This is a genomic window from Pantoea sp. BJ2 (genome assembly GCF_040255075.1).
GTDB classification, from domain to species: Bacteria; Pseudomonadota; Gammaproteobacteria; order Enterobacterales; family Enterobacteriaceae; genus Pantoea; species Pantoea leporis.
This window is the reverse complement of the sequence record NZ_CP158292.1, coordinates 2,931,186-3,161,871: the sequence shown is the minus strand read 5'-3', so window position 1 is coordinate 3,161,871 and position 230,686 is coordinate 2,931,186. Positions and strand designations below refer to the sequence as shown.

Here is a 230,686-nt window from a genome sequence, read left to right as displayed (position 1 = left end):
TTACCGCGCGCCACACCGATTTTCAGTTTGGCCCAGGCATTTTTCCAGTACATCGACAGCGCAACCACGGTAAAACCTTCGCGGTTGACGCGACCGTACAGCGAATCGAGTTCGCGTTGTTTCAGCAGCAGCTTGCGGCTTCGCGTGGGATCACACACCACATGCGTCGAAGCAACCGCCAGCGGCTGGAAAGTAGAGCCGAACAGGTAAGCTTCACCATCGCGCAACAGAATGTAGCTATCGCTGATGTTAGCCTTACCGGCACGGAGTGATTTGACTTCCCATCCTTGCAACGACATACCCGCCTCGAACTCTTCTTCAATGAAGTATTCATGACGTGCGCGTTTATTGAGGGCAATAGTGGCTGAACCGGGTTTGTTAACTTTTTTCTTTGTCATAGTGCGGCGTAGTCTACATCACTCAGTTTATGGGCGCATCCCCTGTCCTGCAGGGCGGTAAAAAACACTCCATTTTAGCACAGCAAGCAAAGCCGTGAATTTTTGTTTGGTGACTGAAAATGGTATTATTCAATGGTTTTGTGATGAACAGGAACCATTATGGCCCAGATTAGTCGTTCAGCGCTGGTCCCTTATAGCGCTGAACAGATGTACCGTCTTGTGAATGACGTGGATGCTTATCCTCAGTTTCTGCCGGGCTGCACCGGCAGTCGCGTGCTGGATAACAGCGGAGATCAAATGACCGCGGCCGTTGATGTCTCGAAAGCGGGCATCAGTAAAACTTTCACTACGCGCAACACGCTGATCAGCAACCAAAGCATATTGATGCAGTTGGTTGATGGCCCGTTTCGTAAATTGACCGGCGGCTGGCATTTCACTTCATTAGGTGATGATGCCTGCAAGGTTGAGTTGAACCTCGATTTTGAGTTCACCAATATGCTGGTAGAAATGGCGTTCGGCCGCATCTTTAAAGAGCTGGCAAATAGCATGGTGCAGGCGTTCAGTCAGCGCGCAAAAGAGGTTTATCGTGCCTGATATCAGCGTGGAAGTGGTTTACGCACTGCCAGACAAGCAGTATATGCGTGCCGTAACGCTTGAAGAAGGCGCAACCGTTGAGCAAGCGATCAAGGCTTCGGGGTTGCTGTCACTGCGTAAAGATATTGACCTGAACTCGAATAAGGTTGGGATTTATAGCCGCCCGGTAAAATTGGGTGATGCCGTCCAGGATGGTGATCGCATTGAGATCTATCGTCCGCTGATTGCCGACCCGAAAGAGTTACGGCGTCAACGCGCAGAGCGGTCAGCTGAGAAGAAATAGTCGGAATGTAAAAACGAAAAAAGGCGCTTAAGCGCCTTTTTTATTGCCGTTCACTTAGCCTTCTTTGCCTGAGAGCTTCGGCTTATTGTCGATGTTAGTCAGCGTTCCGTTGCTGTCAAAGGTCAGCGTCAGCGTTTGCTGTTTCACACCTTCATGGCCTGGTTCCTGGCGGAACACGTAATACCAAACGTTGCTGCCAAACGGATCGCGCATCATCGGCGTACCGAGCGTGTAGGCAACCTGCTGCTGCGTCATGCCGTTGTGAATTTTCGACACATCGTTGGCGACCAGGTAATTCCCCTGATTGATATCCGGACGATACACAACGCGCTCAAGGGTGGAACATCCAGCGGTCATCATCAACATTACTACTGCCGCGGCAGTCAGCGTTTTACAGCGCATCTATACATTCCTTTTCTGGGGCCAAACGCCTTTCAGCAGGCTATTTTTTTGCCATCAAATTCTGAACTCTGCCTGCGGCAGGCTTTATTACTCAGACGACATAACTACCGATGATAATAAACCTTTTCGCTATTTGAAACCTCTACAGAGCAAGCATATGACCACCAGCCGGGAAAAAAGTGCGGTATCAGGCGGCTAAAAGTTCTTTAGCATTGGCCAGCGTGTTGCGCGTCACCTCGCTGCCGCCCAGCAAACGCGCCAACTCTTGCAGACGCGCGCGTTTATCCAGCGGCTGCATATGCGTTTCTGTCATCGCACCATCGGTCTCTTTGCTGACGTAAAAGTGCTGATGACCGCAGCCGGCAACCTGCGGCAGGTGCGTGACACACATCACCTGCGTTGACTCGCCCAGCTGACGCAGCATTTGGCCGACAACAGCGGCGGTTGGGCCGCTGATGCCAACATCTACTTCATCGAAGATCATTGCCGGTGTTTCCATTTTCTGTGCGGTAATCACCTGAATCGCCAGAGCGATACGCGACAGCTCACCGCCGGATGCCACTTTGCCCAGCGGCTGGAGCGGCTGGCCTGGGTTCGTCGTAACGCGGAAATCAATGCGCGTTGCACCATCTGCGGTGAGTTGATCGGCATTGAACTCCAGCACAATGGCAAACTGGCCGTGCGGCATTGCCAGCGTGCGCATGCTTTGCGTAATTAGCTGGCTCAATTCTTGAGCGGAATGCTCGCGCAGTTGATGCAGATTTTCAGCGCTGACTAACGCGGCTTTGTGGTGAGCGACAACTTCAGACTGCAAAGTTTCCTGATCGCTCTCTTGCTGCGAAAGCAGTTCCGCTTCATCAAGCAACTGCTGATAAAGCACCGGCAAGGTTTCAGGTGCGACATGGTGCTTACGCGCCAAAGCAATCTGCCGTGACAGACGTTGCTCCAGCTCATGCAGGCGATTGGGATCGAGATCCAGGCGTTCGCAGTAGTGACGCAGTTCATCGCTGGCTTCACTGAGTTGAATTGCGGCTTCCTCCAGCAGATTGAACACGCCGCTGACTTTATTATCCAGCGTCACCAGTTCGCCCAGCATGTGACGAGCGCTATAAAGAAGGCTCTGCAGGTTGGTGTCATCCCCATCGGCGAGAATTTGCAGCGCTTGCTGGCTAGTGGACAGCAACTGGCCGCTGTTCGCCAGGCGTTTATAATCTTCATCAATCTGTTCAAATTCGCCCAACTGCGGGGCAAATTCATTGAGTTCTTTCAACTGATACTGCAGTAGCTCGCGACGGGATTCACGCTCTTGCGAAAGCTGCTGATGCTGTGCCAGCGCGCGGCAACTCTGATGCCAGCGCTGATAGTGCTGGCGCATTTCAGACAGCAAATCATCGTGGGCTGCATACGCATCCAGCAGATGTTTTTGGTGATCGGATTTGAGCAGCAACTGGTGAGCATGCTGGCCGTGAATCTGAATCAGCAACTGGCCCAGTTCACGCAACTGCGACAGCGGCACCGATGTGCCGTTGATAAAGCCACGCGAACGACCATCCGCGCTAATCACACGCCGCAGCAGACACTCATTGCCCTCATCCAGCTGATTCTCCACCAGCCAGCGTTGTGCGGAAGGCGAAGCTTTGAGCTGGAAGCGGGCGCAGATATCAGCGCGGCTGGCACCCTGACGCACCATATCTGCTTCAGCGCGGCCGCCCAGACACAGGCCCAACGCATCGATGGCGATAGATTTACCTGCGCCGGTTTCACCCGTGATCGCCGTCATACCACGATGAAAATCGATCTCCAGTTCACGAACGATAGCAAAGTTACTGATGGTCAGTTGTGCCAGCATAGAATCACCTGTATGTAAAAACAGATATGGTTTTACGTACAGTATATCCTGGTTTTTTATACAGTAAAGTAGTCAGCGCTGATTTTCAGAACAATTTTTTAGACCAGCCCAACTTTGAACTTAAGGTATTAAAATAATTGTAATTTTTAGGATGGATAAGATTGAGATGATTGGCGCTACGGCGGATCAGGACATCTTCACCTTCCTGAATTGGCAAGGCAATCTGGCTGTCGCAACTGATCTCGAGATCGCTGCGCAGGGAAGAAAAACGCAGGCGGATGGTGCTGCTGCTGTTGATGACCAGCGGACGCGCAGAAAGCGTATGCGGGAACATGGGCACCAGCGTAATCGCATCCAGCGACGGCGTCAGAATAGGGCCGCCCGCCGAAAGCGAATAGGCGGTGGAGCCGGTCGGTGTGGAGATAATCAAACCATCGGAACGCTGTGAAAAGGCAAACACCTCATCAATATAGACTTCGAATTCAATCATATGCGCAACTTTACCGGGATGCAGCACCACTTCATTAATGGCGCTACCAATGCGCGGCGAGCACGCTTCTTTGCACACCTGCGCCTCCAGCAAGAAGCGGCTCTCGACGAAGTAATCGCCCTGCAGCACATCGTCCAGCTGCTGTTGCGCATTGTCCGGATCGAGATCGGTGAGAAAACCGAGGTTGCCACGGTTGATGCCAATCACTTTGATGTCATAGCGCGCCAGCACACGGGCAGCACCAAGCATGTTGCCATCGCCACCAACCACCACAGCTAAATCAGCGCGTTGACCAATATCCGCAAGGCTGCCGGTTTGGGCATTTTTCAAATCCAGTTCGCGCGCAATCTGCTGCTCGACAATCACCTCATAACCCTTTGCCGTTAGCCAGCGCCAGAGCATTTCATGGGTGGTTAACGCAGTAGGATGGCGCGGATGGCCGACAATCCCGATGCAGTTAAAGTGTTTGTTCATTTAGCGCGAGTTCCTTATAAGCCAAAACGGCCAGGCAATGTGATGGGTTTACTTGAAACCGTCAAACTGATCCCCATAATAAGCCAACCAGCGAGATGAATGTGCAAAACGCGGAGAAATTCATGAGTAGTAAAGAACAGAACACCCCAAACGAGCAAGTCTCAGACGAAATTCAACAGGATCAGCAGCACGTGGACGCAGAGACAACCGCTGAGGTGGATCCGCGTGATGAGCGTATCGCGCAACTGGAAGCCGAGTTAGCCGTGTCGCAAACCGGCGTGCGTGATGCACAGCTGCGTGCGCAGGCGGAGATCGAAAATATTCGTCGCCGTACTGAAATGGACGTGGAAAAAGCGCATAAATTTGCGCTGGAGAAATTTGCCAACGAGCTGCTGCCCGTGATCGATAGCCTGGAGCGCGCGCTGGAAGTGGCAGACAAAGAGAACGCTGAACTGGCTTCGATGATCGAAGGTATCGAGCTGACGCTGAAGTCGCTGCTGGGCGCGGTGCGTAAGTTTGGCGTGGAAGTGGTGGGCGAAACCAATGTGCCATTCAATCCAGAGATCCATCAGGCGATGTCGATGATGGAATCAGAAGATATGGCGCCAAATCACGTGCTGATGGTAATGCAGCGCGGTTACACCCTCAATGGTCGCCTGCTGCGTCCGGCGATGGTGGCAGTGACCAAAGCCAAAGGCTAATCTGTCGCTGTAATAACAACGGCCGCTTAATGCGGCCGTTTGTTTATTAAGGCAACACCGGCATCCAGTCAATCGGTGACTGGCCCGATTGACTGAGCAGCGCATTCGCCTGCGAGAAGTGTTTACTGCCAAAAAAGCCACGATGCGCGGAGAGCGGAGAAGGGTGCGGCGCTTTCAATACATGATGACGTTGCGTATCAATGATGCTGCCTTTCTTCTGCGCATGCGAACCCCACAGCAAGAAAATTACCCCTTCGCGATGCTGATTGATGGCGCTGATGACGTTATCGGTAAAGGTTTCCCAGCCAAAGCGCGCGTGCGAATGCGCCTTACTGGCTTCCACCGTTAACACGGTGTTTAACAGCATCACGCCTTGTGTTGCCCAGCTTTCGAGAAAACCGTGCGTAGGACGCACAAAGCCAGGCATATCTTGCTCCAGCTCTTTGTACATATTCAGTAATGATGGCGGGATCGCCACGCCGGGCAGAACGGAAAAAGCCAGACCATGCGCCTGATTCGGTCCGTGATAGGGATCCTGCCCCAAAATCACCACTTTGATATCGCCCAGTTCGGTCAGCCGAAAGGCATTAAACACATCCTTCTGCGGCGGATACACCGTTACGCCGGCAGCACGTTCATTGGCCACCGCTTTCAGCGTTTCCACGAAGTAAGGTTTCTCTTTCTCTTCAGCCAGCACGTCGTGCCAGGTCAGCTTCTCAGCCATCGTTGACTCCCTGCAAAATAGTGCGCCTAGCTTAACGTGTCGGACTCAACAGCAGAAGGGTAAAAATAATTTGAATATTTACGTAAAATTTTAATTAGCGAAGTTGTTATGAATCAATTTGTTAGGTTTTGAGCGTGTAATCGTGACTGGACGAAATTGATACAGGTCAAAACGGCGCTTTTCCTGCAGTGATATACCACAGCATTCCAAAACCTTATGAACCTCGCTGCCCAGTTGCGACAGCGTAAAGCCCTGGAGACTTACTATGATTACCGGTATTCAAATTACTCAGGCAAATAATCCACAGCTATTGAACTCATTCTGGCTGCTGGACGATGATAAAGCCGAAGCGCGCTGCCTGTGCGCCAAAGGGGATTTCGCAGAAGATCAGGTTGTTGCTATCAGCGATCTCGGCGAAATCGCTTACCGTGAAATTCCACTTGAGCAGAAACCGCAGGTGCGCATCGAAGGTGGTCAGCACCTGAACGTTAACGTGCTGCGCCGCGAAACGCTGGAAGATGCCGTCAATCATCCGGAAAAATATCCGCAGTTGACCATTCGCGTATCTGGCTATGCCGTGCGCTTTAACGCGCTGACGCCAGAGCAGCAGCGTGACGTGATTACACGTACATTCACCGAAAGCCTGTAATTGCAGCGCTGACGAAAAGACACACAGCAATACAAGCCGCGCCAATGTTGATTGGCGCGGCTTTTTTTATCTGGCGAGTTTAAAAGAACGGTCTACAGGGCGGATGATAGCGAAAGCGCGTTTTCGCTACGCTTAAAACAAAAAAATCGCCTCAAAAGAGGCGATTAATTACAGCGAGTGCTGTTTTATTCCGCACCAGACTTTGGTGCATCGCTACCGCTTGGCTTGCGGCGTTTACCCACATTTTTGGTATCGCGATGACGTTGCTTGACGCGCGGTTTCTCTTGTTCTTTCTCTTTACGCTCTTGACGCTTCGCAAGTGCTTTTTTCGACGGTTTTCCCGTCACTTTAGCACTTGGCGCACGGCTTTCTGGACGCAGCTCATCAATCACGCGCGCTTTTAACGGCTCGTTGATGTAACGGGTGATTTTGCCCAGCAGCACGTGATCGTGCGCTTCAACCAGCGAGATCGCGGTACCTTTACGGCCCGCACGCGCGGTACGACCGATACGGTGCAGATAGGTATCTGCGGTGCGCGGCAAATCGTAGTTAATCACGTGCGAGATATCGTCGATGTCGATACCGCGCGCAGCAACGTCGGTGGCAATCATCACCTTTACGCGGCCATCATTCATACGCTTGATGGCTTCGTTACGGTTGACCTGCACCATTTCGCCTTCGAGATAGCTGGTGCGGATGCCCGCTTCATGAAGCCAGGTAACCAGCTCATGCAGGCGCTCACGTTTGCGCACAAATACAATGACGCGCGTGGCATCTGGCTGTTTCAACAGGTGAATCAGCAGCTTATTCTTATGCTCTAAATTATCGGCGCGGTAATACCATTGCTGGATTTTTTTGCGTTCGCTTTTGCTTGGGTCGGCCTCAATAAACACAGGCTCGTTGAGCAAACGCTCGGCGAAGTCTTTGATGTGCTCACCTTCCAGCGTCGCCGAGAACAGCAGCGTCTGTTTGCGCCAGCGGGTTTCTGCGGCGATGGTTTCGATGTCCTGCGCAAAGCCCATATCGAGCATGCGGTCAGCTTCATCGAGAATCAGCGTTTCTACGGCGCGGCAGTCAAAGTTCTCTTCTTTGATGTACTGCAGCAAACGGCCGGTGGTCGCGACGACGATGTCCTGGTTTTCACTGAACACTTCGGCATGGTTCATATACGCCACGCCCCCGGTGATGGTGGCGATATCCAGATGCGTGTGTTTAGCCAGCTCGCGCGCGTGATCGGCAACCTGCATCGCCAGTTCGCGCGTTGGGGTGATGATCAGAATGCGTGGTGGGCCTGATTTCTTGCGCGGGAAATCGAGCAAATGCTGTAAAGCGGGCAGCAAAAACGCTGCAGTTTTCCCCGTCCCGGTTGGAGCCGAACCCAGAACGTCACGGCCTTCCAGCGCGGCAGGAATGGTCTCGGCCTGAATAACAGTAGGGCGAGTGAAGCCTTTTTCCTGCAAAGCTTGTAGCAGGCTTTCGTCGAGTTCGAGTTCGGAGAATGTGGTTACGGTCATGGTCTACCTCAGTTTGGGGCGCTGATTATAGACAGAACGAATATAATCTTCATCTGTTTGTGTAGGTATTACCGGCGCAGGTGAATTCCCATCGCCACCACGTTACACTTCCGGCAGTAAAAAATTCAATGGTAGTGAAGTATGTCTCAGGACCAGCCGCACGCGCGGCCGACGTTAAGAAAAGACGGTTTTACCTTTAAGCAATTTTTCGTGGCGCACGATCGCTGTGCGATGAAAGTCGGCACCGATGGCGTGTTAATCGGGGCCTGGGCGCCAGTAGCCGGCGCGCGTCGCGTCCTCGATATTGGCTGCGGCAGTGGCTTGATTGCGCTGATGCTGGCGCAACGTACAGCAGATTCGGTAGAGATTGATGCCGTCGAACTGGAAGCCAGCGCAGCGCAGCAGGCGCAGGAAAATATGCAGGCTTCGCCGTGGGCGGATCGCATCCACGTCCACCATCAGGATATTGTCAGCTGGAGCGAACAGTGTGAAAAACGCTTCTCGCTCATCGTCAGTAATCCACCTTTTTTCGCGCCCGGTATGGCAAGCGGCAGTGTCGCGCGCGATACCGCGCGCAGCACCGCCACGCTCGACCATCTGACGCTGCTGCGTTGTGCCGCCCAGTTGATTGAAGAAGAAGGGCTATTTTGCGTGGTGCTGCCGGCTGAAGCTGGCGAAGCATTGATTTCACTGGCGCTGGCGGATGGCTGGCATTTGCGTTATCGCTACGATGTCGCCGCCTATGCGCAGCGCCCGCCGAATCGCGTGGTGTTAGGTTTTTCTCCCTCCGCCGGCGAAACCTTGCTGGAACGTCTCGCCATTCGTGATGAAGATAAAAGCTATTCAGCCGACTGGCTCAGCCTGGTGAAAGACTTTTACCTGTTCCGCTAGCTTCGGGCTGCAGGATGGTCGGTAACGCTTCATCCAGCAGATCGGGATTGTCGAGGGTAAAGTGTAACCCTCGGCTCTCCTTGCGCTCCAGCGCACAGCGCACCATCAGTTCGGCGACCTGCACCAGATTGCGCAGCTCAAGAAGATTGTTAGAGAGGCGGAAGTGCGCGTAGTACTCGTCAATCTCCTGTTGCAGCAAATTAATGCGCCGCAGTGCGCGCTCCAGACGCTTGGTAGTACGCACAATTCCCATGTAATCCCACATGAATAATCGCAGTTCATGCCAGTTATGCTGGATTACTACGCGCTCATCGGCATCATCAACGCGGCTTTCATCCCACGCGGGCAGATGTTCTACCGCCGCGATGTCCGGCAAGCGGGCGATCATATCTTCAGCAGCAGACCAACCGTAAACCAGGCACTCGAGCAGGGAGTTGGACGCCATGCGGTTTGCGCCATGTAAGCCGGTGTAGCTCACTTCGCCAATCGCATACAGTCCGTCAACATCTGTACGGCCTTGCTGATCGACCATCACGCCGCCGCAAGTGTAATGCGCGGCTGGCACAATCGGAATCGGCTGTTTAGTGAGATCGAGGCCAAAGGTCAGCAATTTTTCGTAAATCATCGGGAAGTGCGCGCGCACAAAGCTTTCCGGCTGGTGGCTAATGTCGAGATACATGCAATCGACGCCCAGCCGTTTCATCTCATGGTCAATGGCGCGCGCCACAATATCGCGCGGTGCCAGCTCGGCACGCTCATCAAAGTCAGGCATAAAGCGAGTGCCGTCAGGACGCAACAGCCAGGCACCTTCACCGCGCAGCGCTTCAGTCAGCAGGAAGTTTTGCGCTTGTGGATGGAATAAACAGGTGGGATGGAATTGATTAAATTCGAGGTTCGCTACGCGGCAACCGGCGCGCCACGCCATGGCAATGCCATCGCCAGAGGCCACGTCCGGATTGGTGGTGTACTGATAGACTTTCGCTGCGCCGCCGGTGGCTAACACCACGGCGCGCGCGCGGCAGGTTTCCACCTGTTCACGTTTACGGTTCCAGATCCACGCGCCAACTACGCGGCGCTTGCCGGGCAGGCCAAGCTTATCGGAAAGGATCAAATCCACCGCATTGGTGCGTTCAATAATTCGGATGTTAGGATGGCTCAGCGCCTGGCTTACCAGCGTGGTTTCCACCGCGCGGCCAGTGGCATCGGCGCTATGCAGAATGCGGCGATGGCTGTGCCCACCTTCGCGCGTGAGGTGGTAACGCGCTTCACCCTCAGCCTGCGGCTCTTTATCGAAGGCAACGCCGTTATCAATCAGCCACTGCACGCAGTGACGCGCGTTGCTGGCGATAAAGCTCACCGTATCGCGGTCGCACAAGCCGGCGCCCGCAACCAGCGTGTCTTCAACGTGTGATTCGATGCTATCCGTTTCATCAAACACCGCCGCAATCCCGCCCTGCGCATACAGCGTTGAGCCCTCATTCACCTGCGCTTTACTCAGCACGGTAACCTGATAATGCGGCGCTAAGCGCAGCGCTAACGATAAACCTGCCGCACCGCTGCCGACGATGAGGACATCACACTGATATTCCGGGAGAGAAGTCATGATGTTTAATTTACTAAACAAAAGGTGGCTTGAGCATAAGCCGTGATGGGGGTGCTGTGAAGTATTTTGAACCAACTGCGCGGAAAAATTATTCAGCGGGTAGAGATAGTAGCGTGAATTCAGTGAGTTAACTCTGAAATTGAGCACAATGTGTTTTTTATATCAAACACTCTGAAAATTCAGGGAATAAAGGTGAAAATGACGGCGTCATAAGGTACTCTGCCAGCGATTATCGGTGCCGCAAAAGACACCACCAGCGTGGCAAGTCGCTACACTGAAAGACAATCAACAACAATGATGTCGTGGTTCCGATACGGAAAATTCTGGTCGTAGTGAACTTCGGGCCAAAGGGCCACTCTAAGCGCATGCTTGCTCAGAATAATGAGATGTGCTGGCAGTTCACTTACGCATAAAAAAGTTTTGGGGAGATATTACCTCGGATGAGCGAGCAGTTAACGGATCAGGTTCTCGTTGAGCGGGTTCAGAAGGGAGATCAAAAGTCCTTTAATTTACTGGTGATTCGATACCAGCATAAAGTGGCGAGCCTGGTTTCACGCTATGTTCCGTCAGGCGATGTGCCTGATGTGGTTCAGGAATCGTTTATTAAAGCGTATCGCGCACTGGAATCGTTCCGTGGCGACAGCGCCTTTTATACATGGCTGTACCGCATCGCGGTAAACACAGCGAAAAATTATCTGGTTGCTCAGGGGCGACGTCCGCCATCCAGTGATGTGGATGCTATCGATGCGGAAAATTTCGAAAGTGCGGGTGCACTGAAAGAAATTTCGAACCCTGAGAACTTAATGTTGTCTGAAGAACTGAAACAAATCGTCTTTCGTACCATTGAGGCGCTTCCCGAAGATCTTCGTATGGCCATCACCCTCAGGGAATTGGATGGTCTGAGTTACGAAGAGATTGCCGTCATCATGGATTGTCCGGTCGGTACCGTACGTTCGCGTATCTTCCGTGCACGAGAGGCTATTGATAATAAAGTTCAACCGCTTATCCAACGTCAGTGATAACGGCTACTGGAAGGGTACCAAGGCATGCAGAAAGAAAAACTTTCCGCTTTAATGGATGGTGAAACTTTAGATAACGAGCTGTTGGCATCGTTGTCGAAGGATGCGGATCTTCAGCACAGCTGGGAAAGCTACCATCTCATTCGCGACACCTTACGCGGTGATATCGGAGAAGTGCTGCATTTTGATATCTCCGCACGTGTGGCGGCGGCCATCGAAAACGAGCCGGCACGCAAAGTCACTTCGCTGATCCCTGAAGCGCAGCCTGAACCGTCACGCTACGAGAAGATGCCGTTCTGGCGTCGTGGTGGCAGTTGGGCGGCACAGCTGACGCAAATTGGTGTTGCTGCGTGCGTCTCACTGGCGGTGATTGTCGGTGTTCAGCACTACAACAGCTCTCCAACCGGCAGCGCGACTGAAGCGTCTGATTCACCGGCATTCAACACCTTGCCGATGATGGGTAAAGCGTCTCCTGTGAGCTTAGGCGTGCCTTCTGAAGCTTTTGATACCAACAGCTCTAATCAGCAGGTGCAGGAACAGCGTCGCCGCGTGAATGCCATGCTGCAGGATTATGAACTGCAACGTCGTCTGCATGCCGATCAGGTTCAGTTTGAGAAAAACGATCCGCAACAGGCTCAGGCTAATGTTCCCGGAAATCAGTCGTTAGGAACTCAGCAGCAGTAATGAAGCAGCTTTGGTGTGCCGTTAGCCTGCTGGCAGGCAGCCTGTTTTGCTCATCTATCGCCTCGGCGCAGACCTCTGCGTCCGGGGCGTTGTTGCAACAGATGGAGCAGGCAAGCCAGAACCTCAACTACGAATTTGCCTACATCAATGTCTCGCGTCTCGGCATTGAATCTCTGCGTTATCGTCACGCGGTTATCGACAATCGTATCTTCGCCCAACTGTTGCAGATGGACGGGCCGCGCCGTGAAGTGATTCAGCGCGGAAACGACATCAGCTATTTCGAGCCGGGATTAGATCCCTTCTCGCTGCCGGGCAATCACATTATCGATGCTTTACCTGGTTTGATGTTCGCCGACTTCTCCCGTTTGGGTGAGGCCTACGATTTCATTCCGGTGGGCCGTTCGCGCATGGCCGATCAGATGTGCGAAGTGGTGCGCATCGTGTCACGTGATGGCACGCGTTACAGCTATGTTGTGTGGCTGGATGTGGACACTAAATTGCCGCTGCGCATCGATCTGCTTGATCGGGACGGTGAAACGCTGGAACAGTTCCGCGTCATCAGCTTTGCCGTCGATGAAGGCGTACGCAACCTGATGCAAGGGCTGGAGAAGGCCAACTTGCCGCCATCGCTGTCGTTACCGGCCGGTGACAAAGTGGAACTCAGCTGGCAGCCAAACTGGCTTCCGGCGGGCATGAAACTGATCTCACAAAGTCGCCGCGATATTCCGTCGATGAACAAAACTGTCGAATCGCGCCTGTACAGCGATGGCCTGTTTAGCTTTGCCATTAATGTTACGCCAGCAGATAAAAGCAGCAGCGTGCAGGCATTGCGCACTGGACGTCGCACGGTGCAGACAGAAGTGCGCAATAATAACGAAATCACGGTGGTGGGCGAGTTACCGCCAGCCACTGCCAAACGTATTGCGGACAGCATAGATTCGGGTTCACCAAAATGATGAAAGAATGGGCCACCGTGGTGGCGTGGAAAGAAGGCATTGCCACTCTGCACACGGAAGCGAAAACGTCTTGTAACAGCTGCTCGGCGCGTAAAGGCTGCGGCAGCCATGCGCTTAATCAGCTGGGGCCGAAAAATGCCCACGTGATGACTATCGCCAGTGCGGAGCCGTTACAACCCGGCCAGCGCATTGAGTTAGGCATCCGCGAAAGCAGCCTGCTGGGCTCTGCCTTGCTGGTTTACATGACGCCGCTGTTTGGCCTGTTTTTAGTGGCTGGCATCTTCCAGATGCTGTTCGCCAGCGATCTGGCTGCGGCCTGTGGCGCGCTGTTGGGCGGCATTGGCGGCTTTATCGTGGCGAAAGGGGTATCCAAACTCTTCGGCGATCGCCAGGCTTTCCAGCCGGTGATTCTCAGCGTTGCGTTACCGCCTGATGCGTTGCGCGTGGAAAGCGAAGCTTGATCCCCGTCCAGGCCGCGTTTGATGCGGCCTTTCCCAATCAGCTTAACCGCTGAAATCTGTTGCGATTCCCCACAGTTCCATTCTTTAACGCGCGGCGTTAACAGTGTAATATGCGTCGTCATTAATGAGGCCGACAGGGTTCCGGGTTAAGCTCACTTTCCTGAATGTGTTCGTGCTCAAGTTTCCCACTGATTTTCTACGTGAAGATATTCATATAAATGAAGCACATACGAAATTTCTCCATCATCGCTCACATTGACCACGGCAAATCAACGCTCTCTGACCGTTTGATTCAAATTTGTGGTGGCCTGAGCGATCGTGAGATGGCGGCGCAGGTTCTGGATTCCATGGATCTGGAACGCGAGCGCGGCATTACCATTAAAGCGCAGAGCGTGACGCTCGATTACAAAGCGCAGGACGGTGAAACTTACCAGCTCAATTTTATCGATACTCCCGGTCACGTTGACTTCTCCTATGAAGTTTCCCGCTCGCTGGCGGCGTGTGAAGGAGCATTGCTGGTGGTCGATGCAGGGCAGGGCGTTGAAGCTCAGACGCTGGCAAACTGCTACACCGCAATGGAAATGGATCTGGAAGTGGTACCGGTACTGAACAAAATCGACCTGCCTGCCGCCGATCCAGAACGCGTAGCGGAAGAGATTGAAGATATCGTCGGCATTGACGCCACCGATGCGGTGCGTTGCTCGGCGAAAACCGGCGTCGGCGTGCCCGACGTGCTGGAACGTCTGGTGCGTGACATCCCGCCGCCAGAAGGCGATCCGGAAGGCCCGCTGCAGGCGCTGATCATCGATTCCTGGTTCGATAACTACCTTGGCGTAGTATCGCTGATTCGTATTAAGAACGGCACGCTGCGTAAAGGCGACAAAGTTAAAGTCATGAGCTCCGGTCAAAGCTACAACGCTGACCGTCTCGGCATCTTCACGCCGAAGCGTGTTGATCGCAACGAGCTGAACTGCGGTGAAGTAGGCTGGCTGGTGTGTGCGATTAAAGACATCCTCGGCGCACCGGTGGGCGATACGCTAACCTTGCAGCGCAATCCGGCGGAGAAAGTGTTACCTGGCTTCAAGAAAGTGAAGCCACAGGTTTACGCCGGTCTGTTCCCAATCAGTTCTGACGACTATGAAGCGTTCCGTGATGCGCTGGGCAAATTGAGCCTGAACGATGCGTCACTGTTCTACGAGCCAGAGAGCTCAACGGCGCTGGGCTTCGGTTTCCGCATCGGCTTCCTTGGTCTGCTGCACATGGAGATCATTCAGGAACGTCTGGAGCGTGAATACGATCTGGATCTGATCACCACTGCACCAACCGTAGTGTATGAAGTGGAAACCACCGACGGTGAAACTATCTATGTTGATAGCCCGTCGAAGCTGCCACCGCTGAATAATATTGCCGAGCTGCGTGAGCCGATTGCTGAGTGTCACATGCTGCTGCCGCAGGAGTTCCTCGGCAACGTCATTACGCTGTGTATTGAAAAACGTGGCGTGCAAACCAACATGGTTTACCACGGCAAGCAGGTTGCGCTGACGTATGAGATTCCGATGGCGGAAGTGGTTCTTGACTTCTTCGACCGTCTGAAATCAACCTCGCGCGGTTATGCTTCGCTGGATTACAACTTCAAACGTTTCCAGACCTCTGACATGGTGCGTGTCGACGTGATGATTAACTCAGAACGTGTTGATGCGCTGGCGCTGATTACTCACCGTGATAACTCACAATATCGTGGCCGCGACCTGGTGGAGAAGATGAAAGATCTGATCCCACGTCAGCAGTTCGATATTGCGATTCAGGCGGCAATCGGCAACCACATTATCGCTCGCTCAACGGTAAAACAGCTGCGTAAAAACGTCCTGGCGAAATGCTATGGCGGTGACGTGAGCCGTAAGAAGAAACTGTTGCAGAAGCAGAAAGACGGTAAGAAGCGAATGAAGCAGGTCGGCAACGTTGAGCTGCCACAGGAAGCATTCCTTGCCATTCTGCATGTCGGTAAAGACAGCAAATAAGGATTTTTAATGGCTAACATGTTCGCCCTGGTTTTAGTGATCGCAACGCTGATCACTGGCGTTATCTGGTGTATCGATCGCTTTAAATGGGCACCGGCGCGTCGTGCGAAGCAGGCTGCCGCGCAAGCGCAGGCCGGCAACGCACTCGACAGTAAAACGCTGGCGAAAGTAGCCGCGCAGCCGGGTTGGGTTGAAACCACCGCATCGGTGTTCCCGGTGCTGGCGGTGGTGTTGATCGTGCGTTCGTTTATTTTTGAGCCGTTCCAGATTCCATCGGGCTCAATGATGCCAACGCTGCTGATTGGTGACTTCATCCTCGTGGAGAAGTTTGCTTACGGTATTAAAGATCCGATTACCCAAACCACACTGATCCCAACTGGCCATCCGCAGCGCGGTGATGTCGCGGTATTCAAATACCCGAAAGATCCCAGCGTGGACTACATCAAGCGCGTGATTGGCTTGCCGGGCGATAAAGTGGTGTTTGATCCTTACAGCAAAACCCTGACCATCAATCCGGGTTGCAGCAGCGGCAGTTGCGACACGGCGCTGCCAGTGACTTACACTAACGTTGAGCCAAGCAACTTCATTCAAACCTTCAGCGGCTTTGATGGCAATGAAACTGGCAACGGCTTCTTCCAGGCGCCGCAGGGCGAAACCATGAAGGGCGGCCTGCGTCTCGGCACCCGCAAAGAGACATTGGGCAACGTAACGCACGATATCTTGCTGGTAAACGAAGCGCAAAGTCAGGCAAGCATGTATTATCAGCAGCCGGGCCAGCCGCAATCGACCTGGATTGTGCCGCAAGGGCAATATTTCATGATGGGTGATAACCGCGATAACAGCGCTGACAGCCGCTACTGGGGCTTTGTGCCCGAGAAGAATCTGGTCGGCAAAGCGGTAGCCATCTGGATGAGCTTCGAGAAACAAGAAGGACAGTGGCCGACCGGCGTGCGCTTTAGCCGCATTGGTGGGATTCACTAATTAGCTTCAAAAAAGGTTGGCCTCTCTTTCGGGAGGCCAGTGCACACGAAACAGACCAGGTTGGAACCTCAGCCCTGTTTCGTATGCAGTGATAGGCGCACAGAACAACTGGAATAGCATGAACCCCATCGTCATTAACAAGCTGCAGCGCAAACTGGGCTACACTTTTACTCATCCGGATTTATTGCAGCAGGCACTGACGCATCGTAGCGCCAGTAGCAAACACAATGAACGTCTTGAATTTCTTGGCGATTCTATTCTCAGCTACGTGATTGCCAATGCGCTCTATCACCGCTTCCCGCGTGTGGATGAAGGCGACATGAGCCGTATGCGTGCCACGCTGGTGCGCGGCAATACGCTGGCAGAGATGGCGCGAGAGTTCGACCTTGGCGAATGTTTACGCCTCGGCCCGGGCGAGCTGAAAAGCGGCGGTTTCCGTCGTGAATCGATCCTCGCGGATACCGTTGAAGCCTTAATTGGCGGCATCTTCCTCGATAGCAGCATTCAAACCGTCGAAAAGTTAATTCTCGACTGGTATCACTCACGACTGGAACAGATCAGTCCGGGCGATAAGCAAAAAGATCCGAAAACGCGCCTGCAGGAGTATTTGCAGGGACGTCATCTGCCGCTGCCGTCGTATTTGGTGGTGCAGGTGCGTGGCGAAGCCCACGATCAGGAATTCACCATTCACTGTCAGGTGAGTGGCATGGCAGAACCGGTGGTGGGCATTGGCTCCAGCCGCCGTAAAGCCGAGCAAGCAGCCGCCGAACAGGCGTTAATTAAGCTTGGCCTCGAATAAATAGTCACATTGCAGCGTCGAAAGCGGCGCTGCCCAAGTCAGGACTCGAATGAGCGAACTCGAAACATATAGCGGCTTTGTCGCGATTGTAGGCCGACCAAACGTCGGTAAATCCACTTTGCTGAACCAGTTGCTGGGGCAGAAAGTGTCGATCACGTCGCGCAAGCCGCAAACCACGCGTCACCGTATTATGGGCATCCACACCGAAGGCGCTTATCAGGCGATCTACGTGGATACGCCAGGGCTGCACATGGAAGAGAAACGGGCGATCAACCGCCTGATGAACCGTGCCGCCAGCAGCTCCATTGGTGACGTTGAGCTGGTGATCTTTGTGGTTGAAGGCACGCGCTGGACACCAGACGACGAGATGGTGCTCAACAAGCTGCGTGATAACAAAGTTCCGGTGGTATTGGCGATCAATAAAGTCGACAACATCCAGGACAAGAGCATTCTGTTACCGCATCTGCAGTTCCTTAGCCAGCAGATGAACTTCCTTGAAATCGTTCCTATCTCAGCGGAAAGCGGCAAAAATGTCGACGCGATTGCGGCGATTGCGCGCAAATGCCTGCCAAAATCTGAGCATCATTTCCCGGAAGATTATGTCACCGACCGCTCGCAGCGCTTTATGGCGTCTGAGATCATCCGTGAAAAGTTAATGCGCTTCCTGGGTGCAGAACTGCCTTACTCCGTTACCGTCGAAATTGAGCAGTTTGTTTCGAACGATCGCGGCGGCTACGACATCAATGGCCTGATCCTTGTTGAGCGTGAAGGCCAGAAGAAAATGGTCATCGGCAATAAAGGCGCCAAGATCAAAACCATCGGCATTGAATCGCGTAAAGACATGGAAGAGATGTTTGAAGCGAAAGTGCATCTCGAACTGTGGGTTAAAGTGAAATCGGGCTGGGCGGACGATGAACGTGCGCTGCGCAGCTTAGGTTACTCTGACGAAGGTTAAATAATGGAAGGCTGGCAACGCGCCTTTGTGCTGCATAGTCGCCCTTACAGCGAAACCAGCCTACTCCTCGATCTGTTCAGCGAAAGCGAAGGGCGCGTCCGCGTCCTTGCCAAAGGCGCCCGCTCGCGCCGCTCCCAACTAAAAGGTGCACTGCAACCCTTTACGCCACTGCTGGTGCGCTGGGGTGGACGCGGTGATGTCAAAACGCTGCGCAATGCCGAAGCCGTTTCGCTGGCATTGCCGCTCAGCGGCATTACGCTCTATTGCGGGCTCTACGTCAACGAGCTGCTGTCGCGCGTGCTGGAGCAGCAAATTCCCTTCTCTGATATGTTCTTTGATTACCTGAATTGCATCCAAACGCTGGCGGCAGGCAACGGCTCGCCTGAACCGGCGCTGCGCCGTTTTGAGCTGGCGCTGCTCGGGCATCTCGGTTACGGCGTGGATTTTCTGCACTGTGCCGGCAGCGGCGAAGAGGTGGCTGATGGCATGACCTACAGCTACCGGGAAGAGAAGGGTTTTATCGCCAGTTTGGTGGTCAATCAACGCAGCTTTACCGGCCGCCAGCTGCGTGCGTTATGGGAGCGCGAATTCCCCGATGCCGATACCCTGCGCGCCGCCAAACGCTTTACGCGTATGGCGCTCAAACCCTATCTTGGCGGCAAGCCGCTGAAGAGTCAGGAACTGTTTCGCCAGTTTGTGCCAAAAAAGAAACCCGATGTGGCAAACGACTAGCGCTGGTCGTACCGCCTGATATATTCAGCGCGGTACACTGCAAACACACTGAACACATTTAAGGATTGTCATGGCTGAGTTGCTGTTAGGCGTCAACATTGACCACATTGCCACCGTACGTAACGCACGTGGTACAAACTATCCCGATCCGGTGCAGGCCGCGTTTGTTGCTGAGCATGCCGGCGCTGACGGCATTACCGTGCATCTGCGTGAAGATCGCCGTCACATCACCGATCGTGATGTACGCATTTTGCGTGACACCATCCAGACGCGCATGAATCTGGAGATGGCGGTAACGGACGAGATGATCGACATTGCCTGTGAAATCAAGCCGCACTTCGTTTGTCTGGTGCCGGAAAAGCGTCAGGAAGTGACCACCGAAGGCGGGCTGGATGTGGCGGGTCAGCAGGATAAAATCAATGCTGCGGTGCGCCTGTTAAGCGACGCCGGCATTCTGGTGTCACTGTTTATCGATGCCGATCACCGCCAGATTGAAGCGGCGGTTGCCAGCGGCGCGCCTTATATCGAAATTCACACCGGTGCCTATGCCGAAGCGCCCGAAGGTCTCGCGCGCCAGGCTGAGCTGTCGCGCATCCGCAAAGCCGCGACTTTCGCCGCCAGCCTCGGCCTGAAAGTGAATGCCGGCCACGGTTTGACTTACCACAACGTGCAGCCGATTGCTGAATTGCCGGAGATGCATGAGCTGAATATTGGCCATGCGATTATTGGCCGCGCGCTATTCAGCGGTTTGGCCGATGCGGTCAGCGAAATGAAGCTGCTGATGCGGGAAGCGCGTCGCTAATGGCGATTCTCGGGCTCGGCAGCGATATCGTAGAGATCGAGCGCATTGCTGGCGTCATTGAGCGCTCCGGCGACCGTCTGGCGCGTCGCGTATTAAGCGAAGCCGAGTGGCAGCAATATCAGGCGCACCAGCAACCGGTGCGCTTTCTGGCTAAGCGTTTTGCGGTGAAAGAGGCGGCAGCGAAAGCGTTTGGCACCGGCATTCGCGGTGGCCTGGCCTTCAATCAGTTCGAAGTGTACAACGATGCGCTGGGCAAACCGGGATTACGTTTCTTTGAGCAGGCCAGGGTGATCGCCAGCCAGCTCGGCGTGAAGCATGTGCATGTGACGTTAGCGGATGAACGCCATTACGCCTGCGCAACGGTGATTATCGAGAACTAAGGGTGCAACACCACGAACTTCTCCCACAGCGCCTCGCGGCTTTCCGGGTGCTGTGGATCGGTAATGATGGTGTTATCAATCGGACAGACGCTTTGGCAGGTCGGCATATCATAATGGCCCACGCACTCGGTGCAGCGGTCGACATCAATTTCATAGATCGCGTCACCTAAGCTGATTGCCTGGTTTGGGCATTCAGGTTCGCACATATCGCAATTGATGCATTTGGTGGTGATGAGCAAGGCCATAGCAGAAGTCCAATAACAGCAGAAAAGGCGCGGGTATTATACGCGCCTGATCTCATCAGACCAGCTTTTTCACCAACGCTTCGCTGTGGCGAATGTGGCTGGAGGCGCGTTCAGGATCGTTTTGTACCAGCGCCATAAACAGCAGATCGGTCAACGCCAGCTGCGCGCTGGTCGACGAGATCGCCGCACTGCGCGTGCTCTGCTCTTCCGCCACGGTGTAGAGGCAAACCGTGGCGCACTGCTGCAGAGCATTCGGCGTAAAGCCGGTAAAGGCCAGCACATCGGCACCGACCTGCGCCGCTTCCTGCGCCGCCAGATTGATTTCGCGACGTTCGCCAGTATAGGAAATCGCCAGCAGCACATCGCCCGGCGCCATCGCTTGCACGCTGGCGAGCAAAGCGTGCATATCCTGCTCCGCCACCGCATTGATGCCGATCTTCATCAGCTTCCACGAAAAATCTTTCGCCACTAAACCGGACGCGCCGATGCCAACCAGCAAAATCCGATTGGCATTTTTCAGCAGCTGCAAGGTTTGCAGCAGCTTCTCTTCGCTGTTGATGTCCAGCGTGGCGCGGATCGCCGAGATCTTTTCGGTCAGCAGCTTTTCGCCGACCACTTTCAGCGGATCGTCGCTGAGAATATGGTTATGCACGGTAATCGCATCGCGATCGGCCATCGATTCGCTCAGCGCCAGCTTCAGCGCTGGAAATCCTTTGTAGCCCAGCTTCTGGGCAAACTTCACCACGCTGGACTGGCTAACGCCCGATTCCTCAGCGAGTTTTTGTGAACTGAGATGCCGTGCACGATCCGGCTGCGACAGCAAAAAATCCGCCAGCCGGCGCTCATTTAGCGCCAGTCGAGGGTAGAGCTGACGAATGCGCAGCAATGAACTCATGGTTCGATCCTTAATTCCTTTATCCGCAAACAGCGCGTAAACGCGAAGAATAAACTATTCAAATGGCATTGTAGTCACTGGAATTAAAAATAGCAGCTTTCGCCCTGAACGCCGAAGCTGGCTACACTGTAGTGCAGAAACCACGAAGGATAGAGAAGGAGTGCTGTTTGACAAAGGGTACACAACGACGCGTGGTGTTTTTCGATCTCGATGGCACGCTGCATCAGCAAGACATGTTTGGCACCTTTATGCGCTATCTGCTGCGACGTCAGCCGATCAATCTGCTGCTGGTGGTGCCGCTGTTACCGGTGATTGGTCTTGGCATGCTGATCAAAGGGCGCGCCGCACGCTGGCCAATGAGTTTGTTACTGTGGGCGATTACCTTTGGCCACAGCGAAAAACGTCTGCGCCAGCGTGAGGCGGAATTCGCTGAGTGGTTCCGCCAGCGTGTTACTGCGTTTCCGGTGGTGCAGCAGCGACTCACCGACTATCTCAGTAGCAGCGATGCCAATGTCTGGCTGATTACCGGTTCGCCGCAGTCGCTGGTGGAGCAAGTCTATTTCGACTCGGCCTTCCTGCCGCGCGTACAGCTGATTGCCAGCCAGATGAAACCGGGCTGCGGCGGACGTTTGCTGTCGATGCGCTGCCTCGGCCATGAAAAGGTGGCGCAGCTGGAGGAGAAAATCGGCACGCCGCTGCAACTGTATAGCGGCTACAGCGACAGCAAACAGGACAACCCGCTGCTGTTCTTCTGTCAGCACCGCTGGCGCGTCACGCCGCGCGGTGAGCTGCAACAACTGGAATAACGCTTCGATTCCGGCAGCAGCATCGCTATAATGCGCCGCCTTTTACTGCCCGCAGGAGTTGCCCGGTGAACCCACAAACTGATGAATATTGGATGCGTTATGCGCTGGAACTGGCGAAGCGCGCGTGGGAGCAGGGCGAAGTACCGGTTGGTGCGGTGCTGGTGCAGGGCGACAAGGTGATTGGCGAGGGCTGGAACCGGCCGATTGGCCAGCACGATCCTACCGCACATGCCGAGATCATGGCGCTGCGTCAGGGCGGCAAAGTACTGGAAAACTATCGTCTGCTGGATACCACGCTGTATGTCACGCTGGAACCCTGCGTGATGTGCGCCGGTGCGATGGTGCACGGCCGCATCACGCGGCTGGTGTACGGCGCTAAAGATGAGAAAACCGGCGCGGCCGGTTCACTGCTGGATGTGATTGGTCATCCCGGCATGAATCATCAAATTCAGATTGATTGCGGTGTGCTGGCGGAAGAGTGTGCCGGGATGCTGAGTGACTTTTTCCGCATGCGTCGCGAACAGAAGAAGGCGCTGCGTCAGGCGCAGCGCACCGGTTAATTCATGGCAATTTTCGGTTCGACCGCCGGGTAACCGGCGCCTAACTCCGCTTCCAGTGCCGACTGCTGCGCTAAACGCTTCTCCTGTTCCTGCAAATATCCCACCAAACTGATCTGATATTTACGGATATTCTCCACGTAGTTATAAGCTTCGTGGCCGCGCGCGTAGCCGTAGGTGGTTTGCGTGTAATAGCGCTTCTGGCTCAACATCGGCAAACGCAGCTTCACATCGGCCCAGCTGTCGGGATTGCCGCCCTGTTTCGCCGTCAGCTTGCGTACGTCCAGCATGTGCGCGTAACCCATGTTATATGCCGCCAGCGCGAACCAGATACGTTCATCTTCAGGAATCGTTTCAGGTACTTTCTCCATCATGCGCTTGAGATATTCGCTGCCGCCGCGAATGCTCTGTTCGGGATCGAGGCGATCGTTGACGTCAAGGCTGTCGGCGGTATTACGCGTCAACATCATCATGCCGCGCACGCCGGTTGGCGATGTGGCCTGCGGATTCCAGTGCGACTCCTGATAAGAGATCGCCGCCAGTAAACGCCAATCCATGCTGGCGGAATATTTCTCAAACAGCGGTTTGATATCCGGCAAAGTGTTATCAATGGCGCGCAGGAAGGTGCGGGTATCAACGTAATCGAAGGTGCCAACGTGGCCGAGATACTTCTCTTCCAGCCGCGCCATCGTGCCTTCCTCGCCCATCTGGCTGTAGAAGTCGAGCATCGCCGCACTCAGGCTGTCGTCTTCATTGCGCGGTAAATACCAGGTGACCGGCTCTTCGTCAGTCACATCAAACGCCACCGCCAGCTGCGGATGAATGCGCTGCAGCAGGCCGATGGTAACCGAATCGCCCACCGTGTAATCGAGTTTGCCGTCAGCAACCGCTTCAAGCAGCGCTTTCTGGCCCTGATCGGTGGAGATCGCCCAGTCGAGATCGGGATAGCTGTCAGCTTTGGCGGAACGTAAAGTTGACAGGTATGCCGAACCGGACTGCACAATCAGGCGGCCTTTGAGATCGCCGAGATTCTTAGGGCGAGGCTTATCAATGCGGTACACCAGCTGCTGCGACACCGAATAGTAGCTCGGGCCACTTTGGTAGTGCGCGAGGCGCTCGCTGTTGTAGATCAAGCCGGCCGCCAGCAAATCCGCTTTACCGTCATCAAGGTCGTCAAACAGATCGCCGAGATTAGGACGCACCTCAACTTCCAGTTTCACGCCAAGGTAATCGGCGAAGCGCTTCGCCAGCTCGTAATCCATACCGGCTGGTGCATTGTTAATGGTGTAGTAAGTCAGCGGAGAGTTAACGGTACTGATGCGCAGCACTCCGCGTGATTTGATCTGTGATAGCGCGTCTGTTCCGCCCCCGTACCACGGGATTGAAGGCCACAATGCTAGCGCAAGTAGCACGGTGATCAGACCGATAAACAGATAGTTTATTTTTAGGCGTTTCAAATAGTTGTCTCGTAATGGCTCACAGGCCTCTGTCTTTTAAAGGCAGTATTTATGTTGTTTTAACTCCCAGAGCGAGGGGCATTTTGCGCAACAAAAAGGGGCAGGGCAACTTTTATAGCAAGAATTGTGCAAAATTCAGCCAAACGCCAGGTGCCAGAATTTATGCGCAAACGGTTTCGTAACCCGAGCTGTTTCTCTATAATACCGCCCGTTTTCCCCTGTTGCGCCCAATGAAGCGTCGCCCGGCACTTCAAAGACGAGAGATCTTTAATGATGGAAATTCTGCGTGGTTCGCCCGCTCTGTCGGCATTTCGTGTAAACAAACTGCTGACCCGCTTTCAGGACGCTCACCTTCCGGTGAGTGATATTTACGCCGAGTACGTCCATTTTGCCGATGTTAGTGCACCGCTCAGCGCGGATGAGCAAGCCCGCCTGCAACGCCTGCTGAAATACGGTCCTTCTCTCGCCGAACACGCGCCACAAGGGCGTCTGTTGCTGGTAACGCCGCGTCCCGGCACCATTTCACCGTGGTCATCGAAAGCCACCGACATCGCCCATAACTGCGATCTGCCACAGGTCTTGCGTCTTGAGCGCGGTATGGCCTTCTATGTGCAGGCACCTGAGCTGACGGAAGCACAGTGGCAGCAGCTGGCGAGCCTGCTGCATGACCGCATGATGGAAACGGTGTTCGCTGATCTCAACGATGCGCAGCAGCTGTTTGCTCACCATCAGCCGCAGCCGCTGAAAAGCGTTGACGTGCTGGGCGCAGGCCGCAGCGCGCTGGAGCAGGCCAACACCACGCTGGGTCTGGCGCTGGCCGATGATGAGATCGACTACCTGCTTGATGCCTTTACTAAGCTGGGCCGCAATCCAAACGACATCGAGCTCTACATGTTTGCGCAGGCAAACTCCGAGCACTGTCGTCACAAGATCTTCAATGCCGACTGGATTATCGACGGCGAAAAGCAGCCGAAGTCGCTGTTTAAAATGATCAAGAACACCTTTGAACACAATCCTGAGCACGTGCTGTCTGCCTATAAAGACAACGCTGCGGTAATGGAAGGTTCTGAGGTTGGCCGCTTCTACGCCGATGCGCAGAAGGGCGAATATGAGTTCCATCAGGAAGCCGCACATATCCTGATGAAGGTCGAAACCCATAACCACCCAACCGCCATTTCACCGTGGCCGGGTGCCGCGACCGGTTCTGGTGGCGAAATCCGTGATGAAGGCGCAACCGGACGTGGCGCGAAGCCAAAAGCCGGTCTGGTCGGTTTTTCGGTATCGAACCTGCGTATTCCAGGCTTTGAACAGCCGTGGGAAGAGGATTTCGGTAAGCCGGATCGCATCGTCACCGCGCTGGATATCATGACCGAAGGTCCACTGGGCGGCGCGGCGTTCAACAACGAATTTGGTCGTCCAGCCCTCAACGGCTACTTCCGTACCTACGAAGAGCGCGTTAACAGCCACAATGGCGTGGAGCTGCGCGGCTATCACAAGCCCATCATGCTGGCGGGCGGCATCGGTAACATCCGTGCCGATCACGTGCAGAAAGGCGAGATCGTGGTCGGCGCCAAGCTGATCGTGCTGGGGGGCCCGGCTATGAACATCGGTCTGGGCGGCGGCGCGGCATCGTCAATGGCATCAGGCCAATCGGATGCCGATCTCGACTTTGCGTCAGTACAGCGCGACAACCCAGAGATGGAACGTCGTTGCCAGGAAGTGATTGACCGCTGCTGGCAGCTGGGCGAAGCCAACCCGATTCTGTTCATCCACGACGTCGGCGCGGGCGGCCTTTCGAACGCCATGCCAGAGCTGGTGAGCGACGGTAATCGTGGCGGTAACTTCAACCTGCGCGACATCCTCAGCGATGAGCCAGGCATGAGTCCGCTGGAAGTATGGTGTAACGAGTCGCAGGAACGTTATGTGCTGGCGGTCGCGCCGGAGAAACTGGCGCTGTTCGACGAGCTGTGCCAGCGTGAACGCGCGCCATATGCGGTCATCGGTGAAGCCACCGAAGAGCTGCATCTGAACCTCGCCGACAGCCATTTCGACAATAAGCCAATCGACATGCCGCTCGACGTGCTGCTGGGCAAAACACCGAAGATGACGCGTGATGTTGCCAGCCAGCAGGCCAACGGCGAAGCGCTGCAGCGTGACGGGATTAGCGTAGCGGATGCGGTGAATCGCGTGCTGCACCTGCCGACCGTGGCGGAAAAAACCTTCCTGATCACCATCGGTGACCGCAGCGTAACCGGCATGGTGGCGCGCGATCAGATGGTAGGACCGTGGCAGATTCCGGTCGCGAACTGCGCCGTCACCACCGCCAGCCTCGATAGCTATCACGGTGAAGCATTCTCGCTTGGTGAACGTGCACCCGTCGCATTGCTCGACTTCGCGGCTTCAGGTCGCCTCGCCGTCGGTGAAGCGCTGACCAACATCGCCGCAACCTCCATTGGTTCGCTGCAACGCGTTAAGCTCTCTGCGAACTGGATGGCCGCCGCCGGTCATCCAGGCGAAGACGCGGGCTTGTACGCGGCGGTTAAAGCGGTCGGCGAAGAGTTGTGTCCCGCGCTGGGTATCACCATTCCGGTGGGCAAAGACTCGATGTCGATGAAAACCCGCTGGCAGCAAGGTACTGAGCAGCGCGAAATGACCTCGCCGCTGTCGCTGGTGATCACCGCCTTTGCGCGCGTGGAAGATGTGCGTCGCACCGTGACGCCGCAGCTGCAGGCGGATCAAGACAACCTGCTGCTGCTGGTGGATCTCGGCAACGGCGCGAACACCCTTGGCGCGACTGCGCTTTCACAGGTTTATCGTCAGCTGGGCGACAAGCCTGCCGACGTGCGTGATGCTACGCAGCTGGCGGGCTTCTTCAACGCCATTCAGGCGCTGGTGGCTGAGCAGAAACTGCTGGCTTACCACGACCGTTCCGACGGCGGCCTGCTGGTCACGCTGGCGGAGATGGCCTTCACTGGTCATTGCGGTATCGAAGCCGATATCGCCGCGCTAGGCAGCGATGCGTTAGCCGCATTGTTCACCGAAGAGCTGGGCGCGGTGCTGCAGATCAACGCAGCGGATCGTGCAGCCGTCGAGAAGGTGTTCGCTGACCACGGTCTGAGCGCTAACCTGCACGTGATTGGTAAAGCCCTGCCAGGCGATCGCTTCGTGATCCGCTCTGGCGACAGCGCGGTGTACAGCGAAAGCCGTAGCACGCTGCGCACCTGGTGGGCAGAAACCACCTGGCAGATGCAGCGTCTGCGTGATAACCCAGCCTGTGCCGATCAGGAGCATGAAGCGAAGAAAGACGATAACGACCCAGGTCTGAACGTCCATCTGACCTTCAAACCAGAAGAAGATGTTGCGGCACCGATGATTGCGACGGGCGCACGTCCGCGTGTGGCAGTGCTGCGTGAGCAGGGCGTTAACTCACACGTAGAGATGGCCGCCGCCTTCCATCGTGCGGGCTTTACTGCAGTTGACGTACATATGAGCGATCTGCTGGCGGGCCGTCGCGGTCTGGAAGAGTTCCAGGCGCTGGTCGCCTGCGGTGGCTTCTCGTACGGTGACGTGCTGGGCGCGGGTGAAGGCTGGGCGAAATCCATCCTGTTCAACGGTCGCGTGCGTGATGAGTTCGAAAACTTCTTCCATCGTCCACAAACGCTGGCACTTGGCGTGTGTAACGGTTGTCAGATGATGTCGAACCTGCGCGAGCTGATTCCGGGAAGCGAGCTGTGGCCACGCTTTGTGCGCAACCAGTCCGAGCGTTTCGAAGCGCGTTTCAGCCTGGTTGAAGTAGCGGCGAGCCCATCGCTGCTGCTGGATGGCATGGTCGGATCGCATATGCCAATCGCGGTATCGCACGGTGAAGGTTTTGTCGAAGTGCGTGACGGCGCGCATCTGGCACAGCTGGAGAGCAAAGGTTTGGTGGCGCTGCGCTTCGTCGATAACTTCGGCAAAGTGACAGAAAGCTATCCGGCTAACCCGAACGGATCGCCTAACGGCATCACTGCGGTAACCAACGAGAGCGGACGCGTCACCATTATGATGCCGCACCCAGAGCGTGTGTTCCGTACCGTGAGCAACTCCTGGCATCCGGCAGAGTGGGGCGAAGACAGCCCGTGGATGCGTATCTTCCGCAACGCGCGTAAGCAGTTGGGATAACAAAACAAAGGCCGCTAAACAGCGGCCTTTTTTATTCTGCGCGTTTTGCAGGTCCGCCATTCATGGCGACCTTACTAAAATCCGCATAATCTCTAAACTGTCGGAAAATAACGACAATCCCGCCAATACGTTGTCGTCAAAAGGTGACATTTAACTGATTGATTTATATAGCAAGTAAATTACCACGACAAACACGTTGCTAATCAGCGACACTTTTCACAGACCGTCCGGTCCGCTTTTCTCTGGGAGAGTGCTTCGTCTCTGGCATTCCTCTGATAATAAACGCTATTTATTTATTGGCACGATACTTGCTATACTCCCTACGTGGCTCATTCACCTGTTTATGATTGCCCCGCTTCAGCGGCTGAGCTCATAAAAACCGAATGACGCACCAAACGGAGCCTGTCGTCCACCTCACCGATAATCGTTTGCTTTGCAACGTTATCAAACATCGGGCGCAACGTTGAGTTAGGCTCCACCTATTTTGCAAGCGATGCTGCGGCGTCGCTCTCACGGCAGGCCAAAAGGCCTGCCGTTTTCATATCTGGCCTTTCTTCCGTTTTGATACTTCGCTAGCATGCCTGCAGCTCACATTTAAGGAAGCGCGGTTGTGATGAAATGGCGTCTGTTTCCCCGATCCCTGCGGCAGTTAGTGTTAATGGCTTTCCTGCTGGTACTGCTACCGTTACTGGTGCTGGCGTGGCAAGCGTGGGAAAGTCTTTCGGCGTTAAGCAACCAGGCGGCGGATACCAACCGCAATACCTTTACCGATGTGCGTCGCAGCGAAGCGATGGCGCGTACCGCGCTGGAGCTGGAGCGCAGCTACCGCCAATATTGCGTGCTCGGCGATGCGTCGCTGGCGAAGCTGTATCAAACGCAGTGGACGCGCTACGGCCAAATGCTCAGCAGTCACGCTGCCAGTTTGCCCGATCTGCCTTCCTTCAAAGTGCTGCAAACCACCTTGCCTTCGCTGCAGCAACTGCAGTGCGATAACGGCAATCCTGAGGCGCAAGCCGCCAGCGCGCTGGAGCGTTTTTCCGATACCAACACGCAAATGGTGCAGGCAACGCGTGAAGTGGTATTTTCGCGCGGCTTACAGCTGCAGCGTGAAATCGCCGATCGCGGTCAGTTTTTTGGCTGGCAGGCGCTGATTCTGTTCCTGATTAGCCTGGTGCTGGTTTTGCTGTTCACGGGGATGATCATCGGTCCGGTGAAGCGGGTTGAACGCATGATCAATCGATTGGGCGAAGGTAAGGCGCTCGGCGATAGCGGCAGTTTCCGTGGTCCGCGTGAGATCCGTTCGTTGGGGCAGCGCATCGTCTGGCTGAGCGAGCGGTTAAGCTGGCTGGAAGAGCAGCGCCACGAATTTTTGCGCCACCTGTCGCATGAGCTGAAAACGCCGCTTGCCAGTCTGCGTGAAGGCACAGAATTGCTGGCCGATCAGGTTGCCGGGCCACTCAATGCCGAGCAGCAGGAAGTGGTGGCGATTCTCGATACCAGCAGCCGTCATTTACAGCGGCTAATTGAGCAGTTGCTCGATTACAACCGCAAGCTGGCCGATGGACCGATGGCGCTGAAGCCCGTGGCGCTAAATGAGATCATTGATTCGGTGGTAAAAGTGCACTCGTTGCCAGCCAATGCGCGTGAAATGACCACCCACGTTGATCTGCAAGTGCATCACTGTCTGGCGGAAGCGACGCTGCTGCAGCGGGTGATCGATAACCTCTATTCGAACGCCGTGAACTACGGCAGCGAATCCGGTAACATCTGGCTGCAGAGCCAGCAGAAGGGCAACCAGGTATGGATTGAGGTGGCAAACACCGGCACACCGATTCCGGCTGAAGAGCAGGCGATGATTTTTGAGCCCTTTTATCAGGGCAGCCAACAGCGCAAAGGGCCGGTTAAAGGCAGCGGGCTGGGCTTAAGCATCGCCAAAGATTGTCTGCGCAGGATGCACGGCGATCTGCAGTTGGTAACGCGCAAGGATGCGGATGTCTGTTTTCGTATCATTCTGACGACCAGCGCCGGGAATGCCTGATTAATGAAACTAACCCTATTCAAACTTGTGGCCAGTGCAGTGCTGGTTTTCGGCCTCAGCGCCTGCCAGGCACCGTCACAAGATCGTACGCAGCATAATGGCGTTAGCGTGCCTGAACCGGAGGTACGCCTGCCGGATTATCTGGCGACCGATTGCCAAAACGTGTGGCAAATCGAAACGCCAGCCGCCGCAGGCAATCCGCTCTATTGGCAGCGCGCCATGGATTGCGCCGAGCGCTTATCGCCGGCCGAAGCGCGTGCAGAAGCGCGTCGTTGGCCGGTACAAGGCTGGGCGCGCGCCTTCAAGCAGGGCATTTTGCTCGCGAACGGTAACGTCACGCCAGTTGAGCGGCGTGATTTCGTCACTACCTTAGATGGTTACAGCGCGGCTTATCCGGCGTCGGTGCGTCCGCTGCTCCAGCTGTGGCGCAGCAATCAGGCGGCCCAACTGGAGCTGAGCGAAGCGCGTGGACGCTACGCCGCTTTGCAGCAGAGTAATGACGCGGAGATGGATAACCTGCGCCAGCAGCAAACCAAAATGCGTCAGTCGCTGGCCGATACCCAACGCAAGTTAGAGCGTTTAACCGACATTGAACGCCAGCTGTCGTCGCGTAAAGCGCCTGATAGCAGCGACACATCGCACGGCGGCAGCGATGTGCAAAGTGAGGATCAGTAACCATGAAACAAGCCGCACGTTTATTGCTGGTGGATGATGATCCGGGCTTATTGAAACTGCTCGGCATGCGTCTGAGCAGCGAAGGCTATCAGGTGGCGACGGCCGCCAGCGGGCCGGAAGCGCTGCGCCATCTGCAGAAAGAGAAGGTCGACTTGGTGATCAGCGACCTGCGCATGGACGAAATGGATGGTCTGGCGCTGTTCGGCGAAGTGCAGAAACGTCATGCGGGCTTGCCAGTGATCATTCTCACCGCGCACGGTTCGATCCCTGAAGCAGTATCCGCCACGCAACAAGGCGTGTTCAGCTTTCTGACCAAACCGGTCGATCGTGATGCCTTATATAAAGCGATAGATGAAGCGCTGGCTCAACGCGCGCCGATCAGCGATGACGGCTGGCGCGAAGCGATTGTGACGCGCAATCCGCAGATGCTGCGCTTGCTGGAGCAGTCGCACATGGTGGCGCAATCTGACGTCAGCGTGCTGATCAATGGGCAAAGCGGCACCGGTAAAGAAGTGCTGGCGCAGGCGATTCACGCCGCCAGCCCGCGCGCCACCAAGCCGTTCATCGCCATCAATTGCGGTGCGCTGCCGGAACAACTTTTAGAGTCCGAACTGTTTGGCCACGCTAAAGGGGCCTTTACCGGCGCGGTCAGCGCACGTGAAGGTCTGTTCCAGGCGGCGGAAGGCGGCACGCTGTTTCTTGATGAGATTGGCGACATGCCTCAGGCGCTGCAGGTGAAACTGCTGCGTGTGCTGCAGGAGCGCAAAGTGCGGCCGTTAGGCAGCAACCGCGATCTGGATATCAACGTGCGGATTATTTCCGCGACGCACCGCGATTTGCCCAAAGCGATGGAGAAGAAGAGTTTCCGCGAAGATCTCTACTATCGTCTTAACGTGGTGAATCTGAAAATTCCCGCGCTGCACGAGCGCGCTGAAGATATCCCGCTGCTGGCGAATCATCTGCTGCGCCAATCCGCCGATCGCCATAAACCTTTCGTGCGTAGCTTTTCGGTGGATGCGATGAAGCGGCTGGTCAGCGCCGCCTGGCCGGGCAATGTACGTCAGCTGGTCAACGTGATTGAACAGTGCGTCGCCTTGAGTACCGCGCCGGTCATCGGTGATGCCCTGGTTGAACAGGCGCTGGCGGGGGAAAATACCGCGCTGCCGACTTTCGTCGAAGCACGTAATCAATTTGAGCTGAACTATCTGCGTAAACTGCTGCAGATGACCAAAGGAAATGTCACCAACGCTGCGCGTCTGGCTGGACGTAACCGCACTGAATTCTATAAGCTGCTGTCGCGCCATGAATTGGACGCCAGCGAATTTAAAGAGTAGCTTGCTGCGGCAGCGTCAGGAACAATTATACTAACGGTATCCGTCCATCATGGAGGGAGTAAAAAAGGATCTGTCATGAAAAAGATCGATGCAATTATCAAACCATTCAAACTCGATGATGTACGTGAAGCCTTAGCTGAAGTAGGCATCACCGGGATGACCGTCAGTGAAGTGAAAGGCTTTGGTCGTCAGAAAGGTCACACTGAGCTGTATCGCGGCGCTGAGTACATGGTCGATTTTCTGCCAAAAGTGAAAATCGAAATGGTGGTAGGTGACGATATCGTCGATACCTGCGTAGAAACCATTATGAAAACCGCGCAGACCGGCAAAATCGGCGACGGCAAAATCTTTGTCTTTGACGTGGCGCGCGTAGTGCGTATCCGTACCGGTGAAGAGGACGAAGAGGCGATTTAAGCCCCTTCGCGCATTGCCTGTAAAAGCCTGCCTTGCGCAGGCTTTTTTGTTTTACAGCACCTTGTGCGGGCCAAATACTTCGTAGTGGATGCGATCGGCATTGATGCCGGCATCGACCAGTTGACGTGCGACAAACTGCATAAACGGCAGCGGACCACAGATCCAGAACTGACGATCGGACTGGTTCAGCGCGGAGGACACGCTCGCCAAATCCATCAAGCCCTGAGCGTCGTAACGTCCGACATCGGCACTTTCTGGTTGCCGATACCAAACGTGGCTGGTGAAGTTTGGCAGGCGTGCGCCGAGGGATTTCACCTCTTCAGCAAACGCATGCTGCGAACCAGCTTCCGCGGCGTGCAGCCAGTTAACCGCCGCCGGATGTTGCTGCTGCGCCAGAGTAGCCAGCATCGCCAGCATTGGAGTTTGGCCGACGCCAGCAGAGATCAGCGTAATCGGCGTAGCGGCTTCAGCCTGCAGGATGAAATCACCGGCTGGTGCTGCGCACTGCACAATATCGCCCACCTGCGCACGATCATGCAGCCAGCCCGACACGCTGCCCAGCGCTTCGCGTTTAACCGCGATGCGATAAAATTGCCCATTTGGCTGGTGCGTCAGCGAATACTGGCGATGCTGAATATTTTCACAGCCTGCCGGTTGTAGGCTGATGGCCAGATACTGCCCTGGCAGAAAGGTTGCCACCGGCTTACCGTCGTTTGGCACCAGTTCAAAACTCGTGATCACCGAACTCTCCTGATTGATAGCGCGAATACGAAAATCACGCGCACCGCGCCAGCCGCCGGTTTTCTCTTCGGAGGCCGAATAGATGGCTTCTTCACGCTGGATAAACACATCAGCCAGCACGCCGTACGCTTTGCCCCATGCGGTCAGCACTTCTTCACCCGGATGCAGCAGCTCATCAATTGTCGCCAGCAGGTTTTCACCCACAATCGCATACTGCTCGGGCTGAATGTTCAGGCTGGCATGCTTCTGCGCGATTTTCTCCACCGCCGGCAACAGTACGGCCAAATTTTCCAGGTTGCTGCCATAAGCCACAATGGCGTTAAACAACGCTTCCCGCTGATTGCCGCTGCGCTGATTGTTCATGTTGAATACGTTTTTCAGTTCAGGATGTTGCGTCAGTAAACGTTGGTAGAAATGGCCGGTCAGCTGCGGTCCAACCTGGGCAATGGCGGGCAAGGTCGATTTGATGGTAGCGATGGTTTGCGCGTCGAGCATGGTGAAATCCTCAGAGTGAATTTAAACATGTATTTTAAATGCATCTTATGGGTAATCGAAGCGCCTGTAAATCCCTTGTTGTGATTAAGGATTAAGCAAGAAAGGTGCGGGCTGGCGCGCAAAGCTGAAATTCTTTCGCCATGAAAGTGAGCAAATTTCGTGATTTTCTGGCTTGCAAAAAAGCGTAAAAAACCCGTTCCAGCGCCATGCCAATCGTTTGCGCAAAAAGAGGGGATTGACGCTACCGTCACCTGTCAAAACCGTTTACACTGTTCGCCTTCGCCCCCTAGCCGGGGCCTAAACTGCCGTTAAAAAGTTAGCTGAGTCAGGAGAGTCCGGATGTTAAAGCGTGATATGAACATTGCCGATTATGATGCCGCGTTGTGGCAGGCTATGGAGCAAGAGAAAGTGCGTCAGGAAGAGCACATTGAACTGATTGCTTCTGAAAACTACACCAGCCCACGCGTAATGCAGGCCCAAGGTTCACAGCTCACCAACAAATATGCCGAAGGCTATCCGGGCAAACGCTATTACGGCGGATGTGAATACGTCGATATCGTTGAGCAACTGGCGATCGATCGCGCTAAAGAGCTGTTCGGCGCAGATTTCGCTAACGTACAGCCGCACTCCGGTTCTCAGGCCAACTTCGCGGTTTACACCGCGCTGCTGCAGCCAGGCGACACCATTCTGGGTATGAACCTGGCGCACGGTGGTCACCTGACGCACGGTTCCCCGGTAAACCTGTCGGGTAAGCTGTACAACGTTATCCCTTACGGCATCGATGAAACCGGCAAAATCAACTACGAAGAACTGGCTGAGCTGGCACAAACCCACATGCCAAAAATGATCGTCGGCGGCTTCTCTGCTTACTCTGGCGTGTGCGACTGGGCCAAAATGCGTGAAATCGCAGACAGCGTTGGCGCCTACCTGTTCGTCGATATGGCACACGTTGCGGGCCTGATCGCCGCAGACGTCTATCCGAACCCGGTTCCTCATGCCCACATCGTGACTTCAACCACCCATAAAACCCTGGCGGGTCCGCGCGGCGGCCTGATCCTGGCGAAAAACGGTGACGAAGAGCTGTATAAAAAACTGAACTCCGCGGTGTTCCCGGGTGGTCAGGGCGGTCCTCTGATGCACGTGATCGCCGGTAAAGCGGTGGCGTTCAAAGAAGCGATGGAGCCAGAGTTCAAGACTTATCAGCAGCAGGTGGCTAAGAACGCGAAAGCGATGGTGGAAGTTCTGCTGGAGCGCGGTTACAACATCGTTTCCGGTGGTACACACAACCACTTGTTCCTGATCGATCTGGTCAGCAAAAACCTGACCGGTAAAGAAGCCGATGCCGCTCTGGGCCGCGCCAACATTACCGTGAACAAAAACAGCATACCTAACGATCCGAAGAGCCCGTTCGTGACCTCTGGCGTGCGTATCGGTACCCCAGCGGTGACGCGTCGTGGCTTCAAAGAAGCTGACGTTCGCGAGCTGGCTGGCTGGATCGCTGACGTGCTGGACAACATCAACGACGAAGCGACCATCGAACGTACCAAACAGAAAGTGCTGGAAATCTGCAGCCGTCTGCCGGTGTACGCGTAAGCTTTACGCTTCTCGATGCAGTGCAAAAAAGGATGGTGCAAGCCATCCTTTTTTATTGCCGTCGCAGCAGTGCTCTGACAAAGTAGCGCCCACTCGTGCTGCTCAGCAGCATTTTTGCTGGAGGGAATATGGCAATCGGCTCCGCCAAATGGCTCGGTTTGGGCTACTTCACTTACTTCTTCTGTTACGGCATTTACCTTCCTTTCTGGAGCGTGTGGCTCAAAGGCACCGGACTTGATGCAGAAAAAATCGGTCTGCTGCTGGGGTGCGGCATGGTGGCGCGCTTTGTCGGCAGTTTGCTGATTGCCTCGCAGGTAAAAAATCCCTCACAGCTGATCACTGCGCTGCGCTTGCTGGCGCTGATGACGTGCCTGTTCGCTATCGGTTATTGGCTGGGACAACAGTGGATGTGGCTGCTGTTCGTGATGATCGGCTTCAACCTGTTTTTCTCACCGCTGGTGCCGCTGAGTGATGCGCTGGCTGCCACCTGGACGCAGCAAATTGGTCTGACATATGGCCCGGTTCGTTTGTGGGGCTCGCTGGCGTTTGTCATCAGCTCTGCCTTAACCGGCATGCTTGTCACGGCGTTCTCATCGCAGGCGATTCTGGTGCTGCTGTCACTGGGCGCGATCGGCATGTTAGGTGGGATGATGTTAACGCCAGCGACGAAGCCGCAGGGCAGTGAACGTCAGACGTCAACCGATGGTGGCTGGCAGGCATGGCGTGATTTGCTGCGCGAAAATGCGGTGTGGCGTTTCATGTTATGCGTGACATTGTTGCAGGGCGCGCATGCGGCTTACTACAGCTTCAGCGCGATCTGGTGGCAGGAGAGCGGTTATTCCGCGTCGATTATTGGCTATTTATGGTCGCTGGGCGTGGTGGCTGAAATCATCATTTTTGCTCTCAGCAGCCGACTGTTTCGCCGCTGGAGTGCGCGCGATCTGCTGCTGTTATCAGGCGTGTGCGCCATTATCCGCTGGACAATGCTGGGATCCAGCACCGCGTTACCGTTGCTGATCGTGGCGCAAATTCTGCACTGCGGCAGCTTTACCGTCTGCCATTTAGCTGCGATGCGGTTTATCGCCGCGCGCAAAGGCGCGGAAGTGATTCGTCTGCAATCGCTCTATTCGGCGCTGGCCATGGGCGGCGGTATTGCGGTGATGACTATGATTTGCGGCGTGTTGTTTACGCATCTGCAAGGACATCTGTTCTGGGTGATGGCGTTAGTGGCGCTGCCGGCGCTGTTCCTGCGTCCGCGCGCCGCTTAACTCTCCAGCAACTGGAGAATACGCTGCTGCTGATGACGACTCAGCGGCAGCTCCGCCTGGATTAGCGGCGGTGAAAACAGCGGCAATGAAATGGCATACGGCGTGATCACCAGCGCGATATCGCGCGGCGCGCCTTCACGCTGAAAATGCACGACGTCCTGATAGCTGATGTTGATCGGTAGCAGCGTCATTTCCCGCAGCTGCTGCTCCAGCAACTGCTCCAGCGCCGCATCCGCGCCCGTCAGCAATAGCACCTGCTTTTCCTGCAATGCACTCTCCTGCATCAGCCAGGCACCAAATAACACCGCCACCAGACTTATCTCTTCAGCACTAAAGCGCGTGGCAAAGTTACGGCTGAAATGCTCAAGTGCGCGTTCCGTGGTACGCAGCAGACGCGGGTAGAGTCGTGCGACATCCAGCGCCACGCTGTTATCGATGCCGATGGCAAAATGGCTGCGATCCAGCGCCTGCGCCAGATGCGTAAAGAGTTGCTGAGTGAGTTCGGCGCGATTTCTGAAGGTGGTTTGTGCCAACTGCTCAAAGCGCGCAATCAGCGCTTCCACGGACTGCATCAGTTTTACCGCCTGCGGATGCTCCAGCTGCGTAGCGGTTGGCGCGTGAATCAGGCTAAATAGCAGCGTCCAGAAGTCGGTCTCGCTTACATCCGGCGCTAAGTGGCAGCGCTTCTGCCAGTGATGGATGACGTCGTCGGCGGCAGCACGTTCGACTTTTTCCGCCAGCCACGCGCGCTGTCCGTCATTGAACAAGGCGTTTTGGCGCTGGCACAGCGCATACTTCATGAAGATTTGCAGAAACAGGCGGTCGCGCGGGCTGAAGTCGCGCGCCAGACGCAGGCTGCAGTGCTGAATCAGCGCCTGCAAGTTGGTTTCATCCCACAGCGCTTTCTCGATTTTCAGGACTTTCAGGCGCTGACGCAGCACCGGGGCAAAATGCTCGCAGACAAAATCCTGCGACAAACGCAGCGCGCGTCGCAGCCAGTGGATCAGGCACAGCCGCCTGTCCAGTTCCGTCCCGTGTATGCGAAAGCTGCCATCGACCATCTGGTGTAGCTCCAGTTGATGGTAACGCTGTATCTCCTCTCCCACATCCGCGATATCCTGTCGGGCGACAACAGGCGCCACGCCATTTAACTGGCAGAGCTTTTCAAGCGTCAACGCGGGAGCGGGCAGAAATAGCAGCAGTAACAGATGACAACGACGCTGGGAACGGCTGAAGAGTGGTGCAGAGGAGGGTGCAGAACTCATCAATGGTTTATCCGCAGGTCACTTTTGAGCTAAGAATAGCTAACTCCACGCGGTAACCTTGCACTTTGTCGTGACTTTTGTTCAGAGCTTTAGGGCGGGTCACAATTTTTCTGGGCCACTCTACACTTCACTTTAAAATTGTTACTTTATAACACATGAAAATTGCACTCATTACGTTTACGCTGTTGTTCAGCACCGCAGCCTGGTCACATCCGCATAGCTTCATTGACATGAAAACCGAGTTCATCAGTGACAACCAACATCTTAGCGGCATGAAAATGGTGTGGACCATGGATGAGATAACCTCCGCCGATCTGTTATACGACGCAGGTAAAGCCAAGCCCGGTGATGTGGTGTGGAAAAAGCTGGCGGCGCAGGTGATGGCAAATGTGCTCGGTCAGCACTATTTCACCGAAGTGTGGCAGGACAAAAATCGGGTCAAATTTCTCAATCTGCCGAAAGAGTACAACTTATCGCGCAACGGCAACAAAGCGGTGCTGGAGTTTATCGTGCCGTTTGGCGAGCCGCAGTTATTGAGCGCGAAGCAGTATCGCATTCAGACTTTTGATCCCAGCTACTTTGTTGATATGTATTACGATAATCCACAGGCATTAACCATGGACGACACCGTTAAATCGCATTGCCAGATCGATCTGCATACGCCGATACCGGATGACTCGCTGAAGCAATATGCGCTATCGCTGGATAAAGCCGATGCGCCGCCAGAGGATATGGATCTTGGCCAGCAATTCGCCCAAACGGTGACACTGACATGTCACTGATTTCGCTTCCCTCCCGTTCACGTCGTTTATGGCCGCTGTGGCTGATGGCGGCGTTATTGCTGCTAGCGGGCGTGCTGCTGTGGCAGCACTGGTCGCAGATTTTGCTGCAAAGCGTGCTGTGGCAAAAAATCCTCAATCGCGAAATGACGCAGCTTTTGCAGCAGGTGGCTGAACAACCGCAGCTGGCGGGCGTGACGCTAATGCTGTTCAGCCTCGCTTACGGCGTGCTGCATGCGCTGGGGCCGGGACACGGCAAAGTGGTGATCACTACCTTTCTTGCCACCCATCCGGCAAAGTTGAAAACCAGCATGAAGCTAACGCTGCTGGCGGCTTTGCTGCAGGGCGGCGTGGCGATTGGTTTGGTAACGCTGATGCTGGTGGTACTGCAAACCTCGTCGCGTCAGATGCATCTCGGCAGCTACTGGCTGGAGAAGGGCAGTTATCTGTTAGTCGTCGCGCTGGGTATTTGGGTCGGTTGGCGTGCATTGCGATCGCTGCGTCAGCAATGGCGTCCTCAGCCAAAGTTGCAGATCCACGCTATTCGCCCAGCGCATCAGCACGATGAACACTGCGGCTGCGGACATGCGCATCTGCCCAGCGCTGCGCAGATGGATCAGGCAGTTAGCGCTAAAACGCAGGCGCTGGTGGTGTTTTCCATGGGGCTGCGGCCCTGTTCCGGCGCCATCATGATGCTGCTGTTTGCCAAAGTGATTGGTGTGTATGCGTGGGGCGTCGCCTCTGCCGTGGCGATGGCGTTGGGCACTGCTGTGACGGTTTCGGCGCTCGGCTTGTTAGTGCAGCGCTCCCGTCTGCTGGCTCAGCGCTTAGGGCAGGCCGGCGGTACTCATCCTGCGACCAGGCTGCTGGTGCCGCTGCTCGCCATGTTAGGTAGCGTGCTGTTAATCGTTGCGGGCGTTGCATTATGGCAAAGTGCCTCGCCGGGCATCGGCGGTGGAATTCGTCCTTTCTGACATTAAGGATATTTGGGTAGTGTAAATATTCCACTGTTGCAAGTATTCTCCCCCTCAACAGTTAATTAAATATCTCCGCTTAGCGCGCTGGTGAAAATAGATTTCTCTGTCTAAGCTCAATTACACCAGTCAATATCCTGGTGGATTAGCAATTATAAAATTTCAGCGAAATATTCTGCGAGGAGAAAACGATGCCTGAAACTCGGATTAATAATGGCAGCGTAGATACGGTGCACGACGTGCATGGCGGCCTACCATTAAAACGTATTTCATGGAGCGCAGTATTTGCCGGCGTTATCGCTGCGCTAATCATTCATATTTTATTGGGGATATTGGGTACAGCGATTGGTGCAACAACCATCGATCCACAACAGGAACAAAATCCGCTGCAGCATCTGGGAACCGGCGCGTTAATCTGGACCGGCGTGAGTATGCTGATTGCCATGGGCGTAGGTAGCTACGTTGCGGGGCGTCTGGCGCAGCGCGAAGGGGCGATGCATGGTTTGTTGATGTTTGGTGTTAGCACCATTTTGACATTATGGCTCGCGATTACCCTGGCAACTGGCGTTATTGGCGGTGCGTTTAATATTTTAGGCGCCGGCGTAAATGCCGTGGGTAATGGAATTTCCGCAGCGGCGCCATCACTGACCAATATGGCAAAAGAGAAGCTGCAGGAAAGTAATATCAATTTAGATGATTTAAAAAACGAATTACAAACTACGCTGCGTCAAACCGGCAAGACAGAATTACAACCTGAGAATCTGCAAAAGGATGTAAATAACGAAGCCAATAACGCGCAAAATCAAGCAGAGCAAACGGCACAAAATCCACAGAATGCTGATAATGATCTGGCTAATTGGTTGAAAGGCGTTATGAATCGTCACTCAGATACATTGCAAGCTGCCGATCGTGATGCGCTGAAAAATATTATCAAAGCGCGCACCGGTAAAAGCGATCAAGAGGTTGAGCAGATTGTAACTCAAACCGAGGAGAGCTATAAAAAAGCCGTGCAACAGTATCAGGAGTTGAAACAGCAGGCGGAGCAAAAAGCCCGTGAAGTGGCTGAGCAAGCGGCGGCCGCAACGGCGAAAGCGAGCTGGTTCACCTTCTTTATGCTGGTGATTGAAGCAGTACTGGCAGCATTGCTGGGGCGCGTGGGTCGCAGGACGCAACCGCGTCAGGTATTAAGCCACGAACGTCGGTAACAAAAAAAGGCGGCTGATTCAGCCGCCTTCTCGCTTCTAGCGCTTCAGCGCCTCACTCAACTCTTCACGCATCGATGCCAGCATCGCTTTCACTACGCGTGGGTTACCCGCAACGATGTTACCTGACATCACGTAACCGTGGTTGCCGGTAAAGTCAGTCACCAGGCCGCCCGCTTCACGAACCAGCAGCTCGCCCGCCGCAAAATCCCACGGCTTCAGGCCAATCTCAAAGAAACCATCAACGCGACCTGCAGCGGTGTAAGCCAGATCCAGCGCCGCCGAACCGGTGCGACGGAAATCAGCGCACTGGGTGAACAGTTTGCCAACGATGTTGATGTAAGGCGTTGCGTGCTGCTTCAACTTGAACGGGAAGCCGGTCGCCAGGATGGTGCCATCCAGATCGCGCGCCGTGCTGCCGCGCAGGCGATAGCCATTCAGCTGTGCGCCCTGGCCGCGTACGGCGGTGAAGAGTTCGTTGCGCATTGGATCGTAAACCACAGCCACTTCGGTGCGGCCTTTGATGCGCACAGCGATAGAAACGGAGAAGTGTGGTAAACGTTTGATGAAGTTGGTGGTGCCATCCAGCGGATCGATTACCCATTGAATGTCTTGATCTTCGCCCGCCAGCTCACCGCTTTCTTCGGTGATGATGGTGTGTTTCGGGTACGATTTACGAATTACTTCGATAATCAGACGTTCTGCGTCACGGTCAACATTGGTAACGAAGTCGTTGCTGCCTTTCTGGCTGGCTTCGACAGCGTCCGGGGTTTCATAATTCTTGGCAATTAAATTTCCGGCCTTGCGCGCGGCGCGCACGGCTATGTTGAGCATCGGATGCATCGGTATCTCTCGCTGGATGTTAAAGAACGGGGAAAACGGCGCGGAGTATATCAGCGTGTTCAGCAAATGTCCTCTTTTTATGTTAGGATGCGCGCCATCATTTCCCTGACCGCCTCTAATTATGCTGCAGAATATCCGAATCGTACTGGTAGAAACGTCGCACACCGGCAACATGGGCTCCGTCGCACGCGCGATGAAAACTATGGGCTTAACCAACCTTTATCTGGTCAATCCGCTGGTAAAACCCGATTCACAGGCCATTTCCCTCGCCGCCGGTGCCAGCGATGTCATTAGTAATGCGCGCATTGTCGATACCATGGATGAAGCCATTGCCGGTTGTAGTTTGGTGGTTGGCACCAGCGCACGTTCACGTTCACTGCCGTGGCCCATGTTGGATTCACGCGAGTGCGGCATTAAAAGCGTGGAAGAGGGGCAGCAGGCGCCGGTGGCGTTGGTGTTTGGCCGCGAGCGCGTGGGCCTGACTAACGAAGAGTTGCAGAAATGCCACTATCACGTCGCGATTCAGGCGAACCCGGAATACAGCTCACTGAATCTGGCGATGGCGGTGCAGATTATCGCTTACGAAGTGCGCATGGCCTGGCTGGACGCGCAGGAAAAAGCCGCGCCGACGGAAGAGCCGGTCGAATCACCGTATCCGCTGGTTGACGATCTGGAGCGCTTCTATCAGCACATCGAACAGATGATGCTGAACAGCGGCTTTATCCGTGAAGGCACGCCAAGCCAGGTGATGAGCAAGCTGCGTCGTTTATATACACGTGCGCGCCCCGAACGCGACGAACTGAACATCCTGCGCGGCATGATGGCATCGTTCGAAAAGCGCAAAGGTAATGTGGATAATAGTTGAGTAAAACAGTTGGTTAAATAGTTGAGCAATTTACTTGGTTAAATAGTTGACCGTTTTACTCAGGAATGTCAGACTGGCGTCAATTCTTCAGATAACCCGCCGATAACCGGACGGACGCTTACGAGGTTGTATGCTATGAGACTGACATCCAAAGGACGTTATGCCGTAACCGCTATGCTGGACGTTGCACTGCACTCCAATGAGGGCCCGGTGCCGCTAGCTGACATTTCTGAGCGTCAGGGCATCTCATTGTCCTATCTGGAGCAGTTATTCTCACGTCTGCGTAAGCATGGCTTAGTGGCCAGCGTTCGTGGTCCAGGTGGCGGTTATCTGTTAGGCAAAGATTCAAGCGCGATTGCTGTGGGCGCGGTTATTACCGCCGTTGACGAATCTGTCGATGCCACTAAATGCCAGGGCAAAGAGGGCTGCCAGGGCGGCGAGCGTTGCCTGACCCACGTTTTGTGGCGTGATCTGAGTGAGCGCATCAGCGACTTCCTCAACAACATCACGTTGGCGGAACTGGTGAATAATCAGGAAATCCTTGAAGTGGCCGATCGTCAGAACACTGTCGATAATCGCCGCTTCCAGCAGCATCGTGTGCAAGAAACCATCAACGTTAATCTGCGCGCTTAATCAGTTCTCCTTCGGCCTTTCCTGTTCATACGGGCGAGGCCGAATGTGCTATAAAGACGTATGATTTTTTATACGGAGTTTTAGCGCAATGAAATTACCGATTTACCTGGATTACGCAGCCACTACGCCTGCGGATCCGCGTGTTGCCACCAAAATGATGCAGTTCCTCACAATGGATGGCACTTTCGGTAACCCCGCGTCCCGTTCCCACCGTTTTGGCTGGCAGGCTGAAGAAGCTGTTGATGTGGCTCGCAATCAAGTTGCTGAGCTGGTCAATGCCGATCCCCGTGAAATCGTTTTTACCTCCGGCGCGACCGAAGCGGACAACCTTGCGATCAAAGGTGCCGCGCAATTCCATCAGGCGCGCGGCAAACACATTATTACCAGCCAAACCGAACACAAAGCGGTGCTCGACAGTTGCCAGCAACTGGCGCACGAAGGCTTTGATGTCACCTTCTTACAGCCCGGCAGCGACGGTATCGTTACGCCGCAGATGCTCGAATCTGCACTGCGCGACGACACGGTGCTTGTGTCGCTGATGCACGTCAATAATGAAACCGGTGTGATTCAGGACATCGCCGTACTCGGCGCGCTGTGCCGTGCGCGTGACATCCTGTTTCACGTTGATGCCACGCAAAGCGTCGGCAAATTGCCGATTGACGTCACTGAACTGCCGGTGGATTTGATGTCGTTCTCAGCGCACAAGCTGTATGGACCGAAAGGCATCGGCGCGCTGTGGGTGCGTCGTAAACCGCGTCTGCAAATTGATGCACAGATGCACGGTGGCGGTCACGAGCGCGGCATGCGTTCGGGCACGTTGCCGGTGCATCAGATTGTCGGCATGGGCGAAGCCTACCGGATTGCGCGTGAAGAGATGAGCAGCGAAATGGCGCGTCTGGCCGAGCTGCGCCAGCGTCTGTGGCGCGGTATTAGTCAATTGGGTAACGTGAACCTCAACGGTTCGCTGGAGCAGGGCGCTCCGAACATCCTCAATATTAGTTTTGCCCACGTCGATGGCGAATCGCTGATTATGGCGCTGAAAGATTTGGCGCTGTCATCCGGTTCTGCCTGTACCTCGGCCAGTCTCGAACCTTCCTATGTGCTGCGCGCGATGGGCGTTGAGCAGGAGCTGGCACACAGCTCGCTGCGTTTTTCGCTCGGACGCTTCACCAGCGCAGAGGAAATTGAGTACGCTATCGAGCTGGTCAACAAAGCGGTAACACGTCTGCGGGCACTTTCGCCTGCGGCAAACGCCCGCTAATTCATGCACCCCTTGCGCCGGTTCTGGCGCAAGGTGACACCTAACGCAAACGGAGCCACGCGATGACAACACAACCGATGATAATTACGCTCAGCTCCCAGGCCGCCGATGCGCGCTGGGGTGACAAAGCGCTGCTGAGCAGCAACGAAAGTGGCATGACCGTTCACCTGACTGGCGCAGACGCGCTGATGAGCATCCAGCGCGCGGGGCGCAAGCTGGACGGCCAGGGCATTCGTCACGTCTCGCTGCAGGGCGAAGGCTGGGATGTGGAAAAGTGCTGGGCGTTCTGGCAAGGCTACCGCAGCCCGAAAGGCAAACGTCAGGTCGAGTGGCCGGAATTCAATGAAGACGATCAGGCTGAATTTGCACGTCGTCTGAAGATTGTTGACTGGGTGCGCGACACCATCAACCTGCCGGCGGAAGATCTTAGCCCGGAACAGCTGGCGCACAACGCGGTTGATCTGATCAACGAAGTGGGCGGCAAAGCAGTCAGCTATCGCATCACCAAAGGCGAAGATCTGCGTGTTCAGGGTTACGCCGGCATCCACACCGTGGGCCGTGGCTCTACGCGCGCACCGGTATTATTGGCGCTGGATTTCAATCCAACTGGCGATGAAGATGCGCCGGTTTACGCCTGTCTGGTCGGTAAAGGCATCACCTTTGATACCGGCGGTTACAGCCTGAAGCAGAGCGCTTTCATGGACTCAATGAAGTCTGATATGGGCGGCGCGGCAACGCTGACTGGCGCGCTGGCGCTGGCGATTTCACGCGGTCTGAATAAGCGCGTGAAACTGTATCTATGCTGCGCAGACAACATGGTCAGCGGCAACGCGTTCCGTCTGGGCGACATCATTCGCTATCGCAACGGTAAAACCGTGGAAGTGATGAACACCGATGCGGAAGGTCGTCTGGTATTGGCCGATGGCCTGATCGATGCCAGCGAGCAAAATCCTGAACTGCTGATCGATGCGGCAACGCTGACCGGCGCGGCAAAAACCGCGCTGGGTAACGATTATCACGCGCTGTTTACCTTTGACGATGTGCTGGCGGAATCGCTGCTTGGCAGCGCAACCGGCGAAAACGAAGCATTCTGGCGTCTGCCGCTGGCCGAGTTCCATCGCAGCCATCTGCCTTCGAACTTTGCCGATCTGAATAACATCGCCAGCCCGTCACATGCGGCGGGTGCCAGCAGTGCGGCGGCGTTCCTGTCGCATTTCGTCAGCAAATATCAGCAAGGCTGGCTGCACATTGACTGCTCCGCGACGTACCGCAAAAGCGCAGTGGATCAGTGGTCCGCGGGTGCGACCGGTTTGGGTGTACGCACCGTCGCCAATCTGTTACTGAAATAATCCTCATCACGGCAGGCGCAAGCTTGCCGTCTTTTTTGGAATACGATAAATGAGTAACCGTCTTGAAGAGGTGCTGAAGCTGGCGGCTACTGAGCCTGCGCACCGTCCGGAATTTTTCCAGCTGCTGCTGGAAGCCGATGTGTGGGTGCCAGGCGAAAGTCCCGCCGAACAGTTTGATGCGACTTCGCCGGTCGAATTACAGCATTGGGAAAAAGAGGATGGCGGCAGCGTGATCCCGTTCTTCACCTCGGAAGAGGCGATGGGCGAGGCCATCAAAGATGAACAACCTTACCTGCGCATGCCGGTGCGCACGCTGTTTGAAATCACGCAAGGCGAAACGCTGTTCCTCAATCCGAAACTGCCTGCGGGTAAAGAGTTTTCGCCGGGTGAAATCGCCCATTTGATTGGCGAAGAGGGCAGTGCGCTGAGCCAGCAAACCGTGCTGGAAGGTGGTCATGCGTTGCTGTTGTCCGAAGTGGCCGAGCCGCCAGCGCAGATGATTGATTCGTTAACGCAACTGTTTGCCAAGTACAAACAGGTACGCCGTGCTTACATCGCCAGCATTCGTGAAAGCGCTAGCGAAGCACCGAACCTGCTGATTGGTATCGAAGCTGATAGCGATATCGATGAGATTATTCAGGCGGCGGGCGGTGTAGCGACGGATACGCTTGCGGATGATGCGCCCATCGATATCTGTGAAGTGGTTAATGAAGAGCGCGGCGTGAGCCACTTCTTTACTGCCCACATCACGCCGTTCTATGAACGTCGCTGGGGCAGTTTCCTGCGCGATTTTAAGGGCAGTCAGCGGATTATATAATGCGCGGTCGCCATTGATGGCGACCTGCTATCACTTCTCGATCGGTAAATCGTCGCGGCTGCCCCATTCGCCCCACGAACCGTCGTACAGCGTCACATCCCGCACACCCAGCGAGGTGAGCGCCAGAATCACCACCACCGCCGTGACACCCGAACCGCAGCTGGCAATCACCGGCTGATCCAGTTTTACCCCTGCCTGAGCAAACAGATCGCGCAGTTCCGCTGCCGGTTTCAATTCACCATTTACCACTAAACTGTTCCACGGCACGTTCAGGCTGTTGGGAATATGCCCGCGCAGCAAGCCCGGACGCGGTTCATCCACTTCGGCGTTAAAACGGTTCGCCGCACGGGCATCGACAATCTGCGCGCCGCCTTCGTGGCTGATCAGCAGCACGTCGGTCAGACGTTTCACCTGTGCGCCATCATAAGTCGCTTCGAATTCACCTTCCGGCAAACTAACCGGTCCGGTGGCGACATCGAAACCGGCTGCCTTCCAGCCCTGTAATCCTCCGGCCAGAATCGACACGTTTTCGCAGCCAAAGGCGCGCAGCATCCACCACGCACGCGGAGCCGAAAACAGGTTGCCTTCGTCATACACCACCAGATGTTTGTCCTGGCTGACGCCCATTTCGCGCATGGCCACCGCAAAGGATTCGGCGCGCGGCATCATGTGTGGATAAGCACTGGTGTGATCGGACAAGGCTTCAATATTGAAGAACGGCGCATTCGGCAGATGACCAGCCAGATATTCAGCCTGCACATCACGTACGGCTTCCTGGCCAGGCGGTAACATGCGGGCATCAAGCACCTGCAATGTTTCCTCGGTGTAATGTTCTTTCAACCAATCAGCGGACACAAACATGGCTGTCATAGCAACCTCTTCTCAGCAAACGGGAAACGACCAGTCTCCGGGAATGTGAACGCTATCTCAAGGGTGTGATTGCTAAAGTTGGCGGGTTGATGTGAAATTGCGCGGAATGACGTTTTCTTAACTTCTGGGACTGGTGAGGGAATTACCATGGCAAAACGTTTTAACCGGCTGCTGCTCAGCGCGCTGTTCGGTGCTGGATTACTGGGCGGCGGGACCTTGACGATACACGCGGAGGAAGCGGCAACCGCAACAGCAACGCAGAAATCGCTGTCAGTTATCGATCTCTCCGAGCTGCAACTCGACGGCGCCGCCGCGCTGGTGTTGACCTTCAACACGCCGCTTGAAGCGAAGCAGGATTTCGCTGCGCGCGTGCAGATTATCGATGAGAAAAGCGGCAAGGTTGATGGCGGCTGGGAGCTGGCGCTAAACGGTAAAGCGTTGCGTTTTCGTCATCCTGAACCGTCGCGCAAGTTGACGGTTAACGTCGATGCCGCTCTCAAAGCGGCCGATGGCAGCACCTTATCGAAATCGTTTAGCCAATCGCTCACCACGCGCGATATCCAGCCGATGGTGGGTTTTGCCAGTCGCGGATCGCTGCTGCCGCTGCGTCTGACGCAGGGATTGCCGGTGCTGGCGCTGAATGTGAATAACGTCGACGTCGATTTCTTCCGCGTGAAAAACGCCTCGCTGGCCGATTTTCTGGCGCAGTGGAATTACGGCAACAATATTTCGTACTGGGAATCACGCGAGCTGCTGAAAAATGCCGATCTGGTTTACGGCGCCCGCTTCGATCTTAATCCGGCACGCAACACGCGCGAGAAAATGCAGCTGCCGCTGGGCGATGTCGATGCGCTGAAGCAGCCGGGCGTTTATCTGGCGGTGATGAAACAGGCCGGAACCTACAACTACACGCAACCGGCGACACTGTTTACGTTGAGCGACATCGGTTTGTCGCTGCACCAATTCCCTGAACAGCTGGAACTGTTTGCCCAAAGCCTGACCAATGGCGCGCCGCTTGGTGACGTTAGCGTGCAGCTGCTGGATGAAAAAGGCAAACAACTCGCCAGTGGCACCAGCGACAGCAACGGTCATTTGCGCTTACCGGCGAATGCTAAAGGCAAGCTGCTGCTGGCGACACAAAAGGACCAAACCTCGCTGATCGATCTTAATCGTCCGGCGCTGGATCTGGCGGAGTTCCCGATTGATGGACCGCAAGGCTACGACAAACAGTTGTTCGTATTTGGTCCGCGCGATCTCTATCGTCCGGGTGAAACGGTGATCGTCAACGCGCTGCTGCGTGATGCAGATGGCAAACCGTTGCCGCCGCAGCCGGTGAAAGCCGACGTGGTGCAGCCGAATGGCGAAGTGTCGCAGACCTTTGTCTGGCAGCCGGAGAACGGCGTCTATCAACATCGCTTCGCGATACCGGCTGCGGCGATGACCGGCGAATGGACGCTGCGTATCAACAGTGGCGACAACCAGCCGCGCAGCTGGCCGTTCCACGTCGAAGACTTCCTGCCGGAGCGCATGGCGCTGGATTTGACCAACAGCGCGCAGCCGTTGGCGCCGGATGACGACGTCACCTTTGCTGTTGAAGGCCGCTATCTGTACGGCGCGCCGGCTGCGGGTAACGAGCTGCAAGGGCAGCTGCTGCTGCGTCCTGCGCGTGAAGCGGTGGCCGCGCTGCCCGGCTATCAATTTGGCGACATCACTGAAGAGCTGAAACGTTCGCTCGATGATGTGGATGAGAAGCTGGATGAGAGCGCCAAGCTGCAGCTTAACGTTGAGAGCAGCTGGAAAGAGAGCCATTCGCCGCTCAATCTGATTCTGCAAGCCAGCCTGCTGGAAACCGGCGGCCGTCCGGTGACGCGCCGCGCGACTCAGGCGATTTGGCCGGCAGCGGCGCTGCCCGGCATCCGTCCGCTGTTTAGCAGTGAATCGGTATATGACTATCGCAGCGATCGTTATCACGATGAGCCGACCGTGGCAGAAAACAGCCTCGCGGAATTCGACGTGGTCTACGCCAATCCGCAGGGCGAAAAACTGGCGGCGTCAGATCTTGATGTGCGCCTGATCCACGAACGCCGCGACTATTACTGGAGCTTCTCTGATAGCGAAGGCTGGCAATCGCGCTTCGATCAAAAGGATCTGCAGGAGGATCAGCAGCGCATCTCTATTGCGGCGGGCGGCAACCAAAAAGTGAGTTTCCCGGTGGAGTGGGGCACCTATCGCCTGGAAGTGCATGCCGGCGACAATATCATGAGCAGCGTACGCTTCCAGGCCGGATATGGGTGGCAGGACAACACCAACGGCACCGGCGCGCTGCGTCCGGATCAGGTCAAACTGAAAATTGATAAAACCGCCTATCAGGCGGGCGACACCGCGCATGTGCAGGTGGAATCGCCTGCTGCCGGCAAAGGCTATCTGATGGTGGAATCCAGCAGCGGCACGCTGTGGTGGCAACCGCTGGAGGTTCCGGCGGGCGGCGCAACCATTGATGTACCGATTAGCGACAGCTGGAAGCGACACGATCTTTATCTCAGTGCCATCGTGGTGCGCGACGGCGACAAGGCCAGCGGCGTCACGCCGAAACGCGCGGTGGGGTTACTGCATCTGCCGATGGCGACCGAAGCGCGCCGCCTCAGCTTAGCGCTCGACGCGCCGGATAAAATCCGTCCTGAGCAGACGCTAAAAGTGCAGGTCAAAGCCAGCCGTGAAGGTGGCGCATTACCAAAACAGGTTCAGGTATTGCTCTCGGCGGTGGACAGCGGCGTGCTTAACATCACTGACTACAAAACCCCGAATCCGTGGGAAGCGTTCTTTGGCCGCAAGCGCTATAACGCCGATCAATACGATGTGTTTGGTCAACTGATTGAAGGCGGTGGCAAACTGGCCGCGCTGCGCTTTGGTGGTGACGGCGACGATGCGGATGCGCTGTCGCGCGGCGGCAAAAAACCGGTCACCGACGTGCATATTGTGGCGCAGCAGTTGCAGCCCGTAACGCTGGATGCCAATGGCGAAGGCATGCTGGAACTGCCGATTCCGGCGTTTAATGGCGAATTGCGTTTGATGGCGCAGGTGTGGAGTGACGACAGCTTCGGGTCGGCCGATCGTAAGCTGGTGGTTGCCGCGCCATTGATCAGTGAACTGGCGACGCCGCGCTTCCTGGCCAGCGGCGATCAATCTACGCTGGCGCTGGATCTCACTAACCTCACCGATCAACCGCAAACGCTGAAAATCAACATCAGCGCCAGCGGCCAGATCGCCCTGAACGGCCAAATCCCCACCAGCGTGCAGCTGGCGCAAGGCGCGCGCACCACCTTGAAAATTCCGGTCAAAGCGCAGGGCGGCTTTGGTGCAGGCGATGTGCAGGTCAAGGTTTCCGGCATGAGTTTGCCGGGCGAAACGCTGGCAGCGAGCGAGCGTAAATGGAAAATTGGCGTGCGTCCGGCCTATCCGGCACAAACGCTGAGTTTCGATAACGTGATGCAAACCGGTCAGAACTGGCAGGTGATGGCCAGCGCCTTCAATGGCTTGCAGCAGGATACCTTGAGCGGACAGCTGTCGCTCAGTAACCGTCCGCCGCTGAATATCGCCAGCTATATCAGTTCGCTGTACGCCTATCCTTATGGCTGCCTTGAACAGACCGCCAGCGGCATTTGGCCGTCGGTGTTCACCAACTATGCGCAGCTAACGGCGATGGGCATCAAAACCAGCAACGATGAAGCGCGTCGCGCCTCAATTGATACCGGCATCGCGCGTCTTGCCGGCATGCAGCGCGGCAACGGCAGCTTTGGTTTGTGGAGCAAAGAGAGTCAGGAAGAGTTCTGGCTGACGGCTTACGTCACCGATTTCCTGCTGCGCGCCAGCGAAGCCGGTTACGGCGTACCGGATGGCGTGATTACCCGCGCCGACGAACGTCTGCTGCGCTATCTGCAGGATCCCGCGCAGATCGAAACCAGCTGGAGCAGCGATGCCGATGGCTTGCGTTTCAGCGTGCAGGCTTATGCCGGATTGGTGCTGGCGCGTCAGCAGCAGGCGCCGCTCGGTGCGTTGCGTGCGCTGTATGAAAAGCGCGATCGGGCTAAATCGGGCTTGGCGATGGTGCAACTTGGCGTGGCGTTGAAGCTGATGGGCGATCAACAGCGCGCGCAACTGGCGCTGGCGCAGGGCATTGGCCTGGAACGTAAACCCAACAGCTGGCTCGGCGATTACGGCAGCCCGGTGCGCGATCGCGCGCTGATTCTGTCGCTGCTGACAGAAAACCAGCTGCTGCCGGAGATGCAAGGTCCGTTGTTGATCGAGCTGGCAAAAGCCGTGCACGGACAGCGCTGGTTCTCGACCCAGGAAAACAACGCCTTGTTCCTCGCCGCCCGCACCTTGCAGCAGCATAAAGGCGAAAGCTGGCAGGCGACACTGCAGGGCAAAGCAAAACCGCTCAGCAGTAATCAGCCGCTGAATATTGGCATGACGGAAGATCAGCTGCGTCAGGGTGTGTCGGTGAAAAGCGACAACGCGTCGCCGCTTTACGGCACGCTGAATGTGGTGGGTTATCCGCGCACCGCACCGTCGCCGATGAGCAACGTGCTGCAGATCAGTCGTGAGTACTTCACGCTGGAGGGTAAGCCGGCGGATCTAACCAACCTGAAAAGTGGCGAACTGCTGGTGGTGCGGCTCAAAGTCACGGCCAGCGAGCGCGTCAGTGATGCGCTGGTGGTGGATCTGCTGCCTGCCGGACTGGAGCTGGAAAATCAGAACCTGAGCGACAGCAGCGCCAGTTTAGGCGACAGTGCCGATGCGCTGAAAGAGAGCATGATGGATATGCAACAAGCCAACATCAAGCACATCGAATTCCGTGACGACCGCTTCGTCGCCGCGCTGGCGCTCGATGGCTACACGCCGGGCACGCTGCTGTATCTGGCGCGTACGGTGACGCCGGGCAGCTATCGCCTGCCGCCGCCGCAGGTGGAATCGATGTATGTGCCGGAATGGCGCGCGATTGGCAGCACGCCGGAAAAACTCAATGTGCGTTAACCATTAATGTCTGGAAGTAAGCGACTAAAGCGGTGGCGCTGGCTGCCGCTTTTTTTACTGCTGCTGCTGGCCGCGCTGTGGCTGCTGGATCGACTGACACCGCTGCCGCTGCGTGAGTTGCAGCCGGCGCGCGTGGTGGTGGCCGAAGACGGTACGCCGCTTTGGCGCTTTGCTGACCCGCAAGGCATTTGGCGCTATCCGGTGACGCTGGAGGATGTCTCGCCTGCTTATATCGAGGCGCTGCTGACCTATGAAGATCGCTGGTTCTGGCATCATCCCGGCATCAATCCGATGGCGATTTTGCGTGCAGTCGGGCAGAACGTGCTGCATCACGGCGTGGTCTCCGGCGGTAGCACGCTCACCATGCAGGTGGCGCGACTTATCGATCCGCAACCGCGCACTCTGCGCGGCAAAGTGGTGCAGGCGTGGCGCGCGCTGCAGCTTGAATATCATCTCTCTAAACGAGACATCCTAACGCTCTATCTCAATCGCGCCCCTTTTGGCGGCACGGTGGAGGGCGTTGGCGCGGCGAGCTGGATGTGGCTGGGGAAACCGCCGTCCCAGCTCACCCAAGGTGAAGCGGCGCTGCTGGCGGTGCTGCCACAAGCGCCGAGCCGCCTGCGTCCGGACCGCTGGCCACAGCGCGCCGAAGCAGCACGCAATAAAGTGCTGGATCGCCTCGCGGAATATCACGTCTGGTCAGCGCAGGATGTCGCCGATATCAAACAAGAAGCAGTGTGGCTGCCGCCGCGCCAGATGCCGCAACGTGCGCCGCTGCTGGCCCGCCGCCTATTGTCGCTGTCACCCGACAACAAAATCACCTCAACCATTGATGTGTCGCTGCAGCGCGAACTGGAGAATCTGGCGACGTCGCTGAAAAGCAACTTGCCGCCGCGCACCTCGCTGGCGCTGCTGGTGGTGGATCACCAAAACATGAAAGTGCGCGGCTATGTCGGATCGGTGGATTTCAATGACGACAGCCGTTTTGGTCATGTCGATATGATCTCGAGCGTGCGATCGCCAGGATCGGTGCTGAAGCCTTTTGTCTATGGCATGGCGCTGGATGATGGGCTGATTCATGGCGAATCACTGCTGCAGGATGTGCCGCGCCGCTTCGGCGACTATCGTCCCGGCAACTTTGACTCGGGCTTTCACGGGCCGGTGAGCGCCAGCGCTGCGCTGGAGCGGTCGCTCAATCTCCCGGCGGTGCAGTTACTGGATGCGCTGGGGCCAAAAAGCGTCGCCGCGCGCTTGCGTAACGTGGGATTGAATCTGCGCTTTCCCGCTGGCGCAGAGCCCAATCTGTCGCTAGTGCTGGGCGGCACCGGCGCGCGCATGGATGAGATTGTGGCGGCCTACAGCGCCTTTGCCCGTCACGGCAATGCGGCGCAGTTGCGCTGGCTGACGACACAGCCGCTGCAGGAAAGGCCGCTGTTGTCGCCGGGCGCGGCATGGATTGTGCGGCGCATTCTGGCTGGCGCGGCGCAACCTCCGGCCAGCGGCGCGGTGGCGGAGATTGCGCCTTTGGCGTGGAAAACCGGTACCAGTTACGGCTACCGTGATGCATGGACGATTGGCATCACGCCGCGCTATCTGATTGGCGTGTGGGTTGGGCGGCCGGATGCCACGCCGGTCGCCGGGCAATTTGGTTTTGCCTCGGCGGTGCCGGTGATGAATCAGGTCAATAATGTGCTGGCGGGACATATGCCGGTGAGCGGTGCGCCGCGCGATCCGCGTCCGCTTGCGGTCAGCGCCATGAGCATTTGCTGGCCTGGCGGTCAGCCGTTGCCTCCCGGCGACGAAAACTGTCGCCAGCGTCGTCAGAGTTGGGTGTTGAATCAAACTGTGCCACCGACGCTGCTGGCGCCGGGGCAGGAAGGCGTCAATGGCTTGCGTCAGCGCTACTGGCAGAACAGCCGGGGATGGCGTGTGGCGGCAGATTGCCCGGATGCACAAAGTCGGGAGCGCCTGATGTGGCCGCTGCCGCTTGAACCCTGGCTGCCGGTTGCTGAACGCCGTGCGCAGCGCTTGCCGCCGATCGATCCCGCTTGTCCGCCGCGCAATCAGGGCAATGCGCCGCCGATGGTGATTACTGGTGTGATCAACGGCCAGCGCGTACAGCCGCTGCCGGGTAAAGTGGTGCTGGTGATGCCGGTTGCGGTGCAGGGCGGGCAAGGTGAGCAGCGCTGGTGGTTCTTAAACGGACAGCCGCTGGAGCGGGACGCGAATGATAAGAGTGCGGCGCTGGTGCTGGATGAGCCGGGCAGTTATCAATTGGTGGTGATGGATGAAGCGGGGCAACTCTCATCGGTGGCCTTTACGCGCGGTTAAGTGCATGGATATGGCATACTTTTTGCCTGCGCGCCCCGACAAAAATCAATTATTTTCAATAATTCCGCCAATCGCTAATAGGCAACGCGCTGCGATATCCCTATAATCGGCGCGTTTTCTTACCGGGAGGAGCTCCCGGATTCTTCAGGATGCTAACTAGAGGTCAACATGGCAATCGAACGTACTTTCTCAATCGTGAAACCAAACGCCGTCGCTAAGAACGTGATTGGTGCAATTTATAACCGTTTTGAAAGCGCGGGCTTCAAAATCGTTGGCGCAAAAATGCTGCACCTGACCAAAGAGCAGGCTGAAGGCTTCTACGCTGAGCACAAAGGCCGTCCATTCTTTGATGGTCTGGTTGAATTCATGACTTCTGGTCCGGTTGTGGTTTCTGTACTGGAAGGCGAAAACGCCGTTCAGCGTCACCGCGATCTGATGGGTGCAACTAACCCAGACAACGCGCTGGCAGGGACCCTGCGTGCGGATTACGCGGACAGCTTCACCGAGAACGCGACCCACGGTTCTGACTCTGCTGAATCTGCAGCACGCGAAATCGCGTACTTCTTCGCAGAAAACGAAGTCTGCCCACGCACTCGCTAAGTGCGTTGATGGCCTGAGCGGACACCCGTCTTTACAGCTGTTCAACCTCTGTGAAACGGTTCCCCTGGCATCATGCAGCAGATGTAGTACAATTATGCGCCCTTGTTGAGCCAGCCTCAGCGAGGGCGCTGTTTTTTTCCTACTATTAACCAGAGCCGTAACGTGTAACAACGAGGCCAGAGAACATTATGTCCGAACAGATTGTGACGCCGTCGTCCGCTTCCCCCGTGGTTGTTTCCCCAAAAAACGAAAAAATTAACCTGCTGGATCTTAACCGTCAGCAGATGCGCGAATTCTTTCTTGAGATGGGCGAAAAGCCGTTCCGTGCCGATCAGGTCATGAAGTGGATGTACCACTACTGCTGCGATGATTTCGAGCAGATGACCGACATCAACAAAGTGCTGCGCGGTAAGCTGATGCAGCGCGCTGAAATCCGTGCGCCGGAAGTGGCGGAAGAGATGCGTTCCACCGATGGCACCATTAAATGGGCGATTCGCGTGGGCGACCAGCTGGTTGAAACCGTCTACATCCCGGAAGCGGATCGCGCAACCTTGTGCGTCTCCTCGCAGGTAGGCTGTGCGCTGGAGTGCAAATTCTGTTCGACGGCGCAGCAGGGCTTTAACCGCAACCTGCGCGTATCAGAAATTATCGGCCAGGTATGGCGCGCCGCGAAAATCATCGGTGCCGCGAAAATTACCGGTCAGCGCCCGATCACCAACGTGGTGATGATGGGCATGGGCGAACCGCTGCTGAATCTGAACAACGTGGTGCCGGCGATGGATATCATGCTGGACGACTTCGGTTTCGGCCTGTCAAAACGTCGCGTTACGCTGTCAACCTCAGGCGTGGTGCCGGCGCTGGATAAGCTGGGCGACATGATCGACGTAGCGCTGGCGATTTCACTGCACGCGCCGAACGATGCGATTCGTGATGAGATCGTGCCGATCAACAAAAAGTACAACATCGAGACTTTCCTTGCGGCGGTCAAACGCTACATCGGCAAGTCCAACGCCAATCAGGGCCGTGTGACCATTGAGTATGTGATGTTGGATCACGTCAATGACAGCACCGACAACGCGCATGAACTGGCGGCACTGCTGAAAGATACGCCGTGCAAAATCAACCTGATTCCGTGGAACCCCTTCCCGGGCGCGCCGTATGGTCGTAGCTCCAATAGCCGTATTGACCGCTTCTCCAAAGTGCTGATGGATTACGGTTTCACCACCATCGTGCGTAAGACCCGTGGTGATGATATCGACGCCGCTTGTGGTCAGCTGGCGGGCGATGTGATTGACCGTACCAAGCGTACGCTGCGTAAGAAAATGGCAGGCGAAGCCATCTCTGTGAAGGCGCTCTGAAAGCCAGCGCCTGCTGATATTCAGCGGGCGTAACTCATGTCAGTCTCTCCGCATATTTTTCATGGAGAGACTGAAATGCGTAAAGGATTACCCGCCGCGATTCTGGCTGGCTTTGTTGTAACCGGTTGTGTCAATCATCCTGCAAAGCAGAGTGCAGCGGATATCCGTCTGCAGCTCGGATTGCATTATCTGGCGGTGAAGGATTATGCCGCTGCACAGCGCAATTTATTGCGTGCTCAGCAGGCAGCGCCGAAAGATTATCGCGTGCCGTTGGCCCTGGCCCGTGTGGCGCAGGCGCAGCAGAACAGCGCACAAACCCGCTGGCACTATCAGCGGGCGCAGCAGTTAGCGCCACTGAATGGTTATGTGGCTAACAATTACGGTGCGTTTCTCTGCGGTTTAAGGCAGTATGACGAAGCGCATCAACAGTTTAAGCTGGCAATTGAGGCGCAGGAAATCGATGCTCGTCAGGATGCATTCCTGTTTTCTGGCTATTGTTACCTGCAGGCTGATGAGAGTGCCGCAGCGCGCGAGCAGTTAGGTTACGCGCTGGATGCCGCACCGGAGCAGGGCAGTCAACTGCTGAGGGAAGTGGAAAGGCGGCTTGAACAGCAGGAACAGCAGTCGGTTCCGCTGCTTTTAGAAGTGTACCACCAGCGTTTGCCCGCAACGGCAGAGAGCCTGTGGTTACAGATACGTTTCGCCGCGCAACAGGGAAACGCTGCTGACGTTACACGTTATGGCGACCGGTTGGCGCGAAGTTTTCCACAATCGATACAGTACCAGCGTTATTTAGCTAATGAATACTGAAGCCACTCAAGAGAATTCTGCAGTACATTCCACAGGTGAACGCCTGCGTCTGGCCCGTGAGCAGATGGGGCTGACCCAGCAAAACGTCGCTGAACGCCTGTGCCTGAAACTTACTACCGTGCGTGATATTGAAGAGGATAAGTCACCTGCTGATTTGGCTTCGACATTCCTGCGCGGTTACATTCGCTCCTATGCCCGTCTGGTGCATGTGCCGGAAGATGACCTGCTGCCGATGATGGCAAAACAGGCTCCGGTGCGCGCTGCCAGGATCGAGCCGATGCAGAGCTTCTCATTGGGTAAGCGTCGTAAAAAGCGCGATGGCTGGCTGATGATCTTCACCTGGTTGGTGGTTTTCGTCGTAGTCGGTTTGACCGGTGCGTGGTGGTGGCAGAACCATAAAGCATCACAGGCTGATTTGGTGTCGATGGCCGATCAAAACGGCAGCGGCGACAATAGCCAGTCCATTCCATTGGGCGACAACAGCACCGACAGCAATACCGATGCGGACACTAACGCTGCCGGTACGCCAGTCGATAACGGTGCTGGCGCAGCGGCCACGCCTGAAAGCAACGCCGGCGCACCTGCGTCGAGCATGAGCAACAATGCGCAAACCACCGGCAGCGACAACGCCGTGGTTTCGCCAAGCCAGGCTCCGATTGATACAACGCCGCCAGCGGCGACCTCTCCGGCGCCAGCAAACAGTGTTCCTGCTGGTCAAATGCCTACCGCGAATGCGGCAGTCAGCCAACCGGCAGGCGATCCGAATGCCATCGTAATGAACTTCAAAGCCGACTGCTGGCTGGAAGTCAGCGATGCGACCGGCAAGAAGTTGTTCAGCGGTTTGCAACGTAGCGGCGGTAAGCTGAGTTTGTCCGGAACGGCTCCGTATCGTCTGAAAATTGGCGCACCGGGTGCGGTTGACGTGCAATATCAGAATCAGCCCGTTGATTTAAGTCGTTTTATCCGTAATAACCAGGTTGCCCGTCTGACGCTGGGTGCGCAATAACGCGCAGCGCGCTTTCCGGGTAATTGTGGAGAGAGAATATGCATAACGAAGCACCCATCATCCGTCGCAAATCAACACGGATTTACGTCGGCAAGGTGCCAGTTGGCGATGGTGCGCCCATCGCCGTTCAGTCAATGACCAACACCCGCACCACTGACGTGGACGCCACCGTTAACCAGATTCGCCAGCTTGAGCGCGTCGGGGTTGATATCGTGCGCGTCTCCGTTCCCACTATGGATGCGGCTGAAGCCTTCAAACTGATTAAGCAGCAGGTCAACGTGCCGCTGGTCGCGGACATTCACTTTGACTATCGCATCGCACTGAAAGTCGCTGAATATGGCGTGGATTGTCTGCGTATCAATCCAGGCAACATCGGCAACAATGAGCGTATTCGCCAGGTGGTGGATTGTGCGCGTCATTACAACATTCCGATCCGTATCGGCGTTAATGCCGGTTCGCTGGAAAAAGATCTGCAGGAAAAATATGGCGAGCCAACGCCGCAGGCGCTGCTCGAATCCGCGATGCGCCATGTGGATCACCTTGATCGCCTCAACTTTGATCAGTTCAAAGTGAGCGTCAAAGCCTCTGACGTCTTCCTTGCCGTTGAATCCTATCGTTTGCTGGCGAAAGCCATCGATCAGCCGCTGCATCTCGGTATCACCGAAGCGGGCGGCGCGCGTGCGGGTTCCGTGAAATCGGCGATCGGTTTAGGTTTACTGCTGGCCGAAGGCATCGGCGATACGCTGCGTATTTCGCTGGCGGCCGATCCGGTTGAAGAAGTGAAAGTCGGCTACGATATCCTCAAATCTCTGCGCATCCGCTCCCGCGGCATCAACTTTATTGCCTGCCCGACCTGTTCGCGTCAGGAGTTTGATGTCATCGGTACGGTCAATGCGCTGGAAGAGCGGCTGGAAGACATCATCACACCGATGGATATTTCCATTATCGGTTGCGTGGTGAACGGTCCGGGTGAAGCGACAGTTTCTACCCTCGGCGTGACCGGCGGAGCCAAGAAAAGCGGCTTCTACGAAGATGGTGTGCGCCAGCGCGATCGTCTCGATAACAACGACATGATCGACCAGCTGGAAGCGCGTATTCGCGCTAAAGCCAGCATGCTGGATGAAAGCCGCCGTATCAACGTGCAGCAGTTGGAAAAATAATCGTGGTGCGCGCCTGTCGCGTGCCAGTTTGTGATTGAACCTGTGCGGTTTCATCCTCATAAGGTATGATGCCGCTCAGGTTTTTTTGTCTTAAGAGATTCTAACGTGGCGAAGAATATTCAAGCGATTCGCGGGATGAACGATTACCTGCCGGCGGATACCGCGATTTGGCAGCGTATTGAAGGCACCCTTAAGCAGGTGCTGGCCAGTTATGGTTACAGTGAAATCCGTCTGCCAATCGTTGAGCACACCCCGTTGTTCAGCCGCGCGATCGGTGAAGTCACCGACGTGGTTGAGAAAGAGATGTACACCTTTGAAGACCGCAACGGCGAAAGCTTGACGCTGCGTCCGGAAGGCACTGCAGGTTGCGTGCGCGCCGGTATCGAGCACGGTCTGCTGTACAATCAGGAACAGCGTCTGTGGTACACCGGCCCGATGTTCCGCTACGAGCGCCCGCAGAAAGGTCGTTATCGCCAGTTCCACCAGATGGGTGTCGAAGTCTTCGGCCTGCAAGGCCCGGACGTAGATGCTGAGCTGATCATGATGACCGCGCGCTGGTGGAAAGCGTTGGGTATTGCCGAGCACGTTGAGCTGGAGCTGAACTCTATCGGCTCGCTGGACGCGCGTGCCAACTATCGCAGCGCGCTGGTGGCATTCCTTGAGCAACATCAGGACGTACTCGACGAAGATTGCAAACGCCGCATGTACACCAATCCACTGCGCGTGCTCGACAGCAAAAATCCTGACATCCAGAAACTGTTAAACGATGCGCCAACGCTAGGCGAATTCCTTGATGAGGAGTCACGCGAGCACTTCAGCGGCCTGTGCGCCTTGCTGGACGACGCGGGCATTAACTATCGCATTAACCAGCGCCTGGTGCGCGGCCTCGATTACTATAACCGTACCGTGTTTGAATGGGTGACCAGCAGCCTCGGTTCGCAGGGCACCGTGTGCGGCGGCGGACGTTACGATGGTTTAGTTGAACAGCTGGGTGGACGTGCCACGCCAGCGGTCGGTTTTGCCATGGGTATGGAGCGTCTGGTGTTGCTAGTGCAAGCAGTTAATCCAGAATTTGAACCGACGCGCATTGTTGATGTCTATGTTATCGCTTCGGGGCAGGGCGTTCAGTCCGCCGCGATGCAACTGGCGGAAAAACTGCGTGATGCTGATCCGGCACTGAAGATGATGACCAACTTTGGTGGCGGTAACTTCAAGAAGCAGTTTGCCCGTGCAGACAAGTGGGGCGCACGCATTGCGCTGGTGCTGGGCGAAGATGAAGTGAAAGCGGGCCAGGTTGTGGTGAAAGACTTGCGTACCGGCGATCAACAGACGCTGGCTCAGAGCGACGCCGCTGCGACGTTGCGCACACTGCTGCAGTAAGCGCAGCACTGCAACAGCCATTTTAAAGAGAGGGATCGCGTGGAAGTTTACAGCAACGAAAACGAACAAGTTGACGCGCTGCGTCAGTTCTTTGCCAACAATGGCAAATTCCTGGCCGTTGGCGTAATCATCGGTATCGCTGCGCTGGGTGGCTGGCGTTTCTGGTCCAGTCATCAGGAAGGCACCGATAAAGCGGCATCAGCAGAATATCAACAGCTGACCAGCGCGATGCAGGCGGACAAGCCTGATTCGCTGGAAGCGGTCGCCACTTTCGCCAGCGAAAACAACAACACCTATGGTGCGTTGGCTTCGTTGGATCTGGCTAAGCAGTATGTTGAAACCAATCAGCTCGATAAAGCTATCACTCTGTTACAGAGTGGGCTGAAAGATACCAAAGATGCCAACCTGCAGGCGGTGATTAACCTGCGTCTGGCTCGCATTCAGTTGCAGCAAAGCCAGGCCGATGCCGCACTTTCTACCCTTAACAATGTTAAAGGTGATGGCTGGACAGCCATTGTGGCGGACATTCGTGGCGAAGCACTGCTGAGCAAAGGCGATAAGCAGGGCGCGCGTGATGCCTGGAGCAAAGGTGCTGAATCGCAGGCCTCTCCTGCGCTGAAGCAAATGCTGCAGATGAAGATGAATAACTTAAGTTAAGCCAGTCAAGAGAGCGCACATGGAATTACGTAAATACCTGCTGCCAGGGCTGATTTCAGTCACTCTGCTCAGCGGTTGCTCGCTGTTCAGCGGCGAAGAAGATGTAGTGAAAATGGCCCCGCTGCCTAAAGTGGAAAACCAGTTTACGCCGCAGACCGCGTGGAGCACCTCGGTTGGCGACGGCGTTGGTGATTTCTATTCCAATCTGCATCCAGCCTGGCTGGACGGTACCGTGTATGCTGCGGATCGTTTTGGTGTGGCTAAAGCGCTTGATGCCAGCAATGGTAAAGAGAAATGGAAAGTCGATCTCTCTGAGAAAACCGGCTTCTTCTCGAAAAACATCTCGGCACTGCTCTCTGGCGGCGTCACCGCCAGCGGCGATCGCATCTACATCGGTAGTGAACGTGGTCAGGTATTTGCGTTGAATACCAGCGATGGTGGCATTGCCTGGCAGACCAAGGTCGCCGGTGAAGCGCTGTCGCGTCCGGTGGTGAGCGACGGTTTAGTGCTGGTTCACACCAGCAACGGTATGTTGCAAGGCCTTGATCAGAGCACTGGCGTGATCAAATGGACCGTTAACCTTGATATGCCTGCGCTGTCACTGCGCGGTGAATCAGCCCCGACCGTGGCCTTTGGTGGCGCAATTGTGGGTGGCGATAATGGCCGCGTGAGCGCAGTCATCGTCAATCAAGGTCAGCTTATTTGGCAGCAGCGTATTTCGCAGCCAAGCGGCGCCACGGAAATCGATCGCCTGAGCGACGTCGATACTACGCCAGTCGTGGTAAACGGTGTGGTTTATGCGCTGGCGTATAACGGTAACCTCACCGCGCTGGAACTGCGTTCTGGTCAGGTGCTGTGGAAACGTGAGATTGGCGGCGTGAAAGACATGGTGGTGGATGCGGGTCGTATCTATCTGGTCGATCAGGATGACCGCGTGATTGCCCTGAATGCTGATGGTGGCGTAGCCATCTGGCGTCAAAGCGATCTGCTGCATCGTAATCTGACCTCGCCGGTGCTGTTCAACGGTTATCTGGTTGTCGGTGATAGCGAAGGTTATCTGCACTGGATTAACACCCTTGACGGCCGCTTCGTGGCGCAGCAGAAACTGGACAGCGATGGCTTCCAGACTGAACCGGTGGTTGCCGGTGACAAGCTGCTGATCCAGGCGAAAGGCGGAGAAGTTTACGCCATCACCCGTTAAGGATATGGCTCTGCGGGAACGCGTTTCCCGCTCGCTTACACGGCTCCTGATTCGTCAGGGGCCGTTTCGTTTTTAGTCAGGCATGGTATTCTTTGCGCCTTCAGCCTGACGCCTGGCGTCAAATGTCGTTATAATCACGCCATTCGGGCGAATTATTTTAAAAACTGAGGCAAGTGTTATGGTACCTGTGGTCGCGCTGGTTGGGCGTCCCAATGTGGGAAAATCTACGCTATTTAACCGTTTAACACGCACACGTGATGCGCTGGTGGCGGATTTTCCTGGACTGACTCGCGATCGCAAATATGGTCGCGCCGAAGTGGAAGGGCGCGAATTCATTGTTATTGATACCGGCGGTATTGATGGCACCGAAGAGGGCGTAGAAAACCGCATGGCGGAGCAGTCGCTGCTGGCGATTGAAGAAGCCGATGTGGTGCTGTTTATGGTGGATGCGCGCGCGGGCGTAATGCCGGCGGATCAGCAAATCGCTAATCATCTGCGTGCCCGTGAGAAAGCCACCTTTGTTGTCGCCAACAAAACTGACGGTATCGACCCGGAAGCGGCGGTGCTCGATTTCTATGCGCTGGGCTTAGGCGAGATTCACGCCATTGCAGCTTCGCATGGCCGCGGCGTTAACAACCTGCTGGAAACCGCACTGTTGCCGTGGATGGAAGAAATCGTTCCAGAAGTCGAGCTCACTGAAGAAGAAGAGAACGCTGCTTATTGGGCCGATTTAGAAGAAGAGAGTGAGAAGGCGCTGGAGGAAGAGGAAGAAGAAGATTTCGACCCAACCACACTGCCAATCAAACTCGCTATCGTTGGCCGCCCGAACGTGGGTAAGTCAACGCTAACTAACCGCATTCTTGGCGAAGACCGTGTCGTGGTCTTCGACATGCCGGGCACCACGCGCGACAGCATCTATATTCCGATGGAACGTGACGGACGTGAGTATGTCCTGATTGATACCGCTGGCGTACGTAAGCGCGGTAAAATCACCGAAACCGTCGAAAAATTCTCAGTTATCAAAACGTTGCAAGCGATCGAAGATGCTAACGTGGTAATGCTGGTGATTGATGCCCGTGCCGGAATCTCCGATCAGGATCTCTCGCTGCTCGGCTTTATCCTGAACAGTGGGCGCTCACTGGTGATCGTGGTCAACAAGTGGGATGGCATGACGCAGGAAGCCAGAGATGAAGTCAAAGAGATGTTGGACTTCCGCCTGGGCTTTATCGATTTTGCGCGCATCCACTTTATTTCCGCCCTGCACGGCAGCGGCGTCGGCAACCTGTTCGAATCGGTGACCGAAGCGTACGACTGCTCTACCAAACGTGTGGGCACCGCAATGCTGACGCGCATTATGACCATGGCCGCCGACGATCACCAACCGCCGTTGGTGCGGGGTCGCCGCGTGAAGCTGAAGTATGCGCACGCCGGTGGTTATAACCCGCCAATTGTGGTGATTCACGGCAACCAGGTGAAAGATCTGGCTGATTCCTATAAGCGTTACCTGATGAACTACTTCCGTCGTTCACTCAACGTTATGGGGACGCCGATTCGCATTCAGTTCAAAGAAGGCGATAACCCGTACGCGGGCAAACGCAACCTGTTGACGCCAACGCAGCAGCGTAAACGTCAGCGTCTGATGTCGCATCTGAAGAAGAACAAGCGTTAAGATGAGAAGGGCCCAGCAGGGCCCTTTTTTTTCACCTGTAACTTGTGGTGGCGCCATTTATGGCGACCGCCATCCAAAGCGCAGAGGACAATGGATGAACTTTTCCTGCCCAACCTGTCAGCAACCACTCACTCTCAGTGGAACCGGTTTTGACTGCCCCAATTGTGAACGTCATTTCGATCGTATCGCCTTATGCCCGGATTGCCATCAGCCGTTACAAGTGCTGAAAGCCTGTGGCGCTGTCGACTACTTTTGTCAGCACGGCGACGGTCTCATCTCGAAAAAGCGCGTCGAATTTACGCCTGACTTCATCGCAGGTTAAAAGCTCCGAATTCCACGCCTAGAGTTATTAACAAGTTACGCCTGGATTTGTAGCAAAAATGCTATTAACCAGTGACTGCCGCGTTATGGATATTCACTTTTTATTGTACCAGGTGGTACAATCCTGCCGCCTTGTCGCGAGAATCACTCTCACCTACGTTGTGTCCTCGCTCACAAGCGCCGAATCACGGGCATTGCACCCGTATCAATAGATATAAAATAAAGCGTAACGGAATAGTTCCTGTCTCCCGCTGCGGCTGGGGCCTTGTCATCGGCTGCCACAGATTTATCGGCGCCAGCGCTTTATTTTTTCAGGAGAGTTTTTGTTATGGCAGAAAATTCCGCTCGTCCCGGCAAAGGGCTGAGCATCTGGTCCGTACTGTTTGGCCTGGTCTTGCTGGCAATCGGCTTGTTCTTCGCAATCGGCGGCGGCAAGCTGGTCGCGCTGGGCGGCAGCTGGTACTTCCTCATCGCCGGTATCGTTATGTTGCTGTCGGCCATTCAGTTCTTCCGTCGCAAATCATCCGCCGTCACCCTGTTTATTCTGGTGTTTGCTGGCACGCTGATTTGGTCACTGTTTGATGCAGGCCTGCATTTCTGGCCGCTGGTCTCGCGCTTGATGGTGCCGGCCGGCTTGATGCTGTTTGCATTCCTCACCTGGCCAGCCCTGCGTAAAAGCGAAGGCAAAAGCTCCCTGGCGAAAGCCTCTTATGTGCTGTCTGCGGTGATCGTGGTGGGCATGGTGGCGACTTTCGTGCAGATGTTCCAGCCGCATCCTACCGTGGCATTTGACGGTAAACAGCTGCCGCTGATTCCGGTCGATAAATCAAAACCTCAGCAAGACTGGAGCAGCTACGGCCGTACGCCGGGTGGCGACCGCTTCGCTGCCATCGATCAGATTACCCGCGACAACGTGAAAGATCTGCAGGTTGCCTGGACTTTCCACACTGGCGATACGCCAATCAGCCCAACCGGTAACGGTGCGGAAGATCAGCAAACCCCGCTGCAGGTAGGCAACACGCTGTTCCTGTGCACCCCGCATAACAATGTGATTGCGGTTGCCGCAGACAGCGGTAAGGAAATCTGGAAACGCGAAATCAACGCGCAGGCAGAAGTGTGGAACCGCTGCCGTGGCTTAGCCTATTTCGATGCGACTAAACCCCTGCAGCAGCCAACCGAGCCGGGTTCAACGCCGGTTACTGCCGCTGTGCTGCCTGCTGGCGACACCTGTCAGCGTCGTATTCTGATGAACACCATTGATGCGCGTCTGATTGCTATCAACGCCGACAACGGTGAGCTGTGCGACACCTTCGGTACGCACGGTGTGGTTGACCTGAAAACCGGTCTGGGCAGTGCGCCAGATCCGCAATATCAGCTGACGTCACCGCCAGCGATGGCCGGTACCACTGTTGTTGTGGGTGGTCGTGTCGCCGATAACGTACAGACCGACATGCCTGGCGGCGTGCTGCGTGGTTTTGACGTCATCACCGGTCAGATGCGTTGGGCGTTTGACCCAGGCAATGACGACCCCAATGCGGTGCTGATGCCGGGTAAAAATTACACCCGCAGTACGCCAAACTCGTGGGCGCCAATGTCTTACGATCCGGCAATGAACACCGTGTTCCTGCCGATGGGTAGCTCGTCAGTGGATCTGTGGGGTGCGAACCGTACCAAACTGGATCACACTTACGGCGCATCAATTCTGGCGTTGGATGCCACCACCGGTAAGCAGAAGTGGGTTTATCAGACCGTGCATAACGATCTGTGGGACTTCGACCTGCCAATGCAGCCGAGCCTGGTCGACTTCCCGATGAAGGATGGTACCAACAAACCAGCCGTCGTTATCGGCGCGAAAACCGGCATGATCTGGGTGCTGGATCGCCTGACCGGCAAGCCTTTGACCAAAGTTGAAGAGCTGCCGATGCCGCAGGGTCACATCCCGAACGAGCAGTACACCAAAACTCAGCCGCACTCTGTGGAAATGCCAAATATCGGCAACCAGAAAATGACGGAATCGGATATGTGGGGGGCAACACCGTTTGATCAGCTAGCGTGCCGTATTGCCTTTAAAGGCATGCGTTACGATGGTCTGTTCACCGTGCCGGATACCGATAAATCCCTCAGCTTCCCAGGTTCACTGGGTGGTATGAACTGGGGCGGTATCTCGTTTGACCCGAACAACCAGTACATGTTCGTTAACGACATGCGTCTGGGCCTGTGGGTACAGATGATCCCACAAGACACCAGCAAAACGGCGGCCAGCAACGGCGGTGAAGCCATCAACACCGGTATGGGTGCGGTTCCGCTGAAAGGTACACCGTACGCGGTGAACAAAAACCGCTTCATGTCGCCGCTGGGCATTCCGTGCCAGGCTCCGCCGTTCGGTACGCTGTCAGCGATTGATATGAAAACCCGTCAGATTGTGTGGCAGGTGCCGGTGGGTACGGTAGAAGATACCGGTCCGTTTGGTATCAAAATGCGCGCGAAAATGCCAATTGGTATGCCGACCTTAGGCGGCACGCTGGCAACGCAGGGTGGCCTGGTGTTCATCGCGGGTACGCAGGATTACTATCTGCGCGCTTTCGATAGCTCAACCGGTAAAGAAGTGTGGAAAGCACGTCTGCCAGTCGGCAGCCAGGGCGGTCCAATCAGCTACGTTTCGCCGAAAACCGGCAAACAGTACATCCTGATCTCCGCAGGCGGTGCACGTCAGTCGCCAGACCGTGGTGATTACGTGATTGCTTACGCGCTGCCAGACAGCAAGTAAGTTAAAAAAGGAGAAAGGCCGACATCATGATGTCGGCCTTTTTTTTATCACCCTCCGTGGCACATCTCTTCCTTTAAGGCACCTTAATTACTGCTGCTTAGAAGGGCGACGGCTTTTTTGACCTCCTTTTCTTCCAGCTTCCCTGGCTCTTTCAGGATCGTTTCTGAAATTACCCCCACTGACTTTGCCGCCAGCGCTACCGGCTTCCCTGGCGCGCTCCGGGTCCTCTGCAAAGTTCCCGGCACCACCTCGTTGCTTTTTTTGTGTCATAGCAGAGACCTCATCTAAGGGTGTTTTCTTCGACGTGGACTAGCTAGCCACATAATGAGTATAGTCAATCAGTTACGCTCTGCCTTGAGAGATCTCCGATAACCTATTCACCGTCTCGCCACAGCGATTGCAGCTCGGGGGGCGCCAGTTGTTCGGGAATTAAAATCACGAAATTTCCCGCTTCGCGATGGGTGGCGTAGGTGATTTGAATGCGGAAGTAGCGCTGATCGCCACGACCGACATTTGCCGCCTGATCTTCCGTTTCCCCCAACGGCATTGCCTGTTCCAGTACTTCGCAGACGCGCTGCTTTTGCGGTTCCGGCAGTTCCGCCAGCGCAAAGCGCCGTTCGCCGCGCAGTTTAGGGATAAAAGCGATTCCGCCTTCCCGCGCCAGCTCGATGATTGCGTCATCGGTCAGTTGGATGTCCATGTTACGCCTACCTGCTGCCAGGCGGATTGAATCTTTTCCGCCACTGAGCTGTTGAATCGTTGATTGGCGTGCTGCACGGTAAAGCGCGCAAAGGTGCTGAAATCGGCATCCTGCGGCAGCGTTTTGTCGCACAGCGTGTCGTACCACGCTTGACCGGCCTGTTCCCACGCAAAGCCGCCCAGCGCTTTAGCGGCGAGGTAGAAGGCGCGATTGGGTATGCCAGAATTGAGGTGCACGCCGCCGTTGTCGTCACGCGTTTCGATGTAGTGCGCCATATCGGCCGGTTGCGGATCTTTACCCAGCACCGGATCATCGTAGGCCGTTCCCGGTGACGACATCGAGCGCAATCCGCGCCCGTTGATGCCCTGCGCCAGTAACCCTTCGCCGATAATCCAGTCGGCCTGATCGGCGCTCTGCTTGAGGTGAAATTGTTTCACCAGCGAACCAAACACGTCAGACATCGATTCATTCAGCGCGCCTGCCTGTTGGAAATAGATCAATCCCGCTTCGGTTTCTGTCACGCCGTGCGTCAGCTCGTGCGCCACCACATCCAGCGCGATAGTGAAGCGATTGAAAATCTCGCCGTCACCGTCACCAAACACCATCTGCTGCCCGTTCCAGAAGGCGTTCTGATACTCCTTGCCGTAATGCACGGTGCCATCGAGCTTCAGGCCTTTATTGTCCAGCGAGTTGCGTTGGTAGATTTGCCAGAAGAAATCGTGGGTAATGCCGAGATAGTTCCAGGCTTCTTCGGCTGCAACATCACCATTTCCCGGCTGGCCTTCTTCGCGCACCAACGTGCCGGGCAGATTTTGCGTCCCTTCGGCGTCATAGATAGCACGCAGCACCGTGCCTGGCTGAGCGGTGGCGGTGCTTGCTGGTTTAGCGTTATGTTCGCCCATCAAGTGCTGGACGTGGGTGAGGGTGCGGCGCGCGTAGTCTTGCTGCGCGCCGGAGCAGTTATCAATGATATTGCGCAGAATGTAGGGAGGAATAACGCTGTAAGACATAAAAAACTCCTGGCCATTGAGGTACATGCCAGAAGTATAGTTTTCCCGCTATGAACGCGCTTTGCGGCTCCGGGATTTCTGCGGCTCGAGTGCGGTAACCTGGCTTTCCACCCAACCATCGTCCAGCCGGGTGCGCAGCAAGTCGCCTTTGCTCAGCTGTTGAGTTTTCTTCACCACCTGACCTTGGGTGTCGGTGGTTACGCTGAAGCCACGCGCCAGCGTTGCCAGCGGGCTCACGCCTTCCAGCTGTGCCGCCAGCGTGCCAAAGCGCTGACGATTGTGATTGAGCTGCTTCTCCATGCCCTGCTGTAAGCGATAGTGCCATTGCTGGAGCTGCTGCTGAGCGCGCAGAATACGTCCCTGCGGCTGCTGGGCGTTAAGGCGTTGCAGCAGGCGATCCTGCTGACGATTGGCCACACGCATGCGCTGGTCCATTGCTTCACCGAGACGGCGCTGCAGCTGGAAGAGCGCGGTTTGCTGGCGTGCCAGACGCAGCTGTGGATGCTGCTGCTGCAAGCGGTGCTGAATGCGCGTGAAGCGACGCTGCTGCTGAGCCATATAGAAATCCATCGCCATCTCCATGCGCTGCTGCTGCGACTGCAAACGGCGCAATAGTTCAAGCTGATTACGGCTCACCAATTCTGCCGCAGCTGACGGCGTTGGCGCACGTAAATCCGCTACGAAGTCAGCGATAGTGACATCGGTTTCATGCCCAACGGCGCTGACAATCGGCAGGCGGCTGGCAAAAATCGCCCGCGCCACGCGCTCGTCATTGAAGCTCCACAAATCTTCCAGCGAACCGCCGCCACGACCGACAATCAGCACGTCACACTCATCGCGCTGGTTAGCCAGCTCAATGGCACGCACAATGCCAGCCGGCGCATCCACGCCTTGCACCGCGGTGGGATAGATAATCACCGGCAGTGAAGGATCGCGTCGATGCAGCACGCGCAGCACGTCGTGCAGCGCCGCGCCGGTGGCGGAGGTAATCACGCCCACCTGACGCGCCGGATCCGGCAGCGGCTGTTTGAACTGTTGATCGAATAAGCCTTCCGCGGCTAAACGCGCTTTCAGCTGCTCGAATTGCTGCTGCAGCAAGCCTTCACCGGCCGGATGCATGCTTTCGATAATCAGCTGATAATCGCCGCGCGGCTCATACAGCGTGATGCTGGCGCGCACTAACACTTGCTGGCCATGTTGAGGACGGAAGGTGACGCGACGGTTGCTGTTGCGAAACATCGCGCAGCGCACTTGTGCGCCATCATCCTTCAACGTGAAGTACCAATGACCGGAAGAGGGCTGAGTGAAATTTGAAATTTCAGCGCTGAGCCACACCAGGCCCATCTCATTTTCCAGCAGTTGGCGCACCGTGGTGTTCAGGCGGCTGACGGTAAAAATATTGGCGGTTGGCGGTAGCGACATGTGATGTAGATCAAATTTTAAATCAGAGGGTTAATCAACTGATACTACATTGCTTGCCCCGAGGATCAAGACATTTTCTGAAAAAACACTGGAGGCAATCGGTTTCGGCCTGTATAATGCCGCGGCAATATTTTATCTGTTTTAATCGCCCCCAGGTGGAGATATTGCAATGTTAAGAATCGCTAAAGAAGCCCTCACATTTGACGACGTTCTGCTCGTTCCCGCTCACTCCACTGTCTTACCGAACACCGCTGATCTAAGCACTCAACTGACGAAAAACATCCGTCTGAACATCCCCATGCTCTCCGCTGCAATGGACACCGTGACCGAAGCCGGTCTGGCAATTGCGCTGGCGCAGGAAGGTGGTTTGGGCTTTATTCACAAAAACATGTCAATTGAGCGCCAGGCGGATGAAGTTCGTAAGGTGAAAAAACACGAAAGCGGCGTCGTTACCGATCCACAAACCGTGCTGCCAACCACCGCGCTGGCGGCGGTGAAAGAGCTGACCGAACGTAACGGCTTCGCCGGCTACCCGGTCGTGAACACCGACAACGAGCTGGTGGGCATCATCACGGGCCGTGACGTGCGTTTTGTTACCGACCTGACCTTACCAGTTTCCGCGGTGATGACCCCGAAAGAGCGCCTGGTAACGGTGAAAGAGGGTGAAGCACGCGAAGTTGTGCTGCACAAAATGCATGAAAAACGTGTTGAGAAAGCGCTGGTTGTTGATGACAGCTTCCACCTGCTGGGCATGATCACCGTTAAAGACTTCCAAAAAGCCGAACGTAAACCTAACGCGTGTAAAGATGCGGAAGGCCGTCTGCGCGTAGGCGCTGCGGTTGGTGCCGGTGCGGGCAATGAAGAGCGCGTTGATGCGCTGGTTGCTGCCGGTGTTGACGTGCTGCTGATTGACTCATCACACGGTCACTCTGAAGGCGTGCTGCAGCGTATTCGTGAAACCCGTGCAAAATACCCGAACCTGGAAATCATCGGCGGCAACGTTGCCACCGGCGCAGGCGCATTGGCGCTGGCGCAGGCCGGCGTGAGCGCGGTGAAAGTGGGGATCGGTCCTGGCTCAATCTGTACCACGCGTATCGTCACTGGTGTTGGCGTGCCACAGATCACCGCGGTTTCTGATGCGGTTGCCGCGCTGGAAGGCACCGGCATTCCGGTTATCGCTGATGGCGGCATCCGCTTCTCTGGCGACATCGCTAAAGCGATTGCAGCAGGCGCAGCGGCCGTCATGGTCGGTTCTATGCTGGCTGGTACCGAAGAGTCTCCGGGCGAAATCGAGCTGTATCAGGGCCGTTCGTTTAAGTCTTATCGCGGTATGGGTTCACTGGGCGCGATGTCTAAAGGCTCTTCAGATCGTTACTTCCAGAGCGATAACGCCGCTGACAAACTGGTACCGGAAGGTATCGAAGGCCGCGTGGCCTATAAAGGCCGCCTGAAAGAGATCGTGCACCAGCAGATGGGCGGCTTACGCTCTTGCATGGGCCTGACGGGTTGCCAGACCATTGACGATCTGCGCACCAAAGCGGAGTTCGTGCGTATCAGCGGCGCGGGCATCAATGAAAGCCACGTGCATGACGTGACCATCACCAAAGAGTCACCAAACTACCGCATGGGTTCATAATCCCGTAAAATTTAGCGCCCGGCACCCGCCGGGCGCTTTTATTATTAAGTCCATCCCAATGGAAACGCCTCAATGACGACTGAAAATATTCATAAACATCGCATTTTGATCCTCGATTTTGGTTCTCAGTATACGCAGCTGGTTGCGCGCCGCGTGCGCGAGCTGGGTGTCTACTGCGAACTCTGGGCGTGGGATGTCACCGAAGAGCAAATTCGCCAGTTTAACCCGAACGGCATCATTCTCTCTGGCGGTCCGGAGAGCACCACCGAGCTGAACAGCCCGCGTGCGCCGGAATACGTGTTTAACGCGGGTGTGCCAGTGTTGGGCGTCTGCTACGGCATGCAGACCATGGCGATGCAGTTGGGCGGCAAGGTTGAAGGCTCTAACGAGCGCGAATTTGGTTATGCGCAGGTTGAAGTGCTGACTCAGAGCGCGCTGGTGCGTGACATCGAAGATGCGATTAGCGCAGCAGGTAAACCGCTGCTGGACGTTTGGATGAGCCACGGCGACAAAGTCACCGCCATCCCAGCCGGTTTCGAAACCGTTGCCAGCACCGAAACCTGTCCGTTTGCCATCATGGCTAACGAAGAGAAGAAATTCTACGGCGTGCAGTTCCACCCGGAAGTGACGCACACGCGTCAGGGCCTGCGCATGCTTGAGCGTTTCATTCGTGACATCTGCGGCTGTGAAGCGCTGTGGACGCCAGCCAAAATCATCGAAGATGCGGTTGAGCGTATTCGTCAGCAGGTTGGCGATGACAAAGTGATTCTCGGTCTGTCTGGCGGCGTGGACTCTTCTGTGACCGCGATGCTGCTGCATCGCGCCATCGGCGAGCGTCTGACCTGCGTGTTCGTGGATAACGGCCTGCTGCGTCTGAATGAAGCTGAGCAGGTGCTGGAAATGTTCGGTGACCACTTCGGTCTGAACATCGTGCACGTTGCGGCAGAAGCGCGCTTCCTTGATGCGCTGGCGGGCGAGAACGATCCCGAAGCCAAACGTAAAATCATCGGCCGCGTATTCGTAGAGGTGTTTGACGAGCAGGCGCTGCGTCTGGAAGACGTGAAGTGGCTGGCACAAGGCACCATCTATCCTGACGTGATCGAATCGGCGGCTTCTGCCACCGGTAAAGCGCACGTGATCAAATCGCACCACAACGTGGGCGGTTTGCCGAAAGAGATGAAGATGGGCCTGGTTGAGCCGCTGAAAGAGCTGTTCAAAGACGAAGTGCGTAAAATCGGTCTGGAACTCGGCCTGCCGTACGACATGCTGTATCGTCATCCGTTCCCAGGTCCAGGTTTGGGCGTGCGCGTGCTGGGCGAAGTGAAGAAAGAGTACTGCGACCTGCTGCGCCGTGCAGACGCTATCTTCATCGAAGAGCTGCATAAAGCTGACTTGTACAACAAAGTCAGCCAGGCGTTCACCGTGTTCCTGCCAGTACGTTCTGTTGGCGTGATGGGCGATGGTCGTAAATATGATTGGGTTGTTTCACTGCGTGCGGTGGAAACCATCGACTTTATGACAGCGCACTGGGCGCACCTGCCGTACGATTTCCTCGGCCGCGTCTCTAACCGCATCATCAACGAAGTTAACGGCATTTCCCGCGTGGTTTATGATATTTCAGGTAAACCACCTGCGACGATTGAGTGGGAATAAATCCTGCTTTGATTACTGCGTAAAAACGAAGCCCGCTTAATTGCGGGCTTTTTTTTCAAACCTTCTGATGGCAAATCATGCGGCTAAATGTACGCATAGTTCGTGAATACAAATGCCCCCGTTTCGATGCAAGATAGCGAGTAATTTTTACTCATCAGGATGCCGTCGATGTTGCCTTTCAAAGCCGTACTGATCTCTTTTCTTTGCATCATCTTGCTTTCATTAGGCGCGAGCTTGGCGCAGGCAACGCGAAGCGGTGAGCTCACCTCTGAACGCGGTGGCTGGGCATCAGCAAGGCGCGATTCGGCCGGTATCGCACCGGATCCGCAGCGTTATGCGGCAGAAGCTATCGTGCAGGTTTATGCTGCGCCGACTTATGGCTGGAAGGGCGCGGTGGCGGTGCATCCGTGGATTATCTTCAAGCGCGCCGGTGAAACCCGCTATAACCGTTACGAAGTGATTAGCTGGGGCAGCGGCGATAAAGTGCGTCGTAACAGCAATCTTCCCGATGGTTATTGGTACGGTGCGAAGCCGCGTCTGCTGGTTGACCATCGCGGCAGTAGCGCAGAAGCGATGATTCCGCAGATCGAAGCGGCCATTAAATCCTATCCCTGGCCGACCACGTATCACGCCTGGCCGGGACCCAACAGCAATACTTTTATGGCGCATATCGGCCGCGAGGTTCCGGCATTGAAGCTCGACCTGCCGGCTAACGCGCTCGGCAAAGATTATCGCTCGCTGCTTAATCCGGTAGGTTTACCACCTTCAGGTCGCGGCGTGCAGCTTTCCCTGCTGGGCGTGTTGGGTGTGACGGTTGGCGCGGAAGAGGGGCTGGAAGTGAACTTGCTGGGATTAAACATGGGGCTGGATTTCACACCATTTAGGCTGCGTCTGCCGTTTATCGGCGGCATCGGTCAGAATAATGTGCAGCGAGACAATCCCTAAAAGTGGCCCCGATTTGGGGCCATTTTTTTAACAGACGCCGAAATCGCCGTCTTCGTGATACAGATTCACGCTATCGGCTCTGACTTCAATTTCACGCTTGATGTGATCGTCAACGCGAGCGCACCACAGCATATCGCCTTCCACGCGCAGCACCTGCATCTTTGGGCCACCGGTCTTAGACTGCACAAAATCATCCACGTTAAACATGCTTCTTCTCCTTCAGGTCAGTGATAACAACAGAGTCTATATGCACTTCAGGCGCTGTGCGCTTGATTTTGTGCGCTCTCTTCCAGCAAAAACTGAATCAAAGCGCGTTGAGACCGTTCTGGTTATTTTCTGCAGCATTCGCCGCTGAAATAGTACCGAAACACTTCGCGGTTGTCAGTTGACAACTTATTGCGGTGAGCATAAGGTAGGCAGCGATGTCAGAGAGGAAGCGGCATCCGCATAAAGCGGTCGAAGGAGCTTTGCGATATGCAGAAGCGAGAGGTTGGAAGATTGCCGTTGGCGGTCACCATGCGTGGGGCAAGATGTACTGCCCAGATAATTCGACAGAGTGTCGATGTGGGGATTACTGCATTACCTGCATCTGGAGTACGCCAAAAAATCCTGAAACGCATGCCAAACTGTTACGGCGCGTGGTGGATAACTGCAGTGAAAACCCTAAGCGGGTTAAGTGACGAGGAGTGAAACATGGAATTTGAGTTTACGCTGCGTTTTCAGCTCAACGATGAGAGCGACATCGATGAAGTGATCGAACGGCTCGGCTCGCAAGGCTGCACTGATGCGTTAATTGGTGCGGGGGTGGCGGGAAAATTAAGCATGACGTTCTGCCGCGAAGCCAGCACTGCACAGGACGCGGTACGCAGCGCGCTGGATGATGTTTTTCAGGCATTGCCAGATGCGGAACTGATTGAAGCCGCGCCAGATTTAGTCGGGCTGACGGATATCGCAGAGTTAATTGGTGTTTCGCGGCAGAACATGCGCAAGCTGATGCTCAGCCATAGCCCGCAGTTTCCGCGTCCGATTCATGATGGAAAAACAGCCATATGGCATTTAATCGATGTACTGGAGTGGTTAAATCAGCGTGGTTCAACGCGGGTCAATCCAGCACTGAGTGAACTGGCGCGCGCAACGTTGCAACTCAATTTACAGCAGATGCTGCAACGTTACGCACACTGTTTAAAGCCTTAATGATGCAGCAAAAATATCGTCGCCAGACCAAGGAAGATAAAGAATCCGCCGGTATCGGTGATCGCGGTGATCAGCACGCTAGAGCCAACGGCGGGATCGCGTTTCATTTTGGTCATGATTAACGGAATCAGCACGCCCATCAGCGCGGCCAGCAGCAGGTTCAGCACCATCGCCAGCATCATCACGCCGCCGAGTTGCAGGTTGTCGTACATCAGCCAGGTGACGCCGCCCATAATGCCGCCCCAGAACAGGCCGTTAATCAATGCCACGCCGAGTTCACGCATGATCAGGAACGAGAAGTTACCCGGTTCAACCTGATGCAGCGCCAGCGCACGCACAATCATGGTAATGGTTTGATTGCCGGTGTTGCCGCCGATGCCGGCGACGATTGGCATCAGCGCAGCCAGCGCAACCAGCTGCGATATGGTGGCTTCAAACAGGCCAATCACGCGCGAAGCGACAAATGCGGTACACAGGTTAACCGCCAGCCAGGCCCAGCGTTTGCCCACCGCTTTGCGCACCGGCGCAAACACGTCTTCGCCCTGGCTTATACCCCCCATTTTACGGATGTTGCTTTCGTTCTCTTCGTTCACCAAATCGACCACGTCTTCAATGGTGATACGGCCAATCAGTTTGCCTTGAGCATCGGTGACCGCAGCGGAGATCAGGTTATAACGTTCAAACGCGCTGGCGGCGTCTTCCGCTTTATCGTTGAGCTGAAACGTGGTGGGATGCGAATTCATCACTTCTGCGACCAGCATCTTCGGTTTGTTGAGCAGAATATCAGTGAGCGTTAACTCACCTACCAGTTGATTCTGTTCGTCGGTGATAAAGATCTTATCGGTGCCGTCAGGCATTTTTTTGCCTTTACGCAGATAGCGCTGCACCGTGGCTAAGGTCACGTCAGAGCGCACCGTCAGGATATTGAAATCCATGATCTGCCCGACGCGATCGCGATCCAGCTCGATCACGCTCATCAGTCGCGCGCGCAGGCTAGGTTCAAGGGTGGTGAGCAGACGTCCGGTTAAATCGCGCGGCAGGTAGCGCGCCAGATATACCTGATCGTCGATATCCAGCGGCTCGATGGCGTGCAGAATATCGCGATCAGACATTTCTTCCGTCAGGCTGGCCCAAACGGTTTCTGAAGCCTCAACCAGAACGTGACCGCGCTGTGCCGTCGGCACTAAACGCCACAGCGCCTGACGCTCTTCTTCCGGCAAGGCTTCGAGGATGTCGGCTAAATCCGCGGCGTGCAATTGCTGCAGCTCAAGCTCTAATTCATGACGCCAGTCGGTGATATCACGCAGTTCGGCGGCATTCAGATCGACGGATTTATCCAGCAGAACATCAACCAGATCGTGCTCGTTGAGCAGCAGGTTGAGAATGTGATGACGGGTTTCAGCTAATTTTTGTGAATGCGAAGCAGACATAACGCGTTCCTTGTGTCTGTAAAGTCAGCTCACAGTGTAGCGCGTTGCGGGTAACAGGACGTAAAAAGCAGCATTGTCTCAAAGGACAATGTTTAGCAGCGACAGCCGACCCGCAAATTATTTAGCGCGAATCACTGGTGCTCAGCGTGACCGGTTCAGGGATGGCTTTCTTTTGCTGATGATGCTCGATGGCACCGGGAATGATGAAAAGCAGGCGGCCAAACAAAATTAAGAAGCTGACCAGTAAAACAATGCGGGTCATGGTGCCAGTTTTGGGACGTCTTCGTGCAGAGATAGCGCTGTTCACGCGGGGTGGTTCCTGTAAATGCCCGATGGGCGAAGGCAATATTTAGTCACACTTAGATCGCTAAAGCAATCGCTGTGTGAAAAATGAGCAAAAAAGATTCAGCGCACTGATCGACATCAGACAATCTAACGGCCGCACAAGGCGGCCGTTAACTCAGTAGCTGGCTTTCTGCGCCAGCAGCGTGGCAAAACGGGTTTTAATGCGGTTACCGTTTTCATCACGACGATGCAGTTCACCGACCTCTTCGTTGTATTTCACAATATGCCAGTTGCGGTAATAGTGGCTGAGTTCACCGGATTTAAACGCAAATGGGAAGTTTTGCGTATTGGGATAATCATCGGTATCCATCGCCGCCACAATCAGGTTGTAGCCATATTTACGCGTGCTGGCCTGCATATCGGCAATCAGCTGCGGAATGGTTGCCGGCTGCAGGAACATCATCACCACGGTCGACAGCACAAACTGATAACTGCCGTTGAAGCGCACGCTATTGAGATCGCACAGCTCGGTGTGAATGTTCTGTAGATTCTCTTCCGCAATGATGCTGTTCAGGCGCTCCAGACTGGCGGGATTGCTGTCCCAGGCCGTCACGTCAAAGCCATGCTGATTGAGAAACAGACTATTGCGGCCCTGGCCGCAGCCCAAATCCAGTGCTTTCCCTACTTCAAGATGAGGCAGGGCCGCCAGCACTTCAGAATGGGTCGGCGTGAGACCGTATTTTTCAGCGTAATAGTTATCGGGGCGTGTAGTCATAACCAGATTGCGGGCCAGCTGCCCGCATTACTCCTCTTCTTCCAGCATCAGTTTCCAGCCGGTGACATCATTCCAGTAAGCTTGCTCGCGTTCCAGATCCAGCTGCACCAGCGTATTCTGGCTCAGGAAGCCGGCAGGGAAGGTCAGCGTCCAGTGGCCGTCGTCGGTGCTGAGCTTGAGAGAATCCGGTTTGGTGGTCGCCTGGCGCTGATTATTCAGCAGCGTGCCAAGACGCAGCAGGAATACCATCGGCAGAAACTGTTTCTTTTTAAACAAGGTGAAACGCGGCATCTCATCCTGCTTCACCGCTTTGCGGTGATAACGTACCAGCGTGGCCAACAGCATCTGTTGATCCTGATTAAAGCCCGGCATGTTGGAGTTCTGCAGGATGTAAGCCGAATGGCGCTGCATGCCGCTGTGATTGATGGTCAATCCCACTTCATGCAGCAGCGCGGCCCATTTCAGCAGCGCCGACAGTTGTGGATTGGCTTGCTTGGGATTCTGCTCCTGCCACTGCAAATAGAGCTTCTCGGTGGTTTCCAGCACACGGCGCGCCTGATCGCTATCAATCGCATAGTGATTTGCCAGACTTTGCGCGGTGCGGCTGCGAATGTCCTGATGACGGAAACGGCCTTCCATCTCATACAACACGCCTTCACGCAGTGCGCCGTCAGAGAGACGCAGCTCGCGAATCGCTAACGCATCAAACACGCCACACAAAATTGCTAAGCCCGGTACAAATACCGCCTTACGCTCTTCCGACAAGCCCGGCAGGCTCAGCGCATTAAACGACTTATGCTTCAGTACTTCGCTGGTCAGCAACTCCAGCGTCTCTGGCGTAATCAGCTTCTCTTTTTCGCCCATCGCCAGCAGCACTTCGCAGGCCGCTTTAATGGAGCCCGACGCGCCCAGCGCATATTGCCAGCCGTGCAAACGATATTGCCACGCCATGGTTTCCAGCTTTTGCGCAGCGGAGAGGCGCGCACGGCGGAAGTTTTCTGGCGTAATTTCGCCTTTGGGGAAGAAGAGATTAGCGAAGCTGACGCAGCCCATGCGGCGGCTCTCTACCAGCTGCGGCTCAAAGTCTTCCCCAATCACCAGTTCGGTGGAGCCGCCGCCGATATCGATCACCAGCTTGCGGCCTTTTTCCGGCTGCGTGTGCTCTACGCCCATAAAAATCAGACGCGCTTCTTCGTTGCCGGAGATCACCTCGATCGGATAGGGAATCACCTCGGCCGCGCGCTGCAGAAACTCTTCCGCATTGCTGGCGATACGCAGCGTGTGCGTGCCGACGATCGTCACGTTGGCGGAACTGAAGCCCTGCAAACGTTCGGCGAACAACGCCAGACAGCTCAGCCCGCGCTCGATCGCTTCTTCACTCAGGCGATTGTGCGCATCCAGCCCATCGGCCAGATGCACGCGCTGTTTCAGGCGTCCCAGCACTTGCAAAGCGCCATCCACCACGCGGGCAATGACCATATGGAAGCTGTTCGAGCCGAGGTCGATTGCCGCGAATTCCTGAGGTTTCGGCGTACTTTTATGTGAGATTGGCATAGGCGTTATTCGGGTTGTTCCAGTTTCTTGATGTAGTCATAAATGGCCAGTTGCGAACGCACCTTTTTACGGTTGCCGCGCGGCACATAACGATTACTCAGCTCTTTATCGACGATGCGGGCTTTCACCGTATCACTAAACAGAATGGCGATGATGTCCAATATGCGCTGCTTCACGCGGGGATCAAGAATCGCCACGGCTACTTCAATGCGGTGGTCTATGTTACGCGTCATCCAGTCCGCGGAAGAGAGGAACACCTTTTTCTCGCCGCCGTTCTCAAAAATATAGACGCGGTCGTGTTCGAGATAGCGGTCAACGATGCTGGTAATGCGAATATTTTCACTGATGCCCGGTAAATCAGGAATCAGCGAACACATGCCGCGCACCAGCAGATTCACTTTCACGCCTGCCGACGAGGCGGCGTAAAGTCGATCAACTAAACCATTATCCACCAGGTTGTTGATCTTCAACGTAATGCCAGCAGGATTGCCTTGCTGCGCGTTGGCGATCTCGGCATCAATGAACTTATACAGCACGTCACGCGAGTTCTGCGGTGACACCAGCAAATGCTCGAAAGTGACCGGACGATACGGATTCTCAATGAAGTTGAACACGCGACGCACTTCATTGGTGATGCGCGCATCGGCGGTCAGCAATGAATAGTCAGTATAAATGCGCGCGGTTTTTTCGTTGAAGTTCCCGGTACCGATATGCGCATAACGCACCACTTCTTCGCCTTCACGGCGCGAAATCAGGAACAGCTTGGCGTGAATTTTCAGACCCGGCGCGGAGAAGATCACATGCACGCCCGCTTCGGTCAGGCGTTTCGCCCAGCGGATGTTGGCCTCTTCATCGAAGCGCGCCTGCAGTTCCACCACCACCGTGACTTTCTTACCGTTATAGGCGGCGTGAATCATCGCATCCATGATGCGCGAGTTTTTCGCTACGCGGTAAATATTGATCTTAATCGCAAGCACGTTCGGGTCGAACGAGGCCTGACGCAGCAGCTCCAGCACATGCTCAAAGGTGTGATACGGATAGTAGAGCAGCACATCGCGATTGCGGATGGCGTCGAAGCCGTTGCGGAAGCCGTCAAAGCCGATGTGGCGAATTTGCGGCAGCGGACGGTTCTCCAGATTGCTTTTACCAACGTTCGGGAAGCCAATGAAATCTTTGAAGTTATGGTAGCGGCCGCCGGGCACTATCGAATCGTAGTTCGAAATCGACAGCTTATGGCGCAGCATTTCCACCATCGCATCCGGCATATCGCGCTGATAAACGAAACGGACCGGCTCGGCATTGAGACGCTGCTTCAGGCTCGACGACATCAGCTCCAGCAGGCTCGATTCCATCTCTGTAACCAGATCGTATTCGGCGTCGCGCGTCATCTTCATCGAATAGGCGTTCAGCGTATCGTAATCGAAGAAGCCTTTGAAAATTTCATCGAGGCAATAGCGCAGGATGTTATCCAGCAGAATCATTGGCTTGCGCCGGCGTGGCGACTCAGCCGGCAAGTTTATAAAGCGCGGCACTTTATCCGACGGGATCTCCAGCAGCGCATAACGAATATCGTCGCCGCGAATGATCTCCACCGCCAGATAGGTGTAATCGTCTTTCAGGAATTCGATCAGATCGGTGTCATGGTTAATCAGAATCGGCGTAACGTGCTGGCGTAATTGATGTTTGAAGTAGTAGCGCAGCCACTCTTGCTGATTCGGTGACAGTTGACGTTCGTTAATCAGGAAGATCTGATTACGCGCCATTTCCAGCAGCAGATCGTTGTAGAGCGCATCAAACTCCTGATCCGATTTCTGCACCCGCAGCTGAATTTTCTTTAACAGATGCCGCAAAGAGGTCGGTTTGCCTTGCTCTTCGCTGATCAGAATTCGCCGCTTGAGATCGGCAAAGCGCACTTTATAGAACTCTTCGAGGTTATTGGAGTAAATCCCGAGGAAGCGCATGCGTTCAATCAGCGGATTACTTTTATCCGAGGCTTCCTGTAACACACGTTCATTGAAGCTTAACCAGCTTAATTCTTTTTCTATATACAGCTTATCCTGACCCATTCTGACTCCGAGATGCTGATGCTGGACGGAATGTCCGGCGGAAAAGACGCAAAAATGCGTTACCGCTCAGTGTCCGTCACCATTATGGCGAGAGTATGGCAGGCTTGTCCAACGTCAAAGGTTGTCTTATCAATCAGCTACGGGCAACATAGCGACTTGTTTCCACCGGTAACCTGGCCTGCATGAGCATAAATCGTATTCCCGTCCACTTTAGCGACCGTCGTCGACGCGCCACTGATAATTTAGTGCGCCGCGTCGTCACAGCTTGCGGCGTGGGAATTTTGCTGCTGATGTTACTGCTGTTCTTCTGGTTGATCTGGGTGGTGTTGCCGCTGTTTAGCGCGCCGGGAATGCATGCCACCACCAATATTCAGCTGTGGGACAAAGCCCCAATGCTGGCGATGGGCAGCGACGGCCATTTAGGCTGGCGCATCAGCCGCAACGAAGCGCGCTTTATTCCGCTTGATGGTCAACCTGCCGCTCCCGCACTGGCGCTGAATGGCAAACCCGATGCGGCGATCGCAAGCTTTGATAACCGCAGCGTGCTGCTCAATATGCAGGGCGAACTGCTGTTAATGCAACCGGTTATCCGCAACGGCAGCGGCGAATGGGGCTTCCCGCTCGGCGATCGTCCACTGCGCTTACCGCAAGGCCCGGTCAGTAACATGGCGCTGACCGCTCTCAACGACCATCAATGGTTGATCGCGGCGCAAACCGCAGCCGGCATCAGCCTGCTGACGCTGGAAAATCAGCAAAAAGTGAATCAGATCCTGTTGCCCCAGCAGCAGGCCGATCATCTGCTGCTGTCGCCGGATGGCACCTTGCTCTACGCCAGCAGCGGGCGCTTACTGCGCGTGTGGCAAATCACATCTGATGGCGCACAGTTACGTGAAACGCAAACCCTCAATCTGCCGCCGCAAAGCCTGCATATGCTGGCCGGTGGACGCACCTTGCTGATTCAGGATGCGCAGGGCGTGCAGCAATGGTTCGCTATCGCCAGTAATAATGGGCCGCGCTTACAACAGATTCACACCTTCAACGGCAGCCAGCAGGCGCGCGGAATAACGCCGGAGCCGCAGCGCCGCGTGTTTGCCACTTACGATGCGCAGGGCACGGTTCAGCTGTTCGCCAGCAAGCAGCAGGGCGCGATTTTAACGCGTCAGCTGGCACCGGGCATTCAGGCACTGGCCTTCGCGCCGCACGGTGATGCCTTGATCATTGAACGCGCCGGGGAGTGGCAACAGTTTGCGCTGGATAACCCGTGGCCGGACTTCACCTGGCGCAACCTGTGGCAAAAAATCTGGTACGAAAACTATCCGCAGGCCGATTGGGTATGGCAATCCACCGCGGCGGGCGACAGCTATCAAGCCAAGTTCAGCCTGATGCCGCTGGTACTGGGCACGCTGAAAGCCGCCTGTCTGGCGCTGCTGTTTGCCACGCCGCTGGCGCTGGCTGCCGCGATGTATACCGCCTGGTTTATGTCGCCGGGTTTACGTCGCTGGGTGAAACCGGCGATCGAAATGATGGGCGCGCTGCCCAGCGTGGTAATTGGTTTAATCGCTGGCGTGTGGCTGGCACCGCACATCAGCACCGCGCTGGTTGGCGTGCTGCTACTGCCGCCGGTGTTGGCCGCGACCTTATTATTGTGCGGCGTGCTGAGTCCGCGTTTGCCGGCCAGCTGGCGACGTCCCGGTTTTGAAGTGATTCTGCTGCTGCCGCTACTGTTAGTGGTGACGTTGCTGACGCTGTGGCTGCCAACGCTGTTCTGGCCGGAGATTGGCGAGCGTTTAGCGCATTACGAACAGCGCAACTTATTAGTTGCTGCACTGGCGATGGGTTTTGCACTGGTGCCGCTGATTTTCACCTTATCGGAAGATGCGCTGTTCAGCGTGCCGGGCGCGCTCGGGCAGGGCTCGCTGGCGCTGGGCGCCACGCCGTGGCAAACCCTGACGCGCGTAGTACTGCCGGGTGCCTCCGCGGGCATCTTCGCCGCCTTAATGATTGGCTTTGGCCGCGCCGTCGGCGAGACGATGATTGTGCTAATGGCCACCGGCAACACGCCGGTTAGCGAAGGCGGCTTATTTGCTGGCCTGCGTGCGCTCTCCGCCAACATTGCCATTGAGATGCCTGAAGCCGCAGCGGGCAGCGGGCATTATCGCATTCTGTTCCTCAGTGCGTTGTTACTGTTGATCTTCACCTTGGTGATTAACACCATCGCCGAGTTGATTCGTCAGCGCTTGCGCCAACGCTACAGCCAGCATGAGGGCCACGGATGACGGCGATGAAACAAAACGATCGCTGGCGCTGGCTCACCGCCGGCGCCGTCGCGGTTTGCCTGCTGGCGTTTACCTTGCTGATTGGTTTGCTCGGCTGGCAGGGCGTGCGTGCCTTCTGGCCGCAGCCGGTCGATCAATATCAGTTCCAGCCGCCGCAAGGCAGCCCGGTGATGGTGCTGGGTGAAACCTTGCAAAAGCAGCAGCAGGGCGAACAGTGGCGCTATGTGGTGAAAACCGGCAACCGTGATTTTGCCGCGCCGGATTTCCGCGTGCTCTACAGTCAGGGCGAGGCGAAAACCCGTCGTCCTGCTGATGTGTTGGTGCTGCAGCGCCGCAACGGCGGCAACGCCTATGGCTGGCTGGTGGAGCTGCGCCAGGATAACGAAGTCATGACCGCTCAAAGCCGCGATGCCTTGCTGCATCAGCGTTTGCAGCAGGTACATGAGCAGCTGCGCCAGGCGAGTAACATCCGCCGCATTGAGATGGCGCGCCTTAATGCACAGCTGGAAAGCCTGCAGCAGCAGGCCGATGAGCAGCAGCGTAACGGCCGCTTCAGCCTGGAAGTGCAGTCTGAGTTTGATGCCAATCGCACGGCGTTACAGCGCCGCTTTAACGCGCTGGCGCAGCAGTTAACTCATCTGCAGCACGAAAGTCAGCGCGATACGCTGGTGCTGCGCGATGTGAACGGCGTGGATCACACCATCCCATTGGCGCAGGTGGTGGATGCGTGGTATCCGAATGCCATGACCTTAACCAACAAAACGCTGCACTTCTTCGGTCAGATTTGGCAATTCGTCAGCGATTCACCGACTTCCGGTGGCGGCGAGAGCGGGACGTTTCCGGCAATTTTTGGCACCGTGCTGATGGTGCTGTTGATGTCGATTATCGTCATGCCGCTCGGCGTCATCGCGGCGGTATGGCTGCACGAATACGCCGGACGCAATGCGTTGACGCGGCTGGTGCGCATCGCGGTGGTGAATCTTGCGGGCGTGCCGTCAATTGTCTACGGCGTGTTTGGCCTCGGTTTCTTTGTCTGGCTGATTGGCGGCACCCTCGACCAGCTGTTTTTCTCCAGCGCCTTACCCAATCCGACTTTTGGTACGCCGGGATTGCTGTGGGCCGCGCTGACGCTGGCGCTGCTGACGCTGCCGGTGGTGATCGTTGCCACCGAAGAGGGATTGTCGCGCATTCCGGATAATCTGCGTCAGGGATCGCTTGCGCTGGGCGCAACGCAGGCGGAAACGCTGTGGCGCGTGGTGCTGCCGCTGGCGGTACCGGCCATGCTCACCGGCTTGATTCTGGCGGTGGCGCGTGCGGCCGGAGAAACCGCGCCGTTGATGCTGGTGGGCGTGGTGAAGATGGTGCCTGAGCTGCCGGTTGATGCGGTGTTCCCTTATCTGCACCTCGATCGCAAATTCATGCACCTCGGTTTTCAGATCTACGATTTGGCGTTCCAGAGCCCCAACATCGATGCTGATCGACCGCTGGTTTACGCCACCGCTTTGCTGCTGGTGGTGATCATCCTGTCGCTCAATCTGCTGGCGATGGCGTTGCGCCATCGGCTGCGTGAGCGTTACCGGATTATGACGCACTAAAAAGGTTTCTGATGACGCCCGATTACGACATTGCCCTTAGCGTTAATCAGCTGTCGCTGTGGTATGGCGAACGCCAGGCGCTGAATAACATTGATCTGCAGATTCCGAAGAACCGCATCACGGCGTTGATTGGTCCTTCCGGCTGTGGCAAATCGACGCTGCTGCGCTGTTTCAATCGCATGAATGATGTGATCGATCGCTGCCGCATTGAAGGTGAGATTCTGCTCGGTGATTACGCGGTGATGCAGGCGAATCAGGATCTTCCCGCACTGCGTCGCCGCATTGGCATGGTGTTCCAGCGGCCGAATCCGTTTCCTAAATCGATCTACGAAAACGTGGTATACGGCCTGCGCTTGCAGGGCGTGCGCGATCGTCGCGTGCTGAATGAAGCCTGTGAGCGTGCGCTGCGCGCGGCGGCGTTGTGGGGCGAAGTGAAAGATCAGCTGGGGCAGAACGCGTTAACGCTCTCTAACGGCCAACAGCAGCGTTTGGTGATTGCGCGCGCCGTTGCCATCGAGCCGGAAGTGTTGCTGCTGGATGAGCCCACTTCGGCACTTGATCCGATCTCAACGCTGGTGATCGAGGAGTTGATGACCACGCTGAAGCAGCATTTCACGCTGGTGCTGGTGACGCACAATATGCAGCAGGCGGCACGCGTGTCGGATTACACCGCGTTTATGCACAACGGTCAGTTGGTAGAGTTTGACGAAACCGACAGAATCTTCACCTCACCGAAAGCGCGGCGCACAGAAGATTATATTACGGGAAGATTTGGTTAAAAAAGTCTGCGATTTGTAGCGGCGCAATTTATTGCGCAATGCCCGGATGGGCACGATGTTGCCATCGAAATGCGCGATAAATCGCGCCGCTTCGGAATATGCATAACATTCAATCGTGAGCATAGCCTTGCGTCGGTAATAACTGACCATCCAGCCATGCTTTACCTTCACGCATCTGCAAACGCCCATCAACAAACCAGCTGATCACCAGCGGATAGATCGCGTGTTCCTGATGCTGCACGCGCGCGCTGATCTCGTCTTCGCTGTCGCCAGCAAACACCGGCACGCGCGCCTGCAAAATAATCGGTCCGCCATCCAGCTCGTCAGTGACAAAATGCACTGAGGTGCCATGCTCCTCGTCGCCGTTTTCCAGCGCCTGACGATGCGTGTGTAAGCCCGGATATTTTGGCAACAGCGACGGATGAATATTCACCAGACGATCGTGATAGTGCGCGACAAAAGCGCTGCTGAGGATGCGCATATAACCGGCCAGCACCACCAGATCCGGCGCGTAAGCATCAATCTCCTGCATCAGCTGGCGATCAAAGGCTTCGCGGTCGGCAAAATCACTGGCGGCTAACGCAAGTGACGGGACGTTGGCTTCCCGCGCGCGCGTTAAACCATAGGCGCTGGCTTTATTACTGAAAACGGCAGCGACGCTGCCGTTGATACGCCCGCTTGCGCAGGCGTCGAGGATGGACTGAAGATTGCTTCCGTTGCCGGAGATCAGTACAACCAGTTTTTTCATGGATTGATAACCACACGCTCTTCTGAATCAGACGCTTTAATCACACCGATTTTCCACGCTTTTTCGCCCGCGTCGGTCATCAGCTGTACCGCTTTATCGGCTTCTGCCGGGCTCAGCGCAATCACCATGCCCACGCCGCAGTTAAAGGTGCGGTACATTTCGTGACGGCTAACGTTGCCTGCCTGCTGCAACCAGCTAAACACAGACGGCCACTGCCAGCTGCTCTCTTCCAGCACCGCCTGGGTGTTATCTGGCAGCACGCGCGGGATATTTTCCCAGAAGCCGCCGCCGGTCAGATGCGAAATCGCATGCACATCAACCTGTTCGATCAGGCTAAGGATGTTTTTCACATAGATGCGGGTTGGCGCCAGCAGGTGATCGGCCAGTGATTTACCATCCAGCTGTTTGGTGGCCGGATCGGTCTGGCTGACTTCAAGAATCTTGCGCACCAGTGAATAACCGTTCGAGTGTGGGCCGCTGGAACCCAGCGCGATCAGCACGTCGCCGTCCTGCACTTTCGAACCGTCAATGATCTCTGATTTTTCCACCACGCCAACGCAGAAACCCGCCACGTCGTAATCTTCGCCGTGGTACATGCCTGGCATTTCAGCGGTTTCACCGCCGACCAGCGCACAACCCGACTGCAAGCAACCTTCGGCGATGCCGGTGATCACCGATGAAGCGGTTTCCACATCCAGCTTGCCGGTCGCGTAATAATCGAGGAAGAACAGCGGCTCAGCACCCTGAACAATCAGGTCGTTAACACACATCGCGACCAGATCAATGCCGATGCTATCGTGGCGTTTGAGATCCATCGCCAGACGCAGCTTGGTGCCGACGCCATCGGTTCCGGAGACCAGCACCGGCTCGCGGTACTTCTGCGGCAGCGCACAGAGCGCGCCGAATCCGCCCAATCCACCCATGACTTCCGGGCGGCGGGTTTTTTTCACTACGCCTTTAATACGGTCAACCAGATCGTTACCAGCATCGATATCAACACCGGCGTCTTTGTAGCTGAGAGAGGTTTTGTCGGTCACTGCGGAATCCCCACGCGAGTTGCGGTTGGTGGCAAAAATTAAGCGCGGCAATTCTAACAGCGCAGGCAAACGTTTGCGAGTCCCATCTCATGCTGCCTTTGCATCGCCTCAGATTTTCGCCAATCCTTAGATGACGCAGGCTATTGACCGATGACAAGTGGCGCAGCAGCGAAAAGGCGGTATAATCCGGCGATTTTTTTTTAGCTCAACTCAATTCCGGGAGAACAATCATGAAGATCGTGGAAGTCAAACACCCGCTGGTCAAACATAAACTGGGCCTGATGCGTGAGCATGATATCAGCACCAAGCGTTTCCGCGAGCTGGCCTCGGAAGTGGGCAGCTTGCTGACCTATGAAGCCACCGCCGATCTGGAAACCGAGCGCGTCACGATTGAAGGCTGGAACGGTCCGGTTGAAATCGATCAGATCAAAGGTAAAAAAATCACGGTGGTTCCGATTCTGCGTGCGGGTCTTGGCATGATGGAAGGCGTGCTTGAGCACGTTCCCAGCGCGCGCATCAGCGTGGTTGGCGTGTATCGTGATGAAGAGACGCTGGAGCCGGTTCCTTATTTCCAGAAGCTGGTTTCGAACATCGAAGAGCGCCTGGCGCTGGTGGTCGACCCGATGCTGGCAACCGGCGGTTCGATGATCGCCACCATCGATCTGCTGAAAAAAGCCGGTTGTACCAGCATTAAAGTGCTGGTGCTGGTGGCCGCACCTGAAGGTATTGCCGCGCTGGAGAAAGCGCATCCGGATGTGGAGCTCTACACCGCATCTATCGATCAGGGATTGAACGAGAAGGGCTACATCATTCCTGGCTTGGGAGATGCAGGGGACAAGATTTTCGGAACCAAATAAAAGAAACCAGCCGGCCAGAGAGTCGGCTTTTTTTTGGCAGAAACACAACATTGTCATCCTCGAGTTATTCGAGCCAGGGCAAGGCGGCAAACGAGTTCATCCCGATGAGCTTACTTAAGTAAGTGATTCGGGTGAACGAGACCAGCCAACGCAGCCATGGCTCGAAGAACGAAGAGGATAGGGGATAATAATGACTCGTCGTGCTATTGGTGTGGGCGAACGTCCGCCACTGTTGCAAACCATTCCACTCAGCTTACAGCATCTGTTCGCCATGTTCGGCGCAACCGTGCTGGTGCCGATTCTGTTCCATATCAACCCGGCCACGGTGTTGCTGTTTAACGGCGTCGGAACGCTGCTCTATCTGTTTATTTGTAAAGGCAAAATCCCCGCTTATCTCGGATCGAGCTTTGCCTTTATTTCGCCGGTGCTGCTGCTGTTGCCGCTGGGTTATGAAGTGGCGCTGGGCGGTTTTATTCTCTGCGGTTTGCTGTTTTGTATTGTGGCGCTGATCGTCAAGAAAGCCGGTACCGGCTGGCTGGACGTGATGTTCCCACCGGCAGCGATGGGCGCGATTGTCGCGGTTATCGGTCTGGAACTGGCGGGCGTGGCGGCGAATATGGCCGGCCTGCTGCCTGCTGACGGCACATCGCCAGACAGCAAAACCGTAATCATCTCGATGGTGACGCTGGCGGTCACCGTGTTTGGTTCGGTGCTGTTCCGTGGTTTCCTCGCCATCATCCCGATTTTAGTCGGCGTGTTGGTCGGCTATGCGCTCTCTTACGCGATGGGCATTGTCGACTGGACCGCGGTGGAAAATGCGCCGTGGTTTGCGCTGCCAACCTTCTACACGCCGCGTTTTGAATGGGTGGCGATGCTGACCATTCTGCCAGCCGCACTGGTGGTGATTGCCGAGCACGTGGGTCACTTGGTGGTCACCGCGAATATCGTGAAGAAAGATCTGATCCGCGATCCGGGTCTGCACCGCTCGATGTTCGCTAACGGTTTATCCACCATGATCTCCGGTTTCTTCGGCTCCACGCCGAACACCACTTACGGCGAGAACATCGGTGTAATGGCGATTACCCGTGTGTACAGCACCTGGGTAATTGGCGGCGCGGCGATCTTTGCCATTCTGCTTTCGTGCGTCGGCAAGCTGGCGGCGGCGATTCAGGCGGTTCCTGTGCCGGTGATGGGCGGCGTATCGCTGCTGCTGTACGGCGTAATTGGCGCGTCCGGTATTCGTGTGCTGATCGAGTCTAAAGTGGATTACAACAAAGCGCAGAACCTGATCCTGACCTCGGTGATCCTGATCATCGGCGTGAGCGGTGCCAAAGTGCATATCGGCGCGGCCGAGCTGAAAGGTATGGCGCTGGCGACTATTGTTGGCGTGGGTCTGGCGCTGATCTTCCGTTTAATCAGCGTGTTGCGCCCGGAAGAGGTGGTGCTGGACGCTGAAGAGAAGCGCGAAAGTTAAGGCTGCAAGCCGGGCAGGGAAGCCCGGTTCATCTCCGGCAAAGATCGTGATAAACTTGCGCGGTTTTCTGCCCGCTCATCCGTTGAGGTACTTCTGAACACGCCGGCACAGCTCTCATTGCCACTCTATTTACCCGATGATGAAACCTTCGCCAGTTTCTGGCCGGGGGAAAACACGTCTCTGCTGGCGGCGCTGCAAGGCGCACTCTCTCAGCAACACGGTAGCTATCTCTATTTCTGGTCGCGCGAAGGCGGTGGCCGTAGTCATCTGCTGCATGCCGCCTGTGCGGAACTCTCAGCGCGCGGCGAAGCGGTGGGCTATGTGCCGCTGGATAAGCGCACCTGGTTTGTGCCGGAAGTACTGGAAGGCATGGAGAATCTGGCGCTGGTGTGCATCGATAATATCGAGTGCATCGCGGGCGATCCGGAGTGGGAAATGGCGATCTTTGATCTCTACAATCGTATTCTGGAAATCGGTAAAACGCGTTTGCTGATTACCGGCGATCGACCGCCGCGCCAGCTCAATCTCGGCTTACCGGATCTGGCTTCACGTCTCGACTGGGGACAGATTTACCGTTTGCAGCCGCTTTCTGATGACGACAAATTACAGGCGATGCAGCTGCGTGCCGGATTGCGTGGTTTTGAGTTGCCGGAAGATGTCGGGCGCTTCCTGTTGAAACGCCTCGACCGTGAGATGCGCACGCTGTTTGATACGCTGGATCGTCTCGATCGCGCCTCCATCAGCGCCCAGCGCAAACTCACCATTCCTTTTGTTAAAGAAGCGCTGGAGCTTTAGATAATCTCCAGCACCGCTTCGGGTGGACGACCCATACGCGCCTGTTCGCCCTTGATCACAATCGGGCGTTCAATCAGTTTCGGATGATCCACCATCGCCTGCAGCAGCTGAGCCTCGCTTAACGCGCTATCCGCTAAAGCCAACTCTTGATACAAGTCCTCTTTACGCCGCATCAGTTCGCGCGCGCTGTGCATGCCGAGCTGTTTCAACAGACGTTTTAGCGTGGGGACATCGGGCGGCGTCTCAAGATAAAGCACCACATCGGGCTTGATACCTCGCTCCTGCAACAGCGCCAGCGTTTCGCGGCTCTTGCTGCAGCGCGGGTTGTGATAAATGCTGACCATCTTCTTATCCTTTTTGATAAACCTTAAAACGCTTCTGCAGTTCACGGAACTGGTCGATACGTGCGTCATAGCGCGCTTGTTTCAGGCTGCCGAGCGGCACCTGCGCGCTGGCGCTGCTCAAGGTGGAGATCGCCTGATCGAGCTGGCCGTTGAGTGCCAAACCTTCCGCGCGCGCCGAAAGTTCTTCATCGCGCAAACCCTGCGCCGCAGAGGCCTGCGCCAGCAGATCAAAGGCGTTAACATCGTCCGGATGGGCAAAGGTGTAGCGATTGAGGATGCGGCTGGCGTTGGCGGGCTGCTTCGCTTCAACATAGGCATTAGCCAGATTCAACTGCAACACCGGATTGCTGTTGCTGCCTTTGGCGCTGCTGAGCATGGCGATCGCCTGCTGCGGCTGATTCAGGCCGATGTCGATGTCGGTCATGATATCAAGGAACCAGACGTTATCCGGCTGCTTCGCCAGCAGCGGGGCGATCACCCGTTTGGCGCTATCAAAGCTTTTGGCCTGCAGGAACTGTATCGCTTTGCCGTACTGTGCCGCCTGCTGCTCGCGCACGTTGCCTTTGGCGTATTCGTTCAGCAGGTCATCGGTCAGCTGATTGCGGCCAGTGGCGTACATGCCGAGCGAGCGCACTTTCGCCATGTAGAAATCCTGCGACGACTGCACCACCACCGGACGCATCTGGTTGGCGCGGTTACGCGCATCGGCAAGTCGGCTGTCGGGTAACGGGTGCGTCAGCAAAATTTCCGGCGGCTTGGAGGAGAAGCGGCTCTGATCCGCCAGCTTCTGCAGAAAAGTCGGCATCGCTTGCGGATCGAATCCAGCGCGTTGCAGAACCTGAATACCGATGCGGTCAGCTTCCTGCTCGTTGCCCTGGGTAAAGCTGATAATGCCTTGCTGCGCACCCGCCAGCGTACCGGTCAACGCCGCCATGCCGGCTTGCGGGCTGGCCATTGCCAGCAGAATCGATCCCAATGCGCCGACCCAGGTCAGCGGCGCATTGCGTCGCTGCTCTTCCATGGCGCGCGCCAGATGGCGCTGCGTGACGTGCGAGATTTCGTGCGCCATCACCGACGCCAGCTGGCTTTCGTTATCGGTATAGCGGAACAGCGATGAATGCAGCACCACGTTGCCGCCAAAGAAGGCGAAGGCGTTGAGTTCGTCGTTCTGGATCAAAAAGAAGTGGAACGGCGTCCGCACCGAGTTGGCATGCGCCACCAGTCGCTGACCAAGCTCGTTAATGTATTGATTCAACAGCGGGTCGTTAATCAGAGGCGCACTGGCGCGCAGCTGGCGCACGTAGAAATCGCCCATCTGCAGTTCCTGATTAATCGAAAGCGTTGAACCTGCTGTGGTGCCCATGTCGGGCAGCGTATCACTAACGTCAGCGCGCGCACTCAGCGCAGGCGTCAGCAGCAGCGTAGGAATAAGGGCCGCCAGCACTGATTTTTTCAACCGGTTAAACATGCCTTGATCCTGTAAAAGTCACCCAAAATTGGACAGGTAAGTGGTTCAAATGTTCTGCACTATTTTTCCCTTTGCGGAACGCGCTCTATCTTAACCAGACTGCGGCGACAAGCAAACGATGAAGATTCATGAGCTTTAAATGAAAAAAGGGTTACAGCATGACGAAATTGCAGCAAAAAATTGAATAGCACGCCGCGATTTAAACAGGCTTCTTTATCTGCAGAAGTTAAAGTTACGTAAAGTTGCTCAAAATTATTGAATTTGGCATGAACTTTTCCAGGTTTACTCTGAAAAGCGGCGGCAAATCAGCGGTGTTGGCCCGCTTTATCCATCAGTGTTTTTAATCGTGAAGACGACGCGCAGAGCATGCTACACAGTTATCATCGGACGGATTTTAAACGCACGTAAACTTATTCCCTCTGTATTAGGATCACAATTTCACGGCCACGCATTTCTCAACTCCTGCCAAAGCGACAATCGAAACCCTTTTTCAATTAACCTTGCTAATTATTTTTCACGCAATGAAAACGTCGGACAGCCCGTCACTACAGGACTTTTGCCTTGCTCACGCTGTGGTATAGATAAGGCACTTTATTCAAACGGACTGTGAATTGACGCGCAGTGTAAGCCGGAGAGTTTTTATGCGTTCTGTAGTTTCATACGCCCTTATCGCAATTGTCGGTGGCTTTGTTGGCGCCACCGTGAGTAAAGGTGATGACCTGTATCAGCGTGTTGTCAGCCATTTTTCCTCTGCACCCACCGATCCCGACGGCTTCTGGAGCACGCCCGCCGTCGACGGCTACGGCAAAATCCATTACGAACCGGATGCGGCTTTCAAACCGGTGGTGGGTTTAAGCAACAAAGTGGTGTTTCAAATTACCCGCAGTGAAGGGGAGATGACGCGCCCAAATCTTGGACTGGAACGCGTAGCGCGCGTGGTCAATCTCTATATCGCTTCGGGCGTGCCCGCTGACGACCTGCACTTTGTGGTATCGGTCACCGGTGATGCCACGCCAGCGATGCTGGATAACGCACATTTCCAGCAGTTCTACCAGGCGGACAACCCCAATCTGGCGCTGATCGGCGCACTGAATAAGTTGGGCGTGAAGGTTTCCGTATGCGATCAGTCGGTGGCGTTCCATCACTTCCCGAGAGAGTGGATTGCCCCATCGGTGATTCATGCACTCTCCAGCCCGACCACCGTGTCGACGCTGGAAAATCAGGGTTATGCACTCTTACAGATGTAAATTTCAGGCACAGGAGAAGTGAAATGCGTCCAGCATCCTATATCGTTATTGCGGCTCTGGCAGGGTTTGTCGGCGGCAATGTATTACAGCTCCCCGATTTGGTCGACAAGGTCAGCGACAAATTTGCTGACAAGAAAAGTGAACCGGCGGATTTCTGGAGCACGCCGGCGATCGAAGGATACGGCAAAATCCACTTTGTGAATGTGCCGGACTACAATCCGGCCACCACGCCAGGGTTGAGCAATAAAATCGTCTTCCAGATCAACCGTAATGAAGGCGATGTGCGTCAGCCTAACCTTGGGCTGGAGCGCGTGGCACGCGTCACCAACCTCTATTACGCGGCGGGCGTACCGCTCGATCAGCTGAAATTTGTGGTGTCGATTAACAGCGATGCGGTTCCTGCGGCGTTGAATAATGAGCAGTTCCGCAAAACCTATGGCACCGATAACCCCAATCTCAAGCTGATTGATGAGCTGAAAAAAGCTGGCGTGAAGGTGACCATTTGCGATCAGTCGGTGGCTTTCCATCAGCTGGAGCGCAACTGGATCGACACGCGCGTCACTCACACGCTGTCGAGCGGCACCACCGTGGCGTCGCTACAGAACGAAGGTTACGCCTTCCTGATGCTCTGATTTCTGCCTGACAGCAGTTCGCGCTGCTGTCATCCCGCTGTCATTTATCCGCGATGTTGCTGTCACAGTTCGCCGCTACTTTAAGCGCCAATGAGATCGATCTCATTGGCACTTTACGAGGCGAACATGTCCGATTTAATCAGCGTGGCCAAACTGGCTGGCGTTTCTCGCGCTACCGCCGCCCGCGCATTCTCTGATCCGCATCTGCTGCGAGCTGACACGCTGGAAAAGGTGTTGAGCGCCTCTGAGCAGCTCGGCTTTCGCCCCAATCACATTGCTCGCCAACTGCGTACCCAAAGTTCAACCACCTTCGGCGTGCTGCTGCCGTCGCTGCTGAATCCGATTTTCGCCCGTCAACTGCAAGCGATGGAGCGTCAGGCGCGTGCCGCCGGTTACGGTCTGCTGGTGGCAACCAGCGATTATCAGCCCGAGCGGGAAGCGGCGATGGTGGAGCACATGCTGAACCAGCGCGTTGCCGGTTTGGTTCTTACCGTCGCCGACGCCGACAACAGCGCCATCCTGCATACGCTGCATCAAGCCAGCATGCCGTTTGTCCTTACGCATAACGTGCCGCAAGCCACGCACTGGCCCGCGATTTGCGTCGATAACCGCCAGGCGATGCAGCAAGCCACCGAACACCTGCTGCAGCTCGGCCATCGCCACATCGGTATGGTGGCCGGTCCCATGCTGCAATCGGATCGCGCCCGTCTGCGCTATCAGGGCTATTGCGATGCCATGCAGCAGGCCGGATTGCGTGCGCTGCCGGTACTCGAAATGCCCAGCCATACCCAATCTGATTTCGCGCTGCTGCAGCCGCAGCTGAGTGGCGACACGCCGCTCAGCGCGGTGATCTGCACCAACGATCTGCTCGCCATCAGCCTGATTGGTGCGGCGGCGCGCGCCGGAGTGCGCATTCCGCAGCAGCTGTCGGTGATGGGTTTTGATGGCATCGATATCGGCGAGCACATCGCGCCGTCGCTGGCGAGCGTAAGCCAGCCAGCTGACATGCTCGGCGCCGGTGCGATCGACATGCTGTTACAACAAGCCAGCCGCGGCACGCGCGTGCTGCCACATCGATTAAGGCTCGGCGCCAGTATCGCCGCGCCAGCAACCTCTTTTTCTTCCATTGCCAATATCAGGGAACCATCATGAAAAAAGTCACAATGATTGCCGGGGCGCTCGCACTGACCGCCGGTTCGCTGTTCAGTTCGCTGGCGCAGGCCGCCGATACGGCGATTTGCTACAACTGTCCTCCCGAATGGGCGGACTGGGGAACCCAGCTTAACGCCATTGCTAAAGACACTGGCATTCAGGTGCCGCAGGACAACAAAAACTCCGGCCAGGCGCTGGCGCAGCTAGTGGCGGAGCAGGGTAATCCGGTGGCAGATGTGGTGTATTACGGCGTCAGTTTTGGTATCCAGGCGGATAGCGCCGGTGTCATCAGCGCCTATAAGCCCGCGCATTGGGACGAGCTCCCAGCGGGAATGAAAGATCCCGACGGCAAATGGGTGGCGCTGCACTCCGGCACCATGGGCTTTATGGTTAACCTTGATGCGCTGGGCGGCGCGCCGGTGCCGCAATCCTGGGACGATCTGCTGAAGCCTGAATACAAAGGCATGATCGGCTACCTCGATCCGGCTAGCGCCTTTGTCGGTTACGTGGCGGCCGTGGCGGTCAACCAGGCGAAGGGCGGCAACATGCAGGACTTCACACCCGCGCTGACATGGTTCAAAAAACTCCAGGCTAACCAGCCGATCGTACCGAAGCAGACCGCCTACGCGCGCCTGATCTCCGGTGAGATTCCGATCCTGCTCGACTACGACTTCAACGCCTACCGCGCCAAATATAAAGATCACGCCAATGTCGCCTTTGTGATCCCGAAAGAGGGCACGGTTACGGTGCCGTATGTCATCAGCCTGGTGAAGAACGCGCCGCACGCAGACAACGGCAAGAAAGTGATCGACTACGTGTTGTCGGATAAAGGTCAGGCGATTTGGGCGAATGCCTTCCTGCGTCCGGTACGCACCTCGGCGATGTCCGCTGACGCTAAGAAATTCTTCCTGCCAGACAGCGATTATGCGCGTGCGCAAACCGTGAACTATCAGCAGATGGCCGATGCGCAGAAGGCCTTCTCGGCGACATACCTGAGCGAGATGCGTTAATGTCGATGGCTGACACGCTGGCGGCCTCGCGCCGCCAGATACCTACGCAACCGGGCAGCCGCTGGTTGTGGCTGACGCTGCCCGCGCTGCTGTTCTTCTGCGCTTTCTGGCTGCTGCCGTTTGCCCGCCTGCTGCAAATCGGCATGCAGGACGATCGCAGCACCCAGCACAGCGGTTACTGGACGGTGATCACGCAACCGCACTATCTGCTGAGCCTGCTGAACACCGTGCTGCTGTCGCTGGCGGTGACGCTGGTGACGTTACTCATCGCCGCTATCGTCGGCTGCTTTCTGGCGCGCCAGCGCTTTGCCGGGCGCGGCACCTTGCTGGCGTTGCTGACCTTTCCGCTGGCGTTTCCCGGCGTGGTGGTGGGTTTTCTAGTGGTGATGCTGGCTGGACGTCAGGGATTGCTGGCGCAAATCAGCATGAGTTTGCTGCATGAACGCTGGACGCTGGCCTATTCGCTGGCGGGTCTGTTTATCGGTTACCTCTATTTCTCGCTGCCGCGCGCCATCGTCACGCTGGTAGCAGCCAGTGAAAAACTCGATCGCTCGCTGGAAGAAGCGGCGCGTTCGCTCGGTGCCAGCCAGTGGCGCATCACCTGGGACGTGATTATGCCCGGCCTGCAACCGGCGCTGCTCTCTACCGGCGCGCTGTGCTTCGCTACCAGCATGGGCGCTTTTGGCACCGCCTTTACGCTCGGCACCGATTTGGCGGTGCTACCACTGACCATTTACGGCGAGTTCACCAATTACGCCAACTTCGCCACCGCCGCCGCGCTGTCAGTGTTGATGGGTGGATTCGCCTGGCTGGCACTGATGCTGGCGCGCCGTCTGGCGCAGGCTAAGGAGGCGCAATCATGAAACGTCGTGGACTGTTTAGCCTGCAACTGCTGATCACCGCCATCACCGCGCTGTTTATGATCGTGCCGGTGGTGCTGTCAATGCTGGCGGGCGTCACCAATAACTATTTCATCGGCCTGCGCAGCGGCTTCACGCTGAAGTGGGTGGAGCAAGTGTGGCAGATGTACGCCGATACTTTCTGGCTGTCGCTGCTGATCGCGCTGTTCTGCCTGCTGGTTACCTTGGTGATTGGCGTTCCCGCTGCGTGGGGATTGCTGAAAGCGCCGGGCCGCTGGGCGGCGCGTATTGAAGAGTGCTTGATGCTGCCGGTGGCGCTGCCCGGTCTGGCAACCGCGCTTGGCATCATTCTGCTCTACGGCCAGTTTTCCGGCCTGCGTGATAGCTGGCTGTTCATCCTGATTGGTCACGTGCTGTTTACCTTGCCGTTTATGATGCGGCCGGTGCTGGCGGTGATGCAGGCGGTGGATATGCCGCGCCTGGAAGAAGCATCGGCCAGCCTCGGCGCCAGCTTGTGGCAGCGCTTCTTTACCGTGGTGGTGCCGAACTGCCGCAACGGCATTCTTGCTGGCGCGTTTATGGTGATCACGCTGTCGGTGGGGGAATTCAACATTACATGGATGCTGCACACGCCGCTGACCAAAACCTTGCCGGTTGGCCTTGCCGACAGCTATGCCTCAATGCGGCTGGAAGTGGGTTCCGCCTACACGCTGATTTTCATTCTGATGATTCTGCCGCTGCTGCTGATGCTCAATGCCGTGAATCACTGGCTTAACCGCGCGGTTTCGCGCCAACACAAGGAGGCAGCATGAACCCTGCGGCCGTTACCGTGACGCTGCGCGGCTGCGCACGTCATTTTAATCATCATCAGGCGCTGCAACCGCTCGATCTCACAGTGCATGCCGGCGAAACGCTGGTGCTGCTGGGGCCGTCCGGCTGCGGCAAAACCACCACGCTGCGCATTATCAGCGGGCTGGAGAGCTGCGATGTCGGCGGCGAAGTGTGGTTTGACGATCGCAACGTTACCGCTTTACCGATTGAAAAACGCAACGTCGGCATGGTGTTCCAGAACTACGCGCTGTTCCCGAATCTCAATGTGGCCGGGAACGTAGCGTACGGCCTGAAAGTGCAGGGCGTGGCGCGTGCCGAACGGGAAGCGCGCGTACAGGAGATGCTGGCGCTGGTGGATCTCACCGCGCTGGCGCAGCGTAGCATCGACAAACTCTCCGGCGGCCAGAAGCAGCGTGTGGCGCTGGCGCGCGCGTTAGCCGCGCAGCCCAAAGTGCTGCTGTTTGATGAGCCGCTGGCGGCGCTGGATGCGCGCCTGCGCGATCGTCTGCGTCTGGAGATCGGCGCGCTACTGAAGAAGCTGGCGATCACCGCCGTTTACGTAACGCACGATCAGCAGGAAGCGATGGCGCTCGGTGACCGTATTGCGGTGATGGAGCAGGGACGTTTGGTGCAGATCGATACGCCGCAGAAAATTTATCAGCATCCGGCGTCAAAATTTGTCGCCGATTTTGTGGGCGCGATTAACTGCGTGGATGTGGATACGCGCGGCCATCCGCAGCGCTTTTGCCGCCCGGAAGATGTGCTGCTGGCCAGCGATGAGCGTTATCCGCGCCAGGGTTTTATTGTTGCCAGCACCTTTCTGGGCGCGTCGCAGCGGTTGATGATCGACATCGGACTGGCGACGCCCATTCAGGTGGATCGCCACGCGCGTGAAGCCTGGCATGCCGGACAAGCGGTGAGCTGGACGCTGGCGCAGGACGCCGCGCTGCAGTTTTCTTGATGTCATTGACTCAGCGCTGGAATTGATTGCCGCACAATTCGTAGCGGCGCGATTCATCGCGCAATAAATTGCGCCGCTACGAACCGTAAGCATTGTGATAGCCGTGGTTGACAAATATTACGCTGCAATTTTTGCAGCCGGAGAAACTTTATTGTGTCTGAAGCAATGACGCTCATCGCGCAAATCAGCGATTTACACATCAAGGCCAACGGCCGTTTATCCTACAAAAAAGTCGACACTCAAGCCGCGCTACTGCGGGTGATTGAGACGCTAAACCGCCTTGCGCCGCGCCCCGACATGGTGGTGATGACCGGCGATCTGGTCGATTTCGGCACCGCGGCAGAGTATCAAACGTTAAAGCAGGCGCTGCGTCAGCTGCAGCTGCCGTTTCTGCTGATGGCGGGCAACCACGACGATCGCCAGGCGCTGCGTGCGGCGTTTCCGGATCATCACTATCTGCAGCACGGAGCAACCCTGAACTGGCAGATGCAGGTGAAAGGCGTGCAGCTGCTGGCGCTCGATTCCAGCGTGCCGCAGCAGCCGTGGGGCTATGTGGATGAAGCGCAGCTGCACTGGCTTGATGAGCAGTTGCAGCGCCAGCCGCAGTTGCCGACGCTGGTGATGCTGCATCATCCGCCGTTTCTTTGCGGCATCGAACATATGGATAACCAGCCGCTGCGCAATCCGGCGGCGCTGGCGGCGATTATCCAGCGCCATCCACAGGTGGAACGCGTACTGAGCGGTCATCTGCACCGCTCGGTGCAGGCGCGTTTTGCCGGTACGCTGGCGTGCGTGGCGCCTGGTGTATCGCATCAGGTGGCGTTTGATCTCGCGGAAAATGCACCGGCGAATTTTAAGCTGGAGCCGCCCGGTTTTCTGCTGCATCGCTGGCATGCGCAGCAGGGCATGAGCACGCATTTGTGTGCTATCGGCGATTATCCCGGTCCGTGGCCGTTTTACGATGCCAACGGTTTGATCGATTAGCGCCAGCGTAGAGAAAGAATTGTGTGTGGCTGACAGGATGCTTCGTGCTCAATTTGCGTTGTGGGTGTACAATCGCCCGTTAGCTCACCAGGGCAAGTGCATCCAACTATAACAAGACTGTCAGGCACATATCGATGAATCTATTCACTAAGGTCGGTGCGCTATGCTAACGCGCCTGCGGCCAAAAACTGACCTGCGCACGCTGATCGCGCTGTTGGCGATCACCAGCATCGTCATCACACTTGCCAACACGCTGTACGCCACCTGGCGCGTGCAACGTATGGTCCTGATCGAAAGCACCCTCGAAGCCAATCGCGCTTACGCCACTAAACTGGCGGCGACGACGGAGGTCTTCTTTCAGCTGGCTCAGTCGCAGCTGCACTACAGCGCGACGCAGCTGGGCAATGATTTTGATGATGCCGATTTAGCGCAGCAGGAAGTCAATCGCCTGCGTGAGCAAACTAATAGCTTCAACTCGGTGGCGGTGGTGGACAGCAACGGCATCGTGAAAGCCATTTCACCCGAATCGCTGATGCTGAAAGGCATGCAGCTCACCAGCCAGGCTTCGCGTGAAGCGCTGGCGCAGCGTCAGCCGATGGTCAGCAAACCCAGCATCTCCGCCGCCAATAATTTGATTGTATTTGTCTCCTGGCCGATCTGGAGCAAAGACGGACGTTACCTTGGCTACGTCGGCGGCACCATCTATCTGAAGAAGAAAAGCATCCTCAACGCGCTGCTCGGCGAGCAGTTCTATCGCGATGGCACGCATGTTTACGTGCTGGATCGCAATAATCAGGTGCTGTACCACCAGAATACCCAGCTGATTGGTAAAAGCGTGCCGGGCATCGTTAGCGATCGCCAACGCGAGGAGAAAACCAACGGTGAAGTGCAACTGACGGAAGAGAACGTGCCTAAGCTGGCCGGTTACGCCATCGTGCCCACCACCGGCTGGATGGTGGTGGCGTTGAAACCCACCGATGTGACGCTGGCGCCGCTCACCGGCTTGCTGCTGAAAGTGTTGAAAAACTCCGTGCCATTTGCGCTGCTGACCTTGCTGGTGGCGGTGATTCTGGCGCGTCTGATTGCGCTGCCGCTGTGGCAACTGGCGCGCAAAGCCAGCCAGATGGATTCCCAGGGCGTGTCGAACGAGATTGGCGGCATTCGCGCCTGGTATTTCGAAGCGGCGCAGGTCAAACGCGCGCTGCTCACCGGTATTGGTTTAGTGCAGGATAAGATTGGTCGCCTGAAATCGGAAGTGCAGAGCGATCCCATGACCAATCTGCTTAACCGTCGAGGCCTGAGCGCGGTGCTCGACTACTTCGCCACCATGCGCCAACCGTTCTCGGTGCTGGCGCTGGATATCGATCACTTCAAACGGGTCAACGATACCTTCGGTCATGATGTCGGCGATGAGGTGATTAAACATGTGGCGCGAACCTTACGCAGCAGCGCCCGTCAAACCGATGTGGTGTGCCGTAACGGCGGGGAAGAGTTCCTGATGCTGCTGCCTGCGACGTCGGTGGAAGACGCACGCATTCTGGCCGAGCGCGTGCGCATCAGCATTGCAGAAAACTGGATTGATCAGGTTGGCAATGTCACGCTGTCGGTGGGCATCGCCGACTGGCAGCCGGAAAGTGGTTCGCAGGAGCAGAGCCTCAAGCAGGCCGATGCCGCGCTTTATCAGGCGAAAAATGCCGGACGCAACTGCGTGATGATCTCCGGGCAGGATGCGTTGGTCAGCAGCATTACGCATTAACGCTCCGGGTGCGGCCTGCGCACCCGTTTACCTCAGGCTGACTTCAGATAATCCAGCACGATGTCGTGGTGATTGGAGGTTTTGAAATCGTCGAACACTTTCTCAATTTTGCCGTTGGCATCAATCAGGAAGCTGATGCGGTGAATGCCGTCATAGGTTTTACCCATAAAGGTTTTCTCGCCCCAGACGCCAAACTGCTCGCACACCTGATGATCTTCATCCGATAACAGCGTGAAGTTCAGCAGCTCTTTATCGGCAAAGCGTGACAGCTTCTCCGCTTTGTCGGTGCTGATACCCAGCACAACAACGCCCTCAGTTTTCAACTCATCCATGTTGTCGCGCAGACCGCAAGCCTGCACGGTGCAACCCGGCGTCATGGCTTTCGGATAGAAATAGACCAGAACGCGCTGTCCCTGGAAGTCGGCCAAATTTACTTGTTCGCCGTCCTGATCGGGCAAACTAAATTTCGGTGCGGTATCACCGGCTTTCAGTGGATTCATCACAACTCTCCATTTTTTTACATGCTGTGGGTAATACACCATCAAGAGCAAAAGTGCCAGGTGGTGTTTACCGTCAGGGTTATTTCACCACACGGTTTGCCGCAGCGGCAGAGTGTGTGGCGAAATAACCCGGAGCCTGATTAAACGGTGCTGTTAGCATCGTCGGTGACACTATAAAGACGAATTGAGCCTTGTGCATGCAGTTCTTCGCACAGCTGATTGAAAGCCTGCTCGATGGGCGCACTGAACTGATTGGCCGGGCTGTGCGCCGTTATTTGAATATAGAGCGTCGGTGCCACGTCATCCTGCGCCGGTTTAATTCTGGACACCAGTTCGGCAATATTCATCTGATGTTTATCGAACAGATCGGTGAAGCGCTCAATGATATGCGGTGAATCCGGCACTTCAATCTGCACCCACACGGTGGCGGGCATCGGTGGCGTGGCGCGCGCATTGGTGCGCTTCATTACAATCAGCAACTCCAGCTCGGCACCTTTCATCGGCAGCGTCGATTCAATCAGGGTGATCGCGTTCCAGCTACCGGACAGCAGCATGATAAAAGTGAACTCATCGCCCAGCATTGCTAAACGGCTGTCCTCGATATTGCAGCCGCAGCTGCTGACGTGACGGGTGATGGTATTGACGATACCCGGACGATCAACGCCCAGTGCGGTGATCACCAGATGGTGAGGCTGTGACTGCGACAAAATGGCATTTCCTGTACGTTCGCTAATAACTATAAGGTAAACATAAAAAAAACTGCTGACAAGCGCGGGAATGGCGTGGCTCGCTTGCTTTTCTTTCAATGTAAAACGTAACATGAGGCACTTGTTTGTCGAGGGGATAGCCCATGTTCACCGGAAGTATTGTTGCGCTCATTACGCCAATGAATGAAAAAGGTAATGTCTGCCGCGAAAGTTTGAAAAAACTGATTGATTATCATGTTGCCAGCGGCACCGCGGCGATTGTTTCTGTTGGCACCACCGGCGAATCAGCCACGCTCAGCCATGACGAGCACGGTGATGTGGTTATGCAAACCCTGGAACTGGCGGATGGCCGTATTCCGGTTATAGCCGGCACCGGCGCAAATGCCACGGCTGAAGGCATCTCTCTGACCAAACGCTTTACCGGCAGCGGTGTGGTGGGCTGTTTAACGGTCACGCCTTATTACAACCGTCCGACGCAGGAAGGTCTGTTCCAGCACTTTAAAGCTATTGCGGAAAGTACCGATCTGCCGCAGATGCTGTATAACGTTCCTTCGCGTACCGGTTGCGACATGCTGCCGGAAACCGTCGCGCGTCTGGCCGAAATTAAAAATATTATCGGAATCAAAGAGGCCACCGGGAACTTATCGCGTGTCTCACAGATCCAAGAGCTGGTTAATGATGAGTTCATCATCGTCAGCGGCGATGACGCTACGGCGCTGGACTCCATGCAACTGGGCGGCAAAGGCGTAATTTCGGTCACGGCTAACATTGCAGCGCGTGAAATGGTTGAACTCTGTGCCTTAGCGCAACAGGGCAAATTCGCGGAAGCGCGTCGCCTGAATCAGCGTCTGATGCACCTGCACCAGACGCTTTTCTGTGAACCCAATCCAATCCCGGTGAAATGGGCAGCAAAACAGCTAGGATTAATCGCGGATGACACGCTGCGCTTGCCAATGACGCCACTGACCGAAGCCGGTCAGACGAAAACGGCGCAAGCGCTGATTAAAGCAGGTCTGCGATAATTTAGGGAGAATCAATGAGTTATTCAGTTAAGCGCTCGACGCTGGCAACGGTAGTGGGCCTTTCCACCCTGATGCTGCTCACAGCGTGTTCCAACGATCAGCGTTATAAGCGCCAGGTCAGCGGGGATGAATCTTACCTGCAGGCGCCTGAGCTGCATGATTTAAAAGCTCCCGCGGGCATGATTCTGCCGTTGCAGAATGGGGATTACGATGTTCCGCACAGCGTGGCGAAAGGCGCGGTTGGTAAAGAGCTGGATATTCGTCCGCCAGCCCAGCCGCTGGCGCTGCTGAACGGCACGCGTGCGCAGTTCACCGGTAACACGGGCGTGCTGGCCGTGGAAAGCAGCCGCGGTTCTATCTGGTCGCAGGTTGTGGGTGTGATTCAGTCTTACAAGTTCCCGATTGCCCAGCGTGATGACGCTTCGCAACAGCTGACCACCGATTGGGTGCAGTGGAACCGTGCTGACGAAGATAACCAGTATCGCGGTCGCTATCAGATCAGCGTGCAGAATCAGAGCTATCAGCAAGTGCTGACCGTACGTTTGCTGGAACTGCAGCAGTCTGGTCAAGCCGTTACTTCTCCGGCACAGATTCAACGCTATACCGGCCAGATGTTGAACGACATCAGCACCGGTCTGGATAAAGTCGATTCTGCCAGCCAGGATGCGGCGGCCAACCGTGCCACCGGACAGATTGATGTGCAGAGCGGCGCGGATGACACCGGTTTACCGCTGTTGATTCTGCGCGCACCGTTTAACGTCACCTGGCAGCGTTTGCCAGCGGCGCTGAAACGCGTGGGCATGGAAATCACGGATGACAACCGTTCGCAGGGCAGCCTGAAAGTGACCTACAAACAGCCGGGCAGCGGCGTGTGGGATCAGATTGGCGCCAAAGATCCAGAACTGCCAAACGGCGATTACAAGTTGCAGGTTGGCGATCTGGATAACCGCAGCAGTCTGCAGTTCATCGATCCGAAAGGTCACGTGCTAACCCAGGCGCAGAACGACGCGCTGGTGCAGGTGATTCAAGGTGCGCTGAAATAAATTGCCAAAGGGCCGGAGATTCTCCGGCCTTTTTGTTTTGGATTTGGCATAATAGCGCCCGGCGAAGTAAACGATTGCGTCACGCAATCGGCGCGCGGTGAAACACCGCTGAACACGGGTTCTTTCATGTTTGGAGTTAACAAGATGCAAAAGCGAGCTGAGTTGTATCGCGGTAAAGCGAAAACCGTATACAGCACCGATAATCCGGATCTGCTGGTACTTGAATTCCGCAACGATACGTCAGCAGGAGACGGTGCACGAATCGAGCAGTTTGATCGCAAAGGAATGGTAAACAACAAGTTTAACCATTTCATCATGACCAAATTGCAGGAAGCGGGCATTCCGACCCAGATGGAAGCGCTGCTGTCAGATAACGAAGCGCTGGTGAAAAAGCTGGAGATGGTGCCGGTGGAGTGCGTGGTGCGCAACCGAGCGGCAGGATCGCTGGTAAAACGTCTGGGTGTGGAAGAGGGCATTGTGCTCAATCCACCGCTGTTTGATCTCTTCCTGAAAGATGATGCCAAACACGACCCGATGGTCAACGAATCCTATTGCGAAACCTTCGGCTGGGTGAGCAAAGCGAATCTGGCACGCATGCAAGAGCTGACCTTCAAAGCCAATGATGTGCTGAGTAAACTGTTTGATGACGCAGGTTTGATCCTGGTCGACTTCAAGCTGGAGTTTGGTCTGTTCAACGGCGAAGTGGTGCTGGGTGATGAGTTCTCGCCAGATGGCGCGCGTCTGTGGGACAAAAACACCATGGATAAAATGGACAAAGACCGTTTCCGTCAGAGCCTTGGCGGCCTGGTTGAAGCGTACGAAGAAGTTGCACAGCGTTTGGGTGTGAAGCTGGATTAAGTCCTGTTTGCACCGGCCCGTAGCGGCGCGATTTATCGCGCTCTTTTACGGTCGGTGCACCTTCCAGACATTGCGCGATAAATCGCGCCCCTACAAATTCCTTCCTCCTTTATCACACCGTTTCTCTCATTCTTACCGTGCTGTCACTACAACACTGGTGCTTACCGCTGCCGCCAACTAAAATCATGCCAAACATGTTTAAAGGAGTTAGACCATGCGCTGGCAAGGGCGTCGTGAAAGCGACAATGTAGAAGATCGACGCAATGATTCACCTGGCCTTGGCGGCGGCGGGGGACGGCAAATCCGTATTCCACGCGGCAAAGGCGGCCTTATCTTGCTGGTGGTGGTCGCTGTTGCCGGCTATTACGGCTACGACCTCACCGCGTTATTGGAAGGCGGCGGCGGCAGTGTCGCGCCAACGTCGCAGCAGCGTCAGGTAAACACCGCGCAGAGCAACGAAGATGCCAAATTCACCTCGGTGATTCTGGCAACCACCGAAGATACCTGGAGCAAGCTGTTCCAGCAGATGAACAAACAGTATGTGCCGCCGAAGCTGGTGATGTATCGCGGGGCAACGCGCACCAACTGCGGCACTGGCCAATCGGCGATGGGGCCGTTTTACTGTCCTGCCGATCAAACTGTGTATATCGATTTGTCATTCTACGATGACATGAAAACCAAACTCGGCGCCGGTGGCGACTTTGCGCAAGGCTACGTGATTGCGCACGAAGTGGGGCATCACGTACAAAAGCTGCTGGGCATTGAGCCAAAAGTGCGTCAGATGCAGCAGGGCGCGAGCCAGGCGCAGGCGAATCAGCTGTCGGTGAAAATGGAGCTGCAGGCGGATTGCTTCGCCGGCGTTTGGGGCCATTACATGGAGCAGCAAAACGTTCTGGAAGTGGGCGATCTGCAGGAAGCACTCAACGCGGCTGAAGCGATTGGCGACGATCGTCTGCAGCAGAAAGGTCAGGGCCGCGTAGTGCCGGATAGCTTCACCCATGGCACCTCTCAGCAGCGTTACACTTGGCTGAAACGCGGTTTCGATAGCGGCGATCCTGGCCAGTGCAACACCTTCGCTAGCAAGTGATCTCCCTGGTTGAACAAACGGCGGCGATGCAGCGTGCAGGCATTCGCCGCCTTTGCGTGATAGCGGGTGATGCGGAGTGGGCGCAGCAGCAGGCCACAGGTTGGCACACCGCGCTGCCCGGCGACTGGCTGACGGTGAGCGACAGCACCGATTTCTCGCACGCCGTTGCGCCCGCGGCTTTACGCACCTTGCTGGGGCGTGAATTCCAGCATGCGATATTTGATGCCCGCCGCGGTTTTCACGCCGAAGCTTTTGCAGCACTGGCCGGAACCTTACGCGCGGGCAGCTGGTTATTGCTGTTAACGCCTGATTGGGAACGCTGGCCCAAGCAAACCGATGCCGACAGCTTGCGCTGGGCGGATGTCGCTGAACCGATCGCCACGCCGCACTTTATCCACCATCTGCAATCCCTGATGCGGCAAGACGCGCAGGTGATGTTGCAACGTCAGCATCAAGCGGTGCGTTATCCGGTGGAAACGCATCTGCCCGACTGGCGCTGTCAGGTACCGCAGCAGCAGGCGCGAATCCTTGAACAGCTTGAAGCGATGCCGCCGGGCGTGGCAGTGATCACCGCCGCGCGCGGTCGCGGCAAATCGGCGTTGGCCGGCATGCTGGCGCAGCGCAACCAACACTGTTTAGTCACGGCACCGGCCAAAGTCTCCACGGCGGTGCTGGCAGAATTCGCTGGTGAGCATTTCAGTTTCATGGCTCCCGATGCCGTTCTCGCGCAGGAAGCGACGCCTCAGGCGCAGTGGCTGATTGTCGATGAAGCGGCCGCCATTCCCGCGCCCATCCTGCAACAGCTGGTGCAACGTTTCCCGCGCGTGCTACTTATCACCACCGTGCAAGGTTACGAAGGCACCGGACGCGGCTTTATGCTGCGCTTCTGCGCCACCTTGCCGGATGTGCGCCTCTTCCAGCTCGACGAGCCGTTGCGCTGGTCGCCGAACGATCCGCTGGAGCAATGGCTCAGCCAGGCATTGCTGTTTGAAGATGCGCAGGAGAGCCGCGCAAGCGGTGAGATCGCGATTTATCCGGCAACGCCGGAACACAACATAACGGCGCTGGAAGCGGGCTATCGCCTGCTTGCCAGCGCGCACTATCGCACCTCGCCACTGGATTTGCGGCGCATGCTGGATGCGCCCGGCATGCGTTTTTGGTTGGCGGGTGCAGCCGAACAGGTAACCGGCGCGTTGTGGCTGGTGGAAGAGGGCGGATTGGATCAGCCATTGGCTGACGCGGTGTGGGCCGGTCATCGTCGGCCGCGTGGCAATCTGGTGGCGCAATCGCTGGCGGCCCATGCCGGTTTCGCGCAGGCGGCAACGCTGCGCTCACTGCGCATTAGCCGGATTGCGGTGCAGGCGTTACAGCGTCAGCGTGGGATCGGCAAAGCGCTAGTGGCCACCGCGCGTCAGCAGGCGCAGAATTGTGATTATCTCTCGGTGAGTTTCGGCTACACCGAGTCCTTGTGGCGCTTCTGGCGCGCCTGCGGTTTTACGCTGGTGCGGATTGGCTCGCAGCGCGAAGCCAGCAGCGGCTGCTATGCCGCGATGGCGCTGCTGGCAATCTCGGCGGCAGGTGAAGCGCTACAACAGCAGGCAGCGCAGCGCCTGGCGCGTGATTGGCTGTGGCTGCAAGCGATTATAGATTTACCGTTAACGCTGGTAAGCGATGCCAGCCAGCAGCTAAACGAGGATGACTGGGCGCTGCTGGCCGGCTTTGCCTGGGCGCAGCGCCCGTTCGAAGCCAGCTACGCGGCGCTACAGCGGCTGGTGCGCCAGTCTCCTTCACCGTTGTTGAATGCCATCCTGCTGCAAAAACAGACGCTAACCGATGCCGCGCAACATGCCGGTCTCAGCGGTCGTAAAGCCTTGATAAACCAGCTGCGATCGGAAGCTGGCGCAGCTCTGATTCGCCTCAATCCCGACGCGGCGCGGCGGCTGCGTTCATTGCAATAAATCCATTATCTCGTTCAAATTTTCCCGATATCTCTGTGCCAGCAGCGGCGTATAGTGATTTGAGGAGGATCTTATGGCACTACGATATGTAATTGTTCAGCAACCCAGCAGTGCAGCACAGCTGTTTCTGCTGTATCACGGCATCAACGACAACCCGGATTCGATGGCGCAGATTGGTAGCTGGTTCGCGAAAGCGTTCCCGCAAGCGCTGGTGGTGTCGGTCGGCGCACCTTACGCGGGCAGCGTGCCGCAAGGACGTCAGTGGTTTGCCGATATACCGCCGCACGATCGTTCGGAACAGCAGGGCGTGGATGCGATCATGCCAGAGTTCGTGGCATCGGTGCGTCACTGGCAGCAAGAGAGCGGCGTGCGTGCCGAAGCCACGGCGCTGGTGGGCTTTTCCCAGGGCGGCATCATGGTGCTGGAAGGCATGAAAGCGCAGCCGGATTTGGCGGGACGCGCGATTGTGTTCAGCGGCCGCTATGCCACGTTGCCGTTGCGGGCCAGCACGCGTAACACCATTCATCTGATTCATGGCGATTACGACGAACAAATCCCGCTGCAGCACGCTGAAGAGGCGAAGCAACGTCTGATTTCGTTGGGCGGCGATGTCACGCTGGATGTGGTGGAAGATTTACCGCACGCGATTAACGATCGCAGCATGGAACTGGCGCTGAATCATCTGCGTTATACTGTGCCGCGTCGTTACTTCGATGAGGCGCTGAGCGGTGCGAAGCCGGGCGATGATGATGTGGTGATGATGATGTAGCAGGATGCGTAACGGCGCGAGTTATCGCGCCGTTTGCGATATGACGATTATTTCTTTTTCGGCCAGTCGTCCTCGTCATCCCATTTATCGTTGAAATCACGATGCGGCGGTAACGTCGGTTTGTTGTCCATGAATTTTTTATGGTCGATACGTTTTAGGTCTTTGTAAACGTTCATCAAAATACCAACCATCAGCAGGATCACCAGGATCCACCAGTACTCTTTAAAGAATTCCATCCCCTTTCTCCTTTCGCGCTTAGGCGATCAGCTGTTCCATGATGCGCTGATACATACGGCTCAGCATCTGCAAATCTGACGCTTTCACGCACTCATTGATCTTATGAATGGTGGCGTTCACCGGGCCCAGTTCCACCACCTGCGCACCCATGCGCGCAATGAAGCGCCCATCGGAGGTGCCGCCGGTAGTTAGCAACTGCGGCTTAATTTCATTATAGTGCGCCACAGCGTTCACCACGGCATCCACCAGCTTACCGCGTGATGTCAGGAATGGCTGGCCGGAAACATTCCACTCCAGCGTATAGCGCAGCTGATGACGATCGAGCAGCTCCGCCACGCGATCTTTAATCATCTGATCGGTCAACTGCGTGCTGAAACGGAAGTTGAACTGCACAAAGAATTCGCCAGGAATTACGTTGTTGCTGCCGGTTCCGGCCTGCACGTTGGCGATCTGCATGCTGGTCGGTGGGAAGAATTCGTTGCCTTCATCCCACACGGTTTCTACCAGCTCATTCAGCGCCGGCATGGCGCGATGCACCGGATTATCCGCCAGATGCGGATAGGCTACGTGGCCCTGCACGCCATGAATAGTGAGATTCGCGGTCATCGAGCCGCGACGGCCATTCTTCACCACGTCACCCACAATCTCGGTGCTCGACGGTTCGCCGACCAGGCAATAATCCATGCGTTCGTTGCGCGCCATCAAGCGCTCAACCACTTTCACCGTTCCGTTAACCGCGCTGGCTTCTTCATCGGAGGTAATCAGAAACGCCAGACGACCTTTATGCTGCGGATTAGCGGCCACAAAGCGTTCCGCTGCCACCACCATCGCCGCCAGCGAACCTTTCATATCGGCGGCACCGCGGCCAAAAAGCATGCCGTCGCGGATGCTGGGTTCAAACGGCGGGCTGATCCAGCGGTTGGCGTCGCCTGGCGGCACCACATCGGTATGACCGGCAAACGCCAGCGTTTCGCCCTGGCCGCGCGTTGCCCAAAAGTTCAGCGTATCGCCAATGTGCATTGGCTCAACCGTGAAGCCAATGGCTTCCAGACGCGCAATCAGCAGCGCCTGACAACCGGCATCATCCGGGCTGAGTGACGGGCGACGGATAAGCTGCTGAGCCAGCTCAATAACCGGACAGAACATGTTATGACTTCTCCTGGATAAAGGCGGAATAAAGGGAATCTTTGAAGCCGACCAGCAGATCGCCATTCGGCGCGGCTAACACCGGACGCTTGATGATGGCAGGCTGCGCCAGCATCACCGCTTTGGCGCTGGCGGCATCGTTTACCGCGTCGCGTTCGGCTTCCGGCAGCTTGCGCCACGTGGTACCGCGCGTATTCAGCAGCGCCTCATAACCGAGTTGATCGATAAACGATTGCAGCAGCGCGTCGTCAATGCCCTCCACGCGATAGTCGTGAAAACAGTAGTCGATACCGGAAGACGCTAAATAGTTGCGTGCTTTTTTAATCGTGTCGCAATTTTTAATTCCGTACATCACCCACTGCGCTGTCATCGCTTATTCCCGTTGAGTAAAAAATAAAGCGCGAGTTTACCACAGCGCTCTAAGGGCTGTGAGCGCTGACAGTGAAAGCCGGCCTTATTCACCCATTTTTCATGACCCTTAGGCCGTTATAAATTTTATTACTTAGGGCCAGGAAGCGCTTTCACTTACGCACTTAATAATTGCCTGCGACATCATTAAGCCACTAAGGATTATCCTAAACGCAGATTTCTGCTACCCGATTTAAGTCAGCCATTTTCCCTGCCGCATTATAGAGTTGCTGAAATGTGCGTCAGTACGCAATTTCAAAAGATTGAAGCTTTTCTACGCTTTTGCCGATAGTGATAACAGGTGGAAACGTATTCACCACCAGAAAAAAACGGCGTAGAATTGCCGCTACAATAAGAGAGGGTTTTATGGTCGACACCGAAATGGGAAACTGGAAAGAATTCATCGAAGCGATGTTACGTAAGTAACGCGTGAAGAGAAAAGCAGGGCACTTCCCAACTTGCTGTAATTCTTACCACACACAACAATAAAGCCGCCATGGATGTTCATGGCGGCTTTTTTATTCATTTAACCGCGCGCGATGAATCACGCCGCGACAAGTGTGTGCACTTGATATGCGCGGAACCTGATGTCCGCACAAGCCTTAGCGGCGCAATGGCCTGCTTAATCGTGCGGCTTCTCTTTCAGCGGGAAGCGGCGGCGTACCACCACAAAGAACAGCGGCACAAAGAAAATCGCCAGCACGGTGGCAGAAATCATCCCGCCCATCACGCCGGTACCCACCGCGTGCTGGCTGCCGGAACCGGCACCGCTGCTGATGGCCATCGGCAGCACGCCGAAGATAAACGCCAGCGAAGTCATCAGAATCGGGCGCAGACGCTGACGCGAGGCTTCCAGCGTCGACTCCATCAGCTCGCGGCCTTTACTGTTGATCTCATTGGCGAACTCGACAATCAAAATGGCATTCTTCGCCGACAAGCCAATCACCGTGAGCAAGCCCACCTGGAAATAGACATCGTTCTCCAGCCCGCGCATCCAGGTTGCCACCAGCGCGCCCACCACGCCGAGCGGCACCACCAGCATCACTGAGAATGGAATTGACCAGCTCTCATACAACGCCGCCAGACACAGGAATACCACCAGCAGCGAAATCGCATACAGCGCCGGCGCCTGCGAACCGGATAAGCGCTCCTGATAGGAGGCGCCGGTCCACTGGAAGCCTACGCCCAGCGGCAGCTGCCCAACCAGTTTCTCCATCTCGTCCATCGCGGTACCGCTGCTGACGCCGTTCGCCGCTTCACCGACAATCTCTAGCGCAGAGTAACCGTTGTAGCGCTCCAGACGCGGTGAACCGGTTTGCCAATGGCTGGTGGCGAAGGCAGAGAAGGGCACCATGCTGCCGCTGTTGTTACGCACATACCACTTATTCACGTCTTCCGGCAGCATGCGGAACTCTGCCGCCGCCTGCACGTAGACTTTCTTCACGCGACCGCGATCGAGGAAGTCATTAACGTAGGTTGAGCCCCACGCGGTGGTTAAGGTGTCATTGATGGTGTCCAGCGACACACCAAGCGCCTGCGCTTTGCGCTGGTCGACATCAATCTGCAACTGCGGACTGTCGTCGAGGCCGTTGTGACGTACCCGCGACAGCGCCGGATTGCTGTCAGCCATCTCCAGTAACTTATCGCGCATTGCCATTAGTCGCGTGTGGCCGATGCCACCGTGATCCTGCAGCTCCATATCGAAGCCTGACGAACTGCCCATGCCGGTAATCGCGGGCGGGCTGCTGGCGATAACGCGCGCTTCGTTGATCTTGTGGAAGGCTTTTGTCGCACGCTCGATGATGGCGAAAGAGGTGCGATCGCTGCCCGGACGCTCCTCCCAATCTTTCAAGCGAACGAACAGGCGCGCGACGTTTTGACCGTTACCGCCAGGACCCGCTCCGATGGTGGAGAACACCGAAACCACATTGTCTTTCTCCTGGGTCATATAATAATTCTCGACCTTCGCCACCACGTTCGAGGTTTGTTGCAGCGTCGAACCGGCCGGCAATTGCACCTGCGTCAGGAACACGCCGCGATCTTCCAGCGGCAGGAACGAGGTGGGCAGACGAATAAACAGGAACGCCATCACGCCGATAATCGCCAGATAGAGCAGCAGCCAGCGGCCGCCTTTACGCAGAATTTTGGCGACGCCGCGCTCGTAACGTTCCGCGCTGGCGTTGAAGGTGCGGTTAAACCAGCCGAAGAAGCCACGACGACCGTGATAATGGCCTTGCTCCAGCGGTTTCAGCAGCGTGGAACAGAGCGCGGGCGTCAGAATCATCGCCACCAATACCGACAGCACCATCGCCGAAACGATAGTGATTGAAAACTGGCGATAGATGGCGCCGACGGTGCCGCCGAAGAACGCCATCGGCACAAACACCGCCGACAGCACCAGCGCAATGCCGACTAGCGCGCCCTGAATCTGGCCCATCGATTTACGCGTAGCGGCGCGCGGCGACAGACCTTCCTCGCTCATGATGCGCTCGACGTTTTCCACCACCACGATAGCGTCATCCACCAGCAAGCCGATGGCGAGCACCATGGCGAACATCGTCAGGGTGTTGATGCTGTAGCCGAAGGCGTAGAGCACCGCAAAGGTGCCGAGCAGCACCACCGGCACGGCGATAGTTGGAATTAGCGTGGCACGAAAGTTTTGCAGGAACAGATACATCACAAGGAACACCAGCAGGATCGCTTCCAGCAGGGTCTTCACCACGTCTTTAATCGAGGCCTTAACGAACGGCGTGGTTTCGTAAGCGACTTTGGCTTCCAGCCCGTGCGGAAAGTAATGCGACAGCTCAGCAATACGCTCACGCACCAGTTTGTCGGTGTTCATCTCATTGGCGCCGGAAGCCAGCTTAATGCCGAGCCCCGATGCCGCCTGACCATTGTAGCGGCTGAGGAAGTCATATTTTTCCGCGCCCATCGCCACATCCGCCACATCGCCGAGCGTCACCACCGAGCCGTCGCTGTTGGTTTTCAGCGTCACTGCTTTGAACTGCGCCGGGGTTTGCAGCATCGACTGCGCATTCACCGTGGCGTTGAGCGCTTGCTTGTCCACCGACGGCAATCCGCCTACCTGACCCACCGCTACCTGCGCATTTTGCGATTCAATCGCGCTCACCACGTCTTCGGTGGTCAGCGCGTAGGCAATCAGCTTGTTGGGATCGAGCCAGATACGCATCGCATATTGCGAGCCGTAAGCATCCACCTGGCCGACGCCATCAACACGGCTGAGCGGATCCTGAATGTTACTGGCGACGTAATCTGAAATATCCTGTTTGTCCATGCTTCCGTCGGTAGAGACGAAGGCAATCATCAGGATATTGCTGTCACCGGTTTTATTCACCGTCACACCTTGTGACTGTACCGCCGCAGGCAATTTACGCAGCGCACTTTGCAATTGGTTTTGCACCTGCTGGCGCGCTTCGTCGGGGTTGGTGCCAGCGGTAAAGGTGAGGGTGATCTGGGCCTGGCCGGTGTTGCTGCTGTTGGAGGACATGTACATCAAATTATCGATGCCGGTCATGTTCTGTTCGATAACTTGCGTAACGGTGTTTTCCAGTGTTTCCGCGGATGCGCCGGGATAGTTGGCGGTGATACGCACGTTAGGCGGCGCGAGGTCGGGATATTGCTCAACCGGTAGCGAGACGATCGCCAACGTACCGCACAGGCAGAGCAGAATAGACAGAACCCAGGCAAAAATGGGCCGGTCGATAAAGAAATTCGACATGAAACCGACACTCCTCAACTGCGTATTTTTTACTTTTATTATGATGAGCGCGATGCGCGGACGGCGTCACGCTGGCGGAGTGCAAACTGCTCTCTCGAAAGACTCCTGCTGCAGACACTCTACGCGGCACAAATTAGAGAATCGTGAGTAAATTATGGAGAAAGTGTAAATATAGTGACGGTTTTTTGTGCGCGACTACAGATGTCGGCTTTCGAGCCACAGTACCGTAGCGGCAACGCGCGAACGGACATCCAGCTTGCGCAGCAGGTTGCGAATGTGCACTTTTACCGTCTCTTCGGAGATATGCAAGGTGGCAGCAATTTCCTTATTCGATAAGCCACGCGCCACTTCCTGCAGCACATCCAGTTCGCGTTCGGTGAGCTGTTTGAACGGATTTGTCGTCGGCTGGCGCGTCGCCAGATAATCGGCCACCACCTCGCTAAACACGTTTTCACCTTTAGCGCCGCGCATCACTTGCGCCAGCAGCAGTTCGGGTTCGCTGTCCTTGAGCAGATAGCCATCGGCACCAGCATCCACCATCGCATAAATATCACTGCGCGCATCGGAAACCGTCAGCACCAGAATCCGTGCGGCGATGCCTTCATTACGCAGCGCTTTCAGCGTGTCCAGTCCGGACATGCCTTTCATGTTGAGATCCAGCAGAATGACATCTGGCGACAAACGGCGTGCTTCGGCCAGCGCTTCAGTGCCATTATTGGCTTCCGCTACCACGTCCAGCCGGGGCTCCAGCGCCAGCAACTGGCGAATACCACGGCGCATCAGTGGATGATCGTCAACGATCATAATAGTCAGGGAAGGGTTAGCCATAATATCTCCAGTATCAAAGGCAACTTTCTTTCATTAACGCATCTGCCGTAGCGGCGCAGTTTATTGCGCGATGAATCGCGCCGCTACAGCAGGTGCGCTCTATAATCTGTCAGCTCAACCGGTGCGTCGGGCGCGGTGGAAAACGCAGCGTGACGCGCGTGCCTTGCGCCTGTGGGGTGATCATCAGCGTGCCGGATAATCGCGCGGCGCGCTCCGCCATGATGGTGAGACCATAATGCCCTGGCGGCTCTTCGAGGCTGCTGATGCCGCAGCCATCGTCTTCGATTGTCAGTAAGTGGTCCTCATCAGCGACACGCTGATAGTGAATCTGAATATTGTGCGCCTGCGCATGGCGAATCGCGTTGAGCAGCGCTTCGCGCGCAATCTGCAGCACATGCACTTGCTGCTGCGCATCCAGCATCTGCAAGCCGGGCTGATAATCGAAGTCGATTGCCGCCTGCGATTGCTCCTGCAGCGGCGCAATCATCGCCTGCATCGCCTGCACCAAATCAGCCTGTTCGATGGTCAGACGGAAGGTGGTCAGCAGTTCGCGCAGCTGCTGATAGGCTTCGGCCAGCGCGCGATCGAAATCAGCGATAATCGCCAGCGCCTGCGGTTGCGACCCATCGACATTGCGTCGCAGCAGCGCCAGCTGGATGCGCAGGAAAGAGAGCGACTGCGCCAGCGAATCGTGCAGTTCACGCGCAATGGTGGCGCGCTCTTCTATTAATAGCATCTGCTGATACTGCTTTTGCGTCTGCCAAATCCACAGTGCGCGCGCCAGCATGTTCGCCAGGCTCTGCATCAATTCGTCGGCGGGCGGTGCGCGGTGGGTTTGCCAGCACAGTTCGCCCAGCCGCTGCTCTTCCTGCATCAACGGCAAACGCTGCCAGCTCACCTCATCCGCCGCCACACCGGCCTGAAACTCAATCCCTTCGCTGACAATTTTCAGCACCGTCAGCGCTTCACGGCGCTGTACCAGACGCAGCAATCCCTGAAACAGTTCGGGATTGGGTGGGCTACTGGTGAGAATTTGTGAGCTTTCATACAGTAGAGAAAGTGTGCGATTGGCTTGAGTGAGATCTTCGGTTTTATCACGCACCGCGCACTCCAGCAGGCGATAGTGCGAATGCAGCCGTTCGGCCATGGTAGTAAAAGCCTGCGCCAGCACGCCCAGTTCATTCGGCTGTTGCACCGGCAGCGGCGGAAAAGCGAAATTCGCCTGCTCAACATATTGGCTGGCGGTCACCAGCGCGTTGAGCGGTCGCACCACGTTGCGGCGGATAAAGCGAATCGTCCACAACGCCAGCGCCACAATCGCCAGAAAACCGAACAGGCTGCTGGCGGCCACCAGATGCATCTTCAGTTCAGCATAATGCTGTAATGCCAGCACGAAGCGGTCGATCTCGCTGACGTAGCCCGCGACACGCTGCTGGTAGATTTGTGCCCGCTTGGGCTGCAACGTTTCCTGCAGCATCGGCCAGCTGTGACGCAGATAGCGATAGCGGCTACTCACTTCAAGCGGTACCCACGCGCGCTCCAGATGCTGCAGCGCCGGGGATTCCAGCGTTTGCCGGTAGAGTTGGATGTGATGATCCAACTGTTGCGGATCGCGCGTGCTGTCCCATGCCAGACGGTATATCTGCATGCGCAGCGATCCGGCGACATTCACTGCTTCGGCATCGCGCAGGCTGCTGGAGAGCGTCATCAGCGCCAGCCCGGTGGTCAATAGCGACAGCAGCACAATCACGCTAAGTGCGCGCGCAATGGTACGAGTAACGGGACGTTTCACAATCACAGTAATAACCCTTGTAAGAGCGGGGGATTATAGGGCAGCCGTGCGGTGACGGCGAGTGTCATCTCGTCACATCAGGTTACTTTTAACAGAGAAAACCCTTTCTCTTTACCTTTCTCTAAATAACCCGCGCTAAGCTGGCGAATTATTAAACGGCTTTACGGCTTGCTCAACCTGGTTTTCATTCCCTGCGTGATAATAAGTCCTGTAACGCTTAACCCTTAACGGAAGACAACAGGAGCATCACATGAAGAGACGTTATGCCGTTCTGACTGCTGCACTGCTTGCCACCGCAAGTTTCTCGACGTTGGCGGCCCAGCCCGTAAGCGCCACGCAAGCGCAAAACCTGCAAAGCGCGGGCACCGTTTCCATCAGCGGCGTACGCGGCTCGCTGGATGATGCAACGCGCCATCTGTCGCAAAAAGCGCAAGAGGAAGGTGCCAGCGGCTATCGTGTTATTGGTGTACAAACTCCGGGCGACTCCAGCCTGTGGAGCGGCACCGCAGAGATTTATCGTTAATTCCCTCCAGTAGTTATCCCTGTAGCCATCCCTTTACCGGTCAGCCCTCTGGCCGGTTTTTTTGTGCACCGCGACGGATTATTACAATTCATCTTGTGCAGCCTGGCGGTATTTTTTGCTTCGTTCTTGCAGAACGGGTAGGATTCATCGCCGTAAATTCCCAGCCCGCCACGCGACATCGTTCCGCCGCTGTGACACCGGGTTTTTACCCCATTTCGCACCGCCATACGCAATCGTTTGGTTACGCGGTGATTGATGGTCAGGACAAACAGGATAGCTATGAAATCAACTAAAAAAACCGCAGCCGAACAACGCGCTGCGAAAAGACGCTGGCTCAACTCGCACGACAGCGGTTACCACAAAGCAATGGGTAACCGCCAGGTACAAATGATCGCCATCGGCGGTGCTATCGGTACCGGTCTGTTCCTCGGTGCTGGCGCGCGCCTGCAAATGGCCGGTCCTGCACTGGCGCTGGTTTATCTGGTGTGCGGTATCTTCTCCTTCTTTATCCTCCGAGCGTTGGGCGAACTGGTGTTACATCGTCCTTCCAGCGGCAGCTTTGTTTCTTATGCGCGTGAATTCCTTGGGGAAAAAGCGTCTTACGTTGCGGGCTGGATGTATTTCGTTAACTGGGCGATGACCGGTATCGTCGATATCACCGCAGTCGCGCTTTATATGCACTATTGGGGCGCGTTTGGCGATGTGCCGCAGTGGGTGTTTGCGCTAGGCGCGCTGGCGATTGTCGGCACCATGAACATGATCGGCGTGAAGTGGTTCGCCGAGATGGAGTTCTGGTTCGCGCTGGTGAAAGTGCTGGCTATCGTGGTGTTCCTGATTGTCGGCGTGGTGTTCCTCGGCAGCGGTAAACCGCTGGACGGCAATACCACCGGCTTCCATCTGATCACCGATAACGGCGGTTTCTTCCCGCACGGCTTGCTGCCAGCGCTGGTGTTGGTGCAGGGCGTCGTGTTCGCCTTCGCCTCGATTGAGCTGGTAGGTACCGCAGCAGGCGAATGTAAAGATCCCAAGACCATGCTGCCAAAAGCCATCAACAGCGTGATCTGGCGTATCGGCCTGTTCTACGTCGGTTCCGTGGTGCTGCTGGTACTGCTGCTGCCGTGGAATGCCTATCAGGCGGGGCAAAGTCCGTTCGTGACCTTCTTCTCCAAACTGGGCGTGCCTTATATCGGTAGCGTAATGAACATCGTGGTGCTGAGCGCCGCGCTGTCGAGCCTCAACTCGGGTCTCTATTCCACCGGCCGTATTCTGCGCTCCATGTCGATGGGTGGTTCTGCGCCACAGTTTATGTCGAAGATGAGCAAGCAGCAGGTGCCGTATGCCGGCATTCTGGTCACCGTTGCCGTTTACATCATCGGCGTGGTGCTGAACTACTATGTGCCGTCGCAGGTGTTTGAAATCGTTCTGAACGTGGCGTCACTCGGCATCATCTCGTCGTGGGCCTTTATCGTGGTGTGCCAGATGCGTCTGCGCAAAGCGATCAAAGAGGGTAAAGCCGAAGATGTCAGCTTCAAGCTGCCGTGGGCGCCGTTCACCTCCTGGTTGACGCTGCTGTTCCTGGTGAGCGTGCTGGTGCTGATGGCGTTCGACTATCCGAACGGGACGTACACCATCGCCTCAATTCCCCTGATTGCCGTGGTGCTCGTGCTGGGTTGGTTTGGCGTGCGCAAACGCGTTAATGCCGAAGCGATGAAAGAGCACGAACATCATGCTGACGACCAGGATGATGTATCGCCGAAACTGGCGGACGATAACGCGCGTTAATCGTAGCGATTCTCATCTACGGGGGCCTTTTGGCCCCCGTTTTTATTTCAATTCCCCTTCACTTGATCCCACGTCGGGATTTACCCCTTTGGGGTGATATAGCCCTCTTTAGCGTCAGGTTATTTTACGCACCATCTCTCTTTCCCCCGTTTAAGGTGAACCGATGGCGCTGTCGCGACGTGAACTCTTTACCGGGCAGCGCGTAGCGTCTGCTGACGGCATCGCTTTGCCATGGTGGCGGGGAGAGAAGGGTTGTGATGGCTGCGGCAAATGCGTCTCGGCCTGCGAAACCCACATCATCCGTCTGGCTGTCGGTGAAGTGCCGCACCTCGATTTTCTGCAGGGCGAATGCACGTTTTGCGCCGCGTGCATAGACGCTTGCCCGCAGCCGCTGTTCCACGCGCGTGAAACCGAGCCGTTTCCACAGCGCATTCGCATCGACAACCGCTGCATCACCTTCCTGGGCGTGAACTGCCGCAGCTGCCAGGAGAGTTGTGAACAGCAAGCCATCCGTTTCCAGCTGATGCCGAACGGCATCGCACAGCCTGAAACCCTTCCGCAGCATTGCACCGGTTGCGGCGCCTGCATCGCGCCTTGCCCGGTCTCAGCCACAGGATTACATCATGAACCATGAAAACAGTTGGCACGTCTGCGGCCTGGTGATTCAGGCGCGGCCGGCGTCGATTCCCGCCGTAAAAAGTGCGCTGCTGGCCTTTGCCGATTGCGACATCGCCGCGGAAGACGCCGCGCGCGGCGCGCTGGCGGTGACGCTGGGTGCCGCGGATAGCGCCGCGCTGCTGCGCAATATTGAAGAGAGCCGCAACATCGCTGGCGTGTTGGCGGTATCGCTGGTCTATCACCAGCAAGACGAAATTGAAGAACCTTGTAAGGAAGCATCATGAGCATAAGTCGTCGTGATTTTATGAAGGCCAATGCGGCGGCTGCTGCTGCAACGGCTGCAGGACTCACTATTCCCACTGTCACCAAAGCCGCGACCTCATTGGCTGCGCCAATTCGCTGGGAAAAGGCGCCGTGCCGATTCTGCGGCACCGGCTGTGGCGTGCTGGTTGGCACCCAGGATGGCCGCGTAGTGGCGTCGCAGGGCGATCCGCAGGCAGAAGTGAACCGCGGTCTGAACTGTATCAAAGGCTATTTCCTGCCGAAGATCATGTACGGGAAAGATCGTCTGACCCAGCCGCTGCTGCGCATGACCGACGGTAAATATGCCAAAGAGGGCGAGTTCACCCCGGTCAGCTGGGATCAAGCCTTCGACATCATGGAAGAGAAGTTCAAAGCGGCACTGAAAGCCAACGGCCCGGATTCGGTTGGCATGTTCGGTTCCGGTCAGTGGACGGTGTGGGAAGGTTACGCGGCCTCCAAGCTGATGAAAGCCGGTTTTCGCACCAACAATCTCGATCCCAATGCGCGTCACTGCATGGCTTCAGCGGTGGTTGGCTTTATGCGCACCTTCGGCATGGACGAACCGATGGGCTGCTACGACGACATTGAGCAGGCCGACGCTTTTGTGCTGTGGGGCTCGAACATGGCGGAGATGCATCCGATTCTGTGGTCACGTATTACCGCGCGTCGTCTCAGCAGTGAGAATGTCAAAGTGGCGGTGCTTTCCACCTATCGTCATCGCAGTTTTGAGTTGGCCGACAACGCGATGGTGTTCACACCGCAGAGCGATCTGGCGATCCTCAACTTCATCGCCAACTACATTATTCAGAACAACAAGGTTGATAAAACCTTCCTGCAGAATCACGTTACGCTACGTAAAGGCGTGACCGACATCGGTTACGGTTTGCGCCCCACCGATCCGCTTCAGGCTTCGGCGAAGAACCCGGACAGCGGCGAATCCACGCCGATGAGCTTTGACGAGTTTGCGAAGTTTGTCTCTGAGTACACGGTGGAAAAAGCCAGCGCAATGAGCGGTGTGGAGAAAGATCAACTCATCGCCCTCGCCGAGCTGTATGCCGATCCGAAAGTCAACGTGGTGTCGTACTGGACCATGGGCTTCAACCAGCATACGCGCGGCGTGTGGGCCAATAACCTGTGCTACAACCTGCACTTATTGACCGGCAAAATTTCACGTCCGGGCACCGGTCCGTTCTCGCTCACCGGCCAGCCGTCGGCGTGCGGCACGGCGCGTGAAGTCGGCACCTTCTCACACCGTTTACCGGCGGACATGGTGGTTAATAATGACAAACACCGCGCTACCGCCGAGAAGCTGTGGAAGCTGCCGCAGGGCACGGTGCCGGCCAAAATTGGTTTGCATGCCGTGGCGCAGGATCGCGCGCTGAAAGATGGCAAGCTCAACGCCTACTGGGTGATGTGTAACAACAACATGCAGGCCGGTCCCAACCTGACGCAGGAGCGTATGCCGGGCTGGCGCGATGAGCGCAACTTCATCGTGGTTTCCGATCCCTATCCCACCGTCAGCGCCTTGTCGGCTGACCTGATTCTGCCCACTGCGATGTGGGTGGAGAAAGAGGGCGCGTATGGCAACGCCGAGCGTCGTACTCAGTTCTGGCATCAGCAGGTGAAAGCGCCGGGCGACGCGAAATCCGATCTGTGGCAGTTGGTGAATTTCTCCAAACGTTTCAAGGTAGCGGAAGTGTGGCCGGAAGCGCTGCTGGCGCAGAATCCGGAGCTGCGCGACAAAACGCTGTTTGATGTGCTGTACGCCAACGGCCAGGTCAACCAATTCCCTCTGAGTGAAGTGGCAGATGACCAGTTGAATGATGAAGCGCGCGAGTTTGGCTTCTACATCCAGAAAGGCTTGTTCGAGGAGTACGCCAGCTTTGGTCGCGGTCACGGCCACGATCTTGCGCCGTTCGATGCTTACCATCAGGCGCGCGGCCTGCGCTGGCCGGTGGTGGATGGCAAAGAGACGCGCTGGCGCTATCGCGAAGGTTACGACAGCTACGTCAAAGCCGGTGAAGGCGTGCGTTTCTACGGCAAGCCGGATGGCAAAGCCACCATTTTTGCGCTGCCTTACGAAGCGCCAGCCGAATCGCCGGATGAAGAGTACGACCTGTGGTTATGTACCGGTCGCGTGCTGGAACACTGGCACACCGGCACCATGACGCGTCGCGTGCCGGAGCTGCACCGCGCAGTGCCGCAGGCGCTACTCTATATACATCCGCTGGATGCCAAAGAACGCAATTTCCGTCGCGGCGAGAAAGTCCGCGTCGTGTCGCGTCGTGGCGAAACCCTTGCCACCGTGGAAACGCGCGGTCGCAATCAGCCGCCCAAAGGTCTGGTATTTATGCCGTTCTTTGATGCGGGCGTGCTGGCCAACAACGTCACGCTGGACGCCACCGATCCGCTGTCGAAGCAGACCGATTACAAAAAATGCGCCGTCAAGCTGGTAAAAATTTAAGGCAGGATGCAATGAAACCCTTAATCACACTTGTTACTTTGGCCGCCCTGATGCTGGGCGGCACGGTTTACGCCCACAACGGCGTCGATCTCAATCAGTCACCGGAAGTGACGGCCATGCAACAGGGCACCATTCATCAGCCCAAAGAGCAGAGCCGCAAGCCGTTGAACTATGTGAATCAGCCGCCGGTGATCCCGCATAGCGTCGATGGCTATCAGGTGACGAAAAACGTCAACCGTTGTCTGCAGTGTCACGGCACGCAGAGCTATCTCACCACCGGCGCGCCACGCGTTAGCCCAACGCACTTCACCGATCGCGATGGACTGGTGAGCAGCACCGTGTCGCCGCGTCGCTACTTCTGCCTGCAGTGTCACGTACCGCAAACCGATGCCAAACCGGTGGTGGAAAACACCTTCAAACCGGCTGACGGCTTCGGTAAGTGAGGACATGATGAAAGAGAAACTTCTGCGCATCTGGCGCTGGTGGCGGCGTCCGAGCCGTCTGGCGCTCGGTACGCTACTGATTCTGGGCTTTGCTGGCGGCATCATTTTCTGGGGCGGCTTCAACACCGCAATGGAGATGACCAACCGCGAGCAGTTCTGTATCGGCTGCCATGAGATGCGTAATAACGTCTATCAGGAATATATGCAGACGGTGCACTACAACAACCGCAGCGGCGTGCGCGCCACCTGTCCGGATTGTCACGTGCCGCACGAGTGGGGCCCGAAAATGCTGCGTAAGATCCAGGCGAGCAAAGAGGTGTATGCCAAGATTTTTGGCATCATCGATACGCCGCAAAAGTTCGAGGATCATCGCATCAAGCTGGCGCAAAACGAGTGGCGGAGGATGAAAAACAACAATTCGCAGGAGTGTCGTAACTGCCACAACTTCGATTATATGGATTTCACCGCGCAGAAAACCGTCGCCGCGAAGATGCACAGCAAAGCAGTTGAGGAAGGGAAAACCTGTATCGATTGCCACAAAGGCATCGCGCACCATCTGCCCGATATGAAAGACCAACCCAACGGTTTTTGAGGCCTAACAACGCGGCATAAATTGGCGTAATGCCGATCACTACCGCAGCGCATCAAACCACTGCACAATCCGTAGCGGCGCGATTTAACGCGCAACCCATTGCGCCGCTACACTCTGTGCACTGAGTCAGGAGCGCCCATCACGGCGACCGGCCTCACAATTCAGATAGTTTTCCCCACCGCTTCGGCCTATCATCTCAGGCTCCCTCAATTTAGCAGTGGAGCGGTTATGTCGTTAAAGATCAACATCATCAAAGACAAGTTGCTGTCAGAAAACTGGTTTGTGCTGCGCAACTTCACCTATGAACTCACCCGCAACAACGGCGAAGTCGTGCGTCACAAGCGCGAAGTGTACGATCGCGGTAACGGCGCCACCATCCTGCTGTACAACACTGAAAAAAATAGCGTGCTGCTGGTGCGTCAGTTCCGCATTGCCACTTATGTCAATGGCAATGAAAGTGGCGAACTGATTGAGACCTGCGCCGGACTGCTGGATGACGACTCGCCAGAAGATTGCATCCGCAAAGAAGCGATAGAAGAGACCGGCTATCAGGTGGGTAAGGTCGATAAAGTTTTTGAAGCCTACATGTCGCCGGGCGGCGTGACTGAACTGATCCACTTCTTCGCCGCGGAATACAGCGATGAACAGCGCGCCAACAAGGGCGGTGGCGTTGAGGATGAAGAGATTACCGTGCTGGAGCTGAGTTTCCCGGAGGCGCTGGCGATGGTGAAAAATGGCCGCATTCGTGACGGTAAAGCCATTATGCTGCTGCAGCATGCGCAGATTGCCGGTTGGTTGCAGGCGTAGTTTTGACCGTAGCGGCGCAATTTATTGCGCTCTTTTGACCTTTTCATCGATGTGAAAATGCGCAATAAATTGCGCCGCTACAGCAATATGTGGCCATTTTGCCTTACACACACTCTCCCAACGTTTCCGGGACACATTGCGGATACGCCTGCAATCTTGCCAGCGCTTCGGCATACGAAGGCATCGAGTGCGCTGCACCGGAGCGTTCCACACACAGCGAAGCATAAGCTGAAGCAAACAGCGCCGCCTGTGGCAGTTCATCGCCGGAAGCCAGCCGCGCCGCCAGTGCGCCATTAAACGCATCGCCCGCGCCGGTGGTATCCAGCGGCTGAGCCGGAAACAGCGGAATACGCAGCGGCGGCTGGTCTGCTACTGACAGCAACGCACCGCAAACCCCCAACGTAATAATCACCTGACGCGCGCCTTTACGGTGCAGCTTTTCTGCCGCTTGCTGCGCGCTGGCGAAGTCGGTGACCTTCACGCCGGTCAGCTGCATCGCTTCGGTACTGTTAGGCGTCAGCAAATCCACTTTTGCCAGCAGCGCATCGGTGACTTTTTGCCAGGGCGCGGGATTCATAATCACAAAGGTGCCGCCGGCGCGCGCGTTGTCGATCATGCGCTGGATGGCGCTGAGATTATTCTCCAGCTGCACCAGCAGAATATCGGCTGCCGCAACGGTGGGTTGGCAGCGCGTCACCTCGGCGGCTGTTACGGTGGTGTTCGCGCCGGGATAGACCGAAATCATGTTCTCGGCATCGTCCCCGGCGACATAAATCAGCGCATTGCCGGTCGGTTTCTCCTTGCAGGTAAACAAGGTAATGGCATCGAAACCGGTCTTTTCCAGATGGCGACGCGCAAACATGCCGAAGTCATCATTACCAATCTTACCGATATAGTGCACGCGCGCGCCGGCGCGCAGCGCGGCCGTCGCCTGGTTCGCGCCTTTGCCGCCCGGTCCCATCATGCTGGTATGGGCGGTGAGCGATTCGCCCGGCATTGGAAAGCGGTTCATTACCGCGACTACGTCGAGGTTGAACGAGCCAAACACACACACTTTTCCTTTCATCATGCACTCCTGAACAGACGTTCGGCGGCTAAACAGGCACCGCGACAACCGGTGTGGTCGGTGGATTGGCTAAACACGATCTTCAAACCCTCACGCGTGGCGGGTGGACGAAGATGCTGCTGAATCTGGCTGCGCAGCTGTGCCAGCGGGAAGTCCGCCATCGCCAGCACGCCGCCGCCCAGAATCAGGTATTCCGGATCGAGGATGTTCATCTCGGTGGCAATCAGTTGCGCCAGCCGCTGTACAAAAGCCTGCAGCTCCGGATGCTCACGATGCTGGGTAAACAGCGCCGACATGTTGGTTTCCGGCACATGGGTGCTCGCCCAGCCGCTCAGCCAATGGCCCGACGTCACGGTTTCCGCACAGCCACGATTGCCGCACGGGCAGGGCAGATCGTTGCCGGCAACAGGCACATGACCAAGCTCACCCGCGCCACCGTGTTGACCATGATAAAACTGGCCGTTAAGCCACAGGCTGTTGCCCATGCCGGTGCCGGGATACAAACCCACCGCGCTGTCGGGCAGCTGCTCCAGCTGCAGTAAATCCCATAGCATCAGATGGTTAACATCTTTGTCCATCGCCACCGGTACGCCAAGGCGTTCGGTGAGCCGCGCGGCGACCGGTTGCTGGTCCAGCGCCTGAATAAACGGCAGCGAAATCACCTGCTGGCGGTCGCGGCTGAGAATGCCGGGTAACCCGAGCATCACGCCGCTAACTGGCTGCTGCTCCAGCGTTTCGCTGATTAACTGGCCCAACGCGTTAAGCGCATCAGGCTGCTGCGCCCAGCTGGCCGTCGGCACTTTACGGAAGCTCGACCAAACGCGGCCTGCTTCCATCAGCTGCAGACGTGTGCCGGTGCCGCCAATGTCGATACCAAGCCAGCATTTTTTCATGCGGATACCTGCGCCAATCCCTGAGCCTCATCAATGCTTTCGCGCATCATATTCCAGGCGGTTTCCAGATCGTCGTGAATATTGAACAGGCCGGAGGTGCCGACAATCAGCACTTCTGCGCCCGCGCCGACCAGCGTGTTGTAGGTGCGGGTATTGCAGGAACCGTCAATCTCAATCAGATATTGATAGCCGTTGGCCTGCTTCAGCGCTTTCAGCTCTTGCACCTTCTGCACCATTTCCGGAATAAACGGTTGTCCGGCGTAGCCGGGATCCACCGTCATCACGGTGATCTTATCCACCAAATGAATGTAGTGGTGGATAAAGGAGACCGGCGTAGCGGGGTTAAGCACCACACCCACTTTCTTGCCGAAGCTGCGGATCATATTAATCACCCGGAATGCATCGCGGTTGATGGTTTCGGCGTGCGGGCAGATGTAATCGGCACCCGCTTTGGCAATCACTTCTATGAAATCGGTAGGCTGCTCGACCATCAAATGCACATCCAGCGCCACTTTGGTGAACGGGCGAATCTGCTCAATAAAGAACGGCGACAGCGTGATATTTTTCACGTAGTGACCATCCATAATGTCGATATGCAGGAAGTCGGCGCGGGAGTCCAGCACGGCGAGCTGGTGCTTGATCTCCATCAGATTCATACACATCAACGACGGGGAGACTTGAATACGCATCATACTTCCTTTTTTTCGGTCAAAGGGTTAAGCGCCGCCGCCAGTTTGCTGAGCTTGACGGCACGATGTTCGTTAAAGCGAGTTTTGAATTGTTTGAAGGCCAACACCACAATCAGCACCGCGCCCCACATTGCCAGGCTAACGTGCTGGCTGATGTTCATCAGGTTGAAGCCGGTGGAGAGCACTTGCAGGGCGATCAGCGCCAGCACCACGCCGGTCACGCGACCAAATCCGCCATTCGGGTCGGTGCCGCCGAGGATAATGGCCAGCACCGTCAGCAGCAGATAAGCATCGCCGTAACCCATACGCGCCGAGTTGAAGCGCGCCATCATGATCAAACCGGCCAACACACACAGCAGGCTGGAGATGACGTACACCAGAATCACCATGCGATGCGTATTGATGCCGCTAAACCAGGTGGCGTTGATGTTGCTGCCGCCCATGTAGATGCATTTACCGGCGCGGGTTTTGCCGAGGAACAGCGCCAGCAGCGCGGCGGCAAACAGGAACACCCACAGCGGCAGTGGAACGCCGAGCAGCGTGTTGGAACCGAGCGCCTGCACCACCGACGGCATGCCGCTGACGGCCGCGCCTTTGGTCAGCCAGATGCCGATGCCGTTCAGCGTCATCATGGTCGCCAGCGTCACCAGAATCGGGTGCGCACCGATGCGCGTTACCATCACGCCGGTAATCACCCCAATCAGCGCGGCAATCAGCATCGCGCCGATGATGGCGATGAACAGCCACAACAGTTGCATACCGGTTCCCGCATCGGCGGGCAGGGCGCGCATCAGCGTCCAGGCGATAAACAGCGCCGTCAGGTTGGCGGTGGCGATGATTGCCAGATTCAGTCCGCCGCTGAGAATGGCGATAAACATCGCCAGCGTCAGCAAGCCCAGTTCGGGCAGCTGAAATGCCATGCTCATAAAGGTCGAATCAGTGAGAAAGCGGCCCGGCAACATGACGGTAAAGATCGCCAGCGCCAGCGCGATTAACAGCATCAGGCCGATATTGGTGCCGTCCGGACGCAGAGCAGAGAGTGATTTCATGTTGATGCGGCTCCCGTTAGACGAAACTGACATCAGTTTCTTTACGTTTTTTGTAGTGAGTCACGGCAATAGCCACCATGATCACGCCGCCCACCACGATGTTCATGAAGTAGTTGGAGACGCCAATCAGGTTGAGGCCGTTCTTCAGGATGGCGATAAGAAAGACACCCATCAGCGTGCCGCTCACCGTGCCTTTGCCGCCCATCAGGCTGGCACCGCCAAGAACGGTGGCGGCCAGCACATCCAGCTCGCCGCCGACCAGCGCATTTGGCACCACTTCGCCCATGCGATAGACCTGCACCAAGCCGCCAATCGCCGCCATGGCACCCAGCCAGCCATAGGCGAAGACATGAATCAGACCGACGCGAATACCGATGCGGCGCGCCGATTCCGCATCGCCGCCCACCGCATACAGTTGGCGACCAAGATTGGTTTTGTTCAGCAGCAGCGCGGTGAGTCCGGCAATCACCAGCATGGTCACCAGCGGCAAGCCAATCTGAAAGCTGTTGCCTTGCCAGGTGAACGGCAGCACGCTGCGCAGCGTGATCCACCAGTCCGGCAGCGAATAGAGGCTTTTGCCGCCGGTTACCCACATCAACAGGCCAAACAGCAGCGACTGCATGCTGATGGTGATGATGATCGAGACGACTCGCAGCGTGGTGATCAGCAGGGCGTTGATCACGCCAAACAGCGTGCCGCACACCACCGCCAGCAGGATGCTGAGCAGGGCGTTATCAAACTGGAACTGCACAAACAGCGAGGCGATCAGGTATTGCACCACCGACGCCACCGCAGCAAAGGAGATATCGATGCCGCCGGTCACCAGCACCACAAACAGGCCGAGGGCAAAGATGCCGGTCACGGCGTAGCTTTCTGCCAGATCCAGCAGGTTTTGCACCGTCAGGAACTGATCGCTGGCGGCAGAGAAAAACACAATGAACGCCAGCAAAACCCAGGCCAGCCAGCCCTGGCTGGAGCTCGGACGTAAACGAGAAAAATCAGGCATTGATCACCTCCGCCAGCTGCTGTTGCTCAACGGTATCGGGTTGGTATTCGGCATGAACGGTGCCATCACGGAAGTGCAGGATGCGGTCGCAGTTGTACCAAACCTCCGGCACTTCGTCGGAAATCAGGATGATCGACAAACCCTCTTTCGCCAGCAGATGAATCAGTTGATAGATGCTGGCTTTAGCGCCGACATCCACGCCAACGGTGGGCGAATCGAGGATCAGGATGCGCGGCTGGGTCAGCACCCATTTCGCCAGCACGATTTTCTGCTGGTTGCCGCCGGAGAGCGTGGAGATGGCCAGATTGGGATCGGCGACGCGTACGCCAAGCTGCTGAATCCACTGCAGGATCAGCTTGTTCTTGCGGTATTCATCAATCAGGTGGAAACGGTTTTGCAGCTTGTCGAGGATCGGCAGCACCATGTTGTCGGCCACCGATTGCTGCTGCACCAAACCCAGGGTTAAGCGATCTTCGGAGACGTAGCCGATGCCGGCTTTGATCGCATCTTCGTGCCCACGGAAGCGCACCGGTTTGCTGTCGAGCCAGATCTTGCCGCTGTCCGGTTTGGTCATGCCAAACAGCGACAGCGCCAGTTCGGTACGGCCAGAGCCGAGCAGGCCGCACAGGCCCAGCACTTCGCCCTGATAGAGTTTGAAATTAACGTCATGGTATTGTCCGGCGCGCGTCAGTTTTTCGACTTCGAGGATCAGGCGATCGTCATGGCGCGTCGGCGTTTTCAGCTGATAGTCGAGTTTCAGGCCGGTCATCAGCTCGGTCAGATGGTGCGGCGTCATCGCTTTGGCGGGCCAGCAGCCCATTTTGCGGCCGTCGCGGATCACCGTCACGCGATCTGAGATCTCCAGCACTTCATCCAGTCGATGGCTGACAAACACCACGCAGATGTTTTTGTCTTTCAGGTAACGCACGGTGCGCAGCAGCTGATTCACTTCGGTGCGCGTCAGCGACGCCGTCGGCTCATCCATGATCACCAGCCGCGCATCGGCGACCAGCGCGCGGCAGATCGCCACCTGCTGACGCTGCGCAATCGACAGCGACGCCACTTTCTCATCGAGATCGAGTTCAAACTTCAGTTCATCAATGATGCGCTGCGCGGTTTCACGCAGTTTGGCTTTGCGGTGCCAGCCGAGCAGGCTATTCAGGTTGTGCTCGAAGGCGATGTTTTCCGCCACGCTGAGGTTGGGGAACAGCGACAGATCCTGATAAATCACCTGGATACCGAAGTCACGCGCCTGGCGAGTGGTCAGACGCGGAAAGCTCGGGCCGTCGCCCAGCGTGATACGGCTGCCGCTATCCGGGGCGTGCACCCCGGAAATGACTTTGATTAAGGTGCTCTTGCCACAGCCGTTGGTGCCAGCGAGACAGTGCACTTCGCCAGCCAGTAAGGTCAGCGAGATATCGCTCAGTGCGCGGTTGCCACCAAATGTTTTCGACAGGTTGTCGAGCGCAATCAGCGTCTGTGGGATCACCTCATTCATCATTACAGCCCCATTTTCACCAGTTTTGGCAGGTTCTCTTTGTCCAGGCTTTCGGTGTTGTTGCCGAGGATGGTGTGGGTCGCCTCGTCAACTTTCACTTTGCCCAAACCCTCGATGGTCATTCCGTCGGTGATTGGCTCTTTCTTCTGCATCATGTCGGCGATACGCACGAACACTTCGCCTGCGGTCTGCGGGTTCCAGATGTAGCCGCCTTTGATCGCGCCACGCTGCACCAGCGATGCGCCCTGGCCAGGACTAAAGGCACCAATTACGCAGACCTGATCGATCTTGTTACGGTTCATCACCGCGCGACCGGCGCCAATCGGACCTTGTGAACCAAAGGCCATAATTCCTTTCAAATCCGGATACTTGGACATCAGTTCGTTAGTGGTGCGAATCGAGTCATCCAGCGATTCGCCGACGCCAAACTTGTCGGTGACCATCTGCATCTTCGGATAGTGTTCTTTCTGATAATTCAGCGCGGCGTCGGTCCACTGCTGGTGCAATGGCACGGTCAGGCTGCCGACGTACATGGCGTATTTGCCCTCTTCATGCATGCATTTCGCCAGCGCTTTCATATGGTTGATGCCGTGCGTCGGCGCATCCACCAGTTCGAAGTCCCAGTTAGCGCCTTTCTGATCCGGCGATTCGTGGGTGATCACTTCAATGCCGGCATCACGGGCGCGCTTCAGCACCGGTTCCAGCACTTTCGGGTCATTCGGCACCACGCCAATGATGTCGACCTTCTGGGCAATCAAATCTTCGATAGCGCGCACCTGCAGAGCCGGATCGGCCGCCGTTGGTCCCACCATCCACGCGTCAATGCCGCGTTTCGCCGCTTCACTCTTGATGCCCGCTTCCATGGCGTTGAACCACGGAATACCGCCAATTTTCACCACGATGCCCATGCGTAATTTGTCAGCAGCCTGCGCGCCGGAGGCGGCAAACAGGGCGAGCAGAGAACAGGCGATAAGATGTTTTTTCATAAAGACTCCGATTTAATTTTTTATTAGCTGCATCGAATGGCTGCGCTGGGAGCAATCAATAATATTGACGCCGTTCCACGCTAATTCTTGTTCCAGCTCTTTGTCTTTTAATTGGTCAGTAATGAGAAAGTCCACATCGCGATAATGACAAATACGCGCGAATGAGGGCCGCAGGAATTTACTTCCGTCCAGCAGCAGATGTTTTCTTTCCGCTGCTAATAACATTTGCTGTTTTAAATGTGCGTTGTTTTCGTTACCTTCACGTAAATAACCGTCATTGCCTAAACTGCTACAGGAGAAAAAGATCTTATTGATCTGAAATTCCCTGAGCGGTTGCTCGGCGACGACGCCGTGGAAATCTTCATAACGGTCAGAATATTCTCCCCCCAGACAGATGGTGCGGATGCTGCCGCGCGCCGCAAGGGTTTGCACAATCCTGATGGAATTGGTTAATACCGTTAATTCAATATCCGGCAGCTGTCGCGCTAAATACCAGCAAGTGGTGCTGCTATCGAGTAATATACAATCGCCGGGGCTAATGAAATCGAGTGCGCGTTTGGCAATAGCCATTTTTGCATCAACATGTTCATTGACTCTCTGGCGGAAAGATAATTCATACTCGTTAACACCTCGCGTATTTCCCTGAATGTTGGCGGCCTGTCGTTTTGCGGGTACCGCACCACCGTGACTGCGTTGTAACAGACCACGTTTCTCCAGCTGCGTTAAATCACGCCGAATAGTTTCTTGTGAAACCTGACATAACGTGACTAATTCAGCGACAATGACCCGACCATTTAAATTTAATTCGTCAATAATTCGCTGCTGTCTTTCAATCGGCAACATAACTAACCTCCGATGGCTATAAATTACTGGATAGCGCATTTAGAAAGTGTGGGCTGCGCACGAGTCCACAGTCACCAAAACGCCTTAGCTGATTAGAGTGATCTGGATCTGTCTTATATGTAAATGAGATGTCTGGTTATCAAAATTAAGTGATATGACTCACATAAATAAGCCTAATGGCGCGAAATCCGCGTTCTACGCGCGTTGCATATCCAAAACATGGATTTAACCTAACATGACCGCTTGTGACCGTTTGTGTGTATTTGACCGTTTTGTGATGAGTTAACAAGAGTCCGACGAATCCGATTGAGCAGTAATCGGTCAAATCGGATGATGAGCGCTTACGCCATCCAGTACCCGTTCGCCACAGGTGACGGCTTTTTCAGCGGTTAACCTCGCTTTTAGGGCCGGCTCACAGTTTAGGCCTGCTGACAGCGTTCCCGTTGCGCTATTATTTTCTTTCCAGGAATTTGGGGACCGATTTTTTGATGTCGTATTGGATGAAGTTACTGCTTTTATTGCCCTTTCTTTTTGTCGCGTGCGTTCAGGCTCAGCCACTGCAAAAGTCATTTTCTGACTGGCAACTGACCTGTAACAACGCGGCTTTTTGCGTGGCACGCAGTTTTCCCGGTGACAACGGCTTAGTAATGACGCTCTCACGTCATGCTGGCGTCAACGATCGTCCCTTGCTGCGTATTGATTACGGCAGCGCCTACAGCGGTGAGCTGCCGGGCGGCCCGCTCAAGGATAACCTGCTACTCGATCAACGCCGTCTCACACCAGACCTTAAACACTGGACGGTGGTACCGCATCATCTGGCGACCAGTAATGCTATCGCCATCGACGAGTTTCTGGCGCAGACGCTGGATGCGCAAAATCTGCAGCTGACCTATAAAGCCAACGCCACTATTCCGCTCAGCGGTATGAAGGCGGCATTACTGTTGATGGATGACGTGCAGGGCCGCCTCAACGGTGCCAGCGCCTGGGTGAAGCGTGGCGACCGCGTGCAGTGGGATGTGCCGCCGCAGCCAGCGTTGCCGGCGTTACCTTCGCCATTACCGCCGCCGCCACCGCTGACGCAGGAAGAGACCAGCGGTTTAATTGATTTTGGTACCTGGCGGGTGAATACCGATAACTGCTCGCTCGATCCACTGCGGCGTGAAGTGAGCGTGTCGCCGCTGACAGACAGCAAAGCGCTGCTGCTGATCAGCTGCGAAACCGGTGCGTATAACGTGATCGATCTGGCCTTTGAAGTGACGCGCACGCAGCCTTATGTGTCGCGCGGTCTGAGCTTAACGCTGCCGTTTACGCCGCCGTCACGCGGGGATAATCAGCTGGAGTTGGTGAACGCGGAATTTGATGCCAGCCATGGATTGCTCTACACCTTCAGTAAAGGACGTGGTTTGGGGGATTGCGGCGTGGCAACGCGCTGGCAGTATGACGGCAACGAGTTTGTGCTGGCGGAGTATGCGGAAGAGAAGACCTGCGATGCGTGGCACAGCAGTGAGGATTGGCCAACACTCTGGGTCACTGAATCGCAAAATCCGGCGCAGTCGCGTTAATACCACGTGCAGCATTAAATCATTGCACATTCCGTAGCGGCGCGATTTATCGCGCAATGAATGCGCCGCTACAGCCTGCACCACAACCCAGTTAGCGGATGGCTTGCACCGTCATCGGTGAACCCGATTGATTGCCCACCAGCTCGGTCAGCATATTATTCACGCCATCGCTCATCGGGGTGAAACGCGTTAACGGCGAGCGAGTCACCACCACAAACACGCCGACGTTGTGCTGCGGCACCATCGCCATATAGGTAATGAAGCCGCCGCCACCGCCGGTTTTCTGAATAATCCCCGGACGACCTTCCTTTGGCCCCATATAGACCCAACCCATGCCCAGCGCATCGGCGCGGCCCGGCACATCCATGCCTTCCACTTTGGTTAGCTGGTCACGACGATAAATCAGCGTTTGCAGGCGATCAATTTGCGGCGTGCGGTGATTCACCGCCGAGTTAAGGAACTGCTGCATCCAGCGGCCCATATCGTCTGGCGTTGAGTAAACGCCGCCGCTACCGATGGCCGCAAGCGTGTTGTTACACGGACTGGCACCTTTCTCGGCAATCATCAGACGCTGACACTGATCCGGTGACGGCGTAAAGGTGGTGTCTTTCATGCCCAGCGGACGCGTTATCAACTGCTGGAACAGTGCTGGATAGGACATGCCCGCCGCTTTGGCGAGCGCATCGCTCAGCAGATCAAAGCCCAGGTTTGAATAGGCGGCATTGGTGCCTGGCGCGGCCTTTAATGCCGCTCCGCTCAGCCACTGCCAGCGATCGGACTTGGTCGGCCAGACAAACACCGGACGATGCGGTTTACCGCCGGGCTGCTCGCGCGGCAGGCCGCTGGTGTGGGTGGAGAGGTTAATCAGGCGAATCGGCTGGCCGTTATAGCTTGGCACGCGCGCGCCAGGCGGCGCGTATTTGCTCAGCGGATCGTCAAGACGCAGTTGACCGCGTTCGGCCATCTTCACCATCACTTCGCTGGTCATCAGCTTGCTGAGCGAGGCAATACGAATCACCGAATCGGGCTGCGGACGCACGTTGTTGCCGGGGCGCGTATCACCAAAGCTGGCGAAAACCCGCTGATTGCCATCAATCGCCACCAGCGCCATGCCGCTTGCGCCGCTGCCATAGAAAATGTGCTCGGCGTAGCGATCAACAATTTGCGATGCCAACAGCGGATCGGGCGACGACTGCGCCATGCTTTTTAATGGAAGCACAGTAACCATTAAGGCCAGTAAAAAAGGAGTACGTTTTTTCAACGGGAAAGCGTCCGCTATAAGAATCGGAGGAAAGCTTATAGTAATCAGTTTGCGCGAGGCGTGAAGGGGGCAGGGCGGATTTTTTTCTGTTTCAGGCTGTGATCAAAAAATGGCCCTTACGCCAAAAAGACGCAGGGCCAGATCGATTAGTGCGGCTTGAGTAAAGCTTCAGTATGGCTGACGATGTTCTCCACGGTGAAACCGAATTCCGGGAACAGTTTGCCGGCGGGGGCTGACTCACCAAAGGTGGTCATACCGACAATCGCGCCATCCAGACCAACATACTTGTACCAGTAATCAGCAATACCGGCTTCGACCGCCACGCGCGCTTTCACGCCGGATGGCAGCACCGATTCGCGATACGCGACATCCTGCTTATCAAACACGTCGGTGCTCGGCAGCGAAACCACGCGAATCTTATGGCCAGCAGCGGTGAGTTTATCCGCCGCGCCCAGCGCGATTTCAATCTCCGAACCGGTGGCGATGATGATCGCATCCGGCGTGCCGTTGCTGTCCTGCAGCACATAGCCACCGCGTGCAATATTCGCCACCTGCTCTTTGCTACGCTCTGGCTGCAGCAGGTTCTGACGCGACAGGATCAGCGCGGTTGGCCCATGATGGCGCTCAACGGCGGCTTGCCACGCCACGGCGGTTTCCACCTGATCGCACGGACGCCACACACTCATGTTTGGCGTAACGCGCAGGCTGGCAATCTGCTCAACTGGCTGGTGTGTCGGACCATCTTCGCCGAGGCCGATGGAGTCATGCGTATAGACCAGCACCTGACGCGCCTTCATCAGCGCCGCCATGCGCACCGCATTACGCGCGTACTCGACGAACATCAGGAAGGTAGCGGTATATGGCACAAAGCCGCCGTGATGCGCGATGCCATTGCCGATCGCCGTCATACCAAATTCACGTACGCCGTAGTGAATGTAGTTACCGGCACTATCCTCTTTGATCGATTTTGAGCCCGACCAGATGGTGAGGTTACTGGGTGCCAGATCCGCTGAGCCGCCGAGGAATTCCGGCAGCAGCTTGCCAAACACTTCCAGCGTATTTTGTGAGGCTTTACGGCTCGCGATTTTCTGTGGATTAGCCTGCAGCTCTTCAACAAACTTCTGCACTTCGCTACTCCAGTTAGCCGGCATTTCACCGCTCAGACGACGGGTAAACTCCTGCGCCAACTCGGGGTGTGCCTCTTTATAAGCGGCAAACTTATCATCCCAGGATTTCTCGCGCTGCGCGCCCGCTTCTTTGGCATCCCACTGCTGATAAATCTCTTTCGGGATCTCAAACGGCGGATAGTGCCAGCCCAGTTTCTGCCGCGTCAACGCCACTTCTTCTTCGCCCAGCGCCGCGCCGTGCGACTCCTCTTTACCGGCTTTGTTCGGCGAGCCGAAACCGATAGTGGTGCGACAGATAATCAGTGACGGCTTGTCGGTAACGCTTTGCGCCTCTTTAATCGCCGCAGCGATCGCTGCCGAATCATGGCCGTCGATACCTTCTGCGCTACCGATGACGTGCCAGTTGTAGGCTTCGAAACGTTTGTGCGTGTCGTCGGTGAACCAGCCTTCGGTTTCACCATCGATGGAGATGCCGTTGTGATCGTAGAGGCCAATCAGTTTGCCGAGGCCGAGCGTACCGGCCAGCGAGCTCACTTCGTGCGAGATGCCTTCCATCAAACAACCATCGCCCATAAACACGTAGGTGTGGTGATCGACGATGTCGTGGCCGGGACGGTTAAACTGCGCCGCCAGCGTGCGTTCGGCAATCGCTAAACCTACCGCGTTGGCCAGGCCCTGGCCGAGCGGTCCGGTGGTGGTTTCCACGCCTGGCGTGTAACCGAGTTCGGGATGCCCCGGCGTTTTAGAGTGCAGCTGACGGAAGTTTTTCAACTCTTCCATCGGCAGGTCGTAGCCGGTGAGATGCAGCAGGCTGTAGAGCAGCATCGAGCCGTGACCGTTGGAAAGAATAAAGCGGTCACGATCGGCCCACGCCGGATTGTTGGGATTGTGTTTCAACACATCGCGCCATAACACTTCGGCGATATCTGCCATGCCCATCGGCATACCTGGGTGCCCGGAATTTGCTTTTTGTACCGCATCCATGCTGAGTGCACGAATTGCGTTAGCCAACTCTCTGCGTGAAGACATAAGGTTCTCCCTTGTGATTTGGCGATAGCGGATGAGCCAATGCCCATCCGCCATAAGAGTGAGTGCGGATTACAGACGAGAAGAGAGCACGTCTTCCAGCTTCTGCTGGTCGACGGCGAACTGACGAATGCCGTCTGACAGTTTTTCTACCGCCATCGGATCCTGATTGTGTTCCCAGCGGAATTCCGCTTCTGAAAGTGAAGCCGGCTGATGGAAACCTTCGGTTGATGGCTCCAGCTTACGCTCCAGCGGCGCGTCGCTGTTGGCCAGCTCTTCCAGCAGGTTAGGGGAAATGGTCAAACGGTCACAGCCGGCCAGCGCCTGAATCTGTTCCACTTTACGGAAGCTGGCGCCCATGATGACGGTGCTGTAACGGTGCTTCTTGTAGTAATCGTAGATACGGCGCACAGATTTCACGCCCGGATCTTCATCGACCACATACGGATCCATGGGTTTGCGGGTGTTGTACCAGTCGTAAATACGGCCAACAAATGGCGAGATCAGGAACACACCGGCTTCGGCACAGGCACGCGCCTGAGCGAAGGAGAACAGCAGCGTCAGGTTGCACTGAATACCGTTTTTCTCCAGCTCCTCGGCGGCTTTGATGCCTTCCCAGGTTGACGCCAGTTTGATCAGAATGCGTGAGCGGTCGATGCCGTGCTCTTCGTACAGACGCACCAGCTTCTCAGCTTTGGTGACACACATGCCACGATCGAAGGAGAGGCGCGCATCCACTTCGGTCGAAACACGGCCCGGTATGCTTTTCAGAATTTCCATACCGAGGTTAATCGCCACTTTGTCGCTGGCGTTGATGATTTGTGTCTCTTTGCTGCCGCCCTGTTTTTTCGCGTAGTCGATGGCGTCATCAATCAGATGTTTATAACCCTCAAGACCGGCGGCTTTCAGAATCAATGAGGGGTTGGTGGTCGCGTCTTCTGGATTGTAATGGCGAATGGATTCGATATCGCCGCTGTCCGCCACCACGGTGGTGTATTGTTTCAATGCATCTAGCTGGTTCATCACTTAACTCCTTGATTAGCAATAATGTGGGCAAAGGTGTTGCACCCATTCCTGTTAAGTATTGGTCCAACACAGTGCTACAGACGTTACACGAAGAAAATGCGTTTTCTCTGATTGTGGCGTCCTGGCGCTTAAGAGGTGCGATAGTGAAAGGAGGACTGGCCTAAACGGTTCAGCTACGCTTTTTGCCATCAATAAGGATAGCAGGCTGTGCCGATCCCGCAGGCGAAGCGGTGGCAATCCGTGCCTTTCAGTCTGTGCGTTCTTTGAGCGCCTTCACCCTCTTTTGTGCCGCACATTCCTATACTGAATGCCTATTTAGCGATGCCAAAGGATGCCCAATGGACGATCAACTCAAGCAAAGCGCGCTCAATTTTCATCAATTTCCCACGCCCGGAAAAATTCAGGTTTCACCCACCAAACCGTTAGCCACGCAGCGCGATCTGGCGCTGGCCTATTCGCCCGGCGTCGCTGCGCCTTGTCTGGAAATTGCCGCCGATCCGCTGGCGGCGCGCAAATACACCGCGCGTGGCAATCTGGTAGCGGTGATCTCCAACGGCACCGCGGTGCTGGGGCTGGGTAACATTGGCGCGCTGGCGAGTAAGCCGGTGATGGAAGGCAAGGGCGTGCTGTTCAAAAAGTTCGCCGGCATTGACGTGTTTGATATCGAAATCGATGAGCGCGATCCCGATAAGTTGATTGAGGTGATTGCCGCGCTGGAACCCACTTTTGGTGGCATCAATCTGGAAGATATCAAAGCGCCCGAGTGTTTCTATATTGAGCAACAGCTGCGTGAGCGCATGCAGATCCCGGTATTCCACGACGATCAGCACGGCACGGCGATCATCTGTACCGCGGCGGTGCTCAACGGCTTAACCATCGTTAAAAAAGCCATCAGCGAGGTGCGGCTGGTGGTTTCCGGCGCAGGTGCCTCGGCGATTGCCTGCCTGAATCTGCTGGTGGCGCTCGGCATGCAGCAGCACAACATTGTGGTGTGCGATTCCAAAGGCGTGATCTATCGCGATCGCGAGCCGAATATGACGCCGACCAAAGCGGCCTATGCGGTGGCCGACAGCGGCGCACGCACGCTGGACGAGGTGATTGGCGGCGCGGATATTTTCCTTGGCTGTTCCGGCCCCAAAGCGCTGACGCCGGAGATGGTGCAGAAGATGGCGCAGGATCCGCTGATTCTGGCGCTGGCCAATCCCGAGCCGGAAATCATGCCGCCGCTGGCCAAACAGGTGCGGCCCGACGCGATTATCTGCACCGGGCGCTCTGATTTCCCCAATCAGGTGAACAACGTGTTGTGCTTCCCGTTTATCTTCCGTGGCGCGCTGGATGTGGGTGCCACGGCGATTAATGAGGAGATGAAGCTGGCGGCGGTGCACGCGATTGCGGCGCTGGCACAGGCGGAACAGAGCGATGTGGTGGCGTCGGCGTATGACGATCAGGATCTGAGTTTCGGCCCGGAATACCTGATCCCCAAACCGTTTGATCCGCGTTTAATCGTGCAGATTGCGCCCGCGGTGGCGAAAGCGGCGATGGAATCGGGCGTCGCCACGCGACCGATTGAGGATTTTGATGCTTATCGTGAGCAGCTCACCGAGTTCGTCTATAAAACCAACCTGTTTATGAAGCCGATCTTTTCGCAGGCGCGTAGAGATCCCAAACGCGTGGTGCTGGCAGAAGGCGAAGAGGTGCGCGTGCTGCATGCCACGCAGGAGCTGGTGACGTTAGGGCTGGCGAAGCCGATCCTGATTGGCCGGCCGAATGTCATCGCTATGCGTCTGCAAAAGCAGGGTTTGAAGATCGAGGCGGGCAAAGATTTTGAGATCGTCAATAACGAATCGGATCCTCGTTTTAAAGAGTACTGGAATGAGTATTACCAGATCATGAAACGGCGCGGCGTGACGCCGGAAACTGCCCAGCGCGCGGTGATCGGCAATCCCACGCTGATTGGCGCGATCATGGTGCATCGCGGTGAAGCCGATGCGCTGATCTGCGGCACCATCGGCGATTATCAGGAACATTATGATGTGGTGGAGAAAGTGTTCGGGCTGCGAGAGGACGTGAAGGTGGCGGGCGCGATGAATGCGCTGCTATTGCCGAGCGGCAATACCTTTATAGCTGACACCTACGTTAATGAAGATCCCAGCGCAGAACAGCTGGCGGATATCACGCTGCTGGCGGCGGAAACGGTGCGACGCTTCGGCATTGAACCGCGCGTGGCGCTGCTGTCGCACTCCAGCTTTGGCACCTCAAATGCGCCGGGCGCGCGCAAAATGCGTGACGTACTCGCGTTGATTCAGCAACGCGCCCCGGATCTGGAGATTGACGGCGAAATGCACGGTGATGCGGCGCTGGTCGAGAGCATTCGCCGTGAACTGATGCCGGACAGCCCGCTGAAAGGCACCGCGAATTTGCTGATTATGCCGAACGTCGAAGCGGCGCGTATCAGCTATAACCTGCTGCGCGTCTCCTGCTCCGAAGGTGTCACGGTGGGACCGGTGTTGATGGGGATTAGCAAGCCGGTGCATGTATTGACGCGTATCGCCTCGGTGCGGCGCATCGTGAATATGGTGGCGTTAGCGGTGGTGGAGGCGCAGACCGAGCCGTTGTAACGATTTGATTAGCGAATGTGTTGCGCCGCAATGAAATTCTGCACACCTTGTAGCGGCGCAATTCATTGCGCGATAAATCGCGCCGCTACGGGGTGTGCGGTTGGTTAATTATGTAGCTTCAACCAATCTTTGACCGGCAGGAAATCGCGGTACAAGGCGGCTTCGGGGGAATCGGCTTCTGGCTGATAATCGTATTCCCAGCGCACCAGCGGTGGCATCGACATCAAAATGGATTCGGTGCGGCCGCCGGTTTGCAGCCCAAACAGCGTGCCGCGATCCCACACCAGATTGAACTCGACGTAGCGACCACGACGATAGAGCTGGAACTGGCGCTCGCGATCGCCCCACGGCAGCGTTTTGCGCTTCGCCACAATCGGCAGGTAGGCGTTGGCAAAACCGTTGCCGACTGCCTGCATGAAATCGAAGCAGTAATCGAAATCGGGCGTGTTTAGGTCGTCATAAAACAGGCCGCCGATACCGCGCTGCTCGTCGCGATGCTTGAGGTAGAAGTAATCGTCGCACCACTTTTTGTAGCGCGAATAAACCTCCTCACCAAACGGCTGGCATAGATCGTGCGCGGTTTGATGCCAGTGCAGCGCATCCTCTTCGAAGCCGTAATAGGGCGTAAGATCGAAACCGCCACCAAACCACCACACCGGATCGGCGCCCGGTTTTTCCGCAATAAAGAAGCGCACGTTGGCGTGGCTGGTGGGCACATAAGGATTGGATGGATGCACCACCAGCGATACGCCCATCGCTTCAAAGCTGCGCCCGGCCAGTTCAGGACGATGCGCGGTGGCGGACGCGGGCATTTGATCGCCGTGCACGTGCGAGAAGTTTACGCCGGCCTGTTCAAATACCGCGCCATCACGCAATACGCGACTGCGTCCGCCGCCGCCGCCGGGACGTTGCCACTCATCTTCGGCAAAGCTCGCCTTGCCATCTTCCGCCGCTAATTGGGCGCAAATATCATCTTGCAGCGCCAGCAAAAAGGCTTTGACGCGGGAAATATCGGGATTGCTCATCAGTCACTCGTTCCGGAAATTTGCCGCGATTCTACCACAGGATAAAGACTATGCTTCGCGACGATCGACCTCATCGAAGTAGCGGGTGATGCCGTCGGCAATGGCGCTGGCAATTTTCTGGCGGAACGCCTGCGTGCCAAGCAGCTGCTCTTCACGCGGATTGGTAATAAAGGAGGTTTCCACCAGCACCGAAGGAATCGACGGCGATTTCAGCACCGCAAATGCAGCCTGTTCGGTGTGCTGGCTGTGCAGATGATGCACCGGACGAATCTGGTCGAGGACGTGTTTACCCAGCGTCAGGCTGTTGCGAATGGTATCGGTCTGCACCAGATCGAACAGAATCTGGTTGAGGTAATGATCTTTATCCTGCACCTCAGCGCCGCCCACTTTGTCGGCATCGTTTTCACGCTGCGAAAGGTATCGCGCCATCGCGCTGCTGGCACCGCGATTGGAAAGGGCAAACACCGATGCGCCGTTAGCATCCGGGCTGGTGTAGCCGTCGGCGTGAATCGACATAAACAGGTTAGCGCCGTGCTGGTGGGCGATTTCGACGCGCTGATAGAGCGGAATAAAGTGGTCGCTGTCGCGCGTCAGGCGCACTTCGATGCGTGGATGCGATTGCAACAGCGTCTTCACGGTATTGGCGATCGCCAGCACAATGTGTTTCTCTTCCGAACCCTCTTCGCCGACGGCGCCGGAATCGATGCCGCCGTGGCCGGGATCAATCATCACGATACGTTTGCCGTTGCTGGCGGGTTTCGGTGGCGTATGACGCGGACTAACGCGCAAATCGCTGTTCTGTTCTTTGGCCTGCACCGCACGCGGTGACAACACCGCCAGCGCTAAACCGGAAAGTATCAGTTGGCGACGATTGGTAAGGCGCTTAAGCAGTGAAATCTTCATCATTTACGGGTCCATGGCAGGTAAATCCTGCCCCGTGTTATAGCGTAACAATTGCCAGGCGGCGACCTCGCAACTATTTCAAGTGTTTACTTTCTATTGCAACAGACTAACAGCGATGTCGCGCTTTTTTTGCTCCGTTGTCACGCGTGAGGGTTGCGCCTGGCAAAGAATGCGTGATAATCAGCGAATTGTGCCTAACAGCAGGGTAACGTCGATGGAAATCCGTTCTTTCCGCCAGGAAGATTTTGAAGAAGTGATCACGCTCTGGGAGCGTTGCGATTTGTTACGCCCATGGAACGATCCGGAGCTGGACATTGAACGCAAAATGAACCACGACGCGGAACTGTTTCTGGTCGCGGAAGTCGGTGGCGAAGTGGTCGGCACGGTGATGGGCGGCTACGACGGCCATCGCGGCTCCGTCTACTATCTGGCGGTGCATCCTGATTATCAAGGCCGTGGCTTTGCCAATGCGTTGATGAATCGTCTTGAGAAGAAGCTGATTGCGCGCGGTTGTCCAAAAATCAATTTGATGGTGCGCGAAGAGAACGATCAGGTGGTGGCGTTTTACGAAAAGCTCGAATACGAGCCGGTGGACTCGCTGCTGCTGGGCAAGCGTTTGATTGAAGATCGCGAGTATTGAGGGTCGGTTTGAAATACCTTCCCGAAGAGTACGATGCGAAAGGGCAGCTGCGGCTGCCGTTTCTTTTCTGGCTGATCCTGTTATTGCAGGCGCGCACCTGGCTGCTGCTGGTGATGGCGGGCGCATCACGCCAGCAGGGCAATGATTTGCTGGCGCTGTTCTATCCCGACCGCCAAAGCTTCTGGCTGGGGCTGGCGTTAGGCATTCCGGCGGCTATCGGCTTATTGCTGACCGGCTATCGCCAGCGCTGGCCGCGCCTGTGGCAAAGCTGGCGTCATGTATTGAGCGCATCGCTCCTTGTCAGCCTGCTGTGGCAGGGTTCCAGCCTGCTGCAAGGCGCCTTTCCCGACTCGCCGCTGCCGCTGTTATTGACGCTGTTTGACCTGCTGGCGTTGTTCTGGCTGCAAACGCAACCTCGCCTGCGCGACTGCTTTCTGCCGGAACATCAGCAGGTCGAATAAACTTTTTGCCGGTTTGTGACTCCAACAGGCACGCCAATCGGCTTAGCAGATCAAGGAGTTTTCATGAAAGTTGTTCGTCACGCACTGCTGGTTAGCAGCATGGTTCTGGCCGGCTGCGCCAGTTCGGGTTCCTCTGGCAGCGCGAGCGATAGCGAAAGCCATTGGTACAATCCGCTTAGCTATCACTGGTCGGCGCTCAATCCACTCGGCTGGTTTGGTGGATCGCTGGAGGTCACCGAGCAAGGCGTTGCGGGCCTGACGAGCACCACCTCAATGTCGGAAGACGCCATCCATAAAGCGCTGAACGGCGATTACAAACTGCGTCAGGGCATGCGCACGCAGAATGGTCAGGTGGTGGATTTCTGGCAGGCGCTGGATGGCGACAACGTTAAATTGGTGATTAACGGCAGCAGCAGCGTGGAGCGCATCGAAGTGCAGGATGCCGATGCCAAAGCGGCGGACGGCAGCAAGATCGGCGCTCTGTTCAGCGATAAGTTCAGCAAAGCCTTTAACAACTGCAAAATGGCCACCGGTCTTGATGCACGCGATGTTGAGTGCCGTGCGCCGGGCAGCCAGCACATCTCCTACATTTACAGCGGTGAATGGCATGGTCCGGAAGGCTTGATGCCGTCGGACGATACCCTGAAAAGCTGGAAAATCAGCAAGATCGTTTGGCAGCGTTAAACCAGATAAAACTTGCTTAAAAACCCGCTCAAAAAGTGTGGCTTTCCGGTATGATGCGGGCGAAAAAATATCGTCTAACCTTCATGCCGGAGAGCATAGCAATGTCTCAGTTTCAGAGCGGGATCCTGTTGGAGCACCGCCGTTTCGCCATTTGGCTCGAAGCCCGCGTTATGGGCGATCTTGACGCGCTGCGCCAGGGCAGCAAATTCTTCTTACAGCAGCTTGAAGCGCTGCAGACGCAATTCAGTGATGCCGGATTGGGCGCGGTGATCGCCTTTGGTGATGCGCTGTGGCGCGATCTGCAAGGCAACGCTTCTGCACCTGAACTCAAAGCTTTCGCCGCGCTTGGTAACGGCATTGCGCCTGCCACGCAGCGCGATTTGCTGATCCATATTCAATCTCAACGACACGACGTGAACTTCGCGCTGGCTCAGGCGGCACTTAGCGCCTTTGCCGCTGCGGTCAATATCGAAGAAGAGACGCACGGTTTCCGCTGGATTGAAAATCGCGATCTGTCGGGCTTCGTCGATGGCACGGAAAATCCGCAGGGCGAAGCGCGCAAGGAGGTAGCGATTATCAGCGCAGGCGCGGATGCGGGCGGCAGCTATGTGTTTACCCAGCGCTGGGAGCACAACCTTAAGCTGTGGAACCGCATGGCGGTGGAGAAACAGGAAGCGATTATTGGCCGTACTAAAGAGACGGATGAAGAGTTGCCGGGCGATCAGCGTCCTGCGACATCGCATCTCAGCCGCGTCGATCTGAAAGAAGAGGGCAAAGGGCTAAAGATTCTGCGCCAGAGCCTGCCATACGGCAGCGCCAGTGGCACGCATGGGCTGTACTTCATCTCTTACTGTCATCGTCTCTACAATATTGAGCAGCAATTGCTGAGCATGTTCGGCGAGCGCGACGGCAAGATGGACGCCATGCTGCGCTTCACCAAACCGGTTAGCGGCAGCTACTTTTTTGCGCCGTCGCTGGATGCTTTGCAAGCGCTGTAACCTCTATGTATTAAGGTCAACCTGGCGCGATTCATCGCGCCGCTACGGATATCAGCCCTTATTTGTCGCGGCGCCATTTATTGCGCAATGAATCGCTTAATGCCGATTTACATTTCCATTCGCCGCATAAACTCTCCCGCCGTCTTATGCCTTTTTAGACTTTGAAATCCCTAAACGATATATAAAACCGTTACAGCTTTCCCCTGAGTTATAAATACACTGACAGCATCTAATGGCATTGGCTTAACTGTCGTCTTTCAGGGTGCAGCATGACACTTCCGATTTCGAAAAAATGGCTTGGCGGTATCGCGCTGTCGTGTGCTTTAGCCGGTGCGGCGCAAGCGACCGAGTTGCTGAATAGCTCTTACGACGTTTCGCGCGAACTGTTCGTTGCCCTGAATGCACCCTTTGAAAAACAGTGGGACGCTGCCCATCCTAATGACAAGCTGACCATCAAGCAGTCGCACGCCGGTTCTTCTAAGCAGGCGCTGGCGATTCTGCAAGGGCTGCGCGCCGATGTGGTGACCTACAATCAGGTGACCGATGTGCAGGTGCTGCACGACAAAGGCCAACTGATTCCCGCTGACTGGCAACAACGTCTGCCAAACAGCAGCTCACCGTTTTACTCCACCATGGCGTTTCTGGTGCGTAAAGGTAACCCAAAGCAGATTCACAGCTGGGCCGATCTGGCGCGCGATAACGTGAAGCTGATTTTCCCTAACCCAAAAACCTCGGGTAACGGCCGTTACACTTATCTCGCCGCGTGGGGCGCTGCCGATCAGGCGGATGGCAAAGATAAAGCCAAAACTGAAGCCTTTATGGCGAAGTTCCTCAAGAACGTGGAAGTGTTTGATACCGGCGGTCGCGGTGCGACCACCACCTTTGCCGAGCGCGGTCTGGGCGATGTGCTGATCAGCTTTGAATCGGAAGTGAATAACATCCGTAATCAGTACGGCAAAGACGACTACGAAGTGATCGTGCCAAAAACCAATATTCTGGCGGAGTTCCCGGTGGCGTGGGTCGACAAAAATGTCGAGCACAACGGCACCGCAGACGCGGCCAAAGCCTATCTGAATTATCTCTACACGCCTGAAGCGCAGAAAATCATCACCAATTATTATTATCGCGTGAATAACCCGCAGCTGATGGCGGAGCAGAAAGATCGCTTCCCGCAGACAGAACTGTTCAACGTCAAAGACGCCTTTGGCGGCTGGGATAACGTGATGAAAGTCCATTTTGCCAATGACGGTGAGCTGGACAAATTACTGGCAGCGGGGCGCGGTTAATGTTCGCGCTCGCTCAAAAACGTGTTTTGCCGGGCTTTGGATTGAGCCTCGGCACCAGCTTACTCTTCACCTGTCTGATTCTGCTGCTGCCGATCAGCGCGCTGCTGATGCAGCTGTCGCAGATGACGCTGGCGCAATACTGGGCGGTGATTAGCCATCCACAGCTGATCGCCGCCTATAAAGTGACGATTCTGGCGGCGGGCGTGGCCTCGCTGTTCAACGCCGTATTCGGCATGCTGATGGCGTGGATTCTGACGCGTTATCGCTTCCCCGGCCGCACGCTGCTGGATGGTTTGATGGATCTGCCATTTGCGCTGCCGACTGCGGTGGCAGGTTTAACGCTGGCGGGCCTGTTTTCGGTCAACGGCTGGTACGGTCAGTGGCTGGCGCATTTTGATATCAAAGTCTCTTACACCTGGCTCGGCATCGCTGTGGCGATGGCCTTTACCAGCATTCCGTTTGTGGTGCGTACCGTGCAGCCGGTGCTGGAAGAGTTAGGTCCGGAATATGAAGAAGCCGCGGAAACGCTGGGCGCAACGCGCTGGCAGAGCTTCCGTCGCGTGGTGCTGCCAGAAGTGGCGCCGGCATTGCTTGCCGGCACTGCGCTGTCGTTTACCCGCAGCATCGGTGAGTTTGGCGCGGTAATCTTTATCGCCGGCAACATCGCCTGGAAAACGGAAGTGACCTCGCTGATGATTTTCGTGCGTCTGCAGGAGTTTGATTATCCGGCGGCGAGCGCCATCGCCTCGGTGATCATGGCGGCTTCTTTGCTGCTGCTGTTCGCGATTAACACCTTGCAGAGCCGCTTCGGCCGTCGCTTAGGAGGCCACTGATGGCGGAGATTTCACACATCAACCACGCCGACCGCCAGCCAATCAACTGGGGCAAGTGGCTGCTGATTGGCATCGGTGCGCTGGTTTCCATCCTGCTGCTGGTGGTGCCGATGGTTTCCATCTTCTGGGAGGCGCTCAACCAGGGTTTGGTTGCCTCGCTGAGTAACCTGAAAGATGGCGACATGCTGCACGCCATCTGGCTGACCCTTTTGGTGGCGCTGATTACCGTGCCGGTCAACATGGTGTTCGGTACGCTGCTGGCGTGGCTGGTGACGCGCTTCACCTTTCCCGGCCGCCAGCTGCTGTTGACGCTGTTTGATATCCCGTTTGCCGTGTCGCCGGTGGTTGCCGGCTTGATGTATCTGCTGTTCTGGGGCGTCAACGGTCCTGCCGGTGGCTGGCTGGATGCGCACAATATTCAGATTATGTTCTCCTGGCCGGGCATGGTGCTGGTCACCATCTTCGTTACCTGTCCGTTTGTGGTGCGTGAGTTGGTGCCGGTGATGCTGAGCCAGGGCAGTCACGAAGATGAAGCGGCGGTGCTGCTCGGCGCATCCGGCTGGCAGATGTTCCGCCGCGTGACGTTGCCGAATATCCGCTGGGCGCTGATGTACGGCGTGGTGCTAACCAACGCACGTGCGATTGGCGAATTTGGTGCGGTCTCGGTGGTTTCGGGATCGATTCGCGGCGAAACCTATACCTTGCCGCTTCAGGTTGAATTACTGCATCAGGATTACAACACCGTGGGCGCCTTTACTGCCGCCGCGCTGCTGACCCTGATGGCAATCGTAACGCTGTTTCTGAAAAGCGTGGTGCAGTGGCGATTAGAGCATCAGCAGAAGCGCCTACAGGAGGAAAATCATGAGCATTGAGATTAAACAAATCAACAAATCGTTTGACCGCACATCGGTTCTTAACGACATCTCTCTGGATATTCCTTCCGGCAAGATGGTGGGGCTGCTGGGGCCATCCGGTTCTGGTAAAACCACGCTGCTGCGTATCATCGCTGGGCTGGAACATCAGAATAGCGGACAGATCCATTTCAATGGCAAAGACGTCAGCCGCATCCATGCGCGCGATCGTCAGGTGGGCTTTGTGTTCCAGCACTACGCGCTGTTCCGCCACATGACGGTGTTCGACAATATCGCCTTTGGCCTTACCGTTCTGCCACGTCGCGAACGTCCAGGTGCTGCTGAGATCAAACAGCGCGTTACGCGTCTGCTTGAGATGGTACAACTTTCCCATCTGGGCAACCGCTTCCCGGCACAGTTGTCCGGTGGGCAGAAGCAGCGTGTAGCGCTGGCGCGTGCATTGGCGGTAGAACCGCAAATTCTGCTGCTGGATGAGCCGTTTGGCGCGTTGGATGCGCAGGTGCGTAAAGAGTTGCGTCGCTGGCTGCGTCAGTTGCATGAGGAGTTGAAATTCACCAGCGTGTTCGTGACCCACGACCAGGAAGAAGCGATGGAAGTGGCGGACACCGTGGTGGTGATGAGCCAGGGCAACATTGAACAGGTTGGTACGCCAGATGACGTATGGCGCGATCCATCGACGCGCTTTGTGCTGGAATTCCTTGGCGAAGTGAATCGCTTTACAGGCGAAGTACATGGCTCTCAGTTCCATGTGGCCGCGCATCGCTGGCCGCTGGGCTACACGCCTGCGCATCAGGGCGAAGTTGAACTGTTCCTGCGTCCGTGGGAAATCGATATTTCACGCCAGAGCAGCCTGGAAACGCCTTTGCCGGTGCAGGTGCTGGAGATCAGCCCGCGCGGCCACTTCTGGCAGTTGGTAGTTCAGCCGAGCGGCTGGCAGGGCGAGGTGTTCTCCGTGGTGTTCGACGGCGATCACCATGCGCCGATGCGTGGTGAACGCCTGTTCGTTGGCCTGCAACAGGCGCGAATTTACCATGGCACTACGCCGCTTCGCCCGGTTGCCTTTGCCGAGAGCGCCTGATATTTTTGACACTCCTTCGGGCGGGACTTTCCCGCCCGTTTTATTTGCCCCTCTTTCGTCTGGAATTAAACCGTGACCACACTGGAAAATACCATCGGCAATACGCCGTTGATAAAGTTGCAGCGCCTGACGCCTGATAACGGCAGCGAGATCTGGCTAAAGCTGGAAGGCAACAATCCAGCCGGTTCCGTCAAAGACCGTGCGGCCTGGTCGATGATTCATCAGGCGGAGTTGCGCGGTGACATCAAACCGGGCGATACCTTAATTGAAGCCACCAGCGGCAATACCGGCATTGCGCTGGCGATGATCGCCGCGATGAAGGGCTACAAGCTGCGCCTGTTGATGCCCGATAACATGAGCCAGGAGCGCCAGGATGCGATGCGCGCCTACGGCGCTGAATTGCTGCTGGTATCGCGCGAGCAGGGCATGGAAGGGGCACGCGATTTGGCGCAGGCGATGGCCGATCGCGGCGAAGGACGTGTGCTGGATCAGTTCAACAATCCCGATAATCCGCTGGGCCACTATCTCACCACGGGCCCGGAAATCTGGCAGCAAAGCGCTGGCCGCATGACGCATTTTGTCTCCAGCATGGGCACCACCGGCACCATTACCGGCGTTGGGCGTTACCTGAAAGAGTTCGCGCCAGCGGTGCAGATAATTGGCCTGCAGCCACAAGAGGGCAGCAGCATTCCCGGTATACGTCGCTGGCCTGAAGCCTATTTGCCTGGCATTTTCCGTCCGGAGTTAGTGGATGAGGTAATAGATATGGCGCAGCGCGAGGCGGAAGAGACCATGCGCGCGCTGGCGCAGCGTGAAGGGATTTTCTGTGGCGTCAGCTCTGGCGGCGCGGTGGCGGGCGCATTGCGTATCGCCACGGCCCAGCCAGGCAGCGTGGTGGTGGCGATTGTGTGCGATCGCGGCGACCGCTATCTCTCAACCGGCGTTTTCCACTGATCCCACCTTCCCACCGATGATTTGGCCTGCGCGTACTGTGATGGTACGTCCAGGCCATTTTTGTCTATAGTCTTCGTAATATTCGTCTGACGTAAGCAACGTAAGGATCGCGTAAAACCGGCTGCGTTCGTTGTGGACTCAGGACAAAATAGCGGCAATTTACACGAGAGATAACGATGAAAATTCTGCTGGTTGATGATGATGTAGAACTTGGCACCATGTTGAGCCAATACCTGATTGCTGAAGGTTTTGAAACACAACTGGTTTTAACCGGTAGCGCCGGGGTGGAAGGCGCGTTATCGGGCAACTATACCGCAATGATTCTCGACATCATGCTGCCTGATATGAGCGGCATCGATGTGCTGCGCCAGGTGCGGCAGAACAGCCGATTACCGGTAATTATGCTGACGGCGAAAGGCGACAATATTGATCGGGTGATCGGCCTGGAAATGGGTGCGGATGATTACATGCCGAAACCGTGCTATCCGCGTGAACTGGTGGCCCGTCTGCGCGCCGTGCTGCGTCGCTTTGAAGATCAGACTCCGCTGCCGGATAAGAAAGAGCTGCTGCGCTGGGGCGATCTCAGCCTCAATCCCGCCACGCGTATCACCGAATGGCAGGGCAAAGCGTTCGATCTGACGGCTTCAGAGTTTAACTTGCTGGATTTGCTGCTGCGTGCGCCGGATCGCGTGGTGTCGAAAGATGAGCTGTCGGAAAAAGGCCTTGGCCGCCCGCGCGAAGCTTACGATCGTAGCGTTGATGTGCATATCAGCAACATCCGTCAAAAGCTGGCTGCCTTAACCGCCGACAGCGTCAACATTGAAACTGTGCGCAGTATTGGTTATCGCATTCGATGAAACACAGCTATCGCGGCCGCATGTTCTGGAAGATTTTGCTGGGCTTCTGGATTGTGTTTGTCATCATCAGCCAACTGTTGTGGCTAGGCTTTACGCTCTCCGGTAATCGACATGAGCCGCCAGAGCTGGTGGCGATTCGGCGTATCGTTAATCTGCAAATGGCGTCAGCGGTTTCAGTACTGGAGCGCGGTGGTCCCAGCTCGCTTGATGACATGATGGCCGACTGGGAACCGAACGATCGGCAATTCTTCTCGGTGATCCAGCACGAAAAACCCGCTGCGACGCCCAACAATGCGCCGCCAGAAAGCATCAACGAACCCTTTCAGGGACCGTTTCCTGATGTGATTGTGCGCTGGGTAAAAGGGCAGGATGGCAAACAGTACGAGCTGCGTTACGACGTTAAAGGTCTGCGCGAAGACAGCTCAATGGGCGGCGGCCGCCCGCGCCGCATCCTGAATATCCCCGAACCGATGTTTACCTTCGCTGGCGCATTGGGGCTGCTGTTTAGCCTGCTGCTGGCGTGGAACCTGACGCGACCAATGCGGCAGCTGCGTGAGGGCTTTGCGCGCGTCTCCAGCGGTGATTTGTCGGTACGGCTCTATCCGGTGATGCGCAAACGCCATGATGAGCTCTCGAACGTTGCGCAGGATTTTGATGCGATGGTCGAGCGCCTCGATACGCTGGTGAAAGCGCGTGAGGAGCTGCTGCATGATATCTCCCACGAGCTGCGTTCACCGCTGGCGCGCTTGCAGCTGGCGACAGGCCTGGCGCGGCAGACGCCGGAATCCGTCGAATCCTCGCTCAATCGCATTGATGAGGAAGCCCGACGCCTCGACAAGATGATTGGCGAGCTGCTGACGCTTTCGCGCGCTGAGCACGAAAGTATGCCTGGGGAACAATATTTCGACCTTACCGGCCTGCTGCATGCGGTGGTGACCGATGTGCGCTACGAAGCGCAGATTCCCGGCGTGATTGTCGATTTTCAGGTGGATGAGAATGCCGATTACACCGTTCACGGCAATGCGGAACTGATTCGTCGTGGTGTGGAGAATGTGCTGCGCAATGCGCTGCGATTCTCGCACAAAGGGCAGCACATCAACGTGCGGCTGCAGGCGGAAAATCAGTGGCTGGCAATTAGCGTGCGCGATCAAGGGCCGGGCGTGGACGATGAGAAGCTTTCGAGCATCTTCGATCCTTTTGTACGGGTTAATTCTCCGCTGATGGGCAAAGGCTACGGTTTGGGGCTATCGATTGTGCGTAAGGTGATTCTGGCGCATCACGGTGAAGTTCAGGCGGTAAATCGCCCGGAAGGTGGTCTGGAGTTAACGTTAAGGTTACCGCGCTGGAAGCAGGAATGATTTTTCCTGATAACGCGCACATTTGCTACACCGGGCAGGACGACGGGGCAGAGGAGTAAAGCGTCCCGCGCCATGGACGGCGCGGGCCGAGGCCCAGGGACGGTTTATGCCGTCTTTACGATCTGACCCGTCGTCCTGACCGCTCCTCGCACATACAGAGTTAAGTAAACAAAAAACGGCACCCATTGGGTGCCGTTTTGCAATTCTCACGAATCAGCCGAAGTTTACTTTTTAATGCGGATAACCGGAGTCTCGCCCACAGTTACCTGACCGGAGAGTTTGATCAGGTCTTTAATCTCGTCCATGTTCGAGATTACAACCGGCGTCAGCGTGGATTTCGCTTTCTCTTCCAGCAGTGCCAGATCAAACTCGATCACCACGTCGCCTTTCTTAACCTTCTGGCCTTCTTCAGCGATGCGTTTGAAACCTTCACCTTTGAGCTCAACCGTGTCGATACCGAAGTGAACAAACAGTTCGATACCGTTATCAGACTCGATTGAAAATGCGTGGTTAGTTTCGAAAATCTTGCCGATAGTACCATCAACCGGTGCAACCATTTTGTTGCCGGTTGGTTTGATTGCGATACCGTCACCCACGATTTTCTCAGCGAATACCACATCAGGTACGTCTTCGATATTTACGATTTCGCCTGACAGAGGCGCAACGATATCAATAGTGCCTGACGCGCTCTCTGATTTTTCGCCAAAAAGTTTAGAAAACAAACCCATGATCTTCTCCTAAGCAGTAATTTGAGGCTAGCGTCCGTGGATCAGCAGAGCGTTTTTTCTTTAATGAACTTGTTGACCAAATTCATCAAATCATCCGCTGTTGGTTGATCCAGAGCCTGCTCCGCCAATGCCTTCGCATCTTCGAAATTAGTATTACGAATGATTTTCTTGATGCTTGGGATTGAAATGGCGCTCATGCTGAATTCGTCCAGCCCCATTCCCAGTAACAGTAGTGTAGCACGTTCATCACCAGCCAGCTCACCACACATGCCGGTCCATTTCCCTTCGGCATGTGATGCATCGATCACTTGCTTAATGAGGCCAAGAACAGACGGCGTCATTGGGTTATAGAGGTGTGAAATCAAATCATTACCACGATCGACCGCCAGAGTATACTGCGTCAGGTCATTTGTCCCAATACTAAAGAAGTCGACTTCTTTCGCCAGATGGCGAGCAATCACTGCGGATGCTGGCGTTTCAACCATGATGCCGACTTCGATGGTCTCATCAAAGGATTTGCCTTCTTCACGCAGTTGCGCTTTCAACAGCTCCAGTTCGCCTTTCAGAATGCGAACTTCTTCTACTGAAATGATCATTGGGAACATGATGCGCAGTTTACCGAATGAGGATGCACGCAGAATCGCGCGCAGCTGCGCATGCAAAATCTCTTTACGGTCCATGGCGATACGAATCGCGCGCCAGCCGAGGAACGGGTTGTCTTCTTTCGGCAGGTTCATGTAAGGCAGATCTTTGTCGCCGCCGATGTCCATGGTACGCACGATAACCGCCTGCGAACCCACGGCTTCAGCCACGGCTTTATACGCCTGGAATTGTTCTTCTTCGGTTGGCAGTGAATCACGGTCCATAAACAGGAACTCGGTACGATACAGGCCAACACCTTCCGCACCGTTGCGCTCAGCACCGGCAACATCACGCACGGTACCGATGTTAGCGCAGACTTCAACCTGATGGCCGTCCAGCGTAATGGCTGGCAGATCTTTCAGTTTCGCCAGTTCATGCTTTTCAGACAGATATTGAGTCTGAATTGCTTTCAGTTCTTCCTGCACGTCATCAGTTGGATTGACGTAAATTTTGTTGTTCACGCCATCAATGATCAGGAAATCACCGTTTTTCACGGTGGCAGTCACGTTGCCGGTGCCGACAATCGCAGGCAGCTCAAGCGAACGCGCCATGATCGAGGTGTGAGATGTACGCCCACCCAGATCGGTAATAAAGCCCAGCACCTTTTTCAGGTTCAGCTGTGCGGTTTCTGACGGCGTTAAATCTTTCGCCACCAGAATAGATTCGTCAGCAATCGCACTCAGGTCGACAATGTGCAGACCGAGAATGTTCTGCAGCAGACGCTTACCAATATCACGTACGTCAGCCGCACGCTCTTTCAGGTATTCGTCATCCAGCTCTTCCAGTGCAACGGCCTGGCCTTCAATCACGGTGTGAGCAGCGGCGTCCGCGGTAGCATGGTCTTTCTTGATGAGGTCGATGATTTCCTGCTCAAGCTCTTCGTCTTCGAGCAGCATGATGTGACCTTCAAAGATCGCCGCTTTCTCTTCACCGAAGGTTTCACCGGCTTTAATGCGAATGGCTTCGAGCTGTGAAGCAGCTTTGCTGCGTCCATCGAGGAAGCGCTGAACTTCCTGCTCAACCTGATCGTCAGTAATTTTTTTACGGCTGATGACGATCTCATCTTCCTTCAGCAAAAGTGCGTTGCCGAAAGCGATACCCGGTGATGCTAAAATGCCTGAAATCATAACCCTACCTTTTAATCACGATGGCTCATTGACCCGATGCGTCGCCACTGTCGCGGAGCAGTACTCTAAAGATGCAATAACGCGGACAGATTGTCCGCGATCAAGATATTTGCACTCAATGGGGCAAAGGGGTCGGTTTAGTTGCGAACTGAGCCGGTTACTCCAGCTCAGCCATCAGCTTGACCAAGTGCTCAACCGCTTGCTGCTCGTCTTCACCTTCAGCAGACAGCGTAACAACCGTACCTTGAGTCAGACCCAAAGTCTGCAGTTTAAACAGGCTTTTCGCGCTGGCAGATTTGCCATTAGAGGTCACATTGATTTCTGACTTAAAAGCCTTTGCTTCTTTGACGAACTGGGCTGCAGGACGAGTATGAAGGCCGTTAGGTGCGGTAATGGTAACTTCTTGCTGGAACATTCTATTTCCCCAACTTTATCAGGTTTGGTGTTATGGATCTAAAGTCTAGCCTGGAGCCGTAACTTTAGCCTGTGTAGGTGCGCTGGTATGGCTTTAAGCTCACCATAAAATGCGCTCGAATGAGTACGTCATTAACAGTGACAGATCAAAAACTGCACGAATGCGTCACTCTTCTCATTATGCCGTGATTCGCCGTTTCGCCAAATCAGTAAATCGATTCAGCTTGATCCACTTCAAAGGCGGATTAATTTCAGGCACCGAAATAATTGGAAGCTTAAATACCAGAGCCGCATCACTGAAAGCAATCTGTCGGGTGATAAAAGTGAGATCTGCACCACAAAAAAGCACCCATTCGGGTGCTTTTTTCGTCAGTTTCAGACTTTCAGCATCACTGCTGGAGTTCTTTCTCAGTGAAGAGATCGGCAAACAGCGCGGTACTTAAATAACGTTCGCCGGAGGAGGGCAGAATCACCACGATGTTCTTGTTGGCGAAGGCTTCATCTTCTTGCAGCTTCAGCGCGGCAGCAACGGCAGCACCTGAAGAGATACCTGCTAAAATACCTTCTTCTTCCATCAGCTTACGGGCGGTGCTAATGGCTTCTTCATTGGTGATCGCCACTACGCGGTCGATCAATTCCAGATCAAGGTTGCCAGGAATGAAGCCGGCACCGATGCCCTGAATTTTATGTGGGCCTGGTTTGATCTCTTCGCCCGCCAGTGCCTGAGCAATAACCGGTGAATCTGTTGGCTCAACGGCAACGGTAATCAACTCGGTCTTGCCTTTGGTATTCTTGATGTAACGGCTCACGCCTGTCAGCGTACCGCCGGTGCCCACGCCCGCAATAAACACGTCCACTTCGCCGTCGGTGTCTTCCCAAATTTCTGGACCGGTGGTTTTTTCGTGGATTTCCGGGTTGGCTGGGTTGCTGAACTGCTGCAACAGCACATATTTGTCCGGATCGCTGGCGACAATCTCTTCCGCCTTCGCGATGGCACCTTTCATGCCTTTAGGACCTTCGGTTAGCACCAGGTTAGCTCCCAGCGCTTTCAGCAGCTTGCGGCGCTCAATTGACATGGTTTCTGGCATGGTTAGCGTCAGCTTGTAACCGCGCGCTGCGGCGACGTAAGCCAGCGCAATACCGGTGTTACCGCTGGTTGGTTCAACCAGCTCAACGCCCGGCTTCAAAATACCGCGTTTTTCCGCGTCCCAAATCATATTGGCACCGATACGGCATTTGATGCTGAAGCTCGGGTTGCGCGACTCGACCTTAGCCAGAATGCGGCCGTTACCGATGCGGTTCAGTCGAACCAGCGGCGTATGACCAATTGTCAGAGAGTTGTCTTCATAGATCTTACTCATAGCTCGTCCTTAACTGTATGAAATATTGGGAACCCTCAGAGCATACCTTTTCTAATGATGTGCGGAAGGAAAGAAATCGCATATCTATATAGCGCACAACCATAAGCCTTACGCAAAAATGCATAAGACGATTTAAAGCTTTAGCGGCGTGCATGTTGTGCATGATAACGATCCACCCACATGGCCGTTGCACCGCATACCGCAACCGGCAGAATCGCCAGATTGATAATCGGGATCATGGTGAACAGGCTAACCAGCGCACCAAATTGCATATTTGCGCTTTTGTGCTGGCGCAACGCCTGGCGCATCTGCTGGAAACTCACTTTGTGGTTATCAAATGGGTAGTCGCAATACTGCACGGACAGCATCCACGCACTGAATAAAAACCATAGAACGGGCGCCACCGTTTGTCCAAAGCCGGGGATAAAGTGCAGCAACAGCAAACCAAGCGCACGCGGCAAATAGTAGCCGAGCTTCTGAAACTCTCGCTTCATGATGCGCGGTATGTCTTTTATCAGGCCCACCCAACCGCTATCTGGTAATGGCGTTCCGGTCAATCGCCCTTCAAGCTGCTCGGCGAGCAAGCCACAGAAGGGCGCGGCAATCAGATTTGCCAGAGTCGAAAAGAAGTAACTGAATACCAACACAATCGAAATCACTGAGAGCGGCCATAGCAGATAACTCAGCCACTGCAGCCAGTCAGGGATATGTGACATTAAAGCCGGGATCCACTGCCCCAAGCGCTGAAACAACCAGATAAAGGCACCGCCAAGTAGCACGATGTTGATCAGTAGCGGCATGATGACATAGCGACGAATGCCGGGCAGGCGCACCAGTTTCCATCCTTCAGCGAAGTAGTGAACACCATTAAATGTTGAGACCGAATTTCCTGCGGGCATAGCGAGCCTTTCTCCTAAATATAGCGGCGCGACCATCATAACCTGGCTTTTTATCGGCTTCAGGCAGTGTTTGCGCGAAAAAACAGCAAAAAAGCGTGGGGCAGCTATCTAATTTGTCAGAAAATACTGCACAGACTTGCACTTGTTTAGCTGGGCAAATACAGTTAGAGGATAAAGTTTGCCGTGGTGGCAAGGTATTGGAACAACAGAGAATACAATGATGCAGGATTTGCGTCTGATATTAATCGTTGTTGGCGCGATCGCCATAATAGCGCTGCTACTTCATGGACTGTGGACCAGCCGTAAAGAGCGCTCCTCCGTGTTTCGTGATCGCCCGCACAAACGTCTGAAACAGCGCGAAGAAGCCGATGAAGATCTGCTGAGCGAAGAAGATGATGGCGTCGGCGAAGTCCGTGTACGTCGTCCTCGTGATGCGGATGAAGAACCTGAATTCACTGCACGTCCAGCGAGCGCGCCGCGTGCGCCTGAACCTGTACGTCAACCGGCATCACGTCAGGCTGACCCATTATTAGGCGATCCGCTGCTGGATAACGAGCCAGACGTGCGTAAGCCGGCTGCGCCGCAAGCGCCAGTGGCGAAGCCAGCGCCAGCGCCTGCACCACAACCAATTCAGGCCGATCCATTGCTGGATAACGAACCGCTTTCCGCGACTCAACCTGCACCTGAATTCCTCGCCGCAGAAGAGCCAGAATTCGAACCTGAAGCGCCAGTTGCACATCAACCAGAAGCGCCACAGCCAGCGGCTGCTGCGCCTGGCAGTAAAAAAGAGGCCGTATTAGTGCTGCACGTAGCTGCACATGCGGGCGGCGAACTGAACGGTGAAGCGCTGTTGCAGGGCATCCTGCAGGCCGGATTCCAGTTTGGTGAGATGAACATTTTCCATCGCCATCTTAGCCCAGCCGGCAGCGGTCCGGTGCTGTTTAGCCTGGCGAACATGGTGAAGCCGGGTTCATTCGATCCGGATCAAATGGGGAATTTCTCAACGCCTGGCGTCTCGATCTTCATGATGGTGCCGTCGTACGGCGATGCGAATCAGAACTTCAAGCTGATGCTGCAATCCGCGCAGCGTATCGCTGATGATGTAGGCGGCGTGGTGCTGGATGATGAGCGTCGCATGATGACGCCGCAGAAGCTGGAAACCTACAAAACGCGTATTCGCGAAGTTATCGGTTAATCGCCGCTAGCTGAGTCAAAACAAGTATAACCCCCGCCTGTCGGGGGTTTTTTATCGGATAAGAGACTATGAAATCGGTTCAGGAGCAGATCACCGCGCTGCGCACCACGTTACGTCACCACGAATATCTCTACCACGTGATGGATACGCCGGAAATTCCGGATGCAGAGTATGACCGATTGATGGTTCAGCTGCGCGAGCTGGAAAGCGCACATCCTGATTTGATCACCCCTGATTCACCCACCCAACGCGTGGGTGCGGCACCGCTGGCGGCTTTTGAGCAAGTGCGTCATGAAGTGCCGATGTTATCGCTGGACAACACCTTTGATGAAGCGGGCTTCCTTGCCTTTAATAAACGCGTGCAGGATCGCCTTAAAAGCACTGACGAATTGACTTACTGCTGCGAGCTCAAGCTGGATGGTCTAGCCGTGAGCTTGCTGTATGAAGATGGCCTGCTGGTGCGTGCGGCGACGCGCGGAGATGGTACCACTGGCGAGAACATCACGGCGAACGTGCGCACAATTCACGCCATTCCGCTGCGTCTGCATGGCGATAACATCCCCGCACGCGTTGAAGTGCGTGGCGAAGTGTTTATCACCGAAAGCGGTTTTGAAAAGCTGAATGAAGAAGCGCGTCGCACCGGCGCGAAAGTCTTTGCTAACCCACGCAACGCCGCAGCCGGTTCACTGCGCCAGCTCGATCCACGCATCACCGCTAAACGTCCACTGACCTTCTTCTGCTACGGTTTTGGTCTGCTGGAAGGCGGTGAAATGCCTGCCAGCCATTGGCAACGTCTGCAACAGTTTAAGGCGTGGGGATTGCCAGTCACCGATCGTATTCGCCTGGCACACAGCGCCGATGAAGTGCTGGCGTTTTATCGTCAGGTTGAGCAGGAGCGCCCGTCGCTCGGCTTCGATATCGATGGCGTGGTTATCAAGGTCGATTCGCAGGCGCTGCAGGAGCAGCTCGGCTTTGTGGCGCGAGCGCCGCGCTGGGCTGTAGCCTTTAAATTCCCGGCGCAGGAACAGATGACGTTCGTGCGCGATGTCGAATTCCAGGTGGGCCGCACCGGCGCGATTACGCCCGTCGCGCGTCTGGAGCCGGTTCAGGTTGCGGGCGTTGTGGTAAGTAATGCCACGCTGCACAACGCCGATGAAATTGCCCGACTGGGTTTGCGCATTGGCGACAAGGTGGTGATTCGCCGCGCCGGTGACGTGATTCCGCAAGTGGTCAACGTGGTGGAATCGGAGCGCCCGGCAGAGACGCGTGAAATCGTCTTCCCAGGTCATTGCCCGGTGTGCGGTTCAGACGTTGAACGCGTGGAAGGTGAAGTTGTGACGCGCTGCACCGGCGGCCTGATTTGTGGCGCGCAGCGTAAAGAAGCACTTAAACACTTCGTTTCGCGTCGTGCGATGGATGTCGATGGCATGGGCGATAAGATCATCGATCAGCTGGTGGAGAAAGAGTACGTCTTAACGCCAGCCGATCTGTTCCGCCTTACTGCCGGTAAGCTAACCGGACTCGATCGCATGGGCCCTAAATCGGCTCAGAACGTGGTTGATGCGCTGGAAAAGGCCAAATCCACCACGCTGGCACGTTTCCTCTATGCGCTGGGTATTCGCGAAGTGGGCGAAGCCACTGCCGCCAACCTTGCCAATCACTTTGGCGAGCTGGAAAAGGTGATGAACGCCGATCTCGATGCGCTGATTGAAGTACAAGATGTCGGCAAAGTGGTGGCGACGCATGTGCGTAACTTTATGGATGAAGAGAGCAACCGCGCCGTTATTCGCGATCTTACTGAAGAGATTGGCGTGCACTGGCCGCAGGTTGAAGTGGTCAATGTCGAAGAAATTGATAGTCCATTTGCCGGTAAAACCGTGGTACTGACCGGCTCTCTGTCGCAGATGAATCGCGATGATGCCAAAGAGCGTCTGGTAGCGTTGGGCGCTAAAGTGAGCGGTAGCGTGTCGAAGAAAACCGATTTGCTGATTGCGGGGGAAGCGGCCGGTTCCAAGCTGGCGAAAGCGCAGGAGCTCGGCATTCCGGTGATCGACGAAGCGGAAATGATTCGCCTGCTCGGAGCGTAACGTGGATAAACAGCAACTGGTTGAAATCGCCAACACCGTGATGCCGTTCGGCAAGTACAAGGGCAGAGCGCTGATTGATGTGCCGGAGGAGTATTTGTTGTGGTTCGCTCGCAAAGATGAATTCCCGGCCGGTAAGTTAGGCGAATTGATGCAGCTGACGCTGACCATCAAGATCGAAGGGCTGGAAGGTTTAATCAAACCGCTCAAGCGCAATGAATAACAAAACGGCCCGCTTTTGCGGGCCGTTATATTTAGGACTTCTGCGCTTCTACTTGCTGCTGCGCCAGCCGTTTTTCATTGCCGGCTTTATAGCGCTGGGCAATGAAAGAACACACCATTAACTGCACCTGATGGAAGATCATCAGCGGCAGCACGATAATCCCCACGGAACTGGCCGGGAACAGGATGTTGGCCATCGGGACTCCGTTTGCCAGACTCTTTTTCGAGCCACAGAACAGCACCACAATCTCGTCCGCACGGCTGAAGCCAAACAGGCGCGATGCCGCCAGGTTAATCGCCAGTGCGATAAACAGCACCAGCACGCTGCCGACCAGAATCCACAGCAAGGTATCCACGCCCACGCGATGCCAAATGCCGTTCACCACCGCTTCGCTGAAGGCGGAGTAAACCACCAGCAGAATCGAGGTTTGGTCGGTTTTACCAATCAGGCTGCGATGCTTCTCGACCCACGCGCCAATCCAGCGACGCGACAGATGTCCTAAAACAAACGGCACCAGCAGTTGCAGCATAATTTTGCCAATCTGCTCCAGACCGTTGCCCGGTATTTCGCTGTGCACATTCATCACCAAATTCACCAGCAGCGGCGAGACAAATACGCCGAGCAGGCTGGAGGCTGAAGCCGCACAGACCGCAGCGGCGACGTTGCCGCCCGCCATTGAGGTGAAGGCGATTGAGGATTGCACGGTCGCTGGCAGAATACACAGATAGATAAAGCCGGTGTAAATCTCCGGGCTGACGTTAACCGGATGCCACCAGACAATCAGCAAACCAATAATCGGGAAAATCACAAAGGTGCTGCACATAATCCACAAGTGCAAACGCCAGTGGCTGCTGCCGGCAATGATCTTCTCGCGCGACAGTTTGGCGCCATGCATAAAGAACAGCAGGGCGATGGCGGCGGTGGTCAGATATTCGAAGATATCGACAAAGACGCCTTTGGCAGGAATAAAGCTGGCCAGCAGCACGGTAATGATGAGTTTAATCATCATCGGATCGAGGCGTAAAAATCCCATTGTTAAAATCCGGTTAAATTTAAAAAAATGATGGTGCTGATTGTGCGCCTGCTGGGTTTAGAAATAAAATTGATTTATTGCATCAATCTATGAGCGATATCGATGAATTACACCTTACGTCAGTTGCGTACCTTTGTCGCGGTGGCGCATCACGGCAGCTTCAGTCTGGCCGGCCAAGCGATTGGTTTAAGTCAGTCGGCGGTCAGCCATAGCATTAAAGAGCTGGAAGCGGAAATGGGCGTGCGCTTACTCGATCGCACTACGCGGGAAGTAATGCTGACCGAGGCGGGGCAGCAGCTGGCCACACGGCTTAATCGTCTGCTGGACGACCTCAATACCACCGTGTTGGATGTGCGCAGCTATGGCGAACAGCGCAGCGGCACGGTGCGTGTTGCCGCCAGCCAAACGCCTTCTGCCCATCTGATGCCGCAGTGCCTGGCCAGCAGCCAGCAGCGCTATCCGGATATCCGCGTCATCCTGCATGACCGCGTACAGCAATGGGTGCTGCAAAGCGTACGCAATGCGGAGGTTGATTTTGGCATTGTAATTGGCCCGCTCAACGACACTGATTTCGACAGCGAAGAGATTCTGCAGGAGCCTTTTTTACTGCTGTGTCATGAAGATGACGAGCTGGCGCAAATTGAACAGGCGCAATGGTCGATGCTGGCCGGACGCAATATGGTGCTACAGGATTATGCTTCCGGCAGTCGCGTGTTAGTTGATGCCGCGCTGCAACAGCTGGCGTTGAGTGTGCATGTGGTGCAGGAAATCGGTCATCCCGCTACGCTTTATCCGATGGTGGAAGCGGGAATTGGCATCAGCATTCTGCCTGCGCTGGCCTTGCCGTTGCCGTCAGGACGCAAACTCACGGTGCGGCGTCTTTATCCGGAAATTAATCGCAGCCTGATGCTGATAAAGCGCAAAAACCGCTCGCTGACACCCGCCGCAGAAGCGATCTGGCAGGAAGTGCGCCAGCAGGCAGCCCTGCTGACGCAACAACGCATGCTAAAGCCGGCGTTTTAAACGTACACGTTGATTTGATTGGTATCAGTTGGGCGGTTAATACCATCAGCTTTGGTGGCCGCAGGTTGCTGTGCTTCCTGTTTCTGTTGCGCTTTCTCAGCTTGCTGCTGCTCAATTTGCGCGATTTGCGCTTCAATCATTTGAATCTGTGATTGCAGCATCTGCTCCTGTTCAGACTTTTGCTCATCGGTGAGCGTATCGTCGCTGGAAAGATCTTTCAGCTGCTTAGTGATGGATTGAATCTGTTTATAGAGGCTGGCGATTTCTGAGGTGGAACCGCCGCCGCTACTTGCGGTGCTGACACTACCTACGCTGGATATAGACATGGTTTTCTCCTTGCAATAGACCATTATCGTTATCGGTCAGAGTATAAGGAGGCTTGAGGGCAGGGAGTGTTAAACTTGCGAAAAGGGTTCGTTGGGATTTAGCGCATTAACCACAGATTTAACGCATAGCAAAAAGGCGCCTTTAGGGCGCCTTTTTACATTGGTGGGTCGTGCAGGATTCGAACCTGCGACCAATTGATTAAAAGTCAACTGCTCTACCAACTGAGCTAACGACCCGAAGTGGTGGGTGATGACGGGCTCGAACCGCCGACCCCCTCCTTGTAAGGGAGATGCTCTACCAACTGAGCTAATCACCCACTTCGGTACTGCTTAACAAGAGTGTCATCTGACTAAGATATGGTGGGTGATGACGGGCTCGAACCGCCGACCCCCTCCTTGTAAGGGAGATGCTCTACCAACTGAGCTAATCACCCATATCTTATCTCTTGTTCACTGCGGGCCATCTTTAAACCTTCTAAAGAGTGGTGGGTGATGACGGGCTCGAACCGCCGACCCCCTCCTTGTAAGGGAGATGCTCTACCAACTGAGCTAATCACCCCCGCTGTGTGGAGTCGCATTATAGGGATCCTTCAAAGTGAGTCAACGGTTTTTAAAACTTAAATGTGCGTTCGCTTTAAAAATAATCATCGTGGGGTGCTTTTCGCCAATGTGCTGGTTTTATTAGCAGAAAAGCGCACAGCAAACCGGGATGCCACCGCGACAATCATTGAGGAATCAGCCTCACCTGCTAGAATGTGCGCACTGTTTTTTCGCGTTAACCCGTTTTTTTGTCATCCAGACAATGAAACCTGCGCATTTAAGGCAATGCTGAATGAAAATCAAAACTCGCTTCGCACCCAGCCCAACGGGCTATCTGCACGTAGGCGGTGCTCGTACTGCTCTTTACTCCTGGCTTTATGCTCGCCATAACAAAGGCGAATTCGTTCTGCGTATCGAAGATACCGATCTGGAGCGTTCCACACCGGAAGCCATTGAAGCCATCATGGATGGTATGAACTGGCTGAGCCTTAACTGGGATGAAGGTCCGTATTATCAGACCAAGCGTTTTGATCGCTACAACGCGGTGATCGACGACATGCTGGAAGCGGGCACGGCCTATAAATGCTACTGCAGTAAAGAACGTCTCGATGCGCTGCGTGAAGAGCAGATGGAAAAAGGCGAAAAGCCGCGTTATGACGGCCGCTGCCGCGACAGCCATGAACATCACGCCGCTGATGAGCCGTGCGTGGTGCGCTTCCGCAACCCGCAGGACGGTTCTGTCATCTTTGACGATCAGATTCGTGGTCCGATTGAATTCAGCAATCAGGAACTGGATGACCTGATCATTCGTCGTACCGACGGTTCGCCCACCTATAACTTCTGTGTGGTGGTGGATGACTGGGATATGGGCATCACTCACGTGATTCGTGGTGAAGACCATATCAACAACACGCCACGCCAGATCAATATCCTGAAAGCGATCGGTGCAGAAGTGCCAACTTACGCGCACGTATCAATGATCCTCGGCGATGACAGTAAGAAGTTGTCCAAGCGTCATGGCGCTGTTGGCGTGATGCAGTATCGTGATGACGGTTATTTGCCGGAAGCGCTGCTCAACTATCTGGTACGTCTTGGCTGGTCACATGGCGATCAGGAGATTTTCAGCGTGCCGGAAATGGCAGAGCTGTTCACTCTGGATGCCGTGAGTAAGTCGGCCAGTGCTTTCAATACTGAAAAACTGCAGTGGCTGAATCATCACTACATTAATACGCTGCCGCCGGAGTACGTTGCTACGCAGCTGCAATGGCATATTGAACAGCAGAAGATTGATACCCGCACCGGTCCGGAGTTGGCAAAGCTGGTTACCTTACTGGGCGAGCGTTGCAAAACCCTGGTAGAGATTGCGGCATCTTGCCGTTACTTCTATGAAGAGTTTGAAGCCTTTGATGCTGACGCGGCGAAGAAGCATCTGCGTCCGGTCGCGCGTCAGCCGCTGGAAGTGGTGCGCGACAAACTGGCTGCAATCAGCGACAGCAACTGGAACGCAGAGAATGTGCATCATGCAATTCAGTCTGCGGCAGATGAGCTGGAGCTGGGGATGGGCAAAGTCGGTATGCCACTGCGTGTAGCGGTGACCGGTTCTGGTCAGTCACCGGCGCTGGATGTGACGGTGGAAGCGATTGGTCGCAGCCGCAGCGTTGCGCGAATCGAAAAAGCGCTGGCATTCATCGCGGAGCGCGAAGCAAACGCATAATATGAAAAAGCCGGAAGCATCTGCTTCCGGCTTATTTATTCTTCCTGAATCCCCAGACGTTCCAGTACGCCTCGAATTCCCTCCCGCAACAACAACGCCGCAAATTGCTCTTGCTCCGCTGCCGTCATTTGCTGGACAGAATTTATTAATAACGCAGGTAACGTATTTTGTTGTGCACCGTAATTAGCCGCCGGTTCGTTCGCGTGGCGGGTGGATTGAACAAAGCTCTTTACGCGCTCATCTATATGGATCAATCGCGCTTTACCGCCCTGAACACCGGGCTTTGGCGTGGTTGTCCAGTTTTCACGCTTGATCCATTTATTCACCGTTTGCCGACTGTAGCCCGTTTCCTGCGCGAGCTCCTCGGGGGTAAGCCATTCCTTTTTCACGATGCTGTCCCTGTTAAATACATTAGTTCTACATATTACAACAAAACGTAACGGGGAAAAGTAACCTGAACAGAAAATGCCTTCTGCTCTCCAACAAAAGGCAAAATTCGGTTATTGCGCCTGGCTCACTGCGGGTTGTTCCGGACGGAAAGCGATGAAATAGGTGAGGCCAACAAAAATTGCACCGCCCACGCCGTTACCGAGGAACACCGCGATCACGTTTGGCGCAAATTCCGCCCAGCTCATCTGCCCGGCAAAAATTGCCGCCGGAACAATAAACATGTTTGCGACGACGTGCTGGAAGCCAATCGCCACGAACGCCATCACCGGGAACCACATACCGAAAATTTTACCTACCACATCTTTACTGGCGAAGGCGAGCCACACCGCCAGACACACCAGCCAGTTGCAGCCCACGCCGGAAATAAAGGCATGCAGGAAATCGGCATTCACTTTTGCGTGCGCAATCGCCACGGTTTTTTTCAGGTAATCGCCTTCGGTCATGCCCAGCATGTGACCAAAGAACCATGCAACCGCAACGCTGCCAATGAAATTGGCGAGGGTAACCCAAAACCAGTTACGCAGAACGCTGAAGCCACTGATGCGACGAGCGAACCAGGCGATGGGCATCGTCATCATATTGCCGGTCAGCAGCTCGCCGCCCGCCAGTACCGTCATGATCAACCCGACCGGGAACACCGCAGCGCCGAGCAGCACGCCGAATGAACCCCATTCAGCAGGCAGTTGGTTAATGACATGCAGATCGAGCAGGAAGCCAGTGGCGATAAACGCACCGGCCATAAAGCCAAGAATCAACAAGGTGGAGATAGGCAGGCGGCTTTTAGCCACGCCAGCTTGAATCGCCAGTTGGGCGATCTCTTTAGGTGTATGCAGCGACATAGTTCACTTTTCTTTTATGGATTAATGGGGACGTTGCTGGCCGGTCATTGAGAGAACACCCTGGTAGGATGACCGGTTAATTAGCGCGCTAAGTTTTACACGCACTTTTAACGAAAACAAGACTGCTTCTAACATCTTTAACCTAAAGTTAACGCTGGGTTGAGGTTGGAGTGGGGAAGCATTGTTGGATAATGCATATAAATAGTCGCGAAGCGGGATGGCGTGTTGAAAAAAAACCATGCTGACGCGGGGTTGACGCCTTTTTCAGCGATCAAACACAGAACGAGAATTTGACGTTGACACTCAAGGGGCGGTTTCATATTATCCCGTCCGTCGAGTTTACTCGGCAGTTTTTCGGTTCGGGGGTATAGCTCAGCTGGGAGAGCGCTTGCATGGCATGCAAGAGGTCAGCGGTTCGATCCCGCTTATCTCCACCAAACCGCTCCCAACGGTTTGACCGAAAAATGATTTCCAGATGTGGGGGTATAGCTCAGCTGGGAGAGCGCTTGCATGGCATGCAAGAGGTCAGCGGTTCGATCCCGCTTATCTCCACCAAATCTCTGTTCATTCTGAACACATTCAAAAAAATACCTTCTTAAACGCAACGCAGTAAATTGCGATTTTTGTCGTTTAAAGGGCCGCCATTTTGGCGACCTCATCACTCACCACGCAAATTATCATCAGGCCGTAACAGCCTGCGGCTGCAATTGCAGCACCCGGAAACCGTGCGTGCCATCGCGATCCAGCTGCGCCACCAAACCGTATTCCCAGTCCAGATACGCCTGCATCACGCCCGCTTCAATATCGGTGCCTTCATACGGGCGACGATAGCGATCAATGGCCGGGGACAGCAGTTGCTGCTCTCCTTGCTCCGTTGGCAAACCCGCTTCGCGCCAGGCAGCGTTACCGCCCTCCAGCACAAACACCGGCTTGCCGGTCAGCTCAGCCACTTGTTGCACCGCATAACCCGCTAGCAGGCTGCTGCCGCAGGTCAGAACATAGCGACGTGCCTCCGGCAACAACGCTTTGCCTTGCTGCTGCAGGGTAGAGCGCAGCAACCAGGCCGCGCCCGGAATATGGCTGTGGAGATGGTTCGCGCGCGTGGTGAAATCCAGTACCTGCGTTTGCCCTTCCTGCAACCATTCCGCTAACTGCTGCGGTGAGATGAATTCGGGTTGAGCGACGGGCGGCACCTGCGCTTTCCAGTTACCGCGTTCACTGAAATCACTGGCCTGCAGCTCCTCCAGCACCGAAACCTGCCAGCCAAGCTGCGCCAGCCAGGATGCGGTCATATTGGCGCGCACGCCGTCATCATCAATTAGCACAATGCGCGCACCGCGCACGCTGGCGTAATGATCGGTCTCCTGCACCAGTTGACCTCCCGGCACATGGCGGCTACCAGGCAGATGCCCGGCCGCGTATTCGTCGGCACCACGCACATCAAACAGATAAGTGGTGCGCGTCTCCTGCTGCCAGCGTTTCAGCGTGGCGAGTGGGATACGTTCCACACCGGCGCGATCGGCGATGATGCGCGCATTGTTCGCCGCCTGACGCTGTGCGGTTTCGCTGGCCTCGCCGTAGCGGCGCGACTGGCCTTTATCCAGCGCATGCCCGGCCAGCGTCCAGCCGATGGTACCATTACGCAGTGCGAACACCGGATTGCGAATCCTGGCGTTCACCAGCGATTGCGTACCAATGATACTGCGCGTGCGGCCGGCGCAGTTCACTATCACCGTGGTCTCCGGCGATGGCGCGATGTCACGCACGCGCAGCACCAGTTCACCGCCCGGCACGCTGGTGGCGCCTGGAATACTCATGGTTTGATATTCATCGAAACGACGCGCATCGAGCACTACCACGTTAGCATCGCTGTTAATCAGCTGATGCACCTCGTCCGCAGATAAAGAAGGTGTGTGATTGTGATGCTCAACCAGCTCGCCAAAGGCTTTGCTGGGTGAATTCACGTCGATAAACAGTTCGCCGCCTGCCGCTTGCCAGCCGGCCAAATCATCTGCCAGCAGCGCGACATTGCTGTAACCCAGCGCGGCAATCCGTTCGGCAGCGGTTTGCGCCAGGCCTTCGTTACCGTCATACAGCGTGATCGCAGTGGTGCGCTGCGGAATGCGGTCCAGCAGCTCAAGCTCCAGTTTTGACAGTGGAATATTCACCGCAAACAACGGATGCGCGGTGGCAAACAGCGCTTCATCGCGCACATCGACAATCGCCACTTCCTGCTGCTGACGCAGGGCCTCAATAATTTCCGCCGCCTGGCGTAAAGGGAAAACCGGTTTAGTCATGTGAAAGGTCCCAAATGTTCGGTAAGTAACGGTTGCTGTAACCGGAGATAAACGTTTTTTCACTGCCGTCTTCGCGGTAGACCGCGCGTTTGACCGCGCCAATGTTGGCGCCATAAACGTGAATGCTGATGGAGACGCGGTCGTCATAGGCGTTGCTGACGCGATGAATATCGCCTACCGTCGGCGACACCGCTTCAACGCGGCCGGGATCGAGTCGGACTGGCGCGCCTTCCGGCTGCAATCCGTTTGGCCCCGGCTGCCAGGATTGTGAAATCTCTGCGCCGCGCAGCATGCCAATCAGTCCCCATACGCGATGGTCGTGAATCGGCGTTTGCTGGCCTGGCCCCCAGACGAAACTCACCACCGAAAAGCGTTGCTGCGCATCGGCATACAACAAATATTGTTGATAGTGTTCGGGATGAGGTTGGGTAAAGGCGTCGTCCAGCCAGTCGTCGTGGCGAATCAACTCGCCAAGCCACGCGCTGCCACGCTGCAACACCGTGGCCTCCTCCGGCTGCGCATCCAGCAAGTTGGCAAGATTGGTGACAAAATCACGCAGGCGCTGGTGCTGATACTGGCTCATAAGCTTCAGGCGCTCCTTTTATCGGCGGCTGAGAGCGCATCGACTTTCTCGCGCGTCAGCGGAATCAGCTCGCGACCATATTCCACCGCATCGTTAAGTGGATCGAAGCCGCGAATCAGCACGCTATGAATGCCAAGGCGATAATATTCCAGCAGTGCATCGGAAACTTGCTCCGGCGTTCCCACCAGCGCAGTGGAGTTGTAGCCGCCCTGAACCAGTTTTGCGACACCGGTCCACAGCACTTTATCCAGACGATCGCCTTCATTGGCGGCAGCGAGTAAACGCTGCGCGCCAACGCTCTGCGGCTTCGCCTTACCAAAGGCAAAGCCACTTTCGTTAAGCTGTTTTTCGGCCGTGGCGCGGATGTGCTCCGCACGTTCCCAGGCTTCTTTTTCAGTTGTGCCAAGAATCGGCCGGAACGAGATGTTGAAGTTAATTTCGCGGCCCTGTCTGGCGGCAGTGGCACGCACGTTGCGTACCGTCTCTTCCGCGCCTTTCAGCGGCTCGCCCCACAGCGCAAACACATCGGCATGGCGTGCTGCAACATCAATCGCCTCCTGCGACGATCCGCCAAAATAGATGGGCAGTTTATTCTGCAGCGGTTTGATGGCTGAGAACGCCTGCTCGGCCTGATAAAACCGGCCTTGATGATCGTACGGCTGCGCGGATTCGAGACTCTGCTTCAATACGGTGAGGAACTCATCGCTACGCGCATAGCGCTCGGCTTTATTGAGGAAGTCACCGTCGCGGCGCTGCTCGGCATCGCTGCCGCCGCTGATGATGTGCACCGCTAAGCGACCGTCAGTGAGGTGATCAAGCGAAGCCAGTTTGCGCGCCGCTAGCGTCGGCGAGACAAAGCCGGGACGATGCGCCAGCAAAAATTTCAGCGTCGAGGTGTGCGCCGCCGCGTGCGCGGTGACCAGAAAACCATCCGGCTGATCCGACCAATAGCCCACCAGAATGCGATCAAAACCGGCGTCTTCGTGCGCCCGCGCAAAACGCGCAATGTACTCTTTATCGAACAGCGGGCCGCTAGCCGGAATGATTTCGGAAGCGAGGCGGTGGCCTATCATGCCTAGGAATTGAATGCTCATGCGGTTCTCCTGAAGTGACGTCATGGAGAAAAACTACGGGCGCAGGCGGTGTGAACGGAAATTCAATATTGTGCAAAGGTTTTGCGTTTAACAGTGAAGCGGGTGATAGCGGGGGAAAAGCGGAAGCGACGCGGATTAGAACTGATGGAAATAATTAAGAACAGAAGGGCGAGCCGCAGCTCGCCCCGTATATCAGAAGGCCAACACCAGACCAGCGATAGCGGCTGACAGCACGCTCACCAGCGTTGAACCGTACAGCAGTTTCAGGCCGAAGCGTGAAACCACGTTACCTTGCTCTTCGTGCAGACCTTTAATCGCGCCTGCCACAATCCCGATTGAGGAGAAGTTAGCAAAGGAGACCAGGAACACAGAAAGAATACCTTCCGAGTGTGGCGACAGCTGACCGGCGATTTTCTGCAGATCCATCATTGCCACGAATTCGTTGGAAACCAGTTTGGTTGCCATGATGCTGCCCACTTGCAGCGCTTCGTGTGAAGGAACACCCATCACCCACGCAAATGGATAGAACACATAGCCCAGCACGCCCTGGAAGCTGATGCCGAAAATCAGGTCGAACAGCGCGTTCAGACCGGTAATCAAGGCGATAAAACCAATCAGCATTGCGGCAACAATCATCGCAACTTTAAAACCGGCGAGGATGTATTCGCCCAGCATTTCGAAGAAGCTCTGGCCTTTATGCAGGTCCTGCAATTGCAGATCTTCTTCGCTGTCCACGCGGTACGGGTTAATCAGTGACAGCACAATAAAGGTGCTGAACATGTTCAATACCAGCGCGGCCACCACATATTTTGGCTGCAGCATGGTCATGTAGGCGCCGACAATCGACATGGAAACTGTCGACATGGCAGTCGCTGCCATGGTGTACATACGGCGCTGTGACATTTTGCCAAGGATATCTTTATAGGCGATGAAGTTTTCTGACTGTCCCAAAATCAGAGAGCTCACGGCGTTAAAGGATTCCAGTTTGCCCATACCGTTTACTTTGGACAGCACGGTACCAATGCCGCGAATCACCCACGGCAAGATGCGGAAATGCTGCAAAATACCGATTAACGCAGAGATGAAAATGATGGGGCAAAGCACGTTAAGGAAGAAGAAAGCGAGACCTTTTTCGCTCATATTGCCAAACACGAAGTTGGTGCCTTCGGCGGCATATTTGAGCAGATGATCAAAGAATCCTGCGAAGCCCTGCACAAAGCCGAGACCGATGGAGGAGTTCAGGAAGAACCAGGCCAGCAGAATTTCGATTACCAGAAGTTGAACGATATAACGAAGACGGATGCTTTTACGATCGTGGCTGACCAGCAAGGCCAGCACCGCTACCACCACTAGTGCTAAAAGAAAATGCAAAACATGGGACATGTCGGCTCCAAATTTGAGGAGGGTTGTATTTTGTTGCGTATTCTATGTAACGCGTTACTTAAAAACGAGATCAAAACCACATTATAAGTATTCGCTATCGCGTTTTTTCTCAGATAAGTCTGACCGCTCACAACCCTATTACAAATTCATCACAAGAAATATCCACAAAAACATTGTCTATAAAATAACCCAAGAGTAGAGTCTTTTGCGTTGCATTTGTTTTTAGCAAGAACTGACTTTACCGCAATGTATAGCAATGGCTATGCTTTATAGCACCATCTATTACTACAATAACTATAACCAAATTTCATCTGCCTTGAATGACCCTTAATCTGGACAGGTCAACAAGCATTAGGACAGGGTAAAACTATGCTAGAAAGCCGCACCGCCGAGCGCGCCGCTCGCGGAGCCAGAAAGATCAAACTCGCGCTGCTGGGCCCCGCCTTTATTGCGGCGATTGGCTACATCGATCCCGGCAACTTCGCGACCAACATTCAGGCCGGCGCCGCCTATGGCTACAAGCTGTTATGGGTGGTGGTGTGGGCCAACGTCATGGCGATGCTGATCCAGCTGATGTCCGCCAAGCTGGGCATTGCTACCGGCAAAAATCTTGCAGAACACATCCGCGATCGCTTCCCGCGCCCGGCGGTGTGGTTCTATTGGGTGCAGGCGGAAATCATCGCCATGGCCACCGATCTCGCTGAATTTATCGGCGCGGCGCTCGGCTTCAAGCTATTACTTGGCATTTCCCTGCTGCAGGGTGCGGTGTTAACCGGTATCGCGACCTACCTGATTCTGATGCTGCAAAGTCGCGGGCAGAAGCCGCTGGAACTGGTGATTGGCGGTCTGCTGCTGTTTGTAGCGGCGGCTTATATTGTGGAGCTGTTTTTCTCCCAGCCTAAAGTGAGTGAGCTGGTGGTTGGCATGGCGCTGCCATCGCTGCCAACATCGGATGCGGTATTCCTCGCTGCTGGTGTGTTAGGCGCCACCATTATGCCGCACGTGATTTATCTGCACTCGGCGCTGACGCAGCACGGCAATAAAGGCAGCAAGGCGCAACGTTACAGTTCAACCAAGCTGGATGTGGCTATCGCCATGACCATCGCTGGCTTTGTGAATCTGGCGATGATGGCCACCGCCGCCGCGGCGTTTCACTTTAGCGGTCACTCCAGCATCGTCGATCTCGATCAGGCATACCTAACGCTGCAACCGCTGTTGGGTGAAGCGGCAGCAATTGTGTTTGGTTTGAGTCTGGTGGCTGCCGGTCTCTCCTCAACCGTGGTTGGCACGCTGGCGGGACAAGTGGTGATGCAGGGCTTTATCCGTTTCCACATTCCGCTGTGGTTCCGCCGCACCATCACCATGTTGCCCTCTTTTATAGTAATTTGGGCGGGCTGGGATCCCACGCGCATTCTGGTAATGAGTCAGGTGCTGTTGAGTTTTGGTATCGCGCTGGCGCTGATTCCGCTGCTCTCCTTTACCGGCAACCGCGAATTGATGGGCGATGAGATGGTGAACTCGCGTCTGATGCAGAATGCCGGGCGGCTGATTGTGGTGCTGGTGATCGCGCTCAATCTCTATTTGCTGGTCGGCGAAGCGCTCGGTTGGTAACTGCCAGAGAAAAGAAAAATCCCGCCATTGTGCGGGATTTTTTGTTTAGTGATGATGGTGATCGTGGTGACCTCGACGATCATCATGGCGATGATCGTGGCGGTGATGTTCACGACGTTCACGCTCATGCCAGCGGCGTTCGCGCTCACGTTCATAGGCGCGATGACGTTTCCACTCTTCGTGACGCCACCAGCGATGATCGTTGTACTGATAACGATCGTTCCACCAGCGCGGCTCTCGCCAGCGACCGCCGTCCCAGTAATTACCGTGACGATCGCGATCGCCGAGATGCAGCGTAACGCCCGGACCCAAATTGATGGTGGCGCTGTCGGCTTGTGCTGTGCTGATAGCCAACGGGGATAAGGTTGCCAGCAAGGCGGCAAACAAAATGGCACGTTTCATAACTTCTCCTTTTCAGTAGCTTATAACTGCCACCGTTGCGCTAGTTTGCCACATCGGACCAGGGAAGCCTTGAGAATCCGTCTGAAAACGCTGAGGGAAATCTGAAATGAGAATTTTCTGCTGCGGAAAACGCCCGACCAATGCCGGGCGGGTAAACGTTTACACTAAGATATTGTGGATAGCGTCGATCTCATCCTGGCTTAGTTCCGGCTGGCTCAACATCTCAACCGCATCATCAATTTGCGCGGTTTTACTGGCGCCAATCAGCACCGAGGTGACACGCGCATCGCGCAGCACCCAGCTCAGCGCCATCTGCGCCAGCTTCTGGCCGCGCTGTTGGGCAATCGCCTGCAGCTGACGCACTTTTTCCATCTTCTCTTGCGTCAGCTGGTTTTCATTCAGGAACTTACTGCCGCTGGCGATGCGCGAGTCTTGTGGAATACCCTGCAAATAGCGGTCGGTTAACACGCCTCCCGCCAGCGGCGAGAAGGCGATGCAACCAACGCCGTTGTCGCCCAGCACATCCAGTAAACCCTGCTCAGGCGTACGTTCAAACATCGAATAACGCGGCTGGTGGATCAGGCAAGGCGTGCCGAGGTTGCGCAGAATCGCAATCGCTTCGGCAGCTTTGTCTGCCGGATAGTTGGAGATGGCGGCATACAGCGCTTTGCCCTGACGCACCACCTGATCCAGCGCACGCATGGTCTCTTCCAGCGGCGTTTCGGGATCGGGGCGGTGATGATAGAAGATATCAACGTACTCCAATCCCATGCGCTTCAGGCTTTGATCGAGACTGGAAATCAGATACTTGCGCGAACCCCAATCGCCGTATGGGCCGTCCCACATGGTGTAACCGGCTTTAGTTGAGATCACCAGCTCGTCACGCAGTCCCAGAAAATCCTCGCGCAGAATGCGACCAAAGTTGGATTCCGCCGATCCCGGCGGCGGGCCGTAATTATTGGCGAGATCGAAATGGGTAATGCCGCGATCAAAGGCATGGCGCAGCAGTTCACGGCTGTTATCGACGCGCGTACTGTCGCCAAAGTTATGCCACAAACCCAGTGAAATCGCCGGTAACTTCAGGCCGCTACGGCCACTGCGGCGGTATTGCATCTGTTGATAACGTTCGGGATGGGGAAAAGCACTCATGCAGCGTTCCTGTCTCATAGGGGAGAAAGTGACATCAGCATATCAGTGTATGCGTTTACACTAAGGCGAAACGCGCCGAAGATCGCAACTTACAGAATTATCTGTCGTCGTAACGAATGCTTGCCACAAATCACCACGCCACGATGATGAATATCTCGCCAATTCAGCCACATCGCTAATACTCGTGATTATCCCCTTAACAAGGAGCTGTCGATGAAAAACCCGAATGTTGGCGATTATTTACTGCACCGATTACAGCAAGCTGGTATCCGTCATCTGTTCGGCGTGCCCGGCGATTACAACCTGCAATTTCTCGACAGCGTGATTGCGCATCCCGACATTGCCTGGGTTGGCTGTGCCAATGAACTGAATGCGGCGTATGCGGCGGATGGTTACGGGCGCTGCAACGGTGCGGCGGCACTGCTGACCACCTTTGGCGTCGGCGAGCTCAGCGCTATCAACGGCATCGCCGGCAGCTATGCCGAATATGTGCCGGTGATTCATATCGTTGGCGCGCCCGCCAGTCAGGCGCAACAGCAGGGCGATTGTGTACACCATTCGCTGGGCGACGGCGATTTTGGTCACTTCCTGCGTATGGCGCAGGAAGTAAGTGTGGCATCGGCGGTGCTGACGGCGGAAAACGCAGTGACTGAGATTGATCGCGTTATCAGCGAGGCGCTAACGCAACATCGCCCCGGCTATTTATTGCTGGCGGTGGATGTGGCGGCGGCTGAGATTTCGCTACCAGAGGAAAAAGCCACAGCCGCAGATAACCATCAGCAGGTTGCCGTGGCCTTTGCCGATGCGGCAGAACGCTTGCTGGCACCAGCACAGCGCGTGGCGCTGTTGGCCGATTTCCTGGCCTCACGCTGGCAGTTGCAGCCACAGCTTGAGGTGTTGCGCCAGCTGCGTGCGATTCCTGCCACCACCTTGTTGATGGGCAAGGGCGTGCTGAACGAGCAGCAGCCGGGCTTCGTCGGTACGTACGCCGCGCAAGGCAGCAGCGATGCGGTGCGTCAGGCCATCGAAGATACTGACGTTACGCTGTGCGTCGGCGTGCGGTTTACCGACACCTTAACCGCCGGCTTCACACAAAATCTGCCCGCCGAGCGAGTGATCGATCTGCAGCCGTTTCAGGCCACGGTCGCTGGCGAGGTGTTTGCGCCGTTGAGCATGCAGCAGGCGCTGGCGGCGCTGAAGCCGATTTATCAGCGTCACTGCGCGCACTGGCGGCTGGCAGATGCGCCTGAGTGCGAGGAAAGTGAGCAAATTGCTGCGGCGGTAATCAGTCAGCAGGCATTCTGGCAGGCGATGCAGCGCTTCCTGCAACCCGGTGATATTATCCTTGCCGATCAAGGCACTGCGGCCTTTGGCGCGGCGGCGCTGCGTTTACCGCAGGATGCACAACTGTTGGTGCAACCGCTGTGGGGATCGATTGGCTATACTTTACCCGCCACTTTTGGTGCGCAAACCGCGCAGCCAGATCGGCGGGTCATCCTGATCATTGGCGATGGCTCTGCGCAGCTGACGATTCAGGAGTTAGGTTCGATGCTACGCGACGGCCAGCAGCCGATTATCTTCTTGATTAATAACGATGGTTATACCGTTGAGCGCGCGATTCACGGTGCTGAGCAACGTTACAACGATATCGCGCAGTGGAATTGGACCGCGTTGCCGCAGGCGCTGAGCCAGCAGTGTGCGGCGCAGAGCTGGCGCGTCAGCGAAACGGTGCAACTCGACGCGGTGATGGAACAATTAATGCAGAATCGACGTCTGTCGCTGGTGGAAGTGGTGATGGACAAACAGGACTTGCCGCCGCTGCTACGTAAAGTCACCGCCGCACTGCATCAGCGTAATAGTGGCTAAATTTCGGAAAGTTGCCGCTGGGAAGTCGGGCAGGTGATCGGTAGGCTGTGCAGCATCTTTGAATGGATTACGCCCATCGTGCAGGTGGGCGTTGTTGTTTTATTGGCAGGCTTTTATAGTGTCCTGCAATTGTTTATGACCCAAGCGGAGCAGCAGAAGAATGACAACATACGCCCTGGTCGGCGATGTGGGCGGTACCAATGCCCGTCTCGCATTGTGTGAGGTAGAAAACGGCGCTATCTCGCAAGCCCAAACTTTCTCAACATCAGACTACGACAATCTCGAAGCGGTGATTCGCCACTATCTGGACGAGCAAAAACAGGACATTAAGCACGCCTGTATCGCTATTGCCTGTCCGATTACCGGCGATTGGGTGGAGATGACCAACCACGATTGGGCGTTCTCGACCAAAGTGATGAAAGAGCATCTGGCGCTGGAAAGCCTGGAAATCATTAATGATTTCACCGCCGTTTCTATGGCGATTCCGATGCTGAGCGAACAGGAAGTGATTCAGTTTGGCGGTAGAGCGCCGGTTGAAGGCAAGCCTATCGCGATTTATGGTGCGGGTACCGGCCTCGGCGTCAGCCATTTAGTGCACGTGGATAAGCGCTGGATCAGCTTGCCGGGCGAGGGCGGTCACGTTGACTTCGCGCCAAATAGCGAAGAAGAGGGTGAAATTCTCGAAGTGCTGCGCGCGGAGATTGGCCACGTTTCGGCGGAACGCGTGCTGTCCGGTGCCGGTTTGGTTAATCTGTATCGCGCCATCGTGAAGTCAGATGAGCGTGAGCCAGAAAACCTCAAGCCTAAAGATGTTACCGAACGCGCATTAAAAGATACCTGCATTGATTGCCGTCGCGCGCTGTCGCTGTTCTGCGTGATTATGGGCCGTTTTGGCGGCAACCTGGCGCTGAATCTGGGCACCTTTGGCGGCGTTTATATCGCGGGCGGTATTGTGCCGCGCTTCCTCGATTTCTTTAAAGCTTCCGGTTTCCGCGCGGCATTTGAAGATAAAGGTCGCTTCCGCGATTACCTGGTCGATATTCCGGTATATATGATCACCCACGATCAGCCGGGCTTACTCGGCGCCGGTGCGCACCTGCGTCAGGTGTTGGGCCGCGAGCTGTAAAAACGCAGGCGAGCGGCATCCGCCGTTCGCCTTATAATCTCATCAACTGCCGGAAGGCTTTCACCTTGCTGCGACTCACCGGCACCTGCGCATCCAGATCACGCAACTTCACCAAATAGGTATTGTTAAACCACGGCTCGATTTCACGAATCTTGCTCAGGTTGACGCAGTAAGAGCGATGGCAGCGGAAGAACTGCTGTTCCGGCAAACGGCTGCAAAACTCACTGATCACCATCGACATCACATAGGCTTCGCGCCGCGTATACACAAACGTCAACTTCTCGTGCGCCTCAACGTAATAGATCTCGTTGATATCGGTGACGATAATGCGTTCATCTTTCACCAGATTGACGGCTTGTGGCGAGTTGGTGGCTGCGTTTTGTGGTTGCAACTGCTGTTGCGCGCTGGCTTCCAGCTTCTGCAGCATGGTCATGATGCGCGACTCATGATACGGCTTGAGAATGTAGTCAAACGCTTCCAGCTCAAACGCTTCAACCGCATGCTCTTTCCACGCGGTGATAAACACAATCAATGGCTTATGAGCAAACTGATTGATGTTTTGCGCCAGCAGCATGCCATCAAGCGAAGGAATGTTGATATCGAGGAAAATCACATCCACACGATGGTTCTGCAGATATTTCAGCACTTCCAGCCCATCATCAAAGCAGGCCTCAACGCTGATTTGGCTGTGTTGCTGAATCATCCAGCTTAACTCTTGCTGGGCGAGAAACTCGTCTTCAACGATGATGGCTTTCACGTGGCGGTTTCCGTGGTGGGGCGCAGCGGGGCAGGCAGCCCCTGGCCATTCTTGCTAAGCGTAAAGGCGATTTCCGTGCCGGGATGATGGCGGGTGATGACCAAACCCTGGCCGGAGAGCAGCTTAACGCGATGATGCACATTCAGCAGACCAATTTTGTTGCCGGGCATCTCGTTTCGCGCCACGCGGCTCATCACATCATCGCTGATGCCATCGCCGGTATCGCGCACCGCAACGCGCACCCGATCGCCTAAATCCTTCACGCTCAGCGTCACTACGCCTTTGCCGCGACAAGGCTGAATACCGTGCACAATCGCGTTCTCTACCAGCGGCTGAATTAGCAGGCTGGGCAGCGTGAAGTGCAGATCTTCATCCACGTCATAAATCATCGACAGCTTATCGCCGAAACGCGCCTGCTCAATCGCGATGTAATCCTTCACCTGCCACAACTCTTTCTTGATATCGATAAGCTCGTCATCGTTGAGTTCGAGGTTGTAACGCAGATAACGTGACAAATTGATCACCAACTGGCGCGCGGTGTCCGGATTAAGGCGAATCGAAGAGGAAATAGCATTCAGGGCGTTAAACAGGAAATGCGGGTTAATTTTGCTCTGCAGTGCGCGCAATTCTGCCTTGTTCGCCATCTCACGCAGCTGTTCAGCCCGCGAGACTTCCAGCTGGGTGGAGATGATTTGCGACAGCCCAATCGCCATCTCTTTCAGCGACCCGGTGATGCGATGCGCACGGCGATAATAGATTTTTAGCGTGCCTGTCACTTCCCCTTTTTCCCAAAGGGGAATAACCAGCATCGAGTGAATATCTTTGGTGCGATGCGCCTCGTCGTTGTTCTTAATAATGATTTTACCGCTGGCGATCGCCTGCGCGGTGGTCGGGCTGATGGCATCATCGCCGTTGTGATAGTTCTGCTCGCCGTAACCGACATAGGCGAGAATCTGTTTGTTATTGGTGATGGCGACCGCATCGGCGTGAATGTCGGTGCGGATGATATCGCACACTTTATGCAGCGACTGGCTATCAACCTGGCGAAACAGCGGCAATGTTTTGTTGGCGATCTCCAGCGCAAGCTTGGCCTGACGCGCCGCAATCGCCTCTTTTTCACCTTCGACGCTCTGCACCAGCAGCACGATTAAACCGATGCTCGATGCGCCCAAAATCATCGGCAGCGCAATCTCGGACACAATCGCCAGTCCCAGCGTCATTGGCTTGGCCCACAGCACAATCAGCAGCATGGTCAGGCTTTCGCACAACATGCCGCCAAGAATACCGGCGCGCCAGCGCTGCTCTTTATTCACCCGGCGGTTGATCACGCCCGAAGCGATACCGGCAATGATGCTGGTGAGCAGGCAAGGCACCGCCGTGACGCCATCCATATCAATTAGATAGCGATGCAAACCGGCAATCACGCCGGTGGCGATGCCCACCCACGGACCAAACAGAATGCCGCCGGACATCACTGCAATCACGCGCACATTGAGCAGCGAGCCGTCGACGTTAATGCCTGACCAGGTGCTGAACAGCGCAAACAGCGAGAATATTGCCGTCACCACCAGTTTTTCGCGCACCGAATGCTCATCTTTTTGCAACAGCTGACGAAACACCCGCGTGCGCGTGAGGAAGAAAAGACAGATCAGCATCAGCGCCGCGCGGTCAAAAACCGCCAGCAGCATGTCGAAGTGGGAAGGCAAGGGCATCTCTCAGGCAAGAAACGGAACGCTATGATAAAAAATGTGGTCACGATCCGCCAGCGCCACGGCAATCTGCAGACCTTTCTCGTAGCCGGGATCAATTTTGAGCATGCCTGGTCGCCATAAATGGCGACCTCCGCCAAAAGAGGAAAACTTGACTAATAAAAAGAGGATTAGCGAAAGCGTGCGCCGAACGCTGGTTGTCAATACGCCGGTTTGCTATGTTGCCGGATAAAAAGGGGAACTCAGCCATGCAATTACTCACGCCACGTTTGTCCCTCAGTCGGCTTCAACCTGAAGACTGGCGGATTTTCAAAGCGGTACATCAGGACCGCGCAACCATGACGTGGGTCAGTGAAATCCCGGATGAAAACGATATTCGCCAACGCTTTACTGAGCGTTTGGCGCCGTGGCAGGCGAGCAGTTTTCATATGCTGTGTCTGGTGGCGCGCATCCGGGAAACCGGCGAGCCGATTGGCCTGTTTGGCTGCAGCGCCGAGTGGCATCCTTATCGTCAGGCCGAAGTGGGTTACATGCTGCGCGCGGCGTTTACCGGAATGGGTTATGGCAGTGAAGCGCTCGACGCGCTGTGCCAGTTTTTGCTACAGGCAGAATTTCATAAGCTGAAAGCGATGGTGATTGAGGGGAATTGGCCGTCGCGCCGCATTCTTGAGAAGAATGGTTTCGTCCTTGAGGGTACGCTGCGGGATAATTATCTGCTAAACGGCCAATGGGTAAGCGATTGGGTGTTTGGCCGCCTGAATCCGCAACATTAAAAAAATTTCCGTCTGCTCTCGACAATCTTGTTATCAGCGCGTTATGTTCTTGGTGCGGTCACCACAGTGACCCACGTCGCTCGGACGGTCCGGGCGCTTACGTAAACCAGAGGACATCATGGCTGATAACAGCACACCCCGTCGTTTCTCGCGTATTGAACGCCTTCCCCCGTATGTTTTTAACATTACCGCTGAATTGAAGATGGCTGCGCGTCGGCGCGGCGAAGACATCATCGATTTTTCGATGGGCAACCCGGATGGCCCCACGCCGCCGCATATCGTCGAAAAACTCTGCCAGGTGGCGCAGCGCGAAGACACGCACGGTTACTCAACCTCGAAAGGTATTCCCCGTTTGCGTCGCGCGATTTCGCGCTGGTACGCAGACCGTTATCAGGTAGAGATCGATCCGGAATCGGAAGCGATTGTCACCATCGGCTCCAAAGAGGGTTTGGCGCACTTGATGCTGGCCACGCTCGATCACGGCGACACCGTGCTGGTGCCGAACCCCAGCTATCCGATTCACATTTACGGCGCGGTCATTGCTGGCGCGCAGGTGCGTTCTGTTCCGTTGGTAGCGGGCGTTGATTTCTTCAACGAGCTGGAGCGGGCGATTCGCGAAAGCTATCCCAAACCGAAAATGATGATTCTCGGCTTCCCGTCGAACCCTACAGCGCAATGCGTTGAGCTCGACTTCTTTGAGCGCGTCATCGCGCTGGCGAAGCAGTACAACGTGCTGGTCATCCATGATCTCGCCTACGCTGATATCACCTACGATGGCTGGAAAGCGCCGTCGATTATGCAGGTGCCAGGCGCGCGTGATGTGGCGGTAGAATTCTTTACCCTGTCGAAAAGCTACAACATGGCGGGCTGGCGCATCGGCTTTATGGTCGGTAACAAAGAGCTGGTCTCCGCGCTGGCGCGCATCAAAAGTTATCACGATTACGGCACCTTCACGCCACTGCAGGTCGCAGCGATTGCGGCGCTGGAAGGCGATCAACAGTGCGTGCGCGATATCGCTGAACAGTACAAACGCCGCCGCGATGTGCTGGTGAAAGGCCTGCACGAAGCGGGCTGGATGGTCGATCTGCCGAAGGCGTCGATGTACGTCTGGGCGAAAATTCCCGATCACTACGCGCATCTTGGCTCACTGGAGTTCGCCAAATTACTGATGCAGGAAGCCAAAGTGTGCGTCTCGCCGGGCATCGGTTTCGGTGATTACGGTGATACCCACGTGCGTTTCGCGCTGATTGAAAACAGCGATCGTATTCGTCAGGCGGTGCGGGGGATTAAATCGATGTTCCGTGCCGATGGCATTTTGCCGGGAACGGTGAAAGCGCTGGAAGAAGAAGAGGAATAACCATTAAGTGGGGCGACTCAGCGTCGCCCCGCCTGGCGGCTCTACAGCATCAGTACAAAAGTACCGACCCAAAGCAACAGGAAGAAAGAAATTCCCATCAAAGCGTATCTCACAAAACAACTCCTCTGAGCGGCTACCCGGCGGGCGATCCCAAACCCGCGTAACCCGAACAGAATAAGAGAAAGGTGGAGTTCATCATCGCTACACGCTTTCTTCTCAGGTCGCTCCAGGCAAGCCCGAAACAGGATCGAGAGATAATCTACGCGGATTTGTCCCAAAAATAAATAGGCCGCTTCTGAGATATTGCTCACATTTTCAGCGGGTCTCAATCTCCGGTATCGCCGACATTCCCACGCGCAGTTTGGCCAGATCCGGCTGGTTTTCATCGAGCACAATTTTCACCGGTAAACGCTGTACCACTTTGGTGTAATTGCCGGTGGCGTTGTCCGGCGAAATGGCGGAAAAGGTCGCGCCCGTAGCTGGAGCAATGCTGTCGACGTGACCGCTAAATACCTTGCCCGGCAAGGCATCCACCTTCACGCTCACTTTCTGCCCTTGCTGCACATCCGCCAACTGGGTTTCCAGATAATTAGCGGTGATATAGGTTTGCTGCAGCGGCACCACCGCCAGCAAACGCGTGCCTGCGCTAACGTAGGCGCCGAGGCGCACCGAACGCTGACCGACCATGCCATCCACCGGCGCCACAATCCGCGTGTAGGAAAGATTGAGCTGCGCCTGATCGACGCTGGCCTGCGCGGCAGCGACATCGGCAGCGGCCTGACGCACCGCAGCTTGTAGCACGCCAACTTGCTTGACGGCGGAAGCTAGCGCCGCTTCGCTCTGGCGGACGGTGGCCGAGGCGGAGCGCTGCGTTGAGTTGGCTTTTTGCTGATCGTCTGCGGCGATGGTGCCACTTTTATACAGCTGGTTGTAACGCGCGGCGCTTTGTCCGGCGTACTGCGCTGAAGCCTGGCTCGCCGCTAACGTGGCCTTCGCCTGGTCGATAGTGGATTGCTGCTGTTCCAGCTGCGCCTGGCTACTCAAACGTTTCGCCTCGCTGACCTGCAAATTGGCCTGCGCGGTCTCTAACGCCACACGGTAATCGCGATCGTCGAGTGTCGCCAGCAGTTCGCCGGCCTTCACGCGCTGGTTGTCTTGCACGTTGACGCTGGCGATGTAGCCGGAAACTTTCGGTGCAACCAGCGTGTAATCGGCATTCACGTAGGCATCGGTGGTGCGGTGATCGTTGCCGGTCATTGATGACCAGACAAAAAAGGCCATCGCTAATAACACCAGTAATAAGGCGCTCAACAGCACCGTTCTCTTCAAAGCAAAAGCATGCATATCAATTATCTCGACGTCGTCGTAACAGGTTGAATCAGTGTTTGTGGTGGCCACACGCGTTTTGGCAACCAGGCGGTTAACAGTAAAAGCAGGGCGGCGAAGGCAATCAGCATCTGGTAGCAATCACTCAGGCTCAGCACCATCGCCTGCTGTTTCAGCAAGGTGGCGAAGCCGCTGAGGTTTTCCGCGCTGCTGACGCTGCCGTCCGGCAGCAACGGCACGCTGCTGCTGGATTGTGCGCTGTTCGGCGCCGTCATCAGCCATGAACGGCTGGCGGCGCTATCGACCAGCACGTTGGAGTGGAATTTTTCACGGTGGCTGATAAACCATTCCACCAGCGTGCTGGCGGCGATGCTGGAGAAACCGCGCACCGTGTTGAACATCGCCGAGGCAAAGGGGCCTTCTGGTGGTGCAACCACGCTGGTGGCACTCATCAGCACCGGCAAAATCACCATGGGCTGGCCGAACGCCTGCAAAATCTGAATCAGCCAGAAATTCTGCCGCGCCCAATCGGTGGTGATGTGCATGCCCATCAGGCAGGACGTCACCAACAGCGCTACGCCCGCTGTCAACATCCAGCGGCAATCCACCCAGCGAATATTCAGCAGCGCGGCAACAAAAGGCGCGATCAGCAACTGCGGCAATCCGATGGTCAACGCCAGCGGGGCGAACTGCAGCGTGCGGAAGCCTTGCACCTGCGCCAGATAGGCCGACGGCAGCGCAGATCCTGACAGCGACAGAATCAGCACGCCCGCCAGCACCAGCAAGCCGTGCGCGAGATTGCGCCGCCCCAGCATCTGCAATTTGAACAGCGGCAGCGGATGAAACCATTCATTAATAAAGAACACAGTCAGCAACGCCAGCGCGCTGAATAATAGGCCGCAAAATAACGGCGATTCGAGCCAGTCGAGTCGCTCGCCCTGCGTCAGCGCCAGGATCAGCAGCGCCATACCCGAACAGCCGGTCAGCATGCCGAACAGGTCGATCTGTTTAAAACGCTCAAGGCGCAGCGGATCCTGCGGCAAACCCCAGCTAATCAGCAGCATGGCAATCAGCATGGCGGGCACCACTTGCCAGAAGACAAACAGCCAGCTGACGTCATCGGTCCAGAACGCCGCCAGCGAAGCGGCCATATTCGGACCGAAGGTGGCGGTCAGCGCATATCCGGCTAAACCGTATAATTTGATCGGCGGCGGCAGAAAGCGCAGCGCAACGGTCATCAGCATTGGCGGCAGCGCGCCGCCAAATAACCCCTGCACCACGCGCAAGGCGATAAACAGCGTGGCGTTAGGCATCAGCGGCAGCAGCAGACCGCTTAGCATAAAACCAGCGGAGACGGTGAGCGCAAAGCGGCGCAGCGAAAAGGTGACGGCGAACCAGGGCGCAATCATCATTGCCGCCACTTCAGCGGCCTGATACGCGGAGATGATCCAGCTGCCTTGATCGAAACTGATGCCGATGGCAGCGCGGATATCGGCTAACGCGATATCGGTGACGCGATCGTTTAATCCTGATGTGAGCGCGGCAATCAGCACGCCAACCAATCCCAGCGCCAGGCGCAGAGTAAACGGATGGGGGGCCGGAGCCGCAATGGGCTGGGCGTTCATAGCAGGCTTCTCGTTATGATGTTGATGCAGTGTATTGCGATGTGATACAGGTGGCATCTTACATATCGATATGCTGTATTGCAATGTGATACAGGGTGTAAAAGTGCGATCATTCGCGTTAAAGTAGGGCAGGCCAAAAAGGAACGCATCATGGTTGAACTTCCCTCAAGCCGTGAGGATGAAAAAGCGGGTGGCATTCAGGTCATCGCGCGTGCGGCAAAAATTCTGAACGCGCTGGGTGAGCATCCCGGCGGCATGAGTTTGGGTGAAATTGCGCAGGTGGTTGATCTGCCGCGCTCGACGGTGCAGCGCATTATTGGTGCGCTGGACAGCGCACAGCTGGTGCGCAGCAGCGGTGCCGGCGGGTTACGTCTTGGTCCGGCGCTGCTCAAGCTGATCTCCAGCGTGCACAGCGACGTGGTGGAAATCGTGCGTCCATTCCTCGAACAACTCTCTGCAGAGATTAATGAAACGGTATCGCTGGCGCGGGCCAGCGGCACGCAGCTGGCGATCGTGCATTATGTGGTGGCCTCGCGCGAACTGCGCGTGGTGCCGCGCATCGGGTTGAATTTGCCGCTTTACAGCACATCGGGCGGCCGCGCGTTGCTGGCGCTGGAGAGCGATGAAGATGTGCGCGTGATGGTGGGCGAAGCCTATAAAGAGTTAACCGAGATGACGGTGAAAACGCTGCCGCAATTGCTGGAGCTGATTGCCGAGGTACGCGCCAGCGGATTGGCGATTGATCGCGGTGAGACGCTGGAGGGCATTTCGACCATGGCGGTCGCCATTGATACGCTGTTTGGCCGCTTCTCCATCTCATTACTGGTGCCGACCGCGCGTTTTCATAAGCAGGAAGCGCATTATCGTGAGCAAATCATCAAGTGCAAAGACGCCTTGATTCGTGAAATTGGCAAAATGACCGCTGTGGAAGGATAACCAACTGATGAAAACCTTGCTGATGGCCATCGATAACTCTCCGGTGGCGGAAAAAGTGATTGCGTTGACCATTGAACAAGCGCTGGCGCATCAGGCACAGGTCACGGTGCTGTGCTGCGTTGATCCCGCATACTCCTCCTGTAATCAACCGATAGAGATTGATGCCGGTGAAGATCCGGATGATTTTGTGGCGGCGAAAGATGAACAGAACACCGCCGAAATGGTGGTGCGCCACGCGCTGGCGCCGCTTTTACGCGCGGGCGTGGCGGCAAAGGGGTTGATTCTGGCGGGGGAAGCGGCGGAAACCATTGTGGCGCAATCCACACTTTTGCATGCCAGCATGATCATCATGGGACGCCGTCATCTGTCGCCGTTTAATCGTCTGCTGAAAGGTTCGGTCAGCGCTGCGGTGATTGAACGCGCCAATTGCCCCGTTTTAATTGATGTACGTAAGGATTAACCCCGCTCGATGCTCTCGCTTTTTCCGATTACGCTAGCGGCGTTCGCGCTGCTGGCGATCATTATTATTCTGCTGGTGCGCACCACCTCGCTGCGACTGTGGCAAGGCGTGCTGTTGTTTATCTTGCCGCTGATACTGGCGAATTTACTGTGGTTCAGCTGGCTTCATCCACGTCAGGAGCGGCAGGCGCTGATGGAAGAGGTCGCAACCCAGCTCAGCCTTGCGCCCGGTTATCGTCTGCTAAAAATTCAGGAACCCGCATTGTGGCAGTTGCTTAATCGCGAGCTGCTGCATAAACGGCTGGAAGGTGTGCCCGCCAATCAGGCGCTGGGGGATATGCGCGGCTGGTTGATGGATCTGGTTAATCAGCGTCTGACGCGTGCCAGCGATGCGGCGATCATTGATTACATCCGCGTCTCGGTCGAGGAGATGCAGGCGTTGCAGCAGCAGGAACCGCAGCGCTGCTTCCGTTTCCTCTATCCGCAGGTGAATGGCGGCGTCAATTTGCAACAGGTGTTGTCACCGGAACTGAATCAGCGCGATGCGCAAGCACTCGAAACGCTGCTGCAGCAAAGTACCGGCAATGAACAGCCGCTGGATCAGGCTGCGGCGCAGCGCGATTTACAAAGCGTGGTGGAAAAACTGTATGGCAAGTGGGGCGATCGGCTGCAACAGCTGAATATGCCGGCGGACACCGCGGTTGATCGCGGCGCCATGTGCGCGATGTCGATTGATCTCTATAGCGGCATTCTCGCATTGCCTGACAAACAAGCGGCCAATCTTTTACGTAAGATGGTCAGCCTTACCGGTTAGCAGGCAAAAAAAAGCCCGCTCAGCGCGGGCATGAAGGTCATTATCAGTATGTTTATTATTAATTCACCTGGTGTGGTGCAGACTTCGTTTTGTCTGAACAGATAATCGCACCCTTACCTTGATAAGTGAAACCGTTTGGTTTTATCGATTTGATTGGCGAAAGCTTCACTAATCCCGGACATTTCGCGCTTTATTCCTATAGATAAGCGCGGCGTTGCCTTTTAGACTGCAACGCTCAAGAGGAAACCCTAATGAAAAAAATGCTTATTAGCGCATTGGCGCTTTTTATGTTGGCGGGTTGTAGCGTCAGCAAACCAGGAGGATTTGAGCGTGTTGATGAAGATACCAGCTCAAATACCGTGCAGTATCGTTACGATCCGCACACGCTGAATAAAGACGCAATGGAGATCGACCTTGCGAATTATTGCAGCCAGCGTGGATTTGATAAGGTGGAATCACTGCCGTCGCAAAATAGCCATTTGCCCGGACTAAAGAAAGCCTGGTATCAATGTAATTACGCGGTAAAAAGCTAAAAAAATAGGGCGGGATAATTTCCCGCCCTTTTTATTTTCTTATTATTTGCTGTGTGTGCTTTGCCCAACTATCTGCGGTGTCCATGACCGCCGTGCCCATGATGCCAGCCGCCACCACCATGATGGCCCCAGCCTGGGCCGCCGCCTCCACGATGATGATCGATAATACAACCACTCAACATCGTCATAATGGCTACAACCGATGCAAGCTTAATCACTTTCTTCATGGAGAGTCCTCCTCTGTTCCAATGACGCCAGATTACAGGGGAATAGTGGAGTGAAGATGCAGGAAATGTAGAGTTATTACGGAATGTATTACGGAGTGTGTCAATTAAATGCTAAAAAAGTCGCGGGGTAAAATAAACCAATCGGAATAAGCTGAATGCCTGATAATAATAACGAGATTACTCCGAAAGGCAAGGCTTAATAATAGTGGTTCTCAATTAACGTTTTATTGTGGAATAATTGTGGAGAAATGGGATGCCGCGTATTAATGCGGCATCCCAGCGAACTTAATTATGCAGTAAAGGTTCTGCCACGTTTTGGCGATTTGGCAGACGGATGCTCAGCGACAACACCAGCGAAATCACCAGCAAGGTCATAATCAGGCTGAAGGTGACGGTGAAGCCGCCAAAGGCGGAAGCAACCAGCGAACCCAGCACGCTGCCGATACCGAAGCCCAGGTAAATCAGACCATAGTTTTTGGTCAGGTTGTTCAGGCCAAAGAAATCGCTGACCAGCGATGGGAACACGGTAATGGTGCCGCCGAAGCTGAAGGCCACGCAAGCTAAGGAGAGGAAGAAGGTCGATTCACTCATATGGGTGAATAGCAAAATGCTCATGCCCACCAGCGAGACGATTTGCGCCAGCGTAATCACGCGGATGCGCGCCATTTTATCCGAGAGCACGCCAAGAATCAGACGGCCGCTGAGGTTGGCAATCGCAATCACCGTGACCGCATTGGCGGCGGTTTGCGCGCTCAGATGCACCATGCCTTCACCGATATCTTTCGCCACGCCAATCACGTACAGGCCGCTCATGCAGGCAGTCAGGAACATTAGCGCCAGCATCCAGTACTGCGGTAAACGCACCGATTGCGCCAGCGTGTAATCTTTGGCTTCCAGCTGCGTATTACCTCTGTTCTTCTGCATCGGTGCGTCACGCATCAGCAACGCGCCGACAATGATCATGCCCATCGCCAGCACGCCCCAGATCATGAAGGTATTCTCCAGACCTTGTGCGCTCAGCAGTGCGCCGCAGATGAATTTAAAGCCGAGGCTACCCAAACCGTACGCACCAATCGAGCAGGCGGAAATGAGCCCTTTGCGCTCCGGGAACCACTTCACGCAGTTAGAGAGCGTCATCAGATAACCGGCGCCATCGGCCAATCCCACCAGAATCCCCGCGCTGAGGTAGAGCATCATCAGATTATCGGCATGCGCGGTCAGCCAGAAACCTACCGCCATCAGCATGCCCGCACCGATGGTGACGTTGCGCACGCCAAAGCGCTCCTGCAATTTCCCGGCAAGCGATGACGCAATCGCCAGGCCAAGACTGAGTAAACCGAACGAGAAAGCCACTTCACTGATCGGCGCATTCAGCTTATTTGCCAGCGGGCCGTTAAACAGGCTCCAGGTATAAACCGAGCCCAAAGCGAACTGGGTGATAATAGTGCCGATAAGGGTGAGCATGCGGGTACGTTGGTCATTCGCGGGGGTTGCTGTTGTCATTTTTATCTCTCACTCGAGAAAGCGGAATCTGTGGAGATAATAAATTGCTCTCGCGCGTGCGGGGGATGCAGAGGCGTGAATGAACCGGATGGTGGAACGAAATGCAGTAAAGCGGGTATGAATGGCATTGTGATGACAGTAAGTGATGTCATTTAAGCCGTAGCGGTTGCTACGGGTAACCATATGTAAGTGTTTGTATCGATCGCGCCATATCGCCTGCAAAGTTGTGGATGTTTGCCAGGCTTAAAGTTCATTCAAAAGGAGGAAATATGAAAGACCGAACATATGAATCCGCGTCAAATGAGGATGAGGTTTGCTGCATTATCGGTCAGGCGGTGATCGAGTTAAGCGATGAGCATCAACCAGTGAATAAATCCACGTTGTCGCTGAAATTACTGGCAATGGCCGACCGCGACAAAGATGATGAACGCGTCCTGCTTTACTGGATTGCCAGAAAAGCCATAACTAAACCTCACCAGCTCAATATCGGCGTTCAGGGCTGGCGCTAGAGGAACAAAAGAGCGGGCGCAATGCCCGCTCTCGTTATTTATGCGGTCCGTAATCGCCCCATCGTCGGCCAGCGTACAAACATCACCATGTTCCCCGCCAGAATCATCACCAATCCGATAATCGCATCACTGTGCCAGTGATAACCTTCATAAAGCGTGGAGAGCGTTAGCGCCACCAGCGGGAACAGCAAAGTACTGTAAGCGGCCTGACTGGCACCAATACGGCCCACCAGCGTGAAGTAGGCCCCAAATCCCACGACCGAACCAAATATCGCCAGGTAGCTCATCGCGCCTAACCACTGCATATTCAGCGCTGGCGCCAGCGAATCGCCGTTAATTAATGCCATTGCGGCCATCACCAAAGCGCCATACAGCATCGCGTAGCTATTGGTGGTCAACACATCACGCTGACGGCGTTGATGGCGCAGCGAAATCATATTGCCGAAGGAGAAGCCCAGCGTGCCAAGCGCGCTGAGGCCCACGCCCCACAGCAACTGTGGAGCCGGATGCGCCGCCTGAATATCATTCCAGAACAGTGCGACAATACCGCCCAGGCCAAGCACCGCCGCTGGCAACAGGCGAAACGATGGGCGCTGACGGAAGAAGATCCAGCTGTTAAGCGCGTTATACAGCACGGCCATCGAGAATATCACCGACTCGAGTCCGCTGCTGATCCACGCGGCAGCATGATAGAAGCAGACAAAGTTGAAGCCAAACACGCAGCAGCCCTGCAGCAGACAAAACAGATGATCGCGCTTATCCAGCATTCGCAGGCGACGCAGCAGTTTTAGGATCACCAGCATCACCAGCGACGCCAGTAAGAAACGCCAAAATACCGCCACCAAAACGGGCGTATCGCCCGCTTCCTGCTGCAGGAAAATGGCAATCCATGTGGTTCCCCAAATCATCACCACGGCAAGGTATAACATCACATTCATAGCGCACTCTCCGACATAATCTGGCCCGCAGTGTGGCGTGAAAAGCAACCTGCGGCTTGCACGTTTTTGCGCGGCAATTGCAAAATCTTGCGCTTTTTACTTCTGTGTCCGGCTGTGACCTGTTTTCTGTCTGCGGAGATCCGTACACTGGGCGCTCATGAACTTCGAGTGATATGAACCATGGCCGATTACCAGACCTTCAACATGCTGCAGCGCCACAAAGCGCAGCTGCGCGACAGTGTGCAGTTGTCGAGCGGCATTAAGCTGGCGGCCTGGTTTAACAGCGGCGATCGCGTCACCAATCTTAGCGATCATCACACGCTGAGCCTGTATACCGCAGACGGCTATGAAACCTGGCATAAAACCCAAAACGGCTGGCGCAACGGCGGCGGCCCGGATCGCTTTTGCCTGATGCCCAGCGGGGTAGAATCGGTGTGGGATATTCGCGCCGATTTGTCGTTTGTGCATCTCTATTGCACCGACGAACATCTGCGGCATTTGGGCGAGCAGATCTGGGATCGCAGTCCGTCGCAGCTCAATCTGCATGAAAAGATCTTCGCGGCGGACGATCGCATCACCCAACTTTATCGCCACTTCTTGCTGAGCACCGACTGGCAACAGCCGGCGAATCAATTGATGCTCAGCAGCGCATCAACGTTGCTGATGACGCATCTGCTGCAACGCTACAGCGATGTGCAATGGCAAGCGCCGCAGGTGCGGGGCGGACTGGCGCCCGCCGTGTTGCGGCGAGTCATGGCGTATATTGATGCGCAGCTCGATCAGCCATTAACGCTGGCGCAACTGGCAGCTGAAGCGGCGCTGAGCGAATACCATTTTGCCCGCATGTTCCGCAGCAGCGTTGGCGAGGCCCCGCATCAATATGTGATGCGCCGCCGCATGGATGCTGCGCTGCAGCTGCTGGAATTCAGCCGTTTACCGCTAACAGAAATCGCATTGCGCTGCGGTTTTCACTCCTCAAGTCACTTCAGTAACCGCTTCCGTCAGCTGCATGGCGTGACGCCATCGGCATGGCGCCACGATCAAGTCTGATTACGATCTCACTTTTAAAACGTTGTAATCGGCTGCAAGAACCCCTGTTTTTCTGAACACATCTCTCAATTAGGCATTCTCAAACTCAGTGAGGCATTTTTTCCATGGATTTTGGAGTAGGATGCTTTGCAGGAAAATTAAGCTATCACATTGATTACAATGACAAGTTACAAGAGGCTGTAATTATGGAAAAGCGCGTGTCAAAGCTGGAAGCGGATATTGACGATATCAAAACCGATATGGCAGTAATGAAAACGGATATCGCGGTGATCAAATCGAACTACGCCACTAAAAGCGATCTTCATCAGGCGATAAATCAACAAACGAAATGGATTGTGGCGGGAATAATGAGCACCGCTGGACTGACACTTGCTCTGGCAAGATGGCTGTTTTAAGCGGGAGAACGATGAAAATCTGGTGTCCCCTGCAGGAATCGAACCTGCAACTAGCCCTTAGGAGGGGCTCGTTATATCCATTTAACTAAGGAGACGCCGGGCGCGCAGTATAGCGCACCGCGAACCTGATTTTAACTATGCAGCGGTTGTTTGCTCAATCTATCAGCAATTTAAGACCAGGCTTACGCCTGTTTTTGCTTCTCTTTCCGCTTCTGTTCCGCACGCGCTTTGGCTTTCGCCGCTTCACTCATATCGTTACGAATCTGCGCATGGCTGATCAACGCAAATATCAGCGTACCGCCCGTGATGTTGCCAAGCAGCGTAGGCAGGGCAAATGGCCAGAAGAATTCGTACCACGGCAGCGTGCCCGCAAACACCAGATACAGCACCTCGACTGAACCGACCACGATATGCGCTAAATCACCTAACGCCACCAGCCAGGTCATCATCACAATCACTACAATCTTTGCGCCACCCGCATACGGGAACATCCACACCATGGTGGCGATAATCCAGCCTGATATCACCGCATTAGCGAACATTTCGCTTGGGGAGTTCACCATCACTTTTTCACTGATGGCGGTAAAGGCCTGACGCGTCGCATCGTCGAATATTGGCATATGATTAAAGGCCAGCGCCCCTAATGCGGTGCCAATCAGATTGCCGAGCAGCACCACGCACCAGAGACGTAACAGCAGCGCAAAGTTGCTGCCGGTCGGTTTGTGCATCACCGGCAAAACGGCGGTAACGGTATTCTCGGTAAACAGTTGCTGGCGCGCCATAATCACGATGACAAAGCCAAAGGTATAACCCAAATTTTCCAGTAAAAATGCGCCCGGCACGCCTTTAAGATGGACCTGAAAAATGCCTTTCGCCATCAGCGAAGCGCTCATTGACAGTCCCGCCGCAACCGCGGACCAGAGCAGCGCCATGCCGTCACGCTCGAGTTCTTTTTCCCCATCCTGGCGTATCTCTTCATGAATCGCCGCAGCCTGCGAGGGCAGGGCATCTTCATCGACTTCTATCTCCTTGCCTTGCTCCTTCTCATCACTCTCTACATCGTTGTCACTGTTTGAAATCGATGGTGATTGTTTCATGTTTTCCTCAGGTGATAATGCCATTGCGTCATAAGCGTAGCTGGTTTTTGCAAGGTCGATTTGTTACGAAGATTCAAATTAAGAGTAACGAAATTTTAACTGAGTTGGATTTTTGAGCAATTTGTTGATCTGGGGCGCACGAATACCCCATTTGGGGTAAGTGGGAGCCAGCTCACAGACTTCGGCCCACAGATTCAATGTGGTATTATCCCCGCCTCATTCATTGCCGCGATTCTCCCTTCTATGCTCGAAGTCATTAATCTCTCATGCGTTCGTGATGAGCGAACCTTGTTTCATGGGTTGAGCTTCCGCGTGCAACCGGGTGACATTGTGCAAATTGAAGGGCCAAACGGAGCCGGGAAAACTTCGCTGTTGCGCCTGCTGGCCGGATTAAGCCGGGCGGAAGAGGGCGACGTAACGTGGCAGTCACAGCCCCTTCGTCAACAGCGCGAAGTATGGCAACAAAATCTGCTCTATCTTGGCCATCACCCCGGCGTGAAATCGGTACTCTCACCGCTAGAGAACCTGCATTTCTGGCACGGTAGCAGCAAAGAAGACGCGATTTATGCCGCGCTTGAGCAGGTCGATCTGCTGGGCTTTGAAGAGGTGCCGGTGGCACAACTCTCCGCCGGACAGCAGCGGCGCGTGGCATTAGCACGCTTATGGCTCAGTCCGGCGTCGGTGTGGATCCTCGATGAACCCTTAACCGCCATCGATAAAGGCGGTGTGGAAAAATTAATGGCGCGATTCGTCAGCCATGCCGATAACGGCGGAGCGGTGATTCTGACCACGCATCAGGATCTGCCCGGTCACAGCGCGCGCGTGCGTAAAATTCGTCTTACTTCGGAGTGGGCTTGATGTTAGGCCGGGTCATTCAGCGTGAATTAAAAATCGCTTTTCGTAGCGGCGGGGAAGTGATCAATCCGCTGTGGTTTTTCCTGATTGTTATCACGCTGTTTCCGTTAGGTATCGGACCGGAGCCACAGCAGCTGGCGCGCATTGCGCCGGGCGTGGCGTGGGTTGCCGCGTTACTCGCCTCATTGCTGGCGCTGGAACGGCTGTTTCGTGACGATTTTCTTGATGGTTCGCTTGAGCAACTACTTCTGTTGCCGACGCCGCTGCCGATCACGGTGCTGGGCAAAGTGATTGCGCACTGGCTGATTACCGGGCTACCGCTGATTTTATTGTCGCCGCTGGCGGCATTGTTGCTGTCGCTGGATTTTGCCGGCTGGCGCGCGATGGCATTGACGTTATTACTTGGCACGCCAACGCTGAGTTTTCTCGGCGCGATTGGTACCGGATTAACCGTTGGGTTGCGGCGCGGCGGCGTATTACTGAGTTTGCTGGTATTGCCGTTGTCGATACCGGTTTTGATATTTGCCAGCGCGGCGATTGATGCCGCCGGAATGGGATTGCCGATCGGGGGTTATCTGGCGATTCTTGGCGCGATGCTGGCGGTAAGCGCAACGCTGTCGCCGTTCGCGACGGCAGCGGCCTTGCGTATCAGTCTGCATTAATTCGTGCCGCCCCAGAGCGGTCGAAACCTGAATTCTCTTTATTGTGAGCTATGCAAAATGTGGAAATGGTTACACCAGTGGGCAAAGCCTGAGCGGCTTTACCAGCTATGCGGTCGCTTGATTCCGTGGTTCGCGGTGCTGGGTGTTGGCACGCTGTTACTCGGCTGGGTCTGGGGCTTCGGCTTTGCACCGGCGGATTATCAGCAGGGCAACAGCTTCCGGATTATGTACATTCACGTGCCTGCAGCGATGTGGTCGATGGGCGTGTATGCGTCAATGGCTATTGCGGCATTTATCGGCCTGGTGTGGCAGATGAAGATGGCCGATCTGGTCTCAGCGGCGATGGCGCCGATTGGCGCGGTGTTCACCTTTATCGCGCTGATTACCGGTTCCGCTTGGGGTAAACCGATGTGGGGAACCTGGTGGATCTGGGATGCACGCCTGACATCTGAGCTGGTGCTGCTGTTCCTCTATATGGGCGTTATCGCGCTGTATCACTCCTTTGAAGACCGCCGCACCGCCGGGCGCGCCGCCGGCATTTTGATTCTGGTTGGCGTGGTTAATCTGCCGATCATTCACTTCTCGGTGCAATGGTGGAACACGCTGCATCAGGGCTCATCAGGCATTCTGCAGCAGGCTATCGATCCAAGCATGCGCACACCGCTGCGCTGGTCCATTCTCGGTTACCTGCTGGTGTTTGGTGCGCTGACCTTAATGCGCCTGCGTAATTTGATTCTCTTCACCGAGCGCCATCGTCCGTGGGCGATTGATGTGGCGCAGGGAGGAAGCAAATTATGACGCCAGCCTTTGCATCGTGGAGCGATTTCTTCGCCATGGGCGGCTATGCCTTTTACGTCTGGCTCGCCGTTATCCTCACGTTGATCCCGTTATTCGGTCTGGTGCTGCACACCGTGCTGTTCCGCCGCCGTTTGCTGGCGGAAATTCGCCAGCGTCAGTCCAGGGATCGCCGCATTCGCGCGGCTAAATCGAAAAAAGCTGCCAGTGGAGCAGCGGGAGAATCCGTGTGAATATCCGTCGTCGTAATCGCCTCTATGTGGCGATCGCGGTGTTGATCGGGCTTGGCCTGGCGACTGCGCTGGTGATGTACGCGCTGCGTTCCAACATCGACCTGTTTTATACCCCGAGTGAAATTATCAACGGCAAAGGTGAAGATCATCAGAAGCCTGAGCCGGGCCAGCGCTTGCGCATTGGCGGCATGGTGATGCCGGGCAGCGTAAAGCGCGATCCGAAAACCCTCGCCGTCTCTTTCAAACTGTATGACGCCAACGGCGTGGTCAGTGTGACCTATGAAGGCATTCTGCCGGACCTGTTCCGTGAAGGGCAAGGCGTGGTAGCGCAAGGCGTGCTGGAAGAGGGCAATCTGGTGAACGCCAAAGAAGTGCTGGCGAAACACGATGAAAAATATACGCCTCCCGAAATTGAAGATGCCATGAAGAAGAATCACACAGGACCTGCAGCAGCCTATCAGCAGTCGGGTGCGCAATCATGATGCCGGAAATTGGTAGCTTTCTGCTGTGTCTGGCGCTGGCTTTAGCGCTCCTGTTGAGCGTCTATCCGTTGTGGGGCGCTGCGCGGCAGGATGCGCGTTTGATGGCCATGGCGCGCCCGTTAACCTGGGGCATGTTTATCTGTGTCGCCGCCTCTTTTGTGGTGTTGGTGCACGCCTTTGTGGTGAATGACTTTACCGTTGGCTATGTCGCCACCAACTCCAACACCTTGCTGCCGGTCTATTATCGCATCGCGGCAACCTGGGGTGCGCACGAAGGTTCACTGCTGTTGTGGGTGCTGCTGCTCAGCACCTGGACGCTGGCGGTGGCGATCTTCAGTCGCGGGATGCCGCAGGATGCGCTAGCACGCGTGCTGGCGGTGATGGGCATGATTAATCTCGGCTTCCTGCTGTTTATCATTCTCACCTCGAATCCATTTACCCGCACCTTGCCAAACTTCCCGATTGACGGGCGCGATCTCAACCCAATGCTGCAGGATATCGGGCTGATCTTCCATCCGCCGCTGCTGTACATGGGTTATGTCGGCTTCTCGGTGGCCTTTGCGTTTGCCATTGCCTCGCTGATGGCCGGACGTCTGGATACCGCATGGGCGCGCTGGTCACGTCCGTGGACCACCGCCGCGTGGGTCTTCCTGACTATCGGTATCGTCCTCGGTTCGGCGTGGGCTTATTACGAACTCGGCTGGGGCGGCTGGTGGTTCTGGGACCCGGTCGAAAACGCCTCCTTTATGCCGTGGCTGGCCGGAACAGCGCTGATGCACTCGCTGGCGGTGACGGAAAAGCGCGGCAGCTTCAAGTCGTGGACGGTGTTACTGGCGATCACCGCGTTCTCGCTAAGCCTGCTTGGCACTTTCCTCGTGCGCTCCGGCGTGCTGGTTTCCGTGCACTCGTTCGCCTCCGATCCGGCGCGCGGCATGTTTATTCTCGCCTTCCTGGTGATTGTGATTGGCAGCTCGCTGCTGCTGTACGCGCTGAAAGGTGGTCAGGTGCGCAGCCGCGTACAGAGCGAAGCCTGGTCACGCGAATCCTTCCTGCTGGGTAATAACGTGCTGCTGATCGCCGCGATGCTGGTGGTGTTACTCGGTACGCTGCTGCCGCTGGTGCATAAACAGCTCGGGCTCGGCAGCATCTCGGTGGGCGAGCCGTTCTTCAACACCATGTTTACCTGGCTGATGGCACCGTTCGCGCTGATGCTCGGTATCGGTCCGCTGGTGCGCTGGCGTCGTGACCAACCACAGAAACTGTGGAAACGCCTTGGCGTGGGCCTGTTAGTGACGCTGATTCTGTCGATCGCCCTGCCGTGGCTGCTGCAGGATCGCATTGAGGCGATGACGGTTATCGGCCTGCTGATGTCGATCTGGGTGATCATGCTGACGTTGATGGAACTGCACGAGCGCGCCACCCATCGCCACTCTTTCTTCAAAGGTTTACGACATCTGTCGCGCAGCCATTGGGGCATGGTGCTGGGGCATTTAGGCGTGGCGGTGACCGTGGTCGGTATCGCCTTTAGCACCCAGTACAGCGTTGAGCGTGATGTGCGCATGAAGGCGGGCGATACCGTTGATATCCACAATTATCACTTTACCTTCCACGGCGTGCGCAACCTGCAAGGGCCGAACTACAGCGGCGGCGTGGCGGTGATTGAAGTGACGCGCAACGGCAAGCTGGAGGCGGTGATGCAGGCGGAAAAACGCTTCTATGCAGCCGCGCGCACCATGATGACCGAAGCGGCGATCAGCGGCGGTTTCACCCGCGATCTGTATGCGGCGCTGGGCGAAGAGCTGGATGACGGTTCGTGGGCGGTGCGGATTTACTACAAACCGTTTGTGCGCTGGATCTGGTACGGCGGCGTGTTTATGGCGGTGGGCGGCTTGTTCTGCCTGTTCGATCCGCGCTATCGCTCACGCAAAAAAGAGCAGCGCGAGGAGCTGGCATGAACAAAAAAATCCTGTTTATCCCGTTAGTTCTGTTTTTGCTGCTGGCCGCGGCGCTGCTGTGGCAGCTGTCGCGCAACGCCAACGGCGATGATCCAACGCGTCTCGAATCAGCGTTGATCGGCAAACCGGTACCCGTATTCAAACTGGAAGCGCTCGATCAGCCGGGCAAAATCTATGATCAGCAGGTGCTGACCGACGGCAAACCGATTCTGCTCAACGTCTGGGCAACCTGGTGCCCAACCTGCCGCGCGGAGCATCAATACCTCAACACGCTGGCGGAAAAAGGCATTCGCGTGGTTGGCCTCAATTATAAAGACGATCGCACCAAAGCGGTGACTTGGCTGAACACGCTGGGCAATCCTTATGCGCTCAGCCTGTATGACGGCAACGGGATGCTCGGTCTCGATCTTGGCGTTTACGGCGCACCGGAAACCTTCCTGATAGACGGCAAAGGGATCATTCGTTATCGCCACGCAGGCGACATGAACGATCGCGTCTGGCTCGAAGAAGTGAAACCGCTGTGGGACAAATACAACAAGGAGGCGGGCGTATGAAACGGCTGCTTCTACTGTTAGCGGGCATTCTGCTCAGCACCAGCCTGTGGGCGGCGATTGATACTTATCAGTTCGATTCGGTGCAGCAGGAAGAACAATACCGCGATCTCACCGCATCGCTGCGTTGCCCGAAATGCCAGAACAACAGCATTGCCGATTCCAATGCGATGATCGCGTCGGATATGCGTCTCAAAGTCTACGAGTTGATGAAGCAGGGCGAAAGCCGCCAGCAGATCATTGATTACATGGTGGCGCGTTACGGTAATTTCGTGACGTATGAGCCGCCGGTAACGCCTTCCACGCTGATTTTGTGGGTGGGGCCAGCGCTGTTTGTGGTGCTGGGCGCGCTGATCATTATTCTGCGTAATCGTCGCGGCAAAGCGCGTAGCGAACTCGACGACAGTGAACAACAGCGCCTTGCGGCGTTACTCAAGCGTGACGGGAAGCCGTAATGACTGGATTCTGGATTACCCTGATTATTTTACTGCTGGCGGCTATCGCGCTGTTTCTGCGTGCCGGCTGGCGTCAGCGCGAGGCCAGCAGTGGCGATCGCGATCGTCTCAACACCGATTTCTATCAGCAACGCCTGCGCGAGCTGGAGCGTGATGAAGAAGAGGGCGTGGTGGCTGAGCGCCCGGAAATGGTGCGCGAACTGCAACAAACACTATTAACTGATGTGCCGCAGCAGGATGCCGCGACCATTCATCGCAGCAGCCGCTGGGTGTTGCTGCCGGGCGTGATTGTGCTGCTGGTGGTGTCGGTTGGCATGTATCTGAAAACCGGCGGACTTACGCAGCAAACCGCGTTTGTCAGCGTACAGCAGGAGTATCCTGCGTTACGTGCGCGCGTGATGGATCCTAAAGCTCAGCCGCTGACCATGGAAGAGTTGGCGCGTCTGCAGCTGGGTCTGCGCAGCTCGCTGCAGCACGACGCAACGAACCTCAACGATTGGGCAATGTTGGGCCGCTTAGGGATGGTGCTGAATAATGCTACCGATGCCAGCCAGGCATTTGAACATGCGCTACAGCTGGCGCCAGACAATATCGAACTGCAGCAGGATTATGCCGAAGTGCTGACGCGCTCCAGCGATCCGCAGGATAACCGTCAGGCCAACGTGTTGCTGAAAGCGCTGCTTAAACGCGATCACAGCGATGTGCGCACGCTGAGTCTGCTGGCGTTTAATGCCTTTGAGCAGCAGCAGTACAATGAGGCGATTGGTGCATGGCAGGTGATGTTGAAACTGTTACCGGCAGGCGATCGTCGCATCACCATGATCGAGCGCAGCATTGAACAAGCGAAAACTGACGCGGGACAGCAAAATAGCAGCCTGGCATTGACGGTGAGTTTGACGCCGCAGGCAGAAAAAATGTTACCGCAAGGCGGAGTGTTGTATATTTCTGTGTCTGACGGTGTTTCACCGGTGCCTGTGGCTGTGAAGCGTTTACCGCTGAGCCACTTCCCGTTATCGCTCACGCTCGATGACAGCAATGCCATGATGCCCGATCGCCTGCTTTCGGCACAGCATCAGGTGCAAGTCAGGGTGCGCATTTCGCGCGATGGCAGTGCCAATCCACAGTCTGGCGACTGGTTGGGTTTAAGCGCGGTCACACCCTGGGATGGTCATCAGCAACTGGCTGTGGAAATTAATCAACAGCAGCCCTGAAGCGATACCTTACTGATCCGCACAGGGAGAGAAGAATGAATAACCGCCTGACCGGTTTGGCGCTAGCCAGCTTACTGCTGGTGGGTTGTGCCAACTCAAAACCGGCTGAAAATACGGAACCTGCGCAGCGCAGCGATCCGCTGGAAGGCTTTAACCGCACGATGTTTAACTTCAACTACAACGTGCTGGATCCGTATGTTCTGCGTCCGGTGGCAGTCGCCTGGCGCGATTACGTGCCGGTGCCGGCACGTAGCGGCATCAGTAATGTGTTATCCAACGTTGAAGAGCCCGCCAGCATGGTCAACGCCATTCTGGTGGGTGAACCGCGCCAGGCAGGCATCCACTTCACCCGCTTCTTCCTGAACACCGTGTTAGGGCTGGGTGGCTTTATCGACGTGGCGGGCAAAGCCAATCCGGCACTGGCGCGTGAAGTGCCGCATCGCTTTGGTAGCACGCTGGGACGTTATGGCGTCGGTTACGGCCCGTATGTTGAATTGCCGGCCTACGGTAGCTTCACCATCCGTGAAGATGGCGGTGACTTCGTTGATACGCTCTATCCGGTCTTAAGCTGGTTGAGCTGGCCGATCTCGGTAGGTAAATGGACGCTGGAAGGGATTGAAACCCGTGCGCAGTTGCTGGATTCGGACGCCATTTTGCGTCAGCAGCAAGATCCGTACGCCTTTATTCGTAATGCCTACTTCCAGCGACATGACTTTATTGCCAACGGCGGTAAGCTGAAGCCGGAAGATAATCCGAACGCCAGTGCGATTCAGGACGATCTGAAAGATATTGATTCTGAATAAAACAAAAAGGCGACTCAATGAGTCGCCTTTTTTTATCAAGCTACGTATCAGAACTTGTAGTTAAAGTTCGCGCCGTACAGCCAGGCTTTACCTTCAGAGTTAAAGGTATACGGGCCTTCTTTCACGGTGACTTTCTGACCGTGCATGTAAGAAATACCCAGGTCGACAGAAGCATCTTCATTGAAGGCGTAAGACGCACCGGCACTCAGCCACAGACGATCCTGATCCGGAATAGAGATAGAACGCTTATCGGCCGGAACCGGGCTGTCATCAAAGGCGATACCGGTACGGAAGGTCCAGTTATCGTCGTAAAAGTAAGTGGTACCCAACGCGATACGGTAGGCATCGTGGAAACTTTCATCCTTATAGAACAGCGTCTGGCCATTGCTGCCAGTGGCTTTCAACTCCTGGAATTGACTCCAGCTGGTATAAGTCAGGCTATAGTGAACCGCCCATTGCGGCGCCACTTTATGCCAGCCTGAAACTTCCCACATCTCTGGCAGATTCAAAGTCAGAGAACCCGGAATTGTGGTGCCGCTGGTGCCGTAAGGCAGGCCTAAAGCCAGTGCCTGCGGTGTACCGTTAAAGGCGGTGGGGATGTTGCTCTTGTAGTCGCCGTCAAAGTCGACTTTTACTTCTGAGCGGTAGGTAAAGCCAAAGCGGTTATTTTTATCCACTTCGTACAGGATGCCGGCGTTCCAGCCGTAGCCCCATTCATCACCTTTTAAATGCGCAATCTGGGTATCGGCTGGCAATCCTGCCACGGCACCTGCTTCACCGGCATAGCGCTCAATTTTCGCTTTTGCGTAGACCGCATCAAAGCCGATACCGAAGCTGAAATTCTCATTCAGTCGATAAGCGGTGCTGATATTAAAATTACCGGTCATCAGGTCGGTTTTGCCGCCATAACCACCTGCGGTATAGCCGTCATTAAATTCGGTTGCTAAACCATAGTTTGAGGTCGCAGATGCACCAATCCACCACTGATCGTTAATTGGGTGCACATAGTGAAGATTAGGGATCCACTGATTTGGGGCGATATTTTTGGCATCAAGGCTGCGACCTGTCGGGCTCTGACCGCTAATATCCACTTCGGGATCAATATAAACCGCGCCGATAGAGAAAGAAGGGCGATCCATTAATGCCATGGTTGCCGGGTTACGGCTGGCAGAGGCGGCGGTATCACCCATCGCACCTTCGCCGGAATATGCACGACCTAAACCAATTGCTGAGAATTCATTCAGTTGAAAGCCCGCGGCGTAAACATGAGAACAGACGAGCGTTACTGCAGCTGCCACAGCTGACTTTGCAAACAGGTTTTTATGGTTCATGACCACAACCTCATCCAGATTTATTATTTAACGTTGTTACGTCGCGTAACAAAGAGCGGCGAATTGTAGGGACTGATGGCAAAACCACATATCAGACCAGTGCGACGAGTATAGGTCCGACCTGTGTATTTGTTGCAATATTGTTTTTTAAATATTTCTGATTTGATCGATAAAATCAGATCTGCTTAACAAAATCTTAGCGGTTCGACTTAAACATAGCGTTCAATTTTGCTGTGGATCAATTTTTAGTGTGATATTCGTCACTTAGCGGCTTGAGCGTGGATGTGAAAACGCAGCAGGCGTACACTTTGCGGCAGAAAATAATCCGATTATGTTGAAATTATCGTCAGGAGAGAATCATGACTGATGCCATTAAAAAGTGTAATGCCAACGAAACGGCGGCCTGCTGCTGTGTCGATGTGGGAACCGTGATGGATAACACCGATTGCACCGCAAGCTGGTCTGGCGTGTTTGCCGATCGCCATGCGGCGGAAGCGATGCTGGCGCATTTGACTGAACGCGCGCGTCAGGTGGAATCCGATCCTTGCGATATTCGCGCGGATTTTGCCAATGAAGGCGACGCGGTGCGCCTGTCTATCGACTTCACCTTTGCCTGCCAGGCCGAAACCCTGATTTTCCAGCTCGGCCTACGCTAATCATGCCGCTGCCGAAACCCCTTCGGCAGCCTTAACTCATTTTCGTGTATTCCCTCGCACTTTTTTCCTCTGCTTATTGGCTACTTAGCAACACTTAGTTAACACTGATGATCAGGTCAGACCTGTTTGGCAATGATGCCCCGGTCGAAAAATACAGGTGATTGCAATGAGCAAAGCGCAGCCGCTGCTGACGCGTCAGGGCGAACGTATCGCCATAACCCACGGATTACGCACCCCTTTTGCCCGCCAGGCTACAGATTTCCACGGCATTCCCGCGCTGGAGCTGGGGCGCATGGTGATCAGCGAACTGATGGCGCGCAGCGAATTACCGGTCGAGATTATCGATCAACTGGTGTTTGGCCAGGTGGTGCAGATGCCGGAAGCGCCCAATATTGCGCGTGAAATTGTTCTGAGCAGCGGATTAGGCGTGCATACCGATGCCTATAGCGTTAGCCGCGCCTGCGCCACCAGTTTTCAGGCGGTGGCAAACGTGGCGGAAAGTTTAATGGCGGGCACCATCGATGCCGGCATTGCCGGTGGCGCGGATTCATCCTCGGTGCTGCCGATTGGCGTCAGTAAAACTCTGGCGCGTGCGCTGGTGGATCTCAACAAAGCGCGCAGCTTTAGTCAAAAACTCAGCATCCTGCGTCGTTTGCGTCCACGCGATCTGTTGCCGGTGCCACCGGCGGTAGCGGAGTATTCTACCGGATTACGCATGGGCGATACCGCCGAGCAGATGGCGAAAAGTCACGGCATCACGCGTGAACAGCAGGACGCGTTAGCGCTGCGTTCGCACCAGCATGCGGCGCGCGCCTGGCAATCGGGCGTGTTAAGCCAGGAAGTGATGCCCGCATTTGTGCCGCCGTGGAAAGCGCCCATCGAGCAGGACAACAATATTCGCTTCAACGCCAGCGCCGCCGATTACGCCAAACTGCGCCCGGCGTTTGATCGTCGCCACGGTTCGGTGACCGCCGCCAACAGCACGCCGCTGACCGATGGTGCCGCAGCGGTGATCCTGATGCGTGAAGGGCGCGCGCGCGAACTCGGCATTCAGCCGCTCGGCTATCTGCGCAGCTATGCTTTTACGGCGATTGATGTCTGGCAGGATATGCTGCTTGGACCGGCCTACGCCTCGCCGCTGGCGCTGGAGCGCGCCGGCATCACGCTCAACGATCTGACGCTGATTGATATGCACGAAGCCTTTGCCGCACAAACCTTAGCCAACCTGAAAATGTTCCGTGACGAACGCTTTGCGCGCGAGGTGCTGAATCGTCCGCATGCGTTAGGTGAAGTCAATGAAGAACGCTTTAACGTGCTTGGCGGATCGATAGCTTATGGTCATCCGTTTGCCGCCACTGGCGCACGCATGATCACGCAAACGCTGCAGGAACTGCGGCGGCGCGGTGGCGGATTGGGATTGGTCACCGCCTGCGCGGCGGGCGGCCTGGGCACGGCAATGGTTTTGGAGGCCGAATAATGAGCGAATCCGCCTTTCATTTACACATGCGCCTCGACCACGTCGGTGTGATCACCATTGATGTGCCGGGCGAGAAGATGAACACGCTGAAGGCCGAGTTTGTGCCGCAGATCAAAGCGGTGCTGGACGAAGCGCGCAGCCATCAGCAGTTGGCTGGATTAGTGTTGATCTCCGGCAAGCCAGACAACTTTGTTGCTGGTGCGGATATCAGCATGATCGCCAACTGCAAAACGGCGCAGGAAGCTGAGGCGCTGGCAAAGCAGGGACAAGATGTGATGGCGATGATTGCCGCGCTGCCGTTTCCAGTGGTGGCGGCGATTCACGGTGCCTGCCTCGGCGGCGGTCTGGAACTGGCGCTGGCCTGCGATGCGCGCATCTGTTCGCTGGATGACAAAACGCGCCTCGGTTTGCCGGAAGTACAGCTCGGTCTGCTGCCGGGTTCTGGCGGTACGCAACGTTTGCCGCGCCTGATTGGCGTACAGCAGGCGCTGCCGCTGATCCTCACCGGCAAACAGCTGCGCGCTAAACAGGCGCTCAAGCTGGGGATTGTCGATGACGCGGTGCCGCAATCAATTCTGCTGGAAACGGCGCTTGCGCGCGTACACAAAGGAAAAGGCGCACGGCGGGAGCTTTCGCGCCGCGATCGTTTTCTGCAGGGACCAATCGCGCGTCAGGTGCTGTTCTCGCTGGCGCAGCGGCAAACCCACAGCAAAACCCAGGGCAACTATCCAGCGGCCCAGCGCATTCTTGACGTGGTGCGCATCGGTCTGGAGCAGGGCAGCAGCGCCGGGCATGAAGCGGAAGCGCGCGCCTTTGGCCAACTGACGATGACGCCAGAATCGGCCGCGCTGCGCAGTTTGTTCTTCGCCTCAACTGCCTTAAAGAAAGAGTCGATGGCCAGTGTCGAGCCGCAAGTGCTGAAGCAGATTGGCGTGCTCGGCGGCGGTTTGATGGGCGGCGGCATCGCCAGCGTTACGGCGCTGAAAGCCGGTTTGCCGGTGCGCATTAAAGACATCAATCTGGTCGGCGTGAATCATGCGCTGCAATACAGCTGGGATCTGCTGAGCAACAAGGTGAAGCGGCGTCAGCTAAAAGCCGCCGAACGTCAGCAGCAAATGGCGCGCATCAGCGGTGGCACCGATTACCAGGGATTTAGCCAGCGCGATCTGGTGATTGAAGCAGTATTTGAGGATCTGGCGCTCAAGCAGCAGATGGTCAGCGAAATCGAAAGCCATTGCCAGCCGCACACCATTTTCGCCTCCAATACTTCGTCGCTGCCAATTACTGATATCGCAGCCAAAGCCCAGCGGCCTGAAAACGTGATCGGTCTGCATTTCTTCAGTCCTGTGGACAAAATGCCGCTGGTGGAGGTGATTCCTCACGCCAATACCTCGGCGCAAACGCTGGCAAATACGGTGCAGCTGGCGCGTCAGCAGGGCAAAACGGCGGTGGTGGTGGCGGATCGTCCCGGCTTTTACGTTAACCGCATTCTCGCGCCCTATATAAATGAAGCGATGCACTGCTTGCAGGAAGGTGAGCCGATTGAGCATATCGATCGCGCTCTGGTGAAGTTTGGTTTCCCGGTTGGGCCACTGCAGCTGCTGGATGAAGTGGGCATTGATGTCGGCAGCAAAATCAGCCCGATTCTTGAGCAGGCTTACGGTTTACGTTTCAGCGCCCCCAACGCCGCGAACGCCATTCTGGCCGACGGCAGAAAAGGGCGCAAAAATCACAAAGGGTTTTACCTCTATCAACGTTCGCGCTGGCCGGGAAAACGCAAAGTCGATGCTTCCCTTTATTCACTGCTGAATATCAAACCGCAGGCGAAGCAGAGCGAAGCGCAGATCGCTGAGCGATGTGTATTGATGATGCTGAACGAAGCGGCACGCTGTCTGGATGAAGCGGTGATCCGCAACGCGCGTGATGGCGATATTGCGGCGGTATTTGGCATCGGTTTTCCGCCGTTCCTTGGCGGTCCGTTCCGCTATATGGATCAGCGCGGCATTGGCGATATCGTCAAAGCATTAAGGTCATTAATGCAGCAGCACGGCGAGCGTTTTACGCCGAGTGAGGCGCTGATTGCAATGTCAGAACAGCAAACGAATTTTTACACTTCTGCACAATCGTGAATAGGAGCACAGATTCAGCGGGTTAGTCAGCGGGCCGTGCAGCGGTAAGCGCGGCACCATTCTGAGATGTGCTTATTTAATAAACAACCGGTTGACTATACTGAAGCCATTGGGGTAAAACACACCGTTCATTCGCAGAATGAAGCGTCTGGTGCTGTGGTACCGGCCGATATCGACAAACAACAGCGGTGCTTTATGCAAGTTTTTATCATGCGTCATGGCGATGCAGCTCTGGAAGCAGCGAGTGATTCCGTTCGACCTCTCACACTCTGTGGCTGTGATGAATCGAGAGCGATGGCGAGCTGGCTCAACGGCAAAACGCCAGAAATTGATCGGGTATTAGTCAGTCCTTACCTGCGTGCCGAGCAAACGCTCGCCACGGTGCGCGAAACTCTGAAATTGCCAGAAGGGCAGGATGTCTTACCGGAACTGACGCCGGGCGGCGATCCGGGCATGGTGGCTTGCTATCTGCAGGCGCTGGCACAAAAAGGGGTTAAATCGGCGCTGGTGATTTCGCATCTGCCGCTGGTGGGTTATCTGGTGTCTGAACTCTGCCCGCAGGAAGCGCCGCCGATGTTCGCGACCTCGGCAATAGCCTGCGTAAACTTTGATGCAGAGGCCTGCGAAGGCAAGCTGGAGTGGCAGGTCAGCCCGTCAAAATTGGCTAAAGCGATGTAATTCCGCTCTATGGGCCGCTTACAAACGCGGCCCTATCCTTTTGTAGCGCGGCACGTCACGGTAATTCAGGCGGCTGCCACTCTTCTACCTCTATCAGCACCAGCAGTGCGGCATCGCCGCCAAACATTTTCGGTGCCTGATGAAAGGCCATCACATGCGGATGTTGTGCCAGCCACAGCGGTGTTTGCTGCTTGAGGATGTGTTTGCCGTGCCCGGTCATCACGCTGGCGCAGAACAGATGTTCGCGGCGACAGGCGGCAATCAACGCGCCGAGCTCCTGCTTGGCCTGCATCTGCGTTAAGCCATGCAGATCGAGAAAAATTTCTGGCGTGTAATCGCCACGACGCAATTTCTTCTGCTCGTAATGGCTGACATCCGCGCGCACGTAGCGCACCGGACCTTCGCTCGACAGCAACGGCTGAAACTCGTCTGAAAAATAATGGCTATTATCGACCTGTTCTGAAAGCAGGCGTTTAAGCGGTACCTCGCGCGTTTTCACTACCGGTTTATGCACGATAGTGTCCTGTTTCAGCTTGCGGGTTCCACTCATTAACTGGCGGAACATCTCCTGATCGTCCTGGCTTAGCGGCGTTTTCTTACTCATGGCTCTGTGATTGGGTCAGAAAAGGCTGATTAAACAGCCGGTGGCATACCTTAACCGTTACTGTTAACAAATGTCAGCTTTTTCGCCTCGCTGCGCTGAATTCTGCCCGGCTTCGTGGCACACTATCGGCCGATTGATTTTATGGCCTGCGGAGGGCTACGTGGACAAGATATTCGTCGATGAGGCAGTGAATGAACTGCACACCATTCAGGACATGCTGCGCTGGGCTGTCAGCCGTTTTTCGGCGGCAGGCATTTGGTACGGCCACGGCACGGATAATCCCTGGGACGAAGCAGTCCAACTGGTTCTGCCAACGCTGTGGCTGCCGCTGGATATTCCAGAAGATATGCGCAATGCGCGCCTGACTGCCAGCGAGCGTCATCGCATTGTTGAGCGCGTGATTCGCCGCGTCAACGAGCGCATTCCGGTGGCGTATCTCACCAACAAAGCCTGGTTCTGCGGCCACGAATTTTACGTTGATGAGCGCGTATTAGTGCCGCGTTCACCGATTGGTGAACTGATTGAGAACCGCTTTGCCGGTTTGATCGGCGATTCGCCTCATCACATTCTGGATATGTGTACCGGCAGCGGCTGCATCGCCATTGCCTGCGCTTACGCCTTCCCGGAAGCGGAAGTGGATGCAGTCGATATCTCCACCGATGCACTGGCTGTCGCCGAGCAGAACATTGAAGAGCACGGCCTGCTGAACCACGTCACGCCAATCCGCGCCGATCTGTTCCGCAACTTGCCGCAGGTGAAATACGATCTGATCGTCACCAATCCGCCGTACGTGGATGCGGAAGATATGGACGATCTGCCGAACGAATATCGCCACGAGCCGGAACTGGGTCTGGCGGCGGGCAGCGACGGCCTGAAACTGGTGCGTCGCATTCTGGCCTGTGCGCCGGATTACCTCGCCGAACAAGGCGTGCTGATTTGCGAAGTGGGTAACAGCATGGTGCACATGATCGATCAGTATCCAGACGTGCCGTTTACCTGGCTGGAGTTTGATAACGGCGGTGACGGCGTGTTTATGCTGACGCGCGAGCAAATCGTGGCGGCACAGCATCACTTCTCATTTTACAAAGACTAAATAAGAGGGCGAGCGCTCGCCCGCAACATCGCAACAAGGAACCAGCATGGCCGGAAACAGCATCGGACAAGTTTTTCGCGTAACCACTTTTGGCGAGTCGCATGGTATTGCGCTGGGCTGCATCGTTGACGGTGTGCCACCCGGCATTCCGCTGACGGAAGCCGACATCCAGCACGATCTCGATCGTCGTCGTCCTGGCACTTCGCGCTATACCACGCAGCGCCGCGAGCCGGATCAGGTGAAAATTTTGTCTGGCGTGTTTGAGGGCGTGACGACGGGAACCTCAATCGGTTTGCTGATTGAGAACACCGACCAGCGTTCACAGGATTACGGCACCATCAAAGATCTGTTCCGTCCTGGCCATGCCGATTATACCTACGAGCAGAAATACGGCCTGCGCGACTACCGTGGCGGCGGCCGCTCTTCGGCGCGTGAAACCGCGATGCGCGTGGCAGCAGGGGCGATTGCCAAGAAATATCTGCAGATGAAGCACGGCATCGTGGTGCGCGGCTATCTGGCGCAGATTGGCGATGTGGCCTGCGAGCTGAAAGACTGGAGCATCGTGGAAGAGAACCCGTTCTTCTGCCCGGATGCCTCTAAACTGGAAGCGCTGGATGAGCTGATGCGCGGCCTGAAAAAAGAGGGTGACTCTATCGGCGCCAAAGTTACCGTGCTGGCAGAGAACGTGCCGCCGGGCCTGGGCGAGCCGGTATTTGATCGTCTGGATGCGGATTTAGCGCATGCGCTGATGAGCATCAACGCGGTGAAAGGCGTGGAGATCGGTGACGGTTTTGCGGTGATCAATCAGCGCGGCAGTCAACATCGCGATGAGATCCGTGCCAACGGTTTCCAGAGCAATCACGCGGGCGGCATTCTGGGCGGCATCAGCAGCGGCCAAACCATTAGCGCCAATCTGGCGATGAAACCGACCTCCAGCATCACCGTGCCAGGCAACACCATCACCCGCGAGGGTGAAGAAGTCGAGATGATCACCAAAGGTCGTCACGATCCCTGCGTCGGCATTCGCGCCGTGCCGATTGCCGAAGCGATGATGGCGATTGTGTTGATGGATCACCTGCTGCGCCAGCGTGCGCAAAACGGTGACGTCAACAGCAGCGTTCCGCGCTGGTAAGCCCGATGATGCGCCGTATGCTCATTATCTGTGCCGCGCTGCTATGCAGTGCGGCCGCCGTTGCCGCCACGCCGTGGCAGCAAATTCATCAGCCGATTGCCGGCAGCCCGCAGTCGATTGGCGGCTTCGCCAACGGCTGTATTGTGGGTGCGCAGCAGTTGCCGCTTAACTCACCCAATTATCAGGTGATGCGCCAGGATCAGCGCCGCTATTTCGGCCATCCCGATCTGATCGCCTTTATTCAGCGTCTCAGCACCCAGGTTCATCAGCTTCAGCTGGGACAAGTGCTGATTGGCGATATGGGCATGGCGGCGGGTGGACGTTTTAGCAGCGGCCACGCCAGCCATCAAACGGGTTTAGACGTCGATATCTGGCTGCAGCTGCCGAAAACCCGCTGGACGGCGCAGCAATTGCTCAAGCCGCAGCCGCTCGATCTGGTTTCTGCCGATGATAAACAGGTGATTGCGCGTCACTGGCAGCCGCAAATCGATAGCCTGATTAAACTGGCGGCGAAAGATGATGAAGTGACGCGTATCTTCGTCAATCCGGCAATCAAAAGGCAGCTTTGCGCCGATGCTGGCAGCGATCGCGCGTGGTTGAATAAAGTGCGTCCGTGGTTTGCCCATCGCGCGCACATGCACGTGCGTCTGCGATGCCCGGCGGGGAGCCTTGAATGTGAAGACCAGGCACCTCAACCGGCCGGCGATGGCTGTGGCGCTGAGCTGGACAGCTGGTTCCTGCCGAAAAAACCAGGCAGCACGCCGCCGGTGAAGAAAACGCCGCCGCCATTGCCGCCGTCTTGCCAGGCTTTACTTGATAAGCATCTTCTGTAGGTATTTCAATGGATTGGTTCGTTGTCAGCCCACTCATCCTTTGTGTGCTGTTTTTTGTGGCAGTGCTGGCGGCGTTTATCGATTCGATCGCTGGCGGCGGCGGCCTGCTTACCGTGCCGTCTTTGCTGGCTGCCGGGCTGTCGCCTGCACAGGCGTTAGCCACCAATAAGCTGCAATCGGTCGGCGGATCGTTCTCCGCCAGCCTCTATTTCATCCGACGTGGTGCGGTGAATCTGAGCGAGCAGTGGCTGAATATCGCCATGACCTTCCTCGGCGCGATTGCTGGCACCATTCTGATTCAGCACTTACAAGCGGATGTACTGCGCCAAATCTTACCGCTGCTGCTGATCTGCATCGGTTTGTGGTTCCTGCTGATGCCGCGTTTGGGCGAAGCCGATCGCGAACGTCGTCTGCACGGTTTGCCCTATGCGCTGGTGGGCGGCGGCTGCGTCGGCTTCTACGATGGCTTCTTTGGTCCCGGCGCCGGCTCGTTCTATGCGCTGGCCTTTGTTACGCTGTGCGGCTTCAATCTGGCGAAAGCCACCGCCCACGCCAAAATCCTAAATTTCACCTCGAATTTTGGCAGTTTGCTGTTCTTTATGTTCGGCGGAAAAGTGGTGTGGGGCACCGGCGCGATTATGTTGCTCGGCGCCTTTATCGGCGCGCGCCTCGGCGCCAGGCTGGTATTGAGCCGTGGTCAGAAACTGATTCGCCCAATGGTAGTGATCGTTTCTGCGGTAATGAGCGCTAAATTGTTATGGGACAGTCACGGCGCAGAATTGATGGCCTGGCTGGCCACGCTGTAATCCAACTCTCGTCAAGACCGGCTGCCAATGCGACAATGGCGCCGGTTTTTTTAAAGATTAAAAATTATGAGTACAACACACCATTACGATCAGCTGATTGCCATCTTTGATGGCTGCTTCGTTGACGATTTTCAGACCCGTCTAATTAAAGGCGACGACGAACCTATTTATCTTCCAGCGGATGAAACCTCACCGTGGAATCGCGTGGTGTTCGCGCACGGCTACTACGCCAGCGGACTGCATGAAATTTCCCACTGGTGCATTGCCGGTGAAGCGCGCCGCAAGCTGGTGGATTTTGGTTATTGGTATTGTCCGGACGGACGCGATGCGCAAACGCAGAGCCAGTTCGAATCGGTTGAGGTAAAACCGCAGGCGCTGGAGTGGTTATTCTGCGTGGCGGCGGGCTTTCCCTTCAACGTAAGTTGTGACAATCTCGAAGGCGATTGTGAGCCAGATCGCATAGCGTTTCAGCGCAAAGTGCATGCACAGGTGATGACGTATCTGCAGCAGGGCATTCCGGCACGACCAGCTCGCTTCATCGATGCACTGACGAATTATTACGGCACGCCGCCACTGACGGCGGCACAATTCCCCTGGCCGGAAGATCTGTAATCCGCGAAGGTTATAAGAAGAGAGGAAGAGATGATCGTAGAATTTGAAACCCGCATTCTGGCCCTGATTGATGACATGGTCGATCACGCCAGCGATGACGAGCTGTTTGCAGGCGGCTATCTGCGTGGTCATCTGACCCTGGCAGTGGCGGAGATTGAGCTGAGCGGTGAACACACGCCGGAAGCGCTGCAAACTCACGTCACCAACAGCCTGCAAAAAGCCATTGCTGCTGGCGAACTGTCACCACGCGATCAGGCGCTGGTCACCGGCATGTGGGACAATCTGTTCCTGCAGGCACGTCAAACCGCTTAACGTCTCGGGGCGATCGCTCGCCCCGCAGATTATCGACCCGCTTTTTTACCCTTCAGCAGTTTTCGCACCCAATAGCGATTTGGACTCATCGCCGCCAGCGTGGCTGCATCCAGCGGCTGCGGTTCGCCGCTCATCTGCGCCGCCAGCACTTCGGCCGCCAGCGGTGCGCTGCATAAACCACGCGAACCTAATGCGCCCAACACAAACAAACCGTTATGCACCGGCGCATCGGCTACGCTTGCACCGCGCGCACGCTGTTCTGGCAGATCGGCGTATTGCGTGAGTGTCGCTTCATAATCTGGCGCGCTGCCGCTCATCGGCAGATGATCGCGCGTGGCACAGCGCACGCCGTTGCGCGCCTGGTTATCGGACACATCAACCTGATGCGGCCATTGGCTCTGCGGCAGACAGTTAATCAGCCGTTGGCGATTCTCCTGCTGATCGTCGGTGCGGAAATCCGTGGCGGTATCGCCACGATGATAGCTGGCGCCGATGCAATGGGTGGCGAAGTTCGGGCTGACCGGCGTGAGATAGCCGTCGTAACACAGCACGGTGCGTAGCGCGCCCAACGACGGATTGGTCGGCGCGTGGCTCACTTGTCCCGCCACCGCGTACACCGGCAGCGTTTTGCTGTGCTCAAGTTCCAGCAACGCGTGACCATTCGCCAGCACCACTTGGGAATGCTGCACCGGCGGCTGCTCATCAAAGTGCAGCGTCCAGCGATCTTCATCGCGCGTTAATTGCGTGACGCGATGCAGCCAGTGCAGGCGTAATCCCCGCGATTGCGCGTACTCCAGCAGATTGCTGGTCAGTTGTGCAGGTGACAGCCAGCCACCTTGCGGATAAAAAATCCCGCCAACATCAAGTTCAACGCCCGCCAGCTGTTGCGCTTCTTCTTTATTAACGCCGTACGCGATGCCATGCGGCAATGCCATGTTGAGCATCTGCGCAATTTTCTCCGCGCTTTTATCATCCCAGCCCAGCTGCAACACGCCGCTCCAGTCATGCTCAAACTCCACTGGCAGCCGATCGTACAGACGTCGGGCAAAACCAAAAGCCGCCGGGAAGAAGGTGGCCAGCGCGGGATCATGTTGATTCAGCAGCGGATAGAGCGCGCCCTGACGATTGCCGGATGCGCCCAGCGCGGGCGCGTCATCGGCGCAGTAGAGCGTTACGCGCCAACCGCGTCGCAGCAGCGCGAGCGCCAATACTGCGCTGGCGATGCCGCCGCCAATCAGCGCCACTTCATTGCTGCCTGCCGGCGGGCGCGCATACCACGGCTGGCTGTGCGGCAATGCAGCGGCTTGCTCCAGCACGCCGACCAGCATTTCACGCTTGTGACCAAAGCCTTTGCGCTTCTGCATATTGAAACCGGCGTCCTGCAACCCGCGTCGCACAAACCCCGACGCGGTAAAAGTCGCCAGCGTGCCGCCCGGCCGGGCGAGGCGCGCCATCGCGGCGAACAGATCTGGCGTCCACATCTCAGGATTTTTTGCCGGCGCGAAGCCATCAAGGAACCACGCATCCACCTGACGATTGAGGCTGTCATCAAAGGTGTGAATTAGCGCGTTAATATCACCAAGCCAGAGGTCCAGCGTGACTTCGCCGCCGTTAAACAGCAGGCGCTGACAACCCGGCAACGCCTGCGGCCACTGCTGTTGCAGCTGTTCGGCCCACGGCTTTAGCTCCGGCCAATGGGCATGTGCAGCCACCAGATCGGCGTGCGTCAGCGGGAATTTCTCGCAGCTGATGAAGTGCAGACGCTGCAAAGTGGCGTTGGGTTGCTCATTGCGGAAGCGATCGAAGGCTTGCCACAGGGTAAGAAAGTTCAGACCAGTCCCAAAACCGCTTTCGGCGACAATAAATAAATCGCGTGAATGTTCAGCAAAACGGTGCGGAATATGGTTGCCATCAAGGAACACATAGCGCGTTTCCTCCAGTCCATTATCGTTGGAGAAATAGACGTCGCCGAACGCTCGGGACACAGGTGTACCCTGTTCATTCCAGTTTATTTGGGCGTGTTCAACCGGGGTTAATTTCACGGGAAAGGCTCATATTTCAGGCAGTGGCGCGAGTTTAGCGATAGACGTCACATGACGCAAATTTACAAAGGGAAATGGCTGATCGGACTTGTTCGGCTTACAACTGTACGCTAGAGTGCACCACATCCAAATATGTGGAACGAGGATTATTGAATGAAACGTGCAGTGATTACTGGCCTGGGTATTGTTTCCAGCATTGGTAATAACCAGCAAGAAGTGCTGGCTTCTCTGCGTGAAGGCCGTTCCGGTATTACTTTCTCTGAAGAGATGAGAGATGCCGGTATGCGCAGCCACGTATGGGGCAACGTCAAACTGGATACCAACGGGCTCATCGATCGCAAAATCGTGCGTTTTATGAGTGATGCCTCTATTTATGCCTACCTTTCAATGGCCGAAGCGATCAAAGACTCTGGCCTGACTGACGAACAGTATCAGCAAAACCCACGTGTGGGTTTGATTGCCGGTTCTGGCGGCGGTTCTCCGCGTTATCAGGTATTTGGTGCTGACGCCATGCGTAGCCCACGCGGCCTGAAAGCGGTCGGTCCTTATGTGGTGACCAAGGCGATGGGTTCAGGCGTTTCTGCTTGCCTGGCAACCCCGTTCAAAATTCACGGCGTGAACTACTCCATCAGTTCAGCCTGTGCTACTTCTGCACACTGCATCGGTAACGCGGTTGAGCAGATTCAACTGGGTAAACAGGACATTGTATTTGCTGGCGGCGGTGAAGAGCTGAGCTGGGAAATGGCCTGTGAGTTCGATGCGATGGGCGCACTGTCGACCAAATACAACGAAACGCCAGAAAAAGCCTCACGTACTTACGATGCCAACCGTGATGGCTTCGTCATTGCCGGCGGCGGCGGTATGGTGGTGGTTGAAGAGCTGGAGCACGCTCTGGCACGTGGTGCACACATTTATGCTGAGATCGTGGGCTACGGCGCAACCTCAGATGGCGCAGACATGGTAGCTCCTTCAGGCGAAGGCGCAGTGCGCTGCATGAAGATGGCGATGCAAGGTCTGGATACCCCAATCGATTACCTCAACACCCACGGCACTTCTACGCCGGTTGGTGATGTGAAAGAGCTGGGTGCGATTCGCGAAGTGTTCGGCGATAACTGCCCATCACTGTCTGCCACTAAAGCCATGACCGGTCATTCACTGGGTGCGGCGGGCGTGCAGGAAGCGATCTACACTTTGCTGATGCTGGAGCACGGTTTCATCGCGCCAAGCATCAACGTGGAAGAGCTGGATGAAGCGGGCAAAGGTCTGAACATCGTGACCAAACCGACTGATAAAGCGCTGACCACCGTGATGTCGAACAGCTTTGGCTTCGGCGGGACTAACGCCACTCTGACCATGCGTAAGTTGCCAGCATAATCCCGTAGGATCGCCATTCATGGCGACCTAATTATGCTAGCAATATCACAAGGGCCGGTTATCCGGCCCTTGTTGTTTTGACATTCCACCTTCAGCTTGCCTACACTCCCACTCCATCCGAAACAAAATTATCACTTTTAGCTTAGTGTGAACCAAATATCCCGTTTCTGTTTTGGCAGCAAGCGCGTGTCTGGTTATTACAAGGAGTTCGACCCACCATGACCACGACTGCTGACGCGCAAACGCAATCCGTTATGCCGCTGGCCTGCACCTCCTTTGCGGTATTCCTCACCTATCTGACCGCTGGCCTCGCGCTGCCGGTCATCCCGCTGTATGTCCATCATGAACTCGGCATGAGTAACCTAATGGTTGGCGTGGCGGTGGGAATACAGTTCTTCGCCACGCTGTTGACGCGTAGCTTTGCCGGGCGTCGAGCCGATCAACACGGTGCGAAACTCACCACTCAGCACGGCATGCTGGCCATCGCGCTGGTGGGCGTGGCGTATCTGGCGGCCGCGTTGTTACCGGTTTCTCCGTGGATGAAGTTTGGTTTGTTGGCAGTGGGGCGCTTGCTGTTAGGATTCGGCGAAAGCCTGCTGCTGACCGGCAATCTGACCTGGGGCATGGGATTGGTGGGCAGCAAACGTTCCGGATTAGTGATGTCATGGAACGGCATGGCGATTTATGGATCGCTGGCGGCTGGCGCACCTCTCGGCTTGCTGATCAATCAGCACGGCGGCTTTGCTGCTCTCGGTGCGGTTGCGCTGCTGTTGCCGCTGCTGTCGCTGGTGATAAATGGCTGGATCCGCAAAGTGCCGGTGGTGGGCGGCGAGCGGCCATCGCTGCTTAGCGTAGTGAAAACCATCTTTCAGCCGGGACTGGCGCTGGCGCTGCAGGGCACCGGTTTTGCGGTGATCGGCACCTTTACGTCACTCTATTTTGCTGCGGAAAACTGGGGCAACGCCGGTTTTGCGCTGACCGCCTTCGGCTGTGCGTTTGTGCTGGTGCGCGTATTCTTTGGCGGCTTGCCGGATCGTCACGGCGGCGTAAAAGTAGCGATGATCTCTTTGCTGGTGGAAACCGCCGGTCTGCTGCTACTGGCGTTCGCCACTTCTGGCTGGATGGCGCTGATTGGCGCGGCTTTGACCGGCTGCGGCTGCTCGCTGATCTTCCCGGCGCTGGGCGTTGAAGTGATTAAACGCGTATCGCCACAGATTCGCGGCACCGCGCTTGGCGGTTTCTCTGCATTTCAGGATATCGCGTACGGTGCCAGCGGCCCGTTGACCGGCTTACTGGCGACGGCGCTGGGTTACGGCTCGGTCTATGTCGCGGGAGCCTGTTGTGCGGCGCTGGGCATTCTGGTTACCTGGAGCTTTGCGCGGGCTGCGACAACAGCGTAACCAGCTTATCGCAGGCGCTGACAATCTCCCCGGGTGTCAGCGCCGCAAAGCCCAGTAGCCAGCCCGCTTGCTGCACTTCACCGGCATAAAGCGGCGACAGGCGCGGCAACAACAATCCGCTCTCTTTCGCCTCGGCGGTTAAGCGCGCTTCATCCCCTTGCAATAGCCGCACCGCCAACTGTAAGCCGCCAGCCGCCGGCAGCGGCTCAAGCCAGGGTGTTAAGCGCGTTTCGATCTGCTGCAGCAAGCAGTCACGTCGGCTGCGATAGAGTTGACGCATCAGGCGCAAATGGCTGGCAAAATGGCCTTGTTGCAGAAACTCTGCGCAAATCGCCTGCGGCAGCAATGCGCTGTGACCATCCATCACACTGCGCGCGCGGCCCAATGGTTCCACCAGTTGTGGCGGTACCACCATCCACGCCAGCCGCAGCGACGGGAACAGCGTTTTGGAGAAAGTGCCGAGGCAAATCACCCGACCATCCGCGGCTAATCCTTGTAGCGCCGGAGCCGGGCGATCCTCGTAGTGAAATTCGCTGTCGTAATCGTCCTCAATCAGCCAGCTATCCTGCTGCCGCGCCCACGTCAGCCACTGCAAGCGCCGCGCCAGACTCATTGCTGTGCCGGTGGGATAATGATGCGCCGGCGTCAGATAGACCAGTTTCGCGCTGCCGCTGAGCGGCACTGCGCCTTCTGCATCCAGCGGCATGGCGCGACAGCGCGCACCGGCGGCAAGAAACGCGTTGCGCGCGCCGGGATAACCCGGCTCTTCCAGCCACACTTCGTCACCCGCATCAAGGAACATCAACGCCAGCAACTGCAGCGCCTGCTGTGAGCTGGTGAGGATCACCACTTGCTCCGCGGTGCAGTGCACGCCGCGTGACAGCGCCAGATAATCCGCCACCGCCTGCCGCAGTGATGGCAATCCAAGCGGATCGCCGTAACCCATCACTTTGCTGCCCAGCGAGCGCTGCACCTGATTGCTGATGCGACGCCACTGCGTATGTGGGAAGGCGCGTAACTCGGGTGAACCGGCGGCAAAGGCGTGTGGAAAAGGCGGATCCTGACAGCCGCCCGTTGCCAAAACCTGCAGGCCACGCTGAGAAAAGTGTGGTGAGCGTTCGGTGCGGGTTTTGCTGGTGGGCGAAGCCATGCGAATCGAAACAAACGTCCCGCGTCCGCCGTGACGCTGCAGATAACCTTCACTTTCAAGCTGCGCATACGCCGCCTCCACCGTAACACGCGACAGCGATAGGTCCGTGGCTAACTGGCGGCTGGACGGCAGTTTCTGCTCATGCCGTAGATGCCCATTGGCGATGGCCTGGCGCAAAGTATTGCACAGTCGCTCACGTAAACCGCCCTGAGTTTGATGGCTAAACAGCGCGAGAAAAGATGTGGTCACGGTGGTCTTATCACTATGGTGGAAGTGGTATCAATATGCAGACCACTTTGCCGTAAACTGCGGGGAAATCACAACAGGAGAATGCGATGTCAGCGGTCTTAAAAATTGCCCCAGTCAGCGCCAGCGAGAGCGTGGCGTATCTGCAACATAAACTGGCGTACTACACCGATGCGTGGGATTTAGCAGAGGATTTGGCGCAGGGCATCACGGCGATCGTGGTGATTGATGCGCGCTCTGATGAGGTTTATCAGGCTGGACACATTTGCGGTGCACTTTCGTTTCCGCATCGCACCGTGAATGCGGAATCTACGGCGCATCTCGATCGCAGCAAAGTTTACATCACCTATTGCGACGGCATCGGCTGTAACGGCTCAACCAAAGCCGCGCTCAAGCTGGCGTCGCTGGGTTTTCAGGTTAAAGAGTTAATCGGCGGGCTGGATTTCTGGAAACGCGATGACCATCCGATGGCGTGGGGCGCGGCAGCGGGTGAGTGGCCGCACGCCACGCCCGCTGCCAACTGTGGCTGCTAAATAAACAGCCACAGCAGGAAGATAAACAGGAAGATGCCGACAATCAGCGTTAACGCCGGGCGCTGCGCCAGCGGCTGCGGCAGCATCTGGATAAACGGCGACCAGATTGGCTGCGGCCGAATTTCGCTATCGGCCAGCGGCTGTTCGTGCAGTTTCTCGGCGCGGCGGCTAAACAGCAGATTCAGCAGATCCTGCGTCTGCGCTGGCGTCAGCACGGTGGTCGGCAGCGCCTGGAAACGTTGCTGACTGTAATCTTCCAGCAGTCGCTGCTCATCATGGGTTAACGGCTGACGCAGCGAGGTTTCCAGCATCTGCAAGGTTGGCGCACTGTGCTGAGCCAGCGTCTGGCGCACCTGCAAATATTGCGTCAGCAGCGGGAAGTGGCGTGAGGGAATCGGATCGCCACTTTTCAGATTCACCAGCTTCAGCGTATCGGCCAGCAGTTTCACTGGCGATTCACCGGTTTTCGCTGCAAGGCGCGTCACCTGCTGATTCAGCGACTGCTGTTCTGCCGGCAACAAGCTGCGATCGGACACGCGCGTTTGCTGCGGCTGCGGGATCGCCATCTGACCGTTTTGCAACATCGTCAGCACCTGACGCAGCTGATCCTGCGACAACGCGCTCAACACCGTTTGGTTAAACTGCTGACGAATAAAATCGCTCACCGCCTGGCGATTATTGCCCTGCGGCAATTTTTCCAGCAGCTGTTGCAGCAGCTGGCGCGTAGCAAGACTATTTTGCACCTGGGTTAAGCGACCGTTGAGATGCTGCTCCGCCGCCGGAAAGTGGCGCGATTGCAGCTCCGCCTCACTCTTTACCCCGACTTCATGCCGCACGCCAGCCCAGAGTTCCGGCGCTTTCAGCGTACTTAAAGACATAATGCGAACAATCAGACGTTCCAGCGTGGTGCGCTGGGCAGGAGAGAGCGGCTGCTCACCGGCTGGACCGCCAGGTCGCGTTGGGCCAGTGGCCTGAGATAAAGGGGAACGATCGCCCGCGGGCACACCGGGACCGCTGAGAGGTTGCATGGCGGAATCCTTGAAAACGGGTCAGATCCGGGTGCGCCGGAAAAAAGAGGCCACATCATAACAAAAGCCCCCAGGAAATCCACGGGGGCTGCGGCCTTTCCGGATAATAAAATCAGGCGGCGGGATCGGGAAGAGTCGCGCTACGCGGCTTACGCAGCGGGGTTTTCAGCCGTTGCGCCAGAATAACACCGACTAACGTCATGCCGCCGCCAATCCAGTGATAGCCATGCAGCTGCTCATGCAGGAACATCACGGCAATAATGGCCGTAAATGCCGGTACGAAGTTCATAAAAATGCTGGTGGTGCTGGCGCCCAGACGCTGCACGCCAAGGATCCACAGGAACGGCGCGATGATCGACGCAAACAGCCCGGCATACAGCACCAGCGGCAGATTGTGCTCGTTGATCGTGACATCCGGCGCGCGCAGGAAGCCAGGCAGCAACAGCAGCACGCCAAAGAAAATCTGCACATACAGGCTTTGCCAGGTCGGCAGCGGAATCGCCCAACGTTTGGTCAGCACGCCGTACAAGGCGTACGAGGTCGATGCTGCCAGCATCATCAATTCGCCATTGCCGAGCCGTTGATTTAGCAACTGTGCCGGGTCGCCTTCGCTTACCAGCCACACCAAACCAGCGAACGACAACACGCCGCCAATCAGAATGCCGCGCGTCGGCGCGAGGCGCAGCACAACCAGACTGAGCAGGATGGTCAGTAGCGGAATGGTCGCGCCGAGAATTCCCATCATCACCGCAGAAACGCTGTGCGCCGCGTAATAGGCGAGACTTTGATACAGCACCATGCCAAGCAGACCCAGGAACAGCAATCGCCAGCCGTTGGCTTTAATGGTGTGACGATGGCGCCACACGCCCGGCAGGCAAAACGGTGTTAGTACTACCAGCGCCAGCAGCCAGCGATAGAAGGAGATCGCCGCAGGATCGATACTTCCCGCCGAGAGTTTGCTGACGATAGTGTTGATCGACCAGATCAATACCGCGATCAGCGGAAACAGTAAATTCATGATACAGCTCCTCAGATAATCGCGAATAGTTTACGTTTGACCGGTTTAAAGTAGATAGTTAAAATCGGACAATATTTGTTAGTGACCGGACAGAATGAATCTACAAGTCGAATACCAGCCGCCGATTGATGCGCCTTTGCTGCGCTTCTTCATGCGTTATGACGAGGTCAACGCCAAAACCGAATACCTCACCCATGTGCATGATTGGGGTCAGGTGATTTTCGTCACCAGCCACGTGCTGGAGATGGAAGTGGAGGGCGAACGTCTGCTGACGCCCGCAGATATCCCGATCTGGATTCCGGCCGGCCATCGTCACAGCAGCTACAATCACAACGAAGCGCGTTTTCGCACCTTTAATCTCGCCGCCGATCTCTGCGCGGGCCTGCCGGATAAAGCCTGTTTATTGCATGTCGATGCCATTGGGCACGCCATCATGAATGATTTTGCCCGCCGTGAACTGGAGCAGCCGCAAACGCAAGCCGACTGGCGCATGTGTGAAGTGTTGATCGATCGGCTGCGTCTGGCGCCGGTGCATAACAGCTTTTTGCCGATGTCGGATGACAAATTCCTCGCGCCGATTCTGCGCGCGCTTGAAGCGCATCCCGGCGATAACACCACGCTGGCACAATGGGCGAAGCGCGTGTTCACCACCGAGCGTACGCTAGCGCGACGCTGTCAGCAGCAGTTGAATATGTCATTCAGCGAGTGGCGGCAGCGTTTACGCTTTCTGCGTGCTATCGCGCTGCTGGAGCAGGGTTGCAGCGTGCAGGGCATTGCTCACGAGCTGGGTTACAGCTCGGCGTCGGCGCTCATTGTGATGTTCCAGCAGCAGGCCGGTACCACGCCCGATCGCTATCGCAGTCGGTTAGGTTAATCCCCGGCTTTATGGCAAAATACGCGCCTTAAATTTTTGCAGACAGGACCGCCGCAGTGAAAATTCTCGTCGATGAAAATATGCCTTATGCCCGTGAACTCTTCAGCCGCACCGGCGATGTGCTCGCGGTGCCGGGACGTCCGTTGCCGGAAGCTGAGCTGCAGGACGCCAGCGGATTGATGGTGCGTTCCGTCACCAAAGTGAATGCGGCACTGCTGGCCGGTACGCCGGTGAAGTTTGTCGGCACTGCGACCGCCGGCACCGATCATATTGATGAAGCATCACTGGCGGCGGCAGGCATCAGCTTCTCTGCGGCGCCTGGCTGTAATGCCATTGCGGTGGTGGAGTATGTGTTCTCCTCGCTGCTGCTGCTGGCGGAGCGCGATGGTTTTGCACTGCGCGATCGCACCGTGGGCATTGTTGGCGTGGGGAATGTTGGCGGCCGCCTGCAGAAGCGTCTGCAAGCCTGGGGCGTGAAAACGCTGCTGTGCGATCCACCGCGCGCCGATCGTGGCGATCAGGAAACCTTCCATTCGCTGGATGATCTGGTGGCGCAGGCCGACATCCTGACCTTCCACACGCCGCTGTTTAAAGATGGCCCGTATAAAAGCTGGCATTTGGCCGATGCGGCGCTGCTGATGGCGCTCAAACCCAACACTATTCTGATCAACGCCTGCCGCGGTGCGGTGGTAGATAACGCGGCGCTGCTGGCAGTGCTGAAGATGCGCCACGATCTTAGCGTGGTATTGGATGTGTGGGAGCCGGAGCCGGATCTGTCGCTCGATCTGCTGGATAAAGTGGATATCGCCACCGCCCATATCGCTGGCTACACGCTGGAAGGTAAAGCGCGCGGCACCACGCAAGTGTTTGAAGCCTGGTGCGACTTTATCGGCCAGCCGCAGCAGGTGGCGCTGGAAAGCCTGCTGCCGGCACCTGAATTCGGTTCTGTCACCCTGCGCGGCAAGCTCGATCAGCCAACGCTAAAACGCTTAGTGCATCTGGTGTATGATGTGCGCCGCGACGATGCGCCACTGCGTAAAGTGGCGGCAAAGTCAGGCGAGTTTGATCGCCTGCGCAAGCAATATCAAGAGCGTCGTGAATGGTCATCGCTGCAGGTGCATTGCGATGATGCGGAGACGGCGGCGATGCTCAATCAGCTTGGCTTCCGCGCCAGTTTGTAAAGAAATTTCAATCACCTGCACTATTGCGGGGGATAATTCCTAAATCTCGGGCGATGTTTTCATCGCCTTCTGTTTTTGTGTCAATCTCTGGAGTAACCAACATGTCTGACGGCTGGAATATCGCGCTTTTGGGCGCAACAGGCGCAGTAGGGAACGCTGTACTGGAACTGCTGGCTGAACGCCAGTTCCCGGTTGGTGAGTTGTATTTGCTGGCGAGTGAAAACGGTGCCGGTGAGAACAAACGTTTTGAGGGACGTACCGTGCTGGTGCAGGACGTGGCCGAATTTGACTGGACGCAAGTGCAGCTGGCGTTCTTCACTGCGGGTCGTGAAGCCTCGGCGCGCTATGCCGAAGAAGCCGCCAGCCAGGGTTGTCTGGTGATCGATAGCAGCGATCTGTTCGCGCTCGAACCGGATGTGCCGCTGGTGGTGCCGGATGTGAATCCACAGGTGCTGGCGGATTACCGCAATCGCAACATCATTACCGTTGCCGACAGCCTGGTAAGCCAGCTGCTGTGCTCAATCAAACCGCTGGTGGATCTGGCTGGTCTGAGCCGTTTGCAGGTTACCAACCTGATTGCGGCCTCGAGCCATGGTAAAGCGGCGGTTGATGGTTTGGCCGGTGAAAGTGCGCGTTTGCTGAACGGCGTGCCGGCGGAAACGCACTATTTTGGCCGCCAGCTGGCGTTCAACATTTTGCCGCTGCTGGCGGACAGCAATGGCAGCGTCGAGAGTGAGCGTCGCGTGGTCGAGCAGGTGCGTAAAGTGCTGCAGGACGAAGGTTTGCCGATCGCGGTAAGCAGCGTGCAGGCGCCGGTGTTCTACGGCAATGCGCAGATCGTACACGTGGAGAATCTGCGTCCGCTCTCTGCAGAAGAAGCGCGCGATGAACTGGGCCGCTCCGTTGATATCAACCTGAGTGAAGAGAGCGATTACCCCACGCAGGTGGGCGATGCGTCCGGCAGCGACGTGCTGAGCATTGGCTGCGTGCGCAATGATTACGGCATCCCAGAGCTGCTACAGTTCTGGTCTGTGGCAGATAACATCCGTTTCGGCGGTGCACTGATGGCGGTGAAAACGGCTGAGAAACTGGTGCAGGAGTATTTCTATTAATGTTGCCTGAAGGGAAAACGCTTAAGCTGGCGTTGGGTATTGAATACGATGGCAGCCGTTATTACGGCTGGCAGCGGCAAAATGAAGTGCGCAGCGTGCAGGAAAAGCTGGAAAAGGCGTTGTCGAAAGTGGCCGATCATCCGGTGGTGGTGTTCTGCGCGGGCCGTACCGATGCTGGTGTGCATGGCACCGGACAAGTGGTGCATTTCGAAACCACCTCACCGCGTGCTGACGCAGCCTGGACGTTGGGCGTGAATGCCAATCTGCCCGATGACATTGCGGTGCGCTGGGTGAAAGCGGTGCCGGACGAGTTTCATGCGCGTTTTAGCGCCACGGCACGCCGCTATCGCTACGTGATTTACAACCATCGGCTGCGTCCGGCGATTCTGGGCAATGGCATTACCCATTATTACCATCGGCTGGATGCAGAGAAGATGCAGCGCGCTGGTCAGGCGCTGATTGGCGAGAATGACTTCACTTCGTTCCGCGCGGTGCAGTGTCAGTCACGCACGCCTTGGCGCAACGTGATGCATCTCAACGTCACGCGTCATGGGCCGTATGTGGTGGTGGATATCAAAGCCAATGCATTTGTGCATCACATGGTGCGTAATATTGTCGGCAGCCTGATGGAAATCGGCACCGGCAACCAGCCGGAAGAGTGGATGGCGACGCTGCTCGCGGCCAAAGATCGTAAGCTGGCGGCGGCGACCGCCAAAGCCGAAGGCCTTTATCTGGTAGCGGTGGATTATCCATCCCACTTTGCATTACCTCAGCCTGCGTTGGGACCGTTGTTCCTCGCGGATTAACCGTTAATTGTTGGGTGTTAGGGGAGTTGTGGTTATATGGATTTCATCCACTTTTTAGTCGATTTTATTCTGCATATTGATGTGCATTTGGCCGAGCTGGTGGCGCAGTACGGCATCTGGATTTACGCCATTCTGTTCCTGATTCTGTTCTGTGAAACGGGTTTGGTGGTCACGCCGTTCCTGCCAGGCGATTCCCTGCTGTTTGTTGCCGGTGCGCTGGCGGCCTTGCCGGGTAACGATCTCAACGTT

The 230,686-nt window shown here is 55.9% G+C and carries 217 protein-coding genes and 7 tRNA genes (2 of these 224 only partly in view); 141 read left to right on the top strand and 83 right to left on the bottom strand.

Annotation, left to right across the window (positions count from 1 at the left end):
- Positions 1-398 carry the 5' portion of an SsrA-binding protein SmpB gene (gene smpB, locus AAF463_RS14635; RefSeq protein WP_007886141.1) on the bottom strand. 85 nt of this gene lie to the left of the window's left edge, so the window shows 398 of its 483 coding nt (coding positions 1-398); the start codon lies at positions 396-398; its stop codon lies beyond the left edge, outside the window.
- Between the two features lie 159 nt (positions 399-557).
- Between smpB and AAF463_RS14630 the strand changes: the two genes are divergently transcribed.
- Complete coding sequence (locus AAF463_RS14630; RefSeq protein WP_008101549.1) at positions 558-992, top strand: type II toxin-antitoxin system RatA family toxin; 435 nt, start codon at positions 558-560, stop codon at positions 990-992.
- On the top strand, positions 985-1,275 hold the full coding sequence (locus AAF463_RS14625; RefSeq protein WP_110868282.1) for an RnfH family protein: 291 nt from the start codon (positions 985-987) through the stop codon (positions 1,273-1,275). The genes AAF463_RS14630 and AAF463_RS14625 overlap by 8 nt, the downstream gene beginning before the upstream one ends.
- A 54-nt stretch (positions 1,276-1,329) precedes the next feature.
- Here the strand turns inward: AAF463_RS14625 and bamE are convergent, their stop codons facing one another.
- The 3 genes from bamE to nadK all read right to left on the bottom strand — a co-directional run bounded on the left by bamE (position 1,330) and on the right by nadK (position 4,490).
- On the bottom strand, positions 1,330-1,677 hold the full coding sequence (bamE, locus tag AAF463_RS14620; protein ID WP_101763449.1) for an outer membrane protein assembly factor BamE: 348 nt from the start codon (positions 1,675-1,677) through the stop codon (positions 1,330-1,332).
- A gap of 187 nt (positions 1,678-1,864) precedes the next feature.
- Positions 1,865-3,526: a DNA repair protein RecN gene (gene recN, locus AAF463_RS14615; RefSeq protein ID WP_350260999.1), complete on the bottom strand. Its 1,662-nt coding sequence runs from the start codon at positions 3,524-3,526 to the stop codon at positions 1,865-1,867.
- A gap of 85 nt (positions 3,527-3,611) precedes the next feature.
- On the bottom strand, positions 3,612-4,490 hold the full coding sequence (gene nadK, locus AAF463_RS14610; protein WP_061718023.1) for an NAD(+) kinase: 879 nt from the start codon (positions 4,488-4,490) through the stop codon (positions 3,612-3,614).
- A 122-nt stretch (positions 4,491-4,612) separates the two neighbouring features.
- Between nadK and grpE the strand changes: the two genes are divergently transcribed.
- Positions 4,613-5,191, top strand: a complete 579-nt coding sequence (grpE, locus tag AAF463_RS14605) for a nucleotide exchange factor GrpE (RefSeq protein ID WP_101763451.1) — start codon at positions 4,613-4,615, stop codon at positions 5,189-5,191.
- A gap of 46 nt (positions 5,192-5,237) precedes the next feature.
- Here the strand turns inward: grpE and ung are convergent, their stop codons facing one another.
- Positions 5,238-5,915, bottom strand: a complete 678-nt coding sequence (ung, locus tag AAF463_RS14600; RefSeq protein ID WP_008101537.1) for a uracil-DNA glycosylase — start codon at positions 5,913-5,915, stop codon at positions 5,238-5,240.
- A gap of 265 nt (positions 5,916-6,180) precedes the next feature.
- On the opposite strand from ung, the gene grcA reads away from it, so the two are divergent.
- The gene (gene grcA, locus AAF463_RS14595; RefSeq protein ID WP_008101535.1) at positions 6,181-6,564 is read left to right on the top strand and encodes an autonomous glycyl radical cofactor GrcA; all 384 of its coding nucleotides are present in this window, start codon (positions 6,181-6,183) and stop codon (positions 6,562-6,564) included.
- Positions 6,565-6,749: 185 nt separating this feature from the next.
- Here grcA and srmB read toward each other — a convergent pair whose 3' ends face one another.
- Positions 6,750-8,078 (bottom strand): ATP-dependent RNA helicase SrmB, encoded by a 1,329-nt coding sequence (gene srmB / locus AAF463_RS14590; RefSeq protein WP_137386305.1) that lies wholly within the window; start codon positions 8,076-8,078, stop codon positions 6,750-6,752.
- 141 nt (positions 8,079-8,219) lie between these two features.
- Here srmB and AAF463_RS14585 point away from each other — a divergent pair, with 141 nt between their 5' ends.
- Positions 8,220-8,969, top strand: a complete 750-nt coding sequence (locus AAF463_RS14585) for a tRNA1(Val) (adenine(37)-N6)-methyltransferase (RefSeq protein ID WP_350260998.1) — start codon at positions 8,220-8,222, stop codon at positions 8,967-8,969.
- Here AAF463_RS14585 and nadB read toward each other — a convergent pair.
- A complete protein-coding gene (gene nadB, locus AAF463_RS14580; RefSeq protein ID WP_101763455.1) occupies positions 8,935-10,572 on the bottom strand; it encodes an L-aspartate oxidase in 1,638 nt (545 codons plus the stop codon). The genes AAF463_RS14585 and nadB overlap by 35 nt on opposite strands.
- 440 nt (positions 10,573-11,012) lie before the next feature.
- On the opposite strand from nadB, the gene rpoE reads away from it, so the two are divergent.
- The 11 genes from rpoE to acpS all read left to right on the top strand — a co-directional run bounded on the left by rpoE (position 11,013) and on the right by acpS (position 20,359).
- Positions 11,013-11,591 carry an RNA polymerase sigma factor RpoE gene (gene rpoE, locus AAF463_RS14575; protein ID WP_007886161.1) on the top strand — a complete coding sequence of 193 codons (579 nt, stop codon included), beginning with the start codon at positions 11,013-11,015 and terminating at the stop codon, positions 11,589-11,591.
- Between the two features lie 27 nt (positions 11,592-11,618).
- Positions 11,619-12,275 (top strand): anti-sigma-E factor RseA, encoded by a 657-nt coding sequence (rseA, locus tag AAF463_RS14570; RefSeq protein ID WP_350260997.1) that lies wholly within the window; start codon positions 11,619-11,621, stop codon positions 12,273-12,275.
- A complete protein-coding gene (gene rseB / locus AAF463_RS14565) occupies positions 12,275-13,231 on the top strand; it encodes a sigma-E factor regulatory protein RseB (protein WP_110868278.1) in 957 nt (318 codons plus the stop codon). Before rseA ends, rseB begins: the two co-directional genes overlap by 1 nt.
- Positions 13,228-13,692, top strand: coding sequence for a SoxR-reducing system protein RseC (gene rseC, locus AAF463_RS14560; protein ID WP_217548987.1), 465 nt, complete (start codon positions 13,228-13,230; stop codon positions 13,690-13,692). The genes rseB and rseC overlap by 4 nt, the downstream gene beginning before the upstream one ends.
- Before the next feature lie 218 nt (positions 13,693-13,910).
- Positions 13,911-15,710: a translation elongation factor 4 gene (gene lepA, locus AAF463_RS14555; protein WP_101763458.1), complete on the top strand. Its 1,800-nt coding sequence runs from the start codon at positions 13,911-13,913 to the stop codon at positions 15,708-15,710.
- Between the two features lie 9 nt (positions 15,711-15,719).
- On the top strand, positions 15,720-16,691 hold the full coding sequence (gene lepB, locus AAF463_RS14550; RefSeq protein ID WP_101763459.1) for a signal peptidase I: 972 nt from the start codon (positions 15,720-15,722) through the stop codon (positions 16,689-16,691).
- A 118-nt stretch (positions 16,692-16,809) separates the two neighbouring features.
- The gene (rnc, locus tag AAF463_RS14545) at positions 16,810-17,490 is read left to right on the top strand and encodes a ribonuclease III (RefSeq protein WP_036620136.1); all 681 of its coding nucleotides are present in this window, start codon (positions 16,810-16,812) and stop codon (positions 17,488-17,490) included.
- A 49-nt stretch (positions 17,491-17,539) separates the two neighbouring features.
- Positions 17,540-18,445: a GTPase Era gene (gene era / locus AAF463_RS14540; RefSeq protein ID WP_008101512.1), complete on the top strand. Its 906-nt coding sequence runs from the start codon at positions 17,540-17,542 to the stop codon at positions 18,443-18,445.
- Positions 18,446-18,448: 3 nt separating this feature from the next.
- Complete coding sequence (recO, locus tag AAF463_RS14535; protein WP_008101510.1) at positions 18,449-19,177, top strand: DNA repair protein RecO; 729 nt, start codon at positions 18,449-18,451, stop codon at positions 19,175-19,177.
- Positions 19,178-19,247: 70 nt separating this feature from the next.
- Positions 19,248-19,979 carry a pyridoxine 5'-phosphate synthase gene (gene pdxJ, locus AAF463_RS14530; protein WP_350260996.1) on the top strand — a complete coding sequence of 244 codons (732 nt, stop codon included), beginning with the start codon at positions 19,248-19,250 and terminating at the stop codon, positions 19,977-19,979.
- The gene (gene acpS / locus AAF463_RS14525) at positions 19,979-20,359 is read left to right on the top strand and encodes a holo-ACP synthase (RefSeq protein WP_101763460.1); all 381 of its coding nucleotides are present in this window, start codon (positions 19,979-19,981) and stop codon (positions 20,357-20,359) included. The genes pdxJ and acpS overlap by 1 nt, the downstream gene beginning before the upstream one ends.
- Here the strand turns inward: acpS and AAF463_RS14520 are convergent.
- Positions 20,356-20,604 carry a YfhL family 4Fe-4S dicluster ferredoxin gene (locus tag AAF463_RS14520; RefSeq protein ID WP_192232982.1) on the bottom strand — a complete coding sequence of 83 codons (249 nt, stop codon included), beginning with the start codon at positions 20,602-20,604 and terminating at the stop codon, positions 20,356-20,358. The two genes, acpS and AAF463_RS14520, sit on opposite strands and share 4 nt — an antisense overlap.
- A 55-nt stretch (positions 20,605-20,659) precedes the next feature.
- The gene (locus AAF463_RS14515) at positions 20,660-21,499 is read right to left on the bottom strand and encodes a MurR/RpiR family transcriptional regulator (RefSeq protein WP_101763462.1); all 840 of its coding nucleotides are present in this window, start codon (positions 21,497-21,499) and stop codon (positions 20,660-20,662) included.
- A 167-nt stretch (positions 21,500-21,666) separates the two neighbouring features.
- Between AAF463_RS14515 and yfhb the strand changes: the two genes are divergently transcribed.
- Together yfhb and tadA are read left to right on the top strand one after the other, a co-directional pair.
- Positions 21,667-22,305 carry a phosphatidylglycerophosphatase C gene (gene yfhb / locus AAF463_RS14510; protein ID WP_350260995.1) on the top strand — a complete coding sequence of 213 codons (639 nt, stop codon included), beginning with the start codon at positions 21,667-21,669 and terminating at the stop codon, positions 22,303-22,305.
- Between the two features lie 65 nt (positions 22,306-22,370).
- Complete coding sequence (tadA, locus tag AAF463_RS14505) at positions 22,371-22,865, top strand: tRNA adenosine(34) deaminase TadA (protein ID WP_192411380.1); 495 nt, start codon at positions 22,371-22,373, stop codon at positions 22,863-22,865.
- Here the strand turns inward: tadA and mltF are convergent.
- Positions 22,862-24,319: a membrane-bound lytic murein transglycosylase MltF gene (gene mltF, locus AAF463_RS14500; RefSeq protein ID WP_110868275.1), complete on the bottom strand. Its 1,458-nt coding sequence runs from the start codon at positions 24,317-24,319 to the stop codon at positions 22,862-22,864. The genes tadA and mltF overlap by 4 nt on opposite strands.
- Before the next feature lie 270 nt (positions 24,320-24,589).
- Here mltF and purL point away from each other — a divergent pair, with 270 nt between their 5' ends.
- From purL to glnB, 5 genes are all read left to right on the top strand, one after another.
- Positions 24,590-28,480: a phosphoribosylformylglycinamidine synthase gene (gene purL / locus AAF463_RS14495; protein ID WP_192232987.1), complete on the top strand. Its 3,891-nt coding sequence runs from the start codon at positions 24,590-24,592 to the stop codon at positions 28,478-28,480.
- A gap of 610 nt (positions 28,481-29,090) precedes the next feature.
- Positions 29,091-30,518 carry a HAMP domain-containing sensor histidine kinase gene (locus AAF463_RS14490; protein WP_101763467.1) on the top strand — a complete coding sequence of 476 codons (1,428 nt, stop codon included), beginning with the start codon at positions 29,091-29,093 and terminating at the stop codon, positions 30,516-30,518.
- A gap of 3 nt (positions 30,519-30,521) precedes the next feature.
- Positions 30,522-31,193, top strand: coding sequence for a two-component system QseEF-associated lipoprotein QseG (gene qseG, locus AAF463_RS14485; protein WP_101763468.1), 672 nt, complete (start codon positions 30,522-30,524; stop codon positions 31,191-31,193).
- Positions 31,194-31,195: 2 nt separating this feature from the next.
- On the top strand, positions 31,196-32,527 hold the full coding sequence (gene glrR / locus AAF463_RS14480) for a two-component system response regulator GlrR (RefSeq protein ID WP_101763469.1): 1,332 nt from the start codon (positions 31,196-31,198) through the stop codon (positions 32,525-32,527).
- Between the two features lie 75 nt (positions 32,528-32,602).
- Positions 32,603-32,941 (top strand): nitrogen regulatory protein P-II, encoded by a 339-nt coding sequence (gene glnB / locus AAF463_RS14475; RefSeq protein ID WP_007886217.1) that lies wholly within the window; start codon positions 32,603-32,605, stop codon positions 32,939-32,941.
- 51 nt (positions 32,942-32,992) lie between these two features.
- On the opposite strand, the gene hmpA is transcribed toward glnB, so the two are convergent.
- Positions 32,993-34,177, bottom strand: coding sequence for an NO-inducible flavohemoprotein (gene hmpA, locus AAF463_RS14470; protein ID WP_271461290.1), 1,185 nt, complete (start codon positions 34,175-34,177; stop codon positions 32,993-32,995).
- A gap of 339 nt (positions 34,178-34,516) precedes the next feature.
- Between hmpA and glyA the strand changes: the two genes are divergently transcribed.
- Positions 34,517-35,770 (top strand): serine hydroxymethyltransferase, encoded by a 1,254-nt coding sequence (glyA, locus tag AAF463_RS14465; protein WP_350260994.1) that lies wholly within the window; start codon positions 34,517-34,519, stop codon positions 35,768-35,770.
- Between the two features lie 128 nt (positions 35,771-35,898).
- Positions 35,899-37,038: a 3-phenylpropionate MFS transporter gene (locus AAF463_RS14460; protein WP_222233811.1), complete on the top strand. Its 1,140-nt coding sequence runs from the start codon at positions 35,899-35,901 to the stop codon at positions 37,036-37,038.
- Here AAF463_RS14460 and csiE read toward each other — a convergent pair.
- Positions 37,035-38,303, bottom strand: a complete 1,269-nt coding sequence (gene csiE, locus AAF463_RS14455; protein ID WP_110868270.1) for a stationary phase inducible protein CsiE — start codon at positions 38,301-38,303, stop codon at positions 37,035-37,037. The two genes, AAF463_RS14460 and csiE, sit on opposite strands and share 4 nt — an antisense overlap.
- A 155-nt stretch (positions 38,304-38,458) precedes the next feature.
- Here csiE and AAF463_RS14450 point away from each other — a divergent pair, with 155 nt between their 5' ends.
- The 3 genes from AAF463_RS14450 (at position 38,459) to AAF463_RS14440 (ending at position 41,261) form a co-directional block, all read left to right on the top strand.
- Positions 38,459-39,085: a DUF1007 family protein gene (locus tag AAF463_RS14450; RefSeq protein ID WP_350260993.1), complete on the top strand. Its 627-nt coding sequence runs from the start codon at positions 38,459-38,461 to the stop codon at positions 39,083-39,085.
- The gene (locus tag AAF463_RS14445; RefSeq protein ID WP_350260992.1) at positions 39,076-40,056 is read left to right on the top strand and encodes a nickel/cobalt transporter; all 981 of its coding nucleotides are present in this window, start codon (positions 39,076-39,078) and stop codon (positions 40,054-40,056) included. The genes AAF463_RS14450 and AAF463_RS14445 overlap by 10 nt, the downstream gene beginning before the upstream one ends.
- Positions 40,057-40,247: 191 nt before the next feature.
- Positions 40,248-41,261, top strand: coding sequence for a hypothetical protein (locus AAF463_RS14440; RefSeq protein ID WP_101763476.1), 1,014 nt, complete (start codon positions 40,248-40,250; stop codon positions 41,259-41,261).
- 36 nt (positions 41,262-41,297) lie between these two features.
- Here the strand turns inward: AAF463_RS14440 and suhB are convergent, their stop codons facing one another.
- A complete protein-coding gene (gene suhB / locus AAF463_RS14435; RefSeq protein ID WP_008108283.1) occupies positions 41,298-42,101 on the bottom strand; it encodes an inositol-1-monophosphatase in 804 nt (267 codons plus the stop codon).
- A 121-nt stretch (positions 42,102-42,222) separates the two neighbouring features.
- Here suhB and trmJ point away from each other — a divergent pair, with 121 nt between their 5' ends.
- The 5 genes from trmJ to sseB all read left to right on the top strand — a co-directional run bounded on the left by trmJ (position 42,223) and on the right by sseB (position 47,026).
- Entirely contained in the window at positions 42,223-42,966 is a 744-nt protein-coding gene (trmJ, locus tag AAF463_RS14430) for a tRNA (cytosine(32)/uridine(32)-2'-O)-methyltransferase TrmJ (protein ID WP_350260991.1), read from the top strand.
- 135 nt (positions 42,967-43,101) lie between these two features.
- Complete coding sequence (gene iscR, locus AAF463_RS14425) at positions 43,102-43,599, top strand: Fe-S cluster assembly transcriptional regulator IscR (protein WP_008108287.1); 498 nt, start codon at positions 43,102-43,104, stop codon at positions 43,597-43,599.
- An 88-nt stretch (positions 43,600-43,687) separates the two neighbouring features.
- Positions 43,688-44,860, top strand: coding sequence for an IscS subfamily cysteine desulfurase (locus tag AAF463_RS14420; RefSeq protein WP_309833652.1), 1,173 nt, complete (start codon positions 43,688-43,690; stop codon positions 44,858-44,860).
- Between the two features lie 62 nt (positions 44,861-44,922).
- Positions 44,923-46,209, top strand: a complete 1,287-nt coding sequence (gene pepB / locus AAF463_RS14415; RefSeq protein ID WP_110868264.1) for an aminopeptidase PepB — start codon at positions 44,923-44,925, stop codon at positions 46,207-46,209.
- A 49-nt stretch (positions 46,210-46,258) separates the two neighbouring features.
- Positions 46,259-47,026, top strand: a complete 768-nt coding sequence (sseB, locus tag AAF463_RS14410; protein ID WP_350260990.1) for an enhanced serine sensitivity protein SseB — start codon at positions 46,259-46,261, stop codon at positions 47,024-47,026.
- A 30-nt stretch (positions 47,027-47,056) separates the two neighbouring features.
- On the opposite strand, the gene sseA is transcribed toward sseB, so the two are convergent.
- Positions 47,057-47,896, bottom strand: coding sequence for a 3-mercaptopyruvate sulfurtransferase (gene sseA, locus AAF463_RS14405; RefSeq protein ID WP_350260989.1), 840 nt, complete (start codon positions 47,894-47,896; stop codon positions 47,057-47,059).
- 147 nt (positions 47,897-48,043) lie between these two features.
- Between sseA and AAF463_RS14400 the strand changes: the two genes are divergently transcribed.
- The 13 genes from AAF463_RS14400 to AAF463_RS14340 all read left to right on the top strand — a co-directional run bounded on the left by AAF463_RS14400 (position 48,044) and on the right by AAF463_RS14340 (position 68,190).
- Positions 48,044-52,930: an alpha-2-macroglobulin gene (locus AAF463_RS14400; RefSeq protein ID WP_350260988.1), complete on the top strand. Its 4,887-nt coding sequence runs from the start codon at positions 48,044-48,046 to the stop codon at positions 52,928-52,930.
- Positions 52,931-52,936: 6 nt separating this feature from the next.
- Positions 52,937-55,261, top strand: a complete 2,325-nt coding sequence (gene pbpC / locus AAF463_RS14395; RefSeq protein ID WP_350260987.1) for a peptidoglycan glycosyltransferase PbpC — start codon at positions 52,937-52,939, stop codon at positions 55,259-55,261.
- A 168-nt stretch (positions 55,262-55,429) separates the two neighbouring features.
- Complete coding sequence (gene ndk, locus AAF463_RS14390) at positions 55,430-55,861, top strand: nucleoside-diphosphate kinase (protein ID WP_007884899.1); 432 nt, start codon at positions 55,430-55,432, stop codon at positions 55,859-55,861.
- A 188-nt stretch (positions 55,862-56,049) separates the two neighbouring features.
- Positions 56,050-57,219, top strand: a complete 1,170-nt coding sequence (locus AAF463_RS14385) for a bifunctional tRNA (adenosine(37)-C2)-methyltransferase TrmG/ribosomal RNA large subunit methyltransferase RlmN (protein WP_137386285.1) — start codon at positions 56,050-56,052, stop codon at positions 57,217-57,219.
- Between the two features lie 75 nt (positions 57,220-57,294).
- Positions 57,295-58,029: a type IV pilus biogenesis/stability protein PilW gene (gene pilW / locus AAF463_RS14380; RefSeq protein WP_110866462.1), complete on the top strand. Its 735-nt coding sequence runs from the start codon at positions 57,295-57,297 to the stop codon at positions 58,027-58,029.
- Positions 58,019-59,035 carry a cytoskeleton protein RodZ gene (rodZ, locus tag AAF463_RS14375; protein ID WP_101763486.1) on the top strand — a complete coding sequence of 339 codons (1,017 nt, stop codon included), beginning with the start codon at positions 58,019-58,021 and terminating at the stop codon, positions 59,033-59,035. Before pilW ends, rodZ begins: the two co-directional genes overlap by 11 nt.
- Positions 59,036-59,073: 38 nt before the next feature.
- The gene (ispG, locus tag AAF463_RS14370; protein WP_101763487.1) at positions 59,074-60,195 is read left to right on the top strand and encodes a flavodoxin-dependent (E)-4-hydroxy-3-methylbut-2-enyl-diphosphate synthase; all 1,122 of its coding nucleotides are present in this window, start codon (positions 59,074-59,076) and stop codon (positions 60,193-60,195) included.
- A gap of 105 nt (positions 60,196-60,300) precedes the next feature.
- On the top strand, positions 60,301-61,575 hold the full coding sequence (gene hisS, locus AAF463_RS14365) for a histidine--tRNA ligase (RefSeq protein ID WP_192233011.1): 1,275 nt from the start codon (positions 60,301-60,303) through the stop codon (positions 61,573-61,575).
- Between the two features lie 39 nt (positions 61,576-61,614).
- Positions 61,615-62,232, top strand: coding sequence for a YfgM family protein (locus AAF463_RS14360; protein ID WP_101763489.1), 618 nt, complete (start codon positions 61,615-61,617; stop codon positions 62,230-62,232).
- 19 nt (positions 62,233-62,251) lie between these two features.
- A complete protein-coding gene (gene bamB / locus AAF463_RS14355; protein ID WP_350260986.1) occupies positions 62,252-63,433 on the top strand; it encodes an outer membrane protein assembly factor BamB in 1,182 nt (393 codons plus the stop codon).
- A 178-nt stretch (positions 63,434-63,611) separates the two neighbouring features.
- A complete protein-coding gene (gene der, locus AAF463_RS14350; protein ID WP_271461299.1) occupies positions 63,612-65,102 on the top strand; it encodes a ribosome biogenesis GTPase Der in 1,491 nt (496 codons plus the stop codon).
- A 94-nt stretch (positions 65,103-65,196) separates the two neighbouring features.
- A complete protein-coding gene (locus AAF463_RS14345; RefSeq protein WP_350260985.1) occupies positions 65,197-65,424 on the top strand; it encodes a zinc ribbon domain-containing protein in 228 nt (75 codons plus the stop codon).
- Between the two features lie 327 nt (positions 65,425-65,751).
- Entirely contained in the window at positions 65,752-68,190 is a 2,439-nt protein-coding gene (locus AAF463_RS14340; protein ID WP_110866468.1) for a glucose/quinate/shikimate family membrane-bound PQQ-dependent dehydrogenase, read from the top strand.
- An 87-nt stretch (positions 68,191-68,277) separates the two neighbouring features.
- On the opposite strand, the gene AAF463_RS14335 is transcribed toward AAF463_RS14340, so the two are convergent.
- The 4 genes from AAF463_RS14335 to xseA all read right to left on the bottom strand — a co-directional run bounded on the left by AAF463_RS14335 (position 68,278) and on the right by xseA (position 71,322).
- Positions 68,278-68,460, bottom strand: coding sequence for a general stress protein (locus AAF463_RS14335; RefSeq protein ID WP_045814915.1), 183 nt, complete (start codon positions 68,458-68,460; stop codon positions 68,278-68,280).
- Between the two features lie 103 nt (positions 68,461-68,563).
- Entirely contained in the window at positions 68,564-68,890 is a 327-nt protein-coding gene (locus AAF463_RS14330; RefSeq protein ID WP_222211859.1) for a protealysin inhibitor emfourin, read from the bottom strand.
- Entirely contained in the window at positions 68,875-69,900 is a 1,026-nt protein-coding gene (locus AAF463_RS14325) for a M4 family metallopeptidase (protein ID WP_210081471.1), read from the bottom strand. Before AAF463_RS14325 ends, AAF463_RS14330 begins: the two co-directional genes overlap by 16 nt.
- Positions 69,901-69,948: 48 nt before the next feature.
- Positions 69,949-71,322 (bottom strand): exodeoxyribonuclease VII large subunit, encoded by a 1,374-nt coding sequence (gene xseA / locus AAF463_RS14320; RefSeq protein WP_350260984.1) that lies wholly within the window; start codon positions 71,320-71,322, stop codon positions 69,949-69,951.
- A gap of 169 nt (positions 71,323-71,491) precedes the next feature.
- Here xseA and guaB point away from each other — a divergent pair, with 169 nt between their 5' ends.
- The 3 genes from guaB to AAF463_RS14305 all read left to right on the top strand — a co-directional run bounded on the left by guaB (position 71,492) and on the right by AAF463_RS14305 (position 75,556).
- Positions 71,492-72,958, top strand: coding sequence for an IMP dehydrogenase (gene guaB / locus AAF463_RS14315; RefSeq protein ID WP_101763497.1), 1,467 nt, complete (start codon positions 71,492-71,494; stop codon positions 72,956-72,958).
- Between the two features lie 72 nt (positions 72,959-73,030).
- The gene (gene guaA, locus AAF463_RS14310) at positions 73,031-74,611 is read left to right on the top strand and encodes a glutamine-hydrolyzing GMP synthase (RefSeq protein ID WP_101763498.1); all 1,581 of its coding nucleotides are present in this window, start codon (positions 73,031-73,033) and stop codon (positions 74,609-74,611) included.
- Between the two features lie 168 nt (positions 74,612-74,779).
- A complete protein-coding gene (locus tag AAF463_RS14305) occupies positions 74,780-75,556 on the top strand; it encodes a DUF3750 domain-containing protein (protein WP_008108318.1) in 777 nt (258 codons plus the stop codon).
- Positions 75,557-75,583: 27 nt separating this feature from the next.
- Here AAF463_RS14305 and AAF463_RS14300 read toward each other — a convergent pair whose 3' ends face one another.
- A complete protein-coding gene (locus AAF463_RS14300) occupies positions 75,584-75,763 on the bottom strand; it encodes a DUF2158 domain-containing protein (RefSeq protein WP_101763499.1) in 180 nt (59 codons plus the stop codon).
- A gap of 215 nt (positions 75,764-75,978) precedes the next feature.
- Between AAF463_RS14300 and AAF463_RS14295 the strand changes: the two genes are divergently transcribed.
- Complete coding sequence (locus AAF463_RS14295) at positions 75,979-76,236, top strand: hypothetical protein (RefSeq protein ID WP_225608130.1); 258 nt, start codon at positions 75,979-75,981, stop codon at positions 76,234-76,236.
- Between the two features lie 13 nt (positions 76,237-76,249).
- A complete protein-coding gene (locus AAF463_RS14290; RefSeq protein ID WP_350260983.1) occupies positions 76,250-76,750 on the top strand; it encodes a DNA-binding protein in 501 nt (166 codons plus the stop codon).
- Here AAF463_RS14290 and mgtE read toward each other — a convergent pair.
- From mgtE to ppk1, 5 genes are all read right to left on the bottom strand, one after another.
- On the bottom strand, positions 76,747-78,180 hold the full coding sequence (gene mgtE / locus AAF463_RS14285) for a magnesium transporter (protein ID WP_110866477.1): 1,434 nt from the start codon (positions 78,178-78,180) through the stop codon (positions 76,747-76,749). The two genes, AAF463_RS14290 and mgtE, sit on opposite strands and share 4 nt — an antisense overlap.
- A gap of 121 nt (positions 78,181-78,301) precedes the next feature.
- Positions 78,302-78,487, bottom strand: coding sequence for a YfgG family protein (locus AAF463_RS14280; protein ID WP_110866478.1), 186 nt, complete (start codon positions 78,485-78,487; stop codon positions 78,302-78,304).
- 153 nt (positions 78,488-78,640) lie between these two features.
- Complete coding sequence (gene tehB, locus AAF463_RS14275; protein ID WP_245250861.1) at positions 78,641-79,240, bottom strand: tellurite resistance methyltransferase TehB; 600 nt, start codon at positions 79,238-79,240, stop codon at positions 78,641-78,643.
- 27 nt (positions 79,241-79,267) lie between these two features.
- Positions 79,268-80,794, bottom strand: coding sequence for an exopolyphosphatase (gene ppx / locus AAF463_RS14270; RefSeq protein ID WP_101763505.1), 1,527 nt, complete (start codon positions 80,792-80,794; stop codon positions 79,268-79,270).
- 5 nt (positions 80,795-80,799) lie between these two features.
- Positions 80,800-82,860 carry a polyphosphate kinase 1 gene (ppk1, locus tag AAF463_RS14265; RefSeq protein ID WP_101763506.1) on the bottom strand — a complete coding sequence of 687 codons (2,061 nt, stop codon included), beginning with the start codon at positions 82,858-82,860 and terminating at the stop codon, positions 80,800-80,802.
- A 182-nt stretch (positions 82,861-83,042) separates the two neighbouring features.
- Between ppk1 and AAF463_RS14260 the strand changes: the two genes are divergently transcribed.
- Genes AAF463_RS14260 through pstB form a run of 3 tightly spaced genes read left to right on the top strand, consistent with a single transcriptional unit; the run spans position 83,043 to position 87,510 of the window.
- Positions 83,043-85,136 carry an ABC transporter permease subunit gene (locus AAF463_RS14260; protein WP_350260982.1) on the top strand — a complete coding sequence of 698 codons (2,094 nt, stop codon included), beginning with the start codon at positions 83,043-83,045 and terminating at the stop codon, positions 85,134-85,136.
- Complete coding sequence (pstA, locus tag AAF463_RS14255; RefSeq protein ID WP_350260981.1) at positions 85,133-86,731, top strand: phosphate ABC transporter permease PstA; 1,599 nt, start codon at positions 85,133-85,135, stop codon at positions 86,729-86,731. The genes AAF463_RS14260 and pstA overlap by 4 nt, the downstream gene beginning before the upstream one ends.
- 11 nt (positions 86,732-86,742) lie before the next feature.
- A complete protein-coding gene (gene pstB / locus AAF463_RS14250; protein ID WP_350260980.1) occupies positions 86,743-87,510 on the top strand; it encodes a phosphate ABC transporter ATP-binding protein PstB in 768 nt (255 codons plus the stop codon).
- A 109-nt stretch (positions 87,511-87,619) separates the two neighbouring features.
- On the opposite strand, the gene purN is transcribed toward pstB, so the two are convergent.
- Positions 87,620-88,258, bottom strand: coding sequence for a phosphoribosylglycinamide formyltransferase (purN, locus tag AAF463_RS14245; protein WP_350260979.1), 639 nt, complete (start codon positions 88,256-88,258; stop codon positions 87,620-87,622).
- Positions 88,255-89,295, bottom strand: a complete 1,041-nt coding sequence (purM, locus tag AAF463_RS14240) for a phosphoribosylformylglycinamidine cyclo-ligase (protein WP_350260978.1) — start codon at positions 89,293-89,295, stop codon at positions 88,255-88,257. The genes purN and purM overlap by 4 nt, the downstream gene beginning before the upstream one ends.
- 230 nt (positions 89,296-89,525) lie before the next feature.
- Here purM and upp point away from each other — a divergent pair, with 230 nt between their 5' ends.
- From upp to hda, 3 genes are all read left to right on the top strand, one after another.
- Entirely contained in the window at positions 89,526-90,152 is a 627-nt protein-coding gene (gene upp, locus AAF463_RS14235) for a uracil phosphoribosyltransferase (protein ID WP_008108331.1), read from the top strand.
- A 190-nt stretch (positions 90,153-90,342) separates the two neighbouring features.
- A complete protein-coding gene (gene uraA, locus AAF463_RS14230; RefSeq protein ID WP_350260977.1) occupies positions 90,343-91,626 on the top strand; it encodes a uracil permease in 1,284 nt (427 codons plus the stop codon).
- 93 nt (positions 91,627-91,719) lie between these two features.
- Positions 91,720-92,421, top strand: a complete 702-nt coding sequence (hda, locus tag AAF463_RS14225; RefSeq protein ID WP_036649513.1) for a DnaA inactivator Hda — start codon at positions 91,720-91,722, stop codon at positions 92,419-92,421.
- Here hda and arsC read toward each other — a convergent pair.
- Both arsC and AAF463_RS14215 read right to left on the bottom strand, forming a co-directional pair.
- Entirely contained in the window at positions 92,418-92,765 is a 348-nt protein-coding gene (arsC, locus tag AAF463_RS14220; RefSeq protein WP_271461306.1) for an arsenate reductase (glutaredoxin), read from the bottom strand. The two genes, hda and arsC, sit on opposite strands and share 4 nt — an antisense overlap.
- A 4-nt stretch (positions 92,766-92,769) precedes the next feature.
- Positions 92,770-94,233: a M48 family metallopeptidase gene (locus AAF463_RS14215; protein WP_110866485.1), complete on the bottom strand. Its 1,464-nt coding sequence runs from the start codon at positions 94,231-94,233 to the stop codon at positions 92,770-92,772.
- Between the two features lie 641 nt (positions 94,234-94,874).
- Between AAF463_RS14215 and AAF463_RS14210 the strand changes: the two genes are divergently transcribed.
- The 9 genes from AAF463_RS14210 (at position 94,875) to AAF463_RS14170 (ending at position 103,666) form a co-directional block, all read left to right on the top strand.
- Complete coding sequence (locus tag AAF463_RS14210; RefSeq protein WP_350260976.1) at positions 94,875-95,480, top strand: DsrE family protein; 606 nt, start codon at positions 94,875-94,877, stop codon at positions 95,478-95,480.
- A gap of 23 nt (positions 95,481-95,503) precedes the next feature.
- Complete coding sequence (locus AAF463_RS14205; protein ID WP_101763515.1) at positions 95,504-96,112, top strand: DsrE family protein; 609 nt, start codon at positions 95,504-95,506, stop codon at positions 96,110-96,112.
- A gap of 126 nt (positions 96,113-96,238) precedes the next feature.
- On the top strand, positions 96,239-97,264 hold the full coding sequence (locus AAF463_RS14200) for a substrate-binding domain-containing protein (RefSeq protein WP_101763516.1): 1,026 nt from the start codon (positions 96,239-96,241) through the stop codon (positions 97,262-97,264).
- The gene (locus tag AAF463_RS14195) at positions 97,261-98,274 is read left to right on the top strand and encodes an ABC transporter substrate-binding protein (RefSeq protein WP_350260975.1); all 1,014 of its coding nucleotides are present in this window, start codon (positions 97,261-97,263) and stop codon (positions 98,272-98,274) included. Before AAF463_RS14200 ends, AAF463_RS14195 begins: the two co-directional genes overlap by 4 nt.
- Positions 98,274-99,137, top strand: coding sequence for an ABC transporter permease (locus AAF463_RS14190; RefSeq protein ID WP_350260974.1), 864 nt, complete (start codon positions 98,274-98,276; stop codon positions 99,135-99,137). Before AAF463_RS14195 ends, AAF463_RS14190 begins: the two co-directional genes overlap by 1 nt.
- A complete protein-coding gene (locus AAF463_RS14185; protein ID WP_101763519.1) occupies positions 99,134-99,946 on the top strand; it encodes an ABC transporter permease in 813 nt (270 codons plus the stop codon). Before AAF463_RS14190 ends, AAF463_RS14185 begins: the two co-directional genes overlap by 4 nt.
- A complete protein-coding gene (locus tag AAF463_RS14180; RefSeq protein WP_192233045.1) occupies positions 99,943-100,926 on the top strand; it encodes an ABC transporter ATP-binding protein in 984 nt (327 codons plus the stop codon). Before AAF463_RS14185 ends, AAF463_RS14180 begins: the two co-directional genes overlap by 4 nt.
- A gap of 153 nt (positions 100,927-101,079) precedes the next feature.
- Complete coding sequence (locus AAF463_RS14175; RefSeq protein ID WP_350260973.1) at positions 101,080-101,910, top strand: phosphodiesterase; 831 nt, start codon at positions 101,080-101,082, stop codon at positions 101,908-101,910.
- 163 nt (positions 101,911-102,073) lie between these two features.
- Positions 102,074-103,666 carry a sensor domain-containing diguanylate cyclase gene (locus tag AAF463_RS14170; protein ID WP_101763522.1) on the top strand — a complete coding sequence of 531 codons (1,593 nt, stop codon included), beginning with the start codon at positions 102,074-102,076 and terminating at the stop codon, positions 103,664-103,666.
- A gap of 32 nt (positions 103,667-103,698) precedes the next feature.
- Here AAF463_RS14170 and bcp read toward each other — a convergent pair whose 3' ends face one another.
- Both bcp and AAF463_RS14160 read right to left on the bottom strand, forming a co-directional pair.
- Positions 103,699-104,166, bottom strand: coding sequence for a thioredoxin-dependent thiol peroxidase (bcp, locus tag AAF463_RS14165; RefSeq protein WP_192233049.1), 468 nt, complete (start codon positions 104,164-104,166; stop codon positions 103,699-103,701).
- 140 nt (positions 104,167-104,306) lie between these two features.
- Positions 104,307-104,873 (bottom strand): glycine cleavage system transcriptional repressor, encoded by a 567-nt coding sequence (locus tag AAF463_RS14160; protein ID WP_217548954.1) that lies wholly within the window; start codon positions 104,871-104,873, stop codon positions 104,307-104,309.
- A gap of 143 nt (positions 104,874-105,016) precedes the next feature.
- Here AAF463_RS14160 and dapA point away from each other — a divergent pair, with 143 nt between their 5' ends.
- The 6 genes from dapA (at position 105,017) to ypfH (ending at position 111,610) form a co-directional block, all read left to right on the top strand.
- Complete coding sequence (gene dapA, locus AAF463_RS14155; protein WP_101763525.1) at positions 105,017-105,895, top strand: 4-hydroxy-tetrahydrodipicolinate synthase; 879 nt, start codon at positions 105,017-105,019, stop codon at positions 105,893-105,895.
- 14 nt (positions 105,896-105,909) lie between these two features.
- A complete protein-coding gene (gene bamC / locus AAF463_RS14150) occupies positions 105,910-106,938 on the top strand; it encodes an outer membrane protein assembly factor BamC (RefSeq protein WP_101763526.1) in 1,029 nt (342 codons plus the stop codon).
- Between the two features lie 144 nt (positions 106,939-107,082).
- A complete protein-coding gene (gene purC, locus AAF463_RS14145) occupies positions 107,083-107,796 on the top strand; it encodes a phosphoribosylaminoimidazolesuccinocarboxamide synthase (protein ID WP_007884822.1) in 714 nt (237 codons plus the stop codon).
- A 214-nt stretch (positions 107,797-108,010) separates the two neighbouring features.
- Positions 108,011-108,883 (top strand): neutral zinc metallopeptidase, encoded by an 873-nt coding sequence (locus AAF463_RS14140; protein WP_192233053.1) that lies wholly within the window; start codon positions 108,011-108,013, stop codon positions 108,881-108,883.
- Positions 108,884-108,909: 26 nt separating this feature from the next.
- Positions 108,910-110,841, top strand: coding sequence for a GNAT family N-acetyltransferase (locus AAF463_RS14135; protein ID WP_350260972.1), 1,932 nt, complete (start codon positions 108,910-108,912; stop codon positions 110,839-110,841).
- 73 nt (positions 110,842-110,914) lie between these two features.
- A complete protein-coding gene (gene ypfH / locus AAF463_RS14130; protein WP_101763528.1) occupies positions 110,915-111,610 on the top strand; it encodes an esterase in 696 nt (231 codons plus the stop codon).
- A gap of 47 nt (positions 111,611-111,657) precedes the next feature.
- On the opposite strand, the gene AAF463_RS14125 is transcribed toward ypfH, so the two are convergent.
- Genes AAF463_RS14125 through AAF463_RS14115 form a run of 3 tightly spaced genes read right to left on the bottom strand, consistent with a single transcriptional unit; the run spans position 111,658 to position 113,363 of the window.
- The gene (locus tag AAF463_RS14125) at positions 111,658-111,846 is read right to left on the bottom strand and encodes a YpfN family protein (RefSeq protein ID WP_008108368.1); all 189 of its coding nucleotides are present in this window, start codon (positions 111,844-111,846) and stop codon (positions 111,658-111,660) included.
- Positions 111,847-111,865: 19 nt separating this feature from the next.
- Positions 111,866-112,993 carry a succinyl-diaminopimelate desuccinylase gene (dapE, locus tag AAF463_RS14120; protein WP_179449927.1) on the bottom strand — a complete coding sequence of 376 codons (1,128 nt, stop codon included), beginning with the start codon at positions 112,991-112,993 and terminating at the stop codon, positions 111,866-111,868.
- Position 112,994: 1 nt separating this feature from the next.
- Positions 112,995-113,363 (bottom strand): ArsC family reductase, encoded by a 369-nt coding sequence (locus tag AAF463_RS14115; protein WP_101763530.1) that lies wholly within the window; start codon positions 113,361-113,363, stop codon positions 112,995-112,997.
- A 404-nt stretch (positions 113,364-113,767) separates the two neighbouring features.
- Here AAF463_RS14115 and ypfM point away from each other — a divergent pair, with 404 nt between their 5' ends.
- On the top strand, positions 113,768-113,827 hold the full coding sequence (gene ypfM / locus AAF463_RS14110) for a protein YpfM (RefSeq protein ID WP_137386901.1): 60 nt from the start codon (positions 113,768-113,770) through the stop codon (positions 113,825-113,827).
- Positions 113,828-114,023: 196 nt separating this feature from the next.
- On the opposite strand, the gene acrD is transcribed toward ypfM, so the two are convergent.
- From acrD to narQ, 3 genes are all read right to left on the bottom strand, one after another.
- Positions 114,024-117,140, bottom strand: a complete 3,117-nt coding sequence (gene acrD / locus AAF463_RS14105) for a multidrug efflux RND transporter permease AcrD (protein ID WP_350260971.1) — start codon at positions 117,138-117,140, stop codon at positions 114,024-114,026.
- Positions 117,141-117,335: 195 nt separating this feature from the next.
- A complete protein-coding gene (locus AAF463_RS14100) occupies positions 117,336-117,968 on the bottom strand; it encodes a response regulator (protein WP_101763532.1) in 633 nt (210 codons plus the stop codon).
- A gap of 109 nt (positions 117,969-118,077) precedes the next feature.
- Positions 118,078-119,766 (bottom strand): nitrate/nitrite two-component system sensor histidine kinase NarQ, encoded by a 1,689-nt coding sequence (narQ, locus tag AAF463_RS14095; protein WP_101763533.1) that lies wholly within the window; start codon positions 119,764-119,766, stop codon positions 118,078-118,080.
- A gap of 244 nt (positions 119,767-120,010) precedes the next feature.
- Between narQ and AAF463_RS14090 the strand changes: the two genes are divergently transcribed.
- The 8 genes from AAF463_RS14090 to nudK all read left to right on the top strand — a co-directional run bounded on the left by AAF463_RS14090 (position 120,011) and on the right by nudK (position 127,292).
- Positions 120,011-120,283, top strand: a complete 273-nt coding sequence (locus AAF463_RS14090; RefSeq protein WP_101763534.1) for a YdgH/BhsA/McbA-like domain containing protein — start codon at positions 120,011-120,013, stop codon at positions 120,281-120,283.
- Between the two features lie 279 nt (positions 120,284-120,562).
- The gene (gene ansP, locus AAF463_RS14085; RefSeq protein WP_101763535.1) at positions 120,563-122,065 is read left to right on the top strand and encodes an L-asparagine permease; all 1,503 of its coding nucleotides are present in this window, start codon (positions 120,563-120,565) and stop codon (positions 122,063-122,065) included.
- A gap of 163 nt (positions 122,066-122,228) precedes the next feature.
- Positions 122,229-122,699, top strand: a complete 471-nt coding sequence (gene napF / locus AAF463_RS14080) for a ferredoxin-type protein NapF (RefSeq protein WP_350260970.1) — start codon at positions 122,229-122,231, stop codon at positions 122,697-122,699.
- The gene (locus AAF463_RS14075; protein WP_137386254.1) at positions 122,689-122,967 is read left to right on the top strand and encodes a chaperone NapD; all 279 of its coding nucleotides are present in this window, start codon (positions 122,689-122,691) and stop codon (positions 122,965-122,967) included. The genes napF and AAF463_RS14075 overlap by 11 nt, the downstream gene beginning before the upstream one ends.
- Positions 122,964-125,450: a nitrate reductase catalytic subunit NapA gene (gene napA, locus AAF463_RS14070; RefSeq protein WP_350260969.1), complete on the top strand. Its 2,487-nt coding sequence runs from the start codon at positions 122,964-122,966 to the stop codon at positions 125,448-125,450. Before AAF463_RS14075 ends, napA begins: the two co-directional genes overlap by 4 nt.
- Positions 125,451-125,461: 11 nt before the next feature.
- Positions 125,462-125,893, top strand: a complete 432-nt coding sequence (gene napB / locus AAF463_RS14065; RefSeq protein ID WP_350260968.1) for a nitrate reductase cytochrome c-type subunit — start codon at positions 125,462-125,464, stop codon at positions 125,891-125,893.
- 7 nt (positions 125,894-125,900) lie between these two features.
- Entirely contained in the window at positions 125,901-126,485 is a 585-nt protein-coding gene (napC, locus tag AAF463_RS14060) for a cytochrome c-type protein NapC (RefSeq protein ID WP_101763540.1), read from the top strand.
- Between the two features lie 228 nt (positions 126,486-126,713).
- Positions 126,714-127,292: a GDP-mannose pyrophosphatase NudK gene (gene nudK / locus AAF463_RS14055; protein WP_350260967.1), complete on the top strand. Its 579-nt coding sequence runs from the start codon at positions 126,714-126,716 to the stop codon at positions 127,290-127,292.
- 103 nt (positions 127,293-127,395) lie between these two features.
- Here the strand turns inward: nudK and AAF463_RS14050 are convergent, their stop codons facing one another.
- From AAF463_RS14050 to AAF463_RS14015, 8 genes are read right to left on the bottom strand one after another with little or no spacing between them, the layout of a single operon-like run.
- Entirely contained in the window at positions 127,396-128,358 is a 963-nt protein-coding gene (locus AAF463_RS14050) for a ribokinase (protein WP_101763542.1), read from the bottom strand.
- The gene (gene alsK, locus AAF463_RS14045) at positions 128,358-129,251 is read right to left on the bottom strand and encodes an allose kinase (RefSeq protein ID WP_192233068.1); all 894 of its coding nucleotides are present in this window, start codon (positions 129,249-129,251) and stop codon (positions 128,358-128,360) included. Before alsK ends, AAF463_RS14050 begins: the two co-directional genes overlap by 1 nt.
- Positions 129,248-129,940 carry a D-allulose 6-phosphate 3-epimerase gene (alsE, locus tag AAF463_RS14040; RefSeq protein WP_061717928.1) on the bottom strand — a complete coding sequence of 231 codons (693 nt, stop codon included), beginning with the start codon at positions 129,938-129,940 and terminating at the stop codon, positions 129,248-129,250. The genes alsK and alsE overlap by 4 nt, the downstream gene beginning before the upstream one ends.
- Positions 129,940-130,989, bottom strand: coding sequence for an ABC transporter permease (locus AAF463_RS14035; RefSeq protein ID WP_110866505.1), 1,050 nt, complete (start codon positions 130,987-130,989; stop codon positions 129,940-129,942). The genes alsE and AAF463_RS14035 overlap by 1 nt, the downstream gene beginning before the upstream one ends.
- 16 nt (positions 130,990-131,005) lie before the next feature.
- Positions 131,006-131,995: an ABC transporter permease gene (locus tag AAF463_RS14030; protein ID WP_101763545.1), complete on the bottom strand. Its 990-nt coding sequence runs from the start codon at positions 131,993-131,995 to the stop codon at positions 131,006-131,008.
- Positions 131,988-133,493, bottom strand: coding sequence for a sugar ABC transporter ATP-binding protein (locus AAF463_RS14025; RefSeq protein ID WP_110866694.1), 1,506 nt, complete (start codon positions 133,491-133,493; stop codon positions 131,988-131,990). Before AAF463_RS14025 ends, AAF463_RS14030 begins: the two co-directional genes overlap by 8 nt.
- 2 nt (positions 133,494-133,495) lie before the next feature.
- Positions 133,496-134,479 carry a substrate-binding domain-containing protein gene (locus AAF463_RS14020; RefSeq protein ID WP_110866506.1) on the bottom strand — a complete coding sequence of 328 codons (984 nt, stop codon included), beginning with the start codon at positions 134,477-134,479 and terminating at the stop codon, positions 133,496-133,498.
- Positions 134,480-134,491: 12 nt separating this feature from the next.
- The gene (locus tag AAF463_RS14015) at positions 134,492-135,322 is read right to left on the bottom strand and encodes a DeoR/GlpR family DNA-binding transcription regulator (RefSeq protein ID WP_101763547.1); all 831 of its coding nucleotides are present in this window, start codon (positions 135,320-135,322) and stop codon (positions 134,492-134,494) included.
- A 488-nt stretch (positions 135,323-135,810) separates the two neighbouring features.
- Between AAF463_RS14015 and AAF463_RS14010 the strand changes: the two genes are divergently transcribed.
- Positions 135,811-136,884, top strand: a complete 1,074-nt coding sequence (locus AAF463_RS14010; RefSeq protein WP_350260966.1) for a DUF1176 domain-containing protein — start codon at positions 135,811-135,813, stop codon at positions 136,882-136,884.
- A gap of 91 nt (positions 136,885-136,975) precedes the next feature.
- Here AAF463_RS14010 and ampH read toward each other — a convergent pair whose 3' ends face one another.
- The 3 genes from ampH to tal all read right to left on the bottom strand — a co-directional run bounded on the left by ampH (position 136,976) and on the right by tal (position 141,321).
- Positions 136,976-138,145, bottom strand: a complete 1,170-nt coding sequence (ampH, locus tag AAF463_RS14005; RefSeq protein WP_350260965.1) for a D-alanyl-D-alanine-carboxypeptidase/endopeptidase AmpH — start codon at positions 138,143-138,145, stop codon at positions 136,976-136,978.
- Positions 138,146-138,291: 146 nt separating this feature from the next.
- On the bottom strand, positions 138,292-140,301 hold the full coding sequence (gene tkt, locus AAF463_RS14000; RefSeq protein WP_350260964.1) for a transketolase: 2,010 nt from the start codon (positions 140,299-140,301) through the stop codon (positions 138,292-138,294).
- 69 nt (positions 140,302-140,370) lie between these two features.
- Complete coding sequence (tal, locus tag AAF463_RS13995) at positions 140,371-141,321, bottom strand: transaldolase (protein WP_101763551.1); 951 nt, start codon at positions 141,319-141,321, stop codon at positions 140,371-140,373.
- 341 nt (positions 141,322-141,662) lie between these two features.
- Here tal and maeB point away from each other — a divergent pair, with 341 nt between their 5' ends.
- The gene (gene maeB, locus AAF463_RS13990) at positions 141,663-143,942 is read left to right on the top strand and encodes an NADP-dependent oxaloacetate-decarboxylating malate dehydrogenase (protein WP_350260963.1); all 2,280 of its coding nucleotides are present in this window, start codon (positions 141,663-141,665) and stop codon (positions 143,940-143,942) included.
- A gap of 104 nt (positions 143,943-144,046) precedes the next feature.
- Here the strand turns inward: maeB and hemF are convergent, their stop codons facing one another.
- Positions 144,047-144,967: an oxygen-dependent coproporphyrinogen oxidase gene (hemF, locus tag AAF463_RS13985; RefSeq protein ID WP_110866510.1), complete on the bottom strand. Its 921-nt coding sequence runs from the start codon at positions 144,965-144,967 to the stop codon at positions 144,047-144,049.
- Positions 144,968-145,015: 48 nt separating this feature from the next.
- A complete protein-coding gene (amiA, locus tag AAF463_RS13980; RefSeq protein WP_110866511.1) occupies positions 145,016-145,873 on the bottom strand; it encodes an N-acetylmuramoyl-L-alanine amidase AmiA in 858 nt (285 codons plus the stop codon).
- Between the two features lie 211 nt (positions 145,874-146,084).
- On the opposite strand from amiA, the gene AAF463_RS13975 reads away from it, so the two are divergent.
- The 11 genes from AAF463_RS13975 to AAF463_RS13925 all read left to right on the top strand — a co-directional run bounded on the left by AAF463_RS13975 (position 146,085) and on the right by AAF463_RS13925 (position 155,891).
- Complete coding sequence (locus tag AAF463_RS13975) at positions 146,085-146,510, top strand: GNAT family acetyltransferase (protein WP_061717913.1); 426 nt, start codon at positions 146,085-146,087, stop codon at positions 146,508-146,510.
- 8 nt (positions 146,511-146,518) lie between these two features.
- Complete coding sequence (locus AAF463_RS13970) at positions 146,519-146,971, top strand: DUF2919 domain-containing protein (protein WP_233501682.1); 453 nt, start codon at positions 146,519-146,521, stop codon at positions 146,969-146,971.
- 63 nt (positions 146,972-147,034) lie between these two features.
- Complete coding sequence (locus tag AAF463_RS13965; RefSeq protein WP_350260962.1) at positions 147,035-147,655, top strand: RpoE-regulated lipoprotein; 621 nt, start codon at positions 147,035-147,037, stop codon at positions 147,653-147,655.
- Positions 147,656-147,756: 101 nt separating this feature from the next.
- A complete protein-coding gene (locus tag AAF463_RS13960) occupies positions 147,757-148,653 on the top strand; it encodes a Dyp-type peroxidase (RefSeq protein ID WP_350260961.1) in 897 nt (298 codons plus the stop codon).
- 269 nt (positions 148,654-148,922) lie between these two features.
- Positions 148,923-149,939 carry a sulfate ABC transporter substrate-binding protein gene (locus AAF463_RS13955; RefSeq protein WP_350260960.1) on the top strand — a complete coding sequence of 339 codons (1,017 nt, stop codon included), beginning with the start codon at positions 148,923-148,925 and terminating at the stop codon, positions 149,937-149,939.
- On the top strand, positions 149,939-150,772 hold the full coding sequence (gene cysT / locus AAF463_RS13950; protein WP_064739484.1) for a sulfate/thiosulfate ABC transporter permease CysT: 834 nt from the start codon (positions 149,939-149,941) through the stop codon (positions 150,770-150,772). The genes AAF463_RS13955 and cysT overlap by 1 nt, the downstream gene beginning before the upstream one ends.
- Positions 150,772-151,644, top strand: a complete 873-nt coding sequence (cysW, locus tag AAF463_RS13945; RefSeq protein ID WP_350260959.1) for a sulfate/thiosulfate ABC transporter permease CysW — start codon at positions 150,772-150,774, stop codon at positions 151,642-151,644. The genes cysT and cysW overlap by 1 nt, the downstream gene beginning before the upstream one ends.
- Complete coding sequence (cysA, locus tag AAF463_RS13940) at positions 151,634-152,722, top strand: sulfate/thiosulfate ABC transporter ATP-binding protein CysA (protein ID WP_101763572.1); 1,089 nt, start codon at positions 151,634-151,636, stop codon at positions 152,720-152,722. Before cysW ends, cysA begins: the two co-directional genes overlap by 11 nt.
- Before the next feature lie 72 nt (positions 152,723-152,794).
- Complete coding sequence (gene cysM / locus AAF463_RS13935; RefSeq protein ID WP_110866517.1) at positions 152,795-153,676, top strand: cysteine synthase CysM; 882 nt, start codon at positions 152,795-152,797, stop codon at positions 153,674-153,676.
- 176 nt (positions 153,677-153,852) lie between these two features.
- Positions 153,853-154,533: a response regulator transcription factor gene (locus AAF463_RS13930; protein ID WP_008107810.1), complete on the top strand. Its 681-nt coding sequence runs from the start codon at positions 153,853-153,855 to the stop codon at positions 154,531-154,533.
- On the top strand, positions 154,530-155,891 hold the full coding sequence (locus AAF463_RS13925; RefSeq protein ID WP_101763574.1) for an ATP-binding protein: 1,362 nt from the start codon (positions 154,530-154,532) through the stop codon (positions 155,889-155,891). Before AAF463_RS13930 ends, AAF463_RS13925 begins: the two co-directional genes overlap by 4 nt.
- A gap of 224 nt (positions 155,892-156,115) precedes the next feature.
- Here the strand turns inward: AAF463_RS13925 and crr are convergent, their stop codons facing one another.
- From crr to cysZ, 5 genes are all read right to left on the bottom strand, one after another.
- A complete protein-coding gene (gene crr / locus AAF463_RS13920; protein WP_008107804.1) occupies positions 156,116-156,619 on the bottom strand; it encodes a PTS glucose transporter subunit IIA in 504 nt (167 codons plus the stop codon).
- 41 nt (positions 156,620-156,660) lie between these two features.
- Positions 156,661-158,388 (bottom strand): phosphoenolpyruvate-protein phosphotransferase PtsI, encoded by a 1,728-nt coding sequence (ptsI, locus tag AAF463_RS13915; protein ID WP_110866519.1) that lies wholly within the window; start codon positions 158,386-158,388, stop codon positions 156,661-156,663.
- A 157-nt stretch (positions 158,389-158,545) separates the two neighbouring features.
- Positions 158,546-158,803: a phosphocarrier protein Hpr gene (gene ptsH / locus AAF463_RS13910; RefSeq protein WP_101763576.1), complete on the bottom strand. Its 258-nt coding sequence runs from the start codon at positions 158,801-158,803 to the stop codon at positions 158,546-158,548.
- Positions 158,804-159,191: 388 nt separating this feature from the next.
- The gene (gene cysK, locus AAF463_RS13905) at positions 159,192-160,163 is read right to left on the bottom strand and encodes a cysteine synthase A (RefSeq protein ID WP_101763577.1); all 972 of its coding nucleotides are present in this window, start codon (positions 160,161-160,163) and stop codon (positions 159,192-159,194) included.
- A gap of 140 nt (positions 160,164-160,303) precedes the next feature.
- The gene (gene cysZ, locus AAF463_RS13900; protein ID WP_101763578.1) at positions 160,304-161,062 is read right to left on the bottom strand and encodes a sulfate transporter CysZ; all 759 of its coding nucleotides are present in this window, start codon (positions 161,060-161,062) and stop codon (positions 160,304-160,306) included.
- 217 nt (positions 161,063-161,279) lie between these two features.
- Here cysZ and zipA point away from each other — a divergent pair, with 217 nt between their 5' ends.
- The 3 genes from zipA (at position 161,280) to AAF463_RS13885 (ending at position 164,564) form a co-directional block, all read left to right on the top strand.
- Positions 161,280-162,257, top strand: coding sequence for a cell division protein ZipA (zipA, locus tag AAF463_RS13895; protein ID WP_137386242.1), 978 nt, complete (start codon positions 161,280-161,282; stop codon positions 162,255-162,257).
- A gap of 68 nt (positions 162,258-162,325) precedes the next feature.
- Positions 162,326-164,344 carry an NAD-dependent DNA ligase LigA gene (gene ligA / locus AAF463_RS13890; protein ID WP_217548922.1) on the top strand — a complete coding sequence of 673 codons (2,019 nt, stop codon included), beginning with the start codon at positions 162,326-162,328 and terminating at the stop codon, positions 164,342-164,344.
- A gap of 1 nt (position 164,345) precedes the next feature.
- Positions 164,346-164,564, top strand: a complete 219-nt coding sequence (locus tag AAF463_RS13885) for a DUF3820 family protein (RefSeq protein ID WP_101763581.1) — start codon at positions 164,346-164,348, stop codon at positions 164,562-164,564.
- Positions 164,565-164,595: 31 nt separating this feature from the next.
- Here AAF463_RS13885 and AAF463_RS13880 read toward each other — a convergent pair whose 3' ends face one another.
- Positions 164,596-165,597, bottom strand: coding sequence for a bile acid:sodium symporter family protein (locus tag AAF463_RS13880; RefSeq protein WP_350260958.1), 1,002 nt, complete (start codon positions 165,595-165,597; stop codon positions 164,596-164,598).
- Positions 165,598-165,699: 102 nt separating this feature from the next.
- Here AAF463_RS13880 and AAF463_RS13875 point away from each other — a divergent pair, with 102 nt between their 5' ends.
- Positions 165,700-166,620: a LysR family transcriptional regulator gene (locus AAF463_RS13875; RefSeq protein WP_101763583.1), complete on the top strand. Its 921-nt coding sequence runs from the start codon at positions 165,700-165,702 to the stop codon at positions 166,618-166,620.
- On the opposite strand, the gene AAF463_RS13870 is transcribed toward AAF463_RS13875, so the two are convergent.
- From AAF463_RS13870 to AAF463_RS13850, 5 genes are all read right to left on the bottom strand, one after another.
- Positions 166,617-166,946, bottom strand: a complete 330-nt coding sequence (locus AAF463_RS13870; protein WP_101763584.1) for a FlxA-like family protein — start codon at positions 166,944-166,946, stop codon at positions 166,617-166,619. The two genes, AAF463_RS13875 and AAF463_RS13870, sit on opposite strands and share 4 nt — an antisense overlap.
- A 161-nt stretch (positions 166,947-167,107) precedes the next feature.
- Positions 167,108-167,183: transfer RNA gene (locus AAF463_RS13865), tRNA-Lys, on the bottom strand.
- A 4-nt stretch (positions 167,184-167,187) separates the two neighbouring features.
- Positions 167,188-167,263 (bottom strand) — tRNA-Val (locus AAF463_RS13860).
- A gap of 41 nt (positions 167,264-167,304) precedes the next feature.
- Positions 167,305-167,380, bottom strand: a tRNA-Val gene (locus AAF463_RS13855).
- Positions 167,381-167,429: 49 nt separating this feature from the next.
- Positions 167,430-167,505, bottom strand: a tRNA-Val gene (locus AAF463_RS13850).
- A 273-nt stretch (positions 167,506-167,778) separates the two neighbouring features.
- Here AAF463_RS13850 and gltX point away from each other — a divergent pair.
- Positions 167,779-169,200, top strand: a complete 1,422-nt coding sequence (gene gltX / locus AAF463_RS13845; RefSeq protein ID WP_101763585.1) for a glutamate--tRNA ligase — start codon at positions 167,779-167,781, stop codon at positions 169,198-169,200.
- Positions 169,201-169,235: 35 nt separating this feature from the next.
- Here gltX and AAF463_RS13840 read toward each other — a convergent pair whose 3' ends face one another.
- On the bottom strand, positions 169,236-169,589 hold the full coding sequence (locus tag AAF463_RS13840; RefSeq protein WP_110866524.1) for a YfeC-like transcriptional regulator: 354 nt from the start codon (positions 169,587-169,589) through the stop codon (positions 169,236-169,238).
- Positions 169,590-169,700: 111 nt separating this feature from the next.
- The gene (locus AAF463_RS13835) at positions 169,701-170,489 is read right to left on the bottom strand and encodes a formate/nitrite transporter family protein (RefSeq protein WP_101763587.1); all 789 of its coding nucleotides are present in this window, start codon (positions 170,487-170,489) and stop codon (positions 169,701-169,703) included.
- A 361-nt stretch (positions 170,490-170,850) separates the two neighbouring features.
- Here AAF463_RS13835 and AAF463_RS13830 point away from each other — a divergent pair.
- Both AAF463_RS13830 and AAF463_RS13825 read left to right on the top strand, forming a co-directional pair.
- Positions 170,851-170,926: transfer RNA gene (locus AAF463_RS13830), tRNA-Ala, on the top strand.
- A gap of 42 nt (positions 170,927-170,968) precedes the next feature.
- Positions 170,969-171,044 (top strand) — tRNA-Ala (locus AAF463_RS13825).
- A gap of 125 nt (positions 171,045-171,169) precedes the next feature.
- Here AAF463_RS13825 and AAF463_RS13820 read toward each other — a convergent pair.
- The 4 genes from AAF463_RS13820 to AAF463_RS13805 all read right to left on the bottom strand — a co-directional run bounded on the left by AAF463_RS13820 (position 171,170) and on the right by AAF463_RS13805 (position 175,846).
- Positions 171,170-172,786 carry a rhodanese homology domain-containing protein gene (locus AAF463_RS13820; protein ID WP_350260957.1) on the bottom strand — a complete coding sequence of 539 codons (1,617 nt, stop codon included), beginning with the start codon at positions 172,784-172,786 and terminating at the stop codon, positions 171,170-171,172.
- Entirely contained in the window at positions 172,779-173,369 is a 591-nt protein-coding gene (locus tag AAF463_RS13815; protein WP_137386238.1) for a cysteine dioxygenase, read from the bottom strand. Before AAF463_RS13815 ends, AAF463_RS13820 begins: the two co-directional genes overlap by 8 nt.
- Before the next feature lie 5 nt (positions 173,370-173,374).
- Positions 173,375-174,463, bottom strand: a complete 1,089-nt coding sequence (locus tag AAF463_RS13810) for an LLM class flavin-dependent oxidoreductase (RefSeq protein WP_192233099.1) — start codon at positions 174,461-174,463, stop codon at positions 173,375-173,377.
- Positions 174,464-174,655: 192 nt separating this feature from the next.
- Positions 174,656-175,846 (bottom strand): NupC/NupG family nucleoside CNT transporter, encoded by a 1,191-nt coding sequence (locus AAF463_RS13805; RefSeq protein WP_101763591.1) that lies wholly within the window; start codon positions 175,844-175,846, stop codon positions 174,656-174,658.
- A gap of 369 nt (positions 175,847-176,215) precedes the next feature.
- Between AAF463_RS13805 and AAF463_RS13800 the strand changes: the two genes are divergently transcribed.
- On the top strand, positions 176,216-177,457 hold the full coding sequence (locus AAF463_RS13800; RefSeq protein ID WP_008101352.1) for an Nramp family divalent metal transporter: 1,242 nt from the start codon (positions 176,216-176,218) through the stop codon (positions 177,455-177,457).
- Positions 177,458-177,502: 45 nt separating this feature from the next.
- On the opposite strand, the gene AAF463_RS13795 is transcribed toward AAF463_RS13800, so the two are convergent.
- Together AAF463_RS13795 and mgrA are read right to left on the bottom strand one after the other, a co-directional pair.
- Entirely contained in the window at positions 177,503-177,859 is a 357-nt protein-coding gene (locus tag AAF463_RS13795; RefSeq protein WP_101763592.1) for a DUF2502 domain-containing protein, read from the bottom strand.
- Between the two features lie 159 nt (positions 177,860-178,018).
- On the bottom strand, positions 178,019-179,008 hold the full coding sequence (mgrA, locus tag AAF463_RS13790; RefSeq protein WP_350260956.1) for an L-glyceraldehyde 3-phosphate reductase: 990 nt from the start codon (positions 179,006-179,008) through the stop codon (positions 178,019-178,021).
- A 213-nt stretch (positions 179,009-179,221) separates the two neighbouring features.
- Here mgrA and AAF463_RS13785 point away from each other — a divergent pair, with 213 nt between their 5' ends.
- Both AAF463_RS13785 and glk read left to right on the top strand, forming a co-directional pair.
- Positions 179,222-180,874 carry a thiamine pyrophosphate-binding protein gene (locus AAF463_RS13785; protein ID WP_350260955.1) on the top strand — a complete coding sequence of 551 codons (1,653 nt, stop codon included), beginning with the start codon at positions 179,222-179,224 and terminating at the stop codon, positions 180,872-180,874.
- A gap of 160 nt (positions 180,875-181,034) precedes the next feature.
- Entirely contained in the window at positions 181,035-182,000 is a 966-nt protein-coding gene (gene glk, locus AAF463_RS13780; RefSeq protein WP_101763595.1) for a glucokinase, read from the top strand.
- A 31-nt stretch (positions 182,001-182,031) separates the two neighbouring features.
- On the opposite strand, the gene AAF463_RS13775 is transcribed toward glk, so the two are convergent.
- Both AAF463_RS13775 and AAF463_RS13770 read right to left on the bottom strand, forming a co-directional pair.
- A complete protein-coding gene (locus AAF463_RS13775) occupies positions 182,032-182,757 on the bottom strand; it encodes a LytTR family DNA-binding domain-containing protein (protein ID WP_350260954.1) in 726 nt (241 codons plus the stop codon).
- Positions 182,754-184,445: a sensor histidine kinase gene (locus AAF463_RS13770; RefSeq protein ID WP_350262002.1), complete on the bottom strand. Its 1,692-nt coding sequence runs from the start codon at positions 184,443-184,445 to the stop codon at positions 182,754-182,756. Before AAF463_RS13770 ends, AAF463_RS13775 begins: the two co-directional genes overlap by 4 nt.
- A 269-nt stretch (positions 184,446-184,714) precedes the next feature.
- Here AAF463_RS13770 and AAF463_RS13765 point away from each other — a divergent pair, with 269 nt between their 5' ends.
- Together AAF463_RS13765 and alaC are read left to right on the top strand one after the other, a co-directional pair.
- Positions 184,715-185,239, top strand: a complete 525-nt coding sequence (locus AAF463_RS13765; protein WP_101763598.1) for a GNAT family N-acetyltransferase — start codon at positions 184,715-184,717, stop codon at positions 185,237-185,239.
- Positions 185,240-185,357: 118 nt separating this feature from the next.
- On the top strand, positions 185,358-186,596 hold the full coding sequence (gene alaC, locus AAF463_RS13760) for an alanine transaminase (protein WP_008101332.1): 1,239 nt from the start codon (positions 185,358-185,360) through the stop codon (positions 186,594-186,596).
- Between the two features lie 41 nt (positions 186,597-186,637).
- Here alaC and ypdK read toward each other — a convergent pair whose 3' ends face one another.
- The 3 genes from ypdK to AAF463_RS13745 form a co-directional block, all read right to left on the bottom strand.
- Positions 186,638-186,709: a membrane protein YpdK gene (gene ypdK / locus AAF463_RS13755; RefSeq protein ID WP_099686956.1), complete on the bottom strand. Its 72-nt coding sequence runs from the start codon at positions 186,707-186,709 to the stop codon at positions 186,638-186,640.
- 202 nt (positions 186,710-186,911) lie between these two features.
- The gene (locus AAF463_RS13750) at positions 186,912-187,940 is read right to left on the bottom strand and encodes an HlyD family secretion protein (RefSeq protein WP_350260953.1); all 1,029 of its coding nucleotides are present in this window, start codon (positions 187,938-187,940) and stop codon (positions 186,912-186,914) included.
- Positions 187,941-187,945: 5 nt separating this feature from the next.
- Positions 187,946-189,547 (bottom strand): MFS transporter, encoded by a 1,602-nt coding sequence (locus tag AAF463_RS13745; RefSeq protein WP_110866532.1) that lies wholly within the window; start codon positions 189,545-189,547, stop codon positions 187,946-187,948.
- Between the two features lie 150 nt (positions 189,548-189,697).
- Between AAF463_RS13745 and AAF463_RS13740 the strand changes: the two genes are divergently transcribed.
- The 4 genes from AAF463_RS13740 (at position 189,698) to AAF463_RS13725 (ending at position 192,289) form a co-directional block, all read left to right on the top strand.
- On the top strand, positions 189,698-190,483 hold the full coding sequence (locus AAF463_RS13740) for an IclR family transcriptional regulator (RefSeq protein ID WP_008101326.1): 786 nt from the start codon (positions 189,698-189,700) through the stop codon (positions 190,481-190,483).
- Positions 190,484-190,490: 7 nt separating this feature from the next.
- Positions 190,491-190,943: a universal stress protein gene (locus AAF463_RS13735; protein WP_101763602.1), complete on the top strand. Its 453-nt coding sequence runs from the start codon at positions 190,491-190,493 to the stop codon at positions 190,941-190,943.
- 9 nt (positions 190,944-190,952) lie between these two features.
- Complete coding sequence (locus tag AAF463_RS13730) at positions 190,953-191,756, top strand: hypothetical protein (RefSeq protein ID WP_110866533.1); 804 nt, start codon at positions 190,953-190,955, stop codon at positions 191,754-191,756.
- Positions 191,757-192,007: 251 nt separating this feature from the next.
- Positions 192,008-192,289 carry a membrane lipoprotein lipid attachment site-containing protein gene (locus tag AAF463_RS13725; RefSeq protein WP_008101319.1) on the top strand — a complete coding sequence of 94 codons (282 nt, stop codon included), beginning with the start codon at positions 192,008-192,010 and terminating at the stop codon, positions 192,287-192,289.
- Positions 192,290-192,801: 512 nt separating this feature from the next.
- Here AAF463_RS13725 and AAF463_RS13720 read toward each other — a convergent pair.
- On the bottom strand, positions 192,802-194,019 hold the full coding sequence (locus AAF463_RS13720; protein WP_271460877.1) for an MFS transporter: 1,218 nt from the start codon (positions 194,017-194,019) through the stop codon (positions 192,802-192,804).
- 269 nt (positions 194,020-194,288) lie between these two features.
- On the opposite strand from AAF463_RS13720, the gene AAF463_RS13715 reads away from it, so the two are divergent.
- The gene (locus AAF463_RS13715) at positions 194,289-194,528 is read left to right on the top strand and encodes a hypothetical protein (protein ID WP_008101313.1); all 240 of its coding nucleotides are present in this window, start codon (positions 194,289-194,291) and stop codon (positions 194,526-194,528) included.
- 38 nt (positions 194,529-194,566) lie between these two features.
- Here AAF463_RS13715 and AAF463_RS13710 read toward each other — a convergent pair whose 3' ends face one another.
- Positions 194,567-195,466, bottom strand: coding sequence for an EamA family transporter (locus AAF463_RS13710; protein WP_350260952.1), 900 nt, complete (start codon positions 195,464-195,466; stop codon positions 194,567-194,569).
- Between the two features lie 180 nt (positions 195,467-195,646).
- Between AAF463_RS13710 and AAF463_RS13705 the strand changes: the two genes are divergently transcribed.
- Positions 195,647-196,516: an AraC family transcriptional regulator gene (locus AAF463_RS13705; protein WP_350260951.1), complete on the top strand. Its 870-nt coding sequence runs from the start codon at positions 195,647-195,649 to the stop codon at positions 196,514-196,516.
- Between the two features lie 104 nt (positions 196,517-196,620).
- The gene (locus AAF463_RS13700; RefSeq protein WP_350260950.1) at positions 196,621-196,911 is read left to right on the top strand and encodes a hypothetical protein; all 291 of its coding nucleotides are present in this window, start codon (positions 196,621-196,623) and stop codon (positions 196,909-196,911) included.
- Positions 196,912-196,931: 20 nt separating this feature from the next.
- Here AAF463_RS13700 and AAF463_RS13695 read toward each other — a convergent pair.
- Together AAF463_RS13695 and AAF463_RS13690 are read right to left on the bottom strand one after the other, a co-directional pair.
- Positions 196,932-197,006: transfer RNA gene (locus AAF463_RS13695), tRNA-Arg, on the bottom strand.
- 87 nt (positions 197,007-197,093) lie between these two features.
- Positions 197,094-198,008 carry a formate/nitrite transporter family protein gene (locus tag AAF463_RS13690; protein WP_137386225.1) on the bottom strand — a complete coding sequence of 305 codons (915 nt, stop codon included), beginning with the start codon at positions 198,006-198,008 and terminating at the stop codon, positions 197,094-197,096.
- Between the two features lie 243 nt (positions 198,009-198,251).
- Here AAF463_RS13690 and ccmA point away from each other — a divergent pair, with 243 nt between their 5' ends.
- From ccmA to mlaA, 10 genes are read left to right on the top strand one after another with little or no spacing between them, the layout of a single operon-like run.
- Positions 198,252-198,866, top strand: a complete 615-nt coding sequence (gene ccmA / locus AAF463_RS13685; RefSeq protein WP_350260949.1) for a cytochrome c biogenesis heme-transporting ATPase CcmA — start codon at positions 198,252-198,254, stop codon at positions 198,864-198,866.
- On the top strand, positions 198,866-199,525 hold the full coding sequence (gene ccmB, locus AAF463_RS13680; protein ID WP_101763610.1) for a heme exporter protein CcmB: 660 nt from the start codon (positions 198,866-198,868) through the stop codon (positions 199,523-199,525). The genes ccmA and ccmB overlap by 1 nt, the downstream gene beginning before the upstream one ends.
- A 57-nt stretch (positions 199,526-199,582) precedes the next feature.
- Positions 199,583-200,323, top strand: a complete 741-nt coding sequence (locus AAF463_RS13675; RefSeq protein WP_101763611.1) for a heme ABC transporter permease — start codon at positions 199,583-199,585, stop codon at positions 200,321-200,323.
- On the top strand, positions 200,320-200,553 hold the full coding sequence (ccmD, locus tag AAF463_RS13670) for a heme exporter protein CcmD (RefSeq protein WP_110866542.1): 234 nt from the start codon (positions 200,320-200,322) through the stop codon (positions 200,551-200,553). The genes AAF463_RS13675 and ccmD overlap by 4 nt, the downstream gene beginning before the upstream one ends.
- Positions 200,550-201,035 (top strand): cytochrome c maturation protein CcmE, encoded by a 486-nt coding sequence (ccmE, locus tag AAF463_RS13665; protein ID WP_008101293.1) that lies wholly within the window; start codon positions 200,550-200,552, stop codon positions 201,033-201,035. The genes ccmD and ccmE overlap by 4 nt, the downstream gene beginning before the upstream one ends.
- Positions 201,032-202,990 carry a heme lyase CcmF/NrfE family subunit gene (locus AAF463_RS13660; protein ID WP_192233233.1) on the top strand — a complete coding sequence of 653 codons (1,959 nt, stop codon included), beginning with the start codon at positions 201,032-201,034 and terminating at the stop codon, positions 202,988-202,990. Before ccmE ends, AAF463_RS13660 begins: the two co-directional genes overlap by 4 nt.
- A complete protein-coding gene (locus AAF463_RS13655) occupies positions 202,987-203,544 on the top strand; it encodes a DsbE family thiol:disulfide interchange protein (RefSeq protein ID WP_101763614.1) in 558 nt (185 codons plus the stop codon). The genes AAF463_RS13660 and AAF463_RS13655 overlap by 4 nt, the downstream gene beginning before the upstream one ends.
- Positions 203,541-203,996, top strand: coding sequence for a cytochrome c-type biogenesis protein (locus AAF463_RS13650; RefSeq protein ID WP_101763615.1), 456 nt, complete (start codon positions 203,541-203,543; stop codon positions 203,994-203,996). Before AAF463_RS13655 ends, AAF463_RS13650 begins: the two co-directional genes overlap by 4 nt.
- Positions 203,996-205,207, top strand: a complete 1,212-nt coding sequence (ccmI, locus tag AAF463_RS13645) for a c-type cytochrome biogenesis protein CcmI (protein WP_222233751.1) — start codon at positions 203,996-203,998, stop codon at positions 205,205-205,207. Before AAF463_RS13650 ends, ccmI begins: the two co-directional genes overlap by 1 nt.
- A gap of 35 nt (positions 205,208-205,242) precedes the next feature.
- Positions 205,243-206,010 (top strand): phospholipid-binding lipoprotein MlaA, encoded by a 768-nt coding sequence (mlaA, locus tag AAF463_RS13640; protein WP_350260948.1) that lies wholly within the window; start codon positions 205,243-205,245, stop codon positions 206,008-206,010.
- A 47-nt stretch (positions 206,011-206,057) separates the two neighbouring features.
- On the opposite strand, the gene fadL is transcribed toward mlaA, so the two are convergent.
- Complete coding sequence (gene fadL / locus AAF463_RS13635; RefSeq protein ID WP_101763618.1) at positions 206,058-207,341, bottom strand: long-chain fatty acid transporter FadL; 1,284 nt, start codon at positions 207,339-207,341, stop codon at positions 206,058-206,060.
- 359 nt (positions 207,342-207,700) lie between these two features.
- Here fadL and AAF463_RS13630 point away from each other — a divergent pair, with 359 nt between their 5' ends.
- The 4 genes from AAF463_RS13630 to sixA all read left to right on the top strand — a co-directional run bounded on the left by AAF463_RS13630 (position 207,701) and on the right by sixA (position 212,281).
- On the top strand, positions 207,701-207,997 hold the full coding sequence (locus AAF463_RS13630; RefSeq protein ID WP_101763619.1) for a YfcZ/YiiS family protein: 297 nt from the start codon (positions 207,701-207,703) through the stop codon (positions 207,995-207,997).
- Between the two features lie 166 nt (positions 207,998-208,163).
- The gene (gene fadI, locus AAF463_RS13625) at positions 208,164-209,474 is read left to right on the top strand and encodes an acetyl-CoA C-acyltransferase FadI (protein ID WP_137386218.1); all 1,311 of its coding nucleotides are present in this window, start codon (positions 208,164-208,166) and stop codon (positions 209,472-209,474) included.
- Positions 209,474-211,603 (top strand): fatty acid oxidation complex subunit alpha FadJ, encoded by a 2,130-nt coding sequence (gene fadJ, locus AAF463_RS13620; RefSeq protein ID WP_350260947.1) that lies wholly within the window; start codon positions 209,474-209,476, stop codon positions 211,601-211,603. Before fadI ends, fadJ begins: the two co-directional genes overlap by 1 nt.
- A gap of 195 nt (positions 211,604-211,798) precedes the next feature.
- Complete coding sequence (sixA, locus tag AAF463_RS13615; RefSeq protein WP_101763719.1) at positions 211,799-212,281, top strand: phosphohistidine phosphatase SixA; 483 nt, start codon at positions 211,799-211,801, stop codon at positions 212,279-212,281.
- 55 nt (positions 212,282-212,336) lie between these two features.
- On the opposite strand, the gene smrB is transcribed toward sixA, so the two are convergent.
- Positions 212,337-212,885: an endonuclease SmrB gene (gene smrB, locus AAF463_RS13610; protein ID WP_101763622.1), complete on the bottom strand. Its 549-nt coding sequence runs from the start codon at positions 212,883-212,885 to the stop codon at positions 212,337-212,339.
- A gap of 160 nt (positions 212,886-213,045) precedes the next feature.
- Here smrB and prmB point away from each other — a divergent pair, with 160 nt between their 5' ends.
- The 6 genes from prmB (at position 213,046) to AAF463_RS13580 (ending at position 217,673) form a co-directional block, all read left to right on the top strand.
- Positions 213,046-213,978, top strand: a complete 933-nt coding sequence (gene prmB / locus AAF463_RS13605) for a 50S ribosomal protein L3 N(5)-glutamine methyltransferase (RefSeq protein ID WP_350260946.1) — start codon at positions 213,046-213,048, stop codon at positions 213,976-213,978.
- Positions 213,979-214,024: 46 nt separating this feature from the next.
- Entirely contained in the window at positions 214,025-215,110 is a 1,086-nt protein-coding gene (aroC, locus tag AAF463_RS13600; protein WP_101763624.1) for a chorismate synthase, read from the top strand.
- A gap of 8 nt (positions 215,111-215,118) precedes the next feature.
- Complete coding sequence (gene mepA, locus AAF463_RS13595; protein WP_101763720.1) at positions 215,119-215,943, top strand: penicillin-insensitive murein endopeptidase; 825 nt, start codon at positions 215,119-215,121, stop codon at positions 215,941-215,943.
- Positions 215,944-215,951: 8 nt separating this feature from the next.
- On the top strand, positions 215,952-216,749 hold the full coding sequence (locus AAF463_RS13590) for a sulfite exporter TauE/SafE family protein (protein ID WP_101763625.1): 798 nt from the start codon (positions 215,952-215,954) through the stop codon (positions 216,747-216,749).
- Between the two features lie 66 nt (positions 216,750-216,815).
- Positions 216,816-217,361: an elongation factor P hydroxylase gene (locus AAF463_RS13585; protein ID WP_110866550.1), complete on the top strand. Its 546-nt coding sequence runs from the start codon at positions 216,816-216,818 to the stop codon at positions 217,359-217,361.
- A 30-nt stretch (positions 217,362-217,391) separates the two neighbouring features.
- Positions 217,392-217,673 (top strand): YfcL family protein, encoded by a 282-nt coding sequence (locus AAF463_RS13580; protein WP_008101252.1) that lies wholly within the window; start codon positions 217,392-217,394, stop codon positions 217,671-217,673.
- Between the two features lie 29 nt (positions 217,674-217,702).
- Here the strand turns inward: AAF463_RS13580 and mnmC are convergent, their stop codons facing one another.
- Complete coding sequence (gene mnmC, locus AAF463_RS13575) at positions 217,703-219,715, bottom strand: bifunctional tRNA (5-methylaminomethyl-2-thiouridine)(34)-methyltransferase MnmD/FAD-dependent 5-carboxymethylaminomethyl-2-thiouridine(34) oxidoreductase MnmC (protein WP_350260945.1); 2,013 nt, start codon at positions 219,713-219,715, stop codon at positions 217,703-217,705.
- A gap of 153 nt (positions 219,716-219,868) precedes the next feature.
- Here mnmC and fabB point away from each other — a divergent pair, with 153 nt between their 5' ends.
- Together fabB and AAF463_RS13565 are read left to right on the top strand one after the other, a co-directional pair.
- Positions 219,869-221,089, top strand: a complete 1,221-nt coding sequence (gene fabB / locus AAF463_RS13570) for a beta-ketoacyl-ACP synthase I (RefSeq protein WP_110866552.1) — start codon at positions 219,869-219,871, stop codon at positions 221,087-221,089.
- A gap of 218 nt (positions 221,090-221,307) precedes the next feature.
- Positions 221,308-222,489, top strand: coding sequence for an MFS transporter (locus tag AAF463_RS13565; RefSeq protein WP_350260944.1), 1,182 nt, complete (start codon positions 221,308-221,310; stop codon positions 222,487-222,489).
- Here AAF463_RS13565 and AAF463_RS13560 read toward each other — a convergent pair.
- A complete protein-coding gene (locus AAF463_RS13560; protein ID WP_350260943.1) occupies positions 222,452-223,888 on the bottom strand; it encodes a PLP-dependent aminotransferase family protein in 1,437 nt (478 codons plus the stop codon). The genes AAF463_RS13565 and AAF463_RS13560 overlap by 38 nt on opposite strands.
- Before the next feature lie 86 nt (positions 223,889-223,974).
- Here AAF463_RS13560 and AAF463_RS13555 point away from each other — a divergent pair, with 86 nt between their 5' ends.
- Entirely contained in the window at positions 223,975-224,418 is a 444-nt protein-coding gene (locus AAF463_RS13555; protein ID WP_350260942.1) for a rhodanese-like domain-containing protein, read from the top strand.
- Here the strand turns inward: AAF463_RS13555 and flk are convergent.
- Together flk and AAF463_RS13545 are read right to left on the bottom strand one after the other, a co-directional pair.
- Positions 224,415-225,446: a flagella biosynthesis regulator Flk gene (flk, locus tag AAF463_RS13550; RefSeq protein WP_101763630.1), complete on the bottom strand. Its 1,032-nt coding sequence runs from the start codon at positions 225,444-225,446 to the stop codon at positions 224,415-224,417. The genes AAF463_RS13555 and flk overlap by 4 nt on opposite strands.
- A gap of 112 nt (positions 225,447-225,558) precedes the next feature.
- Positions 225,559-226,464 (bottom strand): EamA family transporter, encoded by a 906-nt coding sequence (locus AAF463_RS13545; RefSeq protein WP_350260941.1) that lies wholly within the window; start codon positions 226,462-226,464, stop codon positions 225,559-225,561.
- A gap of 94 nt (positions 226,465-226,558) precedes the next feature.
- Here AAF463_RS13545 and AAF463_RS13540 point away from each other — a divergent pair, with 94 nt between their 5' ends.
- The 5 genes from AAF463_RS13540 to AAF463_RS13520 form a co-directional block, all read left to right on the top strand.
- Positions 226,559-227,338, top strand: a complete 780-nt coding sequence (locus tag AAF463_RS13540) for a helix-turn-helix transcriptional regulator (protein WP_101763632.1) — start codon at positions 226,559-226,561, stop codon at positions 227,336-227,338.
- Positions 227,339-227,394: 56 nt separating this feature from the next.
- Entirely contained in the window at positions 227,395-228,519 is a 1,125-nt protein-coding gene (gene pdxB / locus AAF463_RS13535) for a 4-phosphoerythronate dehydrogenase PdxB (protein ID WP_350260940.1), read from the top strand.
- 101 nt (positions 228,520-228,620) lie between these two features.
- Positions 228,621-229,631, top strand: coding sequence for an aspartate-semialdehyde dehydrogenase (locus AAF463_RS13530; protein WP_137386205.1), 1,011 nt, complete (start codon positions 228,621-228,623; stop codon positions 229,629-229,631).
- The gene (gene truA, locus AAF463_RS13525) at positions 229,631-230,437 is read left to right on the top strand and encodes a tRNA pseudouridine(38-40) synthase TruA (protein ID WP_350260939.1); all 807 of its coding nucleotides are present in this window, start codon (positions 229,631-229,633) and stop codon (positions 230,435-230,437) included. The genes AAF463_RS13530 and truA overlap by 1 nt, the downstream gene beginning before the upstream one ends.
- Before the next feature lie 36 nt (positions 230,438-230,473).
- Positions 230,474-230,686 carry the beginning of a DedA family protein gene (locus AAF463_RS13520; protein ID WP_101763636.1) on the top strand. It continues 441 nt past the right edge of the window, so only the first 213 of its 654 coding nucleotides appear in the window; its start codon is at positions 230,474-230,476; its stop codon lies off the right edge, out of view.

Bases quoted from the DNA above. Each gene is read 5' to 3' on its own strand.
- AAF463_RS14630 (WP_008101549.1), top strand. From the start codon at position 558: ATGGCCCAGATTAGTCGTTCAGCGCTGGTCCCTTATAGCGCTGAACAG.
- bamE (WP_101763449.1), bottom strand. From the start codon at position 1,677: ATGCGCTGTAAAACGCTGACTGCCGCGGCAGTAGTAATGTTGATGATG.
- recN (WP_350260999.1), bottom strand. From the start codon at position 3,526: ATGCTGGCACAACTGACCATCAGTAACTTTGCTATCGTTCGTGAACTG.
- nadK (WP_061718023.1), bottom strand. From the start codon at position 4,490: ATGAACAAACACTTTAACTGCATCGGGATTGTCGGCCATCCGCGCCAT.
- grpE (WP_101763451.1), top strand. From the start codon at position 4,613: ATGAGTAGTAAAGAACAGAACACCCCAAACGAGCAAGTCTCAGACGAA.
- ung (WP_008101537.1), bottom strand. From the start codon at position 5,915: ATGGCTGAGAAGCTGACCTGGCACGACGTGCTGGCTGAAGAGAAAGAG.
- grcA (WP_008101535.1), top strand. From the start codon at position 6,181: ATGATTACCGGTATTCAAATTACTCAGGCAAATAATCCACAGCTATTG.
- srmB (WP_137386305.1), bottom strand. From the start codon at position 8,078: ATGACCGTAACCACATTCTCCGAACTCGAACTCGACGAAAGCCTGCTA.
- AAF463_RS14585 (WP_350260998.1), top strand. From the start codon at position 8,220: ATGTCTCAGGACCAGCCGCACGCGCGGCCGACGTTAAGAAAAGACGGT.
- nadB (WP_101763455.1), bottom strand. From the start codon at position 10,572: ATGACTTCTCTCCCGGAATATCAGTGTGATGTCCTCATCGTCGGCAGC.
- rpoE (WP_007886161.1), top strand. From the start codon at position 11,013: ATGAGCGAGCAGTTAACGGATCAGGTTCTCGTTGAGCGGGTTCAGAAG.
- rseA (WP_350260997.1), top strand. From the start codon at position 11,619: ATGCAGAAAGAAAAACTTTCCGCTTTAATGGATGGTGAAACTTTAGAT.
- rseB (WP_110868278.1), top strand. From the start codon at position 12,275: ATGAAGCAGCTTTGGTGTGCCGTTAGCCTGCTGGCAGGCAGCCTGTTT.
- rseC (WP_217548987.1), top strand. From the start codon at position 13,228: ATGATGAAAGAATGGGCCACCGTGGTGGCGTGGAAAGAAGGCATTGCC.
- lepA (WP_101763458.1), top strand. From the start codon at position 13,911: ATGAAGCACATACGAAATTTCTCCATCATCGCTCACATTGACCACGGC.
- lepB (WP_101763459.1), top strand. From the start codon at position 15,720: ATGGCTAACATGTTCGCCCTGGTTTTAGTGATCGCAACGCTGATCACT.
- rnc (WP_036620136.1), top strand. From the start codon at position 16,810: ATGAACCCCATCGTCATTAACAAGCTGCAGCGCAAACTGGGCTACACT.
- era (WP_008101512.1), top strand. From the start codon at position 17,540: ATGAGCGAACTCGAAACATATAGCGGCTTTGTCGCGATTGTAGGCCGA.
- recO (WP_008101510.1), top strand. From the start codon at position 18,449: ATGGAAGGCTGGCAACGCGCCTTTGTGCTGCATAGTCGCCCTTACAGC.
- pdxJ (WP_350260996.1), top strand. From the start codon at position 19,248: ATGGCTGAGTTGCTGTTAGGCGTCAACATTGACCACATTGCCACCGTA.
- acpS (WP_101763460.1), top strand. From the start codon at position 19,979: ATGGCGATTCTCGGGCTCGGCAGCGATATCGTAGAGATCGAGCGCATT.
- AAF463_RS14520 (WP_192232982.1), bottom strand. From the start codon at position 20,604: ATGGCCTTGCTCATCACCACCAAATGCATCAATTGCGATATGTGCGAA.
- AAF463_RS14515 (WP_101763462.1), bottom strand. From the start codon at position 21,499: ATGAGTTCATTGCTGCGCATTCGTCAGCTCTACCCTCGACTGGCGCTA.
- purL (WP_192232987.1), top strand. From the start codon at position 24,590: ATGATGGAAATTCTGCGTGGTTCGCCCGCTCTGTCGGCATTTCGTGTA.
- qseG (WP_101763468.1), top strand. From the start codon at position 30,522: ATGAAACTAACCCTATTCAAACTTGTGGCCAGTGCAGTGCTGGTTTTC.
- glrR (WP_101763469.1), top strand. From the start codon at position 31,196: ATGAAACAAGCCGCACGTTTATTGCTGGTGGATGATGATCCGGGCTTA.
- glnB (WP_007886217.1), top strand. From the start codon at position 32,603: ATGAAAAAGATCGATGCAATTATCAAACCATTCAAACTCGATGATGTA.
- hmpA (WP_271461290.1), bottom strand. From the start codon at position 34,177: ATGCTCGACGCGCAAACCATCGCTACCATCAAATCGACCTTGCCCGCC.
- glyA (WP_350260994.1), top strand. From the start codon at position 34,517: ATGTTAAAGCGTGATATGAACATTGCCGATTATGATGCCGCGTTGTGG.
- AAF463_RS14460 (WP_222233811.1), top strand. From the start codon at position 35,899: ATGGCAATCGGCTCCGCCAAATGGCTCGGTTTGGGCTACTTCACTTAC.
- csiE (WP_110868270.1), bottom strand. From the start codon at position 38,303: ATGAGTTCTGCACCCTCCTCTGCACCACTCTTCAGCCGTTCCCAGCGT.
- AAF463_RS14450 (WP_350260993.1), top strand. From the start codon at position 38,459: ATGAAAATTGCACTCATTACGTTTACGCTGTTGTTCAGCACCGCAGCC.
- AAF463_RS14445 (WP_350260992.1), top strand. From the start codon at position 39,076: ATGTCACTGATTTCGCTTCCCTCCCGTTCACGTCGTTTATGGCCGCTG.
- AAF463_RS14440 (WP_101763476.1), top strand. From the start codon at position 40,248: ATGCCTGAAACTCGGATTAATAATGGCAGCGTAGATACGGTGCACGAC.
- suhB (WP_008108283.1), bottom strand. From the start codon at position 42,101: ATGCATCCGATGCTCAACATAGCCGTGCGCGCCGCGCGCAAGGCCGGA.
- trmJ (WP_350260991.1), top strand. From the start codon at position 42,223: ATGCTGCAGAATATCCGAATCGTACTGGTAGAAACGTCGCACACCGGC.
- iscR (WP_008108287.1), top strand. From the start codon at position 43,102: ATGAGACTGACATCCAAAGGACGTTATGCCGTAACCGCTATGCTGGAC.
- AAF463_RS14420 (WP_309833652.1), top strand. From the start codon at position 43,688: ATGAAATTACCGATTTACCTGGATTACGCAGCCACTACGCCTGCGGAT.
- pepB (WP_110868264.1), top strand. From the start codon at position 44,923: ATGACAACACAACCGATGATAATTACGCTCAGCTCCCAGGCCGCCGAT.
- sseB (WP_350260990.1), top strand. From the start codon at position 46,259: ATGAGTAACCGTCTTGAAGAGGTGCTGAAGCTGGCGGCTACTGAGCCT.
- sseA (WP_350260989.1), bottom strand. From the start codon at position 47,896: ATGACAGCCATGTTTGTGTCCGCTGATTGGTTGAAAGAACATTACACC.
- AAF463_RS14400 (WP_350260988.1), top strand. From the start codon at position 48,044: ATGGCAAAACGTTTTAACCGGCTGCTGCTCAGCGCGCTGTTCGGTGCT.
- pbpC (WP_350260987.1), top strand. From the start codon at position 52,937: ATGTCTGGAAGTAAGCGACTAAAGCGGTGGCGCTGGCTGCCGCTTTTT.
- ndk (WP_007884899.1), top strand. From the start codon at position 55,430: ATGGCAATCGAACGTACTTTCTCAATCGTGAAACCAAACGCCGTCGCT.
- AAF463_RS14385 (WP_137386285.1), top strand. From the start codon at position 56,050: ATGTCCGAACAGATTGTGACGCCGTCGTCCGCTTCCCCCGTGGTTGTT.
- pilW (WP_110866462.1), top strand. From the start codon at position 57,295: ATGCGTAAAGGATTACCCGCCGCGATTCTGGCTGGCTTTGTTGTAACC.
- rodZ (WP_101763486.1), top strand. From the start codon at position 58,019: ATGAATACTGAAGCCACTCAAGAGAATTCTGCAGTACATTCCACAGGT.
- ispG (WP_101763487.1), top strand. From the start codon at position 59,074: ATGCATAACGAAGCACCCATCATCCGTCGCAAATCAACACGGATTTAC.
- bamB (WP_350260986.1), top strand. From the start codon at position 62,252: ATGGAATTACGTAAATACCTGCTGCCAGGGCTGATTTCAGTCACTCTG.
- der (WP_271461299.1), top strand. From the start codon at position 63,612: ATGGTACCTGTGGTCGCGCTGGTTGGGCGTCCCAATGTGGGAAAATCT.
- AAF463_RS14345 (WP_350260985.1), top strand. From the start codon at position 65,197: ATGAACTTTTCCTGCCCAACCTGTCAGCAACCACTCACTCTCAGTGGA.
- AAF463_RS14340 (WP_110866468.1), top strand. From the start codon at position 65,752: ATGGCAGAAAATTCCGCTCGTCCCGGCAAAGGGCTGAGCATCTGGTCC.
- AAF463_RS14335 (WP_045814915.1), bottom strand. From the start codon at position 68,460: ATGACACAAAAAAAGCAACGAGGTGGTGCCGGGAACTTTGCAGAGGAC.
- AAF463_RS14330 (WP_222211859.1), bottom strand. From the start codon at position 68,890: ATGGACATCCAACTGACCGATGACGCAATCATCGAGCTGGCGCGGGAA.
- AAF463_RS14325 (WP_210081471.1), bottom strand. From the start codon at position 69,900: ATGTCTTACAGCGTTATTCCTCCCTACATTCTGCGCAATATCATTGAT.
- xseA (WP_350260984.1), bottom strand. From the start codon at position 71,322: ATGTCGCTACCGCCAACCGCCAATATTTTTACCGTCAGCCGCCTGAAC.
- guaB (WP_101763497.1), top strand. From the start codon at position 71,492: ATGTTAAGAATCGCTAAAGAAGCCCTCACATTTGACGACGTTCTGCTC.
- guaA (WP_101763498.1), top strand. From the start codon at position 73,031: ATGACGACTGAAAATATTCATAAACATCGCATTTTGATCCTCGATTTT.
- AAF463_RS14305 (WP_008108318.1), top strand. From the start codon at position 74,780: ATGTTGCCTTTCAAAGCCGTACTGATCTCTTTTCTTTGCATCATCTTG.
- AAF463_RS14300 (WP_101763499.1), bottom strand. From the start codon at position 75,763: ATGTTTAACGTGGATGATTTTGTGCAGTCTAAGACCGGTGGCCCAAAG.
- AAF463_RS14295 (WP_225608130.1), top strand. From the start codon at position 75,979: ATGTCAGAGAGGAAGCGGCATCCGCATAAAGCGGTCGAAGGAGCTTTG.
- AAF463_RS14290 (WP_350260983.1), top strand. From the start codon at position 76,250: ATGGAATTTGAGTTTACGCTGCGTTTTCAGCTCAACGATGAGAGCGAC.
- mgtE (WP_110866477.1), bottom strand. From the start codon at position 78,180: ATGTCTGCTTCGCATTCACAAAAATTAGCTGAAACCCGTCATCACATT.
- tehB (WP_245250861.1), bottom strand. From the start codon at position 79,240: ATGACTACACGCCCCGATAACTATTACGCTGAAAAATACGGTCTCACG.
- ppx (WP_101763505.1), bottom strand. From the start codon at position 80,794: ATGCCAATCTCACATAAAAGTACGCCGAAACCTCAGGAATTCGCGGCA.
- ppk1 (WP_101763506.1), bottom strand. From the start codon at position 82,860: ATGGGTCAGGATAAGCTGTATATAGAAAAAGAATTAAGCTGGTTAAGC.
- AAF463_RS14260 (WP_350260982.1), top strand. From the start codon at position 83,043: ATGAGCATAAATCGTATTCCCGTCCACTTTAGCGACCGTCGTCGACGC.
- pstA (WP_350260981.1), top strand. From the start codon at position 85,133: ATGACGGCGATGAAACAAAACGATCGCTGGCGCTGGCTCACCGCCGGC.
- pstB (WP_350260980.1), top strand. From the start codon at position 86,743: ATGACGCCCGATTACGACATTGCCCTTAGCGTTAATCAGCTGTCGCTG.
- purN (WP_350260979.1), bottom strand. From the start codon at position 88,258: ATGAAAAAACTGGTTGTACTGATCTCCGGCAACGGAAGCAATCTTCAG.
- upp (WP_008108331.1), top strand. From the start codon at position 89,526: ATGAAGATCGTGGAAGTCAAACACCCGCTGGTCAAACATAAACTGGGC.
- uraA (WP_350260977.1), top strand. From the start codon at position 90,343: ATGACTCGTCGTGCTATTGGTGTGGGCGAACGTCCGCCACTGTTGCAA.
- arsC (WP_271461306.1), bottom strand. From the start codon at position 92,765: ATGGTCAGCATTTATCACAACCCGCGCTGCAGCAAGAGCCGCGAAACG.
- AAF463_RS14215 (WP_110866485.1), bottom strand. From the start codon at position 94,233: ATGTTTAACCGGTTGAAAAAATCAGTGCTGGCGGCCCTTATTCCTACG.
- AAF463_RS14210 (WP_350260976.1), top strand. From the start codon at position 94,875: ATGCGTTCTGTAGTTTCATACGCCCTTATCGCAATTGTCGGTGGCTTT.
- AAF463_RS14205 (WP_101763515.1), top strand. From the start codon at position 95,504: ATGCGTCCAGCATCCTATATCGTTATTGCGGCTCTGGCAGGGTTTGTC.
- AAF463_RS14200 (WP_101763516.1), top strand. From the start codon at position 96,239: ATGTCCGATTTAATCAGCGTGGCCAAACTGGCTGGCGTTTCTCGCGCT.
- AAF463_RS14195 (WP_350260975.1), top strand. From the start codon at position 97,261: ATGAAAAAAGTCACAATGATTGCCGGGGCGCTCGCACTGACCGCCGGT.
- AAF463_RS14190 (WP_350260974.1), top strand. From the start codon at position 98,274: ATGTCGATGGCTGACACGCTGGCGGCCTCGCGCCGCCAGATACCTACG.
- AAF463_RS14185 (WP_101763519.1), top strand. From the start codon at position 99,134: ATGAAACGTCGTGGACTGTTTAGCCTGCAACTGCTGATCACCGCCATC.
- AAF463_RS14180 (WP_192233045.1), top strand. From the start codon at position 99,943: ATGAACCCTGCGGCCGTTACCGTGACGCTGCGCGGCTGCGCACGTCAT.
- AAF463_RS14170 (WP_101763522.1), top strand. From the start codon at position 102,074: ATGCTAACGCGCCTGCGGCCAAAAACTGACCTGCGCACGCTGATCGCG.
- bcp (WP_192233049.1), bottom strand. From the start codon at position 104,166: ATGAATCCACTGAAAGCCGGTGATACCGCACCGAAATTTAGTTTGCCC.
- dapA (WP_101763525.1), top strand. From the start codon at position 105,017: ATGTTCACCGGAAGTATTGTTGCGCTCATTACGCCAATGAATGAAAAA.
- bamC (WP_101763526.1), top strand. From the start codon at position 105,910: ATGAGTTATTCAGTTAAGCGCTCGACGCTGGCAACGGTAGTGGGCCTT.
- purC (WP_007884822.1), top strand. From the start codon at position 107,083: ATGCAAAAGCGAGCTGAGTTGTATCGCGGTAAAGCGAAAACCGTATAC.
- AAF463_RS14140 (WP_192233053.1), top strand. From the start codon at position 108,011: ATGCGCTGGCAAGGGCGTCGTGAAAGCGACAATGTAGAAGATCGACGC.
- AAF463_RS14135 (WP_350260972.1), top strand. From the start codon at position 108,910: ATGCAGCGTGCAGGCATTCGCCGCCTTTGCGTGATAGCGGGTGATGCG.
- ypfH (WP_101763528.1), top strand. From the start codon at position 110,915: ATGGCACTACGATATGTAATTGTTCAGCAACCCAGCAGTGCAGCACAG.
- AAF463_RS14125 (WP_008108368.1), bottom strand. From the start codon at position 111,846: ATGGAATTCTTTAAAGAGTACTGGTGGATCCTGGTGATCCTGCTGATG.
- dapE (WP_179449927.1), bottom strand. From the start codon at position 112,993: ATGTTCTGTCCGGTTATTGAGCTGGCTCAGCAGCTTATCCGTCGCCCG.
- AAF463_RS14115 (WP_101763530.1), bottom strand. From the start codon at position 113,363: ATGACAGCGCAGTGGGTGATGTACGGAATTAAAAATTGCGACACGATT.
- acrD (WP_350260971.1), bottom strand. From the start codon at position 117,140: ATGTCGAATTTCTTTATCGACCGGCCCATTTTTGCCTGGGTTCTGTCT.
- AAF463_RS14100 (WP_101763532.1), bottom strand. From the start codon at position 117,968: ATGGCTAACCCTTCCCTGACTATTATGATCGTTGACGATCATCCACTG.
- AAF463_RS14090 (WP_101763534.1), top strand. From the start codon at position 120,011: ATGAAGAGACGTTATGCCGTTCTGACTGCTGCACTGCTTGCCACCGCA.
- ansP (WP_101763535.1), top strand. From the start codon at position 120,563: ATGAAATCAACTAAAAAAACCGCAGCCGAACAACGCGCTGCGAAAAGA.
- napF (WP_350260970.1), top strand. From the start codon at position 122,229: ATGGCGCTGTCGCGACGTGAACTCTTTACCGGGCAGCGCGTAGCGTCT.
- AAF463_RS14075 (WP_137386254.1), top strand. From the start codon at position 122,689: ATGAACCATGAAAACAGTTGGCACGTCTGCGGCCTGGTGATTCAGGCG.
- napA (WP_350260969.1), top strand. From the start codon at position 122,964: ATGAGCATAAGTCGTCGTGATTTTATGAAGGCCAATGCGGCGGCTGCT.
- napB (WP_350260968.1), top strand. From the start codon at position 125,462: ATGAAACCCTTAATCACACTTGTTACTTTGGCCGCCCTGATGCTGGGC.
- napC (WP_101763540.1), top strand. From the start codon at position 125,901: ATGAAAGAGAAACTTCTGCGCATCTGGCGCTGGTGGCGGCGTCCGAGC.
- nudK (WP_350260967.1), top strand. From the start codon at position 126,714: ATGTCGTTAAAGATCAACATCATCAAAGACAAGTTGCTGTCAGAAAAC.
- AAF463_RS14050 (WP_101763542.1), bottom strand. From the start codon at position 128,358: ATGAAAGGAAAAGTGTGTGTGTTTGGCTCGTTCAACCTCGACGTAGTC.
- alsK (WP_192233068.1), bottom strand. From the start codon at position 129,251: ATGAAAAAATGCTGGCTTGGTATCGACATTGGCGGCACCGGCACACGT.
- alsE (WP_061717928.1), bottom strand. From the start codon at position 129,940: ATGCGTATTCAAGTCTCCCCGTCGTTGATGTGTATGAATCTGATGGAG.
- AAF463_RS14035 (WP_110866505.1), bottom strand. From the start codon at position 130,989: ATGAAATCACTCTCTGCTCTGCGTCCGGACGGCACCAATATCGGCCTG.
- AAF463_RS14030 (WP_101763545.1), bottom strand. From the start codon at position 131,995: ATGCCTGATTTTTCTCGTTTACGTCCGAGCTCCAGCCAGGGCTGGCTG.
- AAF463_RS14025 (WP_110866694.1), bottom strand. From the start codon at position 133,493: ATGAATGAGGTGATCCCACAGACGCTGATTGCGCTCGACAACCTGTCG.
- AAF463_RS14020 (WP_110866506.1), bottom strand. From the start codon at position 134,479: ATGAAAAAACATCTTATCGCCTGTTCTCTGCTCGCCCTGTTTGCCGCC.
- AAF463_RS14015 (WP_101763547.1), bottom strand. From the start codon at position 135,322: ATGTTGCCGATTGAAAGACAGCAGCGAATTATTGACGAATTAAATTTA.
- AAF463_RS14010 (WP_350260966.1), top strand. From the start codon at position 135,811: ATGTCGTATTGGATGAAGTTACTGCTTTTATTGCCCTTTCTTTTTGTC.
- tkt (WP_350260964.1), bottom strand. From the start codon at position 140,301: ATGTCTTCACGCAGAGAGTTGGCTAACGCAATTCGTGCACTCAGCATG.
- tal (WP_101763551.1), bottom strand. From the start codon at position 141,321: ATGAACCAGCTAGATGCATTGAAACAATACACCACCGTGGTGGCGGAC.
- maeB (WP_350260963.1), top strand. From the start codon at position 141,663: ATGGACGATCAACTCAAGCAAAGCGCGCTCAATTTTCATCAATTTCCC.
- hemF (WP_110866510.1), bottom strand. From the start codon at position 144,967: ATGAGCAATCCCGATATTTCCCGCGTCAAAGCCTTTTTGCTGGCGCTG.
- amiA (WP_110866511.1), bottom strand. From the start codon at position 145,873: ATGATGAAGATTTCACTGCTTAAGCGCCTTACCAATCGTCGCCAACTG.
- AAF463_RS13975 (WP_061717913.1), top strand. From the start codon at position 146,085: ATGGAAATCCGTTCTTTCCGCCAGGAAGATTTTGAAGAAGTGATCACG.
- AAF463_RS13965 (WP_350260962.1), top strand. From the start codon at position 147,035: ATGAAAGTTGTTCGTCACGCACTGCTGGTTAGCAGCATGGTTCTGGCC.
- AAF463_RS13960 (WP_350260961.1), top strand. From the start codon at position 147,757: ATGTCTCAGTTTCAGAGCGGGATCCTGTTGGAGCACCGCCGTTTCGCC.
- AAF463_RS13955 (WP_350260960.1), top strand. From the start codon at position 148,923: ATGACACTTCCGATTTCGAAAAAATGGCTTGGCGGTATCGCGCTGTCG.
- cysT (WP_064739484.1), top strand. From the start codon at position 149,939: ATGTTCGCGCTCGCTCAAAAACGTGTTTTGCCGGGCTTTGGATTGAGC.
- cysW (WP_350260959.1), top strand. From the start codon at position 150,772: ATGGCGGAGATTTCACACATCAACCACGCCGACCGCCAGCCAATCAAC.
- cysA (WP_101763572.1), top strand. From the start codon at position 151,634: ATGAGCATTGAGATTAAACAAATCAACAAATCGTTTGACCGCACATCG.
- AAF463_RS13930 (WP_008107810.1), top strand. From the start codon at position 153,853: ATGAAAATTCTGCTGGTTGATGATGATGTAGAACTTGGCACCATGTTG.
- AAF463_RS13925 (WP_101763574.1), top strand. From the start codon at position 154,530: ATGAAACACAGCTATCGCGGCCGCATGTTCTGGAAGATTTTGCTGGGC.
- crr (WP_008107804.1), bottom strand. From the start codon at position 156,619: ATGGGTTTGTTTTCTAAACTTTTTGGCGAAAAATCAGAGAGCGCGTCA.
- ptsI (WP_110866519.1), bottom strand. From the start codon at position 158,388: ATGATTTCAGGCATTTTAGCATCACCGGGTATCGCTTTCGGCAACGCA.
- ptsH (WP_101763576.1), bottom strand. From the start codon at position 158,803: ATGTTCCAGCAAGAAGTTACCATTACCGCACCTAACGGCCTTCATACT.
- cysK (WP_101763577.1), bottom strand. From the start codon at position 160,163: ATGAGTAAGATCTATGAAGACAACTCTCTGACAATTGGTCATACGCCG.
- cysZ (WP_101763578.1), bottom strand. From the start codon at position 161,062: ATGCCCGCAGGAAATTCGGTCTCAACATTTAATGGTGTTCACTACTTC.
- zipA (WP_137386242.1), top strand. From the start codon at position 161,280: ATGATGCAGGATTTGCGTCTGATATTAATCGTTGTTGGCGCGATCGCC.
- ligA (WP_217548922.1), top strand. From the start codon at position 162,326: ATGAAATCGGTTCAGGAGCAGATCACCGCGCTGCGCACCACGTTACGT.
- AAF463_RS13880 (WP_350260958.1), bottom strand. From the start codon at position 165,597: ATGGGATTTTTACGCCTCGATCCGATGATGATTAAACTCATCATTACC.
- AAF463_RS13875 (WP_101763583.1), top strand. From the start codon at position 165,700: ATGAATTACACCTTACGTCAGTTGCGTACCTTTGTCGCGGTGGCGCAT.
- AAF463_RS13870 (WP_101763584.1), bottom strand. From the start codon at position 166,946: ATGTCTATATCCAGCGTAGGTAGTGTCAGCACCGCAAGTAGCGGCGGC.
- gltX (WP_101763585.1), top strand. From the start codon at position 167,779: ATGAAAATCAAAACTCGCTTCGCACCCAGCCCAACGGGCTATCTGCAC.
- AAF463_RS13835 (WP_101763587.1), bottom strand. From the start codon at position 170,489: ATGTCGCTGCATACACCTAAAGAGATCGCCCAACTGGCGATTCAAGCT.
- AAF463_RS13820 (WP_350260957.1), bottom strand. From the start codon at position 172,786: ATGACTAAACCGGTTTTCCCTTTACGCCAGGCGGCGGAAATTATTGAG.
- AAF463_RS13815 (WP_137386238.1), bottom strand. From the start codon at position 173,369: ATGAGCCAGTATCAGCACCAGCGCCTGCGTGATTTTGTCACCAATCTT.
- AAF463_RS13810 (WP_192233099.1), bottom strand. From the start codon at position 174,463: ATGAGCATTCAATTCCTAGGCATGATAGGCCACCGCCTCGCTTCCGAA.
- AAF463_RS13805 (WP_101763591.1), bottom strand. From the start codon at position 175,846: ATGTCCCATGTTTTGCATTTTCTTTTAGCACTAGTGGTGGTAGCGGTG.
- AAF463_RS13800 (WP_008101352.1), top strand. From the start codon at position 176,216: ATGCTAGAAAGCCGCACCGCCGAGCGCGCCGCTCGCGGAGCCAGAAAG.
- AAF463_RS13795 (WP_101763592.1), bottom strand. From the start codon at position 177,859: ATGAAACGTGCCATTTTGTTTGCCGCCTTGCTGGCAACCTTATCCCCG.
- mgrA (WP_350260956.1), bottom strand. From the start codon at position 179,008: ATGAGTGCTTTTCCCCATCCCGAACGTTATCAACAGATGCAATACCGC.
- AAF463_RS13785 (WP_350260955.1), top strand. From the start codon at position 179,222: ATGAAAAACCCGAATGTTGGCGATTATTTACTGCACCGATTACAGCAA.
- glk (WP_101763595.1), top strand. From the start codon at position 181,035: ATGACAACATACGCCCTGGTCGGCGATGTGGGCGGTACCAATGCCCGT.
- AAF463_RS13770 (WP_350262002.1), bottom strand. From the start codon at position 184,445: ATGCTGCTGGCGGTTTTTGACCGCGCGGCGCTGATGCTGATCTGTCTT.
- AAF463_RS13765 (WP_101763598.1), top strand. From the start codon at position 184,715: ATGCAATTACTCACGCCACGTTTGTCCCTCAGTCGGCTTCAACCTGAA.
- alaC (WP_008101332.1), top strand. From the start codon at position 185,358: ATGGCTGATAACAGCACACCCCGTCGTTTCTCGCGTATTGAACGCCTT.
- AAF463_RS13750 (WP_350260953.1), bottom strand. From the start codon at position 187,940: ATGCATGCTTTTGCTTTGAAGAGAACGGTGCTGTTGAGCGCCTTATTA.
- AAF463_RS13745 (WP_110866532.1), bottom strand. From the start codon at position 189,547: ATGAACGCCCAGCCCATTGCGGCTCCGGCCCCCCATCCGTTTACTCTG.
- AAF463_RS13740 (WP_008101326.1), top strand. From the start codon at position 189,698: ATGGTTGAACTTCCCTCAAGCCGTGAGGATGAAAAAGCGGGTGGCATT.
- AAF463_RS13735 (WP_101763602.1), top strand. From the start codon at position 190,491: ATGAAAACCTTGCTGATGGCCATCGATAACTCTCCGGTGGCGGAAAAA.
- AAF463_RS13730 (WP_110866533.1), top strand. From the start codon at position 190,953: ATGCTCTCGCTTTTTCCGATTACGCTAGCGGCGTTCGCGCTGCTGGCG.
- AAF463_RS13725 (WP_008101319.1), top strand. From the start codon at position 192,008: ATGAAAAAAATGCTTATTAGCGCATTGGCGCTTTTTATGTTGGCGGGT.
- AAF463_RS13720 (WP_271460877.1), bottom strand. From the start codon at position 194,019: ATGACAACAGCAACCCCCGCGAATGACCAACGTACCCGCATGCTCACC.
- AAF463_RS13715 (WP_008101313.1), top strand. From the start codon at position 194,289: ATGAAAGACCGAACATATGAATCCGCGTCAAATGAGGATGAGGTTTGC.
- AAF463_RS13710 (WP_350260952.1), bottom strand. From the start codon at position 195,466: ATGAATGTGATGTTATACCTTGCCGTGGTGATGATTTGGGGAACCACA.
- AAF463_RS13705 (WP_350260951.1), top strand. From the start codon at position 195,647: ATGGCCGATTACCAGACCTTCAACATGCTGCAGCGCCACAAAGCGCAG.
- AAF463_RS13700 (WP_350260950.1), top strand. From the start codon at position 196,621: ATGGATTTTGGAGTAGGATGCTTTGCAGGAAAATTAAGCTATCACATT.
- AAF463_RS13690 (WP_137386225.1), bottom strand. From the start codon at position 198,008: ATGAAACAATCACCATCGATTTCAAACAGTGACAACGATGTAGAGAGT.
- ccmA (WP_350260949.1), top strand. From the start codon at position 198,252: ATGCTCGAAGTCATTAATCTCTCATGCGTTCGTGATGAGCGAACCTTG.
- ccmB (WP_101763610.1), top strand. From the start codon at position 198,866: ATGTTAGGCCGGGTCATTCAGCGTGAATTAAAAATCGCTTTTCGTAGC.
- AAF463_RS13675 (WP_101763611.1), top strand. From the start codon at position 199,583: ATGTGGAAATGGTTACACCAGTGGGCAAAGCCTGAGCGGCTTTACCAG.
- ccmD (WP_110866542.1), top strand. From the start codon at position 200,320: ATGACGCCAGCCTTTGCATCGTGGAGCGATTTCTTCGCCATGGGCGGC.
- AAF463_RS13660 (WP_192233233.1), top strand. From the start codon at position 201,032: ATGATGCCGGAAATTGGTAGCTTTCTGCTGTGTCTGGCGCTGGCTTTA.
- AAF463_RS13655 (WP_101763614.1), top strand. From the start codon at position 202,987: ATGAACAAAAAAATCCTGTTTATCCCGTTAGTTCTGTTTTTGCTGCTG.
- AAF463_RS13650 (WP_101763615.1), top strand. From the start codon at position 203,541: ATGAAACGGCTGCTTCTACTGTTAGCGGGCATTCTGCTCAGCACCAGC.
- ccmI (WP_222233751.1), top strand. From the start codon at position 203,996: ATGACTGGATTCTGGATTACCCTGATTATTTTACTGCTGGCGGCTATC.
- mlaA (WP_350260948.1), top strand. From the start codon at position 205,243: ATGAATAACCGCCTGACCGGTTTGGCGCTAGCCAGCTTACTGCTGGTG.
- fadL (WP_101763618.1), bottom strand. From the start codon at position 207,341: ATGAACCATAAAAACCTGTTTGCAAAGTCAGCTGTGGCAGCTGCAGTA.
- AAF463_RS13630 (WP_101763619.1), top strand. From the start codon at position 207,701: ATGACTGATGCCATTAAAAAGTGTAATGCCAACGAAACGGCGGCCTGC.
- fadI (WP_137386218.1), top strand. From the start codon at position 208,164: ATGAGCAAAGCGCAGCCGCTGCTGACGCGTCAGGGCGAACGTATCGCC.
- fadJ (WP_350260947.1), top strand. From the start codon at position 209,474: ATGAGCGAATCCGCCTTTCATTTACACATGCGCCTCGACCACGTCGGT.
- sixA (WP_101763719.1), top strand. From the start codon at position 211,799: ATGCAAGTTTTTATCATGCGTCATGGCGATGCAGCTCTGGAAGCAGCG.
- smrB (WP_101763622.1), bottom strand. From the start codon at position 212,885: ATGAGTAAGAAAACGCCGCTAAGCCAGGACGATCAGGAGATGTTCCGC.
- aroC (WP_101763624.1), top strand. From the start codon at position 214,025: ATGGCCGGAAACAGCATCGGACAAGTTTTTCGCGTAACCACTTTTGGC.
- mepA (WP_101763720.1), top strand. From the start codon at position 215,119: ATGCGCCGTATGCTCATTATCTGTGCCGCGCTGCTATGCAGTGCGGCC.
- AAF463_RS13590 (WP_101763625.1), top strand. From the start codon at position 215,952: ATGGATTGGTTCGTTGTCAGCCCACTCATCCTTTGTGTGCTGTTTTTT.
- AAF463_RS13585 (WP_110866550.1), top strand. From the start codon at position 216,816: ATGAGTACAACACACCATTACGATCAGCTGATTGCCATCTTTGATGGC.
- AAF463_RS13580 (WP_008101252.1), top strand. From the start codon at position 217,392: ATGATCGTAGAATTTGAAACCCGCATTCTGGCCCTGATTGATGACATG.
- fabB (WP_110866552.1), top strand. From the start codon at position 219,869: ATGAAACGTGCAGTGATTACTGGCCTGGGTATTGTTTCCAGCATTGGT.
- AAF463_RS13565 (WP_350260944.1), top strand. From the start codon at position 221,308: ATGACCACGACTGCTGACGCGCAAACGCAATCCGTTATGCCGCTGGCC.
- AAF463_RS13555 (WP_350260942.1), top strand. From the start codon at position 223,975: ATGTCAGCGGTCTTAAAAATTGCCCCAGTCAGCGCCAGCGAGAGCGTG.
- flk (WP_101763630.1), bottom strand. From the start codon at position 225,446: ATGCAACCTCTCAGCGGTCCCGGTGTGCCCGCGGGCGATCGTTCCCCT.
- AAF463_RS13545 (WP_350260941.1), bottom strand. From the start codon at position 226,464: ATGAATTTACTGTTTCCGCTGATCGCGGTATTGATCTGGTCGATCAAC.
- AAF463_RS13540 (WP_101763632.1), top strand. From the start codon at position 226,559: ATGAATCTACAAGTCGAATACCAGCCGCCGATTGATGCGCCTTTGCTG.
- AAF463_RS13530 (WP_137386205.1), top strand. From the start codon at position 228,621: ATGTCTGACGGCTGGAATATCGCGCTTTTGGGCGCAACAGGCGCAGTA.
- truA (WP_350260939.1), top strand. From the start codon at position 229,631: ATGTTGCCTGAAGGGAAAACGCTTAAGCTGGCGTTGGGTATTGAATAC.